General features: G+C 65.4%; 211 protein-coding genes, 1 tRNA gene, 3 rRNA genes, 6 pseudogenes and 1 riboswitch (2 of these 222 running past the window's edge). Of the genes and pseudogenes, 94 read left to right on the plus strand and 127 right to left on the minus strand.

Features of this window, described 5'->3' with window-relative positions; genetic code table 11:
• Together dnaK and exaC are read right to left on the minus strand one after the other, a co-directional pair.
• Positions 1 to 724, minus strand: partial view of a molecular chaperone DnaK gene (gene dnaK, locus H0193_RS07030; RefSeq protein WP_181889173.1) — the 5' end (the start) only. Its footprint begins 1118 nt before the window's first position; 724 of the gene's 1842 nt are visible here — the first part of the coding sequence; it begins with the start codon at positions 722 to 724; the stop codon falls past the left edge of the window.
• A gap of 245 nt (positions 725 to 969) precedes the next feature.
• Positions 970 to 2490 (minus strand): acetaldehyde dehydrogenase ExaC, encoded by a 1521-nt coding sequence (exaC, locus tag H0193_RS07035; RefSeq protein WP_181889174.1) that lies wholly within the window; start codon positions 2488 to 2490, stop codon positions 970 to 972.
• A 205-nt stretch (positions 2491 to 2695) separates the two neighbouring features.
• On the opposite strand from exaC, the gene H0193_RS07040 reads away from it, so the two are divergent.
• Together H0193_RS07040 and H0193_RS07045 are read left to right on the plus strand one after the other, a co-directional pair.
• Positions 2696 to 4036, plus strand: a complete 1341-nt coding sequence (locus H0193_RS07040) for an AI-2E family transporter (protein ID WP_181889649.1) — start codon at positions 2696 to 2698, stop codon at positions 4034 to 4036.
• Between the two features lie 45 nt (positions 4037 to 4081).
• The gene (locus tag H0193_RS07045; protein WP_181889175.1) at positions 4082 to 4606 is read left to right on the plus strand and encodes a type 1 glutamine amidotransferase domain-containing protein; all 525 of its coding nucleotides are present in this window, start codon (positions 4082 to 4084) and stop codon (positions 4604 to 4606) included.
• Positions 4607 to 4938: 332 nt separating this feature from the next.
• On the opposite strand, the gene H0193_RS07050 is transcribed toward H0193_RS07045, so the two are convergent.
• From H0193_RS07050 to H0193_RS07085, 8 genes are read right to left on the minus strand one after another with little or no spacing between them, the layout of a single operon-like run.
• Entirely contained in the window at positions 4939 to 5505 is a 567-nt protein-coding gene (locus H0193_RS07050) for a nucleosidase (RefSeq protein ID WP_181889176.1), read from the minus strand.
• A gap of 6 nt (positions 5506 to 5511) precedes the next feature.
• Positions 5512 to 6435, minus strand: coding sequence for a TSUP family transporter (locus H0193_RS07055; RefSeq protein ID WP_181889650.1), 924 nt, complete (start codon positions 6433 to 6435; stop codon positions 5512 to 5514).
• Positions 6436 to 6445: 10 nt separating this feature from the next.
• Complete coding sequence (locus H0193_RS07060; RefSeq protein ID WP_181889177.1) at positions 6446 to 7084, minus strand: sirohydrochlorin chelatase; 639 nt, start codon at positions 7082 to 7084, stop codon at positions 6446 to 6448.
• Between the two features lie 11 nt (positions 7085 to 7095).
• Positions 7096 to 8391 carry a sulfate adenylyltransferase subunit 1 gene (locus tag H0193_RS07065; protein ID WP_181889178.1) on the minus strand — a complete coding sequence of 432 codons (1296 nt, stop codon included), beginning with the start codon at positions 8389 to 8391 and terminating at the stop codon, positions 7096 to 7098.
• Positions 8391 to 9305 carry a sulfate adenylyltransferase subunit CysD gene (gene cysD, locus H0193_RS07070; RefSeq protein WP_181889179.1) on the minus strand — a complete coding sequence of 305 codons (915 nt, stop codon included), beginning with the start codon at positions 9303 to 9305 and terminating at the stop codon, positions 8391 to 8393. The genes H0193_RS07065 and cysD overlap by 1 nt, the downstream gene beginning before the upstream one ends.
• A gap of 17 nt (positions 9306 to 9322) precedes the next feature.
• Positions 9323 to 10102, minus strand: coding sequence for a phosphoadenylyl-sulfate reductase (locus H0193_RS07075; RefSeq protein ID WP_181889180.1), 780 nt, complete (start codon positions 10100 to 10102; stop codon positions 9323 to 9325).
• Positions 10099 to 10359 (minus strand): hypothetical protein, encoded by a 261-nt coding sequence (locus tag H0193_RS07080; RefSeq protein WP_035000191.1) that lies wholly within the window; start codon positions 10357 to 10359, stop codon positions 10099 to 10101. The genes H0193_RS07075 and H0193_RS07080 overlap by 4 nt, the downstream gene beginning before the upstream one ends.
• A complete protein-coding gene (locus H0193_RS07085; protein ID WP_181889181.1) occupies positions 10356 to 12014 on the minus strand; it encodes a nitrite/sulfite reductase in 1659 nt (552 codons plus the stop codon). The genes H0193_RS07080 and H0193_RS07085 overlap by 4 nt, the downstream gene beginning before the upstream one ends.
• A 238-nt stretch (positions 12015 to 12252) precedes the next feature.
• Between H0193_RS07085 and H0193_RS07090 the strand changes: the two genes are divergently transcribed.
• The 13 genes from H0193_RS07090 to H0193_RS07150 all read left to right on the plus strand — a co-directional run bounded on the left by H0193_RS07090 (position 12253) and on the right by H0193_RS07150 (position 25680).
• A complete protein-coding gene (locus H0193_RS07090; protein WP_181889182.1) occupies positions 12253 to 13620 on the plus strand; it encodes an FAD-dependent oxidoreductase in 1368 nt (455 codons plus the stop codon).
• Positions 13621 to 13639: 19 nt separating this feature from the next.
• On the plus strand, positions 13640 to 14806 hold the full coding sequence (locus tag H0193_RS07095) for an alpha/beta hydrolase (RefSeq protein ID WP_038613168.1): 1167 nt from the start codon (positions 13640 to 13642) through the stop codon (positions 14804 to 14806).
• A complete protein-coding gene (locus H0193_RS12350; protein WP_051952337.1) occupies positions 14803 to 15939 on the plus strand; it encodes a histidine kinase in 1137 nt (378 codons plus the stop codon). Before H0193_RS07095 ends, H0193_RS12350 begins: the two co-directional genes overlap by 4 nt.
• Positions 15936 to 16598, plus strand: a complete 663-nt coding sequence (locus H0193_RS07105; protein ID WP_181889183.1) for a response regulator transcription factor — start codon at positions 15936 to 15938, stop codon at positions 16596 to 16598. The genes H0193_RS12350 and H0193_RS07105 overlap by 4 nt, the downstream gene beginning before the upstream one ends.
• 82 nt (positions 16599 to 16680) lie before the next feature.
• Entirely contained in the window at positions 16681 to 17532 is an 852-nt protein-coding gene (locus tag H0193_RS07110) for an ATP-binding cassette domain-containing protein (protein ID WP_181889184.1), read from the plus strand.
• A gap of 18 nt (positions 17533 to 17550) precedes the next feature.
• Positions 17551 to 18246: a hypothetical protein gene (locus H0193_RS07115; RefSeq protein WP_181889185.1), complete on the plus strand. Its 696-nt coding sequence runs from the start codon at positions 17551 to 17553 to the stop codon at positions 18244 to 18246.
• Positions 18243 to 19481, plus strand: coding sequence for a DUF418 domain-containing protein (locus H0193_RS07120; RefSeq protein WP_181889186.1), 1239 nt, complete (start codon positions 18243 to 18245; stop codon positions 19479 to 19481). Before H0193_RS07115 ends, H0193_RS07120 begins: the two co-directional genes overlap by 4 nt.
• A gap of 111 nt (positions 19482 to 19592) precedes the next feature.
• Positions 19593 to 21299 carry an ABC transporter ATP-binding protein gene (locus tag H0193_RS07125; RefSeq protein WP_181889187.1) on the plus strand — a complete coding sequence of 569 codons (1707 nt, stop codon included), beginning with the start codon at positions 19593 to 19595 and terminating at the stop codon, positions 21297 to 21299.
• Positions 21296 to 23251 (plus strand): ABC transporter ATP-binding protein, encoded by a 1956-nt coding sequence (locus H0193_RS07130; protein WP_181889188.1) that lies wholly within the window; start codon positions 21296 to 21298, stop codon positions 23249 to 23251. Before H0193_RS07125 ends, H0193_RS07130 begins: the two co-directional genes overlap by 4 nt.
• Before the next feature lie 20 nt (positions 23252 to 23271).
• The gene (locus H0193_RS07135) at positions 23272 to 23481 is read left to right on the plus strand and encodes a hypothetical protein (RefSeq protein ID WP_181889189.1); all 210 of its coding nucleotides are present in this window, start codon (positions 23272 to 23274) and stop codon (positions 23479 to 23481) included.
• A 55-nt stretch (positions 23482 to 23536) separates the two neighbouring features.
• Positions 23537 to 24151 (plus strand): DUF1707 SHOCT-like domain-containing protein, encoded by a 615-nt coding sequence (locus H0193_RS07140; protein WP_202032101.1) that lies wholly within the window; start codon positions 23537 to 23539, stop codon positions 24149 to 24151.
• 21 nt (positions 24152 to 24172) lie between these two features.
• Positions 24173 to 25414 carry a pyridoxal phosphate-dependent aminotransferase gene (locus H0193_RS07145; protein ID WP_181889191.1) on the plus strand — a complete coding sequence of 414 codons (1242 nt, stop codon included), beginning with the start codon at positions 24173 to 24175 and terminating at the stop codon, positions 25412 to 25414.
• A 38-nt stretch (positions 25415 to 25452) separates the two neighbouring features.
• Complete coding sequence (locus H0193_RS07150; RefSeq protein ID WP_181889192.1) at positions 25453 to 25680, plus strand: hypothetical protein; 228 nt, start codon at positions 25453 to 25455, stop codon at positions 25678 to 25680.
• A 165-nt stretch (positions 25681 to 25845) separates the two neighbouring features.
• Here H0193_RS07150 and H0193_RS07155 read toward each other — a convergent pair whose 3' ends face one another.
• From H0193_RS07155 to dcd, 4 genes are all read right to left on the minus strand, one after another.
• On the minus strand, positions 25846 to 27375 hold the full coding sequence (locus H0193_RS07155; RefSeq protein ID WP_181889193.1) for an ABC-F family ATP-binding cassette domain-containing protein: 1530 nt from the start codon (positions 27373 to 27375) through the stop codon (positions 25846 to 25848).
• 292 nt (positions 27376 to 27667) lie between these two features.
• Positions 27668 to 29206, minus strand: a complete 1539-nt coding sequence (locus H0193_RS07160; RefSeq protein WP_236883427.1) for an FMN-binding glutamate synthase family protein — start codon at positions 29204 to 29206, stop codon at positions 27668 to 27670.
• Between the two features lie 80 nt (positions 29207 to 29286).
• Positions 29287 to 30615 (minus strand): UDP-glucose dehydrogenase family protein, encoded by a 1329-nt coding sequence (locus H0193_RS07165; protein WP_236883428.1) that lies wholly within the window; start codon positions 30613 to 30615, stop codon positions 29287 to 29289.
• A 51-nt stretch (positions 30616 to 30666) separates the two neighbouring features.
• Positions 30667 to 31230: a dCTP deaminase gene (dcd, locus tag H0193_RS07170; RefSeq protein WP_181889196.1), complete on the minus strand. Its 564-nt coding sequence runs from the start codon at positions 31228 to 31230 to the stop codon at positions 30667 to 30669.
• Between the two features lie 61 nt (positions 31231 to 31291).
• Here dcd and H0193_RS07175 point away from each other — a divergent pair.
• Positions 31292 to 31362, plus strand: a tRNA-Gly gene (locus H0193_RS07175).
• 24 nt (positions 31363 to 31386) lie between these two features.
• Here the strand turns inward: H0193_RS07175 and H0193_RS07180 are convergent.
• Positions 31387 to 31992, minus strand: a complete 606-nt coding sequence (locus H0193_RS07180; RefSeq protein ID WP_181889197.1) for a hypothetical protein — start codon at positions 31990 to 31992, stop codon at positions 31387 to 31389.
• Positions 31992 to 32588, minus strand: a complete 597-nt coding sequence (locus tag H0193_RS07185) for a hypothetical protein (RefSeq protein ID WP_181889198.1) — start codon at positions 32586 to 32588, stop codon at positions 31992 to 31994. Before H0193_RS07185 ends, H0193_RS07180 begins: the two co-directional genes overlap by 1 nt.
• A gap of 16 nt (positions 32589 to 32604) precedes the next feature.
• Positions 32605 to 32739: riboswitch (SAM riboswitch) on the minus strand.
• 79 nt (positions 32740 to 32818) lie between these two features.
• Here H0193_RS07185 and H0193_RS07190 point away from each other — a divergent pair.
• Positions 32819 to 33640 carry an alpha/beta fold hydrolase gene (locus tag H0193_RS07190; protein ID WP_236883429.1) on the plus strand — a complete coding sequence of 274 codons (822 nt, stop codon included), beginning with the start codon at positions 32819 to 32821 and terminating at the stop codon, positions 33638 to 33640.
• 151 nt (positions 33641 to 33791) lie between these two features.
• A complete protein-coding gene (locus H0193_RS07195; RefSeq protein WP_236883430.1) occupies positions 33792 to 35315 on the plus strand; it encodes an HNH endonuclease signature motif containing protein in 1524 nt (507 codons plus the stop codon).
• Between the two features lie 64 nt (positions 35316 to 35379).
• Here the strand turns inward: H0193_RS07195 and H0193_RS07200 are convergent, their stop codons facing one another.
• Both H0193_RS07200 and H0193_RS07205 read right to left on the minus strand, forming a co-directional pair.
• Entirely contained in the window at positions 35380 to 37035 is a 1656-nt protein-coding gene (locus tag H0193_RS07200) for a VanW family protein (RefSeq protein WP_181889653.1), read from the minus strand.
• A gap of 118 nt (positions 37036 to 37153) precedes the next feature.
• Entirely contained in the window at positions 37154 to 38365 is a 1212-nt protein-coding gene (locus tag H0193_RS07205) for a glycoside hydrolase family 3 N-terminal domain-containing protein (protein WP_181889199.1), read from the minus strand.
• 80 nt (positions 38366 to 38445) lie between these two features.
• Here H0193_RS07205 and H0193_RS07210 point away from each other — a divergent pair, with 80 nt between their 5' ends.
• Positions 38446 to 38655, plus strand: a complete 210-nt coding sequence (locus H0193_RS07210) for a DUF2613 family protein (protein WP_181889200.1) — start codon at positions 38446 to 38448, stop codon at positions 38653 to 38655.
• 15 nt (positions 38656 to 38670) lie between these two features.
• Complete coding sequence (locus H0193_RS07215; protein ID WP_181889655.1) at positions 38671 to 41568, plus strand: alpha-(1->3)-arabinofuranosyltransferase domain-containing protein; 2898 nt, start codon at positions 38671 to 38673, stop codon at positions 41566 to 41568.
• Here the strand turns inward: H0193_RS07215 and H0193_RS07220 are convergent.
• A complete protein-coding gene (locus H0193_RS07220) occupies positions 41475 to 42527 on the minus strand; it encodes an acyltransferase family protein (protein ID WP_338026618.1) in 1053 nt (350 codons plus the stop codon). The genes H0193_RS07215 and H0193_RS07220 overlap by 94 nt on opposite strands.
• Before the next feature lie 37 nt (positions 42528 to 42564).
• On the opposite strand from H0193_RS07220, the gene H0193_RS07225 reads away from it, so the two are divergent.
• The 4 genes from H0193_RS07225 to H0193_RS07240 all read left to right on the plus strand — a co-directional run bounded on the left by H0193_RS07225 (position 42565) and on the right by H0193_RS07240 (position 45813).
• Positions 42565 to 43218 carry a porin PorA family protein gene (locus H0193_RS07225; protein ID WP_181889201.1) on the plus strand — a complete coding sequence of 218 codons (654 nt, stop codon included), beginning with the start codon at positions 42565 to 42567 and terminating at the stop codon, positions 43216 to 43218.
• The gene (locus tag H0193_RS07230; protein WP_181889202.1) at positions 43202 to 44587 is read left to right on the plus strand and encodes an MmpA family trehalose lipid delivery protein; all 1386 of its coding nucleotides are present in this window, start codon (positions 43202 to 43204) and stop codon (positions 44585 to 44587) included. Before H0193_RS07225 ends, H0193_RS07230 begins: the two co-directional genes overlap by 17 nt.
• 200 nt (positions 44588 to 44787) lie before the next feature.
• Positions 44788 to 45024 (plus strand): three-helix bundle dimerization domain-containing protein, encoded by a 237-nt coding sequence (locus H0193_RS07235; protein ID WP_181889203.1) that lies wholly within the window; start codon positions 44788 to 44790, stop codon positions 45022 to 45024.
• A 336-nt stretch (positions 45025 to 45360) separates the two neighbouring features.
• Positions 45361 to 45813, plus strand: a complete 453-nt coding sequence (locus tag H0193_RS07240) for a DIP1984 family protein (protein WP_181889204.1) — start codon at positions 45361 to 45363, stop codon at positions 45811 to 45813.
• Here the strand turns inward: H0193_RS07240 and H0193_RS07245 are convergent.
• Genes H0193_RS07245 through H0193_RS07255 form a run of 3 tightly spaced genes read right to left on the minus strand, consistent with a single transcriptional unit; the run spans position 45788 to position 47536 of the window.
• The gene (locus H0193_RS07245) at positions 45788 to 46864 is read right to left on the minus strand and encodes a glycosyltransferase family 4 protein (protein WP_181889205.1); all 1077 of its coding nucleotides are present in this window, start codon (positions 46862 to 46864) and stop codon (positions 45788 to 45790) included. The genes H0193_RS07240 and H0193_RS07245 overlap by 26 nt on opposite strands.
• The gene (locus H0193_RS07250) at positions 46861 to 47244 is read right to left on the minus strand and encodes a type II toxin-antitoxin system VapC family toxin (protein ID WP_181889206.1); all 384 of its coding nucleotides are present in this window, start codon (positions 47242 to 47244) and stop codon (positions 46861 to 46863) included. Before H0193_RS07250 ends, H0193_RS07245 begins: the two co-directional genes overlap by 4 nt.
• 1 nt (position 47245) lies before the next feature.
• Positions 47246 to 47536: a type II toxin-antitoxin system Phd/YefM family antitoxin gene (locus H0193_RS07255; protein ID WP_181889207.1), complete on the minus strand. Its 291-nt coding sequence runs from the start codon at positions 47534 to 47536 to the stop codon at positions 47246 to 47248.
• A gap of 35 nt (positions 47537 to 47571) precedes the next feature.
• Between H0193_RS07255 and H0193_RS07260 the strand changes: the two genes are divergently transcribed.
• Positions 47572 to 48315, plus strand: a complete 744-nt coding sequence (locus H0193_RS07260) for a class I SAM-dependent methyltransferase (protein ID WP_181889208.1) — start codon at positions 47572 to 47574, stop codon at positions 48313 to 48315.
• Between the two features lie 182 nt (positions 48316 to 48497).
• Here the strand turns inward: H0193_RS07260 and H0193_RS07265 are convergent, their stop codons facing one another.
• Entirely contained in the window at positions 48498 to 50324 is a 1827-nt protein-coding gene (locus H0193_RS07265; protein WP_181889209.1) for a phosphoenolpyruvate carboxykinase (GTP), read from the minus strand.
• 271 nt (positions 50325 to 50595) lie between these two features.
• On the opposite strand from H0193_RS07265, the gene trmB reads away from it, so the two are divergent.
• From trmB to H0193_RS07300, 7 genes are read left to right on the plus strand one after another with little or no spacing between them, the layout of a single operon-like run.
• A complete protein-coding gene (gene trmB, locus H0193_RS07270; RefSeq protein WP_181889210.1) occupies positions 50596 to 51366 on the plus strand; it encodes a tRNA (guanosine(46)-N7)-methyltransferase TrmB in 771 nt (256 codons plus the stop codon).
• A 2-nt stretch (positions 51367 to 51368) separates the two neighbouring features.
• Positions 51369 to 52043 carry an NYN domain-containing protein gene (locus H0193_RS07275; protein WP_181889211.1) on the plus strand — a complete coding sequence of 225 codons (675 nt, stop codon included), beginning with the start codon at positions 51369 to 51371 and terminating at the stop codon, positions 52041 to 52043.
• A gap of 10 nt (positions 52044 to 52053) precedes the next feature.
• Complete coding sequence (locus H0193_RS07280; protein ID WP_181889212.1) at positions 52054 to 54378, plus strand: MMPL family transporter; 2325 nt, start codon at positions 52054 to 52056, stop codon at positions 54376 to 54378.
• Positions 54368 to 55363 carry a lysylphosphatidylglycerol synthase transmembrane domain-containing protein gene (locus tag H0193_RS07285; RefSeq protein ID WP_181889213.1) on the plus strand — a complete coding sequence of 332 codons (996 nt, stop codon included), beginning with the start codon at positions 54368 to 54370 and terminating at the stop codon, positions 55361 to 55363. Before H0193_RS07280 ends, H0193_RS07285 begins: the two co-directional genes overlap by 11 nt.
• A gap of 58 nt (positions 55364 to 55421) precedes the next feature.
• A complete protein-coding gene (locus H0193_RS07290; protein ID WP_181889214.1) occupies positions 55422 to 56873 on the plus strand; it encodes an FAD-binding oxidoreductase in 1452 nt (483 codons plus the stop codon).
• A 16-nt stretch (positions 56874 to 56889) separates the two neighbouring features.
• A complete protein-coding gene (locus H0193_RS07295) occupies positions 56890 to 58176 on the plus strand; it encodes an SAM-dependent methyltransferase (RefSeq protein WP_181889656.1) in 1287 nt (428 codons plus the stop codon).
• 10 nt (positions 58177 to 58186) lie between these two features.
• Complete coding sequence (locus tag H0193_RS07300) at positions 58187 to 58537, plus strand: DUF3054 domain-containing protein (RefSeq protein ID WP_202032102.1); 351 nt, start codon at positions 58187 to 58189, stop codon at positions 58535 to 58537.
• A gap of 169 nt (positions 58538 to 58706) precedes the next feature.
• Here the strand turns inward: H0193_RS07300 and H0193_RS07305 are convergent, their stop codons facing one another.
• The 13 genes from H0193_RS07305 to H0193_RS07365 all read right to left on the minus strand — a co-directional run bounded on the left by H0193_RS07305 (position 58707) and on the right by H0193_RS07365 (position 79466).
• Complete coding sequence (locus H0193_RS07305; protein WP_181889215.1) at positions 58707 to 60248, minus strand: acyl-CoA carboxylase subunit beta; 1542 nt, start codon at positions 60246 to 60248, stop codon at positions 58707 to 58709.
• Positions 60245 to 64954: a polyketide synthase Pks13 gene (gene pks13 / locus H0193_RS07310; RefSeq protein ID WP_181889216.1), complete on the minus strand. Its 4710-nt coding sequence runs from the start codon at positions 64952 to 64954 to the stop codon at positions 60245 to 60247. Before pks13 ends, H0193_RS07305 begins: the two co-directional genes overlap by 4 nt.
• A gap of 35 nt (positions 64955 to 64989) precedes the next feature.
• On the minus strand, positions 64990 to 66807 hold the full coding sequence (locus tag H0193_RS07315; protein ID WP_181889217.1) for a FadD32-like long-chain-fatty-acid--AMP ligase: 1818 nt from the start codon (positions 66805 to 66807) through the stop codon (positions 64990 to 64992).
• Positions 66808 to 66843: 36 nt separating this feature from the next.
• A complete protein-coding gene (locus H0193_RS07320) occupies positions 66844 to 67800 on the minus strand; it encodes a cutinase family protein (protein WP_181889218.1) in 957 nt (318 codons plus the stop codon).
• A 24-nt stretch (positions 67801 to 67824) separates the two neighbouring features.
• Positions 67825 to 68316 (minus strand): DUF732 domain-containing protein, encoded by a 492-nt coding sequence (locus H0193_RS07325; protein WP_181889219.1) that lies wholly within the window; start codon positions 68314 to 68316, stop codon positions 67825 to 67827.
• The gene (locus tag H0193_RS07330; RefSeq protein ID WP_181889220.1) at positions 68316 to 70277 is read right to left on the minus strand and encodes an alpha/beta hydrolase-fold protein; all 1962 of its coding nucleotides are present in this window, start codon (positions 70275 to 70277) and stop codon (positions 68316 to 68318) included. Before H0193_RS07330 ends, H0193_RS07325 begins: the two co-directional genes overlap by 1 nt.
• Before the next feature lie 303 nt (positions 70278 to 70580).
• Positions 70581 to 72215 (minus strand): IS3 family transposase, encoded by a 1635-nt coding sequence (locus H0193_RS07335; RefSeq protein ID WP_181889221.1) that lies wholly within the window; start codon positions 72213 to 72215, stop codon positions 70581 to 70583.
• 239 nt (positions 72216 to 72454) lie between these two features.
• Positions 72455 to 73468 carry an alpha/beta hydrolase gene (locus H0193_RS07340; protein ID WP_181889222.1) on the minus strand — a complete coding sequence of 338 codons (1014 nt, stop codon included), beginning with the start codon at positions 73466 to 73468 and terminating at the stop codon, positions 72455 to 72457.
• A gap of 66 nt (positions 73469 to 73534) precedes the next feature.
• Positions 73535 to 75346 (minus strand): arabinofuranosyltransferase AftB family protein, encoded by a 1812-nt coding sequence (locus H0193_RS07345; protein WP_181889223.1) that lies wholly within the window; start codon positions 75344 to 75346, stop codon positions 73535 to 73537.
• A 25-nt stretch (positions 75347 to 75371) separates the two neighbouring features.
• Complete coding sequence (locus H0193_RS07350; RefSeq protein WP_181889224.1) at positions 75372 to 76367, minus strand: decaprenyl-phosphate phosphoribosyltransferase; 996 nt, start codon at positions 76365 to 76367, stop codon at positions 75372 to 75374.
• Positions 76367 to 76867: a phosphatase PAP2 family protein gene (locus tag H0193_RS07355; RefSeq protein WP_181889225.1), complete on the minus strand. Its 501-nt coding sequence runs from the start codon at positions 76865 to 76867 to the stop codon at positions 76367 to 76369. Before H0193_RS07355 ends, H0193_RS07350 begins: the two co-directional genes overlap by 1 nt.
• Positions 76857 to 78806: a glycosyltransferase gene (locus H0193_RS07360; RefSeq protein WP_338026619.1), complete on the minus strand. Its 1950-nt coding sequence runs from the start codon at positions 78804 to 78806 to the stop codon at positions 76857 to 76859. The genes H0193_RS07355 and H0193_RS07360 overlap by 11 nt, the downstream gene beginning before the upstream one ends.
• An 87-nt stretch (positions 78807 to 78893) precedes the next feature.
• Positions 78894 to 79466, minus strand: a complete 573-nt coding sequence (locus tag H0193_RS07365; protein WP_181889226.1) for a TetR/AcrR family transcriptional regulator — start codon at positions 79464 to 79466, stop codon at positions 78894 to 78896.
• Positions 79467 to 79539: 73 nt separating this feature from the next.
• Between H0193_RS07365 and H0193_RS07370 the strand changes: the two genes are divergently transcribed.
• The 4 genes from H0193_RS07370 to H0193_RS07385 all read left to right on the plus strand — a co-directional run bounded on the left by H0193_RS07370 (position 79540) and on the right by H0193_RS07385 (position 83319).
• Complete coding sequence (locus H0193_RS07370) at positions 79540 to 80229, plus strand: GAP family protein (protein ID WP_181889227.1); 690 nt, start codon at positions 79540 to 79542, stop codon at positions 80227 to 80229.
• Positions 80230 to 80354: 125 nt separating this feature from the next.
• Positions 80355 to 81893 carry a SulP family inorganic anion transporter gene (locus H0193_RS07375; RefSeq protein WP_181889228.1) on the plus strand — a complete coding sequence of 513 codons (1539 nt, stop codon included), beginning with the start codon at positions 80355 to 80357 and terminating at the stop codon, positions 81891 to 81893.
• A gap of 27 nt (positions 81894 to 81920) precedes the next feature.
• Positions 81921 to 82259: a hypothetical protein gene (locus tag H0193_RS07380; RefSeq protein WP_181889229.1), complete on the plus strand. Its 339-nt coding sequence runs from the start codon at positions 81921 to 81923 to the stop codon at positions 82257 to 82259.
• A 112-nt stretch (positions 82260 to 82371) separates the two neighbouring features.
• Complete coding sequence (locus H0193_RS07385) at positions 82372 to 83319, plus strand: ABC transporter substrate-binding protein (protein ID WP_236883431.1); 948 nt, start codon at positions 82372 to 82374, stop codon at positions 83317 to 83319.
• Positions 83320 to 83325: 6 nt separating this feature from the next.
• Here H0193_RS07385 and H0193_RS07390 read toward each other — a convergent pair whose 3' ends face one another.
• From H0193_RS07390 to H0193_RS07415, 6 genes are all read right to left on the minus strand, one after another.
• Positions 83326 to 84093 carry an ABC transporter ATP-binding protein gene (locus H0193_RS07390; protein WP_181889230.1) on the minus strand — a complete coding sequence of 256 codons (768 nt, stop codon included), beginning with the start codon at positions 84091 to 84093 and terminating at the stop codon, positions 83326 to 83328.
• A complete protein-coding gene (locus tag H0193_RS07395; RefSeq protein ID WP_181889231.1) occupies positions 84093 to 85091 on the minus strand; it encodes an iron chelate uptake ABC transporter family permease subunit in 999 nt (332 codons plus the stop codon). The genes H0193_RS07390 and H0193_RS07395 overlap by 1 nt, the downstream gene beginning before the upstream one ends.
• Positions 85088 to 86107, minus strand: coding sequence for a FecCD family ABC transporter permease (locus tag H0193_RS07400; RefSeq protein WP_181889232.1), 1020 nt, complete (start codon positions 86105 to 86107; stop codon positions 85088 to 85090). The genes H0193_RS07395 and H0193_RS07400 overlap by 4 nt, the downstream gene beginning before the upstream one ends.
• 6 nt (positions 86108 to 86113) lie before the next feature.
• Positions 86114 to 87016 (minus strand): siderophore-interacting protein, encoded by a 903-nt coding sequence (locus H0193_RS12525; RefSeq protein ID WP_181889233.1) that lies wholly within the window; start codon positions 87014 to 87016, stop codon positions 86114 to 86116.
• Between the two features lie 112 nt (positions 87017 to 87128).
• Positions 87129 to 88349: an ATP-binding protein gene (locus tag H0193_RS07410; protein WP_181889234.1), complete on the minus strand. Its 1221-nt coding sequence runs from the start codon at positions 88347 to 88349 to the stop codon at positions 87129 to 87131.
• A gap of 153 nt (positions 88350 to 88502) precedes the next feature.
• The gene (locus tag H0193_RS07415) at positions 88503 to 90092 is read right to left on the minus strand and encodes a cation:proton antiporter (protein ID WP_181889235.1); all 1590 of its coding nucleotides are present in this window, start codon (positions 90090 to 90092) and stop codon (positions 88503 to 88505) included.
• A 173-nt stretch (positions 90093 to 90265) separates the two neighbouring features.
• On the opposite strand from H0193_RS07415, the gene istA reads away from it, so the two are divergent.
• A complete protein-coding gene (istA, locus tag H0193_RS07420; RefSeq protein ID WP_181889236.1) occupies positions 90266 to 91909 on the plus strand; it encodes an IS21 family transposase in 1644 nt (547 codons plus the stop codon).
• Positions 91906 to 92673 carry an ATP-binding protein gene (locus H0193_RS07425; protein ID WP_181889237.1) on the plus strand — a complete coding sequence of 256 codons (768 nt, stop codon included), beginning with the start codon at positions 91906 to 91908 and terminating at the stop codon, positions 92671 to 92673. Before istA ends, H0193_RS07425 begins: the two co-directional genes overlap by 4 nt.
• A 303-nt stretch (positions 92674 to 92976) precedes the next feature.
• Here the strand turns inward: H0193_RS07425 and H0193_RS07430 are convergent, their stop codons facing one another.
• The 3 genes from H0193_RS07430 to glf form a co-directional block, all read right to left on the minus strand.
• Positions 92977 to 94689, minus strand: a complete 1713-nt coding sequence (locus H0193_RS07430; RefSeq protein WP_181889238.1) for an RNA-binding domain-containing protein — start codon at positions 94687 to 94689, stop codon at positions 92977 to 92979.
• A gap of 277 nt (positions 94690 to 94966) precedes the next feature.
• Complete coding sequence (locus H0193_RS07435; RefSeq protein WP_181889239.1) at positions 94967 to 95218, minus strand: hypothetical protein; 252 nt, start codon at positions 95216 to 95218, stop codon at positions 94967 to 94969.
• Between the two features lie 9 nt (positions 95219 to 95227).
• Complete coding sequence (gene glf, locus H0193_RS07440) at positions 95228 to 96418, minus strand: UDP-galactopyranose mutase (protein ID WP_181889240.1); 1191 nt, start codon at positions 96416 to 96418, stop codon at positions 95228 to 95230.
• A gap of 159 nt (positions 96419 to 96577) precedes the next feature.
• On the opposite strand from glf, the gene H0193_RS07445 reads away from it, so the two are divergent.
• On the plus strand, positions 96578 to 98506 hold the full coding sequence (locus tag H0193_RS07445; RefSeq protein WP_338026620.1) for an N-acetylmuramoyl-L-alanine amidase: 1929 nt from the start codon (positions 96578 to 96580) through the stop codon (positions 98504 to 98506).
• Between the two features lie 18 nt (positions 98507 to 98524).
• Here the strand turns inward: H0193_RS07445 and glpK are convergent, their stop codons facing one another.
• Positions 98525 to 99985: a glycerol kinase GlpK gene (gene glpK, locus H0193_RS07450; RefSeq protein WP_181889241.1), complete on the minus strand. Its 1461-nt coding sequence runs from the start codon at positions 99983 to 99985 to the stop codon at positions 98525 to 98527.
• A 227-nt stretch (positions 99986 to 100212) separates the two neighbouring features.
• The gene (locus H0193_RS07455) at positions 100213 to 101682 is read right to left on the minus strand and encodes an integrase core domain-containing protein (RefSeq protein ID WP_181888439.1); all 1470 of its coding nucleotides are present in this window, start codon (positions 101680 to 101682) and stop codon (positions 100213 to 100215) included.
• 331 nt (positions 101683 to 102013) lie between these two features.
• Here H0193_RS07455 and H0193_RS07460 point away from each other — a divergent pair, with 331 nt between their 5' ends.
• Complete coding sequence (locus tag H0193_RS07460; protein ID WP_181889242.1) at positions 102014 to 102895, plus strand: hypothetical protein; 882 nt, start codon at positions 102014 to 102016, stop codon at positions 102893 to 102895.
• On the opposite strand, the gene H0193_RS07465 is transcribed toward H0193_RS07460, so the two are convergent.
• Genes H0193_RS07465 through serS form a run of 3 tightly spaced genes read right to left on the minus strand, consistent with a single transcriptional unit; the run spans position 102892 to position 105824 of the window.
• A complete protein-coding gene (locus H0193_RS07465; protein WP_181889243.1) occupies positions 102892 to 103731 on the minus strand; it encodes an HAD family hydrolase in 840 nt (279 codons plus the stop codon). The two genes, H0193_RS07460 and H0193_RS07465, sit on opposite strands and share 4 nt — an antisense overlap.
• A 6-nt stretch (positions 103732 to 103737) precedes the next feature.
• A complete protein-coding gene (locus H0193_RS07470; protein ID WP_181889244.1) occupies positions 103738 to 104571 on the minus strand; it encodes a lysophospholipid acyltransferase family protein in 834 nt (277 codons plus the stop codon).
• The gene (gene serS / locus H0193_RS07475; RefSeq protein ID WP_181889245.1) at positions 104571 to 105824 is read right to left on the minus strand and encodes a serine--tRNA ligase; all 1254 of its coding nucleotides are present in this window, start codon (positions 105822 to 105824) and stop codon (positions 104571 to 104573) included. Before serS ends, H0193_RS07470 begins: the two co-directional genes overlap by 1 nt.
• A gap of 104 nt (positions 105825 to 105928) precedes the next feature.
• On the opposite strand from serS, the gene H0193_RS07480 reads away from it, so the two are divergent.
• The 3 genes from H0193_RS07480 to H0193_RS07490 are packed head-to-tail and all read left to right on the plus strand — an operon-like array spanning position 105929 to position 108111.
• The gene (locus H0193_RS07480) at positions 105929 to 106657 is read left to right on the plus strand and encodes a GntR family transcriptional regulator (RefSeq protein ID WP_181889246.1); all 729 of its coding nucleotides are present in this window, start codon (positions 105929 to 105931) and stop codon (positions 106655 to 106657) included.
• A gap of 9 nt (positions 106658 to 106666) precedes the next feature.
• Positions 106667 to 107761 (plus strand): septum formation family protein, encoded by a 1095-nt coding sequence (locus H0193_RS07485; RefSeq protein WP_181889247.1) that lies wholly within the window; start codon positions 106667 to 106669, stop codon positions 107759 to 107761.
• 2 nt (positions 107762 to 107763) lie between these two features.
• Entirely contained in the window at positions 107764 to 108111 is a 348-nt protein-coding gene (locus H0193_RS07490; protein ID WP_181889248.1) for a metallopeptidase family protein, read from the plus strand.
• Here the strand turns inward: H0193_RS07490 and H0193_RS07495 are convergent.
• The 4 genes from H0193_RS07495 to H0193_RS07510 are packed head-to-tail and all read right to left on the minus strand — an operon-like array spanning position 108108 to position 111165.
• On the minus strand, positions 108108 to 108524 hold the full coding sequence (locus tag H0193_RS07495) for a hypothetical protein (protein WP_181889249.1): 417 nt from the start codon (positions 108522 to 108524) through the stop codon (positions 108108 to 108110). The genes H0193_RS07490 and H0193_RS07495 overlap by 4 nt on opposite strands.
• Positions 108525 to 108526: 2 nt before the next feature.
• Complete coding sequence (pheA, locus tag H0193_RS07500) at positions 108527 to 109354, minus strand: prephenate dehydratase (RefSeq protein ID WP_181889250.1); 828 nt, start codon at positions 109352 to 109354, stop codon at positions 108527 to 108529.
• On the minus strand, positions 109351 to 110241 hold the full coding sequence (locus H0193_RS07505) for a hypothetical protein (protein WP_181889251.1): 891 nt from the start codon (positions 110239 to 110241) through the stop codon (positions 109351 to 109353). Before H0193_RS07505 ends, pheA begins: the two co-directional genes overlap by 4 nt.
• A 21-nt stretch (positions 110242 to 110262) precedes the next feature.
• Positions 110263 to 111165, minus strand: a complete 903-nt coding sequence (locus H0193_RS07510; RefSeq protein ID WP_181889252.1) for a DUF2891 family protein — start codon at positions 111163 to 111165, stop codon at positions 110263 to 110265.
• Positions 111166 to 111182: 17 nt separating this feature from the next.
• On the opposite strand from H0193_RS07510, the gene H0193_RS07515 reads away from it, so the two are divergent.
• Entirely contained in the window at positions 111183 to 111881 is a 699-nt protein-coding gene (locus tag H0193_RS07515) for a CPBP family intramembrane glutamic endopeptidase (RefSeq protein WP_181889253.1), read from the plus strand.
• Between the two features lie 31 nt (positions 111882 to 111912).
• A complete protein-coding gene (locus H0193_RS07520; protein WP_181889254.1) occupies positions 111913 to 113187 on the plus strand; it encodes an LCP family protein in 1275 nt (424 codons plus the stop codon).
• 314 nt (positions 113188 to 113501) lie between these two features.
• Here H0193_RS07520 and H0193_RS07525 read toward each other — a convergent pair whose 3' ends face one another.
• From H0193_RS07525 to H0193_RS07535, 3 genes are all read right to left on the minus strand, one after another.
• Entirely contained in the window at positions 113502 to 113843 is a 342-nt protein-coding gene (locus H0193_RS07525) for a metal-sensitive transcriptional regulator (RefSeq protein ID WP_269511641.1), read from the minus strand.
• Positions 113844 to 114133: 290 nt separating this feature from the next.
• Complete coding sequence (locus tag H0193_RS07530; protein ID WP_181889255.1) at positions 114134 to 116470, minus strand: heavy metal translocating P-type ATPase; 2337 nt, start codon at positions 116468 to 116470, stop codon at positions 114134 to 114136.
• Positions 116471 to 116640: 170 nt separating this feature from the next.
• On the minus strand, positions 116641 to 116850 hold the full coding sequence (locus H0193_RS07535; protein WP_034997583.1) for a heavy-metal-associated domain-containing protein: 210 nt from the start codon (positions 116848 to 116850) through the stop codon (positions 116641 to 116643).
• Between the two features lie 185 nt (positions 116851 to 117035).
• On the opposite strand from H0193_RS07535, the gene H0193_RS07540 reads away from it, so the two are divergent.
• A complete protein-coding gene (locus tag H0193_RS07540; protein ID WP_070471922.1) occupies positions 117036 to 117287 on the plus strand; it encodes a type II toxin-antitoxin system prevent-host-death family antitoxin in 252 nt (83 codons plus the stop codon).
• A 241-nt stretch (positions 117288 to 117528) separates the two neighbouring features.
• Positions 117529 to 118128: pseudogene (locus H0193_RS07545) on the plus strand (M23 family metallopeptidase); the annotation flags it as partial.
• 230 nt (positions 118129 to 118358) lie between these two features.
• On the opposite strand, the gene lnt reads toward H0193_RS07545, so the two are convergent.
• From lnt to H0193_RS07565, 5 genes and pseudogenes are all read right to left on the minus strand, one after another.
• Complete coding sequence (gene lnt, locus H0193_RS12360; RefSeq protein ID WP_338025183.1) at positions 118359 to 119135, minus strand: apolipoprotein N-acyltransferase; 777 nt, start codon at positions 119133 to 119135, stop codon at positions 118359 to 118361.
• 284 nt (positions 119136 to 119419) lie between these two features.
• Positions 119420 to 119725: pseudogene (locus H0193_RS12365) on the minus strand (apolipoprotein N-acyltransferase); the annotation flags it as partial.
• Positions 119726 to 119735: 10 nt separating this feature from the next.
• Positions 119736 to 119972 (minus strand): annotated as a pseudogene (locus H0193_RS07555) (TlpA family protein disulfide reductase); the annotation flags it as partial.
• A gap of 79 nt (positions 119973 to 120051) precedes the next feature.
• Entirely contained in the window at positions 120052 to 121536 is a 1485-nt protein-coding gene (locus H0193_RS07560; protein WP_181889256.1) for a multicopper oxidase family protein, read from the minus strand.
• Between the two features lie 71 nt (positions 121537 to 121607).
• Positions 121608 to 122183, minus strand: a complete 576-nt coding sequence (locus H0193_RS07565) for a CueP family metal-binding protein (protein WP_085957612.1) — start codon at positions 122181 to 122183, stop codon at positions 121608 to 121610.
• 403 nt (positions 122184 to 122586) lie between these two features.
• Here H0193_RS07565 and H0193_RS07570 point away from each other — a divergent pair, with 403 nt between their 5' ends.
• From H0193_RS07570 to H0193_RS07580, 3 genes are all read left to right on the plus strand, one after another.
• On the plus strand, positions 122587 to 123309 hold the full coding sequence (locus H0193_RS07570; RefSeq protein WP_181889257.1) for a response regulator transcription factor: 723 nt from the start codon (positions 122587 to 122589) through the stop codon (positions 123307 to 123309).
• The gene (locus H0193_RS07575) at positions 123306 to 124433 is read left to right on the plus strand and encodes a sensor histidine kinase (RefSeq protein WP_181889258.1); all 1128 of its coding nucleotides are present in this window, start codon (positions 123306 to 123308) and stop codon (positions 124431 to 124433) included. Before H0193_RS07570 ends, H0193_RS07575 begins: the two co-directional genes overlap by 4 nt.
• Positions 124434 to 124545: 112 nt before the next feature.
• Positions 124546 to 124872, plus strand: coding sequence for a heavy-metal-associated domain-containing protein (locus H0193_RS07580; protein ID WP_181889259.1), 327 nt, complete (start codon positions 124546 to 124548; stop codon positions 124870 to 124872).
• Between the two features lie 189 nt (positions 124873 to 125061).
• On the opposite strand, the gene H0193_RS07585 is transcribed toward H0193_RS07580, so the two are convergent.
• Positions 125062 to 126615: an amino acid carrier protein gene (locus H0193_RS07585; protein WP_181889260.1), complete on the minus strand. Its 1554-nt coding sequence runs from the start codon at positions 126613 to 126615 to the stop codon at positions 125062 to 125064.
• A gap of 190 nt (positions 126616 to 126805) precedes the next feature.
• Here H0193_RS07585 and H0193_RS07590 point away from each other — a divergent pair, with 190 nt between their 5' ends.
• Entirely contained in the window at positions 126806 to 128314 is a 1509-nt protein-coding gene (locus H0193_RS07590; protein ID WP_181889261.1) for a YjiH family protein, read from the plus strand.
• An 11-nt stretch (positions 128315 to 128325) separates the two neighbouring features.
• Here the strand turns inward: H0193_RS07590 and hutG are convergent, their stop codons facing one another.
• Positions 128326 to 129276: a formimidoylglutamase gene (gene hutG / locus H0193_RS07595; protein ID WP_181889262.1), complete on the minus strand. Its 951-nt coding sequence runs from the start codon at positions 129274 to 129276 to the stop codon at positions 128326 to 128328.
• Positions 129277 to 129313: 37 nt separating this feature from the next.
• Between hutG and H0193_RS07600 the strand changes: the two genes are divergently transcribed.
• The 5 genes from H0193_RS07600 to H0193_RS07620 all read left to right on the plus strand — a co-directional run bounded on the left by H0193_RS07600 (position 129314) and on the right by H0193_RS07620 (position 135707).
• Positions 129314 to 130048 (plus strand): IclR family transcriptional regulator, encoded by a 735-nt coding sequence (locus H0193_RS07600; RefSeq protein ID WP_181889263.1) that lies wholly within the window; start codon positions 129314 to 129316, stop codon positions 130046 to 130048.
• A gap of 33 nt (positions 130049 to 130081) precedes the next feature.
• Complete coding sequence (gene hutH, locus H0193_RS07605) at positions 130082 to 131623, plus strand: histidine ammonia-lyase (protein WP_181889264.1); 1542 nt, start codon at positions 130082 to 130084, stop codon at positions 131621 to 131623.
• Positions 131624 to 131967: 344 nt separating this feature from the next.
• Positions 131968 to 133134, plus strand: a complete 1167-nt coding sequence (locus H0193_RS07610) for an acyl-CoA dehydrogenase family protein (RefSeq protein WP_181889265.1) — start codon at positions 131968 to 131970, stop codon at positions 133132 to 133134.
• Positions 133135 to 133154: 20 nt separating this feature from the next.
• Positions 133155 to 134285 (plus strand): CaiB/BaiF CoA transferase family protein, encoded by a 1131-nt coding sequence (locus tag H0193_RS07615; protein ID WP_181889266.1) that lies wholly within the window; start codon positions 133155 to 133157, stop codon positions 134283 to 134285.
• Positions 134286 to 134306: 21 nt separating this feature from the next.
• The gene (locus tag H0193_RS07620) at positions 134307 to 135707 is read left to right on the plus strand and encodes a YjiH family protein (RefSeq protein WP_236883432.1); all 1401 of its coding nucleotides are present in this window, start codon (positions 134307 to 134309) and stop codon (positions 135705 to 135707) included.
• Positions 135708 to 135768: 61 nt separating this feature from the next.
• Here H0193_RS07620 and H0193_RS07625 read toward each other — a convergent pair whose 3' ends face one another.
• The gene (locus tag H0193_RS07625) at positions 135769 to 136881 is read right to left on the minus strand and encodes an IS30 family transposase (protein ID WP_236883553.1); all 1113 of its coding nucleotides are present in this window, start codon (positions 136879 to 136881) and stop codon (positions 135769 to 135771) included.
• A gap of 105 nt (positions 136882 to 136986) precedes the next feature.
• Positions 136987 to 137460 (minus strand): annotated as a pseudogene (locus H0193_RS12530) (transposase); the annotation flags it as partial.
• Between the two features lie 187 nt (positions 137461 to 137647).
• Between H0193_RS12530 and hutU the strand changes: the two are divergent.
• The 3 genes from hutU to H0193_RS07640 all read left to right on the plus strand — a co-directional run bounded on the left by hutU (position 137648) and on the right by H0193_RS07640 (position 141396).
• On the plus strand, positions 137648 to 139339 hold the full coding sequence (hutU, locus tag H0193_RS07630; protein WP_181889268.1) for a urocanate hydratase: 1692 nt from the start codon (positions 137648 to 137650) through the stop codon (positions 139337 to 139339).
• A 92-nt stretch (positions 139340 to 139431) separates the two neighbouring features.
• Positions 139432 to 140625: an imidazolonepropionase gene (gene hutI, locus H0193_RS07635; RefSeq protein WP_181889269.1), complete on the plus strand. Its 1194-nt coding sequence runs from the start codon at positions 139432 to 139434 to the stop codon at positions 140623 to 140625.
• Positions 140626 to 141396 (plus strand): amidohydrolase family protein, encoded by a 771-nt coding sequence (locus H0193_RS07640; RefSeq protein ID WP_181889270.1) that lies wholly within the window; start codon positions 140626 to 140628, stop codon positions 141394 to 141396.
• A gap of 93 nt (positions 141397 to 141489) precedes the next feature.
• Here H0193_RS07640 and H0193_RS07645 read toward each other — a convergent pair whose 3' ends face one another.
• From H0193_RS07645 to H0193_RS07675, 7 genes are all read right to left on the minus strand, one after another.
• Positions 141490 to 142620, minus strand: a complete 1131-nt coding sequence (locus H0193_RS07645) for an ABC transporter ATP-binding protein (RefSeq protein WP_181889271.1) — start codon at positions 142618 to 142620, stop codon at positions 141490 to 141492.
• Positions 142621 to 142654: 34 nt separating this feature from the next.
• Positions 142655 to 143977 carry an ABC transporter substrate-binding protein gene (locus H0193_RS07650; protein WP_181889272.1) on the minus strand — a complete coding sequence of 441 codons (1323 nt, stop codon included), beginning with the start codon at positions 143975 to 143977 and terminating at the stop codon, positions 142655 to 142657.
• Positions 143978 to 144020: 43 nt separating this feature from the next.
• On the minus strand, positions 144021 to 144830 hold the full coding sequence (locus H0193_RS07655; protein WP_236883554.1) for a carbohydrate ABC transporter permease: 810 nt from the start codon (positions 144828 to 144830) through the stop codon (positions 144021 to 144023).
• A gap of 186 nt (positions 144831 to 145016) precedes the next feature.
• Positions 145017 to 145970: a carbohydrate ABC transporter permease gene (locus H0193_RS07660; protein ID WP_181889274.1), complete on the minus strand. Its 954-nt coding sequence runs from the start codon at positions 145968 to 145970 to the stop codon at positions 145017 to 145019.
• Between the two features lie 201 nt (positions 145971 to 146171).
• Complete coding sequence (locus H0193_RS07665; RefSeq protein ID WP_181889275.1) at positions 146172 to 147095, minus strand: DUF5926 family protein; 924 nt, start codon at positions 147093 to 147095, stop codon at positions 146172 to 146174.
• A 37-nt stretch (positions 147096 to 147132) separates the two neighbouring features.
• Positions 147133 to 147822, minus strand: a complete 690-nt coding sequence (locus H0193_RS07670; protein ID WP_181889276.1) for a glycerophosphodiester phosphodiesterase — start codon at positions 147820 to 147822, stop codon at positions 147133 to 147135.
• A gap of 9 nt (positions 147823 to 147831) precedes the next feature.
• Positions 147832 to 148587, minus strand: a complete 756-nt coding sequence (locus tag H0193_RS07675; protein WP_338025182.1) for a glycerophosphodiester phosphodiesterase — start codon at positions 148585 to 148587, stop codon at positions 147832 to 147834.
• Positions 148588 to 148810: 223 nt separating this feature from the next.
• On the opposite strand from H0193_RS07675, the pseudogene H0193_RS07680 reads away from it, so the two are divergent.
• Both H0193_RS07680 and H0193_RS12465 read left to right on the plus strand, forming a co-directional pair.
• Positions 148811 to 150172, plus strand: a pseudogene (locus tag H0193_RS07680) (alpha/beta-hydrolase family protein); the annotation flags it as partial.
• 133 nt (positions 150173 to 150305) lie between these two features.
• Entirely contained in the window at positions 150306 to 150566 is a 261-nt protein-coding gene (locus H0193_RS12465) for an alpha/beta-hydrolase family protein (RefSeq protein WP_272899118.1), read from the plus strand.
• Here H0193_RS12465 and msrA read toward each other — a convergent pair whose 3' ends face one another.
• The gene (gene msrA / locus H0193_RS07685; RefSeq protein WP_181889278.1) at positions 150567 to 151220 is read right to left on the minus strand and encodes a peptide-methionine (S)-S-oxide reductase MsrA; all 654 of its coding nucleotides are present in this window, start codon (positions 151218 to 151220) and stop codon (positions 150567 to 150569) included.
• A 90-nt stretch (positions 151221 to 151310) separates the two neighbouring features.
• On the opposite strand from msrA, the gene H0193_RS07690 reads away from it, so the two are divergent.
• On the plus strand, positions 151311 to 151913 hold the full coding sequence (locus H0193_RS07690) for a superoxide dismutase (protein ID WP_181889279.1): 603 nt from the start codon (positions 151311 to 151313) through the stop codon (positions 151911 to 151913).
• A 180-nt stretch (positions 151914 to 152093) separates the two neighbouring features.
• The gene (locus H0193_RS07695; RefSeq protein WP_236883433.1) at positions 152094 to 153266 is read left to right on the plus strand and encodes an MFS transporter; all 1173 of its coding nucleotides are present in this window, start codon (positions 152094 to 152096) and stop codon (positions 153264 to 153266) included.
• A 5-nt stretch (positions 153267 to 153271) separates the two neighbouring features.
• Here H0193_RS07695 and H0193_RS07700 read toward each other — a convergent pair whose 3' ends face one another.
• Complete coding sequence (locus H0193_RS07700) at positions 153272 to 154747, minus strand: TM0106 family RecB-like putative nuclease (protein ID WP_338026621.1); 1476 nt, start codon at positions 154745 to 154747, stop codon at positions 153272 to 153274.
• Between the two features lie 88 nt (positions 154748 to 154835).
• Between H0193_RS07700 and H0193_RS07705 the strand changes: the two genes are divergently transcribed.
• The gene (locus H0193_RS07705; protein WP_181889281.1) at positions 154836 to 155471 is read left to right on the plus strand and encodes a DUF6474 family protein; all 636 of its coding nucleotides are present in this window, start codon (positions 154836 to 154838) and stop codon (positions 155469 to 155471) included.
• Positions 155472 to 155475: 4 nt separating this feature from the next.
• On the opposite strand, the gene H0193_RS07710 is transcribed toward H0193_RS07705, so the two are convergent.
• Positions 155476 to 156114, minus strand: a complete 639-nt coding sequence (locus tag H0193_RS07710; RefSeq protein ID WP_181889282.1) for a LuxR C-terminal-related transcriptional regulator — start codon at positions 156112 to 156114, stop codon at positions 155476 to 155478.
• The gene (locus H0193_RS07715; protein ID WP_181889283.1) at positions 156092 to 157369 is read right to left on the minus strand and encodes a sensor histidine kinase; all 1278 of its coding nucleotides are present in this window, start codon (positions 157367 to 157369) and stop codon (positions 156092 to 156094) included. The genes H0193_RS07710 and H0193_RS07715 overlap by 23 nt, the downstream gene beginning before the upstream one ends.
• On the opposite strand from H0193_RS07715, the gene H0193_RS07720 reads away from it, so the two are divergent.
• Positions 157368 to 157913, plus strand: coding sequence for a DUF2020 domain-containing protein (locus H0193_RS07720; protein WP_181889284.1), 546 nt, complete (start codon positions 157368 to 157370; stop codon positions 157911 to 157913). The genes H0193_RS07715 and H0193_RS07720 overlap by 2 nt on opposite strands.
• Complete coding sequence (locus H0193_RS07725; RefSeq protein WP_239356147.1) at positions 157910 to 158863, plus strand: TIGR00730 family Rossman fold protein; 954 nt, start codon at positions 157910 to 157912, stop codon at positions 158861 to 158863. Before H0193_RS07720 ends, H0193_RS07725 begins: the two co-directional genes overlap by 4 nt.
• Before the next feature lie 4 nt (positions 158864 to 158867).
• Here the strand turns inward: H0193_RS07725 and H0193_RS07730 are convergent, their stop codons facing one another.
• The 6 genes from H0193_RS07730 to H0193_RS07755 form a co-directional block, all read right to left on the minus strand.
• Positions 158868 to 159020, minus strand: a complete 153-nt coding sequence (locus H0193_RS07730; protein ID WP_035000279.1) for a hypothetical protein — start codon at positions 159018 to 159020, stop codon at positions 158868 to 158870.
• Positions 159021 to 159022: 2 nt separating this feature from the next.
• Positions 159023 to 159829, minus strand: coding sequence for a class E sortase (locus H0193_RS07735; RefSeq protein ID WP_181889285.1), 807 nt, complete (start codon positions 159827 to 159829; stop codon positions 159023 to 159025).
• 24 nt (positions 159830 to 159853) lie between these two features.
• Positions 159854 to 160480: a TetR/AcrR family transcriptional regulator gene (locus H0193_RS07740; protein WP_070475886.1), complete on the minus strand. Its 627-nt coding sequence runs from the start codon at positions 160478 to 160480 to the stop codon at positions 159854 to 159856.
• A gap of 112 nt (positions 160481 to 160592) precedes the next feature.
• Positions 160593 to 160862, minus strand: coding sequence for a GlsB/YeaQ/YmgE family stress response membrane protein (locus H0193_RS07745; RefSeq protein WP_181889286.1), 270 nt, complete (start codon positions 160860 to 160862; stop codon positions 160593 to 160595).
• A gap of 104 nt (positions 160863 to 160966) precedes the next feature.
• Positions 160967 to 161863, minus strand: coding sequence for a universal stress protein (locus H0193_RS07750; RefSeq protein ID WP_181889287.1), 897 nt, complete (start codon positions 161861 to 161863; stop codon positions 160967 to 160969).
• Positions 161864 to 161921: 58 nt separating this feature from the next.
• Positions 161922 to 162068, minus strand: coding sequence for a hypothetical protein (locus H0193_RS07755; RefSeq protein ID WP_181889288.1), 147 nt, complete (start codon positions 162066 to 162068; stop codon positions 161922 to 161924).
• Between the two features lie 22 nt (positions 162069 to 162090).
• Here H0193_RS07755 and H0193_RS07760 point away from each other — a divergent pair, with 22 nt between their 5' ends.
• Positions 162091 to 163071 carry a pseudouridine synthase gene (locus H0193_RS07760; protein ID WP_236883434.1) on the plus strand — a complete coding sequence of 327 codons (981 nt, stop codon included), beginning with the start codon at positions 162091 to 162093 and terminating at the stop codon, positions 163069 to 163071.
• 946 nt (positions 163072 to 164017) lie between these two features.
• Here the strand turns inward: H0193_RS07760 and rrf are convergent.
• The 6 genes from rrf to H0193_RS07790 form a co-directional block, all read right to left on the minus strand.
• A 5S ribosomal RNA gene (rrf, locus tag H0193_RS07765) occupies positions 164018 to 164135 on the minus strand.
• 170 nt (positions 164136 to 164305) lie between these two features.
• Positions 164306 to 167389 (minus strand): 23S ribosomal RNA (locus H0193_RS07770).
• Between the two features lie 403 nt (positions 167390 to 167792).
• Positions 167793 to 169308: ribosomal RNA gene (locus H0193_RS07775) — 16S ribosomal RNA — on the minus strand.
• The 16S, 23S and 5S rRNA genes sit together here, the layout of an rRNA operon.
• 559 nt (positions 169309 to 169867) lie before the next feature.
• On the minus strand, positions 169868 to 170866 hold the full coding sequence (locus H0193_RS07780) for a hypothetical protein (RefSeq protein ID WP_181889290.1): 999 nt from the start codon (positions 170864 to 170866) through the stop codon (positions 169868 to 169870).
• Positions 170866 to 171624: an ATP-binding cassette domain-containing protein gene (locus tag H0193_RS07785; RefSeq protein ID WP_181889291.1), complete on the minus strand. Its 759-nt coding sequence runs from the start codon at positions 171622 to 171624 to the stop codon at positions 170866 to 170868. The genes H0193_RS07780 and H0193_RS07785 overlap by 1 nt, the downstream gene beginning before the upstream one ends.
• Positions 171621 to 171995: a GntR family transcriptional regulator gene (locus H0193_RS07790; RefSeq protein ID WP_181889292.1), complete on the minus strand. Its 375-nt coding sequence runs from the start codon at positions 171993 to 171995 to the stop codon at positions 171621 to 171623. The genes H0193_RS07785 and H0193_RS07790 overlap by 4 nt, the downstream gene beginning before the upstream one ends.
• Positions 171996 to 172178: 183 nt before the next feature.
• Between H0193_RS07790 and H0193_RS07795 the strand changes: the two genes are divergently transcribed.
• Together H0193_RS07795 and H0193_RS12375 are read left to right on the plus strand one after the other, a co-directional pair.
• Positions 172179 to 173345 (plus strand): NYN domain-containing protein, encoded by a 1167-nt coding sequence (locus H0193_RS07795; protein WP_236883435.1) that lies wholly within the window; start codon positions 172179 to 172181, stop codon positions 173343 to 173345.
• Positions 173233 to 173583: pseudogene (locus tag H0193_RS12375) on the plus strand (NYN domain-containing protein); the annotation flags it as partial. The gene H0193_RS07795 and the pseudogene H0193_RS12375, both read left to right, overlap by 113 nt.
• 316 nt (positions 173584 to 173899) lie before the next feature.
• Here H0193_RS12375 and H0193_RS07800 read toward each other — a convergent pair.
• Together H0193_RS07800 and H0193_RS07805 are read right to left on the minus strand one after the other, a co-directional pair.
• On the minus strand, positions 173900 to 174865 hold the full coding sequence (locus H0193_RS07800) for a PspA/IM30 family protein (protein WP_181889293.1): 966 nt from the start codon (positions 174863 to 174865) through the stop codon (positions 173900 to 173902).
• A gap of 88 nt (positions 174866 to 174953) precedes the next feature.
• Entirely contained in the window at positions 174954 to 175325 is a 372-nt protein-coding gene (locus H0193_RS07805; protein ID WP_181889294.1) for a thioredoxin family protein, read from the minus strand.
• 121 nt (positions 175326 to 175446) lie between these two features.
• On the opposite strand from H0193_RS07805, the gene H0193_RS07810 reads away from it, so the two are divergent.
• Genes H0193_RS07810 through H0193_RS07825 form a run of 4 tightly spaced genes read left to right on the plus strand, consistent with a single transcriptional unit; the run spans position 175447 to position 179517 of the window.
• Positions 175447 to 175647, plus strand: a complete 201-nt coding sequence (locus H0193_RS07810; RefSeq protein WP_070472153.1) for a heavy-metal-associated domain-containing protein — start codon at positions 175447 to 175449, stop codon at positions 175645 to 175647.
• Between the two features lie 12 nt (positions 175648 to 175659).
• On the plus strand, positions 175660 to 175860 hold the full coding sequence (locus H0193_RS07815) for a heavy-metal-associated domain-containing protein (protein WP_181889295.1): 201 nt from the start codon (positions 175660 to 175662) through the stop codon (positions 175858 to 175860).
• Positions 175861 to 175894: 34 nt separating this feature from the next.
• A complete protein-coding gene (locus H0193_RS07820; RefSeq protein WP_181889296.1) occupies positions 175895 to 178162 on the plus strand; it encodes a heavy metal translocating P-type ATPase in 2268 nt (755 codons plus the stop codon).
• Positions 178163 to 178203: 41 nt separating this feature from the next.
• Positions 178204 to 179517, plus strand: coding sequence for an MFS transporter (locus tag H0193_RS07825; protein ID WP_181889297.1), 1314 nt, complete (start codon positions 178204 to 178206; stop codon positions 179515 to 179517).
• Positions 179518 to 179535: 18 nt separating this feature from the next.
• Here H0193_RS07825 and H0193_RS07830 read toward each other — a convergent pair whose 3' ends face one another.
• Both H0193_RS07830 and dnaB read right to left on the minus strand, forming a co-directional pair.
• Complete coding sequence (locus H0193_RS07830) at positions 179536 to 179724, minus strand: hypothetical protein (protein WP_070844554.1); 189 nt, start codon at positions 179722 to 179724, stop codon at positions 179536 to 179538.
• Positions 179725 to 179830: 106 nt separating this feature from the next.
• A complete protein-coding gene (dnaB, locus tag H0193_RS07835; protein ID WP_181889298.1) occupies positions 179831 to 181348 on the minus strand; it encodes a replicative DNA helicase in 1518 nt (505 codons plus the stop codon).
• 437 nt (positions 181349 to 181785) lie between these two features.
• Here dnaB and H0193_RS07840 point away from each other — a divergent pair, with 437 nt between their 5' ends.
• Entirely contained in the window at positions 181786 to 182130 is a 345-nt protein-coding gene (locus H0193_RS07840) for a hypothetical protein (RefSeq protein WP_181889299.1), read from the plus strand.
• Here H0193_RS07840 and H0193_RS07845 read toward each other — a convergent pair.
• Positions 182119 to 184179 carry a RecQ family ATP-dependent DNA helicase gene (locus H0193_RS07845; protein ID WP_181889300.1) on the minus strand — a complete coding sequence of 687 codons (2061 nt, stop codon included), beginning with the start codon at positions 184177 to 184179 and terminating at the stop codon, positions 182119 to 182121. The two genes, H0193_RS07840 and H0193_RS07845, sit on opposite strands and share 12 nt — an antisense overlap.
• 60 nt (positions 184180 to 184239) lie before the next feature.
• On the opposite strand from H0193_RS07845, the gene H0193_RS12470 reads away from it, so the two are divergent.
• Complete coding sequence (locus H0193_RS12470; RefSeq protein WP_269508601.1) at positions 184240 to 184374, plus strand: hypothetical protein; 135 nt, start codon at positions 184240 to 184242, stop codon at positions 184372 to 184374.
• Here the strand turns inward: H0193_RS12470 and H0193_RS07850 are convergent, their stop codons facing one another.
• From H0193_RS07850 to H0193_RS07905, 12 genes are all read right to left on the minus strand, one after another.
• The gene (locus H0193_RS07850; protein ID WP_181889301.1) at positions 184375 to 185049 is read right to left on the minus strand and encodes an AAA family ATPase; all 675 of its coding nucleotides are present in this window, start codon (positions 185047 to 185049) and stop codon (positions 184375 to 184377) included.
• Positions 185050 to 185212: 163 nt separating this feature from the next.
• Entirely contained in the window at positions 185213 to 185899 is a 687-nt protein-coding gene (locus H0193_RS07855) for an AAA family ATPase (protein ID WP_181889302.1), read from the minus strand.
• Positions 185900 to 185901: 2 nt separating this feature from the next.
• Positions 185902 to 186300, minus strand: coding sequence for a type II toxin-antitoxin system VapC family toxin (locus H0193_RS07860; protein ID WP_181889303.1), 399 nt, complete (start codon positions 186298 to 186300; stop codon positions 185902 to 185904).
• Between the two features lie 8 nt (positions 186301 to 186308).
• Entirely contained in the window at positions 186309 to 186596 is a 288-nt protein-coding gene (locus H0193_RS07865) for an antitoxin (protein ID WP_181889304.1), read from the minus strand.
• Between the two features lie 54 nt (positions 186597 to 186650).
• The gene (locus H0193_RS07870; RefSeq protein ID WP_181889305.1) at positions 186651 to 187412 is read right to left on the minus strand and encodes a chymotrypsin family serine protease; all 762 of its coding nucleotides are present in this window, start codon (positions 187410 to 187412) and stop codon (positions 186651 to 186653) included.
• Positions 187413 to 187539: 127 nt separating this feature from the next.
• Positions 187540 to 187992, minus strand: a complete 453-nt coding sequence (gene rplI / locus H0193_RS07875) for a 50S ribosomal protein L9 (RefSeq protein WP_181889306.1) — start codon at positions 187990 to 187992, stop codon at positions 187540 to 187542.
• A 48-nt stretch (positions 187993 to 188040) separates the two neighbouring features.
• Positions 188041 to 188685, minus strand: a complete 645-nt coding sequence (locus tag H0193_RS07880) for a single-stranded DNA-binding protein (protein WP_181889307.1) — start codon at positions 188683 to 188685, stop codon at positions 188041 to 188043.
• Positions 188686 to 188736: 51 nt separating this feature from the next.
• Positions 188737 to 189033 (minus strand): 30S ribosomal protein S6, encoded by a 297-nt coding sequence (gene rpsF / locus H0193_RS07885; RefSeq protein ID WP_181889308.1) that lies wholly within the window; start codon positions 189031 to 189033, stop codon positions 188737 to 188739.
• Between the two features lie 274 nt (positions 189034 to 189307).
• On the minus strand, positions 189308 to 189496 hold the full coding sequence (locus tag H0193_RS07890) for a hypothetical protein (protein ID WP_181889309.1): 189 nt from the start codon (positions 189494 to 189496) through the stop codon (positions 189308 to 189310).
• A gap of 3 nt (positions 189497 to 189499) precedes the next feature.
• On the minus strand, positions 189500 to 191041 hold the full coding sequence (locus tag H0193_RS07895; RefSeq protein ID WP_181889310.1) for a glycosyltransferase family 87 protein: 1542 nt from the start codon (positions 191039 to 191041) through the stop codon (positions 189500 to 189502).
• On the minus strand, positions 191042 to 193303 hold the full coding sequence (locus H0193_RS07900; protein ID WP_420838847.1) for a transglycosylase domain-containing protein: 2262 nt from the start codon (positions 193301 to 193303) through the stop codon (positions 191042 to 191044). It abuts the gene before it with no gap.
• A gap of 102 nt (positions 193304 to 193405) precedes the next feature.
• On the minus strand, positions 193406 to 193768 hold the full coding sequence (locus H0193_RS07905; protein WP_181889311.1) for a DUF5318 family protein: 363 nt from the start codon (positions 193766 to 193768) through the stop codon (positions 193406 to 193408).
• Positions 193769 to 193835: 67 nt separating this feature from the next.
• Between H0193_RS07905 and H0193_RS07910 the strand changes: the two genes are divergently transcribed.
• From H0193_RS07910 to H0193_RS07920, 3 genes are all read left to right on the plus strand, one after another.
• Positions 193836 to 194300 (plus strand): MarR family winged helix-turn-helix transcriptional regulator, encoded by a 465-nt coding sequence (locus H0193_RS07910; protein WP_338026622.1) that lies wholly within the window; start codon positions 193836 to 193838, stop codon positions 194298 to 194300.
• 166 nt (positions 194301 to 194466) lie between these two features.
• Positions 194467 to 195345 carry a universal stress protein gene (locus H0193_RS07915; protein WP_181889312.1) on the plus strand — a complete coding sequence of 293 codons (879 nt, stop codon included), beginning with the start codon at positions 194467 to 194469 and terminating at the stop codon, positions 195343 to 195345.
• A 10-nt stretch (positions 195346 to 195355) separates the two neighbouring features.
• A complete protein-coding gene (locus H0193_RS07920; protein WP_181889313.1) occupies positions 195356 to 195814 on the plus strand; it encodes a hypothetical protein in 459 nt (152 codons plus the stop codon).
• Here the strand turns inward: H0193_RS07920 and trhO are convergent.
• The 4 genes from trhO to H0193_RS07940 are packed head-to-tail and all read right to left on the minus strand — an operon-like array spanning position 195804 to position 199316.
• On the minus strand, positions 195804 to 196694 hold the full coding sequence (gene trhO, locus H0193_RS07925) for an oxygen-dependent tRNA uridine(34) hydroxylase TrhO (protein WP_181889314.1): 891 nt from the start codon (positions 196692 to 196694) through the stop codon (positions 195804 to 195806). The two genes, H0193_RS07920 and trhO, sit on opposite strands and share 11 nt — an antisense overlap.
• Before the next feature lie 38 nt (positions 196695 to 196732).
• Positions 196733 to 197431 carry a PIG-L deacetylase family protein gene (locus H0193_RS07930; protein ID WP_338026623.1) on the minus strand — a complete coding sequence of 233 codons (699 nt, stop codon included), beginning with the start codon at positions 197429 to 197431 and terminating at the stop codon, positions 196733 to 196735.
• 1 nt (position 197432) lies between these two features.
• Positions 197433 to 197768 (minus strand): helix-turn-helix domain-containing protein, encoded by a 336-nt coding sequence (locus H0193_RS07935; RefSeq protein ID WP_181889315.1) that lies wholly within the window; start codon positions 197766 to 197768, stop codon positions 197433 to 197435.
• 54 nt (positions 197769 to 197822) lie between these two features.
• Positions 197823 to 199316: a DUF1846 domain-containing protein gene (locus H0193_RS07940; protein ID WP_181889316.1), complete on the minus strand. Its 1494-nt coding sequence runs from the start codon at positions 199314 to 199316 to the stop codon at positions 197823 to 197825.
• A 25-nt stretch (positions 199317 to 199341) separates the two neighbouring features.
• Here H0193_RS07940 and H0193_RS07945 point away from each other — a divergent pair, with 25 nt between their 5' ends.
• The 3 genes from H0193_RS07945 to H0193_RS07955 are packed head-to-tail and all read left to right on the plus strand — an operon-like array spanning position 199342 to position 202690.
• Positions 199342 to 200148, plus strand: coding sequence for an Fpg/Nei family DNA glycosylase (locus tag H0193_RS07945; protein WP_181889317.1), 807 nt, complete (start codon positions 199342 to 199344; stop codon positions 200146 to 200148).
• 21 nt (positions 200149 to 200169) lie between these two features.
• Positions 200170 to 201741 (plus strand): bifunctional ADP-dependent NAD(P)H-hydrate dehydratase/NAD(P)H-hydrate epimerase, encoded by a 1572-nt coding sequence (locus H0193_RS07950; RefSeq protein ID WP_181889318.1) that lies wholly within the window; start codon positions 200170 to 200172, stop codon positions 201739 to 201741.
• A complete protein-coding gene (locus H0193_RS07955) occupies positions 201734 to 202690 on the plus strand; it encodes an NAD(P)-binding domain-containing protein (RefSeq protein ID WP_181889319.1) in 957 nt (318 codons plus the stop codon). Before H0193_RS07950 ends, H0193_RS07955 begins: the two co-directional genes overlap by 8 nt.
• Positions 202691 to 203220: 530 nt before the next feature.
• On the opposite strand, the gene H0193_RS07960 is transcribed toward H0193_RS07955, so the two are convergent.
• The 11 genes from H0193_RS07960 to H0193_RS08010 form a co-directional block, all read right to left on the minus strand.
• Positions 203221 to 203526 carry a metal-sensitive transcriptional regulator gene (locus H0193_RS07960; protein WP_070478524.1) on the minus strand — a complete coding sequence of 102 codons (306 nt, stop codon included), beginning with the start codon at positions 203524 to 203526 and terminating at the stop codon, positions 203221 to 203223.
• Positions 203527 to 203536: 10 nt separating this feature from the next.
• Positions 203537 to 205624, minus strand: a complete 2088-nt coding sequence (locus H0193_RS07965) for a heavy metal translocating P-type ATPase (protein WP_202032245.1) — start codon at positions 205622 to 205624, stop codon at positions 203537 to 203539.
• A 213-nt stretch (positions 205625 to 205837) separates the two neighbouring features.
• Positions 205838 to 206446, minus strand: a complete 609-nt coding sequence (locus H0193_RS07970) for a YdhK family protein (protein ID WP_070478521.1) — start codon at positions 206444 to 206446, stop codon at positions 205838 to 205840.
• 97 nt (positions 206447 to 206543) lie between these two features.
• The gene (fdxA, locus tag H0193_RS07975) at positions 206544 to 206873 is read right to left on the minus strand and encodes a ferredoxin (RefSeq protein ID WP_070478519.1); all 330 of its coding nucleotides are present in this window, start codon (positions 206871 to 206873) and stop codon (positions 206544 to 206546) included.
• 89 nt (positions 206874 to 206962) lie between these two features.
• Positions 206963 to 208147 (minus strand): MFS transporter, encoded by a 1185-nt coding sequence (locus H0193_RS07980; protein WP_144690930.1) that lies wholly within the window; start codon positions 208145 to 208147, stop codon positions 206963 to 206965.
• A gap of 3 nt (positions 208148 to 208150) precedes the next feature.
• Positions 208151 to 209296, minus strand: coding sequence for an FAD-dependent oxidoreductase (locus H0193_RS07985; protein WP_070478515.1), 1146 nt, complete (start codon positions 209294 to 209296; stop codon positions 208151 to 208153).
• Between the two features lie 47 nt (positions 209297 to 209343).
• Complete coding sequence (locus tag H0193_RS07990; RefSeq protein ID WP_070478537.1) at positions 209344 to 209679, minus strand: metal-sensitive transcriptional regulator; 336 nt, start codon at positions 209677 to 209679, stop codon at positions 209344 to 209346.
• A gap of 85 nt (positions 209680 to 209764) precedes the next feature.
• A complete protein-coding gene (locus H0193_RS07995; protein WP_070478513.1) occupies positions 209765 to 210016 on the minus strand; it encodes a YHS domain-containing protein in 252 nt (83 codons plus the stop codon).
• Between the two features lie 83 nt (positions 210017 to 210099).
• Positions 210100 to 212370, minus strand: a complete 2271-nt coding sequence (locus H0193_RS08000) for a heavy metal translocating P-type ATPase (protein ID WP_070478511.1) — start codon at positions 212368 to 212370, stop codon at positions 210100 to 210102.
• Between the two features lie 47 nt (positions 212371 to 212417).
• Complete coding sequence (locus H0193_RS08005) at positions 212418 to 213359, minus strand: hypothetical protein (RefSeq protein WP_070478510.1); 942 nt, start codon at positions 213357 to 213359, stop codon at positions 212418 to 212420.
• Positions 213359 to 213568: a heavy-metal-associated domain-containing protein gene (locus H0193_RS08010; RefSeq protein WP_070478508.1), complete on the minus strand. Its 210-nt coding sequence runs from the start codon at positions 213566 to 213568 to the stop codon at positions 213359 to 213361. The genes H0193_RS08005 and H0193_RS08010 overlap by 1 nt, the downstream gene beginning before the upstream one ends.
• A 434-nt stretch (positions 213569 to 214002) precedes the next feature.
• On the opposite strand from H0193_RS08010, the gene H0193_RS08015 reads away from it, so the two are divergent.
• From H0193_RS08015 to H0193_RS08030, 4 genes are all read left to right on the plus strand, one after another.
• A complete protein-coding gene (locus H0193_RS08015; protein WP_070478506.1) occupies positions 214003 to 214212 on the plus strand; it encodes a hypothetical protein in 210 nt (69 codons plus the stop codon).
• 682 nt (positions 214213 to 214894) lie between these two features.
• Positions 214895 to 215707, plus strand: coding sequence for a replication initiation protein (locus H0193_RS08020; protein WP_181889320.1), 813 nt, complete (start codon positions 214895 to 214897; stop codon positions 215705 to 215707).
• A 208-nt stretch (positions 215708 to 215915) separates the two neighbouring features.
• Complete coding sequence (locus H0193_RS08025; protein ID WP_181889321.1) at positions 215916 to 216860, plus strand: hypothetical protein; 945 nt, start codon at positions 215916 to 215918, stop codon at positions 216858 to 216860.
• Positions 216861 to 216938: 78 nt separating this feature from the next.
• Positions 216939 to 218051 carry an MFS transporter gene (locus tag H0193_RS08030; RefSeq protein ID WP_181889668.1) on the plus strand — a complete coding sequence of 371 codons (1113 nt, stop codon included), beginning with the start codon at positions 216939 to 216941 and terminating at the stop codon, positions 218049 to 218051.
• Here H0193_RS08030 and H0193_RS08035 read toward each other — a convergent pair.
• The 3 genes from H0193_RS08035 to H0193_RS08045 form a co-directional block, all read right to left on the minus strand.
• Positions 217961 to 218353, minus strand: coding sequence for a hypothetical protein (locus tag H0193_RS08035; RefSeq protein WP_181889322.1), 393 nt, complete (start codon positions 218351 to 218353; stop codon positions 217961 to 217963). The two genes, H0193_RS08030 and H0193_RS08035, sit on opposite strands and share 91 nt — an antisense overlap.
• A gap of 123 nt (positions 218354 to 218476) precedes the next feature.
• Positions 218477 to 219118 carry an ABC transporter ATP-binding protein gene (locus H0193_RS08040; protein ID WP_181889323.1) on the minus strand — a complete coding sequence of 214 codons (642 nt, stop codon included), beginning with the start codon at positions 219116 to 219118 and terminating at the stop codon, positions 218477 to 218479.
• Positions 219118 to 220095 (minus strand): ABC transporter permease, encoded by a 978-nt coding sequence (locus H0193_RS08045; protein WP_181889324.1) that lies wholly within the window; start codon positions 220093 to 220095, stop codon positions 219118 to 219120. The genes H0193_RS08040 and H0193_RS08045 overlap by 1 nt, the downstream gene beginning before the upstream one ends.
• Positions 220096 to 220186: 91 nt before the next feature.
• Between H0193_RS08045 and H0193_RS08050 the strand changes: the two genes are divergently transcribed.
• The 5 genes from H0193_RS08050 to H0193_RS08070 all read left to right on the plus strand — a co-directional run bounded on the left by H0193_RS08050 (position 220187) and on the right by H0193_RS08070 (position 225290).
• The gene (locus H0193_RS08050) at positions 220187 to 221323 is read left to right on the plus strand and encodes a sensor histidine kinase (protein WP_181889325.1); all 1137 of its coding nucleotides are present in this window, start codon (positions 220187 to 220189) and stop codon (positions 221321 to 221323) included.
• On the plus strand, positions 221320 to 221922 hold the full coding sequence (locus H0193_RS08055) for a response regulator (protein ID WP_181889326.1): 603 nt from the start codon (positions 221320 to 221322) through the stop codon (positions 221920 to 221922). Before H0193_RS08050 ends, H0193_RS08055 begins: the two co-directional genes overlap by 4 nt.
• A 10-nt stretch (positions 221923 to 221932) precedes the next feature.
• The gene (locus H0193_RS08060; RefSeq protein ID WP_181889327.1) at positions 221933 to 222475 is read left to right on the plus strand and encodes a pirin-like C-terminal cupin domain-containing protein; all 543 of its coding nucleotides are present in this window, start codon (positions 221933 to 221935) and stop codon (positions 222473 to 222475) included.
• Between the two features lie 86 nt (positions 222476 to 222561).
• Positions 222562 to 223986: a C4-dicarboxylate transporter DcuC gene (gene dcuC / locus H0193_RS08065; RefSeq protein ID WP_181889328.1), complete on the plus strand. Its 1425-nt coding sequence runs from the start codon at positions 222562 to 222564 to the stop codon at positions 223984 to 223986.
• A 17-nt stretch (positions 223987 to 224003) separates the two neighbouring features.
• On the plus strand, positions 224004 to 225290 hold the full coding sequence (locus tag H0193_RS08070; RefSeq protein WP_181889329.1) for an IS1096 element passenger TnpR family protein: 1287 nt from the start codon (positions 224004 to 224006) through the stop codon (positions 225288 to 225290).
• 16 nt (positions 225291 to 225306) lie between these two features.
• On the opposite strand, the gene H0193_RS08075 is transcribed toward H0193_RS08070, so the two are convergent.
• From H0193_RS08075 to H0193_RS12475, 3 genes are read right to left on the minus strand one after another with little or no spacing between them, the layout of a single operon-like run.
• The gene (locus H0193_RS08075) at positions 225307 to 225621 is read right to left on the minus strand and encodes a DUF202 domain-containing protein (RefSeq protein WP_181889330.1); all 315 of its coding nucleotides are present in this window, start codon (positions 225619 to 225621) and stop codon (positions 225307 to 225309) included.
• Complete coding sequence (locus H0193_RS08080) at positions 225618 to 225983, minus strand: YidH family protein (RefSeq protein WP_181889331.1); 366 nt, start codon at positions 225981 to 225983, stop codon at positions 225618 to 225620. The genes H0193_RS08075 and H0193_RS08080 overlap by 4 nt, the downstream gene beginning before the upstream one ends.
• On the minus strand, positions 225980 to 226483 hold the full coding sequence (locus H0193_RS12475; RefSeq protein WP_181889332.1) for a VanZ family protein: 504 nt from the start codon (positions 226481 to 226483) through the stop codon (positions 225980 to 225982). The genes H0193_RS08080 and H0193_RS12475 overlap by 4 nt, the downstream gene beginning before the upstream one ends.
• A gap of 129 nt (positions 226484 to 226612) precedes the next feature.
• Between H0193_RS12475 and H0193_RS08090 the strand changes: the two genes are divergently transcribed.
• From H0193_RS08090 to H0193_RS12225, 4 genes are all read left to right on the plus strand, one after another.
• Positions 226613 to 227038, plus strand: coding sequence for an excisionase family DNA-binding protein (locus H0193_RS08090; protein ID WP_070472254.1), 426 nt, complete (start codon positions 226613 to 226615; stop codon positions 227036 to 227038).
• A gap of 236 nt (positions 227039 to 227274) precedes the next feature.
• Positions 227275 to 227748, plus strand: coding sequence for a TIR domain-containing protein (locus H0193_RS08095; protein WP_181889333.1), 474 nt, complete (start codon positions 227275 to 227277; stop codon positions 227746 to 227748).
• On the plus strand, positions 227745 to 228188 hold the full coding sequence (locus H0193_RS12220; protein ID WP_141741251.1) for an HIT family protein: 444 nt from the start codon (positions 227745 to 227747) through the stop codon (positions 228186 to 228188). Before H0193_RS08095 ends, H0193_RS12220 begins: the two co-directional genes overlap by 4 nt.
• Positions 228185 to 228397, plus strand: partial view of a hypothetical protein gene (locus H0193_RS12225; RefSeq protein WP_202032106.1) — the 5' end (the start) only. It continues 264 nt past the right edge of the window; the window shows 213 of its 477 coding nt (coding positions 1–213); its start codon is at positions 228185 to 228187; its stop codon lies off the right edge, out of view. Before H0193_RS12220 ends, H0193_RS12225 begins: the two co-directional genes overlap by 4 nt.

A 228397-nucleotide genomic window follows, 5' to 3' on the forward strand; every position in this document is an offset into this window, starting at 1 on the left:
TGGCCTTCTCCGCAGCCTCGCGCAGACGCTGCATAGCCATCTTGTCCTTGGACAGGTCGACGCCGTTCTGGGACTTGAACTTGTCCACGAGCCACTCGACGATGCGGTTGTCCCAGTCATCGCCGCCGAGCTCGTTGTCGCCGGCGGTAGCCAGCACCTCGACGACACCGTCGCCGATCTCCAGCAGGGACACGTCGAAGGTGCCGCCGCCAAGGTCGAAGACCAGGATGGTCTCTTCCTTCTCGTTCTTGTCCAGGCCGTACGCCAGGGCAGCCGCGGTCGGCTCGTTGACAATGCGCAGCACATCCAGGCCCGCGATCTGGCCGGCCTCCTTGGTGGCCTGACGCTGAGCGTCCTCGAAGTACGCCGGGACGGTAATAACAGCCTCGGTGACTTCCTCACCGAGGTACGCCTCAGCGTCGCGCTTCAGCTTCTGCAGGGTGCGGGCGGAGATCTCCTGCGGGGTGTACTTCTTGTCGTCGATCTCCACGGTCCAGTCCTCGCCCATGTGGCGCTTGACGGAGCGGATGGTGCGGTCGACGTTGGTCACAGCCTGGTTCTTCGCGGACTGGCCAACCAGGACCTCGCCGTTCTTCGCGAAAGCGACGACGGACGGGGTGGTGCGGGAGCCCTCCGCGTTAGCGATGACGACCGGCTCGCCACCCTCGAGGACGGAGACGACCGAGTTCGTGGTGCCAAGGTCAATACCAACTGCACGTGCCATAAGAGTTATTCCTCCTGTTGAGAAGTGGTTTATCAGTAAGTTGATGTGCTCCGACTCAACTTGACGGCCACCACTATAACACCGGCGGCGACGTTCTTGAGTCTGTCGCACTCATAGGTAACAACGGCACGTGCGGCAAAGTTGTTCCCACTTGACGCAACTTTCTTTGTTCCCGCAGCTCAACGCCAAGAAAAAGCCTCCGGTTGCGAGGGCAACCGGAGGCGTAAACGTCGAGAAGCAACTGCTTAGAACAGGCCAGTCTCCTGCTCGGAGTAGGACACCAGGAGGTTCTTGGTCTGCTGGTAGTGGTCCAGCATCATCAGGTGCGTCTCGCGGCCGATGCCGGACTGCTTGTAGCCGCCGAACGCCGCGTGCGCCGGGTAGGTGTGGTACTGGTTCACCCACACGCGACCAGCCTGAATGGCGCGGCCGGCCTTGTATGCCGTGGTGCCGGAGCGCGCCCACACACCCGCGCCCAGACCGTAGATGGTGTCGTTGGCGATGGAGATGGCCTCGTCGAAGTCCTTGAAAGTGGTCACGGACATCACCGGGCCGAAGATCTCCTCCTGGAAGATGCGCATGTCGTTGGTGCCCTTGAACACGGTCGGCTCGATGTAGAGGCCGTTTTCCAGGCCGTCGATCTTGTTCACACCGCCGCCGGTGAGCACCTCCGCGCCCTCCTGGGGCCCAAGCTCCAGGTAGGACTGGATCTTGTTCATCTGCTCGGTGGAGGCCTGCGCACCCATCATGGTCTCGGTGTCCAGCGGGTTGCCGGTCTTGATTTGCTTGACGCGCTGCACGCCGAGCTCCAGGAACTCGTCCGCGATGGACTCGTGCACCAGCGCGCGCGACGGGCAGGTGCACACCTCGCCCTGGTTCAGCGCGAACATGGCGAAGCCCTCGATGGCCTTCTTCTTGAAGTCGTCGTCCTTTTCAAAGATGTCCTCGAAGAACAGCGCCGGGGACTTGCCGCCGAGCTCGAGGGTGACCGGGATGATCTTGTCCGCCGCGGCCTTGTTGATGACCTTGCCCACCTCGGTCGAGCCGGTGAAGGCGATCTTGGCAATACGGTCGGAGCCGGACAGCGCAGCACCCGCCTCGTCGCCCATGCCGTTGACGATGTTCAGCACGCCCGCCGGGATAAGGTCGCCGACCAGATCCATCAGGTACAGGATCGACGCCGGGGTCTGCTCCGCCGGCTTGAGCACGATCGCGTTGCCCGCAGCCAGCGCCGGGGCGAGCTTCCACGCGGCCATGAGCAACGGGAAGTTCCACGGAATGATCTGGCCGACCACACCGAGCGGCTCGTTGAAGTGGTAGGCGACGGTGTCCTCGTCGATCTGGCTCAGGCGACCCTCCTGCGCGCGCAGCGCACCCGCGTAGTAACGGAAGTGGTCGATGGCCAGCGGGATGTCGGCGGCGAGCGTCTCGCGCACCGCCTTGCCGTTCTCCCAGGTTTCCGCCACGGCGAGCTCCTCGAGGTGCTCCTCCATGCGGTCCGCGATCTTCAGCAGCACCATCGCGCGCTCCGCCGGGGAGGTCTTGCCCCAAGCGGGCGCGGCCTTGTGCGCGGCGTCGAGCGCGAGGTTGATGTCGGCTTCCTTACCGCGCGCGACCTGGCAGAACACCTCGCCGGTGACGGGGGTGATGTTGTCGAAGTACTCGCCGTCCACCGGGGCGACCCAGTCGCCGCCGATGTAGTTGTCGTAGCGCTCGCGGTACTTGACGTTCGAGCCTTCAGTTCCAGGGTTCGGGTAAACGGTCATGTCCAGGCCTTTCTTACATCGAGTATTGTTTGTGGTTCACGCTACACTTTTATTGCCGTGTGGTCTAGGACATTTTGCCTATCGACGTCCCTCCGGCTCCCCACACATATGCATTAACCAGCATCTCTGGCACAATGAGCGCGTGACTAAACACGAAAACAACGACTACGTCGGCGCACTCGACACCGCCGTCGACGATGTCCGGATGCTGCCCACTCCGGCAGACGCGGCCCAGGAGCTCTCCAAGGAGCCCGTAGACCGCGGCGACATCATCGCCTCCGACGGCCGCACCGCCGCCGCATGGGCGCTGCGCTTCATCATCATCGTCGCCGCCACCGCGATCCTGCTCTACCTGCTCAAATGGGTCTGGATGGGCCTGCTTCCCATCCTGCTCGCCCTGATCCTGGCCACCGTGCTGTGGCCGCCGGTGCGCTGGATGCGAAACCACAAGATCCCCGCCGCCCTCGCCGTGTTCATCACGCTGATCGGCACCTTCGGCATCCTCGGCGGCATCATCGCCGCAATGGCGCCAACCGTGAAGTCGCAAGGCACCGAACTCGGCCACCAGGCGGAACAGGGCATCAACCAGATCATCGCCTGGCTGAAGGAACAGAACTTCACCTTCCTCGAGCCGGAACGCATCCAGCAGGCCGTGGACCAGGCCACCGCGTTTGTGAAGGGCCAGGCGTCGAACATCGCCTCCGGGGTGTTCTCCGGCATCGGCGCGATTACGTCGGTAGGCACGACGCTCGCGTTGACACTCGTGCTGCTGTTCTTCTTCCTCAAAGACGGCGACCGCTTCCTGCCGTGGGTCCGCAAGTACACCGGCGTGCGCGCCGGCTGGCACCTCACCGAGGTGTGCATGCGCTCCTGGAACACCCTGTCCGGCTTCATCCGCACCCAGGCCATCGTGTCCTTGGTGGACGCCATCTTCATCGGCCTGGGCCTGATCTTCCTGGGCGTGCCGCTGTGGCCGGTGCTGGCTGTGGTGACCTTCTTCGCCGGCTTCATCCCCATCGTCGGTGCGATCTCCGCAGGCGCACTGGCTGTGATCATCGCGCTGGTGTCCAACGGGTTCATGAACGCCGTGTTCGTGCTGATCCTCATCATCGCCGTGCAGCAGCTGGAGGGCAACGTTCTCTCCCCGATCCTGCAGTCCCAGGCCATGGGCCTGCACGCCGCCGTGGTCCTGCTCGCCGTGGCCGTGGGCGGCACCCTGTTCGGCATCGTCGGCGCGTTCCTCGCCGTGCCGGTCGCCGCCGTCGCCGCGGTGTGGCTGCGCTACTGGGCGGAGATGGTCTCGCTGCGCTCCGGTGAAATCACCGCAGACGAGATAGCCATGGCCACGCAACAGACCCAAACCATGGACTCGAAGTCTTCCTTCCTCGCCGTGCGCGACCACATGATGAGCATGGCGAAGCGCGAGAAGTCCAACACCAAGGTCCCCGTCAAGGAAGGCCTCGGCTCCACCCGCGTGCCGCTTGGCGACGCCGAGGGAGAGCCCGACGTCCCGGGCCGCACCCACGCCATCAACGACGAAGAATAGGTACGGTGGGCGCCACACTTACTCATCGACGAAAGGACGTAAACCATGGCCGACCTCAACGGCAAGAACATCGCGATCATCGCCACCAACGGCTTTGAGGATTCGGAGCTGACCTCCCCGAAGGAGGCCGTAGAGTCCGCCGGTGCGACCACCAAGGTCGTCTCCACCGAGACCGGTGAGATCGAGGGCAAGAAGGGCGCGAAGGTAGCTGTCGACGCCAAGACTGCCGACGCCTCCGTCGACGAGTTCGACGCGCTTATCCTGCCCGGCGGCACCATTAACGCCGACACCATCCGCACCGACGCCGACGCCGTCGCCCTGGTCAAGGCGTTCAAGGATGCCGGCAAGCCGATCGGTGTGATCTGCCACGGCGGCTGGATCCTTGCCGATGCCGACCTGCTCAAGGGCGTCAAGCTCACCTCCGTAGCCAACGTCAAGACCGACCTGGCCAACGCCGGCGCCAACTGGGTCGACGAGGAAGTTGTGGTCGACTCCGGCTTCATCTCCTCTCGCACCCCGGACGACCTGCCGGCGTTCAACGCCACGATCGTGGAGGAGTTCGCGAAGTAGGGCCCTGTTCCCTCCGCCCGCTGGGTTTGCCCCGGCGGGCGTTTTCTTTGCCTGATGTGGGAGTTGGCTTCAGCGCGGACCGATTCTCCGGTTCAGTGCTGTCGAAAGTTCGAATCGTCTAGCAACCTCAGCGAAACGCTAGACGATTAGGCCAATACCGGCAATCGTTTTCAACATCACCTGGGGAAACACCACCCGGCTTGGCTGATCGTCTAGCAGCGTTGGGTGGGCTACTAGACGATCCGCATTCTCAACGGAGTCGAGTCTGGAAAGGCCCATTGGAAGCCGGCGCCAGCGATCGAAGAATAGGCGAGTCCGTCGAAGTGATTGGATTACCGCAGGTGGTCGCGCAGCGCCTGCTCCAGCTCGACGCGGGCGCGCTCCAGGGCTGCCTCCCAGACCTCGGAGGCGGACTCGTCGGCCGAGTCGGAGACCTGCTTGAGCAGGGTCAGCGGCACACCGAACGTGGAGCACACCGCTGCCAGGGCGTAGCCCTCCATGTCCACGAGCTGGCACTCGCGGGCGAGCTCGTCGCGCAGGTCGGAGCGGTTCACAAACGCGTCGCCGGTGGCGAGCTTGGCCTTGGGCAGCTCGGTGAGCGGGTCGAAGGAGAACCAGCGCGGGTAGACAAAGTCGGTGATCTCGGAGGTGCCGCCGACTTTGAAGTCGTGCTTGACGGCGTCGGAAACCTCGTAGACGCCGGGCTCCAAGTCCACCAGGGCGCCGGCGGTGCCGACGTTGATCACGCGCGACGGCAGAGGGCCTTCGGATAGGCGGCGGGTCAGCGCGATTGCGGCGGGCAGGGTGCCGATGCCGGTGATGAGCACCTCGTGGTCGCCTCCGGACATGATGTCCGCGGCTTCTTCCTTCATGGCTGCGACGATAAGCAAGTCAGACATGGTTGCTTATCGTAGGCGCGCTGGCTCCGGGTCGACCACTGTCGCGCCCTCGCGCTCCCCGGCGGCCCTCGAGTTCTCCCGGGCCTTGAGCACGCCTCGCACGGATAGCGCCGCGCCCACGATCAGGACGGCAACGCGCACGGCCCACAGTCCGGAGTCCACGCCGAGGAACTTCAGCACCACCGGCAGGTTCAAGAACACAATCAGGGTGCCCACCACCCCGCCGAGGGCGATGGGGTTCATGCGGGTGACCACCCACGCGCCGATCGGCGCGGCGATGACTCCGCCTGCCAACAGCGCGAGCACCCCGGCGAGGTTGGCCATCAGGTCGTTCCACATGCCTACCGCGAAGCCGAGGGTGGCGGCCATGGTGACCAGGAACTCGGCCGTGTTGACGGTGCCGACGATGCGGCGCGGCTCCGAGCGCCCGGCGGACAGCAACGTTGAGGTGGTTACGGGCCCCCAGCCACCGCCCCCGGTGGCGTCCACGAAGCCGCCGAACAGGCCCAGCCCGGCCAGGAATCCGCGCGAGTGCGGCTTTTCAGCCAGCTTGCGCTGCGTCAGCCCGCGCGCGAAGCGCAGCATCAGGTTCAGCCCGATCAGCGCGAGGATCAGCGACATCACCGGCCGCGCCGCTTCGGTGGACAGGCGCACCAGCACCGTCGCGCCGAGGAAAGCGCCGATTGCGCCGGGGATGCCGATGGCGAACGCCGTGCGCCAGTCCACGTTGCCGAAGCGGGTGTGCGCGACGCCGGAGGCCAGCGTGGTGCCCAGCTCGGCGGTGTGCACGACGGCGGACGCGGCGGCGGGCGTGAGCCCGGCCAGCGCGATGAGCATGGTCGACGAGGTGGCGCCGAAGCCCATGCCGAGGCCGCCGTCGACAAGTTGGGCGGCCAGGCCGGCCACGGCGATGAGCAGCAGCGTCTCAATCTTGTACATTTCAGGCGTCCTTTTCGGCGGCGCGGTATCGGTTGGCAACGACGTCCGCGAGGTCTGTGGTTAACGGCCCAGAAGCTGACAGGTGCAGCGGGATCCGGTCCAGGAGTGTTCCGTGGGTGACAAACAGCGGCAGCACGTGCGTGTGCCTATCGACGAACCTCCGGTCGCCCCCAGTCGCCTGCACCACCGACACCTCGATCCCGGCCAAACGTGCCAGGTCAGATGCCAGACGTGTGTAGTTCGCCGCCTGTTCGGTATCTGATGTGCCGACGGGGAAGAGGGTGGCGTGGGGCGCCGAAGGGGCGTCGATAAGCAAACGCTTGTGCAGGACCTCGGCGATGTCGGGGCCGGTGCCCAGCGGCTCGGCGAGGGTGAGGTCGCAGTGGGCCCGCGCCTCGGCGAGGTGGGCCGGCACGTCCACCTTCGCGTGGAACGCGCGGGTGAACAGCAGCGGCACGACGATGGCGCGCGGGCTGTCCAGCGCGGCGGCTGCTTCGGCGAGGGTGGGGCGGTCGAACTCGAGGTGCGCGTCCGCCCACTCCACCCCGAGCGTTTCGGCCGCCGCTTCGGTGAGCGCGCGGATGCCCTCCTTGGCGCGCGGGTGGCGCGAGCCGTGGGAGAGGGTGATCAGCGCGGTCATGGCGGGTGCTCCTAGCGCAGGCGCTTTCCGACGAGACCCGCGGCCAGCGTGTTGCCGGAAGACTGGTCCACGAGCAGGAAGTTGCCCACCGCGCCGCGGGCGGCGTAGGGCTCGACCGGCAGCTCGTCGGCGGTCTGGATGGTCACGTGCGCGATCTCGTTGAGTGCGACAGCCTCGGGCGAGGTGTTGTCGCCGGCGGCGCCGTCAATGTCGAGGACGCGGTCCACGCTGGCCACCCGGGCGCGCACGAACGCGGTGCCGATGCGCAGCTTCACGGCCTGCCCGGCGCGCAGCTCCTTCTCGGTCAGCCCCACCACGGTGGCAGCGAACTCGCGCACGTCCTCCGGCCGAGATTGCGAGGCCAGAAGGTCGCCGCGGGTCAGGTCGATCTCGTCGGCGAGGCGCAGGGCGACGGAGTCGCCGGCGTGGGCGGTGTCCACTGGGCCGTCGGTGGAGTCGATGCCGGCCACGGTGGTTTTCCGGCCGTAGGGGGCAAGGATCTCGTCACCGACGGAGACGGAACCGGCGTTGACGCGGCCGGCGTAGGCGCGGTAGTCGGTGGCGTGCTCGCGAAGCACGTACTGGATGTTGAAGCGGAAGTCCAGGTCATCGGCGCGGCCGTGGTTGACCGGGATGGTCTCCAGCAGCTCCAGCACGGTCGGGCCGGTATACCAGGGGGTCTCCGCGGACAGTTCAGCCACGTTGTCGCCCTTGAGCGCGGAGATCGGCACCACGTGCGGGTCCTCGATGCCCAGCTCGGCGGCCTTGGCGTCGAATGCCACCTTAATCTCGTTGAAGGTCTCCTCGGAGTAGCCGACCAGGTCGATCTTGTTCACCGCCAGGATCACGGTGCGCACGCCCAAAAGCTTGGCCACGGTGAGGTGGCGGATGGTCTGCTCCACCACGCCGTTGCGGGCGTCCACCAGCAGCACGACCACCTGGGAGGTGGACATGCCGGTCACGGTGTTGCGCGTGTACTGCACGTGGCCCGGTGTGTCGGCGAGGATGAAGGTGCGCTTGTCGGTAGCGAAGTAGCGGTAGGCCACGTCGATGGTGATGCCCTGTTCGCGTTCGGCGCGAAGCCCGTCGACAAGCAAGGAAAGGTCGAGGCCCTCGAAGCCGCGGTCCGCGGAGGTGCGCTTCACGGAGGCGAGCTGGTCGGCGAGGACGGACTTCGTGTCGTGCAGGAGGCGGCCGACGAAGGTGGACTTGCCGTCGTCGACGGAGCCGGCGGTGCACAGGCGCAGCGTTTCGCGGTCCGCCAAAGCGGCTGCGGCGGAGGCGGCTGGAGCGGTAGTCGTAGTCATCAGAAGTAGCCTTCCTTCTTGCGGTCTTCCATGGCGGATTCGCTCAGACGGTCGTCGGCGCGCGTCGCGCCGCGCTCGGTCAGGGTGGAGTTGGCAATCTCGACGAGCACCTCGTCGATCGTGGACGCGTCCGAATCAACCGCGCCCGTGCAGGACATGTCGCCCACAGTGCGGTAGCGCACGCGGCGGGTCTGAAGCTCCTCGCCCTCGCGCGGGCCGCCCCACTCGCCCGGGGTCAGCCACATGCCGTCGCGGCCGAACACCTCGCGGTCGTGCGCGAAGTAAATCGACGGCAGGGCAATCCCGCGCGCGCCGATGTACTCCCACACGTCCGCCTCAGTCCAGTTGGAGATGGGGAACACGCGCACGTTCTCGCCCGGCAGCGTCGCGCCGTTGTACAGGTCCCACAGCTCGGGTCGCTGGCGGCGCGGGTCCCAGCCGCCGAAGGAGTCGCGCACGGAGAACACGCGCTCCTTGGCGCGGGCGCGCTCCTCGTCGCGGCGCGCGCCGCCCAACACGGCGTTGTAGCCGACCTCCGCGATGGTCTCCACCAGCGGCACGGTCTGCAGCGGGTTGCGGGTGCCGTCGGGACGTTCCTGCAGGTCGCCGCGGTCAATCCAGTCCTGCACCTCGGCCACGCGCAGGCGCAGCCCGTGCTTCTCCACGAGCTCGTCGCGGAACTGGATCACCTCCGGGAAGTTATGCCCCGTGTCCACGTGCAGCAGCTCAATCGGCATCGCCGCCGGCGCGAACGCCCGGCGCGCCAGCTCGAGCACCACGCACGAGTCCTTGCCGCCGGAAAACAGCAGGCCGATCTTGTCGAACTGCCCAGCCACCTCGCGGATGATGTGGATGGACTCGTTTTCCAAGTCCTTCAGGTGCGGCGACAGCTCAGTTGTCGTTGCTTGCGTCATCTTCTCTAACACTCCTTTTATTCGTGCAGGCCGCACTCAGTCTTGGATGCGAACGCCCAGCGCCCGGCGCGCGGGTCCTCCCCCTCGGCCACCGGCATGGTGCAGGTGGCGCAGCCGATGGAGGGGTAGCCCTGGCGGGTCAGCGGGTGGATGATCAGGTCGTTGTCCTCCTCGAAGGCCTCAGTGTCCTCCAGCGACCAGGTCACCAGCGGGGAGATCTTCAGCCGGCCGGTTCCATCCAGGCTCAGCGCGGGTGCCTCAGCGCGGGTGGGGCCGTCGGCGCGGCGCAGGCCGGTGATCCATCCGGCGTACGGGCTCATGTGCACCGCCAGCGGCTCCACCTTGCGCATCCGGCAGCACGCGCCGGGATTGCGCAGGTACAGGTTCGGGCCGTACACCTCGTCCTGCTCCGGGCGGGTGAGCTGGGCTTTCGCGCGCACCAGCGTGTGCGTCGGGTAGCGCGCCTCCACGGCGTCGGCCACCTCCAACGTCTCCGGGAAGTGGTACTCGGTGTCCAGGAACAGGAAGTCGGCGTCGGGCAGGTGGCGCTCGGCCAGCTCCGCCAGCACGGTGTTTTCCATGGACAGGGTCACCACCAGCTTGCCGGGGGCATGCTCGTGGGCCCAGCTCAAGATGTCGGCGGCGGATGCGTCGTAAAGCTTGGGTGCCCACTCCTCGACTAACTGGGCGTTTTGCTTCGCGACGTCCTCCGGCAACGCCGCCGTCTCCCTCGGCCCTGCCGGGCTGATCTCGGGGTCGCGGAAGTTTCCTCCCGGCTGGTTGAGCAGGTTGGTCATCGCTTCTCTTCCTTCACTACTGCGGTATGCCCGTGCCGCGCCAGGGAGGCCTGCAGCGCCTCCTCCGTCGACGGCGCGGGCGCGTGCGGGGTGTCCGGATCGTCCTGGCCGTGGTACTTCACCTCGAAAACACGCAGGCACTCCCCGCACTTCCAGGCAAAGTCCGTCTCCTCGTTGGGCCAGAGGTCCTCCCCGCCACAATAGGGACAAAACGAGGGGAAATTGCGGTTCGGATTCGGGGCCCGGCGAAAGCTCATCGCAGGTCGTCCTCGTCCGCGCGGGCGACCCATTGACGGAATGTCTCGCCGTCCTCGCGCTTATCCACGTAATGCTGCACCACGCGCGTGACGTAATCCGTCAGCTCGGTGGACAGCACCTTGTGGCCGCGCACCTTGCGGCCGAAGTTCGCGCCCTCGCCGATGGTGCCGCCGAGGTGCACCTGGAAGCCCTCGACCTTCTCGCCGGCATCGTTCGCCACCATCTGGCCCTTCAAGCCGATGTCGGAAACCTGGTGGCGCGCGCACGCGTTCGGGCAGCCGTTGAGCGAAATGGTGATCGGGGAATCCAGGTCGCCGAAGCGCTCCTCCAGCTCATCCGCCAGCTCGATCGCGCGGGACTTGGTGGTCACGTGCGCGAGCTTGCAGTACTCCAGGCCGGTGCAGCTGAGCAGGCCGCGGCGGAACTCGGAGGGCTTGGAGTACAGGCCCATCTCCTCCAAATCAGCCTGCAGCTTCTCGACGTCCTCCGGTGCGACCCCGAGCAGCAGCACCTCCTTGAACGGAGTGAAGCGCAGATCGGTCACGCCGTAGCGTTCTGCGAGGTCGGCCAGCGCGATGAGCTGCTCGCCGGACATGTGCCCCAGCGTCGGCTTGACACCGATGTAGACGTTGCCGTCCTTCTGCTCGTGCACGCCGATGTGGTCGCGGTCGACCAGGTTGTTGGGGGCCTTTGGTCCGTCCGCAAGCGCATAGCCCAAGTAGTCCTCTTCGAGGATCTGGCGGAACTTCTCCACACCCCACTCCTTGACCAGGAACTTCAGGCGCGCGCGGTTGCGCAGGCGGCGGTAGCCGTAGTCGCGGAAGATGCGCACCACGTTCGCCCACACCTCCGGCACCTGCTCGAGGGTGACGAATGCGCCGAGGGACTGCGCGAGCATCGGGTTGGTGGACAGGCCGCCGCCGACGTAGCACTCGAAGCCGGGGCCGAGCTCGGGGTGCTCGACGCCGATGAAGGCGAGGTCGTTGATCTCGTGGACGACGTCCTGGCGGGCGTTGCCGGAGATGGCGGTCTTGAACTTGCGCGGCAGGTTCTGGAACTCGTCGTTGGTGACGATCTTCTGGATCTCGCGGATCGCCGGGGTGGCGTCGATGATCTCGTCCTTCGCGATGCCGGCGACCGGGGAGCCCAGGATCACGCGCGGCACGTCGCCGCAGGCGTCCCAAGTGTTCAGTCCGTTGTCTTCGAGCTTGTCCCAGATCGCGGGGACGTCCTCGATGCGCACCCAGTGGAACTGGATGTTCTGGCGGTCCGTCAGATCCACGGTGGAGCGCGCGTAGTCGCGGGAGAGCTCGCCGACGGCGCGGGCCTGCGCGGTGGAGCAGATGCCGCCGTCGAAGCGGATGCGCATCATGAAGTACTTGTCTTCGAGCACGCTGTTGTCCTCGCCGGTGAACTCCCCGCCCAGGTTCTGCTTGCGCTGGGTGTATAGGCCGAGCCACTTAAAGCGCGGGTAGAGGTCCTCGCGGTCTATGGAGTCGAAGCCGCCCTTGGAGTAGACGTCGATCACGCGCTGCTTGACGTCCAGGACCGGGGATTCCTGTTTGATCTCCTCGTCGTGGTTCAGCGGCGTGGAGCCGTCGATAAGCCACTGCCCCTCCGGTTTTTTGGACCTGGGCTTCGTGGGTGCGCTCATCTGCTCTCCCTAACTAGACAACTCTGTACACATCCGGGCGGCCCGGAGCTATTGCTGGCCAATAGTGCCGGACTACTTGGTCTAAAACAACCGGACTGGCGAAAGTGCCGGTTAAGGCGGTGAATGTAAAGCTACTGCGGTTATGTTGGATGAAATTATTTGCAGGTTTAAGACCACTCGGTCTATACGCTATAGTGTCCAACATCAACACACCCTTTTGCGAAAGGACAACAAACTTATGAGCCTGCGCGTCGCCGTAGTTGGAGCCGGACCAGCCGGCATTTACGCCTCCGACCTGCTAATCCGCAACGAAGAGCACGACGTCCACGTCGACCTCTTCGAGCAGATGCCCGCCCCCTTCGGCCTGATCCGTTACGGCGTGGCACCCGACCACCCGCGAATTAAGGGCATTGTGAAGTCCCTGCACAACGTGCTGGACAAGGACAAGCTGCGCCTGATCGCCAACGTCACCGTCGGCCGCGACATCACTGTCGACGACCTGCGCGACTACTACGACGCCGTCGTTATCTCCACCGGCGCCGTGCGCGACCGCGAGCTGCTCATCCCGGGCGGCGACAAGTCCATCGGCGCCGGCGAGTTCGTCGGCTTCTACGACGGCAACCCGCGCTTCGAGCGCAACTGGAACCTCGAGGCCAAGGAAGTCGCCGTCGTCGGCGTGGGCAACGTAGCACTCGATATCTCCCGCATCCTGGCCAAGACCGGCGACGAGCTCACGGTCACCGAAATCCCGGACAACGTCTACGAGTCCCTGAAGAACAACAAGGCCGAGACTGTGCACATGTTCGGCCGCCGCGGCCCCGCCCAGGCGAAGTTCACGCCGAAGGAGCTGCGCGAGCTCGACGAGTCCGACACCATTCAGGTGCTCGTGGACCCGGAGGACATCGACTACGACGAGCTGTCCGAGCAGGTCCGCCGCTCCGACAAGTCCGTCGACCTGAACTGCCAGGTGCTGGAGCAGTACGCCATGCGCGAGCCGGACGACGCGCCGCACAAGATCCACATCCACTTCTTCGAGGAGCCGGTGGAGGTGCTCACCGACGACTCCGGCGCCGTGACCGGTATCCGCACCGAGCGCCAGGAACTCGACGGCAACGGCGGCATCCGCGGCACCGGCAAGTTCACCGACTGGCCGGTCCAGCAGGTCTACCACGCGGTGGGCTACCGCTCCGAGCCGGTCGAGGGCGTGCCGTTCGACCTGGAGCGCCACGTCATCCCCAACGACGGCGGCCACGTCCTGGTCACCGCCGAGGAAGGCGCCGCACCGGAGGACAAGCTCTACGTCACCGGCTGGATCAAGCGTGGACCCGTCGGCCTGATCGGCAACACCAAGTCCGACGCCAAGGAAACCACCGACATGCTCATCGCCGACGCGGACGCCGGCAAGCTCGCCGCGCCGACGCACACCGGCGCCGACGACATCTTCGACCTGCTGCGCGAGCGCGGCGTGGACTACGCCACCTGGGAAGGCTGGTACAAGCTCGACGAGGCCGAGCGCGCACTCGGCGCCGCCGACGCCACCTTCCCGCGCGAGCGCAAGAAGATCGTGGAGTGGGAGGACATGCTCGGCCACTCCCGCGCGCAGTAGTAGCAAGTGCAACAACAGCATGCAGTGGCCCGCACGCATCCTCGCCGCCCCGCTCGCGATGATCGCGGCGCTGGCTGCCTGGCTGGCGCTCGCGCCGTTCACCCCGCACGTCGCGTACTGGGGCGCGGCATCGCTGGTCAGCCCGCAGTACGCGGGCCCGCTCCTGCTCATTTCGCTGGGCGTGGCGGCGGCGTCTGCCGCACTCGCCCGCGCCTCGCGGGCGAACCTTCTGCCGGCGGCCCTCGGGGTGGTGGCCACCGCGGCCGCCGCGGCGCTTTTCGGCGGCCAGCTGCACGCCGCCCGCGCGCTTGGCACCGATGCCGACGCGTGGGCCGCGCTGAGCTGGGCGGGGTTGGACAAGACCGCCCAGGGGCCCGACGCGACCGTCCCGTTCGACCTCTTCGGGACCGACGAGCTGGACATGGACGTCTACCTCCCGCGGGAGGGCGGCCCGCGCCCCGTCCTCCTCTACACGCACGGCGGCGGCTGGGACCAGCTCAATAAGCGTTCCCAGGCCTACAACATGCGGCAGATGGCTGACCGCGGCTACGTTGTGGTGTCGATGGATTACACGTTGTCTAGCCGTGAGCAGCCCACCTGGGACGTCGCCGCCGGCGAGGTTGGCTGCGCATTTACGTGGGTGGGCGCGCACGCCGCCGACTACGGTGGGGACCCGGCGAGGTTCTTCACCTACGGCGAGTCCGCCGGAGGGCAGTTGCTTCTCGACGCCTCCTACGATGCCGCCGCCGGCACGCTTACCTCCGACTGCGGCGGCCGCGCCGCCGTCCCCCGCGCCGTCTATGCCGACTCCCCCGCTCTCGACGCCCGGGCCGTGTGGGGCGGCGACGACCCGTACGCCGGCCGCGGCGCGCGCGAGACGGTGGAAAAGTACCTGGGCGGCACCCCGGGCGAATACCCGGCGCGCGCCGACGCGGTGACCTCGGCGAACCACGTCACGGACCGCTCGCAGCCGACGATGATCGTGCGCAGCGCGGACGACCGCCTCGTCCCGCCCGGCAGCTACGAGGGTTTCCACGCCGCCGCGGCGGCGAGCGGCGTCGAGCTCACCGAGCAGGTACGCCCGCACGCCGACCACGCCTCCGCGCTGAGCGCCCACGGAGTGTGGAACCAGCACCTGCTCGACTCCATGACGACGTTCTTCGCGGAGCACGGGGCGGACGCGTGAGCGGCCAGCTGACCGGGCGCGCCCGCACCGGCGCGGCGGTGGCCTCGATCCTGCTCGGCGCGCTCTTCATCGTCGACTGGGTGACAGTGCAGTCGCCGGTCGGCGCGGCGGCAAAGCTGGCCGGGGCCGCCATCCTGGCGGGCGCGACCGCCTCCTGCGCCGCGCTGTGGGTCCCCGGCATCGCCGCGTGCGCCACCCTTGCCCTGGCGCTGCAGAGCCTCAGCGTCTTCCTCTACTGGGCCCCGCCGCTGGCGTTCGCCTCCTACCTGCTGGGCCTGTCCGCCCCGCGCAGGCAGCGGCCCTGGCTCGTGGCGTGGGTGCTGGGGGTCTCCACCGCCGGCCTCTACGCCCACCACCTGTTCTTCGACGCCGAGTGGCCCAGCGGCATGACCACCACCGAGGCGGTGGAGGCCGGGGTCGGCGCGACCGTGCTGTGCTGGCTGGCGCTGGGCTTCTTCTACCTGCTGGGCACCCAGGCGCGCCAGCGCCGCGAGCGCATCTCGGAGCTAGAGCAGCAGGTGGAGTTCGCGCACGTGCGCGAGCGCACGCAGATCGCCCGGGAGATGCACGACATCGTCGCGCACACGCTCGCGGGCATCACCGCGCTTGCCGACGGCGCCCGCTACGCCGCCAAGTCCAACCCGGAGGTAGCGGAGGAGGCGCTGGAGACCATCAGCCGGGAGTCGCGCACGGCGCTCGGCCAGATACGCGGGCTGCTCAGCGTGCTGCGCAGCGACGAGACCGAGCGCCCCGCCGGCACCGCGCCGAGCCGGCACGACTTCGAGGCGCTTTTCGACGACGCCCGCCGCCGCGGGACCGACCTGACCGTCGAGGGCCTCGACGACCTGCCCGCCGACCTGCCCGCGCTCACGCAGTTCACGCTCTATCGCGTTTGCCAGGAGGCAGTGACCAACATGCTGCGGCACGCGTCCTCCCCCGCCGGCGTGATCCGGTTTGTGGTGGGTGCCCACTCGATTGTGGTGGAGGCGGAAAACGCGGCATCAAAAAGCAAAAGCTCGACGGGGGGCTTCGGGCTGGTGGGCATCGAGGAGCGGGTGGCCGCGGTCAGCGGGCGGGTACGCTTCGAGCGCGACGGTGGCAAGTTTGTGCTGACGGCGGAGGTACCTCGATGATCACGGTTGCGCTTGTGGACGACCAACCGCTCGTGCGCGCTGGGTTTTCCATGCTGGTTGGCTCGCAGGGCGACATGGAGGTGGCGTGGCAGGCCGGCGACGGCGATGAGGTGCCGGGCCGAGAGGCCGCGGACGTGGTGCTCATGGACATCCGTATGCCCAGCGTCGGTGGCATCGAAGCCACCCGTGCGCTGCTTGCGGAGCACCCCGACACCCGGGTCATCATGCTCACCACTTTCGACGACCAGGAGCTGGTGCTCGACGCGCTCGATGCCGGCGCCTCCGGCTTCCTGCTCAAGGACGCCGACCCCGACGAGCTGCTCAGCGCGATCCGCGCCGTCGACGGCGGCGACGCGGTGCTCGCGCCGAAGGTGACCCGCCACGTCATCGGCGCGGCGCAGGCCCCGGAGCATCAGGAGGCGGCACGCAACGAGGCAATGCTCGAGCGCCTTACCCCGCGCGAGGTGGAGGTCCTGCGCTTGGTGGCGCTGGGCTACTCAAACGAGGAGATTGCCGAGGCCGAGACGCTCTCCCCCGCGACGGTGAAGACACACGTGCACCGCATTCTGTTCAAGACCGAGTCCCGCGACCGCGTCCACGCCGTCCTCTTCGCGTTCCGCGCGGGCTTGGTGGGCACCGGCGAGTTGCTGGGCCACTAGCCGCCTACACCCCAGGGTGTACGCGCCGATTTACACCCGCGGGCGGACGATTTCGCCTGCGCCACGCGCGATTGTGGGAACCATGATCGAAGTTCACAACCTGACCAAACGGTATTCAAGCTCCACCGCCGTCAACGCGCTGTCGTTCACCGCGCCGGACGGCGACGTCACAGGCTTCTTGGGCCCGAACGGCTCCGGCAAGTCCACGACCATGCGCATGATCGTCGGGCTAGAAACCCCAGACGAGGGCGAGGCGCTTATCGACGGCTCCACTTTCCGATCCCTCGACCAGCCCGCACGCGCCGTCGGGGCACTGCTCAACCCGGAATGGATCGCCCCGCACATGACTGGGCGCGGCCACCTGAAGATGGTCGCCGATTACGCCGGCGTGCCGGAATCCCGCGCCGACGAGGCGCTTGAGGCGTTCGGGCTCGCGGAAGCAGCAAAACGGCAAGTGAAAAACTACTCCCTCGGCATGCGCCAGCGCCTCGGCGTGGCCAGCGCGCTGATCGCGGACCCATCCAACGTCATCCTGGACGAGCCGGTCAACGGTCTCGACCCGCAGGGCGTCGCCTGGATGCGGGGGCGCATCCGCGAGATGGCCGCCGAGGGCCGTGCGGTAGTCGTCTCTTCGCACCTGATGAGCGAGATGCAGCTCACCGCGGACCGCCTTGTGGTGATCAACCGCGGCCGCCTCGCCGGCGAGGGCCCGCTCGAAGACTTCCTGGGCTCCAACCGGGTTGAGGCGACGTGCAGCGACCCGGCGCGGCTGGCTGAGGCCGTCGGCGGCCAGGTCATCGGCGACTCCGTTGTCGTCGACGACGCCACCGCCCGAGACGTCGGCGAGGCCGCCCAGCGCGCCGGCGTGACGGTGTACTCCCTCCAGGAATCCCGCCGCAGCCTCGAAGAAGTGTTCCTGGAGTCGACGAAATAGGACGTAGGAGGATTTTCCATGCACACACTGAAAGCAACGCTGCGGGAGATCTTTTCCCGCCCCGCGACGCGCATCCTGCTCGCGTTTGTCGCGGCCGCCCTCATTCTCGGGCCCATGGCCGTCGCGATGCTCGTCGGCCCCAACGGTACAAGCACCGCAGACCCTGCAATGCTGCTCATCCCGGCCGCTTTGATGCTCCCTGTGGCGTTCGCCGCGGGCGCTTTCCCCGCTGGCAGCGCGCACTCGCGCGGCACGATCGGCTACGCCTACCTCGCGTCGAACCACCGCGGTTGGGAGCTCGCATGTCGCGTCGGAATCGCAGCTCTCGCCTGCATACTGACGGCGTTTGCCGCGTCGGCGATCGGGCTCGGCGGCGCGCACGTGTTTGTCGACAGCGTCGCTTTGGGAGGCGCCGACAGCGCAGATATGGTGCGCAGCCAGGCCGAGCTGTGGATCGTGTACCCACTACTCGCGGCCCTGACAGCCGTACTGCTCGGTTCGGGCACCGCGTCCTTCTTCGTCTGGGTCGTAGAGTCGCTCATTGTGGAGACTGCCCTCGGCGCGATCAACCAGCCGTGGGCCGCGGCCCTGGAAAAGCTCCTGCCGGGCGGCGCGGCCGGGAACGGCACGGCCGGCGTGGTCACTCTTGCGGTCTGGGTCGCGGTCCTTGCCGCCGCCGCGTACGCTGCCGTGCAGCGGAGGGCCGTGAAATGACCCTAAAAGAGAGCACAAGACATGCCGGTGAGCGCACCGCCGCCCGTCGGCGGTTCGTGGCCCCCGACCTCGCCCGCGGTTTCGCTTTAGTCGGCATCGCGATGGCCAACATAGTCACCGACTGGGACCCGGCGGAGGGTGTCGACCACGCGGCGGGCCTCGGCGGCTACAACGGCGACGGCACCGCGTGGGAGAAGCTGCTCGTCTTCCTAGAGACGCTCTTCGTGCATGTGCGCGGCCTACCCATGTTTGCCACCCTCCTCGGTGTTGGCATGGGCATGATCTTTGTCAGCCTCGAACGGCGCGGCTACCCGCTGCGCGCCCGGCGCGGGGTGCTCGCGCGCCGCTACGGGTTCCTGTTTCTGTTCGGTCTGGTGCATAAGACGCTGTTTTTCACCAACGACATCATGACGGCCTACGGCATCGCGGCACTCATCCTGTGCTTGTTCATCGGGTGGAGCGACAAGGCCCTCTACGCCCTCGCAGGTGCTGCGTTCGCCCTGAACGCGGTGCTTCGGGCACCTGGCGTATTCGCCGCGTTTTCGTCGACAGCGGAACCAATAGACGGCAGCCCCGCGCGCATCGTCGACCTCAGCGACCGCATAGCCGCGGGCCTGACCAACTTCTGGGTGTACCCGGCAATGGGCGTGATCGAGATGCTCGCCTTCTTCCCGCTTGTCGTGGTCGGGTTCGTCTGGGGCCGCCGCGGTATCTTCGGCGACGTCGACGGCAACTCCCGGATGCTCCGCGGGTGGGCGATTCTTGCAGCCGTAGTTATCGCGGCCGTCGGCATCCCATGGGGCTGTGCGGAAATCGGCGCGCTCGAACCCAGGTGGGCTACAGGGCTCAATGCCACCAACGAGCTCGTCGGCATGCTCACCGGCCCCGGCATTCTCGCCGCAATCTCCCTCGCGTGCCGGCCGTTGCAATCGCGTATCAACGCCTCCGGCTCCCTCCCGCACCTAGCCCAACCGCTAGTGGCGCTGGGGAAACGTTCCATGAGCGGCTACCTTGCGCAAACGATCCTCTTCATCCTGACAACCCAGCCCGCGTTCTGGTGGGTGACTCGCGATGCGACGATCGCCGGCAAGCTCGGTTGGGCGCTGGTTGTCTGGCTGGTTACGGTGGCTGGTGCGTGGGCGCTCGAGTGGGCCGGCAAGCCGGGGCCGTTCGAATGGCTGCACCGTCGTCTGTCGTACGGCAAAGACGGCCTGCCCGAGCACTACCCTGGCTAGGCTGTCCGGAGCAGACGCAGCCGGAGATCGCACTGCGCCTGCGCTCCCTTCGGCCCGTCGTTTCTCCCCCACCGGTCTACGATTGCCCCGGACAAAAAGAGAGGGGCACTCATGGATCTCATCCGCCTCACCGCGCGCTTTGGCAGGCGGTACAGCGGCAAGATCGCACTGGTCATCGTGCTGCAGCTGGTCACCACGCTGGCCACGCTGTACTTGCCGGACCTGAACGCGGACATCATCAACAACGGCGTCGCCCAAGCGGACCTGCCGTACATCTGGCACACCGGCCGCACGATGTTGGTGGTGGCACTGGTGCAGATCGCGGCAGCGATCGCGGCGGTGTGGTTCGCCTCCCAGGTGGCCATGAACACCGGCCGGGACATCAGGGCCGCCGTGTACGACCGGGTATCCGATTTCGACAGCGAGGAGATGGCGCATTTCGGCGCCGCCACACTGGTCACGCGCGGCACGAACGATGTCCAGCAGGTGCAGATGACGTTCCTGCTGTTCATGAACTTCATGGTCGCGGCACCCATCATGGCTATCGGCGGCATCATCATGGCGCTGCGCCAGGACGCGGGCATGTCGTGGCTGGTGGTCACCGCGGTGCTCATTCTCGCGGTCGTGGTGGGGATCACCGCCGCGGTTCTGATGCCGCTGTTCAAGCGCATGCAGAAGAAGCTGGACGCGATCAACGGCCTGTTGCGCGAGCAGATCGCGGGTATCCGCGTGGTGCGCGCGTTCGGCCGTGAGGACCACGAGGCCGAGCGTTTCACGGAGGCGAACCACGACATCACCAGGCTGAGCCTGAACATCGGCCGGGTGTTCGTGACCATGTTCCCGGTGATCATGCTGATTTTGAACCTGGCCACGGCCGCAGTGCTGTGGTTCGGCGGCCACCGCGTGGACGAGGGCCTGGTGGAGGTCGGCTCGCTCACCGCGTTTATGCAATACCTGATGCAGATTCTCATGGCGGTGATGATGGGTGTGTTCATGCTGATGATGCTGCCGCGCGCCATCGTCTGCGCCGACCGCATCGAAGAGGTGCTCGGGCATGAGGTGAAGGCGCCGGTGACCGGAGGGGCGTCGATAGGCAAGGGCTCCGTGCGCTTCGAGGATGTCTCCTACACCTACCCGGGCGCGGAGAAGCCGGTGCTGGAGCACATCTCGTTTGAGGCGGCGCCGGGGACCACGACGGCGATCATCGGCTCGACGGGCAGCGGCAAGACCACGCTCGCTGGGCTTTTGCCCAGGCTGTACTCGCCGACTTCGGGGCGCGTGCTTATCGACGGCCATCCGGTCACCCACATCCCGCGCCAAGACCTGGTGGGGGCCGTCGCGATGGTGCCGCAGAAACCGTGGCTGTTTTCCGGCACGGTGGCGTCGAACCTGCGAATCGGCAACCCGGATGCCACGGATGATGAGCTGTGGGCGGCGCTGCGCGTCGCGCAAGCCGGGTTCGTGGAGGATCTGGACATGCCGATTGCCCAGGGCGGCACCAACGTCTCCGGCGGGCAGCGCCAGCGGCTGTGCATCGCGCGGATGTTCGTGGCGGATCCGAAGGTGTACGTCTTCGACGACTCGTTCAGCGCGCTGGACGCGACCACCGAAGCGAACCTGAATGCGGCGATGCGCGAGATCGTGCAGGACCGCACGGTGATTGTGGTGGCGCAGAAAGTGTCCTCGATCAAGCACGCGGACCAAATTTTGGTGATGGAGGCCGGGCGCATCGTCGCGCGTGGCACGCACGACGAGCTGCTGCAAACCAGCGAGACGTACCGGGAGATCGCGGCGAGCCAGGCGGAGGTGGACGCATGAGCAACCAACACGGAACTGAGCTGACAGACGACCAGCTCGCCGAATACGAAGAGAAGATGGCCGGCGACGACTTCTCCAGCAAGGCGCCGCGCAAGGCCAAGCAGTTCTGGCCGTCCGCAAAGCGCCTGCTGGGGCTTTTGGCGCCGTACAAGCTTGCGCTGGTGGCCGTGTTCGCCATGAACGCGGTGTCCGTGTTCCTGTCGGTGTACGCCCCGCGCGTGATGGGCCGGGCCATGGACGTGATCTTCTCCGGCGTGATGTCCAAGCACATGCCGCCGGGCACCACCAAGGAGCAGGCGATCGAGGGGCTGCGCGCCGCGGGCCAGGACCGGTTCGCGGACATGGCCTCGGCGATGGAGCTCACCCCCGGCTCCGGCATCGACTTCGACCGCCTTGGCCAGCTCATCGCGCTGGTGCTGGCGCTGTACGTGGCGGCGTCGTTGCTGATGTGGGCCCAAGGCGCGATTTTGAACCGGCTGACCATGCGCGCGGTGTTCAACCTGCGCGAGCGAGTGGAGGCCAAGCTCAACAACCTGCCGCTGCGCTACTTTGACACCCGCCAGCGCGGCGACGTGATGTCGCGCACCACCAACGACGTGGACAACGTGCAGCAGGCCCTGCAGCAGTCCCTGTCCTCGCTGTTCAACGCGATCCTGACTGTGGTGGGCATCCTCGTGATGATGTTCGCCATCTCCTGGCAGCTGGCACTAGTGGCGCTGCTGGCCATCCCGCTGACCGGCCTGGTCATGGGCCTGGTGGGCACGCGCAGCCAGAAGCAGTTCACCACCCAGTGGAAGGCCACCGGCGATGTGAATGGGCACGTGGAGGAATCCTTCTCCGGCCACGATGTGGCGGTCATCTTCGGGCGCACCGACGAGCTGCGCCGCACCTTCGACGAGCGCAACGAGGAGCTTGCCGGCGCGGCGCAGAAGGCGCAGTTTTTGGCCAACTCGATGCACCCGACCATGCAGTTCATCTCGTATTTGTCGTACGTGGCCATCGCGGTGCTCGGCGGCGTGAAGGTCGCCTCCGGCAAGCTCACGCTCGGCGACGCCACCGCATTCATCCAGTACTCCCGCCAGTTCAACCAGCCGCTGGGCGAGATCGCCGGCATGATGCAGATGCTGCAGTCCGGCGTCGCGTCCGCGGAGCGCGTCTTCGAGCTTCTCGACGCTGAAGAGGAACCCGAAGACAGCTCCCAAGCCCGCATCAACGGCCGCGCCGAGGGCCTGGTGGAGTTCCGCGATGTCTCCTTCTCCTACACCGACGAGCCTTTGATCCAGGACCTGAACCTGCGGGTGAAGCCCGGCCAGACCGCCGCGATTATCGGCCCCACCGGCGCCGGCAAGACCACGCTGGTGAACCTGATCATGCGCTTCTACGACGTCGATTCGGGCGCGATCACCCTTGACGGGGTGGACATCCGGGACTATTCCCGCGAGGACCTGCGCAACCAGATCGGCATGGTGCTCCAGGACGCTGTGCTGTTCAAGGGCACGATCATGGACAACATCCGCTACGGCCGGCTCGATGCCACCGACGAGGAGGTCATTGAGGCGGCGAAGGCCACCTACGTGGACCGCTTCGTGCGCTCGCTTCCGGACGGCTACGACACGGAAGTCGACCAGGACGGCGGGTCCGTCTCCGCGGGCGAGCGCCAGCTGATCACCATCGCGCGCGCGTTCCTGTCGCAGCCCGCGCTGCTGATCCTGGACGAGGCGACCTCGTCTGTGGACACCCGCACCGAGGTCATGGTGCAGCAGGCCATGAACGCGCTGCGGTCCAACCGCACCTCCTTTGTCATCGCGCACCGTCTGTCCACCATCCGGGACGCGGACGTGATCGTGGTGATGGAAGACGGCAGGATTGTGGAGCAAGGTTCGCATGCGGAGCTCGTCGAAAAGCAAGGTGCGTACTGGCGCCTGCACCAATCCCAGTTCAGCGGGGACTAAACGCGGGTAGCATCGGACGCATGACTGCAGAAAACGAAGGTCTGTACACCAGCATCGACACTCCGGCAGACGGCGCAGCTAACAAGGCTGCTTCAGCCGGTGCGGACAACCCGAACCAGGACATGGACACCAAGCCCCTCGGCGAGGGCGTGCACACCGTGGAAGAAGCCGAAACCCACGAGGACGACTCCCGCTGGAACGACGGCAAGCAGCCGCGCCCGCAGGACTAACCCCAATCCCCTCCCCGCGCCCCGGACGTGCATGACAGCCGTCCGGGGCGTTAGTATGTCCGGCGTGAGCACCCCATACGGCAACTTCAGAATCGGCGACCAGGAGCGCATGGACGCCATGGACACCCTCGGCCGCGCACTCGGCGAGGGCCGGCTCAACATGGGCGAGTTCGACGACCGCTGCCGGCAAGTCGCCGAGGCACAGGTCCACTCCGACCTCGATCCGATTTTGGGGGATCTGCCGCCGCAGCCGGCCGGAGGTGCCGTCGAGAGGCAAGAAGTGCACTCGGGCGATGTGTTTTACAGCGGCCGCGAGATCATGCAGGCGCGCCGCTCCGGCAAGCGCATGCGCGCAGGTGTCTTCTGGCTGGGCACGGTCGGCGCGCTCGGGCTGACCGCTTTGCACCCGGTTTTCCTGCTGATCATCCCCACCCTGTTCATCCTGCTGTACGTGATGAAGGTCGGCCCCGACTCCTGGTACACCCCCAGCCTGCGGCAGCTGGAGCAGCAGCGCCGCCAGGAGATCAAGCGCCGCCAGCTGGAGATCGAATCCGCCAAGGCGCACCAGCAGGCCATGATGCGGGTGCAGCGCAAGGATCAGTTCAACCAGCTGACCTCGGATGCGCTCGATGTCGCACAAAACACGATAAACCGCTTCCGCAAGAACTAAAGAGGCCTACAGTGGAGTGGCATGAGTGAGCCACTGCAGAAGCACCGTCATTTCGACCAAGCGGACAAGCTGAAAAACGTCTTCTACGACATCCGCGGGCCGGTGACCGCCACCGCGGAGAAGATGGAGCGCGACGGCCACACCATTTTGAAGCTCAACACCGGCAACCCGGCCGTCTTCGGCTTTGAGGCGCCGGACGTGATCATGCGCGACATGATCGCCAACCTGCCCACCTCCCAGGGCTACACCACCTCCAAGGGCATCACCTCGGCGCGCCGCGCGGTGGTCACTCGCTACGAGATGATCGACGGCTTCCCACCCTTCGACATCGACGACGTCTACCTGGGCAACGGCGTGTCCGAGCTGATCAGCATGACCACTCAGGCGCTGCTCAACGACGGCGACGAGATCCTCATCCCCGCCCCCGACTACCCGCTGTGGACCGCCGCGTCCACCCTCGCCGGCGGCAAGGTCGTGCACTACATGTGCGACGAGGAGGACGACTGGAATCCCTCGCTCGAGGACATCCGCTCCAAGGTCACCGACCGCACCAAGGCGATCGTGGTGATCAACCCCAACAACCCCACCGGCGCCGTGTACTCGCGCGAGGTGCTCGAAGGCATCGCCAACATCGCCCGCGAGCACGAGCTCATGGTGCTCGCCGACGAGATCTACGACCGCATACTTTACGACGGAGCTTCGCACACCTCCATGGCAGAAATCGCCCCGGATCTCGTGTGCATCACCTTCAACGGCCTGTCCAAGGCGTACCGGGTGTGCGGATACCGCGCCGGCTGGATGGTCATCACGGGCCCGAAGCGCCGCGCCACCGGCTTCATCGAAGGCCTGGATCTGCTGTCGGGCACCCGCCTGTGCGCGAACGTGCCGGGCCAGCACGCCATCCAGGTGGCACTGGGCGGACGGCAGTCCATCTACGAGCTCACTGCCGAGGGTGGGCGCCTGCACAAGCAGCGCAACGTCGCAGTGCGGAAGCTCCGCGAGATCCCCGGTGTGTCCGTGGTGGAGCCGAAGGGTGCGCTGTACTGCTTCCCCAAGATCGACGCGGAGATGTACAACATCCACGACGACGAGAAGTTCATGCTGGACCTGCTCAAATCCGAAAAGATCCTGATGGTCCAGGGCACCGGCTTCAACTACCCCACCCCGGACCACTTCCGCGTGGTCACCCTGCCGTGGGCGTCGCAGTTGGAAAACGCCATCGAGCGCCTGGGCAACTTCCTGGCGGACTACCACCAGCACTAGGGATTCCGACGGTGGCTTAGACGAGGTATCCTGCGCATATGACTTCCGTGCCCGTCCCGAGGGAGGCGTTCCGCGATAACGCGCGAACCCTCCGTCAGGCGATGCGCGAAGCAGCGCAAACATCATCGGCGAATGTTGTTCTTTCCCATCGCCAAGCAGAAATGATTCTGCGTGTGCTGGAGAGTGCGGATTCAGAATTCGAGCGTCGCCAGCATGTAGCTCGAAAACTTGCGGATTTCTCCAATGAAATCGGGTTCACCGAGTAGCGCGATCCCGCGACGAAGCGTGCCGGTCGCCTTCGTCGATGCCAACACTCTCTCTGCGTAGAACTCTCCGCTTCTAAGGACGGAGAGACGGTCCTCAGCCAACTAGAAAAAGCGACGAGCCCTGGCACGGCAGCCAAGGTTCGAAGGTTCGTACGCCCATAACAGTCAACTGCACTGCAAGGTCTCAATGGTGACTTCGCGGGTGAGACCTATTCGCGCACAGAAATCCTCGTCATGGCTGACCAGGACGATCGCACCGGCGTAGCTGTCCAGTGCGGAGACGAGCCAGTCCACTGTGGAAATGTCGATATTGTTGGTGGGCTCGTCGAGAAGCAATAGCTTCGGGGCTGGGTGAGAAAGCAGGATACGGGCGAGCTCAACGCGGAATCGCTCCCCGCCGGACAGCGTGCCAACGGGGGCGTGCACGGTGTCGTTCTGAAACAGCAGCTGCGCAAGTTGGTCGCGGATATACTGCGGCTCTGCCTCGAGGTTGGTTTGCGTCACCAGCTCCAGCACCGTCAGCTCTGGGTTGAGCGTAATGCGCTGGCGAAGGTAACCCACGTCGTCGATGACGTAGCCTGCCTGCCCACTCGCGATGGAGTTGAGCAGCGTAGTCTTGCCACTTCCGTTAGGACCGGTAATGCGCACCCGCTCGGGACCTACGACTGTCAGTCCGGGAATGTCCAAGACCCGGGTACCATTGGGCAGCTCGGTGCCGGGCAAATCGATAAAGACAGCTTGATCATCGCGGACTTTTTCCTGGGCTTTGTTGTAGGCGGCGAGCGCGCCCTCCACCGCTCCTGCGTGGTCCGACCCCCGTCTCGCCGCAGTCTTTTCAGACCTGTCCTTGTCCAATCCCATCGCCATGCCGGGCTTGCGCTTCGAGGCGGCGAACTTCTTTCCACGGCGCGCATCCCGATCGATGCGTGTCTGCATCGCTTCCCGCTCCTTGACCTGCTTGCGGTGGTTCGCTTTTGCGTCCCTCACCCCGCGTATCGCTGATTCCTGCTCCTGCGCGAGCGTCTCCTTGTATGCGGAAAAGTTGCCGGAGAACATTCGCAGCCGGCCGTCGTGCAGCTCAGCAATTTCGGTGGCGCTCTGCAGCAAGTCGCGGTCATGACTTGCGACGAGCACAGGTACCGACGCCGCCTCCAGCACCCGTATGAGCTGCTCTTTCGCGTGGTGGTCGAGGTTGTTTGTTGGCTCATCCAAGACAACGAAGTCGGGGGCGCCGGAAAACAACGCGGCCAACGCTACCCGGACTGTTTCACCGCCGGAAAGCGTATTCAGGGTTCTATCCAAAGGCAGGTCGAGTCCATGCGCGGACAGTGTGGCGGTGATCTCTGCGGCGATATCCCACCGGTCACCGATGGTTTCGAACAGCTGGGGATCGAACTCCCCGGCCTCCACCGATGCAATTGCGTTGAGGATTTCAGTGGCTCCAAAAACATCAGCCACGGTGTCATCCGCCCGCAGCGTGAGGTCCTGCGGCAAGTACGCGATATTCGTGGGGCGTTCCACCGATCCACTCGTCGGTTCGAGCTGACCGAGGATGATCTTGATCAGGGAGGATTTACCGGATCCGTTGTCGCCGATTAACCCGGTAAGCCGACTATCAAATACGGCGTTCAGGCCTTCAAAGCACGTGGTTCCATTGGGCCACTCGAGAGAAATGTTGTTCAGGGAAATAGGCATGCTCATCTGTCTTTCTGGTTCGTGTTATGCGGAAACACGGAACGTGAGCACTGCCTACTCCTTCCCTCGGGGACGCGGTCTGTTCAGAAACTACGGTGAACCAGTGTGCGTGTCAAGCACTTTGCGTCCAATAAGTGACCAGACATGACGCTGATCTGCTAGTTCGTCGGTGGTTGTCTCCTGAGCGAACTAGCAGATCCGCGTTTTGGGGCTGGGTGGGGCCGGTTGAGCTTGGTTGGAGCTGGGGCCTGGGAGCTGGCCAGCCAGCCCACCCCAGGCCCACCACCGGCAGCTACGCCACGGGGCGGAAGGTGTCCGGGGAGGCAGCTTTCCAGTCGGGGGCCCAGACCGACGGGGCGTCGTCAAGCAATTGCCCCGGGCGCAGCCACTCGTAGATGGAGGCGTAGGAGCGCGACTCCGTCGGCGAGACGCTGCGGCGCAGCATGTCGGGGCGAAGCTCCGACGGATCCGAGACGCCCATGGAGGCCATGAGGCGCACGGCGGTGCTGACGGTGGTCTTGTGGAAGTTGTAGACCGCCTTGGACTTGTCCTCCACCACGATGGCGCGGTTGCGACGCGGGTCCTGGGTCGCAACGCCCGTGGGGCATTCGCCGGTGTGGCAGCGCTGCGCCTGGATGCAGCCGGTGGCCATCATCATGGCGCGGGCGGAGTTGGTGTAGTCCGCGCCCTGGATCATGCGCATGACGATGTCGGAGCCGCCGGCGACTTTGCCGGAGGCGCCGATCTTGATCTGGTCGCGAAGCCCAGTGCCCACCAGCGCGTTGTGCATGAGCATCAGGCCGTGGGTCAGCGGCATGCCCATGTGGTCCTCGAAGTCGATGGGCGCGGCACCCGTGCCGCCTTCGGAGCCGTCCACCACGATGAAGTCGGGCGCGGTGCCGACCGCGCGGATGGCCTTGCAGATGGCGAGCACTTCCCGACGGCTGCTGACGCACATCTTGAACCCCGCCGGCTTGCCGCCGGAAAGCTCGCGCATCTGCGCGATGAACTCGATGAGCTCGACCGGGGTGCTGAACACGCGGTGGCCGGCCGGGCTGATGCAGTCCACGCCCATGGGCACGCCGCGGATCTCCGAGACTTCCTTGGTGATCTTGTCCGCCGGCAGCACGCCGCCGATGCCCGGCTTGGCACCCTGGCTGAGCTTCAGCTCCACCATCTTGACCTGGTCGTCCTGCGCCTTGTCGCGGAACTTCGCCGGGTCGAAGTCGCCGTCCTCGGTGCGGGCGCCGAAGTAGCCGGTGCCCATCTGCCAGACCAGATCGCCGCCGTTTTCCTGGTGGTACGGGGAGATGCCGCCCTCACCGGTGTTGTGGGCGAACCCACCCATGGCCGCACCCTTGTTCAGGGAGCGCACGGCGTTCTTGGACAGGGAGCCGAAGCTCATCGAGGACACGTTCAGCATGGAGATGGAGTACGGCTTGGTGCAGTCCTTGCCGCCCACGAGCGCGCGCGGCGGCTCGGCCGGCTCCTCCACCGGGGCGATGGAGTGCACGAGGTGCTCGTGGTTCGAGTCGTAGACGTCCTGGACGGTGCCGAACGACGTCTCGCTCTGCTTGCCCTTCGCGCGCTCGTAGATGGCGTTGCGCTGGTCGCGGTTGAAAGGGCGGCCGTCCCAGTCGCGTTCAATGAAGTACTGGCGCAGCTCCGGACCGATGTCCGTGAGCAGGTAGCGCATGTGCCCTAAAACGGGGTAGTTGCGCAGGACCGGGTACTTGGTTTGTGTGAGGTCGTGGATGGCGACGCCACCCAGCGCCGCGGCGGCAGCGCCCAGGGCGCCCTTGGCAAACTTTCCTGACTTCTCCTTGGACATGCGGACTATCATGCCCCACTCAGCCAGAATTACTAAGACGGGCACACCCTGCAGGTATGCCCGAATTAGGTACTACGAAACTACAGGCTCCGGCCGAGGGCGCGGAGCTGCCAGCCCGCCTGCTGCCACTGCTGGATGTTGAGGACGTTTCGGCCGTCGATGAGCAATTGCTTGTCGACGAGCCCCGCCGCCCACCGCGGATCCATCTCCTTGAACTCCTGCCACTCCGTGGCGAGGATGACCAGCTCCGCGCCACGCAGTGCGTCCTCGAGGCTGGTGGCGTAGTCGAGGGTGGGAAATACCTTGCGGGCGTTGTCCATGCCCTGCGGGTCGTAGACGCGCACAGACGCGCCGGCGAGCGAAAGCTGGCCGGCTACTGCGAGTGCGGGCGAGTCGCGCACGTCGTCCGAGTTCGGCTTGAACGCCGCGCCGAGGACGGTGATGTTGCGGCCGATGACGCTGCCGAGCTCCTCGCGCGCCAGGTCGATCACGCGCTGGCGGCGGCGCATGTTGATCGCGTCAACCTCGCGCAGGAAGGTCAGGGCCTGGTCGGCGCCGACCTCGCCGGCACGTGCCATGAACGCGCGGATGTCCTTGGGCAGGCACCCGCCGCCGAAACCGAGACCTGCGCCGAGGAACTTCCGGCCGATGCGGTCGTCGTAGCCGATGGCGTCCGCCAGCTGGGTCACGTCCGCGCCGACGTTTTCGCAGACCTCGGACACGGCGTTGATGAACGAGATCTTCGTGGCGAGGAATGCGTTGGCGGAGACTTTCACCAGCTCCGCGGTCTGCAGATCCGTCACGATGAACGGGGTGTTGTTTTCCAGCGGGGTGGCGTAGACCTCGCGGGCGATCTCCTCTGCTCGGGAGTTCTCGGCGCGGTGGCCTAGCACGATGCGGTCCGGCTCGATAGTGTCTTTGACCGCGTAGCCTTCGCGGAGGAACTCCGGGTTCCACGCGATCTCCACTTGGCCTTTGTTGCCGTTGGCGGCGGCGAGTGCGTCGGCGCGTTCCTGCAGGGCGGCGGCGGTGCCGACCGGGACGGTGGACTTGCCCAGGATCAGGTGCTCGCCTTCGAGCTGGGGTACCAGATCGTCGATGACGGCCTCAACGTAGCGGGTATCGGCCGCGTAGGAGCCGCGCTGCTGCGGGGTGCCCACACCGATGAAGTGGACGTTCGCAAACGCGGCGGCCTCGGCGTAGTCCGTCGTAAAGCCAAGGCGACCTGCTTCGATGTTGCGCTCGAGCACCTCGGGCAAGCCCGGCTCGTAAAAGGGCACCTTGGAGTTCTTCAGCGCCTCGATTTTGGTTTCATCAACGTCTACGCCCAGCACCTCGTGGCCGAGTTCAGCCATGCACGCCGCGTGCGTCGCCCCGAGGTAACCAGTGCCAATCACAGTCATCCGCATAAGAGGCCATTATGCCGTGGAGCGGCGAGGTCGGCAGGGCGAAGAACGGATTTACTGGAAGTTCAGGTACGCCTTCGACGGGGTGGGGCCGCGCTGGCCCTGGTACTTCGAGCCGAGCTTGCCGGAGCCGTACGGGGTGTCCGCGGGCGAGGTCATGTTGAACAGCGCGAGCTGGCCGACCTTCATGCCCGGCCACAGGACGATGGGCAGGTTGGCCACGTTGGACAGCTCCAAGGTGATGTGGCCGGAAAAGCCCGGGTCAATGAAGCCTGCGGTGGAGTGCGTGAGCAGCCCCAGGCGGCCCAGGGAGGACTTGCCCTCCAAGCGGCCCGCCAGGTCCGCGGGCAGTGTGAAGCACTCGAGGGTGGAGGCGAGCACGAACTCGCCGGGGTGCAGGACAAACGCGTCGCCGTCCGGCACCTCGACGAGCGTGGTCAGATCCGGCATCTCCTGCTTCGGGTCAATGTGCGTGTACTTCGAGTTGTTGAAAACGCGGAAGAACTTGTCAATGCGCACATCGATCGAACTCGGCTGAATGAGCTCGGCATCGAACGGCTCGATACCGAGGTGGCCGGAGTCAATGGCATCGCGGATGTCGTGATCTGAAAGCAACACGAATCAGAGTGTACTTCCCTGTTTTGGGCCGCGAATCCGTGGTGCTAAAGTTGGCAGAGCTGCCGGCGTAGTTTAGTGGTAGAACATCAGCTTCCCAAGCTGAGAGTGCGAGTTCGATTCTCGTCGCCGGCTCTCTTTTCTTTTTCGGGGTGCGGGCTACAAGAAGTAGCGGATCTTCCACGGCACCTCGGGGCCGTACACCTGCCTCGAACACGGGCGCATGTCCGCACGTGCGAGGGAGATGAACGGGTCCTTGATGCCGCTTTCCTCCGGAAAATTGCACTGCATTACGTTGTAGCCCACGCAGTACTTCACGGCGAACTGCATTGCCCACGGGTCGTGGTGGAAGACCTCGTCAACGCCCATTGGTGTGGCAATGACCGTGCGCAAACCGGTCTGCTCCACGACCTCCACGGGCTGCCAGTCCTCGTCGGTGTGCATGGTGGCATCCCATATCTCGCCGCCGAGCACATGGTGGCCGTTGCCCTCCACCTCGCACTCGTCCGCGTCGACATAACGGCGCGCCACCCACACCGGCGGCGCGGAAATCAGCTCGCCGGAGGAGTTGCGAAACGCGTTGCGCCCCGGCGAATACTCGAAAAGGAACCCGAGGCGGCGGATGCACTGCAGCGCCTCCTTCGAATTCGGGAACCGAAACGTGAGCAAGAGCTGTCCCACGTTCACGGTGAAGTAGCGGCCGTTTTGGAAATTACGGGTCGCGGTGAGGAAGGCGGTGGGGTCCGGGAGGTCGTCGAAAAGCATTATGCGTGGCTGCAGGGCCCGATCGGCTTCGAGGACACCACACTCACCGGGTAGCTGCGGCCGTTAAATTCGCCGCGCAACACGGGCCACTCGCGGTTGTAGGAAACGGCGTTGGCCAGGCGCTCCGAATCGTGGTGGTAGCAGGTGTACACGCCGTCTTCGGTGGAAAAGATCAGCTTGTTGCCGTCGTGCTCGATGATGGTGATGGGCAGCCAGTCTTCTTTGGGCCCGTTGGCGGCGCGCAGCACCGGGATCCAGTGCCCCTTGTGGCCGTTAGCAACCAGGTCGCACTGGTCGTGGCCGCACGGGATGCGCTCAGCGGGCCGCTCTGGCAGCGGGATGACGGTGCCGTTCTGGTCACGGATTGCCCCTTCGATGGCGGAGTACTCGAACTTTGGCCCGGTGCGGCCGACAAAGTCGAAGGCCTCCATTGCCGACGGGAATTCCGCGGTGACAGTGTCATCGGTGCCGTCGATGGTGAAGGTGACGGTGCTGATGTTGACGTTGCCCAGGGTTGCGGGCGCCCAGTCGTCGGCGAAGATGGGCATGTTGGACTGGTTGGACATTTCGGGCATGTCGTTCATGTCGGAGGACATGGTTGATCTCCTTTGAGAATCGCACTTCCGGCGCGGCGGTTGCACGTGCCGGCGGATCTTCTCCCGGGGGCACCGTGCGCGATGTGCGCGGTTGCCAGCCGACGAGCCGGGAGGCTTTCCCCTTATGCAGGGTGCGTCGGACTTCTTGATCCAGGAACAGACAATAACAGACCGCTTGGTCTACCGCAAGTGGGGACCGGAGGACGTCGATAAGCAATATGCTCAAAAGGATGAAACTCAGCAGCGCGATAATGACACTGGCAGCCGGGTACGGGGCGGTGCGCGGGCTGCAAAACCGCCCGCCGATGCCGTTCAACGACCGGAATTTTCAGCCCGAACACCCCACGCCGGTGATATACGTGCACGGGATCAACTCGCGCACCGCGGCGTTTGAGTCGAACGCGCAAAGGCTGAAAGAGCAGGGGTTTTGGGTGTGGGGCTACGACTACGGCGACATGATCGCGCCCGGCTTTTTCGGCGCCGGCGACTTGAATTCGATCGTGGGGGATGTGGAAGAGCACGTGGACCGCGTGCTGCGGAAAACCGGCGCGGAGCAGGTGGATATTGTGGCACACTCGCAGGGCGCGCTGATGACCAAGCTGTTCATCTCGCGCGGGGGCGCGGCGAAGGTGCGGCGCGTGGTGGCGATGGGCGGCAACTTCCACGGCACCGACTTCCGCGGGATGGCAGGACAGATGGGCGCGTTCACCTCGAAGCACCCGCACTTCACCGCCCTGGTCGCGCCGGGGGCGGCGCAGCAGCTCGCGGGTTCCGCCTGGCTGCGCGAGTTTGCGAGCGGCCCGGACACCGCGCCGGGGATCGTGTACACCTCCATCTACTCGTCGGCGGACACGGTGGTTACGCCGACATCCACGTCGATGCTCGAGGCCGGCCCGGATGCGGACGTGGCGAACATCGACTCCGGGCAGTGGTACGACGGCTACGCGCCCCACCATTCGTTGATGCCTCGCGATCCTCTCTATGCGGAGCTCACCTCGTGGGGGCTACTGCGCGAGGTGGGCGACCATGTGCCGCCTGCACATTTTGAGTGAGCACCTATTGCTTATCGACGAGCTAAAGTTGCTGGCCAGGCAGTTTTGTTCGAACGGGTGTTCGCGTTCTGGGTGGTCGTGTCGGAGGCGTGTCGTAGCGTGTGCATTGTTCATTCGTTGACGGTGTGACTTTGAAGGGAGGGATCCGGCCATGACCACGGTGATTGACCACCACGTGGACCAGCTCGTCGATAGCCTGAAGGCGCTCGAGGCGCTCATGATGCAGCCCGAATCCCTCCACCTACTGTCCACGCACCAGGCGATGGAGCGGCTGCACGCGGCGCTGCCGCTGCTATCCAACGCGAACATCGCGTTTGCGCACCTGTGCGAGCGCGACGGGGCGGGCAAGCTGGTCGGCGCGAACCACCCTGTGGAGTATCTGACCAAGCAGCTCGGGCTCCCCCGGGCCGACGCCTTTAGCCTGCTTAACCAAGCGAAGACGATGTTCGGCGAGGTAGAGGTGCCGACGCCGCCTTCGGACCCGCTCATGGACGAGGAAGACCGCAAAAAGCAGGCAGAGGAAGAGGAGCGCCGCAAGGAAGAAGCGCGCAAGGCCAAAGAGCGTGCCCGGAAGGCTGCCGCGAAGGCCAACGCGGAGAAGAAGCGCATCATCGAACGGGCGCTGATGCAGCTCAACGAGCACTCGGACCCGGGCCGCGACGAAATCTACGCGCAGGCGCTCGAGGCCGCGGAGACCATGTCCGCGGAAGAGCTACGGAAGCACGTGAACACACTGGTCAAGCGCGCCAACCGCAAGGGCCGAGACTACGAGGGCAGCAAGGACCCACTCGCCGCGTTTAAGAAACGCACCATGATCTTCGGTGAAGAGGACAGCGACGGCGGCTCCTGGGGGCAGATCTACTTCGACAAAGCCAGCCGCGCCGCATTTGAGGCCGCGCTGGCCGCCGGCGAGGCACCCGGGGCAAACCTGCCGCCCGGCGCCGAGGACAAGCGCACTCGCGGGCAACGGCGGGTCGACCAACTCATGGACATTGTTGGCGACCACGCGAACTCCTCCGCCGTGGCGCGCAAAGGCATCGGCACCGTGGTAATGACGCTGACGCTGGAAGACCTCATGGGGGCGGACGCCTACACCGAGTTCGCCACGAACACCTCCGTGTCCCTGACTGCCTTGGATATAGTCCGGCTCGGGTTGGCGGGCGATTCGTTTGCCCTCCAGCTGGACTCGTGCACCGGGGTGCCGCTGTCCCTCGGGCGTGCGCGGTTGGCAAGCGTGGAGCAGAAACTGGTGCTTTTGGCCATGCAGCAGGTGTGCGCCTGGACCGGATGCACCAAGCCAGGCGTGCAACTGGAAGCCCACCACATCCAGTCGTACCTGCACGGCGGGTTCACAGACCTGGAAAACCTGGTCCTCCTGTGTCGCGAGCACCACATGTGCAACAACGACAACAGGGACGGCGCCGGCGGCAAGGGCCATTTCGAGAAAGACCCCTCCACCTGGGACGTCACCCACCACCCCGCCGACGGCGGGCCACCGACGCCAACCACGACACGTCAGTACCAAGAATCGCCAGGTCAGAGGACTATCCGGCGGGTGCGGAAGAAATACCCCGCTTTCGACGACCCACCGAACCAGACAACCACCGACCCGCCGTTATTCGATCTCGGCGATGGTTCCAGGGCCGGCCCCGACCGGGGCGGCAACACAGCGTGAACATTGGACGCGCGGCATTCGGTGCCGCGCGGGTGTGGGGTGCGTGGCGGCTAGTTGCTAACCGCTAACCGCAGCGCACGATCGGCTGCGGGTCGTACACCGTGGTCTGGGTTTCCCGGCTGAGCTCGTTTCCGGCGAGGTCGTAGATGATGCGGGTGTCGGAGGTGGTGAAACCAGGCGCGCCCGAAGACGGCGCACAGTTCGAGCCGGAGACGTTCACCGGCTGGGGCTGCGTCTGCGCCCACCGGCCACCGTTGACGGACTCGACGGTCACGGTCTTGACACCCATCAGGCTCACCGTGACCTCACCGCCGCCGACGCTGGTGGCGATGCGCACCGGGTACGGGCTGTCGTTGCGGAACTGCAAGTCGATCGCGCCCTCGTACACGGTGGCCTCGCGGCCGGCCGGGTAACGGGAGATGTAATAGGAGTGCGGCATGTGCGCCACATCCGTCATGCCGGCAAAGTAGGAGGCGTTATACAAGGTGGTGGCGAACTGGGAGATGCCGCCACCGACCGCGGTGTCCGCGCGCCCGTTGAGGATGATGCCGGACTCCACATACCCCTGCGCGGGGCCGCGCGGTCCGGTGTAGCCGTTCAGAGAGAACGTCTCGCCCGGGTTCACTACCGCCCCGTTGACGGTCTGGGCCACCAGCGCAATGTTGGTGCCGGACGCGCCCGAGTAGCCGCTGGTGGTGAACGAACCGACAACGTCGTTGAAGGTGGCGTTCTGCGCCTGCTCAGTGGTGAACTGCGCGGGCACGTCCTTGTACACCGCGTCCCATTCGCGGGAAGCCCCGCCGGTCAGGCGCTTTTCAAAGTCGGCCAGGGTGGCGTCCCAGTCCACCACGGAGCCGTCCACGGACGGTTCGACGCCGCCTCCGGCCAACACGCGCGCGTTCTTGCCCTCCGCCTCGGTCTCCGCGAGCTGGTCGCCCAGGATTGTGCGCGCCGCATCCAGGTTCACCTCGGGCGCGATGCGACCTTCCACCGCGGGGAACTGCACGATTTCGCCGATGCGGTCCTGCGGCACCGCGGCGGCGACGCCGTCCTTGCCGGTGACGGTGATCGGTCCGTCGAGGGCCGCGCGCACGGGGCCGCCGAGCGCGGCCTTCATGGCATCGTCGTTGATGGCGGGCTGCACCTCTTTCGGCTCCACCTCAACTCCGTCCGGGTTGAGCCAGCCGGTGGTCACCTCGTCGCGAAGCGTCGCGCGGTCCACGTCCTGGCCGAGCTTCGGGTCGGTGGTTTCGGCCTTGCCACCCTGCACGCGGATAGTGCCGTCGACGGGGTCCACGTGCAGCTCTTCGGTCATGCGGTCGAGCTGGCCGCCCAGGGCTTTGTCGTCGACAGTCGGTACGACATCCACCTCGCGGGTGGTGAACAGACCGCGGAAGCGCTCGACGGGGTTAGCGGTCTCGATGCCGGCGGCGTCCACCGTGGCGTCGAAATCGATGCCCAGGCCAGACTTCGCGGGAACGAACTCGGTGGCCTTCTCCCCCGCCTTGACCGGCACGGCCTTGTCGGCGACGCCGCCGAGTTCAGCCTGGAGCTTCTCGCGCGCCTCATCAGGCACCATGGCACCAATGTCCACGCCGCCGACCTGGGTGCCGCGGGGGACGTTGCCGCGGTGGGTAGCCAGATCCGCCAGATAAATCGCGAGCGCCACGGCGAGGATGCCTAGGAGCACACTGAGCGTGATTTTGGCGCCGCGGCCCATCACGCCCGGCCCGCCCTTGGCGGTGCCTGCGCGGCCCTTCCTGTGCGAGGTTGCCTTCACCGTAGTCACGGGCCCCACAGTAATGCAGATCTTTGATCTCTCATAGCCGGAGAGACGCCTACAACCCCACGTCGATGAGCTGCTGCTGCGCCCTTGTGGCGGCCTCGTCCACGCGGGCTTCAGGGATGTAGCCGTTGTGCACGCACCACACGATGTGGTCGATGATGCCGGGCAGGTCCGCGCCGGAGGACCACAGCGCCTGGTCCGCGCCGGAGCCGATCGCCCTGGCCACGGCGTCGCGAGTGGGGGCATAGTCCAGAATGCCGCGCATGCCGGACAGGTCGTCGGTGACCACCACGCCTTCGAAGGGCACCCCGCCCGGGTAGTCGCCGGTGCGCAGCAGCCGGTAGGTGTCCGGGTTCATGGAGCTGGGCACGCCGTCCGGGCCAAGGCCGGGGACGATCATGTGGCCCATCATCACGCTCGCGCGCGGGTACTGTTCCAGCAGCGGGCCGTAGGGGCGCAGGTCCAGCTCGCGCATCTGGTCCAGCGGCGGGGTAACGGCCAAGTGGTGGTGCGTGTCCCCGGAGGCGCGCCCGTGGCCGGGGAAGTGTTTGAACGTCGGGGTCACCCCGGCGTCGATAAGCCCCTGCGAGAACAGCCCGGCGACGCGCACAACCTCGTCGGGGTTGCCGTGGAATGCGCGGTCGCCCACGATGTCCAGGCCGTTGACGTCCAGGTCCAGCAGCGGTGCGTAGTCCACGTTGATGCCGTGGGCGCGCAGGGATCGACCGATGTCGTAGCCGGTGCCGCGGATCACCTCGGGTGGCTGCCCGGCGAGCGCGCGCGGCGGCATAAATTCGCCGAGGACCTGCGTGTGCCGCTGCACGCGGCCGCCCTCGAAGTCGATGGCGACGCTGAACGGCCGGTGGTACTGGGCGCGCAGGGCGTTGATGTCGCGGCCCACCTCGGTCAGCAGCGCCGGGTCAGCCCAGCTGGGGATGATCAGCCCGCCGACACCCTGGTCCAGCGCGAACCGCGCCTGGTCGTAGTTGGCCACGCCGACCACCATGAGCGAAGCAACCTTTTGCCGCAGGTCGTCCGGCACGCGCTGCTGCGCGGGCGACAAGGGTGCGGGCGCGGCCGGGGGCGAAGTAGGCGGCACCATCTCGGGGGCTTCTTGCTTGTCGACGTCCTCCCGGCCCGCAACCGCAGTCTCCAAAACCGCCGACTCAGCAGCGTTGTCCTCAGACTGTTCGGCACACCCGGCGAAGCTAAACGTCGATAGGCAAACAAGTGCGAGCAGCGCCGCACCTGTCCGAGCCCGCATAAACCATTCCCCTTGTCGCCTGTTTCAAACCCTGTTTCAAACCACAGCCACTGTACCCGCTGCTGGTAGGCTTCTCCGACATGTCCCACCGAGTATTTGCCCTGCCGGCGTCGCTTGCCCGGCGCGCCACCGCGCCCGTTTTGGCCAGCACTGTCGTTGGCGTGGTGCTCGGTGTTGTGGGGGTGCTCGGCATCGCGTCCGTGTCCGGGCAGTCCGCGGTGCCGCAGGGTTCGGCGGTGCCGGCGGATGAGGCGGTTCTCGGCGGGCCGGAGTACGGCTCGAGGAAGTAGGCGCTGGTGCGGGGGATGCGCGCGCACCTCGCGGGCTGGCTGGTCCTGCTCGTTGTTGTGCTTGCACAGCCGCCGGGCCAGGTTGCGGCGGACACGAAATTCGACCTGGTTGCCGCCCCGGCGCGGTTTCTGCGCCGCGCGACGCACGCCTACACGGACGAGTTTCCGCTGGGCCAGGTGCAAAACCAGGCGTACGGGTATTTGTTTCCGCAGGGGCCGTTCTTCCTGGCGGGGGATCTGCTGCATGTGCCGGATTGGCTGATCCAGCGCGCGTGGTGGTGGCTTCTGCTGGGCTTGGCGTACTCCGGCGCGCTCGTGTTGGCGCGGCGAGTCGGTATCCGCGGCACGTTTCCGCAGGTCCTCGCGGCGGCGGTGTACGCGCTAAGCCCGCGCATCCTGACCACCCTCACCGCGATTTCCTCGGAGGCGTGGCCGGTGGCGCTCGTGCCGTGGACGCTGATCCCGCTGACGCGCCGCAACCCACAGGTGGCGCCGGCGGTGGTGGCGGTGGCGTGCATGGGCGCGGTCAACGCCACCGCCACCATCGCCGCGTGCCTGCCAGCCTTCGTGCTGCTCATTGCCCGGCGTGCTTATAAAGCCGCCGGCAAGTTCGCCGTCGGGGCGGCGGCGGTGTCGGCGTGGTGGATCGGGCCGCTGTTGGTGCTGGGGCGCTATTCCCCACCGTTCACGGACTTCATCGAATCCGCCGGCGTGACCACCGCGTGGCTCAACCCTGTGGAGATCCTGCGCGGCACCACCAGCTGGACCCCGTTCGTGGACACGGAGCGCGCCGCTGGCCACCTGCTGGTGGCGGAGCCGACGTTCGTCATCGCCACCTGCCTCGTCGCCGCGTTCGGGCTCGCGGGCTTGGCGCGCCGCGACATGCCGTGGCGCGGGCCGTTGCTTGCGGTGTTCGCGGTGGGGTTCTGGGTGCTCGGCTCGGCGCACATGAGCACGTCGCTTTACGACGGTGCTCTCGCCCCCTTCCGCAACCTGCACAAATTCGACCCCCTGGTCCATCTGCCGCTCGCGCTCGGCGCCGGGCACCTGGCCGCGAACGTGAACCGCCCCAAGGCTGTCGGCATCACCCTTGCCGCCGTAGTGGCGGTGGCGCCAGCGTGGTCGCTGCGCCTGCTGCCGGAGGGCACATGGAACGAGGTTTCCCAGGACTGGGTCGCCGCGGGCCAGTGGTTGGACGAGCACGCCGCCGGCACCCGCGCGCTAGTGGTTCCTCCGGCGTCTTTTGCGCGGCAGACGTGGGGGTGGACGCGTGACGAGCCGATCCAGGCGCTGACCCAGGCGCGTTTCGCGTTCCGCGACGCGGTGCCCCTGGTGGATCCGGAGGCGATTCGGGGGTTAGAGGGGCAGGCGGAGCTCGTCGATAGGCAAGCGCTGCGTTCCATCGGTGTGGGCGCGGTGGTGGTGCGCCGCGACCTGGAGCGCCAACCGCCGACACCGAACCTGGGCGAGCCGGATGCGAGCTTCGGCGAGGTGGACATTCACCTGCTGGATCCGCACGCGGACGTGATGGAGTCGGACCGCGAGCCGGTTGCGGTGGACGGCGGCGGCGAGGTGCTGCCGCTGCTGTGGCGCGAGCTCGGCTACTTCCCGGCACGCCTGACCGGCGGGGATGCCGATATTGTTACAGACACCCCGGCGCTTGCGGTGCGCAACTACGGCACCATCGACGGCCAGTCCGGCTATCTCGCCGCCGAGTGGGAGGACGGCACGGTGCGCAACCGGGTGAAGGACTACCCCTCCGCAGGCTCCCGCACGGCGGTGGCGGCCGACGGCTTCGCCCGCGCGTCGTCCTCGGCCGCGGATGCAGGCGCGTTCGGCGGTCCCGACGCGTCGAAGTCGCTCACCTCCGCCTTCGACGGCGTAAACGAGACCGCCTGGTGGCCCGCGCCCGGCGACCGCGACGCCTGGATCGAGTTCCAAACCCAGCAGGAGCACGTCACCATCGCCGCCACCGCGGACACCACCGTCCAGCTGTGCGACGGGCACAGCAACTGCCGCAGCGTCACCCTGGTCAAGGACCAGCCGCGCAGGCTCACCCGCGGCGACGCCACCATCCTGCAGCTGACCGAACCCGTGGGCATCCGCGAGCTCGACGTGGGCATCCACCGCATCGTCGAGGTGGAAGGCACCGCGGACCGCTACTTCTTCCAGCGCCACTTCCCCGAGCACACCGTGATCCAGCGCCGCTTCACCACCGCTGAGGACGCCACGTGGCAGCTCAGCGCGCCCGCCACCATCGACGGCGAGCGCCGCGTGGGCAGCGTCTCCCTCGAAGCCGGCACCCACGAGCTGTTCACCCGCGCGGACACGGTCATGCTCTCGCGCGCGCCGCTGCCCAACCTCACCGGCGACCGGCTGATCCTGACCACCCGCGCGTTCAACGACGGGCTCCGCGCCACCCTCGGCGGCACCGAGTTGGAGCCCCTGCGTATCGACGCCGGCGCCCAGGCCTTCCGCGTCCCTCCGGGAGCCGACGGCGAGTTCGCGATGCGCTTCGCGGGCGAGGGCGCTTACCGCTATTCCCTGATTTTCGGCGGGGCGTTCAGCCTGCTCGTGCTCGCACTGTGTTTGTGGGTGCCGTGGCGGCGCGAGGACGGCACCCCGTACGTGCCGAAAGCAGGCGCGAACTGGGCGCCGACCGTGGCCGTGATCGCCGCGTTCCCGTTCCAGGGCCTGGCGGCGGTGGCCCTCGCGTGGGTGGTGCGCCGCTTCACCGTGTTACCGATGCACCGCGTCGCGGCCGGAACCATCGCCATCTGCGGGCTGGTGCTGGCGCGCGCGGCGTGGCCGGCGGCGAACTACGCCGGTTCCTCCACTTTCTTGGTCGTGGCCGGCCTGTTCGCCGTGGCCTGCCTGACCAACCGCGCCCCCGGCACCTCCACCAGCTCGTAGGAGATGTACGCCACGGCCGTGCTCGCCAGCGCGGTGGCCGCGTACACCAGCGCGAACCCGCCCGAAAACATCGGCACCCCCAGCACGGGGAAGACGAAGTACAGCACCGCCATATGCCACAAGAACACCGAGTAGGACCAGTGGCCCAGGGTGCGCATGACATTCGACGACAGCACCGTGCCGCGCTGCCGCTGCCCCAGCGCGAACGGCGCGACCACCAGCGCCGCGAACACCGCGCCGAGCAGCACCCGCACGTTGAACTCGGCCGGCGAGGGGTGTGCCAGCCCTCGCGGGCCCAGCACCCCGCCGACCCACGCCACCGGCAGCGCCAGCGCCGCAACCGGCCAGCGCGGGCCGGTGTAGCGCACGCCGGCGCGCTCCAGCTCCGCCAGCACAAGCCCCACCGCGAACCAGGGGACGTACGACGGCGGCCAGATCTGCATGTTCACCACCGCCGGATCCGTCACACCCGACACCGCCCACGGCCACGCCAGGCCCAGCACCACGGCCCCCGCCAGCGCCGCGTGCCGCCCCCACGACCCGAGGCGCAAATACAGCGGCAGGACCAGGTAGAAGGCGGCTTCGACGCATAACGACCACATCTGCGTGAGCCCGTCGATAAGCGAATGCGGCACGTAAATCTGCGCAAGCAGCACATTCGCCGCGACCTGGCCCCACGTCACCCCCGCGAGCGGCGGTAGCGCGAGCAGCACCACCACCACGCACACAAGATACGCGGGTGCAAGGCGCGCCACCCGCCGCCCGTAGTAGCCCTCACGGAGACCGCCGCGCGCCAGGAGGAACGCCGAAAGCGCAAAGAAGACGGCCACGAAGTAGTCGAAGCGCTCCAGCATCGCGGAGCCGGTGGCGGTCTGGAAGGCGACGTGCGTGGCCACGATGCCGTAGGCGGCCACGGCGCGCAGGCCGTCGAGCTCGGGCAAAATGGCGGGTCTGTTCACGATGGCGCAAGTCTAGCCACCCGGTAGGGTGACACGGGTGAACCTGCGACGCCGACTTGCCGCCTGCCTAGGCATCATCGTCGTGTGCGGCGCGCTCAACCTCGCCTCCCCCATCGTGATTGCGCAGCAGCGCACCCTGGATCCGGGCGAGTACACCATGCTTTTCGACGGCACTTCGCCCCGCACCCGCACCATCGAGCTCACCAAGGCCCCGAAGAGCCTGGACGCGGTAGTCACGCTGGACGGCGAAGAGGTGGACGCGTTTCCCATCGACCCCTCCACCGCCTTCCCCGCGAAGGAGCGCGCCGGGCTGGGGCCGCTATTGCCCTACCGCCCGGAGCGGCGCACCTACCCGATGTTCGACTCCACCTCCGGCGACGATGTCGGGCTGGACTACCTGGGCCCCGGTTCGGTGCGGGGGCTGGACACGTACAAGTACTCGGCGGCGCTTTCGGACGGCTGCGTGCGCACCGTGGACGCAGAGCGGCGCACCGGCCGCATTGTTGACGAGGTGTGGGACTGCGGCGCCGACCAGTGGGTGCTGGCCGAGGAGACCAAGGCGGCGCAGGTGTCGGCGGCGGGGCGCGACGTGGCGTGGCTGCGGGGGCTGCAGGTGATGTCGGTGGTCACCCGCGTCGTCGCCGCGGCGGCGTTTGTGGCGGGCCTGGTGATGTATGCGCGCCGCCGTTAGCCGCTGGTGGGCGCCCGCGTACGGCGCGCTACTGGTGTTGTCGCTGACCTGGCCGTTTCTTATGCCCGGCGAGGCGTTCGCGCTGCGCGACATGATGGTGTTCGATGCTATGGCGCTCACCCGGGCGTCGCTCGGCTGGGGCGATCTGGCCGCGCGCAATGTGCCACAGGACGCGCTGTTGGGGATCCTGCCGTGGCCGGTGGCGTTCGTGCGGGTGTTCATGGTCGCCGCCGCGGGGTGCGCGGCGTGGGCGGGGTACCGGTTCGGCCGCTCCCCGTTCGGGCGGGCGGCGGCGATGGCGGTGGCGGTGTGGAACCCGTTCGTGGTGGAGCGGCTGCTGCAGGGCCAGTGGTCGCTGGCCGCGGCGGCGTGGCTGCTGCCGCTGGTGGCGTTGGGACTTGTTCCGGCATCAGGCCTGGCGCACTGGTTGGCGTCGCTGACCCCCACCGGCGCGCTAGCGGCGGCGTGTTTTTCGCGCGGGTGGCGCGGAGTTGCGGTCAGCGTGTGCACCTGCCTGCCGTGGGTGGTGGCGGGCGTGTTTGCCGGCACACCCGGCACGTCCTCGGCCGCGTCCGCCGCGGCGTTCGCCCCGCGCGCGGAGGCCTACGCCGGCACCCTCGGCTCCTTGCTGGGCCTGGGCGGGATCTGGAACGGGCAGGCGGTGCCGGCCTCCCGCGAGCTCGGGTTCGCGCTGTTCGGGGTGGCGCTTTGTGCCCTGCTCGCTTTGGCGTGGCACGAGGTGCCCCGCCGTTTTCTACTGTTGGCGGCGCTGGGCTTCGCGGTGGCGTTGGCCTCCTGGGCCGGCCTGACCACGCCGGTCATCCAGCACCTCCCGGGCGGCGGCCTGCTCCGCGACGGCCAAAAGTGGCTCATCCTCGCCATCCCCGCCTTCGTCGCCGCCGCCGGCGCGCTCGAGCCCCGGCGCGCGCTCGCCGCCGCCGCGTTCGCTCTGCTGCAGGTCCCGGACGCGCCGGTCGCCCTCGCGGCGCTGACCCCCACCTCCGTCGAGGTCCCCGCTGTCGACCACCGCGGCCGCGACGTCCTCTTCGAATCCCGCCCCGCGCTTGTGCCTATCGACGGCCATCCGGTCGTCGACCCCGCCCCCAAAGCCATGAACGTCGTCGAATCTGGCGCGCTGACGGTGGACGGGGTGGCGGTGGACCCGCCGTCGCTGCGGTGGACGGCGGCGCAGGCTGCCTTGAACGACCAGGAACGCCTGCGCGAGCTGGGCGTCGGTGTGGTGGTGCGCGGCGACGGTTCCGTGGCCGAGACTGGTGAGCCCGCGCGCCCGCTACCGCCTGCCGGGATCGCGTTGTTCGCTCTGTGGTGCATGGTACCATTGCTACAGTGTGTCCGAAATCACACGTGAGCGCACCGAACCCCCTCACCAGCACATTTCTAAAAATTAGTTGGCCCGACCAATTAATGACGACTTCCAATCATTGACCCTCTTGCATCGTTCACTTTTCGTCGCTTAAAGTGAACGCCAAGTTAACAACAGGTTACGTACATGCGTAACCCTGAGCCTAGAAAAGGAGCAGATACCGCTTCTGCAAGGAGGAACACAACATGGCTAACACAATTGACTTCAGCATCATCCGCGAGCGCGCACTGCGCAACATCCGCGAGGACCTGCTCGCCGAGTACGCCGGCAAGTTCGACGCACTCGAGATCAACGACGCGTTCGATGCTGTCCTGCGCACCCACCGCAACTCCGCTGTGATCGAGGACTTCATCCCGGTCCTCGTCGAGGCCGAGATGCGCGACCGTCTCCGCGACGGCGAGCTGTTCCCCTCCGCGGCGTAAACCCGCACAACCCCAACGCCCAGCCCTTCCCAGCGGCTGGGCGTTTTGCTATGTTAGATCGAAACTGTCGGTAGCGGAAAGCTCGCCGGCACCCAGCGAACGTCAACCCCACGCGTCCGGGGAAAAGGGCGCACTCATGGCGCCTTGTGGCCGTATCAGGGCTGAAGCGGTTCGATTCCGCTCACACGCACAACGCATGCGGCCTGCACGACGCACACGGGCACGACCCCCACCACAGGGTTGCACCGAGCACGCATTACTACCGCGACGTTGGGGGTGCCCCGGGCGGATCCGCGAGGGTTGGGAACGGGGACAGAAACGTACAAGGAGGCACTCATGCTGCTCGCAGAGGCACTGGCGCGACGCGCCGAGGCGCAAGACCGCCTGAACAAACTGCAGGACCGCCTGGTCCAGGGCGCGATGATCCAGGAGGGCGACACGCCCGTCGAGGACCCGGCAGCCATGCTCGAGGAGGCCGCCGCGCTGCTGCAGGAAATTGAGACGCTGGTGCGCCGCATCAACCACACCAACGCGCAGACCGCCTTCGAGGGCGCCACGCTCACCGACGCCATCGCGCGCCGCGACGCGCTGCTGCGCTCCCGCCGCCTCTACGCCGCCGTCGCCGACGCTGGCACCATGACCGGCTCCCGCTATTCCCGCTCCGAGGTCCGCTTCGTCCCCGCCGTGGACGTGAAAGCCCTGCGCGACATGGCCGACAGCGCCGCGAAGGCCTACCGCGAGCTGGATACGAAGATCCAGCAGCTCAACTGGACGACTGAGCTAATTTAGGGGCTCCAATAATCGTCGCGAACCTCCGGCCGGTCTCCTCCCAGGAGAACCGCGCCGCCCACTTTCGCGCCGCAGGAGCCATTGCCTCTCGACGCCCCAAGGTCTCCCCCACAACCTGCCCAAACTCCTCCCCGGGTTGCACTAGCCGACCAGTCTCGCCGTCGCGGATCGAGTCGGCCACCCCACCTGCGGACGCGTACGCCACGGTGGGCACCCCGTGCTGCGCCGCCTCGATCACCGCGATCCCCCAGCCCTCCTTGCGCGACGGCAGCAGGTGCACCGCGGCCCGCTCAAGCAGCGCGTGCTTGTAAGCCTCGGAGACGTGCCCGTGGAAGACCACCTTGTCGCCGTGCGGGGCGGCGTACTCGCGCAGCTGGTCCTCCCACCAGCCGGAACCGACCACATCCAGGACGGCGCCATCCATCCCCGCCACCGCGTCGATCGCCTCCTCGATGCGCTTGTGCGGCACCAGGCGGGAGAGGGTGACCAGGTGCAACCTTTGGTCGTCGTGAAGCACAGGCGTGTGCGCCGGCACCGGGTCGACGCCGTTTTCCACGATCTCAATGTCCTCCTCACGCACCCCAAGCGCCACCAGGTCGCGCTTCGAGGCTTGCGACACTGTCACGTACTGCGCGCCCCGGTACACCCTCGGCGCCACTTTCGACTCCAAGAACCACCCCAGGCGGCGGATCAGCGGGCCCGCCACCGGCCACTGCTCCTTGTGGCAGTGATGCGTCAGCAGCACCACCGGCCGTCGCGTGAACAGCCTGGCGAAGAACGGAATGCCGTTTTGCGTGTCCACCACCACGTCCGGCCGGTTGCGCCAGATCGACAGCGGCGCCGCCAGATACACGCCGAACTTCCCGCCGGCGCGCTCGTAGCGCACCCCGCCTCGCCGCGAGCGCCGCGGCGCGTCCGTGTGTGTTGAGGTGCGGTAAATCACCTCGTGGCCCTGCGACGCCAGGTACTCCCCGACGCGCTCGAGATAGCGCTCGGACCCGCCGCCTTGCGGGTGGGTGGAGTCGCGCCAGCACAGAAGCAGTATTTTCATGGCGCGATAACCTCGAGTCCCACTTCACGCGAAGCGTCAGCGAGGCGACTGTCATAGGTGAGCATCGCATCGGCCTCCAAGTCCAGCGCGGCCTGCAGATGGATCGCATCCAGCGTTCGAAGGTACGGCATGGGCAGCATACTCGCGCTGCGCAGCGTCGCCCGGTTCAGTTCCGCAAGCGAGATGCCGCTCAGGATCAGCGTGACCTCTCCCTGGGGCCTGCCCAAGCGCACAGCCAGCCGCCGCAGCTCAATCTCGAGCAAGTCCGACGAAACTACCTCGCCCTCCCCTGCCTCGAGCCACAGCCGCATCGCGTGCGTGTGCGGCTCCGCTTTCAGCAGGCAGGCGATGGCCGACGTATCCGCATACACCCGCCGCATCCTAGAAGCGGTCCTCGCGCATATCATCGAGCATCTCAGCCAACGGCTCGCCATCCGCCGGCTCCACCGGAAGGTCCAGCCATCCGCCGACACGGGTGGCGGGGCGTGTGATGGCCAGCCGCGGCTTCGGCTCGTCGAGAGGCACCAGCCGCCCCACCGGCTCGCCGTTGTTGGTGACAACGAAGCTGTGCCCCGCCCGCACCGCGCGCAGGATCCGCGCAGAGTCGTTGCGTAGTTCGCGCTGCGATATCCTGCGCTCGACTAGCGATTCGTCGTATCCCGGCGTGGCCATGCACCGCACTGTAGCACGGTTGCTACGGTATGCCTATGCACCGTACCCGCCGGATGGCCACCCTTTCCCGCTCGCTCCGGCTGTTGCGCGCGTTTTCCTACGAACAATTCCGCCCGTGCATCTTCTACTCCATGCTCGCCCGCGATACGCGTTCGCTTCTCGACGGCCTCTCGCACGACCTCCTTGACACCCCCGTCACCGGCCAGTCAGTGCTAGATGTCGGCGGCGGGCCCGGCTACTTCGCCGACGCGTTCTCGGACTGCTTCTACGTGGGCCTAGAGCCGGACGCCTCCGAAATGTCCGCCGCGGGGATCTCCGGCTTCGGCTCCGTGCGCGGCGACGGGGCCGCACTGCCCTTCGCCGACGATTCCTTCGACGTGGTGTACTCCTCCAACGTCGCCGAGCACATCCCGAACTGGCAGGCCATGGGCGATGAGATGCTGCGCGTGGCCAAGCCAGGTGGGCTCGTGGTGCTCAGCTACACGGTGTGGCTCGGGCCGTTCGGCGGGCACGAGACGGGTCTGTGGCAGCACTACGTCGGCGGGCAGTACGCGCGCCGTCGATACGCAAAAGTGCACGGCCGCGACCCGAAGAACATCTTCGGCGAGAGCTTGTTCGCCGTCTCCGCGGGCGAGGGCCTCGCCTGGGCGGAGGGCACCGGCCAGCTCGCGGCCGCATTCCCCCGCTACCACCCGTGGTGGGCGTGGTGGGTCACCCGCGTGCCGCTGCTGCGCGAGTTCGCGGTGTCGAACCTCGTGCTCGTGCTGCGCAAGGGTTAGTACTGGGGCTTAATATGCTTGGATCCGAGCACTGCTAAGGCTTCTTACAAGTTCCCCCGCCATACCGATGAGAATAGCGAAAGGCCTGCCAAACGGCAGGCCTTAAGCTTTATTAACAACAGATCCTGTCTGAAGTTCTCCAGCAGCAACGATACAACATCACTGCCGTGCTACTCAAGCGTCTACTTCGTCGCAGCGTGGATGCGCTCGTCCAGCTTCTTCAGCTGGTCGAAGATCTCCTGCGGCACGCGGGATCCGAGGCCTTCGAGGTAGCGGCGGGAGTCCGCGACGTCTTCCTTCCACAGCTCCGGGTCGGCGGTGAGAGCCTCGCGCACGTCCTCGATCGGGGTGTCCAGGCCGGTCAGGTCCAGGTCTTCGGCGCGGGCGGTGTAGCCGACCACGGTCTCGTCGGCATCGACCTTGCCCTCGATGCGGTCGATGACCCACTTGAGCACACGCGAGTTGTCGCCGAAGCCCGGCCACAGGAAGCGGTCGTCGTCGCCGCGGCGGAACCAGTTGACCAGGAAGATCTCCGGCATGCGGTCGCCGCCCTTTTCGCCCATGTCCAGCCAGTGCTGGAAGTAGTCGCCCACGTTGTAGCCCATGAACGGCAGCATGGCCATCGGGTCGTGGCGCAGGGAGCCGACCTTCGCCTCCGCGGAGGCGGCGGTCTGGCCGGAGGAGAGCATCGCGCCGATCATGGTGCCGTGCTCCCAGTTGTGGGCCTGGGTGACCAGCGGCACGGTGTCCGGGCGGCGGCCGCCGAAGAGGATGGCGTCGATCTTCACACCCTGCCAGTCGTTGAACTCCGGTGCGGCGGCCGGGCACTGCTCGATGGCCACGCAGTAGCGAGAGTTCGGGTGGGCGGCCTTGGAGGAGGATTCCGGCGTCCAGTCCTCGCCGCGCCAGTCGATGAGGTGGGCGGGCTTGTCGCCGTCCATGCCTTCCCACCAGATGTCGCCGTCGTCGGTAAGTGCGACGTTGGTGAACAGGATGTTGCCCGGCTCCATGCTGCGCATGGCGATCGGGTTAGAGGCGTAGTTGGTGCCCGGGGCGACGCCGAAGAAGCCGTTTTCCGGGTTCACGGCGTACAGGCCGTCCTCACGCAGGTGCATCCAGGCAATGTCGTCGCCGACGACCTCCGCCGTCCAGCCGTCGAGCGTCGGGGTGATCATGGCCAGGTTGGTCTTGCCGCAAGCCGACGGGAAGGCGGCGGCGATGTGGTAGGCCTTGCCCTCCGGGGAGGTGAGCTTGAGGATGAGCATGTGCTCGGCCATCCAGCCCTCTTCCTTCGCCATTACGGACGCGATGCGCAGGGCGTAGCACTTCTTGGCCAGGATGGCGTTGCCGCCGTAGCCGGAGCCGTAGGACCAGATCTCCTTGGTCTCCGGGAACTGGGAGATGTACTTGGTGTCGTTGCACGGCCACGCCGCGTCTTCCTGGCCCGGCTCGAGCGGGGCGCCGACGGAGTGGAGGCAGTGCACGAAATTCTCGCCCTGGATCTTCTCCAGCGCCTGGGTGCCCATGCGGGTCATGATGCGCATGGAGAGCACGACGTAGGCCGAGTCGGTCAGCTGGACGCCAAGCTTCGGGTCCGGGTCGGAGATGGGGCCCATACAGAACGGCACGACGTACATGGTGCGGCCGCGCATGGAGCCGGTAAAGTGCTCCAGCATCTCCTCCTTGAGCGCGGCCGGCTTCATCCAGTTGTTGGTCGGACCTGCGTCTTCCTCGTTCTCGGTGGAGATGAAGGTGCGGGATTCGACGCGTGCCACGTCGGACGGGTTGGAGCGGGCGAGGAAGGAGTTGGGGCGCTTTTCCTCGTTGAGCTTGATCAGGGTGCCTGCCTCGACAAGTTCGGCGGTGAGGCGGTCCCATTCTTCCTGGGAGCCGTCGGCGAAGACGACCTTGTCGGGCTGGAAGAGCTCGACCGCCTCGTTGATCCAAGCGATTAGCTTTTCGTTGTCGGTGGGGTTGGTCCCCTCCAGGCGCTTGATTTCGGCGGTCATACGTACTCCTTGTTCAACTGGTTATGGCCAGTGCGCGTGCGAAATTCATCGTTGTTGCGTCACAAGAGTATCGAAACGGGCGTTCATCTGGCCAAAAGTTCCGACCAATCCGCGCCCACTGGATATAACCAGACCGCCCGAGCACGACCTTTGCCGCAAGCGGGGGTGACGCCCTACCCCCGTCGCCCGTTCTTGAGCCTTCGCTTTACGACGCCTTCGGGGGTGCCCCGTGGAGCTTGCGTTTGCCCTGTTCATGTGGACAATAAATCTGATGAATAATACTGAAAATTTGCGTCCGGGAACGGGCGAATTGCCGGCGGGCCGCCCGCTGCAAACCGAGTTCGACACCGGCCTGGACTACCCGCGCCTGGGTTCCGTGACCTTCCGCCGCGGCACGTTGACGGAAAACCAGGAGGCCCTGTTCGACGAGCACTGGCCACGCCTGGGCCGCGTACTGGCGGAGGGCTCGGACGATCCCATCGACGTCGACGAGTGGTTCGGCCGCTCCGGCCACCCCACCATCGTCGAGATCGGCTCGGGCACCGGCACCTCCACCGCCGCGATGGCGCCGCTGGAGGCGGACACGAACATCATCGCCGTGGAGCTGTACAAGCCTGGACTGGCCAAGCTGTTGGGCTCGGTGGTGCGCGGCGACATCGACAACATCCGCATGGTGCGCGGCGACGGCGTGGAGGTCCTGGCCCGCATGTTCGGCGAGGAGTCCCTCGACGGCGTGCGCATCTTCTTCCCGGACCCGTGGCCGAAGGCGCGCCACCACAAGCGCCGCATCATCCAGTCCGGCACCCTGAACCTGATTGCCACTCGGTTGAAGCCGGGCGGTGTGCTGCACGTTGCCACGGACCACGCGGATTACGCCGAGTGGATCGACGAACTCGTGAACGTTGAACCCACCCTCGAGTACAAGGGTTGGCCGTGGGAGGATGCGCCGCTGCTCACGGACCGGCAGGTGATCACTAAGTTCGAAGGCAAAGGCCTGGACAAGGATCACGTGATCCGCGAGTACCTGTGGGAGAAGAAGTGAGCATGGATCTGCAAGCGCTGTCGCACCCGTATACCCCGGGCGCGCCCGCCGGCCCGGAAAGCTACCTGCTGGTGTGGGATGCGCCGAACTTGGACATGGGCCTCGGCGCGATCCTGGGTGGACGCCCGACTGCGGCGCACCGCCCCCGCTTCGACGCGATCGGGCGCTGGCTTATCAGCGAAGCCGAGGCCCGCGCCGACGCGCTTGGCCGCGACATCGAACCGGAGGCGACGGTGTTCACCAACGTCTCGGCGGGCGGCGCGGATTCCATCCGCCCGTGGGTGGAAGCGCTGCGCAACGTCGGTTTCGCGGTGTTTGCCAAGCCGAAGAGTGACGAGGATTCGGACGTGGACCAGGACATGCTGGCCCACATCGACCGCCGCCGCGACGAGGGCGTGCTCCAGGGCGTCGTGGTCGCCTCCGCTGACGGGCAGAACTTCCAGGAGCCGCTGCTCGAGCTGGTGGACGCCGGCATCCCGGTGACCGTCCTCGGTTTCCACGAGCACGCCTCCTGGGCGGTGAACTCCCCCGACGTGGAGTTTGTGGACTTAGAGGACATCCCGGGTGTGTTCCAGAACCCGCTGCCGCGCGTGAACCTGGACCGGCTGCCGGACGGCGGCGCGTGGCTGCAGCCGTTCCGCCCGCTGCGCTCCCTGCTGCACAACACCCGCGACTAGGAGGCCGGACATGTTTTACAAGTGGGGCCGTTTCGCGTTCCGCCACCGCCGGATCATCCCGCTGGTGGTCATCGTGCTCATCCTGGCCATGCAGGTGCTGTTCGGCTCGAAGCTGGGCGAGCGCCTCTCCCAGGAAGGCTGGGAGGACCCGGGCGCGGACTCGACCACCGCCGCCGCGATCGAGCAGGAGACGTTCGGCCGCGACAACTCGGGCGATGTGATCCTGCTGGTGAGCACACCCGACGACGCGGCAACCCCGGTCAGCATCGACGATCCGATGCTCGTGGACACGATGAACACCCAGATCAGCAGCCTGCGCAATCAGTTCCCCAACGAGATCGACCACATCACCAGCTACTTCGAGCGCCCCAACCCGCAGCTCGTCAACGACGACCACACCAAGGCGTTCGCGGTGATCGGCCTGAAGGGCGACGGCGAGCAGACGCTGAAGGACTTCCGCACCATCAAGCCCGCACTCGAGGCCATGGAGTCGCCGTACGGGACCGTGCAGGTCGCCGGCGCCACGGCGGTGGCGGACGCGCTGGATACCGGCATGGCGAACGACATCGCCCGCGCCGAGAAGGTCGGCCTGGTCTTCGTTGCCGTCATTTTGTTGTTTGTGTTCGGTGGCGTGGTGGCTGCCGCGATGCCGCTGATCGTGGGCATTTTGTCCATCATCGGTTCGCTGTCGCTGCTGTCGGTGTTGGCGCAGTACCAGCAGGTGAACATCTTCTCGCAGTCCATCATCACGTTGCTTGGCCTGGGCCTGGCCATCGATTACGGCCTGTTCATGGTCTCGCGCTTCCGCGAGGAGCTGGACCGCGGCGCGGACGTCGAGGAGGCGGTGGCGGTGACCACCAACACCGCCGGCAAGACCGTGTTCTTCTCCGCGCTCATGGTGGGCGTGGCCCTGTCCGGGCTGCTGATGTTCCCGCAGGCCTTCCTCAAATCCGTGGCCTACGGCGCAATGAGCGCGGTGCTGCTCGCCGCCGTGATCTCCGTGGCGGTGCTGCCGGCGCTGTTCGGCATGCTCGGCCCCAAGATCGACATGTGGTCAGTGCGTAAAGCTTCTCGACGTGCACGCCGCCTCCAAGACACCGTCTGGTACAAGATCCCGGCGTGGGCGATGCGGCACGCCAAGGCTGTCGTGGTCGGCTGCGCGGCACTGTTGCTCCTGCTCACCGTGCCGATCGTGGGCATCACGTTCGGCGGCATCAACGAGACCTACCTGCCGCCGAACCAGGCCACCCGCCAGGCCCAGGACGAGTTCAACGAGGAGTTCCCCGCCTTCCGCACCGACCCGGTCAAGCTCGTGGTCACCGGCGCGGACAACCAGCAGCTCGTGGACATCGTGATGCAGACCCGCCAGGTCGAGGGCCTGGCCGCGCCGCTCAAACCCGCGCACGCCACGCAGGACGGCACCACGGTGCTTTCCGCCCCGTTGGCGGATAGGGCCGGGGGCGCGGACGTCGTGAAGCAATTGCGAAACATCGACACCCCCGAGGGCGTCGAGACCTACGTCGCCGGCACCCCGGCGATGGAAACCGAGTCCATCGAGGCGCTGCTGAAACGCCTGCCGTGGATGGCGCTGTACATGGTCATCGCCACGTTCCTGCTGATGGCGCTAGTGTTCGGCTCCGTGATCCTGCCGGCGAAGGCCGTGATCATGAACGTGCTCGGCATCGGCGCCACGCTCGGCTTCCTCACCGCCGTCTTCGTCGACGGCCTCGGCGCCGGCGCGCTGAACTTCACCCCGGGCCCTCTGATGAGCCCGATCCTGGTGCTGATCATCTCCATCCTCTACGGCCTGTCCACGGACTACGAGGTCTTCCTGGTCTCGCGCATGGTGGAGGCGCGCCAGGACGGCGAAAGCACCGACGAGGCGATCAAGCGCGGCACCGCGCACACCGGCGGCATCATCACCGCCGCGGCGCTCATCATGATCGTGGTCGCCGCCGCCTTCGCGCTCAGCGAGATTGTGATGATGAAGTACATCGCCTACGGCATGATCTTCTCCCTTGCCCTCGACGCCACCCTGATCCGCCTGCTGTTCGTGCCTGCGGTGATGCACCTGCTGCGCGAGGACAGCTGGTGGGCGCCGCGCTGGGTCAAGCGTTTGGCCGGCGCGTTCGGGGAGGGCTCAAGCCTATCGACGCCACCGCGCACCGAAACCCCCATTTCGGACATGGTGCCCGACACCCAACCCGGCCGCGCGGGAGTGTCGGTGTCCGAGGACGCCTCGCTGGTTCCGTTTACCCAGCTCATGCGCGACCTGGAAGAGCGCCGCGCACGCCAGGCGCTGGAGCAGCTGAAGAAGAAGGAACTTGAGCGCTAACACGTGGCGCCAGTGGCTGCGCTGGCTCGCGCCCGTAGCCATCATGGTGGTCGTGCTGGTGGTGCTGCGCGACCAGCTGCCGTTTTTCGGGGAGGCGTGGAAGGCCGTTGGCGCGGCGTCGACAGGCCCGCTGCTTGGCGCTGTGGCTACGGCGGTGCTGTCGCTGGCGGCGATGTCCGGGGTGATGCAGATCCTGCTCAACGTGGAGGGGCGGATTACGGGGGTGGCGCGCACGAACGCGATCGTGTTCGCCTCCAACGCCTGGTCCACCACGGTGCCGGGCGGGCCCGCGCTGTCGGCGTGGCTGACGTTTAGGGTGCACCGGTCCTGGGGTGCGTCCGTGGGGTTGTGCGGCTGGTTCTTCGTGGTCTCAGGCGCGCTGTCGACGGTGTGGATGGTGCTCATCGGCGTGGTCGCCGTGGCGCTTTTGGGCGCGGAGCTGTCCGTGTGGTCCCTGGTGGCGTCGCTGGCAGTGGCGCTGGCGACGATCGGCGCGGTGTTCTGGGCGACCCTCCACCCTGCGGTGCTGAAGCGCTGGGTGCGGTTTCTGCCGGAGAAGGTGCGCGGGCGGGTCGTGGACGTGATCGACCAGGTCTCTGCGATCCGCATTTCCGCGCCGGCGTTTTTCGCGGCGGCGGGGCTCTCTCTTGCGAACCGGCTATTGGACCTGGCCACGATGGTCTTCGCCGTGTGGGCCGTGTCCGGCCAGGGCGCGCCACTTGCCGGGGTGTGCCTGGCGTTCATCATGACCAAGCTGGCTGGCTCCGCCCAGGTCACACCCGGTGGGCTCGGCACCGTGGAGCCCGTTGCGGTGGGCATGCTGGTCGCGGCCGGTCTCCCGCTCACCCACGCGACGGCGGCGACGGTGGTGTACCGGGCGGTGTCGTTCGTGCTCATCGCCGCGATCGGGTGGGTGGTCTACGCCGCGGTGTACGCCGGACGCGGCTTCATGGCCGGGCGTCCGGCCGCTGGCAAAGCCGTTTGAGCTGGCGTGACGTTTTATCTTGCGCGCGGCGCGCAACTTGGGTCTATGGTTGCACTACATGAGCGTTTCCCGCATGTTTTCCGGTCGCAGCGTCGATTTTGAACGCGTCGTGCCCATCGGCTGGCACGCGCACGAGGAGGGGGTTGCCGCGCTCCTGGATAGCTTCCGGCGGGTGCCAGACGGCCAGCGGGTGCGCTTGGCCAAGAAGACGTCGAACCTTTTCCGTTCCCGCGACGCGGGGAGCGCCGGGCTCAACGTGGAGGGCCTGCGCGGCGTCATCGCCGTCGACCCAGTGACGAAAACAGCCGACGTGCAGGGTATGTGCACCTATGAGGACCTCGTCGACGCCACCCTGCCGTACGGCCTCGCGCCATTGGTGGTGCCGCAGCTAAAAACTATTACTCTCGGCGGCGCAGTTTCCGGCATGGGCGTCGAGTCCACCTCCTTCCGCAACGGTCTGCCGCACGAGTCCGTGCTCGAGATGGACGTGCTCGTGGGCACCGGTGACATCGTCACCTGTTCACGCGACGAAAACGTCGCGCTCTTCCGCGCGTTCCCGAACTCCTACGGCTCACTCGGCTACGCGGTGCGCCTCACCATCGAGCTCGAGGAGGTCGAGCCGTTTGTTGAGCTCCAGCACATTCGCTACAACGACCTCACGGCCTTCCAGGACGCCCTCGCCGACGCCGCCGCCACCGGCCAATGGGCCGGGCGCGCCCTGCACGGCCTCGACGCCGTCGCGTTCTCCCCCACCGAGCAGTACCTAGTCTGCGCCTTCCAGGTCGACCAGGCACCGGGGACCTCCGACTACACGCGCGATGCCGTGTACTATCGCTCGCTTCAGCACCCGTCCGGAGTGCACCACGACTTCCTCACCGTCCGCGACTACATTTGGCGCTGGGACACCGACTGGTTCTGGTGCTCCCGCGCCTTCGGCACCCAGAACCCCAAGGTGCGCAAGTTCTGGCCGCGCGAGCTGCGTCGCAGCGCGTTCTACTGGAAGCTCGTGGGCCTAGACAAGAAGTACGACCTGGAGTACCGGTTCCTAAAGAAGCCGAAGGGCCTGCCGCGCACCGAGCGCGTCGTGCAAGACATCGAGGTGCGCGACACGCAGATCGCCGAGTTCCTCGACTGGTTCTTCAAAGCCAGCGATATCCAGCCGGTTTGGCTGTGTCCGATCCGGCTGCGGGACGGCGTCGATACGCTCGCTGGCGTCGGCCTCGACGAAGAGGCGCCGTGGCCGCTCTACCCCCTCGAGCCGGCGACGACGTGGGTGAACGTCGGCTTCTGGTCCGGCGTCCCGGAGGTGGAGCCGGGGGCCTTCAACAAGGTCATCGAGCGGAAGGTCTCAGACCTCGGCGGGCACAAGTCCCTGTACTCCGAGGCGTTCTACGACCGCGCCGAGTTCGAGCGCCTCTACGGCGGGGACCTGCCGGAGCGGATGAAAGCCCAGTACGACCCGGACCGGCGCTTCCCGGGCCTCTACGAAAAGACAGTGGAAAACGCGTAGGAGAATGACAATGCAGATGACCGTGGCGGATATCGTCGACACCCTCTTCCCTTCTGGCACCCCGTTCAAGTGGGAAGCTTTCGACGGCTCATCAACGGGACCGGCGGACGCCAAGCACACAGTGAAGGTGAACAGCCCCGGGGGTCTGTCCTACATAGTCACCCACCCCGGCGACGTCGGCCTCGCCCGCGCCTGGGTCACCGATGGCCTGACGGTTGAAGGCGCGCACCTCGCGCACCCTTACGACGTCTTCGATGACATGCGCACCCTCTACAACAACTACAAGCGCCCGAACCCGCGCGAGCTCGTCCGCATCGCACGCTCCCTGCGCTCCATGGGCGCACTGCAGATCCAGCCAATCCCGGAGGCGGAGCAAGCGTCCTGGCTCGAGCGCACCATCCGCCAGGGCCTCGCCCCGCACTCGAAGGAACGCGACGCCCAGGTTATTTCGTCCCACTACGACGTGGGCAACGACTTCTACGAGCTGTTCCTCGGCGACTCCATGGCCTACACCTGCGCCTACTACCCCACCCCGGACGCCACGCTCGACGAGGCGCAGGAAAACAAGTTCCGCCTCGTCTTTGAGAAGATGAACCTTAAGCCCGGTGACAAGCACCTCGACGTCGGCTGCGGCTGGGGCTCCATGGTGCGTTACGCAGCCCGCCAAGGCGTGAAGTCCCTCGGCGTCACCCTCTCGAAGGAGCAGGCCGAGTGGGCGCAGGCGAAGATCAAGGAGGAGGGCCTCGAGGACCTCGCGGAGGTGCGCTTCCTGGACTACCGCGACGTCACCGAGACCGGCTTCGACGCCATCTCCTCGATCGGTCTGCTGGAACACATCGGGGTGAAGAATTTCGCCTCGTACTTTGAATTTCTCGCCGACAAGCTGCGCCCGGGTGGCGTGATGGTCAACCACTGCATCACCTACCCGGACAACCACAAAACGTCGCAGGGCGACTTCATCAACCGCTACATCTTCCCGGACGGCGAGCTCACCGGCTCCGGCACGATCATTTACGAGATGCAGGACCACGGCTTCGAAGTCTTCCACGAGGAGAACATCCGCTTCGACTACATGCGCACGTTGCACGACTGGTGTGAGAACCTCAAGGCCAATTGGGACGAGGCAGTCGCGCTCGTCGGCGAGAACACCGCCAAGCTGTGGGGCATGTACATGGCGGGCTCCGAATGGGGTTTCGAGCACGACGTCGTGGAGCTGCACCAGGTCGTGGGCATCAAGCTTGCTAGCGACGGCTCCCGCGCCGGCACACCTGAGCGCCGGTGGTGGAACGACTCGGTGTTCTAGAGTGGCTGGCATGAGCAACACCATCTCCAAGCCCTACGCCATCGCCGCCGACTACGTCGCCATCGCTGCCTTCGCCCTCTTGGCACGCGCGGCGCACCAGTCCGACGACATGCCCTTCAACTTCTCCGGCTGGCTGTCCACCCTGTGGCCGTTCGCCCTCGGCGTGACGCTCGGCTGGCTGATCACGCGCAAAAACAAGGGCGGGCTCATCTGGATCATCACCGTGGTCACCGGGCTCGTGATCTGGGGCATCCGCAACGGCGACGTCCCCCACTGGTCTTTCATCGTCGTGGCCACGGTGATGTCCGCGCTGCTCATGCTCGGCTGGCGCGGCGTGGCCAAACTCGTGCGCAAAAACTAAAACGCACCCGCTGGAAAGGCGGGTGCGCGGGGCTTCGGCGCGGATTAGAAGCCGATGCCGAAGTTCCAGGCCGGGTTTCCGGTCTGGATGCCATTGATAAACCAGACCAGCATGCTGATCAGGTCGCCGACGATGTCAAGAGTGGAAGAAAGCATGGGGAGAAACCTTACTAGAGGGGACTAATGGTGTGCTTCTTAGGCAGGTCGAATTCCTGCTTGGAGGCTAGCTGCCGCAGGGCTCGTCGTAAAGCGATACGCGTTTGGCTCGGTTCAATCATCTGGTCGATGTAGCCGCGCTCCGCTGCGACGTACGGCGAGGTCATCTCAGCGTCGTAGAAGTCCATGAACATCTTCTTCATGGCCTCGCGCTGCGCCGGGTCCTCGATGGCGGCGAGCTGCTTGCCCTGCAGCATCACCACGGCCGCCGCCGAACCCATCACCGCGATCTGGGCGGTGGGCCACGCCAGGTTGATGTCGCCGTTGAGGTTCTTCGAACCCATCACCGCGTACGCGCCGCCGTAGGCCTTGCGCACCACCAGCGTGACTTTCGGCACCGTGGCCTCCACGCCCGCGAACGCGAACTTCGCGCCGCGGTGGATCAGGCCCTCGCGCTCCTGCTCCACGCCCGGCAGGTAGCCGGGTGTGTCCACGACGTAGACGATGGGGATGTTGTAGGCGTCGCAGGTGCGGATGAAGCGCGCACCCTTGTCGGCGGCATCCGCGTCGATGCAGCCCGCGGCGTACATGGGGTTGTTGGCGACAAAGCCGACGGCGCGGCCGTCGATACGCCCGAATGCGCAAATGAGGTTCTCGGCGTACCCGGACTGGACCTCGACGAGGTCCTCGTCGTCGCCGAGCTGGACCAATAGGTCCATCATGTCGTAGCCGGCGTTGGTGTCGTCAGGCATGAAGGTGTCCAGCGCGGAGTCGTCGAGCTCCTCATCGGGCTGCGCGGCGACGACGGGCGCGGCGTCGAACGTGGACGTCGGCAGGTGCGCGAGCAGGTCCTTGACGTAGTCGAAGGCGTCCTCCTCCGTCGCCACAACCGCCTGGATGTTGCCGGCTTGCTCCTGCACGCGCGCCCCACCCAGCTCGGCGGAGGTGATGTCCTCGCCGGTGACCTCGCGGATCACGTTCGGGCCGGTAACGTACATCTCGGACTCGCCGTCCACCGCCACCACGAAGTCCGTGGTCACGGGCGCGTAGACGGCGCCGCCGGCAGACTTGCCCAGCATGATGGAGATCTGTGGCACGCGCCCGCTCAGAGGCAGCTGGCGCTTCGCGATCTCGGAGTACATGGCCAGGGATGTCACCGCGTCCTGGATGCGGGCGCCGCCGGAGTCCTGGATGCCGATCACCGGGCAGGAGATCTTGATGGCGAACTCCATGACCTCGGTGACCTTGCGCCCGAACGTCACGCCGACGGATCCGCCGTAGACGGTCTTGTCGTGGGCGTAGACGGCGACGGGGCGGCCGTCGATGCGCCCGTAGCCGGTGACCACGCCGTCGGAGTAGACGGCGTCCGGGTCGCCCGGGGTGCGGGCCAGGGCGCCGATTTCGACGAAGGAGCCCTCGTCCAACAGCGCGTCGATGCGCTGGCGCGGGGTGGTGCGCCCGGCGTCGTCGCGGCGCTTCCGGGAGCGCTCGGAGCCCGGGTCCTGCGCCTTGTCCAGGCGTTCGCGCAGGCCGGCGAGTTTGTCTGCGGTACTCATCGCTTCCCCTCAATCCATGCGTTCATGTGCTGGCCGACGATCCCCACCGCCGGCTCGTCCACCACCGCGAGGTGGTCGCCGGGCAGGTGGACGATGGTCAGGTCGTCCACGATAGCGCCCCAGCCGCCGTCCTCGTCGATGTGCGCGTAGTTCGGCTCGAGCTGGATCGCGCCGTCGTGCATGCGCTCGGCGCGGAACAGCAGCACCGGCACCTGCACATCCGCCCAGCGGGTGAAGTCGAGGTGGTTGAGAATCTGGTTGTCCACGAAGCTCGCTCGCTGGTGCTCCAGCACACCGGCGGCCAGGCCGTGCTCGGAGGCGTCGGTGGTGGCCAAGAACTCGGTGAGCATCTGCAGCAGCGCGTCTTCGCCGGCGGTCTCCAGCAGCTCGTAGGGCACTTCGAACTCGAGGCCGTACGTTTCCTTGGCAAACGCGGCGTAGCGGCCCCAGCGCGCCTTCGTCTCCTCGAGCGTGTCCGGGATCGGCTCGGACGGCTGGGTGGTGTCCAAAAGCGCGATGTAGTCGATCTTGTCGTTGCCCAGCTGGTGCGCGACCTCGTAGGCCAGCGCGCCGCCGAACGACCAGCCGGCGAGCACGACCTTGCGCCCGTCGGCGATGCGCTCGATGTCCTTGACGTACTCCGCCGCGCGCTCCTCCAGGGAGCCCTCGAGGCGCTCCACGCCGTAGACGGGCACATTGTCGTCCAGGCGGCGTGCCAGCGGCGCGTACACCGACGACGACCCGCCGGCCGGGTGGAACACGAACACCGGGGAAACCTCGGCGTCGCCGTCGCGGAAGACGCGGATGTTGCCGTCCACAGGTGTTTCCAGCCCCTCGCGCACGAGGTTCGCCAGCGGCTCGAGCGTCTCAGCGCCCAGTACGTCGTCCGCGGTGACCTCGATGCCGGAGCGTTCGGTGAGGTGCGCGGCGATCTCGGCCGCCTGCTCCTTGCTAATCGACGGCAACTCCGACGTCACACCGGCCGCCGCCGCACCCGCGTACTTGGCCCAAGCGCCGAAGACCATGCGCTCGGAGGCGTCACGCGGGGCCACGCCCACACCCTGGGTCTTCTCGGCCGCCGCGGCCGGGTCGCGCGCCTCGTCGTTGTAGGCCAACGGCTGCGGAGCGTCCGTCTTGCCGGCGACGGCGTCTTCGACGATGCGGATCACGTCGGCGACGGAGGCGTCGCGAAGCGTCTGCACCTGCAGCGGCGGAATCTGGAAGTCGTTCTCCACGCGGTTTTTGATGCGCATGCCCATCAGGGAGTCGAGGCCGAGGTCGATCAGCGGCAGCTCGTCGGGCAGGTCCGCGGCGTCGTAGCCCATGGACTCGGAGACGATGTCGCGCAGGCGGTCCGCCACCGACTCGCCGGAGTTGGGGTCCCAACGCACGGCATCTGTCTCGGTGTCTTCCTCGGGGGCGTTGTCCACCGAAGGTTCGTCGTCAAGCGGTTGCTCCATCACGCCCTGCACCGGGGCGCGGTCGATGGTGGACGCGAAGCCCTCCGCGAGCAGTGTCGCGCCGTCGAAGACCTTGATGGACACCCCGCCGAGCGAGGAGGCGACGACGGTGGTCACTTCGCCGTCCGCGGGCAGGTAGCCGTGCTCCTCGGTGGCCACCACGCGCGCGTCGGGCGAGACCTCGGCGGCGGCGGACTCGATGAGCTGGTGCGGGCTGAAGATCTGGTCGGCGGCGGTGGAAAACGCCACCTCGCCGCCCGGCAGGCGCACGCGCGAGCCCAAAAGCGACGCGCGCGACGACGACGGCCGTGCCGGCGTCCAGTGGTCCACCTGTTTAAACACGGTCTTCGGCGCCTGGACCACGTCGCCCGCACCGTAGAACGCGCCGAAGTCCACGCCCATGCCGCCCACGTACAGCTTCGCGGCGAGGTCCAGCAGCGATTCGAGCTCGTCCACCTTGCGCTTGGTGGTGTAGAGCAGCTGCGCGTCGGGCTTGCCGGCGGCAAACGCGGTGTTCATCATGCCCATCAGCGCCACCGGGTTCGGCGTGATCTCCACGAGCGTGGTGTGGCCGGCGTTAAACGCGGCTTCGGTGGCGTCCTGGAAGTACACCGGCTGGCGGGTCATCCGCAGGAAGTACTGGTCGTCGTGGACGATCTGGCCGGGCTGGTACACCTCGCCGCGGTCCACGGAGGAAAACAGCGGTACGGTAAGCGGCCGCGCGTCAAGACCTGCGATTTCGCCAGCGAGGTCGCCCATGATCGGGTCGAGGGCGCTGGTGTGGCCGGCGCCGCGCACGTTGAGTTTGCGCGCGAACTTCTCCTCGGCCTCCAGCGCGGCCACCACGTAGTCGACGGCCTTGCCCGGCCCGCCGACGGTAGTCATGCCGGGCCCCGCGTACACGGCGGGTTCCACACCACGAGCCTGCTCATGCTTCTCCACGAACTCCGCCAACTCCTCGCGGGAGAGCTCCACCACCGCCATCGCACCTTCCTGCTCGGTGCCGGCGATCATGGCTTCGCCCTCGCCCATGAGTCGGGCGCGCGCGGTGGCGACCAGGATGCACTCCTCGGCGGACAGACCGCCGGCGCCGTAGGCCGCGGCGATCTCGCCCATGGACATGCCCATCGTGGCGGCTGGGGTGATGCCGGCGGCGGCGAGCAGGTCGGTCTGGGCGATCTGGATGGCGGTGATGGTGACCTGGCCGTTTTCGGTGTCGTAGGTCAGCTCGTCGTTCTCGATGATCTCGAGCATGGACCAACCGGCCTGGAACTGCACCATCTCGTCCAGCTCGCGCATGCGGCGCGCGAACAGCGGGGAGCGGGCAATGAGCTCCTTGGCCATCTTGCGGTGCTGGGAGCCGAAGCCGGAGTAGACGAAGACCGGGCCCATCGGGGTGGGCGCGTCGGCGACGGCGATGCCGGGGCCGATCTTGCCGTCGGCGACCTGGCGCAGGCGGCGCACGGCCTCCTCGACGCTAGACGCCTGCACGACGGCGGCGGAGCGGCCGTGGTTGCGCTTGGCCAGCGAGCGCGCGACCGGGATCAGGTCGGCGTCGGCGCGGCCCTCGAGGAAGTCCGCGAGCACACCGGCGGCTTCCTTGCGCCGCGACGGCAACAGCCCAGACACCGGCAGCGCCGCCACGGAAACGCCCTCGAAGGCGGGCTCATCCTCGACCACGTCGAAGTCGTAGTCGGCCGGGTCGAAGTCGGCCACGACCACGTGCGCGTTGGTGCCGCCGAAGCCGAAGCCGGAGATACCGGCGACGCGGCGGCCGGAGTAGCGCGGCCACTCGCGCGGGTCCTGGACGACCTCGATGCGCTCGGCGTCGAAGTCCACGTAGTGGTTCGGTGCGGCGAAGTTGATGGACTCCGGGATCGTGTCGTGCTTGAGCGCCTCGAGCACCTTGATCAGCGCCACCACGCCGGCGGCGGATTCGGAGTGGCCGATGTTGGACTTCGCCGAGCCCAGCAGCAGCGGCTGGTAAGCCTCGCGCCCGCGGCCGAGCACCTCGCCCAGCGCGGTGGCCTCGATCGGATCGCCGAGGATGGTGCCGGTGCCGTGAGCTTCGACCAGGTCCACCTGGTGCGGGTCCACGCCGGCGTCGGCGTAGGCGCGGCGCAAAACGTCCACCTGCGCCTCCGGGTTCGGGGCGGTTAGCCCGTTGGAGTGGCCGTCGGAGTTGGTCGCCGACCCCTTGATCACGGCCAAGATGTTGTCACCATCGCGCACGGCGTCCTCGACGCGCTTGAGCACCACAAAACCTGCGGCATCGGCGCGGACGATGCCGTCAGCGTCGTCGGAAAAGGCATGGATGCGCCCGGTCGGCGAGATCACGCCGAGCTCCGAAAACGCCAGCGACGCGAACGGGTTGGCCAGGATGTTCACGCCGCCGGCCAGGGCGACGTCGGCCTCGCCGTCACGAAGCGCACGCACCGCGTGGTGCACCGACACCAGCGACGACGAGCACGCGGTGTCCACGTTCATCGACGGGCCGCGGAAGTCGAACGCGTACGAGATGCGGTTCGGGATCACGGCGGAGGACGCGCCGGTCAGCGCGTACGGGTGCGCCTCGTTCGGGTCGGCGGCGATGAGCATGCCGTAGTCGTTGTTGGACGAGCCCACGAACACGCCCACAGGCTCCCCGCGCAGCTCGCTGGGCGCCAAGCCGGCGTCCTCGAGCGCCTCCCACGCCACCTCGAGCATGATGCGCTGCTGCGGGTCCATGTTCTGCGCCTCGAGCGGGGAGATGCCGAAGAACTCGTGGTCGAAGGACGCGATGCCGTCCATGTAGCCGCCGTCGGTGTTCTCCTCCGCCATCTTGGTGCGCACCACCGGATCGCCCAGGTACTCGTCCCAGCGGAGCGGGGGAAGCGGGCCGGTGGCGGAGCGGCCGTCGATAAGCATCTGCCAGAACTCGTCGTTGTTTTTCGCGCCCGGGAAGCGCCCCGCGGAGCCCACGATCGCGATGTCGTGGGAGCTCGTTGCTTCTCGACGTTCAACCTCCGGCGCTGCCTGCCTCTGCGCAAGGAGCGCCTGTGCCAGCGCCGTGATGGTCGGGTACTGGTAGGCGACGGTGGGATCAACACGGCGGCCGAGCTTCTTTTCCAGCTCGCCGGAGAGGATCACCGCATCGCGGGATGCGAGGCCGTAGGTTTCGAGCGGCGTGGTCGGGTCCACCGAGTCGACGCCGGTGGCGCCCTCGACCCAACTGGTGAGCCACTGGATCAGTTGATGCTCGTTCATAACAGTTCAGAGTATCGGCCCATCCGGGCTTTTCGTTACTCCGCTGCAGCGTGTTCGCGTTCGGTGAACTGCTTCGCATTGACGCGGCGGGCGATCTTGCCTGCGGTGGAGCGGGCCACACCGCCCGGCGCGCGGAACTCCACGACCTCCGGCGAGATGCCGTGGTTGGTGGTGATGGCGGAACGGATGGCGTCCTCGGCGGCGGCGTCGCCTTCCTCGGTTGCGCCGTCGGCGCGCTCGGCGAGGATGATCAGGCGCTCCACGTCGTCGCCCGGCACGGCGAACGCGGCGACGGAGTCCTTGCGCACGTGGTCGGAGGCCTCCATCGCGGTGGCCTCGATGTCCTGCGGGTAGTGGTTGCGGCCCGCCACGACGACGAGGTCTTTCACGCGCCCGGTGAGGTAGAGGTGGTTGTCCAGCACGGTGCCCAAGTCGCCGGTGGCGCACCAGTTGTCCTTCGGCAGGCCGTCCTGGATGGTGGCTCCGATGGTGTTGCGGAAGGTCGCCTCGGTTTCCTCCGGGCGGTCCAGGTAGCCGGCGGCGACGTTGTTGCCGTTGACCCAAATCTCGCCGATCTCGCCTTCGGGCAGCTCGTTTTTGGTCTCGGTGTCCACGATGGCGAAGTGCATCCACTTCGCCGGCTGGCCGATGGACGCCATGGGCACGCCGCCTTCGGCGGGCACGGCCTTGCCGTCGGCGAGTGCTTCGCGGTCGAATTCAATGAACTTCGGGCGCTCCTCGGTGCGGTCCGTGGACACCAGCAGTGTGGCCTCCGCCAGGCCGTAGGAGGGGCGCAGCACCGTGCGGTCCAGGCCGGACTCGCCGAACGCGCCGACGAAGGCCTCCACGCCCGGCTTGGTCACGGACTCGGAGCCGATGAGGATGCAGTGCACGCCGGAGAAGTCGTACTGGTCCGGGGTCTCCGGCGCCGCGTAGCGGGCGGCCAGATCCAGCGCGAAGTTGGGGATGCAGGAGTAAATGTGCACGTCGGCCGGGTCGTCGTCGCGCCGCGAAAGCATGTCCACCCAGCGCTTCGGGTTCTGCAGGAAGTCGCGCGGGCTCATGATCTCCAGCACCTGGCCCAGCACGACGCCGACCACGGCGACGATGACGCCCATGTCGTGGTGCTGCGGCAGCCAGGTTGGGATGCGCATGGGCGCTTCGAAGCGCAGCGCCTCGTTGATCTGGAGTACGTCGGTGACCAGCGCTTCGTTGGTGATCATCACGCCGGCCGGGTTGCGGGTGGAGCCGGAGGTGTACTGCAAGAAGCAGATGGCGCCGGCGGTGTCCTCGCCCTCTGCCGGGGTGATGGGCTGCCAGGACTCTGCGAGCGTGTCCGGCAGGGAGTCCGCGGCGATAATGCGGGGGCGCTCGGCAGCCGGGCGGTCGGCGAAGTAGGCGCGCACGGCAGGGGCGCCGGCGGAGTTGGTCACCACGAGCCGCGCGTTGGCGTCGTCGAGCACGGCGCGCAGGTGGGCCTCATGGCCGGGCTCGTTCGGGTCGTACAGCGGCACCGGAGCCAGGCCTGCGTACAGCGCGCCCATGAAGGCGAAGAGGTACTCGGCGGAGTTCGGGGCCATAATCGCCACGCGTTCCCCCGGCTCGCCTACCTGGGCGAGGCGCGCGGCGACGGCCTTGATGCGTGTGTTGACCTGCGTGCGGGTGAACTCGCGCGCCTCGCCTTCCGGGTTGGAGGTGAAGTCCCAGTCACGGATGTTCACCGCGTCGCCGCCGCCGGTGGCCAGGTGGGCCTGGTAGATCGTCTCGCTCAGGCGCGGGAGGGTGAAGTGCTCCGGGAGCGCGATTTGGCCGTCATCGTCGAAAAATTGCGCGATGAGCTGCTGAAGATCCATACCCGTAACTCCTTTTCAGGACAAAATGATTTTGGACTACAAACTGTCTACCACGTTCTGGACCCAACCTACAGTCCATTCCGGCGTGGTGGTCCCGGGGATGACGGCCGGATTGGTCGCGTACATGGCGTGATTGCCGTTCGCCGCAATGAGCGCGTGAGCCCGGTCGATGGCGTTACCCACACCCTTCGGCGCGTCGCAGACCGTGTCGTCCGGCGCGCAGATCTCAAACGCGCGGTCCTCAACCAGGCCGAAGCCGCCAGGACGCGGGCCGGTCATGGTCGCGCCCGGGGTGACCCGGTCCACAAGCCCCTGCAGCGGCTGCATGACAATTTCCGCGCCCACGCCGCCGACCTCGGCGCCCGGGTTGACGCCCACGCCGTTTTCACGCCGGCCGTCCGCGATCATCACCGCGCCCAGCAGCCGCTCCGGGTCGATCGGCCCTTCGCTGTTGCCGATCTTGGACGCCACGTCGCCCACAATCACCGCACCCTGGGAGAACCCGGCGACGATGAACTTTGTCGACGGGCACGTCTCCGCCACAAACCTCAGCTCGCCCGACAGTTTGGCGGTGCCCTCGGCGCGCGAGTCGTCGTAGGTCATCTCGGCGCGCCCGTGCGCCGTCTGGATGTTCCTGAACTGCGCGGTGTACGGCACCGTGAACACGCGCACGTGGTTGATGTCGTACATCTGCTGTAGCGGCTGGGTGATCGAGAGCATGAAGCTCGCCGGGTTGGCCGAGGGCGCGAACGGGTCATCGTCTGCCGCGGACTCCCAGGTGCCGGGCACGGAGACGAACTCGACCGCAGGGCACCAGTCCGGCTCCACCGCCTGCGACTCCGAGGGTTCCTCAGGCGCCTCGGAGGTCGCCAACGGCCCGTCCGCGGACGGCAGCCCGGTCTCGCCGGAACGCCACTGGTAGATCCCCAGACCGATCAAGGACAGCACCACAATCACTGCGGCGACGACAAATACGTTGCGCGATGCGCGCATGAGCCCAGGCTCCCTTCTGTACTGCTAGGAGCAGAGGTTGGCGCGTGCGGTGTCGCTGATCAGCGCCGCCACGCCCGCCGCATCCATGTCGGTGCGGCGCTGCTCCACAAGCTGGCCTGCCACCGCGTCGCGGGTGATCAGGTCGTCCGCGCATACGGTAGCCCCGGTGGCTGTGAGCTGGTCTTCAATCCCGTCGACGTTGACTCCGCTTTCCCTTAGGGTGGCCAGGTAGGCCTCCTCCTGCGGGGAGAATGCGCTGGCCTGCTCGGGCACGTCGGTCACCTCGCGGGCCGGTTGGTCGTCGGCGCGTTTGCCTTGCGACGGCACAACTGCCGACGACGACGGCGCCACCGACGATGACGCAGTTTCCGTCTCGGATTCAGTTTCCGCCTCAGTGGTCTCGCTGGCCACCGTCGGGGTCTCCGTCACGTCGTCGGAGTCCACAGTGGCGCCTCCGCAGGCGGCCAGGGCGACGGCGGCAGCGGCCGTCGCAAAGCAGAATGCAACCTTGCGCACTACTTCTTCCTCACGTTGACGTTGCCGTTGACCTGCTCAATCGTGCCGTGCTGGAAGTCGATGGTCAGGCCGCCGGCCTGGATCTTCTCCATGTCCTTCACCGGCCAGCCCAGCTCGCCCTGCTCGTAGCCGCGCCTGCCCCACTCGTCGAAGATGTCGCCGGTGAGGATGGTGTGCGCGCCCGTGGCCGCGGACCAGTAGATGTTGCCGTGCTCGAACGGCTGAAAGAAGCCGCCCTTGACCGCGATTTCGTTGCCGGTCGGGTACCCCAGCTCAGAGGTTGCGGTGCCGATCTCGCCGTACTTCTCCGCGATCGCACCGTGGACGATGAAGTGCTTGCCGTCCGGGTTGCGGGTGAGGAAGCCGCCCTGGAACTTCTGCACGTAGCCCTGGCCCACCTGGTTCGCCTCGGCCACCGGGTACTTCAGGTCGCCGCCCTCGTAGCCGTTCTCACCCCACGCGGCGAACATGTCGCCCGGGATGGCGTACGCGCCGGTCTGCGGGGTCCAGTAGACGGAGCCGTGCTGGAAGTGCACGAAGCGGCCCACGCCGTCAGGCGCCGGCGTCTCACCCGTGACCGGGAAGCCCAGCCAGCCCGCCGGGCCGCCGAGCGCGTTGTACTTGGCAAGGATCGCGCCGAACAGCGCGTGCGCGCCGGTGTCCGGGGACCAGAAGGCGGTGCCGCCGCGGAAGTCCTGGGCCTTGCCCTTGGTGTCCTTGCCCGCGTCGTACTCGTCGTTGACGCAGGAGCCGATCGTGCCGGACTTGGTGGCCTCCGCGATCGCGCCGACCGGGGTGCACTTGGAGCCGCGGTCCGCCTCCGGCACCTCCAGCGCGTTGGCCATGTACGGCCAGGCCTGCGCCATCTCGAACTGCCAGTACTCCCAAGAGTGCACGCCTGACGGGCGGAAGCGCACGATCGGCTTCACCGGGGTGCGGGAGGCGTAGTCCACGAACGTCTGGGTGGACAGGCGCGACAGCACCTCCAGGCCGATGCCGGCCGGGTTCGCCTGGCCCTTGGCCACAGACTCCGGGTTGCCAAAGTCGTCGCGGCCCGAGCCTGCGGAGACGTAGACCGTCATGTCCTTCAGGTTCTCGATGCCCAGCTTCGGGTCGTGGTCGATCCAGTCCTGCGAGCCCAGCGGGCCCCACATCGCCTCGGCGTTGTAGCCGCCGGCGTCCAACTGCGCCGCCTTGATCGCGGTGGGCATGCCGGTGGTGGTGGTGTCGAGGTAGCCGGAGAAGGAGCCGACGAACTTGAACAGGTTCGGATTACGCTCAGCCAGGTTGACCGCGGCGGTGCCGCCCATGGACAGGCCCACCACGGCGCGGGAGCCGTTGGAGCGGAACTCGTTGTTCAGCACCGGGATGAGCTCCTTGGTCAGGAACGTCTCCCACTTGTAGTGCTTACCGTTGTTCTCGCGCTGCCAGTCGGAGTAGAAGGAGGACTCGCCGCCGACCGGCAGGATCACGTTGACGTTCTTGTCGGCGTAGAACTGCTCGATGTTCGTCTCGATAGTCCAGCCGTTTTCGTCGTCACGCGCGCGCAGGCCGTCGAGTGCCCACACCTCGGGGAACTTCGCGGTCGGGTTGGAGTGCCAGTCGCGCGCCAGCAGGATCTGCACCTGGATCGGGTGGTCCGGCATGGACGGGGAGTTGATGAACACCGCCACTCGACGATTGGTGATCCACTCGATGCGGTCCACCTTCACGCCGTCCGGCAGGCCCGGGATCTGCGGGCTGGTCTCCACCTCGATCGGGGTGCGCTTCGGCGGGTCGTGCGGGCGCAGTCCGTCGGAGATGCCGCGGTTGGAGGACAGCTGCGAGGACAGGTCGCTCGGCAGGCTCGGCTGGGCGCCGGCGGCGGGCGCGGTGGCAACTGCGGGTGCCAGCGAAAGCGCAAGAGCGGCGGGCAGCAGCGCGGCGGCGATCCGCGTGGGGGTGGTTCGGTTGTCTCGCATGAGTCTCCTACCTCGTCTGGCTACTGGTGTCACAAGAGTATCGACCAAAAGCTTAAGTTTCACTTGAAGGTTTAGTCGTGTGCGACACGCGATGCGTTACGACGAGCCCCGCCCCTCGCCGCCGCGCCTGCCCCCAGCCCGGGCCCGGGGCCCGATCCAGCCCCCGATCCGCGCAGATCTTCACCATCTGCAGTTCACCATTTGCCCCGAAAAGGCTAAAACCGGCTACCTACATCCGGCTATGTGCTGGAAAGGGGATGCGGACAAATTCTTGGAGTGCATTTGGGGGACTTTGTCTCGTTGTTATGCACTCAGTGCTTGTCGGTGTTCGGCGATGGTGGTGTAGCCGTCGCCGAGTGTCGACTTCAATCGTCTGTGAATGTAGAAGTCGATGTAGGTGTCAATATAGTCGCGCATTTGCTCCACCGTCATCGTTGACACCACAGGCCTGCCTTTGAGCAGTTCTTGTTTCATCGTGCCGAAGAACCCTTCGGTGCGCGCGTTGTCGCCGCTGGTGGCTTTGCGTGACAGTGACGGGATGTATCGCCACCGGGTGTCGCACCACGCATCGGCCTGGCAGTCGGGGCAATCCAGGATGTTGTGGGTGTGGTCGGTGATCAGGCTGACCCAGCGTTCACTGCGGTAGAGCCCGCCACGGTCGGAATGGATAATCGGTTGCGCACCGTCGGGTTTTACCTCGTCGATTCGCGCGATCATCTCGGCGACCAAGTCGTGATTCGGCGACGTCGACATGGTGACCGCAATCGGCATCCCGTCGTAGAAATCGATCGCTGCCGACAGGAACAACTTCCCGTCTGGGCAGTGGATTTCGGTGACGTCGGTGCCGATTTTCTCCCACGGGGCATCCGCGTGGAAATCGTGGGTCAGCCCCTGAGTGTCGGCGTGGTCGATGAAATACTGCGACGGTGCAACAACCGGCCGGGCCGCATCCGAATCCGCATCCCCGTCGCTGCTGTCGGGTGGGGTGATCAGCAGCAGGTTTGCCGGTTTGTGGTCGGTTTCACCGGTGTAGGAGGAGTACTTGCCCGACGCCTTCGCCGGCGGGCGGCACCCAAGCTCTTTCATGAGGGTGCGCACGATCTTTTCCGACACTGTATGCCCCATGATCTTTAACCAGGCGTGGATGCGCCGGTAGCCGTAGCTTTGCCCGGATTCGGCGGCTGCCTGCAAGATCAGCGGTTTGAGTGCAGCGTGGCGCTGTTCGCGCTGTTGCACTACCTGCGTGTGTTTGTGTCGGTGGTAGTAAAACGTCGACTGCGCAATCCCAACGACCGCGCATGCTCGAGCGATGGAAAACTCGTGGGCGTCCGTGAGGGCAACCACCACTGCGGCTTTCGCCGCGGTGGACAGCTCACCGTCACGGACGTCGTCTTTTCCCCGCGACTCACCGTCGCGGACGTTGTCTTTTCCCCGTGGCTCACCATCGCTCATGAGCACGTGGATAATGGCGTCTTTGACCGTTTCCCGGTCGCGCATCTCAACAACGAGTTTTTTCAGCTCGTCCATGTCACTGGGCAATTCAGCGGTATCGTCTATCTGCCCACGCCCTGGCAGCCACTCGTTGACTGGCCGGGGTGGTTTCTTCGCATTGGCTGCCTCATCGACTCGCTGCTGCTGATGGTTGCGTTGGACTTTGCGGTGTTTGCTCACGCGTTCCATTGTCGCCGCATAGGCCTCGTCGAAAGTAATCGACGCTGCCGCATCGCGTTCGTCATCGTCGGGCCAAAACCGCTTCGTCCAGGTCAGTGCCGCGGTGTCGTGGACATCGAACTCCACGGCAATGTCACGCACTGTCGCCTGCGAGGTCAATCTGCGTGCGACAACTTTTGCGATGGTCTCAGCGTCGTAGGCGCGTCGCGTACCGTCCAAGCTCTGGCCACGACGCTTGGCCGCAACCCAGTTGCCGACCGTGGCCACCGACGGTCGGCGACCACACGCGTGTTCAGCCCAGTCGCAGACCTCACGGGCAGACGACCCAGCCAAAAACCTCTCAACCGCACCAACGCGGATATCAGATGGAAAACCTGCGGGCATCGGAATACCTTCCAGCCCCCAACACTCCAACTTTTTGTCCGCGCTCCCAAAAACAGCTGGTAACCGTTTGTAGGTAGCCGGTTTCGGCAGGATATGCCCGGCGGTCCGGGCGAGATAGCGCCCTACCAGGCGTTCATCACGTTCAGGATGCGCGGCTTGGTAGCCGCGAGCTGGCCGCCGAACTGGTCCCAGTTGTGCAGGCCGGTCGGGGTGAACACGGCGGTGTGCTGCACACCGGTCACAGTGGCCTTCGCGGACCACGCGCGGGTGGTAGCGTTCGCGACGTTTTCCAGCGCGATGCCGGCGGCGCGGTGCTGTGGCAGGTACTTCTGGTCTGCCGGGCCCGGCACGCCGGAGCCGGCGGAGACGTACACGTCGCGGCCGCGGAGGTTGCCCATGTTCAAGAACGGGTCGTTTTCAAAGCGGCGCGGGTTCAGCGAGGACCCCCACATGGCGTTGACGTTGTACATGCCGCCGTCGAGAAGCGCGGCTCGCAGTGCGGTCTGGCCGCCCGGCACCGTGGTGGTGAGGTAGCCCGAGAAGGACAGCACCTGGCGGAACTGGTTCGGGTGCAGCGCGGCGAGGTTGATCGCGGCGGTGCCGCCCATGGAAAGGCCGAGAATGGAGTTGTTCGTCGGCGAAACGCCGAAGTGCTGCTGCAGGTAGGGCGGCAGCTCCTTGGTCAGGAAGGTGTCCCACTTGTAGGTCACCGGATGGTTGAAGTCGTAGGTCGCCGGGGCGTTCCAGTCGGTGTAGAAGGAGGACTGGCCGCCGACGGGCATCACCAAGGTGATGTTGTTGTCCTTGAACATCTGGGCGGCGTTGACGTCGTTGACCCAGGCGTTGGTGATCTCGGTGGCGCGCAGGCCGTCGAGCATGTACAGGCCAGCGTTGCCGGCGCGCTGCGCGGGCTGGATCTGGACGGGGATGTGGCGGTTCATCGCGGGGGACCACACCGTGCAGCGCTGCACCCAGAATCCGACGCGGTCCCACTCGCAGTGGCCGGTGGAGTCGGGTCGCAGCCAGTCACGGTGCGCCGCCGACGCCTGCGGAGCGCCGATCACCGCTGCCAGGCCCGTGACCAGGGCCATGAGCAGCGCAGTGAGCTTGCGGCGCACAGAATTTTTGGAGTTCATAGATCCCCTCAAAACGTGTTTTCAGGCAAAAGACACGTTCACGTTACCAATTCGAAACGTCACCCGCTATTCCCCCTCGTGTGCCTGCACCGGCCAGGCGATCTGCGGGCCCTCCATCCCGGGGTTGGCGCCGTGGCGGATCGCGCGGCGGGTCTCGGCGTCGATGTAGAGGCCGGGGTCGCTGGAGAGCTGCAGCGTGCGGCCGTCGCCAAGCGAATAGCGCACGTTCTTCCAGAAGCGCTCCCAGCTCATCGGTTCGCGCGAGGTAGCCAACAGTTCGGAGATTTCGGGGCTGCGCAGTGCGGCGCGCGCCTGCTTCGCGCGCATGGAGCTGATGAACGGCGGCAGCCCGTCCAAGTAGGTGTCGGTGTCGGCGGCCTGCCAGGCAGGGTCGAGGAACTTGTCGTGGCCGACGCGGCCTTTCGGGTCGCGCGGCATGCGCGCGGCGATGGGGGTTGCCAGGCCTACGGTGTCCAGAATGCGCACGTCCAAAGGCGCGTTCATGCTAGTCATGCCCAGGTTGATCAGGTATGCGGTCAGCGGCAGATTGCTCAGATCCGAGGCATCCTCTTCGCGGTCGCGGTAGTACCAGCTGTAGATTTCCGGGTCGGCGGAGACGTAGGCGAGGTTGAGCTGCGCGGCGTTTGCGTCGATGCCCTTGTCCAGCGCATCTTCCCAGTTCTGCATGAGCTTGGAGCCGAGGAAGTCTTCGGCGTAGCGCGGCGGGTCGGTCAGTTCGCGGCCGACGGCGAGCGTCCAGAATTCGCGCTCGTCCACGATGCCGAGTTCCTTTTCGCCGGTCTGGTACGCCTCCCAGTCGATGGGGTGGGCGCGCACGATGGTCACACCCGCCCACACGGCCACGGCGGTCGCCAAAGCAATGCTGACGCGCGTAATCGGCACGGCCATCGCGGGCAGCAGCAGCGCGAACAGCGGCAACAGCCACATGCGCCCGTGCATGAAGTCGCCGCCGACGCGCAGGACGTAGAGGATGTGCGCGAGCGCGCAGCCGGTGACAAGCAAAACAATTGCTAATCGACGTCCTCCGGTCCCCCGCATCATCCACCCCACCAACGCGGCGGCGGCCAGCACGGGCAGCCAGAGCCAGTAGTAGCCCACAAAGTCGGCGAAGTACTCGAACCCGCGCGCCCACTCGGCGCCGGAGGCGGATTTTGCCACGGCGGTGTGCGGGGTGAGCAGGCCGTAGTAGCCCATGCGGAAGATTTGGTAAGCGGCTGGCACGGGCAGCGCCGCGGCGAGGATGCCTGGGGTCTTGCGGGGGTTGCACGCGATGAGCAGGATGCCGGTCACGCCGCCGTAGAGCGCGAGCTCGGGGCGCACGAGCCAGGACATGCCGCACCAGAAGGCGAGGAAGTAGCCGACCTCGGGCGCGCGACGGCGCAGCGGCTCGGCCCACGCGACCAGCGCGGCCCACCACCCGGCGATCCACAAAAGCGACAGGCCCCACTCCAGCCCAGAGGTGGCGAAGTCGCGCGCCGGCGGCAGCGCCAGGTAGATCACGATGCCCAGGGGCACAACGGGGCCCACCTTGCCCCAGAACCGGCCCGCGGCGAAGGTGGCCAGCGCGGCCGCCGTCACGGTGCAGATCAGCGCGAGCCACATGGCCACGTCCTCGAGCCGGGCTCCGGTGAGCCAGCCAAACGCGGTAATCAGGTACTGCCACAGCGTGGAGGTGTTGGCTTCGACGCGCTCGCCGGCGTTGAACACGGGCCCGTTGCCGGCGAGCAGGTTGCGCACGGTGCGCAGGACGATCAGGCCGTCGTCGGACATCCAGCGGCGGGTCCACCCGCCCCAGAACGCGAAGATGCCCGCGACTACGGCTGCGGCGAGCGCGGAGAGGCGGGCGTTCTTTGTCATTGCGACGATGTTAGTGGGTCAATGCCTACCAGCCTAAGTTCGGCACAACGTAGACGGCCATCGCGATGCAGAACAGCCACGCCGCGGCGAGCAGCTGCAGCACGCGGTCCTCCAGGGCGATCTCGTCGGGCGCGCCGCCCTGCCCGCCGTCGACCACGGAGGCGTAGCGCAGGATCGCGATGACAAACGGCACCATGGACACCTGGTACCAGATGGCGGCGGTGCCCTCGACGGAGTTGGACAGCTGGAAGCCCCACAGCGCGTACGACATGACCACGGCGGTGGCGGACAGCGTCCACACGAACCGCAGGTAAGTCTCGGTGTAGCCCTGTAGCGAGCGGCGGATCTCCGCGCCGGTTTCTTTCACCAGCAGCAGCTCGGCGTAGCGCTTGCCGGACGCCATGAACAGGGAACCGAACGCCGCCACCAGCAGGAACCACTGGGACAGGTCGATGCCCGCGGCCACGCCGCCGGCCATGGTGCGCAGCATGAAGCCGGAGGACACCAGGGCGATGTCGATCACCGGGATGTGCTTCCAGCCGAAGCAGTAGCCCAGCTGCAGCGCGATGTAGATGCCGATGACCCAGGCCAAAGACGTGCCGTCGGTAGCCAGAAGCGACAGTCCGAGCGCCAGCGCGATGAGCACCGCCGCCATGCCGTACGCCAGGTTGATCGGCAGCATGCCGGAGGCGATCGGGCGGAAGCGCTTGGTGGGGTGGCGGCGGTCGGATTCGACGTCGCGCGCGTCGTTGATCAGGTAGATCGAGGACGCGCCGAAGCAGAACACCACAAACGCCAGGAGGATGTCCACGGCGGTGCGGGAGTTGAAGGCGTCCGTGCCGGCGGCGAGGGGCGCGGCCAGCACGAGGACGTTTTTCACCCACTGCTTGGGCCGCAGGCCCTTGATCATCGCGTCCGGGAGGTTCTTCGGCGGCGTCTTCTTCATCACCTGGTCAACGCCGGAGGTGTGCGGCTCCGACTTGATCAGGGGCTCGTCCACGGGTTCACGGGTGTTTGCCACTAGATCCTCTTCTCAGCCTCGATTGCCACCTTCGCCGTCGCCGCGCCAAGGGCGGCACCGGCGAGGGTGTCGGTTGGGTAATGCACGCCGAGCACGTTACGCGACAGCATCATCACCGGCACGAGCAGCCACGGCCACTTCCTTCCGGTGATGTCCGCCAGGTGCGCGGCGGCGGCGCCGGTGTTCGCAGCGTGCGAGGAGGGGAACGACAGCTGCGAGGGCGTTTTCACGCCGATTTTCACGCGCGGGTCGTTCGGCCGCGGACGTCGCACGATGCGCTTGAGCACCACAGTCGCGGCGTGCGCGGCGAAGGTGCCAGCGCCGAGCGCGAGCCATTTGGAGCGATTTTGCTTATCGACGGCTCCGCCAACCCCCGCCACCGCCAGCCAACCGAGGTCGTGCTCGCCGAAGTAGCTCAAGCCCCGGGCGGCCCTCGCGGTTTCTGGGGTGTACAGCGCGTCCTGGATGGCGACGAGCAGGTCTACCTCTTTACTGCGCATCGAAGATCTTCCCCCAGTTCTCGTGACTGGTCAGCTCGCCGCGCGCGTCGCGGTACTGCTTCTTCAGCTCCGGCCAACGCTCCTTGATCTGGGCGCGCAGTTCCTTCTGCTCGCGCATCAGATCGTCGGCAAGCTTCTTGTCGCGCTTGCGGAAGGCCACGCCGGTGCCGCCGGCGGTGGACACGGTCGCCGAATCCACGCGGGCGAGCGTGTACCAGCGGGCCTCGTCGGCGGTGAGGTTGAGCTGCGGCGCGTCCCAGTGCGCGCGGTCCTCGTCCTTGCGCAGGTGCATCAGCGCCTTGACGGCCCACGGGATCTTCTTCACCTTGCCCAGGCGACCGCCGATCTTGTTGGTGGGCACGCCCGGCGCGCCGGTGGGCGCGGGCAGGTCGGTCGCGGACGGCAGCACCTGCGCGTCCGAGTACTCCTTGCGGATGCTCTGAATCCGCGGCAGCGAGGATTCGAGGATGTCGAAGAGCTGGTCCGGGCCGGCGAGGAAGTCGCGCATGGCCTCGTTCTGGATGGCGATGGTGGAGTACTCCATGCAGAAGTAGTGCTTCGCGGTTGATTTCTGCATGTTCTTCAGCATGGCCTCCGGGTTGTCCGGTCCGTAGATACTGGCCACGATGAGGCGGTTGCGCATGTGGAAATACGCCTGCCAGTCAATCGCGTCGTCCTTGTCCGCCCACGCCATGTGCCAGATGGCCACGCCGGGCCAGGTGACCGTCGGGAAGCCCGCTTCCTTGGCGCGCAGCGCGTACTCGTTGTCGTCCCACTTGATAAACAGCGGCAGCGGCAGCCCCATCTTCTCCGCCACAACGCGCGGGAAGAGGTTCATCCACCAGCCGTTGTAGTCCACGTCGATGCGGCGGTGCAGCGGGCGCGAGGTGGTCTTCTTCGGATCCAGGTCCTCTTCGTCCGTGCCCACGTACCCCAGCGGGTACTTGGCAAAGTCGTGGTCGTAGACGGCGTGCTTGGCGGCGGAGAACATGAAGATCTCCGGATCAACCGTCTCACCCGTGGTGCGCAGCTGCGAGCGGTCCTGCAGGTTGAGCATCTGCCCTCCCACCAGGATCGGCTGCGCTGCGTAGCGCGCGGCCTGCACAGCGCGGACGATGGAGTCCGGCTCGATGGCGATGTCGTCGTCCATGTACAGGATGAACGGCGCGTCGGTGCGGTTCAGCGCCTCGTACATGATGCGGGAGTAGCCGCCGGAGCCGCCCAGGTTGCCCTGCTGGAAAATCTCCAGCTTGCCGTTGAGGTTCTTCTCGGCATCGGCGAAATCCGGCTCGTCCGCCGGGTGCTGGTTGCCCTGGTCCGGCATGAGCACGTTGCTGATGCAGGCTTCCACGTACGGGTCCTCCGCCAGCGCGTGCAGCGCGTTGACGGCGTCGCGGGGACGGTTGAACGTGGGAATGCCCACGGCCACCTGTTTGGGCTGGGGCGGGACCACGGTGCCGTCGTCAAGCACCTGCTCTTTGGGCTCCTGCGGGGAGCACCACGCGGCGTCCGCGATGCGCGTGTCGTCCTCGGCGGTGATGTCGAACCACAGCCAGCCACCGTCCTCGAAGTTACTCAGTTTCAGCGGGATCTCGATGCGCCCGGTTGCCTCGACGTTGGTGATGCTCACGCGCGTGCCGTCGTGCTTGGACCGGTAGACGGAGATGGTCGCACGCCCCTCGACGTCCATGGCCAGGACCACCGTGTCCAGCTGCGACCAGCGGCGCCAATAGCTCGCCGGGAAGGCGTTGAAGTACGTCTCGAAGCTGACCTCGTTGCCCGCGGGGACCTCGAAGCTCGTGCGGTCGGACCAGCGCAGACGCTGCTTGTTGTGCTCCTGCTCGATCAGGTACAGCATGCGCACGTCGTGCGGCTCGCCCTTCTTCGGCATGAGGACGCGCTGCAGCGTGTCCACGGCGAGGGTCTTGCTCGTCTCCACAGCTCTCACTTTCTGTTGTGGGCAGTTGGAGCCAAGCGTAATCGCTCCAATGGTGATTCCTCGCTGTGGCTCGCGGTTCGGTGCGAGCTAGCTGGAGAAGAGGAGGCGCAGGCCTTCGCGGAGGTCGGCCACGATGCGGTCGGACTCCGATTCGGGAACCCGCAGGTTGTCCAGAGTGAGACCGTTGATCAGTGCGGTAACGAGGCGCGCCTTGGGCTTTGCATCCTCCTCACCGCCGAGCGCAGCGACAACGCTGCCCTGAAAGTCTTCAAGCACCTCGGTGTAGAGCTTCGCAATCCAGTCCCTAGTTGCAGAGGCGGAGCCGTACGTGACCCAGATCGCGGCATCTTCGGAACGCACCCCTCCGATCGGGAGAAGCTCGGCAAGCCTCGCCACCCAGGTTTCGAGCTCGCCTTCCCTTTCAGGCACCGCCGCCACCCGCTCGCTCTGGCGCTGGATGGAGCGGATGAACGCGTGAGCCAGCAGGGTGTCCCTGTTCGGAGCGTGGTACTGCACAGAGCCGGCGGCGAACCCGGATTCCTTCGCCACCTCCCGCACGCTCACGGCATCGAGCCCCCGCGACGCGATGATGCGGATAGTGGCGTCGGCAATTGTCGCGGCCGATTCTGAAAACTGATGGTCCAGGGAAAAATCGTTCATGGTTGCGTCCCAGTCTAGATTCTCGTACGTTCGTAAGTCGTAGTACGTTCGTACGAGAGATTCGGAGATCCCCATGAGCTCGGTCATCCCCGTTGTTGGCTTGGCGCTGCTTGACAGCCTGAGCCTGGGCACCCTTGTCATCCCCCTTGCGCTTATCGTCCACTGGCGCGCCGTCCGCGTTCCGGCGCTGACCACCTACCTGGTTACCGTCGCAGCGGTCTACTTCCTCCTCGGGCTAGGGATCCTCCTCGGATTCGCTGGCCTGGGCTCGGCCGCCGAACGGATCACGCAGACCGACGTCTTCCCATGGATCACGTTGATACTGGGCGCGACCCTTGCGATCTTCGGCATCTTCGCGCCCAACCCCAAGAAGCCCGAACCCGGGCAGTTGCCGAAACGCGCGGCCAGCGCAAGAAGCAGTGTGCCGAGCATGGTCGCCTTAGGCCTCGGCGCATCGCTTACCGAGGCGGCGACGATGCTGCCGTACATCGCAGCGATGGGCATCATCGGCAGCTGGGATATCCCATCCGTGTCCAAGGCCGGGGCCGTGGGTGTCTACTGCCTCGTGATGATCTTGCCGACAGTCATCCTCGCCACCGTGGCACTGCTCTTTGGCCAGAAGTTCTTCCCGCGGCTCGAACGCCTTATCCCCCGCCTCGAGTACGAGGCAAAGGTGACGCTTCTCTGGATCGCCGCCATCGTCGGCATCTACATGGTGGCGTACAGCTTTGCGACGATCCGCGGCGACCTCCCCGCCTCGTGATGAGGACCGGTTTCGCGCGGCGGCTGCATTGGCGCTTGATGCGCAGGACCGATACGGTAGCTACGTTTTCACGCCCTCGCCTGCCGGAGGGCGCAGTTTCCCGCGCATGTAGAACGGTAGATTCCATGGCTTTCGCTCACACCGAGATATCTCACGAACCGCCCGCTCCGACGGGGGTTGTGGAGTCCTTCCGCTACGCATTTTCGTCGCCCTCTCGCCTGCGCAAGGAGGTGCTGGCGGGCCTCACCGTCGGGCTGGCGCTCATCCCCGAGGCCATCGCGTTTTCCATCCTCGCCGGCGTTGATCCGGCGCTTGGACTGTTCGCCTCGGTGATCATGGCCATCACCATCGCGTTCACCGGCGGCCGCCCCGCGATGATTTCGGCCGCCACGGGTGCGGTCGCCCTGGTCATCGCCCCAGTGGCCCGCGAGTACGGGGTGGACTACTTCATCGCGACCGTCTTGCTGGCGGGCGTGCTGCAGATCGTGCTCGCGGCGCTCGGGGTGGCGAAACTGCAGCGGTTCATCCCGCGGTCGGTGATGATCGGCTTCGTCAACGCGCTGGGTATTTTGATCTTCACCGCGCAGCTGGAGCATCTTATCGACGTCCCAAAGGTCGTCTACGTCCTCGTCGCCGTCGGCATCGCGATCATGATCGGGTGGCCGAAGCTTACGGGCGCTATCCCCGCCCCGTTGATCACCATCGTCGTCATCAGTGCTGTCGTGGGGTTTGCCGGATTCCGCGTACCCACCGTGTCGGATATGGGGCAGCTGCCGGATTCCCTGCCGCGCCTGTTCGTCCCGGACGTGCCACTGACGCTGGAGACGCTGCGGATCATCGCTCCGTACGCGCTCGGCATGGCCATTGTCGGCCTGTTGGAGTCGTTGATGACCGCCAAGCTTGTCGACGACATCACCGACACCCACTCCGACAAAACCCGCGAATCCTGGGGCCAAGGCGTGGCGAACATCGCCTCCGGCCTGTTCGGCGGCATGGGCGGCTGCGCCATGATCGGGCAGACCATGATCAACGTCCGCGAATCTGGGGCGCGCACCCGCCTGTCGACGCTGCTGGCCGGCGTATTCCTCCTCGCATTCATCCTGCTACTCGGCGACGTGGTGGGCCAGATCCCGATGGCGGCACTCGTGGCCATCATGATCATGGTGTCCGTGGGCACCATCGACTGGCACTCGGTACACCCGCGCACTCTGAAATTCATGCCGCTGTCGGAGACCGTGGTGATGTTGGTGACCGTCGTAGCAACGCTTGCCACCAGCAACCTCGCAGTCGGCGTGGTGCTCGGCGTGATCACCGCGATGATCACCTTCGCCCGCCGCGTCGCACACCTCGCCTCCGTCGAGCAGGTTTCCGCCGAGGACACCACCAACGACGGGCAGGTGGACACCCGCACCTACCGCATCCACGGCCAGCTGTTCTGGGCCTCCAGCAACGACCTGGTCTACGCGTTCGACTACACCGACCCGGCAGAAAACATCGTGCTCGATTTGAGCGCGGCCGAGGTGTGGGACGCCTCCACCGTGGCCACGTTGGACTCCGTCACCCGCAAGTTCGAGGAACGAGGCAAGACCGTCACCATCGTCGGCCTCGACGGGCCAAGCAAGGACCGCCTGGACCGCCTGTCCGGAAAACTCAACAGCCAATAGCGGCGCTTCTCCCGTAGGCTGCGAATCATGCAGTTCAAGGGATACAACGACGACGGTCTCCCCCACGACCCCGCAGGTGGACCACGCAACAGCTCCGGTTCGCCAGCGCGCAACTACGCCATCGGCGCAGCCTGCATCGTGGTGGCCGTGCTCTCGTTCGCGTTCCTCACCGGCTCCACCGCCGTGTTCATCGGCATCGCGGGCGCGGTGACCGGTGCGGTGTTTCTGGTGATGGGGATCCAGGGCAGCGGCGACCAGCAGCCGGACACCTTTGAGCAGGGAAACTTCGGCACCCAGGACCCGGGCGCGGACTACGACTGGGACGGCAACTTCCGCCGCGAGTTCGGCGACGGTCAGCACCGCTAAAGCCCGGGCCACCTAGGTGTTGCCCGGTGGCGGCGGCGTACCCTAAGCTAGTCACGTTAGCTTAGGCACACCTAACCCAGGGTGCTTTCGTTCCCGACCGAAAGGGCGAACCTTGAAACGCACTTCCCCACTGTCGCTTCAGCGGCTGACCGCTACCTTCGCTGCGGCTGCGCTGCTGCTCACCGGCTGTTCCAGCGAGTCCGCAGACTCCGGCCAGCACACCGACGCGGCGGGGTCGAACGACCGCATTGTCACGCTGGGGCTTGGCGACGTGGACACCGTCCTCGCGTTAGGGGAGCAACCAGTCGGCTACGCCACCTGGGAGGCAGAGGGCTCGGGCGATCCGTCCGGCCTCGGACCGTGGGCGAAAGACAAGCTCACCGGCGAGCCGAACCCGATCCGCAACACCACCACCGAGTTCAGCACCGACACCGCTGAGCAGGTCGCAGCGCTCGATCCGACCAAGATCATCGCGGTCAACAGCGGTTTCGACAGCGACAAGCAGGCCCTGTTGCAGCAGATTGCGCCGGCGACCTTCCATTCCGACCAACACGAGGACTGGCAGGTGCCGTGGGACGAGCAGATTAAGGAGATCGCGGCGGCGTTGGGGCAGGAAGCTGAGGGCGACAAGCTCATCGCAGAATCCGAGCAGGCTTTCGCCGACTTCCGGCAGGCGCATCCGGAGCTGCAGGGCAAGACCGCGGTCATCGGGATGCCTTACGACGGCAAGCTCGGCGTGTACACGGCAGGCGACGGCCGCGGCTCCTTCATTGAAAAGCTCGGGTTTACCATTCCGGACAAGTTCAACGGTGACGGATCCAGCTTCTTCATCGATTGGTCCCCCGAGAACTACTCCGACCTCAACGACGTGGACTACGTGTTCATCCTGGACTACTACGGCGCGATCGACGCGCTGAAAAACGATGCCGCGTTTGCGAACCTCGACGTCAACACGCGCGGCGGCGTGCACTGGCTCGACACCGACACCGCCAACGCGATGAGCATGCCCAACCCGCTGACCATCCCGTACGTGATCACACAGATTGACCAGGAGCTCTAGAGCGCGCTAGCGGGGCACGATCAGCGGCCCTCCTGCCACCGGGTCCTCGGCGACCACGGCGGGCAGCGAGAATACGTCGGCAAGCAACTGCTCCGACACAACCTCGGCGGGCGTGCCCGCCGCTTGCACCTCGCCGCGTTTCATCACAACCAACTGGTCGGAAAAACGCGCCGCGAGGTTCAAATCGTGCAGCACCATGACCACGGTGCGCCCCATGTCATCGGCAAGACGGCGAATAAGTGCAAGTAACTCGACGGAGTGGGAAAGGTCCAGATACGTGGTCGGCTCGTCCAAAAGCACGAGCGGGGTGTCTTGGGCGAGCACCATCGCGATCCACGCGCGCTGCCGCTGCCCGCCCGAGAGCCGCTCGAGCGGGCGCTCCGCGAACTCGGCCACCTGGGTCAGCTCCATCACCTCGTCCACCATCGCGCTGTCTTTCTCCGAGGTCTGGCGCAGCCACGTCTGGTGCGGGTGACGCCCGCGTCCGACCAGGTCACGCACCGTCAGCCCGTCCGGCGCTACGGGGGTTTGCGGCAGCACCGCGAGCGTTCGGGCGATCTCGCGGCGTTTCATCTCCGCGGTGTTTCGGCCGTCCAGGACCACCTCGCCGCGCTCACGCGGGATCAGGCCAGCAACCGCGCGCAACAACGTTGATTTGCCGCAGCCGTTCGGCCCGACGATGGTGGTGACGCCGCCGCGCGGGACGTCGAGGGCGAGCCCGTCGATAATCGTTGCCGCACCGTAGCTGACGGTGAGATCACGCACGTGAAGCATTACAAGGTCACCTTTCTGGTCGCGCGCATCAGCGCGTAGAGCAAGGCTGCCCCGCCGAACGCTGACGTGGCCACGCCTACCGGTAAGTCTCCCGGCACAACGGTGCGCACCGCGAGGTCCGCACCGGCGACGATCAGCGCGCCGGCAATCATGGCGGTGCCAAGTGGGGGCGTGGGGGCATGTGCTAATCGACGGCCCACGTGCGGCGCCACAAACGCCACAAAAGCAATCGGACCTGAAGCCGCCACCGCCGTCGATGTCAACGCCACGGCAAGCACCATGAGCACAAGCTGGGTGCGGCGCGGATCGACGCCCAGCCCCGCAGCCGTGTCGTCCCCGAGAGAGAGGGCCTCGAGCTGGAATGACGCCCAGCGCAGCAACGGCACAACCAGCGCAAGCGCCACCAACACAGCGGCGGCGTCACCCCAACCCGAGGATCCGACAGAGCCGGTCACCCACGCCTGGGCTTTGCCCACATCGCGGTAGTCGGCGCGGACGAGGAGGAACGAGTTGTACGCCACCGCTAGGGCGTTGAGGATGATGCCGGCGAAGATGAGCTGAAACGAACCCAGGCCGCCGGCGCGGCTGAGCCACCACATCGCCACGGAGACCGCTATCCCGCCAACAAACGCGCTCAGCGGCACCCCGAGCGCGCTGAGCAGCACCCCGGTACCGCCACCCGCGAGCAGCGCTGTAAGTGCGAACGCCGACGCACCTGAAACAACGCCCAGGATGTCTGGGCTGGCCAGCGGGTTACGAGTGATCGTCTGAAAGATCGCGCCCGCGAATCCGAGCGCGGCCCCCACCGCCAGCGCCGTGGCAACACGCGGCAGGCGCCACTCGACGACCACGGTGTGGGCCATTCCGGTGGACTGTCCGGTAAGGGCGGCGAGGACGTCGTGAAGCCCAAGCCCGAATTCACCCACCATGATGCCTCCGAGCGCGACGGCGAGCCCACACGCCGCGAGCACGACATTGACTGCGAACGTGCGGGTCACAGCTTCGCCCCCTTCCGCAGCAGGTACAGAGCGAACGGGGCGCCGACGAAAGCAAGGGTGATGCCAACTTGCAGCTCACCGGGGCGGGCGATGACTCGGCCGGCGACATCCGCGAAGAGCAGCAGCGTCGCACCGGCAAGCGCCGAGCACGGCAGCACCAGCCGGTAATCCGGCCCGGTCAGGGAGCGGACGATATGCGGTACGACCAAGCCGACAAACCCGATCGGGCCCGCCCCCGCCACAGCTGCACCGGCAAGCAGGGCGACCAGCAGGATCCCCACCGCGCGTGCAGCCGCGACGTTGACGCCGAGAGAGTGCGCGACGTCATCGCCCAGGTTCACCATGTTCACCCGGTTCGCCGTGGCGAACGCAGCCACCAGGCCGACCAGTATGACCGGGGCGACGGCGGCGACGATGTGCATGTCCCGGCCCGCGACGGAGCCCGCCGTCCAAAACCGCATGTCATTGAGACTTTGCGTGCTGGTGAGCACGATGCCGCTGGTCAGCGCGGAACACACCGCCCCGAGCGCGGACCCGCCGAGTACCACCGTGATCGGAGTGGAACCGCGGCTTCGCGCGCTCAATACGAAGACGAGCGCTACCGCCATTGTCGCGCCGAGGAAACCGACCCCCACCGCGACGAGCACCGGCAGCGAGCCGAAGACGGCGGTTGCTGCAGCCACCGCAAGCGCCGCCCCCGGGGCGATGCCCAGCAGGTTTGTGTCAGCCAGCGGGTTGCGCGTGTGCCCCTGGAGCAGAGCTCCCGCTGTGCCTAGCGCCGAGCCAGCGAGCAGGCCGAGCAGCGTGCGCGGTACCCGCAGTTGGGCAACCACTTGCGCTTCCTCACTGACCTGCCCAGATTCGGCGTGGAACGCGAGGGCAAGCCCGTCACGCACAGCGCTGACGCTTTCGGCCACGCTCATCTGCCGCGCGCCGACGGCGAGCGAGAGCAACACCGCGACGACAGCCGAAATCCCGAGCACAATGGCGAGTCCCGCGTGTCTAGTCGCACTCATGGTCTGTCACCGCCAATACCCCATGAACGAGACATGCTGGCGCGGCAACCCCGCCTCCTTAACCAACAGACGGCGCATCGCTTTCACCGAAGTGTTCTTGCCGGCGATCCAGTAGTAGGTGTGGCCGGACACGCCCGCCCCACCGTTGATGGGTTCCCCGCTTCCTGAATACGTCGGGGTTTCCCAGACATTGTCTCGCTGGTCCTCACCGTCGTTATCGGGCTCATCGGTGGTGGGAGCTACTGGGCCCCGCAGCGGCTCAATGTCCTGTTTGAGCTGCGTGTAGAGCATGTCCCCATGCCCGGCTTCGGGCTCGGTGCGGAAGTGCCAGCGGACGTCAACGTGGGCAGGCGCATCGATTTGGAGGCTGTTGCCCGCCGGCACCTCAATGTCGGCGGAACCGGCGAGGTTTTCGGGCCAGTCCTCCAGCACTCGGGAGATCGCCGGGAGAGCAGTTTCATCGCCGTACAGTCGAGCTGCCGCGGCAGCGCCGGGAGCGAATTCGATGCCGACACCGGACGCGTCATCGCGGGTCGGCCCGATGATCCACAGCGCCTGCCCGGGCAGTGCGCTTTCCGCCCACGCGGAGGCCGGCCCAGCGTTGTGGCCGTGCAGCACGAAATCCACATCGAGCTCGTCCGGGTCACCGTCGTTGCGCCGGAGGTCGCGAATGGAGTAGGTGCGGAGATGCCCGCGCGTGTGTTCCGGCATAGTGCGCCAGAGGTCCCACCATCCCTCGGCCGGCAAATCAACAAGCCCTGCCGCCGACGGGATGATGAGCTTGATCCGCAGATCCATGATGGGCACAGCGGGGCCCATTTCGTCGACACCGGTGAACGTCACACGTTGAAAATTCGGTGCGATGCGCTCGCTGCGCACGACTGTTGCAAGGAAGGGCCGGAAACTCACCGCACGGACTATATAGGATTGCCTAACTTAACAAAAGTGGGGGGCTTGTCGATTAGCAAAGGTTCTTACTGCTGCCACACAAATGGGCCACTCCTCCGAAACTAGCATTTAGCTACGGACCCAGAGCCCCAATAGGAATTACTGCCACACCGTCGTTGCGGCGTAGCGCGGGGCCTCCCGAGGTGATCACCACCAAGGCTGGGTCGTCACTAAGGTGCCCTGCGAACCGCTTGAGTGTGTCGGCCGCATGCTCAATCACCTCTGGGGTGTAGCCCAGTTTCACTTCGACTAGCACGTCCCGGCCGCCGACGTTCGCGACCGCGTCAACCTCCAGCTTCGTGTTAAGCCGGGCGTGGTACACCGTTCTGCCCGTGAGCGCACGTAGTTCGTGCACAACGAGTGACTCAAAAAGTTGGCCGAAATAAGCCGGGTCCCGAAGTAGATGCTCCGGCCCTCGATCCAGCGCTGCCATAGCAAAAGAGGGGTCAGCGAGATGGCGCTTCGGCGCTTTCCTCAGCGTCGCTTTAGAGCGCAGGTGCGTGAACCACGCAGGCTGGTCCACAGAGACGAAGATGCTCGCGAGAGCATCGAGATAGTCCCGGGTTGTTTCCCGCGAGGTATCGGCATCGGTCGCGATGGTTTGCAGCTCGAGCTCGGTACCCACGCCACGAGCTAACGAACGGATCATCCGCCTCACCCGCTCTGAATCACGATTCACTCTGCCAGGGGCGTGGACATCCACGGCCGCAACGGTTTGTACGTAGTCTCGGACGTTTTCAAGCGCATCTTCAAACGGGAGACCAACGTTGTAAGGAAGGCCACCCCGGCACACTCGTTCCGCCAGCTGCGGCAGTGTCAAGGCCGGTGTCGAAAACGGCAACGGGTCCCCTGCAACTGCCGCGGCAAGCGAAACCGACCCATCCGATTCTCCGGTTTCAAAAAGGGTCATCGTCGACATCGTCATTCGTGCGAACCGGCCGGCACCCGAGTGGCTCGTCGCGTCCGCCCCTGGGGCCGTAGAACCGGTGAAGATGAACTGCCCCTTCGCCTGACGCTCGTCAATGGCGTGCCGCGCGAAATCCCACAGTCTCGGCTGCAACTGCCATTCGTCGATGAGGCGCGGCGTGGCACCTTCGAGCAGCAGCCGCGGGTCATTATCCATAGCGAGAGTGACGCCAGGGTCCGTTTCTACGTTAAGAAAACTCGCAGCTTGCTGTTTTGCCGTCTCAGTTTTCCCGCAGCCTTTCGGCCCCTGAATAAGGACACCGCCCTGCCTGCGGAGCGATCGCTCTAATTCAGCATCCGCCAGTCGTGGAATATACCCATTTTCCATACCGCTGCATATTACCAGCTAAACGATCTAGGTTGTCGTTTTGAAAACGATTTGGTTGGCATTTTGAAAACGGTTTGCTTGGCGTTTTGAAAGCGATCTGCTTGGCATTTTGAAAACGGGGTGGGTCAGGGCTCGTCGATAGGCAAAAGCCCCTTACTTCGGCTCCCACAAGCTGCTCGGGCCGGTGAGAGCCTTGCGGTCGCGCGCGAGGATGAGGCGGTCCAGGTCGGCGAGCACCGCGTCGACATCGGACGGGTTGTAGCGGCGCTCGCGGCGCGCCTGCTGCAGTTCGCGGCTGGCGGCGCGCAGGGCAACCTCCTGCATCTGCACCGCCCCAGCGCGGGCCCGCAGAAACGCCTCCTTGCGTTCCTCAGAGCCCTCCGGATCCTGCAAGCGCTTCTCCGCAATCGAGTCCAGCCACTCCTGCACCATCTTGTACGCCTCGGGCTGGTACTCCTCGCCGTGCTCGCGCACCGCCTTACGCGCAGCCGCGTACGCCCGCTGGTTCAGCTCCTCGAGCGCCTTGTCGGCGCCAGGCCCGTTTTGCAGGTCAAGCTTGTCCACGAGCCACGGCAGCAACAACCCCGGCACCACCATCGTGCAAGTGAGCACGGTCAGCGCGATGACCGACAGTTCGTGGTGGTAGCTCGTCGCTGATGCCGGGATTGCCAGCACGAGCGCCAACGTGACCAGCCCGCGCATGCCTGCCCACGCCATGAGCAGAACCTCCTGCAGCCGCAGCGGAGAGACGTTCGTTCGGTGCTTTTTCTCGTTGAGCTTGTACAGCACCCACATCCACACGAAGCGCACAGCAAACGCGACGACGGACAGGACAACGCCCACCTGCACCGCCTGCCAGATGTGCGTGCCGGCGGTGTCCAGCGCGTCACGCACGCTCATGCCGATCAGGCCGAACGCCACGCCGGTAAACAGCAGCTCCACCGTCTCCCAGAAGAAGTGTCCGGTCAGGCGGTCCTCGGCGGTCATGGTGGAGCGCGAGGACATCTCCACCGCGGCGATGACAATCGCGATGACGCCGGAGGCTTCGATGGCCTCGCAGCCTGCGTAGATGGCGAACGGGAGTACCCAGGTAAACGCTGTGCGGATCACGGAATCGGGCACGGAGTTGGCGAAGACAGCGGCCAACCTGCCCACAACCAGGCCGATCAGCACCGCGGCGATGGCGGCGTAGAGGAACTGCAACACGCCCTTGCCAAAGTCGACCTCGCCGTTCGCGACCGCGGCCGCCATCGCGACGTTGAAGGTCACGATGGAGGCGGCGTCATTGAACAGCCCCTCCGTCTGCAGCGTGCCGGTGATGCGTTTCGGGATACCGGCCGGGCCAGCCACAGCGTCCACCGCCACCGGGTCCGGCGGAGCAATCGCGGCGGCGAGCACCATCGCGGTGGCCAGGCTAAGCCCGGGCAGCATCCACATCGCCGTGGCGGTCAGCGCGGCGATGGTGAGAAACACCAGGATGATCGACATGGTCAGCACCACGTTGAGCTGCGAGCCGATCTGCCCCCAGCTCGTGCGCCGGGCCAGCGACCACAGCAGCGGCGGCAGGAAGATCGGCAAGATCAAGTGCGGATCGATGGAGACGGTGTCGATGCCGGGGATGAAGATCACCGGTGCGACCACCACGGTCAGAAGCGCCGGCCACGGCAGGCCGGTGCGTTCACCGATCGCGGCGACGAGGACGGTGGCCAGCAGCAGGCCGATAAGTGCTATGAAAGTTCCCACGATGGGTCAGTGTACGGGGCACCACGGGTGTTGCGACCGGCTAGTTGGTAGCGGTGTGGTGACTTTCGGGTAGCGGTTCAGTGGGTTTCCGGTAGCGGGGTTGGCGGTGGCGGGTGATGCTTTCGGGTGGTTGCGCCACAGGGGTGTAGCCGGTTACCGGAAGGAGTCCGCTGATGACGGATTACCGGGCGGTGATGAAGCTGCTTGTGCAGCAGCGTTCGTACCGCCAGATTGAACAACAGCTCGGGTGCTCGCACCGCACGATTTCCCGGTCGAATCAGGTGCTTCGATCCCTTGGGATTCGCACCGTCGACCAGGTTTTGGCGTTGACGGATGATGAGCTCGACGAGTTATTCGTCGATGGGCGAAGCACCGGCCAGGGCGAATTCGTCCCTATCGATTTTGATGCGGTGGTCAAAGCCCGCACGGGGCGTGACAAGCAGACACTGCAAGTGCTGTGGGCGCGCTACACCACCACACCTGCTTTACCCGGCCAGCTCCATTACAGCTACGACCGGTTCCGCCAGTTGGTGGCGTCTCATGTCGATGCGGCCGGTTTGACCGCACGCATCACCCACACACCGGGGCACACCATGCAGGTGGATTGGGCAGGCACCAAGATGCGCCTGTTCGACCCTTATGGCGCACCGGGGGTAAAGGTCAGCGTGTTTGTCGCCTCAATGCCGTATTCAGGGATGATTTTTGCCCTCGCATGTCCGGATGAGCGCCAGCATTCCTGGCTTGATGCCCACCACCACGCGTTCGCCTACTTCGGGGGCGTGCCTGAGGTTGTGGTGCCGGATAATGCCTCGACTGCGTCGAACGCGATCAGCGCGGCGGATCGAAACCGCAAGGTCAACGACACCTACGAGCAGTTTTTGGAGCATTACAACACCGCAGCACTGCCCACGAGGGCGAAACGGCCGAAAGACAAAGCCAATGTCGAAGCCGCAGTCAAGATCGTCACCCACAAGGTCATCCACGCACTCGATGGCCACCAGTGCGTCGACCTTGACGAACTCAACTCGCGAATTCAGCAGCTGGTTGACCAGATCAACCAGGCGGTACCGTTTCGTCACCAGCAGTCAAGCCGCAAAGACATTTTCGATGCGCATGAAAGGCACCTGTTGACAGCACTTCCCGATACCCCGTGGCAGCGCACCGAGTGGAAACGCGCCAAGATCGCCCCAGATTTCCACATCACCGTAGCCAGCGTGCGGTACTCCGTGCCGCACCAGCTCGTTGGCCGCACTGTCGATGTGCGCATCACCGGGCAAGTGCTCACGGTCTTCGATGGTGGCCGTGCCGTTACAACCCACACGCTTGCCCACACCCGCGGGGCGTATGTCACCGATGCCGACCACATACCGGCGAACATGGATCACACCCAAGGACTGTGGACGAGCGATTACTTCCTGCGCGAAGCCCAAAAGATCGGCCCGGCGACACGCGCAGTCATCGAGGAAATGATCACGGCGAAAGCAATCCCGGCCCAGGCGTACCAATCGTGCAGAAACGTGCTGTCAATGGGCAAACACGCCAACAAGCTCGTGCTGGAAGAAGCATGTAAGCGCTTGGTCTCCTCCGACGGGACCCGCCGGGCGGTGTCCTACACCGCGGTCAAAAACATGATGGCCGCCGTACGCAAAGAAGCCGCAACCCGACCACACGGCTTCGACCAACCGGCACCGGCCACACCTGGGCATCGGGCCCACGCACCCGCCGCTGCCACACGCGACACCAGCGGCGCCTACCTCGGTGGCGCAGCACAGTTCAGCCTGGACAACCTCATCAAGAAAGGAACCACAACGCCATGACCCCACCGACCCCGCCGCAAGAGCGCTTCCTCGACGAATCCGTCCTCGCGGACTTCACAGCGATGCGCATGACAGCCTTCGGCAAAAGCGTCATCGACATCGCCAACGACCCAGCCTTCGACACGTGGACCTTCTCCCAAAAGGTGCTCTACGCACTCGACAAAGAAGTCGCGGCCAGACGCGAACGCCGCATCAACAAACTGCTCAAGGCATCACGATCGCCAAACCCCGATGCCTGCCTCGAAGACGTCGTCTACGCACCTGACCGCAACATCAACCCAGAACAAGTCAGCCGACTCGCTCACGGACAATGGTGCCACCTGGGCCAAAACATTGTCATCTTGGGCAAATCCTCAGTCGGCAAGACCTACCTCGCCCAAGCTCTGATCACCGCAGCATGCCGCAACGACTACTCCGCCAGGTTCTACCGCACCGACATGCTTGCCGCGCACTTCGCAGTGATGCCGCTCGACGACCCAGCCCGGCTCAAACTCACCCGCGAGTTGATCAACGTCGACGTGCTAGTCCTCGACGACTTCCTCACCACCCCAGTCGACGCCGCCACCGCGCACCTGCTCTTCAACATTCTCTCCGAACGAGAAGGCAACCGATCAACAATCGTGACCTCACAGTTCACCCCGCAAGACTGGTACAGATCCATCCCGGACGCCGTCATCGCCGAGTCCATCCTCAACCGACTCATCGCCGGCGCCGAAATCATCACCCTCGAAGGACCAAACATGAGACTGGAAGCTAACCAGTAACACACAAAGCGCCTGAGCAGGGACCCGCTACCGGATCCCCACTCAAGCGCTACCACAAACTCACCACACCGCTTCCATTTCGATCTTCTAAACAACGGGCGGCAGCAGGTGTCGCCGAAGCTGATCCTCCATCTCAACGTTCGTCGACATCAACCGGTACCTCGTTTCGACCTTCGTCGCCCCGGCCCTGAGCGCCTAACCAACCCTTTTCGGAGTTGTTTGAAACAACTCCGAAACAACTCGCCGTAAAACTGACCCGAAATCAACCCATCTGAGCAGGTCAGGATAGTTGTTTGGAGTTGTTTAGAGGGAAACCCACCGAACACTCGGACCTCGAGTCGGGCTACCGTCGGCAATCTTCGCTTTACCCAAATCTCGAAGGTGGCGAAGGATTCGGCTCACTGATTCACGCTCTACGCCGAGTTCATTCGCAACCTCACGAGCGTTCAGGGACTGCCCCTCGCGCAACTGAGCAATGATCCAGTCCTCGGTAGTCACGGATGCAATCCCAGTAGATTCGTTCCCCTCAAAGGCCGTCCGAGCTCGAGCGGACAGTATCCACTCAGGAGCATCCCGCAAAGGTTCTAGGAAGCCCTGACTTGCGTACCACCCCAAGGTTTCTTGGGCCTGCGCTTCCGGGACTTGCATGAGTCGAGCTGCCGTGGACGTCATCAAAATCTGGTTGTTCGCTAGATGACGCGCAACCAAAAGCCCATCCACACTCTTGAAGATCGCTTCACCAAACTCAGTACGCAACAGGTACAGCGTCTTAATAAACGCCGAATCGACATTTCCGGCGGGCAACGTGACCTCAACAAACGGCCCATCGGCATTCAGACTGGGGGCTTGCCTACCACTAGCAAGCATGGAGACCCACATGCGATCGAAGCCTCGCGAAGATTCTTCAGCAAGTCCTAACTGTCGCAGTGCACCCATCAGAATCGGGTTGCGCGGAATCGATTGGGTGGTCAGAATCCTCTCCTCGGGCACGCCTACGGGGAGGCCACCAGGAGACCATACGGTCAGACTGGTCGGAGACTGATCAACGACGATTGCAGTGGTCGCTCCCCAGTCGCGGTGCGCGAATGCGTTAGAAACAATTTCATCTACAGCAGCCGCAGGAAACGCCGGAATGGGAAACTCTTGCCCGTTCGGGAGCTGCACTCGCGCAATCTCCTGCGACGTGTGAGCCTTAATCAACGCACGTAGCTGTTCTGACGCAGTAATCAACGGTGCGGAAATCTCGGTTACTTTCGGATCGCCACTGGGCACGTCGCGAAGCAAATGTCTCACGACCGTCCGGTTGTGCAGCGGCTGCATGAAGAGAATTTCTGCCGCAAATGTCAGCGCGCCATCGGCCGTAAGCAATCCCAACTCACTGCAGAGTTGAAGACTCGTCTGGGGTACAGGCGAGTCATCACCCAAGGCATGCTTCCGGTTGGCAAGGAGTGCTTTAGCCTGCTCGATTGCCTTAGGGTCGAGATCTTCAGGGCTTCGTCGAGACACAGTAGCGCTCAGGTCAGGGTTCGAACGGGACAGGTGAATACTGCGACGCTCATCCTCCCCTAAAGGAACACAGTTTTTCCCGACGCGTTTACTGGCCTGGCCTTTGGAACGCTGATACAACGCCATCCCCCGCGGGATGCGCAACGCAATCAAACGCTTGCCACAGCGCTCGATTTCAGAAGCTTCGACCTGAATATGAGGCTGCGTCTTGCTGTAAATCTTTTCCACCAACCAATCGCATGAGCGATCAGTACCAGTGAACGCAACAGGGCCTGCCTTCTTGTCATTGACGCCAAGGACAATGTAGGCAACTCCGCCGTCGGCGTTGGAGAAACAAATAACTTCGTCGATGAGAAACTCCACAAGACCCGCATCGGGGTTCTTGTTCATCGGGTGGACGGCAGGATCCTCCTTGAAATCCAGTACCTGGGATTCCCAGATATCAGCGCTATCTCCGGCCTCAATTGCCGACAGTGCTTCCTCCACACCCTCAAAACCCGAATCGAGCATGGGCTCAGAATAACAAAAGTTGTTTAAAAGTTGTTTGAAACAACTCCGAAACAACTTACCGCAAAAATCGCCTAAAATCAGTCCATCGACGCAGTTCAGGATAGTTGTTTGGAGTTGTTTCGAGTTGACTATAACTCGACCGGAGCTACCATTCTCGTTATAATCCCGTTCATCAGCTGGCCAGGAGGCGTGGTTATTTTCCACAACCTGGTCGGCGTTTTAATTGGTCGGCCGGGCAGCGGTGCCGGGCGGCCACGGCACCGCGCCGCCGTGGCCGCTACACCGCGTCGAAGAACTCCACCGTGGTGCCGTCGAGCACCTTCGAGGGCACCCCGATCTTGCCGGCGTCCCGAGCGGCGGCGTAACCGGACAGCCGGTCACGGTAGTGCAGGAAACGCTTCAGACTGCCGAGCTCGGTGACGTCGACAAGCTCCGCGTCGCCGAAGCTGTTCGGGTTGTCGTTATACTCGGCGATGACGCCCACGCAGTCCGGGCAGTCGGGGTGAACGAAAATCTCTTGCATTGCCATGCCGCCCCCCTAGTGCCCGCGCGGCTGGCTCAGCGGCTCGCCGTTTTCGAAGAACGGGCGCAGCTGGTTGTCAAACAGGGTCAGCGCTGCGGCGATAGCCATGTGCATGTCCAGGTACTGGTAGGTACCCAAGCGGCCGCCGAACAGGACGTTGTTTTGCTCGGCTTCGGTGGCGGCGAGGCGTCGATAGGCTTCGAGCTTCTGGCGGTCCTCGGGGGTGTTGATCGGGTAGTACACCTCGTCATCGTCAGAGGCGAAGCGGGAGTACTCCTTCACAATCACCGTCTTGTCGGTGGGGTACTCGGAGCGCTCCGGATGGAAGTGGCGGAACTCGTGGATGCGGGTGTACGGCACGTCGGCGTCGTTGTAGTTCATCACCGGGGTGCCCTGGAAGTCGCCGACCTCGAGGACTTCCTGCTCGAAGTCGAGGGTACGCCAGCCCAGGCGGCCCTCGGCGTAGTCGAAGTACTGGTCCAGCGGCCCGGTGTAGACCACGGGCGCGTCCGGGGATTCCGCACGGATCTCGTCAGCGACGGCGAACCAGTCGGTGTCCGTGCGGACGTCGATAAGCTCATGCTCCGCCATCTTCTCCAGCCAGACGGCGTAGCCGTCGACGGGCAGACCCTCGTAGGTGTCGTTGAAGTAGCGGTTGTTGAAGGTGTAGCGCACCGGCAGGCGCGAGATGATCTCCGGCGGCAGGTCGGTGGGGTCGGTCTGCCACTGCTTGGCGGTGTAGTGCTTCACAAACGCGTCGTAGAGCGGCTTGCCAATCAGCGCGATGCCGCGCTCCTCCAAGTTCGTCGCGGCCGTGGGGTCGAGGCCTTCGCGCTGCTCCTCGATGAGCTTCTTCGCCTCTTCCGGCGAGTAGTAGCGGCCGAAGAACTGGTTGATCAGGCCGAGCCCCATGGGGAACTGGTAGGCGGTGCCGTCGTGCATCGCGAAGACGCGGTGCTGGTAGTCCGTGAAGTCCGTGAAGCGGTTGACGTACTCCCACACCCGCTCGTTGGAGGTGTGGAACAGGTGCGCACCGTATTTGTGCACCTCAATGCCGGTTTCCGGCTCGTTTTCGCTGTACGCGTTGCCGCCGATGTGGCTGCGCTTTTCCACCACCAGCACGCGTTTGCCCAGCTCGCTCGCCGCCTGCTCGGCCACGGTGAGGCCGAAGAAACCCGATCCAACAACAATGAGGTCGTATGCCATGAGGCCTATTCTCGCACAGTTGCCTATCGACGGAGCTCCGCCACGACACGCCACAGAAGTCTCAAGTCTTTCTTGAGACTTGAACTTGCACTACACTTCGTTTCTGTCACATTTGCCACTGCTCTCGCAGCGAACCTCAAAAACCCCAGGAGTATTACTGTGCAGCAACGTCGCAGCATTCAGGGCGGCGCGGCCCGACCCGCCCGGGCCGCGATCATGCCCGTGATCGTGTCCGTCCTCCTCGTCACAGCACTTGTTGCCGCCAACGCGTTCAGCGGCAACCGCATCCTGCAGGTGCAGTCCCTCGGCGCAGGCGCCCCGGAGGTCTACACCACCACCTCGTCGTTCGCGGCCGGCGACAACATCACCGTCGACGACGCCGCCATCCGCACCCAGGGCGGCGAAGAAGATCACGTGCGCCGCGTGGTCAAGGAATTCTCCAACGACCGCGAGTTCTCCATCGTGGGCCTAACCTGGACCGGCGAACGCGACATCGCCGCGTACGTGCGCTCCCAGAAGGCCGATGGCGCCTGGTCCGAGTGGTTCGAGATGGACCCGGCAGACCCGCAGGCGGGCTCCGACAAGTTCGGCACCGAGCCGATCTACGTCGGCCGCACTAAGCGCATCCAGGTCTCCACCGGCAACGTGGACCTGCTCGAAGGCGGCCGCGCCGCCTCCGACGCCCCCACCACCGCCAACGACATTGAAGCCGTGTTCCTGGACGGCGGCACCGGCACCGCGCAAGGCGGCATCCAGCCGGTCGCCGATTCCTACACCCGCGGCATGCCCGAGGTGGTCACCCGCGCGCAGTGGGGCGCCGGCCGCAGCAGCACCCCGTACTACTCCGAGCCCACCACCGCCGCCACCGTGCACCACACGGCCGGTTCCAACAACTACTCCGAGGCCGAGGCACCGGGAATCGTGCGCGGCATCTGGAACTACCACACCAACAACCTGGGCTGGGGCGACATCGGCTACCACGCGCTCGTCGATAAGTACGGCAACATCTACGAAGGCCGCGCCGGCGGCATGGACCGCGGCCCGCAGGGCGCCCACGTCGGCTCCTTCAACCAAAACACCTGGGGCGTGTCCATGCTTGGCGACTACCAGACCGCCGAGCCCACCCCGGCCGCCCTTCGCGCCATGGGCGAGATCATCGGCTGGAAGGCCGCCGTCGCGGGCTTCGACCCCACCGGCTCCAGCTACCACTTCGCCGAGGGCAACTTCCGCGACTCCAAGTACGCAGCCGGCCAGGGCGCGATGTTTAACAACATCAACGCCCACCGCGACTTCCACTACAACACCTGCCCGGGCGACAACCTGTACTCCAAGCTGCCCGTGATCCGCGCGACCGCGGCCACGAAGTACCGCTCCCTGGGCGGCGGCCGCTCCGGCATCGGCTCCGTCTTGGACCGCTTGGGCAGCAACGACAACACGTCCACCACCACGACCCCTGCTGCAACGGCGACCGACGCCGCCACCGCGACGGCTACCGCCCCGGCGCCAACACCGAAGCACGAGGGCAGCCCAAGCAACGGCACCCCCGACGGCACCCTGGCCGCACTTTCCTCCGGCGACCCGAACACCATCGCCACCGTGGCAGGCACCGCCATCGGTTTGGTGCTGCTGTTCCTGGCCGCTCAGGACCAGCTGCCCACCGTCTCCAACGACGGCGACACCCAGGTCTTCGAGGGCTTGACGCTGGCGCAGGCAGCCAACCTGGCAAAGCAGATCAGCCCGGCCGTCGCGCCCACCCTCAACGCGTTCGGCTCCAGTGAGGCAGCCCAGGTCTGGACCACGCTCGAGCCCACCCTGGGCAAGCTCGTCGCCGGCGTCGGCGGCCCGACCGGCCCGGCCGTGGCGCTGTACTCCAACGGCATCGGCGCCCGCAACAACGAAGGCGAGATCATCGCACTGGTGGGCAAGATCGCGGAGGCCTGGCTGCAGCAGGGCTTGGACGCCGGCCCGCTGGGCATGCCGGTGACGCAGCAGTTCACCCCCACCGCCGACACCGTGCGCGTGGACTTCGAAGGCGGCTTCATCACCTACAACCCGTCCACCAACGCGGTGGACATCAACACGAACTAGGCCCTCGCAAGCTCGGGCCTAGGCAAGATCCAAACAGCGCGACACCGCGTCCTCCCACGCGGCGACAAGCCGGTCCCTTTCGGGGCCGGCCATTTCGCTTTCCCAGGTGGTTGCGGGGCCGAGCGTGAGCGGTTCGTCGATAAGCGAAATGCCCATGCCCGCCGCCGACGCCGCACCCATCACCGTGGTCTCCGTGTTCGCGGGGCGCTCGACGGTCAGGCCGAGGATGTCGGCCTGCATCTGCATGAGCAGGTCGTTCGTGGTCATCCCGCCGTCGACCTTCAGCGCTTTCGGCTCCCCGCCCATCGCGCCCACCACCTCGCGCGCCTGCAAACACGTCGCCTCGAGGGCGGCCCGGGCAATATGCCGCCTATCGACGAACCGGGTCAACCCCACGATCACCCCACGCGCATCAGGGCGCCACCTGGGCGCGAACAGGCCCGAAAACGCCGGGACGATCACCACTCCCCCGCTGTCCTCGACCTGGCTGGCCAGCGTTTCCGACTCCGCGGCGGTGCTCAGGATTCCCAGCTGGTCGCGCAGCCACTGGATCAGCGAACCGCCCACCGCCACCGAGCCCTCCTGTGCGTACACCGGCGGCTGGCCTTGGATCTGGTACGCCACGGTGGTGAGCAGGCCGTTCTCGCTGAACTTCGGCGTCGCACCAGAGTTGAGCAGCATGAATAGCCCCGTGCCGTAGGTCATCTTCGCGTCGTTTTCGCGGATGCCGCCCTGGCCGAACAGGGCGGCCTGCTGGTCGCCGAGCACGCCGGTAATCGGCACTCCTGCCAACGGACCGCGGGGGCGGATCTTGCCGAAGTTGCCCACCGACGGGCGGATCTCGGGGAGGATTTGCGGCGGGATGCGGAGCTCGTCGCAAAGCTGCATGTCCCACTGCAGCGTCTGCAAATCCATGAGCAGTGTGCGCGACGCGTTGGTCACGTCCGTCAAGTGCAGCGCGCGGTCCAAGTCCTTCGCGCCGCCGGTGAGGTTCCAGATCAGCCACGTGTCGATCGTGCCCGCGAGCAGCTCGCCGTTTTCCGCGCGCTGCCTTGCGTTTGGCACGTTGTCCAGGATCCACGCCCACTTCGGCGCCGCCGGGTACGAGTTGTGCAAAAGCCCCGTCTTGCGCAGATACTTCGCGGCGTCGCCGTCGTGGTTCGTGCGGGTGTCCTGCCAGACAATGGCGTTATAAATCGGCTTGCCGGTGGCCTTTTCCCAGATCACCGCCGTTTCTCGCTGGTTGGTCAGCCCGAGCGCGTCAATGTCCTGCTCGCTGATGTCCTCGTCCGCAAGCGCCTCGCTCAACGCCCGGCGCGTGTTGCGCCAGATCTCCATCGGATCGTGCTCCACCCAGCCCTTTTGCGGCATGTACTGGGTGTGCTCGAACTGCGACTGGGCAACAACCTTGCCGTCTGTGCGTGTGATGCACACGCGCGTCGACGTCGTGCCCTGGTCAATCGCCGCAATCAAAGCCATGCGCGCGATTTTACGGGTGGGGGTGGGGTGCGCTGGCTGTGGTGGGTGCTTGAGGGCAGGTTTCGCACCAAAACGTCTGCTCGGATCGTCTAGCAGCACGGATCGTCTAGCAATGTTATGTCTATGGACATTTTGGACGCGGAGTCTGGTCACTTATTGGACGTGGAGTCTGGTGACTTATTGGACACGGAGTCCAATGACTTTTTGGACTCCGCCTAGTGGTGGTCTTATTGGTCGGGTTTGTGTTTTTTCGGCCGAGGTTTGGATAGGTCTGGGCGCAGTTTCGGCGGTTGCCTGTGCTTCATGCCTTCAACGAGGTTGATGTTGATCTGCCCGCCGGCCGGGCGGTGCGTCAGCCTGATCGGTAGCGGCACGCTGAACAGGAACTCACCGTCGTGGGCGGTATAGAATTCGGCGACGTTATCGGGGGTGACGACGCTGAACAGCTTGCGGCTTTTAAACCGCAGGCCGATGTAGAGGCTGTAGCCGCACACCGGGACTGTCCCGTGCCGGTTGACTTCGAGTTCTACTGGCACGTCGAAGCGGTAGTTTTCCGCGGCGTCGCGGGGATCTATGGTGGGGGCATCCGTGTGTGATGTACCTGGTGTGGTGATTGCACGAACGGTTTCGACCTTGGGCGAAGTGGCAGCTTCCCCAGGGTCGTTTTTCTTCGCTGGTGGTTGCGCCAGCGGGTTGTGTGCCAGGTTGTAGTCGACCACGCGCTGCCAGATCACATCAGGATCCAGCGGATCGGTTGGGGATTCCGCCTGCGGGAAGCTCTCCCAGGCTTGTTGCGGGGTGATGTGCATTTTGCCGACGCGCAGGCTTTGGTGATGCCGCTGGGTGTTGTAGACCTCGCGGTAGATATCAATGGCGGCTTCAAGCTCGGCGAACGTTGTGGGTGTGCGCGCATCAAGAAATTGCACCAGGGTGCGGTGCGCGCGTTCATCCTTGCCTTGGGTCGTTGGCGCAAAGCCTGCAATAGCCATTACGCCTTGTTCTGCCAGCCACACTTCTGTGGCTGATAAACGACCGCGGTGATAGGTGGCAAACGCTTCGCTGTTGTCCGACAGGATCTCTTGGGGTTTGCGGTAGCGGGCAAACGCCTCGTTGAGTGTGGTGCGTGCGTCGGAGCCGTTTTCGGGCAGCTTAAACGCTTTAGTGCCGACATCGAATCTGCTGGCGTCGTCGATGACCTGGTAGATGGTGACCTGGGTGTGAGCAACGTCGAACAGGCGGTAGACCACCGCGTCGATCTGCCACAACTCGCACACATAATCACGGGCAAAACGCTTATACGAGCTGCGGGGGCGTTTGCGAGCATTGGCGTCGACCAGCCCGGCTTTATTCAGCCACGCTGCAATCGTTGGTCGTGACGGCGTGCGATCCGGTCCGACGGTGTCGAGCAAGTGGTAGTGAATCGAGATCGGCCCGTAGTCCAACCCCTGCTGCTTGAGTGCAACGCGGGCATCGAAGACGGCCTGGCGGTCGGCATCGGTGTACTTCCGAGCTGGGTTTTTCGGGGCGGTGCTGTCCGGCAAAATACCCGCCCGGCCGTGCTTGGCGACACGATCTTTCAGGTTGTGGAACGTCTGGCGTGAGATCCCTTCTTCCTTGCAGAACTGCGTGATGGTTTTGTCGTCGCGGACAGGATCGAAATCCGCGATCTTCCTACGTAAATGCGATGAAATAGCCATCCGGCTATTCCACCGCAGTGTCCAACAAGTCATCAGACATGATGTCCAATAAGTCACCAGACTCCGCGTCCAAAAACTCACCAGACTCTGCGTCCAAAAAGTGTCAAGACATGACACGGATCGTCTAGCAACAGCCGCAGCTTGCTAGACGATCAGCGTACTACTGGCACTGATGTTCATTACGAACTGGGGAAACGCGTGCGTCAAAAGCGGATCGTCTAGCAGCAGTTCCCACCGTGCTAGACGATCCGTACATCACCACCCCAGACACCCCACTCGACCCACGGCGCTCGCGTGGACGAGCAGCACAGACCGTGCAATACTCCCTGCCATGGGGGGAATTCAAGAGAAACGTCAGGCTGAGCTGGATCTGATCAAGAAGGTCGCAGCACAGTGCAAAACCGCAGCAATCACGGGCCCGGCCGCTGCACGGTGGCTCGACCTTTCCACATACAAATGGGTGACCACGGTAGATCTTGCGATGCCTGGGTCGTCCCGGGCCTGGGGCAAGAAGTACCCGGACAGGATCTACCGCAGCGGCCTCCTCCGCGACGCGGAGTTCGTCGAGCACAACGGCATCCGCACCGCGACAGCGATCCGTGCCATGTTTGACTCGTTCCGCTACTACGGCGCGCTCGAGGCGCTGGTGCAGATCGAGTCCGCGCGGTTCAAGCACGAGCATCTCACCACGGACTACCTGCTGGAAAAGACCGAGATTCTCACTCGCGCCCGCGGCATGAAGGCCTTCCGCGAGCTCATCTGCCACTCCGCCGACACGTCCGCGAGTGCGTTGGAGACCATCGTGCGCGATGCGATTCTGCGCGCGATCGCCGACGGCCGCCTCACGGGCGTGGAGACCATCGAGTTCCAGGTGGGGTTCCGCATCACCGAAGCGGATGGATGGCCCACCGTTGCCTGGGCGGACGTGCTCATCAACGGCTTCCTCGTGCTCGAGGCGGACGGGCTGGAGAAGAACAGCGGGGTGTTCGGGGATGCAGCAGAAGCTTTACGACGTGAACGCCACCGCGAAACCCAACTCCAGAATCAAGGCGCCGTGGTGCGCAGGGTGGGGTGGGATAACGCGCGCACCGACGGGTTCATCGCGCAGATCCAGACCGCCATTGACCAGCGCCCGGGGGTGCACCAGCTGCCCAACCGGATTGCCACGCCGTACCGCACCTGGCTCGCGGGCCTGGAGCAGCAGGCGAGCTAGAACCAGCGCTCGAGCACTTGCGCGACACCGTATTCGTCGTTGGTGGCGGTGACGTGGTCGGCTGCGTCGTGAAGCATGGGCGCCGCGTTAGCCATGGCAACGCCGCGGCCGGCCCAGCGCAGAAGCTCCAGGTCGTTGGGCATGTCGCCGAATGCGATGGCGTCGGCGGCGGTGACGCCGTAGCGCTCGGCCAGGTAGCGCGCGCCGGCGGCCTTGTCCACGCCGGGGCAGGACACCTCGATCAGGCCTTCGTCCATGGAGTAGGTCACGTGCGCGAGCTCCGGGTCTACCTCTGGCGCGATGAGTTCGAACATCTGCGCTGAGGTCATGGACGAGCAGCGCACCAGCAGCTTCGCGGCGGGCTGGCTGATCAGGGTTTGGGTGTCGGTGACGCCGAATTGGCTGTCCCAGGCGTCCCGGTTGTACTCGGGGGTGATGATGAAGCACTCTTCTTCGGGGTCGAGCGCGGACGAGCCGACGCGCTCCACGCCGTAGCCGTGCGGCACATCGGCGAGGACGCGCTCCGCCGCCTCGACGACCTCGGCCATCGCGGACGGGGAGAGCTCAAAGGCGTGCAGCACCCGGTCTGTGGCTGGGTCGTAGACCACGGCCCCGTTGGCGCACACGCACACCGGTGCGAGCGGAAGTTGCTCCAGCACGGGGATGAGCCAGCGGTGCGGACGCCCCGTGGCCAGGCCGAAGTGGGCGCCGGTTTCGACGGCGCGCACGATCACTGCGCGCAGCCTGTCGGTGACGCGGCCGGCGGAGGTGATGAAGGTGCCGTCGATGTCGGAGATGATCAGGCGCGGGGCGTCACCGGTGGCGTCGACAGGCATGAAGCATCAAACCTTCTTGCGCTGCTTCTTCGCCTCACGCTCGGCACGTTCCCGAGCGTAGAGCTCCTCGGCCTCCTCCGGCGTGGGCGCGGTGCCGCCGAGGGCGACCGGCATCCATGCCTCGCCCGCGCCGTCGGTGTAGAGGGAGGCGTATTCGGACCGTGAGGCGTCGAGAAGCAATTGCATCTGTCGCTTCAGCTCGGCGGTGTCCGCCTCGGCATCGCCGGTGAGGTGGACGGGCTCGCCGTAACGCACGATGACGGGCACGTTGCGGAAGTGTTTCGGCAGATCCTTGGTCCAGATGCGCTGCGAGCCCCACATCACGCACGGCACGAGCGGCACCCCGGCCTGGTGGGCGATGCGGGCAGCGCCGGTTTTGAAGTTTGCCAGCTCAAACGACCGCGAGATGGTGGCCTCGGGGAAGATGCCCACGAGGTTGCCTTCGCGCAGCATCTCCACAGCCGGCGCGATGGAGGCGCCGCCGCGGGCGCGGTCCACCGGCACGTGCTTCATCAACTTGAGCAGCCAACCCAAAACGGGCACCTCGAAGACGGATTTTTTGGCCATGAACCGCACCAGCCGCTCGCCGTGCAGATACGGGCCAGTGCCGAGCAGGATGAAGTCGGCGTAGCCGGTGTGGTTGCCGGCGAGCATCGCGCCGCTTTCCGCAGGGATGTTTTCGGCGCCGATGACCGTGACGTCGATGTTCGTCGCGCGCATGACGCGGCGGGCGAACCGGACGAGGCCCTGGTAGAACTTCTCCACGGCCTCGTCGCGGTTGGCGGAGATGCCTTCGTAGAGCCGCGGGACGGTGAAGCCGCGGTATCGGCGCGTATCCATTACGGCGTGAGCACTTCCTTGCCCACCCACGGGCGCAGCGCCTCGGGCACGCGCACGGAGCCGTCGGCCTGCTGGTTGTTTTCCAGGATGGCCACCAGCCAGCGGGTGGTGGCCAGGGTGCCGTTGAGGGTGGCGGCGGTCTGGGTTTTGCCGTCGGCGTCGCGGTAGCGGGTGTGCAGGCGGCGGGCCTGGAAGGTGGTGCAGTTGGAGGTGGAGGTCAGCTCGCGGTACGTGCCTTGCGACGGCACCCACGCCTCCGTGTCGAACTTGCGGGCAGCGGAAGAGCCGAGGTCGCCGGCCGCGACGTCGATGATGCGGTAGGGCACCTCCACGGCGCCGAGCATCTCGCGCTCCAGACCGAGCAGCTTCTGGTGCATCTCCTCGGCGTCCTCGGGCTTGCAGTAGGCGAACATCTCCAGTTTGTCGAACTGGTGGACGCGCAGGATGCCCTTGGTGTCCTTGCCGTAGGAGCCGGCCTCGCGGCGGAAGCAGGAGGACCAGCCGGCGTAGAGCAGCGGGCCGTCGGACAGGTCGATGATCTCGTCCTGGTGCAGGCCGGCTAGCGCCACCTCGGAGGTGCCCACCAGGTACATGTCGTCACGCTCGAGGTAGTAGATCTCCTCGTCGTGCTCGTCCAGGAAGCCGGTGCCCTGCATGACCTCCGGGCGCACCAGCACCGGCGGGATCATCACCTTGAAGCCGGCTTCGCGCGCCTTCTGGGCGGCGAGCATGAGCATGCCCAGCTGCAGCCAGGCGCCGTCGCCCGCCAGGTAGTAGAAGCGCGCGCCGCCGACCTTGGTGCCACGCTTCATGTCGATGATGCCGAGCGCCTCGCCGAGATCCAGGTGGTCTTTGACCTCGAAGTCGAACTCGGGCACTTCGCCGACGTGCTCGATTACGACGAAGTCCTCCTCGCCGCCGGCCGGCGCACCCTCGATGATGTTGGCGATGGAGTATTGCAGCTTCTCCAGCTTCTCCTGCGCGGCGGCCTCCTCCGCCTCGGCCTCCTTCACGCGGGCCTTGAGCTCGTTGGAGCCTTCCAGCAGCGCCGGGCGGTCCTCGGGGGCGGCCTGGCCGATCTTCTTGCCAAACGCCTTCTGCTCGGAGCGCAGCTCGTCCGCCTTTTGGATGGCGGAGCGGCGGGCCTCGTCGGCGGCCAGCAGCTCGTCCACAAGCGCAGGGTCTTCGCCGCGGGCCCTTTGGGACTCGCGGACGGCCTCGGGGTTTTCGCGCACACGCTTCAGATCAATCACGCTTGTTCACCTTACATTGTCTGCCGACCCTGCAACCGACCCTGAAACCGACACTGCAACGGCACAACGGCGTCCGGTCATAACCAGTGCGCTATGGTGGGCGTATGACACTCCCGATCGCAGACGGCCCTGTGCCCAAGCACGAGCAGCTCCGCTCGCTTTTGGAGTCCCGCATTGCCGAGGAGTTCTCCCCCGGCGACCCGCTCCCGGGCGAGCGCGCGCTGGAGGAGGAGTACGGCGTCTCCCGCATCACGGTGCGCCGCGCGATCGGGGATTTGGTGGCGGCGGGCCGGCTGCGCCGCGTGCGCGGCAAGGGCACGTTCGTTGCTCCGGCGCCGTTGGTGTCGCGCCTGCACCTGGCAAGTTTCTCGGATGAGATGCGGGCGCAGCGCGTGGAGGCGTCGTCACGCATCTTGCTGTGCGAGCGCACCACCCCGCCGGAGGAGGTCGCGCAGTTTTTCGGCACCGCCCCCACCGCAACGCACATACGGTTGCGCAGGCTGAGGCTTGGCGACGGCGAACCGTACGCCGTGGACGACGCCTGGTACAACGCCACCCTGGTGCCGGACCTTCTGGAAAACGACGTCTACCACTCCGTCTACACCCTGCTGGACAAGCATTACGGCCTGGGCGTCACGGAGGCGGAGCAGACCGTCACCGCGGTCACCGCCGGTCCGGACAATGCCCCGCTGCTAGACGTCGAACCGGACACAGCCCTGCTGCACATCGTGCGTTTCGCCCGGTCAGGAACGCACAACGTGGAGTTTTGCTCCTCGGTGTACCGCACGGATCGCTACCGGCTGACTACTCGGGTAGCGCGAGAAGTGGAATAATGGGCCGCCATGGCTTCGAAACAGAGCGCGCTGCGTTCCTTCCTCATCGCCGCACTGGCGGGTGCCGTCGGCGCGGGCACGTACACGCTCGCCGCCGACCCCTCGGAGACTGACACTGGGGACCAGGCCTCCTCCACCACCGCCAGCTCCACCGTCTCGCCCGACCAGGCGGCGACGTTCACCACCGCCGACGCCGGGGCCTGCCTGACCTGGCAGGTGGCCGAAGACGGCACGATCACCGGCTTCGAGCAGGCGGACTGCGAGGGCGAGCACCGCTTCGAGGTGTCCCTGCGCCAGAACCTGGCCACCTACCCCACCTCCGAGTTCGGCCCGGAGGCGCCGATGCCGAACCCGACGCGCCAGGCCCAGCTGCGCGAGGAGCTGTGCGGCGCCGGCACGCTGCGTTATCTGGAAGGCAAGTACGACCCGAACGGCCGCTACTCCATCGCACCGATCCTGCCGCCGGCGGACGCGTGGGCCCGCGGGGACCGCACGATGCTGTGCGGGCTGCAGGAGACCGACCGCGCCGGCGCGCCGATCCTGACGTCTGGGCGTGTGGTGGACCAGGACCAGGCCCGCGTGTTCGAGCCCGGCCAGTGCGTGTCCATCGACGCGTCCAACACGCTCACCGCGGTCAAGTGCGCGGACCCGCACCAGCTGGAGATCACCAGCACGGTCTCGCTCGATGAGGTTTTCCCGGACCACACCCCGGCCGTTGAGGAGCAGGACAAGCACCTCCAGGACGTGTGCACCCAGGCCGCGCAGGAGTACCTCGGCAGCGAGGAGAACCTCTACCAGATCGCGCTGCGCCCGTTCTGGACCACGCAGTCCCCCGCCGCCTGGGAGGGCGGCTCTCACAGCGTCAACTGCGCGTTGATGTTCTCACGCCCGGAGGGTGGCTTTGCCAACCTCACCGGGTCTGCGACGCAGGGCCGTGGGCAGTTGCTTATCGACGACGCTCCGCCCCCCGAACGCCCCCAGCGCCGCCCCTTGAGGGACCAGCAGACCCCGGCTGCCCCAGCGCCCACCGCCGGCGCGGCGCAGGACCCCGCCCCCGCCAACGCTGGCGCTGCGCAGGACCCGGCACAGGCTCCGGTGCAGTAGCCATGCTCCCGGTCAGCGACGAGGCGTTCGAGGAGATGATCAACGACGCGTTGGACACCATCCCCGACAACTTCGCCCAGCACATGACAAACATGGTGATCCTGGCGCGGGACTACAACCCGGACAATCCGGCCCTGCTCGGCCTGTTCGAGGGCGTGCCGCTGACGAAGCAGCACTCGAACCACTCCGGGTTCTTGCCGGACGCGGTGTTCGTGTACAAAAACGCCCTCGAGGCGATCTGCGTGGATGAGGAGCAGCTGCGCCACGAGGTGAAGGTGACCGTGCTGCACGAGGTGGGCCACTACTTCGGGTTAGAAGAGCACGAGCTCCACGCCCTCGGCTGGGGCTAACTCTCCGAAGCGAGCCCGCCCATCTCCTTGGCCACCCGCTGCACCTCCAGCGCGCGCTCTTCATCTCCCATGGCGCCGAGGCCGTCGAGGCCCCGGTACTGGATCTCGTCCGCGTCCGGGTCGTAGTGCACTGCAAGGCCCCAGCACGGGTCCTCGTCCGGGCGGCGCTGAAGCAGCACCTCGTACATGAGGCGGTGCAGCTGCTCCTCAAAGTCGAGCTCCACCAGCCCCACCTGGCCGTCGCTTTCCCCGAGGACGAAGAAGAACACTTGCCCTCTCGGGTTGCACCCCATGAACAAGCTCAGCGGGAACTTCTCCGACACATAGTGCATCTGGCTGCGCACTTCGTACTCGAAGCGCTCAACCGCGTTACCCGCCCATGGGTACCTGTCCGTCGGCATAGTAAATGCCATAGCTATCGTCCCTCCCGCGGCCAGGTGCCTAGCGGCCGCATCTCGGTAGTGCGTTCGGCGCCGGCCTCAAGCGCCGCCGCCACCGCCGCGTCGCTTGCATGGCCCGCCAGGTCCACGAAGAAGTCGTAGGTGTTCGGCTCTTCGCGCGTGGGCCGCGACTCGATGCGCGTCATGTCCACCCCGCGCGCCGCGAATTCCTGCAGCACGCGCACCAGCGCGCCGGGCTCGTTCTTCGTGCGGAAGACAATCGCGGTGCGGTCGTTGCCGGTGGGTTGCGGCGAAGCAGCCTGCTTTGCGACGAGCACGAACCTGGTCCGCGCCGTCTCCGCGTCAGCGACACCGCGGGCGTGCACCTCCAACCCGTGCAGCTCCGCCGCCCGCTCCGGAGCAACGGCGACGTCGGCGGCGCCGTCAGCCACCATCTTCGCCGCGGCGGCGTTGGACGGCGCCGGGATGAACTCCGCTTTCGGTGCGTGCGCTCCGATCCAGCGCTTAACTTGTTGGTGGGCGACGGGGTGGGTGGCCAGCCGGAGGGCGTCGTCAAGCTTGTGCCCCTGCCTGGTCATTACCGCGAACGCGATCGCGAGCTCGGTCTCGCCCACGATGCGCGCGCTTTCGGTGGCGGCGAGCGCGTCCATGGTGGTGGTCACCGCGCCGTCGATGGAGTTCTCGATTGCGCACACCGCGTACTCCGCCTCGCCCGCGTCCAGGGCGGCGAGAGCCGCGGCCGGCGACTCGACGGGCACGTACTGCGCGCCCTCGATGCCGAAGCGGCGCGCGGCTTCTTCCGTGAACGTGCCCGCAGGGCCCAAATAGGCGACGCGGGTCATGGCTGCCTCTGCATCAGCGGGTGGGTGTCGTTGGCCACGTCTCTCCAGTTCTCTGCGGTCGTGCGGATGCGCTCGGCCCAATCGTCCCAGGACACGCTGCTCGTGAACTCGCCGTTCTGCCTGTTCACGGTGATCTGCACCTGCGCGTGGTGGAACGGTTTTCCGTCCGCCACCGCGTCGATGTAGGCGGTGGCGAAGGGCTCAAGCTCGGCGCGGGAGAACACACCGTAGATGTAGGAGAGGTTCTCCATGTAAAAAATCGCGTCCACCTGCTCGAGCTTCGTGCCGTCTGGACCGGAGGAAAGCGCGAAGAAGGCGTTCAGCGCGGCCCAATCTGCGCCGAAGTACTTCGCCTGCTCGTTGACTTCGTAGCCGAGCCGGGTGAACAGCTCCTCGGTGAGGTGGGCGCCCGAGGGGCGGTACGCGGGCTTCATGGCTGAGCGCTCCATGAGGTGGGCGTGCACCATTGTGTTGATGTGCGCCCCGTGAAGTCCCTGGGCGAAGCGCTGCAGCGCAGCTGCGTCCGGCACGCCCTGGGCTGGGTCGTACGGGTGGCTGCCGTGGTAGACAAACGAGTTGGACTTGGGCGCGAAGCTGGCGGCGTAGATCTGCGTCGGCCCGCCCTGGCCGGTCTCCGCGACCTCCTGCCAGAACACCTCGTAGAACAGCTCGCGGTGCTCGTTCTCGTAGTCGATCGTCGCGGTCTGCGGCGGTTGGCCCGCAAGCTGGACCATCGCGGCGACGTAGGTTTTGCCCTCGTGGGCGATCACGACGGAGTAGAACGCCTCCACCGGGACGTGGTTGGAAATCTGCTCGACAATGGTGCGCACCAGCTGCTGGTACGGCTCTTTCGGGCTGCCCGCCCGGGGGTTCTCACCGGCTCCCATAGCCACGTTTGTACACGAATGTCACGCTCCCGGCGCGTCTTCGGCGAGCAGCGCGTAGGTGATCAGCCAGTGCGTGGCCATGAAATTCTGGCCGGTCAGGTGGGGCGAAGCTGCGTCGATAAGCTGCTGTGTACCTTCCGGTTTCCCAATTTCGCGCAGCAGCCACGCGCGGGTGAGCATGAGCCCGATGAGGTGGGCCTGCTGGCCGTCCTCCGGGTCCGCGACCGGAATCGGCGCGGTGTAGAACGCGAACGCCTCTGGCGTGAGGAAGCCGTCTAGCCAGGCGGCGAACTCGCCGGCAGGCAGCACGCGGCGCATCAGGGCGGCCTCCGCCAGGCCGTTGGAGACAAAGTCGTGGCCCGAAACTTCCCAGGTGTGCGGGTAGGCGCGGTCGGCGCCGAACCAGGCACGGGCGGTGCGCTCCACCGGCTCGCGCAAGGCCGGTGCGGCGTCGTGGATGAGCAGCAGCGCCAGCGCCGAGTTCGAGTGCACGCCGTGGCGCACCGGCCACTGCTGTGTGCTCAGCCAGGCGGCGATGCTGCGCTCCAGCTGGGCCTCAAGCGGCGCGAGCGCGTCCTCCCACCTCGTGCCGCGGCACACCTTGACCAGCTGCATCGCCCACGCCCAGCCGTAGGGCCGCTCATAGACGGGGTGGGCGCGCAGATACTCGGCCTCGGCGGCGATGTTGTCTGCGGTCAGGCGGGCGTCGAGGAGGTCGGCGAGCCTTTGGTCGTCGATACGCACATGCAGCTTCACCGCGGTACAGAGCATGTGCACGCACGAGTGCCAGTCGTACGAGCCCCAGAACGCCGGATGCAGCACCCGCGGGTCGGGGTGGCCGGGGCCGGCCTGCTCATGGTGCATGGCGGCGGGGTACTCCTGGCCGACAACCTGCTCGATAGTGCGCGCCCACGAATCCTGCATGGCGTTAAAGTTAGCGCATGACTCGGCGCCTGAAGCTCGAAATCGTGCTCGTCCTCGCGGTCACCTTCGGCACCGCGGGGCTGCGCGCGGCGCTGCGGCTTGTGGACTCGCTGTTGCAAGCCCCACTGAACCAGCAGAGCACCACCATCCACGACGCGGCCTCGACAGTCCCCTGGCTGGACCTGGCACTGCAGGCGACTTCCGCGCTGACGCTGTTCGCGTGGGGCGGGCTGGCGTGGTTCCTCTTGGACGAGCGTTGGCGCTGGCCCCGCTGGGCCGACGCCGCGCGCGGGGTGGGGTTCGCCGCGCTGATCGGGCTGCCCGGCCTGGCGTTGTACGTCGCCGCGGTACACCTGGGGCTATCCAAGGTGGTGGTGCCGACCACCGCCGCGGTGCAGATCCCAACGTCGCTGCTGTGGTCCTTCGCCAACGGCTTCGGCGAGGAGATCGTGGTGGTGATGTACCTGGTCACGCGCTTGAAGCAGCTGGGGTGGAAACCGTGGCAGTTCATCGCGGCCTCGGCGGTGCTGCGCGGGTCCTACCACCTGTACCAGGGGGTCTCCGCAGGCTTCGGCAACATTGTCATGGGCGTGATCTTCGCCTGGTATTTCCATAAAACTGGCCGGGTGTGGCCGCTGATCCTGGCGCACTTTTTCATCGATGCCGTGGCGTTTATCGCCTATCCGCTGCTGGACCTGTCGTGGCTCGGAATCTAAACACTTCCGTCACACTGGTTACACTAAGCGCATGTCTACTACGCCCCATTCCAACGACCCCCGCGATAACGCGGGCGAGTTCGTGCTGGGCAAAGACGGCAAGCCCCTCGTGGACCGCTACGGCCGCCCCATTCGCCGTCGCACAACTGCTTCTCGACGCGATCCCGCTCCCCGCCACCCCGACGAATTCACGCGCGTAGAACCCCGTGCGCGCGGGGGTTCCCCGCGGGTCGAGCCGGGCCACACCGTTTACGAACCCCCGGCCGCGTACGAGCCACGGCGCGCGCCGGAGCACCCGCGCAGCCGGCCGGTGCAGCAGCGTCCCGTGCAGCAACGCCCTGCGCGGCCTGCCCCGGAGGACGTCCCGCTGCAGGTCTCGAGGGGGAGACGGCGGGGGCCGAAGGTGCGTCGCAAAGTAAAGCTCCCCGGCTGCGGCGCAGTGCTCGCCCTGATCATCGCCTTGCTGATCGGCTCGGTGCTGGTCGCGGACGCGCGCCTAAACCGCACTGCCGCCATGCCCGACCAGCAAATCTCGAACACCTCGGGGACAAACTGGCTGCTCGTGGGCTCCGACTCGCGCACGGGCCTGAGCGAAAAGGACGTCGAACGCCTCGGCACCGGCGGCGACCTGGGCACCGTGCGCACCGACACGATCATGCTCATGCACCTGCCGCTGCGCGGAAAGCCGACGCTGGTGTCCATCCCGCGCGACTCGTACGTGACCGTGCCCGGGTACGGCTACGACAAGGTCAACGCCGCGTTCTCCATCGGTGGGCCGCAGCTGCTGGTGGAGACCGTGGAGCAGAACACCGGGCTGCATGTGGACCGCTACGCGGAGATCGGCATGGGCGGCCTCGCCGGGGTGGTCGACGCAGCCGGTGGTGTGGAGATCTGCGTCGCCGAGCCTATCGACGACCCGCTGGCCAACATCAACCTCCAACCCGGCTGCCAGGAGATGGACGGCCCCACAGCACTGGGCTACGTGCGTACCCGCGCCACCGCCCAGGGCGACCTGGACCGAGTGGCGCGCCAGCGCGAGTTCATGACCAGGCTGGTCACGCGCGTGCTGTCCCCGTCCGTGTATTTGAACCCGTTCCGCATGGCGCGTCTGCTGTGGGTCACGCCCACCCTGCTGACGGTCAACTCCGACGACCACGCGTGGAACCTCGCCCGCATCGTCATCGCGCTGCGCGGCGGCCTAGAGACGGAAACCGTGCCCATCGGCGGCTTCGCCGACACCGAAGTGGGCAACGTGGTGCTCTGGGACGACACCGCGGCCGAAGCGCTGTTCGCTTCCCTGCGGTAGGGCGCCGAGCGGGGCGGTTGGCGCAACAAGCGTCCACAGGCGGAAAACCGGCTACCTAGATCCGGCTACCAACCGATTTGGGAGCGCGGACAAAAAGTTGGAGTGTTGGGGGCAGCACCGGTTGATGTTGCAGGTGGGGATGTGGTCAAGGTTGTTCAGTGGCGCGATCTTTTCGACCAGCAGCAACAGTGGCCATCAACCCGATCATGTCGCCGCCAGCAGCAGGACTCCGAAGCCTCCAGCCGGCAACAGGGGCGGTCAGAGTGGCCTGGCCGCCGTTCTCGACGGGGGTGTGGTGGCCGGGTCCCGGCCTGTCACCGGGCGAAACGGGCGATAGCGTCGGTGACTTCCTGGAACTTGGCGTCGGCCTCCTCTCCTCCTAACTTGGCGGCGTCACGGACGCAGTGTTTCATGTGGTCATCGAGTAGTCCCAGGGCAACGCTGCGTAGGGCAGCATTGACCGCGGAGATCTGGGTAAGGATGTCGATGCAGTACTGTTCCTCGTCGACCATGCTGTGCAGGCCCCGGGCCTGTCCCTCGATGCGCTTGAGGCGGGCGAGATAGCGATCCTTGTCGTTGATGTAGCCATGGGTGGTGTGACAGGTGTCGGCCCCACCCGAGGAAGAAGCGGCCTGATCAGGGGTGCGAGTATCCACAATGGTCTCCTTGCTGAAAAAAGGGGGCAGGTATGTCCTGAGTCAGTTGCGGGTCGATCAGGATGGAAAGCCCGAGGGCATGGAATGAGGCATGAGGACCTCATGGTCCCCACGCCCTGTGGCGTTATTCGGATAAGTAGTCGGCAGATTGTCGGCCCGGAGGGGCCTGCCGGGTGGGGCCGGGGAGAGGTCAGGAGCAGGTACTTGGGGACGGAGGTCTGAGTGTGATTGGAGGGACTCAGCCACAGGAGGGGGACACGGGGTTCCTTATCGCTAGAAAAGGATGTGGATTAGGCGGTGACCGGCTGCCGCACGGAGGGGCGAGCGGGCTGCGGTGAGGAACTTGTGTTGTCGTGGGAGGACTTGAATCTACGCAGCGTGAGGGAGTTGGAGACCACGAACACCGAGGAGAAGCCCATCGCAATGCCCGCCAACCCCGGGTTGAGGAAACCGATCGCGGCGACCGGGATCAGCACGACGTTATAGGCGAACGCCCAGAACAGGTTGCCCTTGATGGTGCCCAGCGTGCGACGTGACAGACGGATGGCATCGCCCGCGGAGCGCAGGTCGTTGTTCATTAAGGTGATATCGGAGGCCTCGATGGCCACATCCGTGCCCGCCCCCATGGCCAGACCCAGATCGGCCTGGGCCAGGGCGGCCGCGTCATTGACGCCGTCGCCGACCATGGCGACCTTCTTGCCCTCATGTTGTAGCTTCTCGATGACCGCGACCTTGTCCTGCGGCATGACCTCGGCACTCACGTTGGCCGCATCGATGCCCACCTCTTGGGCGACGGCGGCCGCGGCCTTCGCGTTATCGCCGGTGAGCAGGTACGGCCTCAACCCCAGCCTGCGGAACTGGGCGACCGCTTCCGCTGAGGAGTCTTTGATGACATCGCGCACCACGACCACACCGGCGGGCTGGTCATCGACGTAGACGGCCACCGGGGTCGCGCCCTGCGACTGTGCGTGGTCGAAGGCGGTGGTGAGGTCACGGGGCAGCTGGCCGGCGGGACGGCCCACGGTGACGACGTGACCCTTGACGGTGGCCGTGACGCCCCGGCCGGCGGTGCTGTCGAAGTCGGTGGCCTCCTGGATGTTCCCGGAGCGCTCGGCCTCGGTGACAATCGCCTTGGCGATGGGGTGCTCGGAACCTGCTTCGACGGCCGCCGACAAGGCGAGGACCTCGTTGTTGGTGTAGCCGTCGGCGGCGTGGACGCCGGTGACCGACATGACCCCGGAGGTGACGGTGCCGGTCTTGTCCATGACGATGGTGTCGACCTGGCGGGGGGATTCAAGGACCTCCGGGCCCCTGATCAACAAGCCCAGCTGCGCGCCCCGGGAGGTGCCCACCAGCAGGGCGGTCGGGGTGGCCAGTCCCAGGGCGCATGGGCAAGCGATGATCAGCACCGCGACTGCGGCGGAAAAGGCCCAGTTCGCCCCGCTGCCGGCGGCGAGGTGGACGATCAGGGTGATGATGGAGACGACAATGACCGTCGGGACGAAGACCGAGGAAATCTTATCCACCAGGCGCTGGACCGGGGCTTTTTTCGCCTGGGCGTCAGTGACCAGCTTGGCCATCTGGGACAGCGTGGTCTCCGAACCTGTGCGGGTGACTTCGACCAGCAGTCGACCGGAGGTGTTGATCGTCGCGCCCGTGACCGGGGTGCCGGGGGCGGCCTCGACGGGAACGGACTCGCCGGTCAGCATCGACTCGTCGATGGCCGAGGTGCCCTCGATGACACGACCGTCGGTGGCGATCTTCTCACCCGGGCGGACGACGAAGACGTCACCGACTGTCAGCTGGGAGACCGGGACGCGGACTTCCTCACCGTCGCGGATCACCGCGGCGTCTTTCGCACCCATGTCCAGCAGGGACTTCAGCGCCGCGGAGGACTGGCCCTTGGCGCGGACCTCAAACCACCGGCCGAGCAACAGGAAGGTGATGACTACGGCGATGGTCTCGAGGTAGATGTGGTCCATGCCGTCATCGCGGGGCAGCAGGCTCATCTCCATCACCATGCCGGGGTGCCCGGCGTTGCCGAAAAACAAGGCCCACAGCGACCACAGATACGCAGCGGTAGTGCCCAGAGACACGAGTGTGTCCATCGTGGTCGAGCCGTGACGCAGGTTGGTTAAGGTCGCCCGGTGGAACGGGGCGCCACCGTAGAAGTAGATCAGGGTGGACATGACGAGCAGGGCCCACTGCCAATTCATGAACTGCAGGGACGGGATCATCGAGATCGCGACCACCGGAACGGAGAGGATCGTCGACCCGATCAGACGCGTCTTCAGGTCTGTGGCCTCGGCCTCGCGGGCCTGTTCGTGGCGGTCACCGACCACCTCGGTGTCCTCCTCCGGACCGCTGTCCACGGCGGAGGCGTGTTGATCCCCCATGGTGAACGCGTCGTACCCGGCACCCCGCACGGTTTCGATCAGCCGATCGGCGTCGACTTTGGTGGGGTCGTAACTGACGGAGGCGGATTCGGTGGCGAAGTTAACGGTGGCCTCCACGCCATCGAGCTTGTTGAGCTTGCGTTCCACCCGCCCTGAGCACGACGTACAGGTCATGCCGGTGACGCCCAGATCGACCTGGAGTAGGTCAACCGACGGTTGAGTTTGAATCATCAGTGATCAGTCCTTCAGTAAACAGTCGTGAGGTGCATCTCCGAGGTCCCAAAAGGCCCGCCCACAGATGCACCGTCGGGGATATCGAACCGGCATGGCTGGGCCTGATGGGCATATCCAGCAGGGTTGGCCCGGCCGTGTCTACGCGAGGCGGGGACCGGGCCCAGGGATTAGGGCTTGACGGTGTAGCCGGCTGTCGTGACGGCGGCGACAACATCGTCGTCGGTGAAGTTTTCACCCGTGACGGTCACCTGCCCGGTATCCACGGTGGCCTCCACCATGGTCACACCGGCGACCTCGCCGATCTCCTCCTCCACGGAGGACTTGCAGTGTCCGCAGGTCATGCCTTCGATGATGTACTTCTTTGTTACGGCGCTCATCAGATGATCCTTTCCTTGATGTCCTGAAGGGCAGGAGTGGAGATGCCCAACAACCTTCAACCTATACCCATGGGGGGTATCAGTCAAGGAGGTGTCTGCCCCTAAGCGTCCCGTTCGGCGGGCAGGACTTCCGGAACGGCCGCGATCGTTGCTGCACTTCTTGTACAAAATGTACGTTAAAGGGTATGGGCATCACGGTCACCCTCAGTCAGTTCCGCAGCGAACAAAGCCACTATCTTGATGCCGCCCAAGGTGAACCGGTCACCATCTCCAGTCGCGGGCCCCGCCGCCGGGCGGTGGTGGTCTCCCCGGACTTCTACGACCGGGCGGTTCAGGCGCTGGAGGATGGCGAGGATATCCGTGCCGCAGCGGCTACCCGTCAGGAGGCGGGCGGTGTCTCCCACAAGGAGTTCACGTCCGACCCCAAACTGGACTGACCTGCCTGTCCATACCTGTGCCGCGGTATCTGATCATCGATAAGCTTTCAACTGCGACAGCCCTTCGCACGCTGGCCCGGCAATGGCAGCAGTGATTGCCACCGCCATCGACGCCCTGGCCCACGTTCCGCCGTCTCGGCGGAGTGGAAAAGTTGCGGGGCGACGACGGGGAGTGCTGTAGCTGGGTAGTCCACGGCCGTCAATGACGGTGAGCTGATCAGCGTCTCGGTTCCAAGCCCCGGCCGAGGTCGAGGCTCCGGTCTCCCCGGAGGCTGCCACCGTCGAGGTGGATTTGGCCACCAACGACACGGCCCTGTCCTCGAGTGGGACGCAGGCCGCACCGCAGATTCTCGCGATCTCCGAATTCAAGCCGGTCGCCAACATCGACGAGCAGCTGGACAAGGCCATCCAGTACAACGCCGAGCGGGCCGAGAAGGAGCGCGCTGCCCGCGCGCCCTCGGTGGTCAAGCCCGCTGAAGGCACCTTCACCTCCGGTTCCGGCGTGCACTGCGGAACCCTCCACGCGGGTATCGACATCGCCAACGTCGTAGGTACCCCGATCCTCGCGGCGATGGGCGGCACTGTCATTGACTCCGGCCCGGCCTCCGGTTTCGGGCAGTGGATCCGCATCCAGCACGATAATGGCTCGATTGCCGTCTCCGGTCATATGGAGACTTTCGACGTGACCGTTGGAAAACGCGTCACCGCTGGTCAGAGGATCGCTGGCATGGGCAACCGGGGGTTTTCCACCGGCTCTCACCTGCACCTCGAGCGTTACCCGACTGGCAGCGGGGCGGTCGACCCGTTGCCCTGGTTCGCCGAGCACGGCGTCACCTTCTAACCTTCCCGCACTCACCAGGACCGGCCCCGACACCGGAACCGGCGACAGTGACTGGGCGTGAGGCACCCGCCTCAGACCGCAGAGACGCTTCTCACTCATCGCCGACACAGCCCGGACTTGATAGCTTCTCCAGGCAGGCCAGACCGGGGCACAGGGGAGGCAGTCCGTGCTCGTCATATATGGGGGCGGCGAGCGTCCCGCCAACGAGGAGCAGGTGCCGTAATCCACGTTTAGTGGGATATTCCCGTAACCTGCCTTCTCCTGCGCCAGCTGACGAGGCCGGTAACCGCAGGCCATGCAAGAGCCAGCATCGCGAGAACCAACAGGGGTGTATCCCCCATGCGCGCATACGGCATCAAACCAGTATGAAGGGGAACGGTTGCCGTCAGCAGTTCGTTCGTGCCCAGGCCACTGAGTTGTGAGACTATGCCGTCGGGCTGGATAACTGCGGAGTATCCGGTGGGGGCAGCCTGGAGAACGGTGCGGCCAAACTCGCGGGCACGCATCCGGGATGCGGCCACTTCAATTGCAGGTACTTCCTCGGTCACAAAAGACGCGGCGTTGGTCGGTGCGAGGAGTAGCTGCCCACCATTGCGAACGGCATCAGCGACCCGGTCGGCGAAGAAGACCTCATAAGAAATGACGATCCCCAATCGTGGTGTCCCGCTGGGATCGAGCACCGCCGGTCCCTCTCCGGCAATGGCGTCGCGGGGGATGAACCGTGCGTCCTCGCTGAGTCGTTCAATCAGATTGCGCATAGGGATGTACTCGCCGAACGGCACACGATGATGCTTCTCATAGCGTCCTAACCGGGTCCCGTCCGGCCCCCACACTATGGATGCGTTCCTGAAATGTTGATCCTCAGATTCGGTAATTCCGACGACGATGTTCGTGTCGAGTTGCCTGGCCAGTTCAGCGAAAGCTGCATCAACGCGCGTCCCGTCGATTGAGCCGTCGATATTGACGACGTTTTCGGGCAGCAGAACCAGATCAGGGTCCCCGGTGATATCGTCGGCAGCCTGTAGGTGCCGGCGGGTCGTATCAAACGGATCGGTATTGACCGCGCGAAGCCCACGGGGCCTCCACCCTGCACGAGCACGACGTCAAGGCTGCCTTCTGCCGTATCATCTACGATCGTTGACGCGAACGCCGGTACCGCGAGTACCACGACCACTGCGACCACGGATGCTGCACGGGCTCGTCTCGGCCCGAAGATGACAGCGGTAACAACGGCCCCCGCAACTGCGGCCAACGCGGTCACCAGGAGAGTCCCTCCCAGGGGCGCTGCCGCCATGAAAGGACCATCGGTCTGGCTGTATCCGAAAGCGGACAACGGGAAACCGCCGAACGGGAACCGGTGCTGCACAGCCTCCAATAACACCAGGGCCGCAGGGGTGAGCAGCCACCAGCCCGACCAGCGGCTGCGAAAAGCCGCCTCGTTAGACGATACCGCGGCAACCAGCATTAACAGTAGCGCCTGAACGGCAACAACAGCAGCATACCCGGCAGTGTTGAAGTCGGTGAGCCAGCGCAGAGCAAGAGCGTAGTGCGCCACAGATACGCAGCCGCTGGGAAATATGTACGAGTACATCTCCATGATCTGCGTGGACAAGCTGCAGGTTATCGACTTCCGCCCGACACGGTGCACACCACTGGCCCCAAGCGTTGAGGACGACGACCTCGCCTTCAAAAACAGACAGGCTGATCTCCTCACCCTCCTCCATCAGCGACGGGCCGGAGAAGTCCGGCAGCGGGGCACGTTCCTCCTCTGCGTAGATAATCTCGGTTTTCCGGGGCGGTGGGGAAGAAGACGGTGTTCTGGTTGTCCCGGAAGACCACAACACCGAGGGAGGTCATCGTGCTGCCCGGTGGGTGGTCTGCAGCGACTCTGCCCACCTCGGCACTCCACCCCTGCTGTGGGGGTTATTCGTAGCGAAGCGAGCTGAGCATCCCGGTTTCCATGTGATAGGCGTTATGGCAGTGAAATGCCCACTCACCGGGGTTGTCAGCGATCAGGTCGGCGATCATGGTTTCACCGTGGCGGAGAAGGACAGTGTCCTTGCGTAGCCCGTCGCTGCCGGGTAGCGCCCACGTGTGGCCGTGGATGTGCATGGGATGGGGCATCATGGTCCTGTTGCGCATGACCATCCGCAGGCGCTGGCCCTCCTGCACGGTCGCGGAGGAGGATTGGCCGTCGGTGAGAATGCTCCATTCATACGGCATCATCTGCCCGCCCAGGTCGATGCTAACTTCTCGGTCTGGTGTGCCCTCGGGCAGGAGTGCACGGTCTGCTGGCTTTAGGGAGGACAGAAGCAGTCCGGTGGACGACAACTCGGGGAAGTCGACATCGGGGCGGGGGGCCTGGCCGCCGGCGGTGCGGATGACGGCGAAGGCGCGGTCGTCCTTACCCACCGCCAAAGCCGTGAGCGGGAAGATGCCGTCGCCGAGGATGACCTCGACGTCGACACGCTCGCCCATCGACAGGTAGATCGATTCGGTCTCCCAGGGCTGGACAGGGAAGCCGTCGGTGTGGGTGACGGTCATGCGGTGACCACCGAGAGCCACCTTGAAGATGGTGTCACCGCCGGAGTTGATAAACCGCAGGCGGGCCTTGTCGCCCGGGCGAGCCTCGAAGGTCCGGTGAGCACGGGGGATACGCCCGTTGATGAGGTAGTGCGGATACATCACATCGCCGGCATCCCCGCCCAGTACCCGGTCCGGGGTGCCGTGCATCATCTGGCCGTGACCTCCCATTCCCATCCTCCCGTCATGGTCGCCCGAACCCATTCCGGTGAGCTTGTCGAGCTCATCGTCGGGAGTGCTGCCGTCGATGCCATCGACCCAGTCGTCGAGCACGATGGTCCACTCGACGTCCTGATCCTCAGCGTCGTCCGGGTCGCGGACGATCAGAGGGGCGTGCAGACCCCGGTCGAGTTGCAGGCCGGTGTGGGAATGGTAGAAGTAGGTGCCACCGTGGGGGACTTCAAAAACATAGGAAAAAGACTCGCCAGGTTCAATGGGGTCCTGGGTCATGCCGGGCACACCGTCGGCTGCGTTGTGGAGTGCGATGCCATGCCAGTGGATGGAGGTGCTCTCAGGCAGTTCATTGGTGATATCGACCTGCAGGACGTCGCCGGCGGTGGCCTCAATGGCCGCATCCCCGGTGTCAGAGACGTATCCCCACGTCTTGGCTTCGATGCCGCCGATATCCAGGGAGAGGGGCCGGGCGGTCAGTGTCCGGCGCACCGTCGGCTCACCGAGCGCAGTGGGGGTGGGAGTGGGGCGAAGGGAGGGACCTGGTGCCGAGGCAGCGGGTCCAGGGTCGCTGGTGCAGGCGGCCACGGCCCCGGTGCCGGCGAGGACGAGCCCGCCGAGCAGAAACTGTCGTCGGGAAAACGCGTTCGTCATGATTTAACCTTCCTTGGTGCAAGATTTCAGTGATACGGGAGACAGTCGCAGGTGAGGATCCTGCTGAGCTATCACGTCAGGCGCAGGTCTGTGACACAGGTGGCACCGTCGTCGGTGGTGGAAAACTCCGTGGAGCCGGTATGCCCCTGGTAGCTGACCTCAATCAGGCCGGTGACATCATCGGGAAGCCAGAAGCCAATAAACCCGTTGTCGAAGGTGGTTGTCGCCTCGTCCACCAGTACCTCACCGGTCGCCTCATCGGTGATCGTGACCTGGATATCCTCATTGTCGAGTTCCCCCTGGCAGGTCGTGAGGCTGTGGTAGAAGCAGTCGTGGGTGGAGGTGAGATAGGGTGCGATCGAGACATACGTCTGATTGTCGGGAAGATCGAGCGCGACTTCCTGGTCATCGCTCGAGAGCAGTAGTTCATCGGCACGCACTGAGGCGATCAGATCCGTGGGACGCTCAGTGACCTTCTGCCGGTCGAGGTGATCAATGATCTCCACCGCGTCCATGTCGGCCAGGCCATGGGTAGTCAGGAATGTGTCCTGGGACTCCGTCCCGTCGGCGGTGGGTTCCGGGTCGGCGGCCGAACACCCCGTGAGGGCGAGGGCAAGGGCCGCGGCTGCGATCGCTGCTCGTTTCACGTCAATCTCCTTGGATCGTGGTAGGACCGTGAGAAGACACCGCCTCAAGGTCGATGCCATACCTTTATCTAGCACGGGTGCCTGACGGACTAGGATTCAAAAACCCTGCTCACAGCCTTATAACAGGGCGAAAAGGGGGTGAATTCGGTGGGCTGGGTCACCACCGGAACACCACCTCTCAGCCGTGGGCGATGTCGTTCTACCCGCCCCGGGTATGCGGTGCAGGCAGTGAAATCCCTGGTGGCGCCTGCTGAACCGACGAGGAGAGGCGATGCCGCCGGCCCGGGGTAGGGCACAGGGGTGACGGCGGTCGAAGGGTGATGTTTGAAGATTTGATGAAGATTTCCCCGCCGGGCACTGAGCGAGGGTGGTATTCCCCCTTGCCGGAGCGATACTGGGGTCTATGGCTGACCACACACCGACCACCGCCACGCCCCCGGGGCGGGTGCTGGTCGTCGATGATGAACAACCCCTGGCTCAGATGGTGGCCTCCTACCTCATCCGGGCCGGCTTCGATACCCGCCAGGCGTACACCGGCACCCAGGCCGTGGACGAGGCCCGTCGCTTTTCCCCCGATGTTGTGGTACTGGATCTGGGGCTGCCCGAACTCGACGGCCTGGAGGTATGCCGACGGATCCGCACCTTCTCGGACTGCTACATCCTCATGCTCACCGCGCGTGGCAGCGAGGACGACAAGATCAGCGGTTTGACCCTGGGGGCGGATGACTACATCACCAAACCTTTTAGCATCCGGGAACTGGTGACCCGGGTGCATGCGGTGCTGCGCCGCCCGCGCACCAGCACCACCCCACCGCAGGTGACCACCCCCTTGATCGTTGGTGACCTCATCCTTGACCCCGTCGCCCATCAGGTGCGGGTGGGGGAGACGACCGTGGAGCTCACCCGCACGGAGTTCGAGCTGCTGGTTGCCCTGGCCCTGCGCCCCGGCCAGGTGCTGACCCGCCACGACCTGGTCGCCGAGGTCTGGGACACCACCTGGGTCGGTGATGAACGCATCGTCGATGTCCACATCGGCAACTTGCGTCGCAAGCTCGGCACCGACACCCGGGGCCGGGGGTTTATTGACACCGTGCGTGGCGTGGGCTACCGGGTGGGGCAGCCATGAATCACGGACCCGGCCTGACCTTCCGCTTCCTGGCCGCCCAGGTGTTGGTCGTGGTGATTAGCCTGCTGGTGGCCGCGGCCGTGGCCACGGTGGTGGGCCCGACCCTGTTTCATGATCATATGTCGATGGCCGGCCGGGAGGACCCCTCGCTGGAGCTGTTCCATGCCGAGCAGGCCTACCGGGACGCCAACCTGATCACCCTGGCCGTCGCCCTGCCCACCGCCTTGATCAGCGCCCTGCTGGCTAGCCTGTGGTTATCGCGTCGCCTGCGCACCCCCCTGCAGGATCTCACCCGCGCCGCTACCAGCCTGGCGGCCGGCAACTATCGTATCCGCGTGCCCGCCGGAGAAGCAGGCCCCGAGGTCACCACCCTGGCGCATGCCTTCAACTCCATGGCCGACCGGCTGGAACACACCGAACAGGTCCGCCGCCAGATGCTCTCTGATCTGGCCCACGAAATGGGCACGCCCTTATCGGTGCTCACGGTCTACCTCGATGGTCTCCAGGACGGGGTCGTGGACTGGGATAATGCCACCCACGCGATCATGGCTGACCAACTCACCCGCCTGACCCGGTTGATGGAAGACATTGACGATGTCTCCCGGGCCCAGGAACACCGGATCGATTTGGACCTAGCGGAGGAGAGGCTCGGGGATCTGCTCCATACCGCCGCTGCTGCCGCGGGGGAAGCTTATGCCGACAAAGGCGTCGATTTACAGGTCGAGACCATTACGGACACCGCCCGGGTGCTCGTGGACCGGCAACGCTTCGGCCAGGTGATGAGCAATCTCCTGTCGAACGCGCTACGGCACACCCCGGCCGGCGGGCAGGTCCGGATCAGCGTCCACCGACAGGGGGCGTCCACCGCGCTCATCCACGTCGCCGATGACGGCGAGGGCATCCCACCTAGCCAGCTCGGACACATCTTCGAACGCTTCTACCGGGGGGATGCCGCCCGCAGCCGGGATAACGGCGGGGCCGGTATCGGTCTGACTATCTCCAGGGCATTGATCGAGGCCCACGGCGGCACTCTCACCGCCACCTCCCCCGGACCCGGTCGCGGAGCGGTGTTTGCCCTCCGCCTCCCGCTGTCCCCTCCCGACAGCGAGGAGGCTGCTCGGTGACCACACCCTGCCCCGCGTCAGGGCCGTGCCCTCCGCCCCTTGAAAATGTACCCCGGGGGGGGTATATGCTAGCGAGCGTTACCGCATCCCACCGACCCATAGGAGCTTTCCCATGACCAACCCCCCGCCCCGCCTCTTGCCAATGGCCTCCCATGGCTGCAGCTGTTGCGGACCTGCCTCACATGTCGACACCGCCTCCATCCCTGCCGCCAGCGACTCGTCAGCAGGAGGATCCTCCCCTAGCTACCAGGTCACCGGCCTGACCTGCGGGCACTGCGCGAAAAGCGTGACCCAGGCCCTTCAGGCCCTCCCCCAGGTCGACGACGTCCAGATTGATCTCGTTGCTGGTGGTGTTTCCACCGTCACGGTCACCGGTGTCGTACCTCCGGAGATGGTTCGCCGGGCCATCGAAGAGGCCGGCTACACCGTCTTATCCTGATCAGTTTTACCCATCATCCCGACCCCGACCGGGTTGAGCGGAAGGAACGTCATGAGCACTCCCCACCATTCCGGTGATCACCATGGTGATCACCCCGCTCCGGAAACAGACCACACCCACCACCCGGATCATGCCAGCCACGACAGCCGGTTTGATTACGGCGGCAGTAGGTAGCCGGTTTGATTACGGCTAGATGTTGCGGGTCGTGGTGACAACCTTGCCCTCAACACCCGGCCAGGTGCCGGCCTCGATCATGCGGTTCTTGCGCTCCACCCAGAAGTCGGCGTTCTTGATGCCCAGCGCCTCGGGGTCGAAGTGCGGGTCAATGCCAGCTTTCTTCTGGCGGCGGTAGTCCCACAGGCACTTCAGCGCTGGGACCTGCAGGAAGATGATCGCCACGATGTTGAGCCACGCGGTCGCGCCGACGCCGATGTCGCCGAGCGCCCAGGCGGTGCCCGGGGTGGTGGTCGCACCGATGAAGACAGCCACGAGGATCAGGGCGCGCAGGATCCAGATGATGGCCTTACGTGCGCCTTCGTTCTTCACCCAGCGGTTCAGGTAGGTGAAGTTGGTCTCTGCCATGTAGTAGTACGCCAGCACGGTGGTGAAGGCGAAGAACATGATTGCCAGGGCGATAAACGACGGGCCGAGGCCGGCGGCAAAGGAGTTCAGGCCTTCTTGGACGTAGCCGGGGCCGACAGGGATGCCGTCGGTAAGCGAGCCCTCGTAGATCACCGCGCCGTCTTCGGACTGGCCCTCGAAGACTTGGTACATGTCGGTGGAGATGATGATGAAGGCGGTGGCGGAGCAGACGAACAGGGTGTCGATGTAGACGGCGAACGCCTGGACGAAGCCCTGCTTCGCCGGGTGAGAGACTTCGGCGGCGGCCGCGGACTGCGGGCCGGTGCCCTGGCCGGCCTCGTTGGAGTAAATGCCGCGCTTGACACCCCACATGATGGCGGCGCCGAGCATGCCGGAGAATGCGGCTTCCTTGTCGAAGGCGGCGCGGACGATGGTGCCGAAGACCTCGGGAATCTGGGAAGCGTTCGCGAACAGCACCACGATGGCAATGATGATGTAGATGCCGGCCATGAACGGCACCACCATGGAGGCGAAGTTCGCGATGCGCTTGATACCGCCGATGATGATGAACGCGAGCAGCACGGTCATGATCGTGGCGGAAACCCAGATATTGATGCCCCATGCATTATCGACGGCCGCAGCCACGCCGTTGGCCTGAATCCCTGGCAGGAAGTAGGACGTTGCCAGCAGCATGCACACCGCAAAGATAATGGCGTAGACCAGCATGAACGGGGCTGCGGCAGTGTGCTTGTACGCCTTCTCAATGTAGTAGGCGGGACCACCGCGGTACTCGCCGGTGTCGCGGTCGGTCTCCTTGTAAATCTGGGCGAGGCAGCACTCGATGAACGAGGTGGCGGAGCCGAGCAGGGCCACCAGCCACATCCAGAACACCGCGCCCGGGCCGCCGAACGCGATGGCGGTGGCCACGCCGGCGATGTTGCCCACACCGACGCGGCCGGCGAGCGAGATCATCAGGGATTGGAACGAGGAAATACCCTGCTCAGAGCTTTCTCCGGACTTGAGCTGGCGGATCATGTCCGGCAGGCAGCGGATCTGTAGGAACAGGGTGGCGAGCGTGAAGTACGCACCCGCGCCGAGACACAGATAGACGAGTGCGTTGGACCAAATCACACCGTTGAGGGAGTCGATAAAACCTTCCACGGGACCCTCCTAAAGGGGTATGCGCTGGGAGTTTTCAGGGAAACCTTGCAGGTAACTAGAGAACATAGGACATCTAGTTGTGCTTTGCGTCACTTTTCGTGTAAAAATTATGCGCCGACACCGAAAAATTCCGTTCTGCGCAATATCCGCAGGGTTTTGCGGTGCTAAACGCACGAGATGGAAGGACACCATGAACGAGACTGCGAAGCCGGTGAACTCTCGGCGCAGGTTTTCCCCCGCCTGGCCGGTGAAGAACTTGCCGGCGGGTGCGGAGGCGCTGATCCCGGAGCTGGACAATCCCCGCTTCGAGGGCATTGAGGACCCCACCGACAACACCGAACACATCACCCGCGCCGAAAACCAGGGCCAACCCGCACCACAGAGCACCGCGGACGAGGCTGACCCGAAACCGAAGGCGGTGTGGCGCTTCTTCGTCTACAGCGCCATCGGCATCTTCGCGTTCTTCGTGCCGTTTACCATCGGCGATTCCAAGTCCACGATCCTGCTCGACCACATCGTCAGCTGGATCACCACCACGCTCGGCGAGGGCACCCGCTACCTGGCGCTGTTCGCCATTATCGCGGGCACGATCTACCAGTTCGTCTCCGGGCGCTGGAAAGAGGATTACCCGCGCATGGTGTTCGCGGGGCTGTCAGTGCTGGCAATCGTGCTGTGCGCGATGCTCACGTTCGGCTTCGGCCCGGCGTGGCTGTTCAACCCTGACATCGGCCCGTTCATCCTGGACAAGCTGGTCATCTCTGTGGGCCTGCTCATCCCGGTGGGCGCGATCTTCCTCGGCCTGCTCGTCGGCTTCGGCCTGATGGAATTTATCGGCGTGATGGTGCAGCCGATCATGCGCCCGGTGTTCCGCACCCCGGGCAAGTCCGCGGTGGACGCGGTGGCGTCGTTTTTGGGCTCATACTCCCTGGGCCTGCTCATCACGGACCGCATGTACAAAAACGGCAGCTACAACGGCCGCGAGGCGTCGATTGTCGCGTCGGGATTTTCCACCGTGTCCGCGACGTTCATGGTCATCGTGGCGAAGACGCTGGACATGATGGAGCACTGGACGGCGTACTTCTTCATCACGTTCATCATCACCTTCATCGTCACCGCGATCGTGGTGCGCATCCTACCGATTACCCGCATCCCGGAGGACTACTACCCGGGCGCGCAGCCGCACCCGGAAAAGGAGATTCAGGGCAACCGTTTCAAGGCCGCGTGGCGCGAGGCGAAGCTGGAGCTCAACCGCGCCGAATCTCTGGGCAAGGTGCTGTGGGCGAACTTCCGCGACGGTTTGATCATGGCCGTGCAGGTCACCCCGGGCATCATGGCCGTGGGCACGATCGGCCTGGTGTTGGCCACCTACACCCCGGTGTTCAAGATCCTGGGCGTCGCGTTCTACCCGCTGGTGTGGGCGCTGCGCCTGCCGGATCCGTGGGCGACGTCGGGCGCGCTCGCGTCGGGTCTGGCGGAGATGTTCCTGCCGGCGACGCTCAGCGCAGGCTCGGATGACATGGTGCTGAAGTTCACCATGGCGGTGGTGTGCGTGAGCCAGATCTTCTTCTTCTCGGCGATGGTGCCGGCGGTGCTGGCCACCGACATCCCGCTGAGCATCTGGAAGATGGTGCAGATCTGGTTCATCCGCGTGGTGCTCACCGTGCTGATCACTGTGCCGGTGGCGCACCTGCTCTTCTAAGAAGCAGCTGCCTATCGACGCAGCTTCGCCCCCACAACCGCATCGTCAATCAGCCGCGCGGCAGCTTTGGCGGTGCGGTTGTCCACGTCGAAGTCGGGGTTAAGCTCTACGACGTCCAGAAGCGCGACGCGCCCCGTCGCAGCCACCGCGGCGACCATCGCGCGCAGCTTGGCGTACTCCACGCCGAACCCGGCGGGCGCGGACACGCCCGGCGCGACCGCCGCCGGCAGCACGTCCAGGTCGATGGAGAGATGAATCGGCTTGTCGCCGGCCACCGCCTCTACGGCGCGCTCGGCGGCTTCGCGCACGGTCATCTCCGCCAGCTCGGTGTCCAGCACGGTGGTCACGCCGAGCTCGTCGGCGGTGTCGAAGAGCACCTTGGTGTTGTTGGGCTTGGAGATGCCGAAGACGCTGTAGTCGAAGTCCTCGCCCACCAGGCCGGCGATCTGCTTGAACGGGGTGCCGGAGGTGGGGCGGGTTTCGGTGCGCAGATCGAAGTGGGCGTCGAAGTTGATCACCTGCATCGGCCCGATCGCCCCGTAGGCGCCGCGGTGGGTGGCAAAGGAGGTCTCGTGCCCGCCGCCGAGGACCACGGTCATCCCGTCTGCGCCCTGCGCCGCCACGAGGTCGCGCACCCGGTCGGACAGCTCGCGTTGGGAGCCTTCGAGGTCGGTGTCTTGGGTGGTCACGGTGCCGGCGTCGAGAAGCGATGTGCTCTCGTGAACCGCGAGCGAGCCGAGGGCCGCGCGCAACGCCTCCGGGCCTTTCGCCGCGCCCTGGCGGCCGCCGTTGCGTTCGACGCCTTCGTCGGAGGCGTAGCCGATCAGGTGCACGGCACCCTCGGTGGGCTGGGCAGTTGTGTCGATGACGCTGTGCCAACGGGCGTGCTCAGGGCCGGGGCCGTCGTTGCGGCCGGTCCAGTTGGAAGCGGGGGTGAAAAGCGGTGCAGTTACAGTGTTCATGCCCTCCGAGGGTAGCGCCGAGGGCATACTATGTGCGATGACTAAGCCGCAGGTTCCCGCCGCGCACAACGTGTTGCGCATCCTGGCGCTGTTGTCCACCACGGACGCGCCGATTTCCGCCACCCGCATCCAGCGCGAGCTGGACCTGCCGCGTTCCACCACCTACCACCTGCTGCGGGAGCTGGAGGATTCCGGGTTTGTGGTGCACCTGCGCAAGCCCGGCACGTACGGGCTGGGGCTGGCGTCGTACCGCATGGCGCAGGCTTACACCACGCAGCAGCCGCTGGTGCGACTGGCCACGAAGCCGCTGGCGCGGATCGCGCAGCTCGCGGGCGGTTCGGCGCACTTGACGCGCCTCGCCGGCCCGGAGATTGTGTACCTGCACGAGGTGCGCGCCCCCGGTGCGGTGTCGCTGGTCACGGAGGTGGGCGTGCGTTTGCCGTCGCTGAAGACCGCCTCGGGGCGCATCATGCTTGCGCAGCTGCCGGAGGCGGAGCTGCGCGCCGCGTACAACTCCTCGGGCGAGCGGCGCCGCTACAGCGAGGTCAAAGAGGAGCTTGCTGCCTATCGACGCCAAGGGTTCGCCACCGAGCGCGAAGCCATCTCCCGCGGCCAGGAGTCCGTGGCGGTGGCGGTGCTGGACCACCTTTCGCGCCCAGCGGCCGCGCTGGCGGTGACCTTCGCCGTGGACAGCGCGGACACGCAGCAGCTGGTCAGCGCGCTGCAGACCGCCGCCGAAGGGTTGCGCGCACAGTTCTTCGGAAACGTGTGACCGGACGCACTTTTGTGGGCTACTATCACGCCCATGACACACGCAGTTTCAGTTGGTATTGGGGCCCTGTCCGTCGAGGACGTTGTGGCCGTCGCCCGCCACGGAGCCGAGGTCGCCATCGACCAGGCCGCCCTGGGTGAGATCGCCGCGACCCGCGAGCGCGTCGAGGAGCTCGCCGCGGACCCGACACCGGTCTACGGCGTCTCCACCGGCTTCGGCGCCCTGGCTACCAAGCACATTCCGGAGGACATGCGGGCCCAGCTGCAGGTCTCCCTGGTCCGCTCCCATGCCGCGGGCACAGGCCCGGAGGTGGAAGAAGAGGTCATCCGCGCGCTGATGCTTTTGCGCCTGTCCACGCTGTGCACCGGCCGCACCGGCGTGCGCCCCGTGGTCGCGGAAACGTACGCCGCCGCACTCAACGCCGGGATCACCCCGGTGGTTCGCGAGTACGGCTCGCTCGGCTGCTCCGGCGACCTGGCGCCGCTGGCACACTGCGCGCTGGCGCTGCTCGGCGAGGGCGAGGTCCGCGTCCGCGGCGGCGAGATCGTCCCTGCGACTGAGGCGCTCTCCGCTGCCGGCATCGAGCCGCTGGTCCTGCGCGAAAAGGAGGGCCTGGCGCTGATCAACGGCACCGACGGCATGCTCGGCATGCTCTGCCTGGCCATCGCGGACCTGCGCGAGGCCGCCAAGGTTTCCGACATCGCCACCGCCATGAGCGTCGAGGGCCTGACCGGCACCCTGTCCGTCTTCGACGAGGACCTGCAGGAGCTGCGCCCCCACCCGGGCCAGGCCGATTCCGCGTACAACATCCGCACCGTCGCTGCCGACTCGCCGATCCTCGCCGCCGCCCTGGACAGCTTCAAGGCCAACGACGTGCAGGACGCCTACTCCATCCGCTGCACCCCGCAGGTCGCCGGCGGCTTCCGCGACACGCTCACCCACGTCACCACCGTGGCCAACCGGGAGCTCGCCGCCGCCAACGACAACCCCGTGGTGGCCAAGGACGGCCGCGTGGCCTCCAACGGCAACTTCCACGGCGCACCGGCGGCTTACGTGCTGGACTTTTTGGCGATTGTCGTGGCCGACCTGGCGTCGATTAGCGAAAGGCGCACCGACCGCTTCCTCGACCCCGCCCGCAACCGCGGCCTCAACGCCTTCCTCGCCGGCGACCCGGGCGTGGACTCCGGCCACATGATTGCGCAGTACGCGCAGGCCGGCATCGTCGGCGAGCTCAAGCGCAACGCTGTGCCGGCCTCCGCCGACTCGATCCCGTCCTCGGCGATGCAAGAAGACCACGTTTCTTTGGGCTGGTCCGCCGGCCGCAAGCTGCGCCGGAGCATCGACGGCCTGCAGCGCGTGCTCGCCGTGGAGATCCTCACCGCCGCCCGCGCTCTGGACATGCGCGACGGCGAGCCCTCCGCAGGCACCGGTGCGGCCGTGTCTGCGCTGCGCAAGCTTGTCGACGGCCCCGGCACCGACCGCTACCTCTCCCCCGAAATCGAGCACTCCGTGCAGCTGGTCAAGGGCGGCGACTACGTCGAGGCCGTCGAAGCCGCGGTGGGCCAGCTGCGGTAGGCGGTCTGGGCTCGCCCCTGGGGCCTGCCCGACACGCCCCCACGGCATGCCCCCGGAGCAATGTATTCACTCACCCGTGAACACATCCGGCGATCGGCTTTCCTGACCTGGGCAAAGTGAACAAATTACCCGCCCACCAGGAGGTTTGTTCACTCGGACTGTCCTGTCGGGTGAACAAACCCCCACAGCGCCGACACTTCGCGGCGCGCGCCACCCCACCGAACCCCACCCCGCAGTCTCGGATCCAAGACAACTCGCGCGGCAAGCCAGATGTGACCTCCCGAAACCTCCATACACTGTCGCGCACACCATAGTTTCGCGTCGATTGTGATTGGAGTCTCATCATGGCTGGACGGTACCCGAACGGCGATTTCTACGATTTTGAGTCCGAGCTGCCCGCGGAGGAAAAGGACATCCTCTACAACGTCCGCGATTGGGCTAACGAGAAGGTGTTGCCCATCGCCGTGGACTATTGGAACCGCTCGGAGTTCCCGCACGAGCTGCTGCCGTCGATAGGCGAGCTGAACATCATCAGCCTCGTGCGCGGCCAGGGTCGCTCCCGTCTGCTGGCCGGCCTGGTCGCGGCAGAGATCCACCGCGCGGACGGCTCCGTGGGCACGTTCTTCTCCGGCCAGGACGGCCTGTTCACCGGCAGCATCGAGCTGCTTGGCTCCGAGGAGCAGAAGGAGCGCTGGCTGCCGGATTTGTACGCGGTGCGCAAGACTGGCGTGCTGGCAATCACCGAGCCGGAGGCCGGTTCCGACGTCGCGCAGGGCATGCGAACCACCGCTACCAAGGTCGACGGCGGCTGGATCCTCAACGGCGCAAAGCGCTGGATCGGCAACGCCACCTTCTCCGACTACGTTGCCGTCTACGCCCGCGACCCGGAGGACGATCAGGTCAAGGGCTTCATCGTGGACACCACGGCGGAGGGCTACACCGCCACGCTGATGGAAAACCGCATCGCCATCCGCGCGGTGCAAAACGCCGACATCACCCTGGACAACGTTTTCGTCCCAGACAGCGACAAGCTCGAGGGCGCGAACTCGTTCAAGGACATCAACAAGGTGTTCAAGAGCGCCCGATCCACGGTGGGCTGGCAGGCCGTCGGCACGCAGATGGGTGCCCTCGACGTCGCGCTCGGCTACGCGGACGAGCGCATCCAGTTTGGCAAGAAGATCTCCTCGTTCCAGCTCAACCAGAACAAGCTGGCCACGATGCAGGGCAACCTGGTCGCCTCCGAGTCCATGATGGCGCAGCTCGCCCGCATGGAAGACCGCGGCTCCGCCCGCAACGAGCAGTCCGCGTTGGCCAAGGCGTTCACCTCGAAGCTCATGCGTGAGACGGTCGCGCTCGGCCGCGAGATCCTAGGCGGCAACGGCCTGATCTCGGACTACCGCATGGCCAAAATCTTCAACGACGCGGAGGCGATCTACTCCTACGAGGGCACCTACGACATCAACCAGCTCATCGTCGGCCGCTCCATCACGGGCGAGTCGGCGTTCGTGTAGTTCGGGCAGGAGGAAACACCATGCATGCACCACTTTCCGGTATCCGCGTCCTCGATCTATCCCGGGTGCTCGCGGGCCCGTTCTGCTCCATGATCCTGGCGGATCTCGGCGCCGAGGTGATCAAGGTGGAATCGCCCTGGGGTGATGATTCGCGCCAGTTCGGCCCGTTCGTGGACGGCACGTCCGCCTACTACCGCCTGTTCAACCGCTCAAAGATGGGCATCACGCTGGACTTCAAAAACGACGACGACAAAGAGGTGCTGCGCGACTTGGTCCGCCGCGCCGACGTGGTCGTGGAGAATTTCCGCCCGGGCGTGTTGGAGAAGCTCGGTTTGGGCCCCGAGGAGCTGTTGGAGGTCAACCCTCGGCTCGTCGTCACGAGCATCTCCGGCTTCGGCCAGACCGGGTCTTTGGCCAAGGAACCCGCGTACGACCTGGTCGCCCAGGCGATGAGCGGCCTCATGTCCATTACTGGCTGGCAGAACGGCAAGCCGACGCGCGTCGGCATCTCCCTGGGCGATCTCATCCCGGGCCTCTACGCCGCCATCGGCACCGTCTCCGCGCTCTACCAACGCGAATCCACCGGCCGCGGCCAGCATCTGGATCTTGCTATGTACGACTCACTCATCTCCGTCATGGAGTCCGTGGGCATGCGCGCGCTTTACGACGACGTCCCGCCCACCCGCATCGGCAACGACCACGGCCTGTCCGCGCCGTTTTCCACGTATGCGACCAAGGACGGCGACGTGGTCATCGCTATCACCACGAACCGGCTGTTCGAGCGCCTGGCAAACGCGCTGGACATCCCGGAGATGGCCACTGACCACCGCTTTGCCGAACCAGTGGCCCGCTCCGAGAACCGCGTCGCGCTGCGCGAGCTGATCGAGGAGGCGCTGAGCACCAAAACCCGCGCCGAGACAATCGCACTGTTTGAAGAGCACGGCGTGCCCACCGCCCGCGTCTACGACCTGGACGAGGCGCTGCGCAGCCCGTTCGCGGAGGAACGCGGCGTGATTGCTGAAGAAACGGATGGGTTCCGCACCCTCGCTTCCCCGCTCAAGCTGGCCGGCATGGAAGGGCCAACGCCGGCGCCGGAGCTGGGGCAACACAACGACCGCATCGAGTCTTGGCTGAGCGAAGACCCGCGCTAAGTTCCGCGAAGGAGCAGCACCATGGAGGACCCCCTCAACACCCGCCGCCGTGGCGGAAGCACCCGTTGGATCAAGGGCGAAGGCATCGCCCCCGTGCCCTCAATGCCCGAGCCGCACGAGGTTGACAGTATCGACCCAAAGCAGAAGTGGCGTTTCTTCGTCTACAGCGCCATCGGCTCGTTCGCATTCTTCGTCCCCTTCACAGTGGGCGAGAAGAACACGATTTTGCTGGACCACATCGTCGGCTGGCTGCAAGAAGGGCTCAGCGCCGCGCTGCCGTACATCACGCTGGTGATGATCACCGCCGGCGCCGTCTACCAGTTTGCCACCGGCAAGTGGCGCGAGGACCGGGCGCGCGCGGTGTTCGCGTTCCTCTCCGCGCTGGCCGTGCTGCTATGCGCGATGCTGGTCTTCGGCTTCGGCCCGGCCTTTCTTTTCGACGAACGCCTCGGCCCCTTCATCCTGAACAAACTCGTCATCCCCGTCGGCCTGCTCATCCCGGTGGGCGCAATCTTCCTCGGCCTTTTGGTCGGCTTCGGCCTGATGGAGTTCATCGGCGTGCTGGTGCAGCGCTTCATGCGGCCCGTCTACCACACGCCGGGCAAATCCGCTGTGGACGCGGTGGCGTCGTTTCTGGGCTCGTACTCGCTGGGCCTTTTGATCACTAACCGCGTGTACCGCACCGGCGGCTACACCGCCCGCGAAGCGTCCATCATCGCGGCCGGGTTCTCCACCGCCTCGGCAACGTTCATGGTTGTCGTCGCCCGCACCCTGGACCTGATGGACATCTGGGGCGTGTACTTCGCCGTGACGTTGATTGTCTGCTTTCTGGTCACCATCGTCGTGGTGCGTATCCCACCGCTTTCCACCATCCCGGACGAGTACTACCCGGGCGCCACCCCGCAACCGGAAGAGCAGGTGGGAGGCAACGTGTTCGCCGCCGCGTGGAAGGAAGCGATGGCGTTTTTGGCGCAGGCTGACTCGCTGTCGAAGACGCTGTGGCGCAACTTCAAAGACGGCGTGATCATGACCATCCAGGTCATCCCCGGCATCATGGCTGTGGGCATCATCGGCCTGGCGCTGGCCTTTTACACCCCAGCGTTCAAAATCCTCGGCGCGGTGTTCTACCCGCTCGTGCTGCTGTTCCAGCTTCCCGACCCGTGGCTGGCCTCTGAGGCCTTCGCCATCGGCCTGTCCGAACTGTTCCTGCCGGCAACTCTGGTATCCGGCCACGAGTCGGAGGTGCTGCGCTTCACCGTCGGAGTGGTCTCCATCAGCCAGGTGTTCTTCTTCTCCTCGATGATCCCGGCGGTGCTCGCCACGGACATCCCGCTGAAGATCAGCCACATGGTGATCATCTGGTTCCAGCGCGTGGTGCTGTCGATCATCCTGACGGTGCCGATCGCCTACCTGATCTTCTAGCGCCTGGTACATCAAACCCTGAGCAAGCGACCCAGATTTTGCCCCAAATCCGGGGGCGGGATCAAGCGGTTAATGCGCCACGTTTGAATATTTGCTCGAGTATTTCACGTGGTGTTGCTCCGCCGAGGACTTGTCGTGGTGTGTCGTTGAGTTCGTTTTGTACCCAGGCGACGTGCTCGGGGGTTACTTCGGCGAAGTCGGTGCCTTTCTTGTAGAACCGGCGGCGGATCTCACCGTTGGTGTTTTCGTTGGTGGGCCGCTGCCACGGCGAGTGCGGGTCGCAAAAGTACACCTCGCAGCCGTCTTTGATGCGCACACGTGCAGTTTCAGCCATTTCCACGCCTTGGTCCCAGGTGATGGTCTTGAGCTGTTCGGCGTTGAGGTCTTTGACCATCTGCTGGATCGTTGCAATCACCGTCATCGATGTGTGTTCGGTGGGCAGATGTCCAAGCAGGGTGTAGCGGCTGGTGCGCTCAACTAGGGTGATCAGCGCGCTTTTGCCGCCTTTGCCGATGACAAGATCGCCTTCCCAGTGCCCGGGGATTGCCCGGTCGTCGGCTTCTGGGCTGCGCTTGGTGATTTCAGCACCTTTGATCCACGGCTTGCCGGTGAGCAGACCTGCATTGCGGGGCCGGGTTTTTCGGCGTTTCCCGCCGCGGATGAGCACATCTTGGGTCTTCATCACCGCTTCAAGCTCGGCGCGCAGGCTGCCTTTGCCCTGGATGTATAAGGCGCTGTAGATCGCTTCGTGGGAAATACGCATGCTTTCATCATCGGCGAAAGCATGCTGAAGCCACACACTGATGCGCCCGGGTGACCACCGGCGGGCAAGACATTCCACCACCACAGCGCGAAGCACCGGGTTGTCATCAAGCTTGCGCACCTTCGGCCGGCACGCACGCGCCTGAGCACCCGTGTGGGCACGCCGGGCGTTGTAGAACACCTTGACCTCACCGCTGTCATCGTCGATGATTTCCCATCCGTTGCGGGCAATCTCCCGGCTGATCACGCTGTGGTGGCGCCCCAGAAGTGTGGCGATCTGTCTGGCTGACAATCCCTGGCTGCACCCATGTTGGATCGTCAGGCGGTCTTCAAACGACAGTTGGACCCCGCGGCCGACGTTCACACGGTCCTCGGCATGGTCGGCAGGCGCGCTACCTGCCTGTGTTTTCATTGGTGCTGGCACGGAATCAACTTTGCTGTGCGCAGGTGGTTTTACCGTGCAAGCCTCCGGCGTGTTGGCCGGCTGCACCCCATCACGGTTTCCGCCCGCTTTCTCCTGGCGTGCTTGCTGCACCCAGCGATACACCGAATTAGTCGACATGCCATATGCATCAGCAACGCGTTTCACCGGCTCACCATCCAACACCCGTGCGACCGCGTCTTCCTTTTGCTGCGGGGTGATGCGCGGCTTTTTCTGCAGTTCGGTCAGCACACCGACTTTCGCCAACCTCGGGTACAACACCCCTGGTGACGTGCCCAACGTCGCAGCCACATCCGGTACCGACATCCCTGACATCACCAACGCCACCGCATCGCCGATAAGTTGGTCGCGTGCACGCGCCAACGCCTTCTTCGGCGAAAGCGCGCCAGCTTGCTTGACCCATTCATAAACCGTGGCCTCTGCCACTCCGGCATCACGAGCAATCTCGCCGACATCATCGCCTGCAACAAGCCGCGCCACAGAAGCAGCCTTCACATCCTTCGGAGTCCAACGACCAGCCACAACAACCTCCAAGTCGAGGTGGCGCATTCACCCACTGACAACTCCGGGCATGCTCTGGGTCGCTTGCTCTGGGTTTGTGCTCGAGCACGAACGCCCCTCCCCCAAAAAGTCTCATATCCGAGACAAATCGCCCAAAACCGACCAACCCAATCCGTGTGACGGGCGTTACTGTCTATCCGATACCTCGATTGGGCAACAACAGAAAGGAATTCCCATGGCGAAGAACTGGTCCGAAGGCGCACGCGAGGTCCGCTCCCCGCGCGGCACTGAGATCTCGGCGAAGTCCTGGCAGACCGAGGCGCCGCTGCGCATGCTGCAGAACAACCTCGACCCGGAGGTTGCGGAGCGCCCGGACGACTTGGTCGTCTACGGCGGCACCGGTCGCGCTGCTCGCAGCTGGGAGGCCTTCGACGCGATCGTCGATACGCTCAAGGACCTCGAGTCCGACGAGACCCTGCTGGTGCAGTCCGGCAAGCCGGTCGGTGTGTGGAAGACCAACGAGTGGGCGCCGCGCGTGCTCATCGCCAACTCGAACCTGGTGGGCGACTGGGCGAACTGGGAGCATTTCCGCGAGCTCGAGGACGAGGGTCTGATGATGTACGGCCAGATGACGGCCGGTTCCTGGATCTACATCGCCACCCAGGGCATCCTGCAGGGCACCTACGAGACCTTCGCGGCTGTTGCGAAGAAGCGTTTCGACGGCACGCTGGCCGGCACCCTCACCCTGACCGGCGGCTGCGGCGGCATGGGCGGCGCGCAGCCGCTGTCCGTCACGCTCAACGGCGGCGCCTGCCTGATCGTGGATGTTGACGAGGGCCGCCTGAAGCGCCGCCAGGGCAAGCGCTACCTCGACGAGGTCACCACCGACCTCGAAGAGGCAATTAAGCTGGTCACCGAGGCGAAGGACGAGAAGCGCGCCCTGTCCGTGGGCCTGGTGGGCAACGCCGCTGAGGTGTTCCCGGAGATGCTGCGCCGCCACCGCGCCGGCGAGTTCACCGTGGACATCGTTACCGACCAGACCTCCGCGCACGACCCGCTGTCCTACCTGCCCACCGAGATCCCGTTCGAGAGCTGGCACAACGAGGCCGACGCGGATCCGACCACCTTCACCAAGAAGGCCCGTGAGGCCATGGCCGCGCAGGTCCAGGCGATGGTGGAGTTCCAGGACGAGGGCGCCGAGGTGTTCGACTACGGCAACTCCATCCGCGACGAGGCCCGCAAGGCCGGCTACACCCGCGCCTTCGAGTTCCCGGGCTTCGTCCCGGCCTACATCCGCCCGCTGTTCTGCGAGGGCCTCGGCCCCTTCCGCTGGGTTGCCCTGTCCGGCGACCCGGAGGACATCAAGGTCACCGACCAGGCCATCAAGGAGGCCTTCCCGGACAACGAGCACCTGCACCGCTGGCTGGACGCGGCCGAGGAGTACGTCGAGTTCGAGGGCCTGCCGGCGCGCATCTGCTGGCTTGGCTACGGCGAGCGCGCCAAGGCCGGCGTGATCTTCAACAACCTGGTCAAGGAAGGCAAGGTCAAGGCCCCGATCGTCATCGGCCGCGACCACCTGGACTCCGGCTCCGTGGCGTCGCCGTACCGCGAGACCGAGTCCATGCTCGACGGCACCGACGCTGTCGCGGACTGGCCGCTGCTCAACGCCATGACCGCTGTTTCCGGCGGCGCGACCTGGGTGTCCATCCACCACGGCGGCGGCGTGGGCATGGGCCGTTCCATCCACACCGGCCAGGTCACCGTGGCTGACGGCACTGAGCTCGCGGAGGCGAAGCTCAAGGCTGTGCTCACCAACGACCCGGGCATGGGTGTTATCCGCCACGTGGACGCCGGCTACACCCGCGCCAACGAGGTGGCCAAGGAGCGCGGCGTGCGCATCCCGATGGAGTTCAAGGCGCGCGACTAATCCACACCCCAAGCGCTGACGTTTCCCCCTCGTGGGCGCGTCAGCGCTTTTCATTACCCTGGGCCCTGCAAAATCCCCGAAGAAAGGCACTTATGAGCACCTTCATCACCGGTATTTCCGAGCTGCGCACCGTCTCCGAGCTCGGCACGATCAAAGACGCCGCAATGCTTATCGACGACGGCGTGGTCACCTGGGTCGGCCCCGCCAACGAGGCGCCGGCTGAGGCGGCGAAGGCGGAGGAAACTGTAGACGTCGAGAAGCGAGCTGTGCTCCCCGGCTGGGTGGACTCCCACTCGCACATGGTCTTCGACGGCAACCGCGCCGAGGAGTTCGAGGCGCGCATGGCCGGCAAAGGTTACGCCGCCGGCGGCATCGCCGTGACCATGGAAGCCACCCGCTCCGCCGGCGAGGAGCGCCTGGACAAGCTGGTGGCGGAGCGCATCGCCGCGGCGCAGGCGCTCGGCACCACCACGTTTGAGACCAAGACCGGCTACGGCCTGAACGTCGAATCCGAGGCAGAGGCGGCGCGCGTGGCAGCCCGCCACGTCGACGAGGTCACCTTCCTCGGCGCCCACCTCGTGCCGCCGGGGGCGGATGCCGAGGAGTACCTCGACGAGGTCGTCGGCCCGATGCTCGACGCGGTGAAGGACCACGTGCAGTGGATCGACGTGTTCTGCGAGCGTGGCGCGTTCAACGAGGAGCAGTCCCGCCGCGTCCTCGAGGCCGGCAAGGCGGCTGGACTGGGCGTTCGCGTGCACGGCAACCAGCTTGGGCAGGGCCCGGGTGTGAAGCTCGCCGTGGAGATGGGCGCGGCCAGCGTCGACCACGTGAACTACCTGTCCGATGAGGACTTCAAGCTGCTGGCGGAATCGGAAACCGTCGCAACGCTGCTGCCCGCCTGCGACCTGTCCACCCGCGAGGAGCTCGCCCCGGGCCGCAAGCTCATCGACGCCGGCGCCACCGTCGCCATCGCCTCCAACCTGAACCCGGGCACCTCGTTTACGTCCTCGATGAACTTCTGCGTCACCACCGCGGTGCTGCAGCAGCGCCTCACCCTCGACGAGGCCATCGAAGCCGCCACCACCGGCGGCGCCAAAGCCTTGCGACGCCACAACGTCGGCGACGGCAAGGACCCCCAGGGCCGTCCGGCGAAGGGCACGCTGGTGCCGGGCGCGGCCGCCGACCTGCACATCCTCGACGCCGAAAACGCCATCAACCTGGCGTACCGCCCCGGCATGCCGATCACCTGGCAGACCTGGGTCGCCGGCAAGAAGGTCTACGGCTAAATGCCTCGCCCGCTTTTCGACGCGCACTTCCACGTCATCGACCCCACCCACTCGCTGGTGGAAAACAACGGGTTCATGCCGGATGCGTTCACGGCCCAGGACTACGTCGCCCGCGTCGACGGGCTGGGAGTGGGCGGAGGTGCGGTCGTCTCCGGTTCGTTCCAAGGGTTCGACCAGGGCTACCTCACCGAGGCGCTCGCGGTACTGGGCCCCAACTTCGTCGGTGTCACGCAGCTTCCGGCGGACGTTTCGTCGAAAAGCATTTCGGAGCTTGACCGCGCCGGTGTGCGCGCAGTGCGCTTCAACCTCAAACGCGGCGGCTCCGCGGGTGTGGACGACCTTGAGCTGCTGGCTAACCGCGTTTTCGACGTCGCCGGTTGGCACACCGAACTCTACGTCGATGCCCGGGAGCTTCCGGATCTCGAGCGGGTGCTGACCCGCCTCCCGCGGGTGAGCATCGACCACCTGGGCATGCACGAAGACGGGTTGAAGGCGCTGCTGCGCCTGGTGGAACACGGCGCGATGGTCAAGGCAACCGGGTTCGGCCGCGTTGAGCTCGATCCCGCCAGCGCCATGCGGGCGATCCTCCGAACCAACCCTGGTGCGCTTATGGTGGGCACGGATCTCCCGTCCACCCGGGCGCGCCGCCCCTTCGCGGTGGCCGACCTCGCCTTGGCCGAAGAAGTGGCTCTGGAATTGGGCGGCGAGCAACTTGCCGACGACGTGTTCTGGAACAACGCCGCTGGGTTGTACCGCTTGGCAGCGCAGTAACAGCGGAGCGTTCAGAGCGTCCGGAGCGTGAAGCGCGCCGCCAGCGCCCCGGCACCCCGCCTCAGCGCAGGCGCGGGTCCAGCGGTTCAGCTTCTACAGGTAGTCGTAGTTGATCTCGGTCTCCGGGTCGAAGAAGACGACGCCGCCTTCCATCGGGCGCAGGTAGATGGTGTCACCGTGATCGACATCGATGCCGCGGGGCACCTTCACCGTGATTCGGTCGCCGCGGACCGCGATCACTTCGTCGGCCTGCTCCTGACGGTGCCCGTAGACGTATAGGTCAGAGCCGAGATGCTCAACGATGTCTACCTGAACCGGCAGACCGTAGTGTTGGCCGGGCTGGTTCACACCCACGATCTCCCAGTTCTCCGGGCGCACACCGACGATCACGCGCTCGGACTCCACCTTGGCTGCTAGCTCGCGGGGGATGAAGTAGTCCATGGCGTGGCCCTTGCCGCCAACGACGTGGCCATCGATGAAAGGCACGTTCTCAATCAGCGTCATCGCGGGCGAGCCGATGAACGACGCCACAAACGTGTTGCCCGGATTGCTGTACAGGTTCGCCGGAGTGTCCACCTGTTGGAGAATGCCTTTCTTCAGCACACAGACGCGGTCGCCCATGGTCATCGCCTCAGTCTGGTCGTGGGTGACGTAGACCGTGGTTGTACCCAGCTTGCGCTGTAGCTGCAGAATCTGCGCACGGGTGGACACGCGCAGCTTGGCGTCCAGGTTGGACAGCGGCTCGTCCATAAGGAAAACTTTTGGCTCCCGCACGATGGCGCGGCCCATTGCGACGCGCTGACGCTGGCCACCGGACATAGCAGCCGGTTTCTTGTCCATGAGGTCTTCCAGCTCGAGCATCTTCGCCGCGAAGTCCACCCGCTCCTTGATGGTCGCCTTATCCACCTTCGCGTTTTCCAACGCGAAGGCCATATTCTGGCGGGCCGTCATGTTTGGGTAGAGCGCGTAGGACTGGAACACCATGGCAACGTCTCGGTCGCGCGGGCGCGTCTCGGTCACGTCTACGCCGTCGATGAAGATCTGGCCTTCATCCACCGGTTCCAGCCCAGCGAGCATGCGCAGCGTGGTCGACTTGCCGCAGCCGGACGGACCGACGAGAACAAGGAACTCGCCGTCGGCAATGTCGAGGCTGATGCGGCTAACCGCAGGTGGACGTGACGGGTCGTAGATGCGGGACGCTTGACGGAATTCAACTGGTGCCATGTGCGACTCCTTTTCGTGCTCGAGCCAGTCCGGGCTACTTATCCAGCTTCGGGGCGATGTCGCGGTCGATGACCTGCTGGGTTTCGGTGTCCAGGTCAGCGAAGACCTTTTCCACGTCCTGGCCACCAACGGTGATCTTGTCCAGTGCTCCGCCGATACGCTTGCCGCCACCCGGAACGAACACACGCGCGTAGTCCTGCGGCTTCGTGTTTTCGTTCAGCTGCTTGATTGCGGTCTCGGCGTTCGGATTCTCGTCCAGGAACTTGCGCTCCTCCGGGTTCTCCAGCGCGTCCTTACGCACCGGCATGTACCCGGTCTTCTGCGAGAACTTGATCGTGTTCTCGGTGTTGGTGATGAAGTCGATGAACTTCACCGCGTTCTTCTTGCGGGCATCCGAGATCCCGTTCGGCACGGCCAAGCCAGCGCCGCCGGTGGCCGCGGACGGGCCGGGGCCCGGCAGGTAGGTGGTGATGAACGGGATGGTCGCGGAGTCTTTCAGGCCGCCGAGGGAGCCAGTGGACTCCAGCAGCGCCGATGCATTGCCGTTGCCGAAAGCAACAGTTGGGTCGGTGCTGATCTCAATGTGGCCCTTCTGCACCTGGTCCTGGAGGAACTTCGCGGCCTCGATGGTCTTCGGGTCGGAGAACGTCGGCTCCCACTCATTGGAGTATGCGCCACCGAACGCCCACACCATGCCCTGGAAGTACCAGTCAAGGTAGCTGGAGCCATCCGGAATGGTCAGCGCCGGGTGGCCGGTCTTTTCCTTGAGTTTGCCCGCCCACTCATCGAACTCCTGCCAGGTCTCCGGGCCACGATCCGTCGGCAGACCCGCAGCAGCCAGGTCGTCGGTGTTCCAGTACATGAGGTTGGTGGAGCGGGAGTAGGGCACGCCGTAGTGCTTCCCGTCGTAGAGGTAGTCGTCGCGCAGGGTATCCACGTAGGAATCGGAGTCGATGTTTTCGGACTCCCACAGCTCGTCCAGTGGGGTCGTGGCGTCGTTCAGCGCAAAATTGAACCAGGTCACGTCCGAAGCGACGATGACGTCCGGCAGGTCATTGCCAGCAAGCGCGGCGTTGAACTTCTGCGCCAACTCCTCGTAGTTGGCACCACCGTCGACCAGCTCGACGGAAAGGTCCGGGTTTTCCTTCTCAAACGCGTCGATGAGCTCCTGCTCCAAATCACGGGACTTACCCGGGTGGTTGGACCAGAAGACAATCTTGTTCTCGTCGCCTGCAGCGTTTCCGCCTCCGTTGCCGCCATCGCTGGTAGACCCGCCTGCGCAAGCAGTGAGGGAAACAGCGGTCAGAGCAGCAAGAGCTGCGGCGCCGAGACGCTTCGTCAGGGAACTGGTGGACATGGGGTTCTCCATTCTTGAATTGGTACGGGGAGTTTGAAGCGGGTCAGCCCTTGACGGCGCCCGCGGTGAGGCCCTTGATCATCTGCTTCTGCAGGAGGATGAACACGATGATCATGGGAAGCGTGGTCAGCACCGTGCCAGCCATCACCGGCGCCCAGTTGGTCAAGCCTTCCGCGTCCTGCAGCCGGGTCAGGCCGACTGGCAGCGTGGCTGCGGCCGGAGTGTCAGTGATGAGGAACGGCCAGAGGTACTCGTTCCACTCGTTGACGACAGTAATGAGCAGGAACGCCGACAGAGTCGGCCAAGACATCGGCAGGACCACCTTGAACAGCCGGGTGAAAAAGTCGGCGCCGTCCATTTCTGCTGCTTCCATAATCTCGGCTGGCAGGGACTGGAAGTGGTTGCGCATGAGGAAACAGCCGAACGCCACACCAGCCAGAGGGACGATGACACCGGTCCAGGTGTCGCGCCACCCCAGCGAGGCAGCCAGGGCGTAGTTGGAAATGATGGTGATCTGGTTGGGCACCATCAGCGCAGCGATCACCAGAAGGAAGAGCAGATTTCGCCCCGGGAATCGCAGAAACGCGAAAGCGTAAGCCGACAGCACCCCGAGGACGACCTTGATCACGGTAAGGATGAGGGTGATGCCGATGGAGTTGCGCAGATACTGCGGGAACCCAGACGTCTCCCACACACGCGCGTAGTTTTCCGGCACCAGAGGGTTGGGCCAGAACGTGATCGGATCCGAGTAGACATCCTGGTAGGTCTTAAACGAGGTGATCACGATGAAGTACAGCGGCACCAAGATCATGAGCACCGTGAGCACCAAAGCGGCATACCCCAAAAACTTCATGCCTTTTGAGCTAGCTTCGGCTGGCGCGCCTTTACGCTTGCGCTGCGCATCGGTGATCACAGGTTCGCTAGACCCCTGGCTGCCGGGCACCGGCGGCAAGGAATCCTCATCGCGCACTATCGCCGCCGGGCGCTGCTGCGCCGGCTTCGCGGACTTGCTGGATTCAGCTGAGAACTGCGTCGACATCTACTTGTCCAACCTCTCCTGCAGCTTGATTTGGAGCACGGTGATAATCAGGACGACGAGGAACATGATCGTGGCTACCGCAGCGCCGTAACCTGCGCGGCCGTTCACGAAGGTTTCCGTATAGACCTGGAACACCATCGTCGTTGTGCCATAGGTGAATGGACCGCCCCTAGTCATCGCGTTGATGACATCGAAGACCTGGAACGAACTAAGCAGCACTGTGATAAGGAGGAAGAACGTGGTGCCTCGCAGCTGCGGCAGCACAACCCGAAAGAAGTGCCGCGACGCGGACGTGCCGTCAATCTCCGCCGCCTCATCAAGGTCGTGCCGGCGCCCCTGCAGCGCAGCCAAGTAGATGACAAAGACGTAGCCGACGTTCTTCCAGATGTAGGTCACCGTGATCATGAACAGCGCCCAACCGGAGTTCTGGTAGAAATTCGGCACCGGAATGTGCAGAAGGTTGAGGAAGTACTGGATCAATCCGTAGCGGGGATCGAACACAAACTGGAAAGCCACACCGATGGCTGCGCCTGCGATGACATACGGGGCGAACACCATGGAACGCACCGCCGCACGTCCGAACAGCTTCTGGTCCAGCAGCACCGCGAGCGCAAGCCCGATCACCATCGATCCCGCCACAGCGAAGAACGTAAAAATCAGTGTGTTCCAGACGATGGTCTTGGTCTCCGGGGCTTGGAACCAGTCGATGTAGTTCTGCAGCCCGACCCACGTCATCGACGGGGAGGAGATGTTCCAGTTGTAGAAAGAGATGCGGATGTTGTCCACCAAAGGGCGGTAGGTGAACAGAATCAACAACAGGAGGTTTGGGCCGACCAACAGCGTGGCCAGGCCTACCTGGCGCCAGTCAATCTTCCGGCGGCCTTTCCGACGGGATGCCGCGTACTCCGCGGAGACCTCTGGCTCCACGGAGATTGCCGGAATTGTCGTACTCATGGGGAGCACCGTAAGCCCCGTCCATGAACGCACAGTTAACTGAGAGTTGTATTAAAGAGAACGTTGCGCCAACGGATCGTGCGCGTCACAAACACCAATATCGTGCGACAACAGCACAATCCTGGCCGCCCCGTTTGGCGCTACATTCTCAGCCTGCGCAAAGAAAGCAGTCACCCGGGGCGTTCAAGAATCACGCACGCGCTAGATGGTCACCTGACGGGACCTGATGTTGTCCAGCTGCTTGCGCTCGTCGGCGGTCAACGCGGCGTCGTTGCTGTACTCGGCCTCGATCTGCCTGTTCAGCGCGGCCAGCGCCTCCTCGTAGGAGCCTGCGTCCACGGACGGGTCGAGGTCGAACACCGGCACGACCAGGCCGTGGGTGCGGAAGGCGCCGGCGAACTTGGTGCCTTCGCCCAGGTTCAGCTCGCCGCGCGCGGCGATGCGGGCCAGCGCGGAGAGCATCTGCGCCTCGTTGTCCTCGGTGCGCACCCAACGGATGTGCGCCTTGCCGCCGCCAGGGTTGACCCACCAGATCGCGCCCGGCAGGTCCACGCCGACCTTCTCGGACGGCAGGACAGCGTCGTTGGCCTGCTGTAGCGCCTGCTGGATCTGCGGCGGAACGGCGGCACCTTCGGGGAACCACCAGGCAAAATCGTCGTAGGTGGTGATGTCGGGCACCACGGAGGTGTCGATAAGCGAAGCGAGCTCCGGCTGCGAACCATCGGCGACGGTGGACTGCAGCGTCTCACCCGGCGCCGCATCGACGACCCAGTTCAGGGCGTACGCGAGGTCGCGGCCCGGGTTCTGGGAGTGGGAGGTGACCTGCAGGGCAACGAAGCGCTCGCCGCCCTCGGACTCCTCGCGCACCAGCGCGGCGCCGGCTCCCGGCAGCACGGTGACGATGTTCACCGGGGTGCCCTTGATGTCAAACTTAGCCACGGCGGACGGCACGAACTCCTGCAGCGCGACCAGGTCGGCCTCTGCGGCCAGGCCGCCGAACGGGCGGGGGTCCTTCTGCAGCTTCTCGCGCTCGGCTGCGCGGGCGGCCAGCTTGGCCTCGCGGCGGGACATGCCCTCGGGCAGGTCCTCGCGGTTCTTCTTCTTTTTCGGCTTGCGTTGCACCATGCGCGCAATCGTACCGGCCACGCTACGGCCGCGAACGCTACGCCAAGGTCTCTAACGCGATATGCGGCAGGTCGGTGCCGATCAGCGACGCGCCGTGTTGCTGCAGCCAGATCATGTCCTTAGGCAGATTCACGGTCCACACGTAGGTGCGGAATTCTCCGCCGAGCAGCTCGGGGTGGGCCTTCGCCATGCGTACGCTCGGCCCGGCGCCGCAAGCACCCACTGGTTCGAATGCCTCCTCAACAAGCAGAAACGTCTCAAGTTCCGGCAAGAGACGCTGGAAACGTTCGACCGCCTCCGGGTTGAAAGAGATCAGGTGGACGCGCGGATCACGTTCCATGCCTCGGGAGCGCAGCACGTCGGCCACGGCCTCTTCCAGCACCCCGCCGAACGGCGACGGGTGCTTCGTCTCAATGAGAATGTGCTTGCCGGGATACTGATTCAGCAAAGTCAACAGCTCGTCCAACAGCATGATCTGCTGCGGATCGTCCTCGGTGCCGATGTTGAGTTGGCGGAGCTCGTCGAGAGGCATCTGCGCCACCTCGCCAGAGCCGTCAGAGGTGCGGTCTACGGTCAAGTCGTGGATGACCACCACCTGTCCGTCTGCCGTCAGGTTTACGTCGCACTCGATGCCGGCGATGTCCAGCTTGAGCGCCTCCTCGAAGGAGCGAAGGGTGTTTTCCGGGTACAGGCCGTTGAAGCCGCGGTGCGCGATGATTCCAGTCATATTTCCTCCCTACCCCGCCACCGCCGCGGCCGGCACCTGCCCGTACGCGGCCAAAGCGACGTCCGGCAGGTCGGTGGCGATGACGTCGACGCCGTTGTCGGCGCACCAGCGCATTTGGCGCGGGGTATTCACGGTCCAGGTGTAGGTGCGCAACCCCCGGTAGCCCAGCAGCTCTTGGCGCAGTTGCAGGTGCTGCAGCGCAGGCCCGACGCCGTAGGGGCGGGAGAGCATGCGGCTCTTGCGGTTCCACCGCATCTCTTTCAGGCGGAACAGGTAGAAGGTTTCCAGCTCGGGCGCCATTTCGGTGAAGTAGCGCACGGCGCGGTGGGAAAAGGAGATCACGTGCACGTTTTCGGATTCGTGCAGCCCGGCGTAGCGCAACGTTCGCAAGGTCTGCTCGTCCACCTCGGGCCCGTAGATGGTGGGGTGCTTCGTTTCGATGTAGATGTGCTTGTCCGGGTAGTCCTGCATGAGTTCGAGCAGTTCTTCCAGGCACATGATCTGCTGCGGCTCGTCTTTGGTGCCGCAGTTGAGCTCCCGCAACGCCGAGAAGTCCAGGCAGTCCACGCGGCCGCGGCCGTCGGTGGTGCGGTTGACCGACGCGTCGTGGAAGACCACCACGCGCCCGTCGCGGCTGAGGCGCACGTCGCATTCGATGCCGTGGATGGGCAGCTTCAAAGCTTCTTCGAACGCCCGGCGCGTCAGCTCGGGGTGGTGTCCGGAGAATCCGCGGTGCGCAACAATCTTGGGCATCTTCTCGCTCACGGCTGCGAGGCTACCCGCGCGCAGCAGCCCCCGCGACCGGAACATTTTTGGAACAATCGCTTCCGTGCCTTCCAATTTCCTCGTCAAAGCCCGCACCGCTTTAGATCAGCTGCCGGACGCGCTGCAACGCGCGCGTTCGCGCTATTCCGTCAAGCGCGACGGTGTGCTGGCGTTGCCGATGGGCGTGTTGGAGGTGCTGGCTGACATCTCCCCGGGCGTGCGCATGGGTGGTCTGCGGCGCTTGCCTCCGAGTTTCCGCGCGGGGCTTGCGGGGGCTGAGGTGGCGACGTGGGGTGCGGTGTCGCCGTCGCTGCTGCCTCACAGCTGGTGGGCGACTGCCGCGAACGTCGGTGTGTTGCAGGGCCTGGGCCATGGCTTTGCGACGGTAGCTTCGCAGGCCCTCCGCCCCGTCCGCTCCGACGAACCGCAGAGCTTGCTTCCCGGCCCGGTGCGCCTGGCCATGACGGGTGTGACCGCCGGCGTGTTTGTCACGTCGCTGCACCGCCGCGCTCACCAGGAAAAGCTGGTGGAAAGCGACGAGAAGTTCAAGGTCAGCCCGCAGATCCTCGGCATCACGGTGGGCACGCTGGGCTACGGCGTGGTGCTGCTTGTCGGCGATGCGATCCAGACGTTCATCGACGCGATCAACGAGCTGCTGGGCAAGAAGCTGCCGCCGGTGGCGTCGTGGCCGCTGGCGATCGCGGGCGGCGGCGCGCTGCTGATTCTGGTTGGCGACCAGATGGTGGTGCGCCGCTTCGCGGTGCGCGTGAGCCGCCAGGCGCAGGAGCTGGACCGCGAGTTCATGCGCGGGGCGGACCAGCCGAAGCGGCCTGAGCGTTCCGGTTCGCCGGAGTCGCTGGTGGACTGGAACACGATGGGCCGCCAGGGCCGCGCGGTGGTGGCCGGCGGCCCCCGCAAGGAGGACATCGAGCGCCTCGTGGACGGCGGGGCGATGGAGCCGATCCGCATCTTCGTCGGCCTGGACACAGAGCGCGACCAGGCCCCGGACTTCGAGGAAATGGCCGCCGTCGCGGTCGAGGAGATGCACCGCACCGGCGCGTTCGAGCGCAGCCACATCGCGGTGATGTCGGCGGCGGGCACGGGCTGGATCAACGACTTTCACACCTCGGGTTTCGAGTTTGTCACCCGCGGCGACTCGGCCGTGGTGGCCATGCAGTACTCCTACCTGCCCTCGGCGTATTCCTATTTGGCGGACCGCAAGAACCCGGTGAACTCCTCGCGCGTGCTCATCGAGGCAATCCGCAGCGAGCTGGAACAACTCGACCCCGAAACACGCCCGAAGCTCTACGTCGGCGGAGAATCGCTGGGCGCGTACGGCGTGTCGGACGCGTTCGAGACCGTCGAGGAGTTCCTTGAGCAAACCTCAGGCGGCGTGTTCACGGGCACGCCCGGCTTCGCCAGCAACCACAGCTACCTCACCCGTCACCGCGAGAAGGGCTCCCCGCAGCGCCTCCCGCTTATCGACGGCGGCCGCCACGTCCGCTTCACCGCCCACCCCGCGCACCTGCGCCACGACTTCCGCGGCCATTCCTACGCCAACACCTGGGTCGAGCCCCGGTTCGTCTTCGCCCAGCATGCCTCTGACCCGGTGGTGTGGTGGGAGCCGTCCCTGGCGTGGAAGGCCCCGGACTGGCTGCGCGAACCCGGATCGCGTGGCGAGCCCGCCGCCCGCCCAGCACTTGGACGCGCTGGACACGATGCGCTGGATGCCGCTGGTGACGTACTGGCAGATCGGCATCGACCAGCTGCCGTCGAAGGACTACCCCTCACCCCACGGGCACAACTACCACGACGAAACCGTCGCCTACTGGAACGCGGTCATCCACGGCGCGGGCGACGACGCGGATGAGGCGGCGCTTTCCCGCCCCGAGCTGGTGCGTGTGGCGCGCTGGATCCACAACGACGCCACGAAGACCCGCATGCCTAAAGGCGGGTTCCCCTCAAAGCACGGCTACTAGCTAGATCCCGCAGGCCACGCCGGTGGAGTGGTGCGGGCAGTATCCGTTGGGCACCTTGTGCAGGTACTGCTGGTGCTCCTCCTCAGCGAGGTAGTACTTCACGCCGTCGGCCTCCACGGATTTCACCTCGGTGGTGATGTCGCCGTACCCGGCGCTTTGCAGGTCCTGCTCGTACTGGCGGATCCACCCGCGGACCTGTTCGGCCTCCTCCTCGGTGTCGGTGTAGAAGGCGGAGCGGTACTGGGTGCCCACGTCGTTGCCCTGGCGGTAGCCCTGGGTCGGGTCGTGCGCCTCCAGCGCGGTCTTCACAATGTCTTTCAGCGTGATCACCTCCGGGTCGTAGACCACCTCCACCGTCTCAACGTGGTTGGTCTGCCCGGAGCACACCTCGCGGTACGTCGGGTTCGGCGTGACGCCGCCGGCGTAGCCCACCGAGGTGGAGTTCACGCCGTCGAGCTGCCAAAACATCTTCTCCGCGCCCCAGAAGCAGCCGATGCCCACGAGCACGCGTTTCTGGCCCTCGCGCCACGGCCCCGTGGTGGGCGTGCCCAGCACGGCGTGCTCGCGCGGGTTGGCCAGGACCGGCTCGGGGCGGCCGGGGAGGGCGGAGCTGACATCGACAAGCTTTGGCGAAGGTGCGAAAAGAAATCCCATGCCCTACACAACGACTTCGGCCACAACACTGTTCCCAAATTTTCTCTACCATGGGGTCCGCAACTGATTCGCAGACGAAAGGAATCAATCATGGCTGTTTACGAGCTTCCCGATCTCCCCTACGCATACGACGCGCTGGAGCCGCACATCTCCGAAGAGATTATGACGCTGCACCACGACAAGCACCACGCGACCTACGTCGCTGGCGCGAACGCCGCGCTCGAGGCCCTCGAGGCCGAGCGCAACGGTGAGGCGAACCCGGACCGCCTGCGCGCCCTGTCCAAGAACCTGGCGTTCAACCTTGGCGGCCACACCAACCACTCCATCTTCTGGAAGAACATGGCACCGAACGCCGGCGGCAACCCGACCGGTGAGATCGCTGAGGCCATCGACCGCGACTTCGGCTCCTTCGATGCCTTCAAGAAGCAGTTCGCTGGCGTGGCCACCGGCCTGCAGGGCTCCGGCTGGGCAGTGCTCGGCTACGACCACATCGCTGGCCGCCTGATCATCCAGCAGCTGACCGACCAGCAGGGCAACATCTCCGTGGACTTCACGCCGGTGCTCATGCTGGATATGTGGGAGCACGCGTTCTACCTGCAGTACAAGAACGTCAAGGCTGATTACGTCGAGGCTTGGTGGAACGTTGTCAACTGGGACGACGTCAACGAGCGCTACGCAAAGGCATCTGCCTAACGACGGCTCCGCCTCCCCTCACACCAGCGCCCGCCACCTCCGTTTTGGAGGCGGCGGGCGTTGGCTTTCCCTGTGATACGTCGAGTCCCTGCGAACTCAGAACTGATCCTAGGTTAGGCTTACCTTATCCCGCAAGAGGTTTTGCGAAATTCCTGCTGCGAATTTCCTAGCATGGTGGGCATGCAGAAAGGCAGCCTGGAATACCGTCGCGCAACGTGGGCCATGCTGGCGTTCGGACTAGCCATCTTCAACGCCTTGTACGCAACACAAGCACTGCTGCCCACCCTCACTACCGAACTGGCAGTGAGCCCGTCCACCGCTGCCCTGACCGTCTCCGCTGCCACCGGCGCCCTGGCGCTGTGCGTGGTGCCCGCCTCAATCCTGTCGGAGAAGTACGGGCGCGGACGAGTGCTGGTGGTCTCGGCGCTCGGCGCGACCGCGCTCGGCCTCGCGCTGCCGCTGGCGCAGACCGCGGGGCAGCTCATCGCCCTTCGCGCAGTGCAGGGCGCGCTCATCGCCGGCACCCCTGCGGTAGCCATGACCTGGCTGTCTGAAGAACTGGACCCGAACGATCTGCCCGGCGCGATGGGCCTGTACATCGCCGGTAACTCCATCGGTGGCTTGAGCGGGCGCCTTATCCCGGCCGGGCTTCTGGAGGTCACCTCCTGGCGCTGGGCCATGTTCGGCAGCGCCATGGTTGCCTTCACGCTGGCGGCGCTGGCGGCGTGGGCGTTGCCAGAGCAGCGCAATTTTGTGCCGAAGGCGTCGATACGCCCCAGCGTGGAGGTGCGCGCGATGCTGGGCCACCTGAAAAACCCGCGGCTGGTGGGGCTGTACGCCACCGCATTTATCGCCATGGGTGTGTTCGTCTCCATGTACAACTTCTTCGGCTTCCGCGCGGTGCTGGACTACGGGCTGCCCGCGGCGCTGTCGGGCCTGGTGTACGTGGTGTACCTGTCCGGCACGTGGTCGAGCGCGCGGGCCGGCGCATTCTCCAAGCGCTACGGCCGCGGCCTGGTGGTGCTCGCCTCCGCGCTGCTGATGCTGGCGGGCGCGCTCGCCGTGGCCGCACCCAGCCTGTGGGTCGCGCTCGCCGGACTGCTCGTGTTCACGGCGAGCTTCTTCGCGCTCCACTCGACGGCCTCCGGCTGGGTCGGACTCATCGCCGAGCACGACCGCGCGGAAGCGTCCAGCATGTACGTGTTCTGCTACTACATGGGCTCGTCGATCCTGGGGGCGGCGACCGGCTGGGCCTACGAGGGGCTGCCGTGGGCCGGGTTCGTCGCGGTGCTCGCCGCGATGCTCACTGCACTAGCGCTGGTGGCCGTGGCGCTTTGGAAGGCGGAGCGGTAGGGCCGCTACACCGCGCCGAACTCCGGCACGCCCGGCGCGCCGGCGGCGAGGAAGTCGCGCACGGCGCGGGTGGCTCGGCAGTCGTCCTCGTTGTAGCGCAGCAGCATGTCGCGGGCGGCCTGGTCCCCGAACCGGGCGGCGCGGCGCAGCGCGACGGAGCGCTCGCCGTCGACGTCGTCGTCCTCCCACTCAAAGCCCACGACCGGGCCCAGCGCCTTCAGCCCCAGCCCGTCGGTGCCCACTAGCGATCGGCGCACGTGCGCGAACACGTCCACCCACTCGTCGGAGGCGATGAACGCGGCCACCTCGGCCTCGTCCACCGAGCCGAACCGCCTCGCGGAGGAGCGCAGCCAGTGGTTCTCCCCGCCCGCGGCGTAGCAGTAGGCGCGGAAGGTCTTGCCCTCGGCGTGGGCGGCCGCCCGGCGCGCCATCAGCCAGGACCAGAACGCGGCGAAGTTCTCCTCCTCGGCGTCGCCGCCGACATCGTCCCAGGTGACAAACGCGCGGTAGTCGGCGCCGTCGAACGTGCCCCACAGGTAGGCCCCCTGGTCCAGGTAGGCCTCCATATCCACGTCGACCTCCACGTCGGCGCGGGGCGCGGGCGCGAAACCGGGGCGCCGCAGCACGGGGATGCCTGCGCGCCAGGCGCGGGCCAGGGCGGCGGGTTCGGGCGGAGCTTCGTCGATAAGCTGCTGCACCGTATCGATCCCGCGCTCGCGCCACACGTCGCCGCGGCCGCCCGGAAGCAGCAGCGAGATGTCGTCGAGCTCGACCAGGCGCGGCTCGCACAGCGGCCAGAAACGGCAGGTGGCGCACTGTTTCAGGCGCTTTGGCTCGGTCGGCAGCGGCGCCAGCAGCGCGGCCACGAGCGGCTCGATGTAGCGCGACGGGTCGCACAGGTACGCACGCGTTCGGTCCTGGCCGATGACCGCCCCGCGGCCGTCCGCGCGCCCGCCGAGCAGCAGGTGCGCCAGCGTGACGCGGTAGCCGTCCACGGTGTGGTGGCGCGCCTTCGCCCCCACCACAAGTGGCTTGCCCAGCCCGAGCCGGCCGGTGGGGATCATCTCCAGCTCGGCGCTCGGGTGCGAGCGGGCGACGCGGTGGTTGGAAATCACCACGGGCAGGTACCCGGCGTCGGTGCGCACGAGGATGTCCACATCGGCTTCCGCGTCCACGCCCTCCACCGCGCCGGTCAGGGTGGCGTTGGTGATCAGGTGCGCGCGGCGTCGTAAAGCATCCTGCGTTGCTGCCACACGGTCTGAGCCAGGGTCGATGTCCACCCGCACAAACGCCTTGCCAGCGCCGTCGCCCAGAGCGCGCTTGACGGGCAGCAGGTCGAACACGGCGGCGCGGGCGGCGTCGATCTGCGGCTGGCGCAGCAACGCCTCCGGCAATTCGGGTACGTCCGGGTGCGCGCGGCGCTGCCGCTGGCGGAAGCGGCAGCCCACAAGGTCCGAGGCGCGCACAGGTTCGTTACTCACAATGCCCCAAACGATACCTGGGCAGGGGTAGTGCCCCGGAAGGTAGAGTGAATGGGCGTTAGAGCGAACGATTAGAGGAGATACAACCATGGGTGTTTTCGAGGCCATCCGCAAGTCCCGCGCGAAGACGAAGGCCGAGGTCAAGGCGGCGCAGACGCACGCGCGCCAGCTGGCCAAGCAGGAGGCGAAGGCCGACGAGCGCGTGGCCAAGCTCCTGGACAAGGCGGAAAAGCGCCTGCTCAAGGAGGAGAAGAAGGGCCTGAAGCGTAAGCAGAAGCATGAGAAGGACCTGGCCAAGGCGCACCTGAAGCGCATCCAGGAGTCCGGCGTGACGCAGAAGAAGGCGAAGCAGTGGGTCTCCGCCGCGCGCATCCTGGTGCCGGTGCTGCTGCCGCTGGTGTACAAGGCGCTGACCTCGTTCCAGCAGGGCCAGGTGAACAACCGCGCCGCCGGTCTGGGTCTGACGTCGCAGGATCTCGCGCGCCACTCCGGCCGCGGCGCCGAGCTCAAGGCGCGTATCGACGCCGTCCGGCAGAACATCGACCAGACCGACAACCTCGGCGAGGGCTTCAAGGGCGACGCGCGCGTGCGTCTCGACGAGCTGGAGCAGGCCGTGCGCAACGCCGAGCACGCCAACCCGGAGCAGCGCCGCCTGGCGCACAACTCCATCGACGAGGACCTGAACAAGCTGGCGGCAGAGGTGCACGCCAAGCTGTCGAAGTAGCGCGCTACAGCACGCCTTGCTCGCGCGCGGACGCCACGGCGGAGGTGCGCGAGCGCACGCCCAGCTTGTCGTAGATGTGCACGAGGTGGGATTTCACGGTCGCCTCGGAGAGCATGAGCTGGCGGCCGATTTCGCGGTTGGAGGAACCGGCCGCGACTAGCTGGAGCACTTCCAGCTCGCGCGGGGTGAGCGAGGAGCGCGGGGTGCGTTCCCTGGATTCGAGCCGGTTGCGCACGACGGGGGACATGGTGGCGTCGCCGCGGGCAGTGGAGCGCACGGCTGCCACGAGTTCCTCCGGCGGCGCGTCTTTGAGCAGGTAGCCCACGGCGCCGGCTTCGATGGCGCCGAGGATGTCCGCGTCCGTGTCGTAGTTGGTCACCACCAGCACCTTGGGCGGGTTGGTCATGTTGGCCCGGATCGCGGCGGTGGCCTGGGCGCCTGTGGTCACGCGCTGGCCTTCCGCGCCGGCGCCGAAGCGCAGGTCCATGAGGATGACGTCGATGCCGCCGGCCTGCGCGGTGGCAATCGCGCCTTCGGCGGTGGCTACCTCGGCCACCACTTTGATGTCCTCGGCGGCTTCCAAAACGGAGCGCAGGCCGAGGCGGACAATCTCGTGGTCGTCAGCCAGCAGTACCCGGATCAACGTCGGTCTCCTCGTCAGAGTCAAGGTCAGTCTTTTGGTTGATACTAACCGGCACTGCCACGGTCAGCGCCGTCGGCCCGCCGGGCGCGGACTCAATCTCCAACTTTCCGCCCAGCTCCGCGGCCCGCGAGCGCATCGCGTCCAGCCCCAGGTGGCCCAGCCCGCTGGGTTTGAGCCCCTGCGCGTCCACGTCGAAGCCGCGGCCGTTGTCCACCACGTCCAGGCGCACTTCCTCCGGCGCGTAGGTCAGGGTGATGCGGGCGGCACTCGCCTCGGCGTGGTTGACCACGTTGGACACCGCGCCCTGGGCGATGCGCAGCAGCCCGGCCTCCACCCGCATGGGCAGCGGGACGGCCTCGCCGTCGACTTCCACCCCGATGTCCAGGCCGCCGGCCTCGCCGAAGTCCCCGGCCACCCGCGCCAGCGCGTCGCGCAGCGAGGACTCGGTCAGCGGCGCCGGCGCGAGCGCGGCGATCATCGCGCGGGTTTCCGCCAGGTTATTCGACGCCGCCCGGCGCGCCGTCTCCATCTTCCTCAGCGGCACTTGCGCAACCCCCTCCGGCAGCCCGCTTGCCCGCACGTCCTGCTCCGCCGAGTGCAGCAGCATCTGGATCGAGGAGAGGTTCTGCGCCACCGTGTCGTGCAGCTCGTGCGCGAGGCGTTCGCGCTCCTGGGCCACGCCGGCGGCGCGTTCGGTGTCGGCGAGGCGGTCGCGTGTGGCCAGCAGTTCGTCGATAAGCTGCTGCCTCTCACGGCTGACCCGGGTGATGGTGTCGAAGGCGTACGCGATCGCCACCACAACCACCGCGGACAGCGCCGGGCCCATAATCCCGCCCAGGGTCAGCCCCGCCGGGATCTGCATAGCGATAGAGATGCCCAGGCACGCCACCACCCACGCGTAGCCGACCCAGTTGTCGAAGGCGCGCAGCGCCACGAAGAACAGCACGAACACCCAGTACACGGCCACGGGCGAGACGGTCATGTCCGCCACCCACACCGCCGTCGCCCCCAGCATCCAGGCCACACGCCCCCACGCGCCCCAGCGGTACATCTCCACCATGCCGTAGAACAGCAGAAACGCGAACGCGGCGGTCAGCACAATGTGCAGCAGCGCCTCGTTGAGCGGCATGCGCGCGAGCGCACCGAAGGAGACGAGCATGAGGCACACCGCCAGCACCGTGATGCCCAAATCGAGCGCCCGGTAGTCCGCGGTCTTTCCGGGATGCTGCTCCAACAGCACTAATCTGGAGCTCATGCGTCTGAGAGTACCCACCGCCCTGTTCGTGCTCGCCCTCGCCGGGTGTTCGCAGGAGCCTTCGCCTATCGACGACCCTCCGGCCGCCCCCACACCCGAACCAGCCCTGCCAGTAGAAGCACTCCCCGACACCCCGCGCGACAGCTGGACCGAGTGCCCCTACCTGGACACCGAGTGGGTCGCGCAAACCAACGGCCAGCGCGTCACCGGCGTGGGCACGGACACCCGCTTCGACCCGCCGGCGTGCCAGTTCTGGTCCTACCCCGAGGAGCCGCAGCTGACCGTGCTGGTGCGCCACATGGACTCCGTGGAAGACGCCCGCGCCGTGGTGGACTTCGTCGCCCCGGTGGACCTGACCCAGCCGGCGGCGCTGCCCGGCGGGTGGGACGGCGGCCGCCACGGCGGCGGCGATGTGCCCGGCCGCATCGGCGCAGCGTACGCCGTGGCCAAAGGCGCTACCGCGGTGGCGGTGTTCACTAACCAGCACGAGTCTGTCAAGGCCGAAACGGTGGCGAAGGAAGTAATCGCTAACCTGGCCCTGTGAATACTCCCGTGATGATCTCCGTAGCCGCCATCGTGTTCACCGACGAGCAGGGCCGCGTGCTGTGCGTGCGCAAACACACCAGCCCGCGCTTCCAGCTGCCGGGCGGCAAGCCGGAGCCCGGCGAGACGCTGGTGGACACCGCGCTGCGCGAGACCCGGGAGGAGGTTGGCCTGGACGTCGACGCGGAAGATCTGAGCTACCTGGGCCAGTTCAGCGCGCCGGCCTCCAACGAGCCGGGCTGCACCGTCACCTCGACAGTGTTTTTGCACCCCGGCGCCGGCCTGTCCCCCGCGCCGGCAGCGGAGATCGCCGAGGCCCGCTGGATCGACCCCACGGCCCCCGACGCCGAGCTCGCGCCGCTGCTGCGCGGCGAGATCTTCCCGGCGCTGAAGTCCCGCGAGATCGAAGCCATCGCGGTCTACGCCGGGGCGCGCGAGGGCACCAACCCCAACAACGCCGCGTTGGCCAGGTCATTCGGCGAGGCGTTGGCGGAGGCCGACATCACCTTGGTCTACGGCGGGTCCAAATTGGGGCTGATGGGCGAGGTGGCCGAGGGGGCGTCGACAAGCATTGGCATCCTCACTGAACACCTGGTCAACTACGAGCTACAGTACGAAGGCCTCGAGCGCCTCGAGGTGGTGACTACCATGTCCGAGCGCAAGGCCCGCATGAGCGAGCTTGCCGACGCCATCGTGGCCCTACCCGGCGGCGCCGGCACCCTGGACGAGCTGTTCGAGGAATGGACCAGCCAACAACTCGGCCTGCACAACAAACCGATCGGGCTGTTGGGCAGCGAGTTCTGGGCGCCGCTGGTGGCGATGATCGACCACATGGTGGAGCAGGGCTTCATGCGGCGCACAGACCGCGCGCACATGGTCGTCGCCGACGACCCGCAGGAACTCCTGGCCAAACTGCGCGCCTGGGCGCCGCCGGTGCCGCGCTGGCTCTAAGGGGTTACACCGCGACGTCGTTGTAGGGCATCATCGACGACACCCACGGGTAAACAACCTCCATGAGCAGGAAAAACACGCCCACCAGAATGATCAGGGTGAGCAGCCACTTCACCGGAGCGGGGCCGGGAAGCTTGCGCCACAGTGCCGCATACATCGCTATCGCACCTCTTTCTTGGCTTTCATGGCGGGCGGCAGCGCGCCCGACGGGTCCTTCGGCTGCACCTCCGTGCGCACCGCGTGGATGATCATGCGCTCCGCGTTGGAGAACTGCGGATGGCACGTGGTCAGCGTGATCAGGCCCTCCATGCCCGGCTCCACCTTCGTCGAGCGGTTGCCCGGGATGGGGTTGACCACCTCAATGTCACCCGGCAGCGTGATCTCGCGGCCTTTGACCTGCGCGTAGTCGCCTGCCGCGATGCGTTCGTTGAGCTCGCCGGGCAGGCAATCGATGCCTTCCCTGCGGCGCTCCCCCGGGTCTAGCGACATCGGCAGCACGCGGTAGGTCACCCACTCGGTCTGCGTTTCCACCACGATGGCGTCGCAAGCCTTCAGCGCACCTAAGTCGTTGAACGGGGCGCCCTTGCCCACGCGGTGCCCGGCCACGGCGAAGTTGCCGTCCTCGCCCGGCATCTGAGTGCCCGGGTAGCGGCCCGGGCCGGTGAGCAGCTGGTGCTCCTGGACGCCCTCGACGATGGCGAACTGGTAGTCCTGGCCGAACGCCGGGATGTACATGCGCGCGAACGCGTCGCCCAGCTCCGTGGCCTTGGCCTGGCGGGGGTTGACCCACTGCTCTTCCAGACGGGTCTGCACCTCGTCCTGCATTTTGGCCGAGGCGATGTTTGTCCAATAAGACTCGTAAAACGCGAACAACAGCAGTAACACGCCGAACGTGAGCAGCAACTCGCCAATCACCTGCGAAGCGGTAACGCGGCGCGGCTGCGTGTGCATGTGGGCCGTGGTCATGCGGCTCAGCGTAGCGCCGGCGCGCTAGATGGAGTAATCCGGCGGCGGCGCGCCCAGCGTGTTCTCCGCCAGGGCGCGGGCGGTGCGCAGCGGCTCGACGCTGTGCAGGATCCTCGCGCCGGACAGCCCGCCGTCGAGGAAGATCAGCAGCTCATCCGCCAGCGCGGAGGACTCGTAGCCGTTCTTCTCCGTCAACAGCGCGGTGATCGTTTCGTGCATCCAAGAGCGGTGCGCCATGCACGCCGCGATGATGCGCTCTTCCGACTCCACCTCGGGGCGCGGGTATTCGCCCGCGGCGTTGAGGAAGGGCGAACCGCGGAAGTCCTTGTCCGGCTCTTCGTCGATAGCCATGTCGAAGAATGCGAGGATCTTCGCGTCCGCGTCCGGCGCCTTCGCGGCCCGCTCGCCCCACCGGGCGCGGAACTGCTCGTCCAGCTGCTCCAGGTAGGCGATGACAAGGTTGTCCTTCGAGCCCAGCAGCGAATACAGCGAGGCCTTCGCCACGTCCGCCTCGCGCAGAATCCGGTCGATGCCGATGACGCGGATGCCTTCTTCGGTGAACAGTTTTGTTGCAGCGTCCAGCAGCCTTTGGCGCGGGCTCGGCCGGTCGCGGCGGCGTTGCGCTGGCTTCTTCTTGCTGGTGGTGGCCAAGGAATACTCCTTCTTGGGTTGGTCGCCTATCAATATAGACAAACCGGTACGTATATTCCACCGGGCACGAAAAAATCCCCCGGGTTCCACCCGAGGGATTTCGCGCTTGTGCCTATCGACGCTTGCTGGTCACCAAATTGATGATCCACAGCAAAATCACCGCGCCGAGCAAGCAGGTGAGGAAGCTGAAGAACAGCCCGCCGCCGGCGACGTCCACGCCGAACACGGACAGCAGCCAGCCGCCGAGCAGACCGCCGATAACGCCGACCACGATATTCAAGCCGATGCCCATCTGTGCGTCACGGTTCTGAATCTTGGAACCGATCCAGCCAGCAAGGCCGCCGATAACAATCCAACCGATAAGACCCATTGCAGGTGCCATAGTGTTTCAAACCCTTCTAATTGCTTTAATCATTACGGGAGCCATTATGCGCCTCTTATGATTTGGGCGAGCAACGCATCGCATGCAATTGCGTAACAATTCGCTTACGAATCTTGTGTACGCACGACCATCATCGGGCACGGCGCTTCCTGCAGCAGCGCGCGCGACGTGGAGCCCAGCAGCATGCCCTTGAAGCCGCCCCGGCCGTGGGAGCCGGTGACCAGCAGCTGCGCGCCTTCGGCGGCGCTGGCCAGCGCACGGACCGGGCGGTCGCGCGTGATGGTCTTCTTCACCACCACGTCCGGGTACTGCTCCGCGAGCTCGTTCAGGTAGCTGCCAAGCAGCTCTTCTTTCTCCGCCTGCACAGCCTTCCAGTGGTCCTCGGAGACCGCATATCCTGCGCCCGGGCCCTGGATTTGAGTGTCAACCCAGGTGTGCACCGCGTGCAGCTCAGCACCGCGCGCGGCCGCCTCCTCGAAGGCAACTTCGGTGGCGCGGCGGGACACCTCAGAGCCGTCCACGCCGACCACGACAGGGCCATACTTGTTCGCTTCAGTCACCGCGTTGTCTTCGCGAACAACCACCACCGGGCAGGACGCGTGCGAGACGACGGCGCCGGATACGGAGCCGAGCACCATGCCGGAAATGCCGCTCAGGCCGCGCGAGCCCATGACCACCATGGTGCATTCCTTCGACATCTCCAGCAGCATGTCAATCGGAGAGCCCTCCGCGACCGCGTGGCCGATGTGCAGGTCCGGCGCAACATCGAGCGCGATTTCGCGCGCGCGGTCAACGGTCTGCAGGGTCTCACGCTGCAGCTCGTCAAAGACCTCTTGTGGCGGCACCATGCCCTCCGCGTACAGGAACTGCGGCATGGAGTAGGCCGCCGCGAGCCGCAGCGGGATGTTGCGCTTCATCGCCGTATTTGCGGCCCACCGGACCGCATTGTCGGAGGCGGGGCTGTCGTCGACGGCAACAACAACGATATCTTCCTGGGTCATGTGCAAACCTTTCCTAGGATCGGCTGGTTATATCCCCATTCTAGTGCCGTCCGCGGGGTTAGCGCGGCAGTTCCTGCGGCGTCGCCGCCGGCGCGTTCGCGGGGAACAGCACCTGGTAGATCACGCTCAGAACGTCCATGATGGTCTTGCCGATGCCGTCCGAGAAGAACGCCACCAGCGGTTCAACCAATGCTCCAAAATCCATGGCGGCTAATCTACTACACAGCATGGCACGGAAGAAGACTCAGAAGACGGGGCCGCTGCCGCCCCGCGACGGCCTCGGCGCCTCCCGCGCGCGTGTGCCAGAAGGCCCAGGCATCACGGCCGCCGACTTCATCTGGGAACTGGTGTCCACCCAACGCCACCGCCACCCCGAGGACAACGTGGATGGGGTGCTGGCGAGGTTCACCGAAGGTCTCGTCGTAAAGCGAGATGGGTCCCCCATTGCAGCGGATGACCTGCTGGAACCGGGCACCGACGTGTTCTTCTACCGCCGCCCGGCCCCCGAAAAGCCCGTCCCCCACCAGATCACCACAGTGTTCGAGGACGACGACCTTCTCGTCGTGGACAAACCGCCATTCATCGCCACAATGCCCCGCGGCTCCCACATCACCGAAACCGCGACCGTGCGGCTGCGGCGCGCCACCGGGAACGAAGAGCTCACGCCCGCGCACCGCCTCGACCGCGCCACCTCAGGGCTCCTTCTCCTGACCAAACGCCGCGCCATCCGCGGCGCCTACCAGGAGCTCTTCGCGCGCCGCGAGGTACGCAAGGAGTACCAAGCAATCGCATTGCTTCACGACGTCCCTCCGGCCACCCCCTGGCACCACCACCTCACCAAACAGTCCGGCGAACCCGCAGCGAGGCTGGTGCCCGGCGAAGAACCCAACGCCACGACAGTGGTTGACAGCGTTTCCCGCCTCGACCCTGACCTGGAGGCGTCGTTGCAGAAGCGCTACGGGGTTGCAGGCGCCCTAGGGCGGTATGTTTTGCAGCCAGAAACCGGACGCACACATCAGCTACGCGTGCAAATGATGGCGGAGGCCGCCCCAATTCTTGGCGACCGCATCTACCCCACACTGTTGCCCGCCGACGACGAGGACTTCGCCGTACCGATGCTGCTCAGGTGCACCGGCCTAGAGTTCACCGACCCATTGAGCGGGTGCGTTCGGGACTTCAAGCTCAGCGACGACTGGCCTGTGCTGTAGCTGCGACTCCTCCGCGCCGGAAGTTTTGACTTGCGTTGGTGGGTGTCGACCCATTGTTGGTGGGGCCGTGGTTGTCCGCAATGCGGAAGTCCGCACGGCGGATTTCCCAGGGGCGCCGGCAGCCTGGGGGGTGGTCTCCGCTGCTCAGCTAAGGGGCCCCTGCGGCGACGTGCGGCGTACCGGTTGTGCACGAATCGACAGCGCTGCCACGTTTGCCCAGGTGAATTCTGGGGAGGCGGGTTGTTTCGTCGATTCGTACAATTCGTGGGTGCGGGCCAATGATGGGTGTGTGCGGGGTTGTCCGCAATGCGGAGTCCGCAATGGCGCCGGCAGCCTGGGGGTGGTCTCGTAGAAGTTGACGACCGGCCGGTATCCGGCGACCGTTTCCCCAGGTCGCAAATCGGTGTTGTCAGCTTTTGCGAAACCCCATCTACCGGACAGCAAGTTCGTTGGAGTGCACCCATAGTTGGCGGCACCGCCGTTGTCCGCAATGCGGAGTTTGGTGCCAATGATGGGTGCGGGTGTGGTTGTCCGCAATGCGGCGTCCGCAAGGGCGCCGGAAGAGGTGTCTCGCAGAAGTTGACGAGCGGCCGGTTTTCACCCCGTGTTTCTCCAGGTTGCAAAACGCTGTTGTCAGCTTTTACGAAACCCCGCCTACCGGACGGCAGGTCCGTTGGTGTCCACCCATTGTTGGCGGTGTCGCTGGTGTCCGCAATGCGAAGTTTGCTCGGGTACGGAAATTCGTGGGTTCCCGCCAATGATGGGTGCGGGCGGGGTTGTCCGCAATGCGTAAGTCCGCACGACACCGGGTGCTTGTGGGTGCACACCAATTGTTGGTGTCGGTCGTGTTGTCCGCAATGCGCAACCCCGCAAACATGCAACACCAAAAGAAGGCACCCGCCACACAAATGGTTGTGTGGCGGGTGCTTGTTGTGTGAAGTTGTTGGGTCGGCGGTAACCTACTCTCCCACTCCCTCCCGGGGGCAGTACCATCGGCGCGGGCGGGCTTAGCTTCCGGGTTCGGAATGGGACCGGGCGTTTCCCCGCCGCCATCAACCACCGACACACCTGTGGGGGCGTGTACGGCTGATCATGTCAGCAGTATGTAATTGTGTCGGCCAACACTGTGTGTGGTGTTGGTGTGTTGTGTCAGTGACTGCACAGTGGACGCGGAGCATGTTGCTCTTGCTTGTGTTTGTTTCGCGGTGTTCACACCCTTGGTTGGTGTGCGACGATGCGTGTGTTTATTGGTGTATTAGTACCGGTCGCCTCCACACATTACTGTGCTTCCAGGTCCGGCCTATCAACCCAGTCGTCTTCTGGGAACCTCAAATGAAACCTCATCTTAAAACAGGCTTCCCGCTTAGATGCTTTCAGCGGTTATCCCTTCCGTACGTAGCCAACCAGCCGTGCTCCTGGCGGAACAACTGGCACACTAGAGGTACGTCCGTCCCGGTCCTCTCGTACTAGGGACAGCCTTCTTCAAGTTTCAACGCGCGCGGCGGATAGAGACCGAACTGTCTCACGACGTTCTGAACCCAGCTCGCGTGCCGCTTTAATGGGCGAACAGCCCAACCCTTGGGACCTACTCCAGCCCCAGGATGCGACGAGCCGACATCGAGGTGCCAAACCATCCCGTCGATATGGACTCTTGGGGAAGATCAGCCTGTTATCCCCGGGGTACCTTTTATCCGTTGAGCGACACCACATCCACAAGTAGGTGCCGGATCACTAGTCCCGACTTTCGTCCCTGCTCGACTAGTCAGTCTCGCAGTCAAGCTCCCTTGTGCACTTACACTCTGAACACCTGATTGCCAACCAGGCTGAGGGAACCTTTGGGCGCCTCCGTTACATTTTGGGAGGCAACCGCCCCAGTTAAACTACCCACCAGGCACTGTCCCCAACCCAGATCATGGGCCAAGGTTAGATATCCACTACGGTCAGAGTGGTATTTCAACAACGACTCCACACACACTAGCGTGCATGCATCAACGTCTCCCACCTATCCTACACAAACCGCACCGAATGCCAATACCAAGCTATAGTGAAGGTCCCGGGGTCTTTTCGTCCTGCCGCGCGAAACGAGCATCTTTACTCGTACTGCAATTTCACCGGGCCTGTGGTTGAGACAGCAGGGGAGTCGTTACGCCATTCGTGCAGGTCGGAACTTACCCGACAAGGAATTTCGCTACCTTAGGATGGTTATAGTTACCACCGCCGTTTACTGGGGCTTAAATTCTCCGCTTCGGACATGACGTCCTAACAGGTCCTCTTAACCTTCCAGCACCGGGCAGGCGTCAGTCCGTATACATCAACTTAACCGTCTTCGCACGGACCTGTGTTTTTGATAAACAGTCGCTCCCCTCTCTTCTCTGCGACCCACACCAGCTGCCGCACGTGAAGTGCTTGACTAGTGCGGGTCCCCCTTCTCCCGAAGTTACGGGGGCATTTTGCCGAGTTCCTTAACCACAGTTCACCCGCTCGCCTGAGTATTTTCTACCTGACCACCTGTGTCGGTTATGGGTACGGGCCGTATACGCACATCGCTAGAGGCTTTTCTCGGCAGTCCAGGATCACCAACATCACCCAAGCAAGGGCTACGCATCACGCCTCACACAAAAAACACCAGGATTTACCGTGGTGTCGTGCCACACGCTTGCACCGCAATCCAATCAGCGGCTCGGCTACCTCACTGCGTCACCCCATCACTGACCTACAACGGATCAGGCCCCACGCATCACCACCAACCAACCATCCCGAAGGATGGCAACGGTCGGCGGGTCAGGGTGGTTAGTATCACCGCTTCGATACTGGGCGCGCATATACGGGTACGGGAATATCAACCCGTTAACCATCGACTACGCCTGTCGGCCTCGCCTTAGGACCCGACTCACCCTGGGAAGACGAACTTGACCCAGGAACCCTTAGTCATCCGGCGGGCAAGATTCTCACTTGCCATTCGTTACTCATGCCTGCATTCTCACTCGCATGCAGTCCACCGCTCCTTCCGGTACGGCTTCACCCCACACACGACGCTCCCCTACCCAAACAAAAATGTTTGCCGCGGCTTCGGCGGTGTGCTTGAGCCCCACTACATTGTCGGCGCGGAACCACTCGACCAGTGAGCTATTACGCACTCTTTCAAGGATGGCTGCTTCTAAGCCAACCTCCTGGCTGTCTTCGCGATCCCACATCCTTTTCCACTTAGCACACCCTTAGGGGCCTTAACCGGCGATCTGGGCTGTTTCCCTCTCGACTATGAAGCTTATCCCCCACAGTCTCACTGCAATGCACCACTATAAACCGGTATTCGGAGTTTGGCTGACGTCGCTAAGATGATAGTCCCGCTCAACCAACCAGTAGCTCTACCTCCGGCAAGCTCACATCACGCTGCACCTAAATGCATTTCGGGGAGAACCAGCTATCACGGAGTTTGATTGGCCTTTCACCCCTACCCACAGCTCATCCCCTCAGTTTTCAACCTAAGTGGGTTCGCGCCTCCACAACCTCTTACAGCTGCTTCACACTGGCCATGGGTAGATCACCCCGCTTCGGGTCCAGGACATGCCACTTGCCACCCTATTCGGATTCGCTTTCGCTACGACTACCCCACAATCGGGTTAACCTCGCGACATGCCGCTGACTCGCAGGCTCATTCTTCAAAAGGCACGCCATCACACACAAAAAAGTGCTCTGACGGATTGTAAGCGCATGGTTTCAGGAACTCTTTCACTCCCCTCCCGGGGTACTTTTCACCATTCCCTCACGGTACTTAATTCACTATCGGTCACACTGAGTATTTAGGCTTACCGGGTGGTCCCGGCAGATTCACAGCAGATTCCACGAGCCCGCTGCTACTCGGGGAAAACACAAACCACACAACCACACACACCTTCACGTACAGGACTTTTCACCTACTCCGGCGCACCATCCCAGATGCTTCCGCTGATATGTGCGCATTGCGCGTGCAGTTGACAGCCTGCACCATTTGCGCCCCACAACACCGCACACGCAACCCCTGCCAGGTATCACACGCACACGGTTTAGCCTCATCCGCTATCGCTCGCCACTACACACGGAATCACAATTGTTTTCTTCTCCTACGGGTACTGAGATGTTTCACTTCCCCGCGTCAACCCCCACACAGACTATGTATTCACCTGCGGGTAACACCACACAACTGGTGCTGGGTTTCCCCATTCGGACATCCTCGGATCAACGCTTTGTTGGCAACTCCCCGAGGCATAACGCAGCCTCACACGTCCTTCATCGGCTCAGCATGCCAAGGCATCCACCATACGCCCGTAACAAAACACACGGACACACAAACAATCAAGGTACAAACACCAAAACACAAAAAAGAAAGATACTCGCGTCCACTATACAGTTCTCACACAACACAACCCCCACACACAACCAACCACAACACAGTGGCCGATCCACGCAAGGGCCCAACAGGAACAACCTTGTGCTGCCCCAGACACCCAACAGTGCACCAACGCATAATCTTTTGTCACGCAAACCGGATGCATCCACCCACCAGGCACCACGCGGCGCACAACCCCTTCACAGGCCAGCCGCACCACCATCCAGACGATGCCACCATGACCTTGAAGGTGTGTCTCCACCCGGCAAAAATACTTCCGTGGCAGTCGCACACTCGGCGACTCAACCACACACACTTGGCCCACAACTGCGGGCGAATAATAAAAGCTCCTTAGAAAGGAGGTGATCCAGCCGCACCTTCCGGTACGGCTACCTTGTTACGACTTCGTCCCAATCGCCGATCCCACCTTCGACAGCTCCCATGACAGGCCACTGGCTTCGGGTGTTACCAACTTTCATGACGTGACGGGCGGTGTGTACAAGGCCCGGGAACGTATTCACCGCAGCGTTGCTGATCTGCGATTACTAGCGACTCCGACTTCATGGGGTCGAGTTGCAGACCCCAATCCGAACTACGACCGGCTTTACAGCGATTAGCTCACCCTCACAGGCTCGCAGACGCGTTGTACCGACCATTGTAGCATGTGTGAAGCCCTGGACATAAGGGGCATGATGATTTGACGTCATCCCCACCTTCCTCCGAGTTAACCCCGGCAGTCTCTCACGAGTCCCCACCATAACGTGCTGGCAACATAAGACAAGGGTTGCGCTCGTTGCGGGACTTAACCCAACATCTCACGACACGAGCTGACGACAACCATGCACCACCTGTACACCAACCACAAAGGGAAACCGTATCTCTACGGCGATCTGGTGTATGTCAAGCCCAGGTAAGGTTCTTCGCGTTGCATCGAATTAATCCACATGCTCCGCCGCTTGTGCGGGCCCCCGTCAATTCCTTTGAGTTTTAGCCTTGCGGCCGTACTCCCCAGGCGGGGCGCTTAATGCGTTAGCTACGGCACGAACCCCGTGGAAGGGACTCACACCTAGCGCCCACCGTTTACGGCATGGACTACCAGGGTATCTAATCCTGTTCGCTACCCATGCTTTCGCTCCTCAGCGTCAGTTACTGCCCAGAGACCTGCCTTCGCCATCGGTGTTCCTCCTGATATCTGCGCATTCCACCGCTACACCAGGAATTCCAGTCTCCCCTACAGCGCTCAAGTTATGCCCGTATCGCCTGCATTCCCGCAGTTAAGCTGCGGGCTTACACAAACGACGCGACAAACCACCTACGAGCTCTTTACGCCCAGTAATTCCGGACAACGCTCGCACCCTAAGTATTACCGCGGCTGCTGGCACGTAGTTAGCCGGTGCTTCTTCTCCAGGTACCGTCACTTGCGCTTCGTCCCTAGCGAAAGGAGTTTACAACCCGAAGGCCGTCATCCCCCACGCGGCGTCGCTGCATCAGGCTTGCGCCCATTGTGCAATATTCCCCACTGCTGCCTCCCGTAGGAGTCTGGGCCGTATCTCAGTCCCAATGTGGCCGTACACCCTCTCAGGCCGGCTACCCGTCGACGCCTTGGTAGGCCATTACCCCACCAACAAGCTGATAGGCCGCGAGCTCATCCCACACCGAAAAACTTTCCACAATGGCATCCAAACCATCGTCCTATCCGGTATTAGACCCAGTTTCCCAGGCTTATCCCGAAGTGCAGGGCAGATCACCCACGTGTTACTCACCCGTTCGCCACTCGAGTACCCCTGCAAGCAGGAGCCTTTCCGTTCGACTTGCATGTGTTAAGCACGCCGCCAGCGTTCATCCTGAGCCAGGATCAAACTCTCCACAAAAAGTTTCAGAAAGAAACAGGCCGTGAAAAGCCCAAACCCAACCAAAAACAAACCAACCAACACCCAAAACCAGGGCATCAAGTGACTGGCAAAAATCCAAAAATTACAAAGGTTCAACAACCAACCCCCAACCCGACGGGGTCGAAAACACAGGGGTCGGCCAAAAATACGTGAAACATGTTCAACCACACCCCACGCACACTGAACCAAACAGATGACGCGATCCATCATTGGAATTCAACCACGCCACCACCGGCACACACCCACAACAGGGCGCACACCACACAGTGCACAAAACGAGGCAGGCAAACACACCCACGCAACAAAAGTACATTGGCACACTATCGAGTTCTCAAACAACACCAGCACACCCAAACCAACCCACACAACAGTGGACCAGCCTCAAGTGACTTTGGAATCTGCCAGCGATTGTTTTCCTGCCCGCCACACAAACCGGAAAGAATCTCACTTTCCAGCGGGGCGTTGTCGGTCTCGCTGACTCGATATAAGTTACACACACCCCACACACAACACAAACCCGCAGCGCACAGACTGTTTTCTACCTGTTCTTAAGCGCTTGTTTGGGGTTCATATAGCCACCCAAATACGCCACCTGCATCACTACACCAACCAACAACAGCGCTCCGGCGACGACAAGGACGTAAACGGTCTCACTGTCCGTGAAGCTTTCCACTTCAACGGCTCGCGAGATGGGGATAAATAGGAATATCGTTGGATACAGCCCCATTTCGCTGCGCCGGGCTTTCAAGACCGATCCCAGCACCGCGCAGGCGAACGCACCCGCCGCCCCGACCACCACCGCGGCCCAGCTCAAACTCGAGACAACACCAACAACGACCATATAAAGCAGCACTGAGACAACTGTTGCCGCGAGCGATACTCCAAGCCAGCGCCGACGTGGCACCCCGTAGCTGGCGCCCACGTCTGTTCCGGCGATTGCCGAGCCGTGCATGCAATACATGCCGTACCAAACCAGCAGCGGCAAAGCCCCAATCCACACTCTGAGCGGCTCCGAACCAATGAAGCTTGCCAGGTACAGCGTCACGCAATGCGCCGCCGCGATACCGAATGCCCAGAGCAGCTGAGGTGTCCACACCAGCTCCACAAGGAAGCCGCGCGAGCCTAAGCGCGGCCGAACACGCTCACTCGCTTCGGGCACCTCGCCGGTGACGTAGCGCTGCCCCATGAGCAGGCCCATCGCCACAGCCCCCAAGGCGCCCACAACTCCAAACCAATCAGGCCGCAGCAGCAACGCGACGGCCGCGCCAATCACCACCGCCGGCACCACCGACATCGCGGCCAGTCGTAGCCGTCGACCCCGCGGCATGCCGTAGGCCGCGTACGCCGTCTTTTCCATTGAGAGCGCGCCGATGACAAACAAGGTCACAAATGCAGGCGTCATCACCGCAGTAAGCGGGTGGTCCGTAATCGTCGCGCCGAGCGCGAACATCGCCGCCAGCGGCACCATCCACAGCAACCTGTACAGCGAGGGCGCGACGAACTGGTGGCGAAAGAATCCGGGCAAGGTCGTGTTCATCAGTACACCTCCAGGTAGTGCTCGATGAGGTCGTCGAAGCGGGCGGGGCGGGCGTGGCGCGGCGCGGCGTCGATAGGCAAAAGCTCCCCTCCCACAACCGCGAAGGCGTCGGCGACTTCAGGGGCACATTGCTTTGCGACGGCCCCCTCACGCCCCAGAATCACTGCCGTATCCAGCACCTTCGCGGCGTCTTCGATGTGATGGGTGGCCATGACGATGGTGCGGCCGGTGTCCGCCTGGTCCAGCAGGTGGCGGTAGAACACCTCGGTGTTGTGGGTGTCCAGGCCGACGTAGGGCTCGTCCAGGAGCAGAAGATCGGTGCCGGATGCCAAGCCGATGACGATGGCGACCATGGCCCGTTGGCCGCGGGAAAGTTTCTCGTAACGGGTTTCCAGTGCCTGGTCCATGGCGAAGTCGGCGGTCAGCGCGTCGGCAAGCTGCTGGTCCCAGGTGCGGTAGCGCAACCGCGCACCCTTGATCACGTCCGCGCCGGACCACGTGCCCGGGTAGGCGGTATCAACGCCGGTCAGGCACGTGTTGTCCATGACGAAGGCGTTGTCGAAGGGGCGCACGCCGAACACCTCGACGGTGCCGGAGGTGGGTTTGAGTTGACCGGAGAGGATGCGCAGCAGCGTAGATTTTCCCACGCCGTTGCGGCCGAGCAGGCCGTGGATGCCGGGGCCCAGATCCAGGTCGACGCCGGTGAGCACGTCCTTGGAACCGAAGCTGCGGGTCAGGTCGCGGGTGTGGATGGTCATTGGTACATGCCTCTGCTTTCTGCGACGCGGTCGATTAGGTCGTGGAGGTCGGAGCGGGTGTAGCCCAGGTGCAGGGCTTCGTCGATGAGCGGGGCGATGTAGTCGCCGGCGAAATCCTCGCGACGCTTCGCCAGGATCTGGTCGCGGGCCCCGTCGGTGACGAACATGCCCAGGCCGCGACGCTTTTCCAGCACGTGGTCGTCGACAAGCAATGCAAGGCCCTTGCGCGCCGTCGCGGGATTGATTTCGTGAAACTGGGCGAGCTGATTCGTCGACGGTGCTTGCTCGCCGGGCTGCAATGTGCCGTCGACGATGAGGTCGGCGACGAAGCTGGCGATCTGCACGAAGAGGGGCTCTGCTTCTGTGTTCATGCCCTGCCCTCCGGTTGATTGGTTAGTTACTCGAGTAACTAACTGACTATCACGCAGCCCGGGGGAGCGCAACCAGTTCGCAGGAAACCGTGACAAATACGACGTGGAATGACTGAGCTTTTTCAGGCAAGATGGTGCGTGTAACGCAACTTAGCAACGAAAAAGAATCGGAATTTAGGAGCCATGCTTGAACGCACACTTGTGTTCGTCGACACGTCATACCTTCTCGCGAGCTTTTACAACTCGTGGGAAATCGGCGCCCGCGCACAGTTAGAAATTGACCTGCCGGAGGTTGTGGCAACCCTCGGCAAAATGATCACCAACCAACTCAACCAACCCATCCACCGCCAGTTCTGGTACGACGGCATCCCCGACTCAGGCCCGCACCGCTACCAGCGCGCGCTGCGCACCTGCGACGGCGTGCAACTGCGCACCGGCCAACTCATCGAGTGGGGCGAGCGCCGCACCCAAAAAGGCGTGGACACCCGCCTCGTCGCCGACCTTGTGGTCAACGGCGTGAGCGAAAAATTCACCGATTTCGTGCTGGTCTCCGGCGACGCGGACATGATCCCCGGCGTCGAGGAAGTGACCAGCCGCGGCGCGCGCATGCACCTCTACGGCTTCGGCTGGGACTCCATGTCCTCCGCCCTGCGCCACGCCTGCGACAGCACCACCATCCTCGACCCGCGCGAAGACTTCGCCGACGCCATGCGCCTCCAGGTGCTCGAGGGCCCGCTCCCGCCCAGCATCAGGGAGCGCCCGCTTAACGACGCTGCTCCGCTCGAAGAGGCGGACGGCCCCACCGCGGTTCCAGGGCTGGGCCCCGACCCGCTCCGGCCGGACGCCGGCGCTGCGGGGGACAACTCGGATTCGGACGCTACTTCGGATGCCGCCTCTGCGGGTGCTTCGTCCGCCCCGAAGCCGGGACAGGCGCCTGCTGCCGCACCCGCCGCCCCTGCCGCCCCGAAGCCGTCGGACATCGTGGGCACCCCGACCTCGCAACAACGCACCCACCGCCCGGACGAACCAGAGATGGACGAGCCTTCCGAGGCACAGGTGGAGGCCAACAACGAGTCGAACAAGCCCGGCAACCAGAACGTCTCCAGCGAGCCCGACCGCCCGTCGGCGCCCGCCCCGTCGGCCCGGCCCGTCGGCACCCGCCGAAAGCGCGAAGCCGACGCCCGCGTCGCTCGCTTAGACCAACTCGGATGCGTCTGCGAGCGCGCCGAAGCCCGGCCCCAAGCCTGCGCCGAAGCCGTCGATGATGGCTCCGCGCCGCAAGCTGCGCTCCCGCTACGTGCCGCTTCCCGAAGAAGTGTGGACCTCCGCCGGCTTCCAAACCCCCTATGACGTGGGCCAGCAGTACGCCAACTGGTGGTTTGAAAACGCCGCCTCCAGCGAACAGCGCGACAACGCCCACCTCCTCTCCGGCGGCGGGCTGCCCCCGGAGATCGACCGGCCGCTGCTGCAGTTCGCCTGCGAAACCCTGCACGAGTACACCCTGTCCGAGACCCAGCGCGTCAATCTCCGCGACGGGTTCCACTCCGGCATCCGCGGCGTACTCATCAACATCCGCCGGGAGAGCTAGCGCGCGGTCCCGGCGTTTCTACGGCGCCCCCGGGGGCTTCGGCCCTTTGGGGCGCCTTTTCGCCCCTCTTGCAAGATAGTTCACTCGCTTGTGAACTAATCGGACTGCGGGCTTCCAGCGTCCTGGGGATATTGAATTATTCAACCGCCCAAGTGGAACTAATTCACCAAACCGCTCCCGGCGAGTGAACAAACTTGCCAGAGGGCGCCGACACTTCGTGGCGGAATCTGTCAGGCGGCCCCTCGACCCCCAGGTCAGCACAAACGGCCGCCGTAATCTGTCAGGCGGCCGTTTGTGATCTGCTAGTTGGAGGCGGTTAGTCCTCGTCGCGCATGTACTTCTCGGCGTCGGCGAGGATGTCGTCGGTGTTGTTGGCGTTGTCGGTGCTGGAGGTCTCCGGGGCGTCGGCGGCGACGCGGCGGGAGCTGCCGGACGGCTTCTGCTCGGCGGCCGAGTCGGTGGCCGAGTCGGCGCCCTCGCCCTGCGAGCCCTCGCCCTCACCAGAGCCCGCCTCGAGCTGGCGGTCCGCGTCACCGGCGCCCGCGCCGGAGCCGGCCTCGAGCTCGCCGGACATGGACGCGCGGATCTGGTCCAGACGGCTGGCGGCGGCAGCGTCGGTGGAGCCGGACTCGATCTCGGCCATGCGGTCGGTCATGGAGTCCTTCATCAGCTCCTGCTGGCCCAGGGCGTTGGCGTAGCGGCGCTCAATCTTGTCGCGCACACCGTCGAGGGTGGGCACGTTGTCGTCGTTGAACTGGTTCATCGAGTCCATGGTCTTGGCCGTCTGCTCCTGCATGCGGGCCTGGTTGAGCTGGGACTCGAGCTGAGAGACCTGGGAGAGCTGCTCCTTCAGGTGCGCCTCGGACTGCTGCTGCTTCTGCTGCGCTTCCTTGGCGGCGTGGTCGGCGGACGCGTAGGCCTGCTTGGTCTGCTCGAGCTCCTGCTCCACGGACACCAGCTGGGTGGCGATGACCTCGGCGGCGTTGTTGAACTGCTGCGCCTTCTCGGCGTCGCCGGCCGCCTCCGCCTTCTGCGCGGCCTGCAGGGCGGTGCGCGCCTTGTTCTGCAGATCCTCCTGGGACTTGATCAGGCGTTCCATCTTCATCTGCAGCTGGTTCCGGTTGCCGATGATGTTGGCCGCGTGCTCGGAGATCGCCTTGTGCTGCTCCTTCGCAGCAGCGACGGCTTGCTGGATCTGCACCTTCGGGTCTGCGTTCTGGTCGATCTTGGTGTCGAACGACTGCATGAGGTACTTCCAGCCCTTGCTAAACGGGTTCGCCATTGGAGTGTCCTTCCGGTGGTGGGGTTCGTCGTTAGGCAAGTGTACGCATGAAAAAAGCGCCCGTCTCGCGGGCGCTGAATAAAAAGGCCTACTGCTCGGAGGCGTTCTGCTCGGCAATCTGGCGGCGGACGTCATCCATGTCCAGGTCCTTGACCTGCTGGATAAGGTCGTCCAACGCGGCCGGCGGCAAGGCGCCAGCGTTCTGGTAAATCAGGATGCCGTCGCGGAACGCCATCAGCGTCGGGATCGCCCGGATGTCCAACCCCCTGGCCACCTGCTGGTTGGCCTCGGTGTCGAGCTTGGCAAAGGTGACATCGGTGTGCTTTTCAGAGGCCTTCTCGTAGGTCGGCGCGAACTGCTTGCACGGGCCGCACCAGTCCGCCCATGCGTCCACAAACACGATGCCGTCTTGGGTAACGGTGTCCTGGAAAGTGTCATCGGTTACATCGATCGTGCTCAAAGTACGCTCCCTAAAGCTTTTGGTTATTGTTGTAGAGATTGCAACGGGTACAACCCTAACAATGTCCGAGCTATTCCAAGCCGGGCTGGAACGAGTGGAAACCAGGAGGCGTGCAGCAGCCATGACGAAGACGTACCGGATCTCGGGCCCGAAGGACGAAGTCGCGGTCGATTCGCTCAAAGACGAGCTGTCGCTGGTGGACGGCACCCACGAGGTAGATGTGGACCTCGAGGCCGGGCACCTCACCGTTGTCGGCTTCACCTTCGCTGACGAAGATATTGTGCAGGCGGCGAAAAACGCCGGCTACGTAATCGAGATATAAGGAGGACACACCATGGCTGAACGCGAGTTCAACGTTGAGGGCATGACCTGCGGGCACTGCGAAATGAGCGTGCAGGAGGAGATCTCCGAGGTCGCCGGTGTGACCGCTGTGAAGGCGGACCACACCACCGGGACTGTCACCGTCGAGGGTGACGGTTTTTCCACCGACGACATCGCGGCCGCGGTGAAAGAAGCTGGTTACACACTGGCCTAACGCTTAGGCCCGGCCCGGGCCTAAAGTGGGGGTTATGACTGAAACCCCCATAGCATTGCAGCACGTCGAGCTAGGCGTGACGGGGATGACCTGCTCGTCGTGCTCTTCGCGCGTGCAGCGCAAACTGAACAAGCTCGACGGCGTGGACGCCACGGTGAACTACTCCACCGAGACGGCCGCCGTCGATTTCGATCCGGCGAAGGCGTCGTCGCAGTTGCTTATCGACGAAGTACGCTCCGCCGGGTACGACGCGTTTGAAATGACTGATGACGCGGTGGGGGGTGACGCGGCGGCGGCCGGAGGGGCGTCGACAAGCGAGAAGCTCGAAGGCGCGCGCCTGGAGGAAGCCGAGAAGCTGAAACGCACCACGATTTGGGCGGCGCTGGTCTCGCTGCCGGTGATGGTGGTGAGCATGGTGCCGGCGCTGCAGTTCACCAACTGGCAGTGGGCGGCGTTTGCGGCGGCGACGCTGGTGTTTTTCGCCGCGGGCAGCGTGTTTCACCGCGCGACCTGGGTGAACCTGAAGCACGGCGCGGCGACGATGGACACGCTGATCACGCTGGGCACGTCCGCGGCGTACCTGTGGTCCGTGTGGGCGCTGTTTTTCGGCAACGCGGGCGAGCCGGGGATGACCATGGAGATGTCCATCTTCCCGTCGCACGCGGGCATGGACGAGATCTACCTCGAGTCCGTGTGCGTGGTGATTACGTTCCTGCTGCTAGGCAGGTGGTTTGAAACGCGGGCGAAGGGGCAGTCCTCGGAGGCGCTGCGCGAGCTTTTGGACATGGGCGCCAAGGACGCCGCCGTGATCCGGGGCGGCAAGGAAGTGCGCGTGCCGATTGCCCAAGTGGCGGTGGGCGACACGTTCATCGTGCGCCCCGGCGAGAAGATCGCCACCGACGGCCGCGTGGTCTCCGGGCACTCCGCGGTGGACGAATCCATGCTCACCGGCGAGTCCGTGCCCGTGGAGGTCACCGAGGGCTCCGCGGTCACCGGCGCCACGCTGAACACTTCCGGGCGCCTGGTGGTGGAGGCCACCCGGGTCGGCGCCGAAACCACGCTCGCGCAGATGGGCAAGCTCGTGCGCGACGCGCAGGCCGGCAAGGCGCCGGTGGAGCGGCTGGTGGACAAGATCTCGCAGGTCTTCGTGCCCGTGGTGGTGCTGGTTGCGCTTGTGACGCTGGCCGGACACCTCCTGGTGGGCCATAGCGTTGCCCACGCGTTCACCGCGGCGGTGGCGGTGCTGATCATCGCCTGCCCGTGCGCGCTTGGGCTTGCCACCCCGACCGCGATCCTGGTGGGCACCGGCCGCGGCGCCCAGCTGGGGCTGCTGATCAAGGGCCCTGAAGTGCTCGAATCCACCCGCCAGGTGGACACGGTGGTCATGGACAAGACCGGCACGATCACGTCGGGCGAGATGGGGGTTGCGGACGTCGTCGCAGCGGACGGCTTCGATGCCGACGAGGTACTGCGGCTCGCCGCCGGCGTGGAGGCCGGCTCCGAGCACCCGATCGCCCGCGCGATCGTGGAGGCGGCCAGCGAGGTGCCGGCCTCGGAGAACTTCCAAAATGAGGTGGGCAAGGGAGCGTCCGCGCTTATCGACGGCCACCCGGTCCGCGTCGGCCGCCCCTCCGTGCCGCTTGGCGGTCTGGCCAGCGCCTTCGAAGACGCCGAACGTGCAGGGGCGACCCCGGTGGCCGTCGAGGTGGACGGCGCCCTGGCCGGGTTCGTCGCGGTGCGCGACACCGTGAAGGCAGATTCCGCCGACGCCGTGGCGCAGCTGCGGGAGCTGGGGCTGACGCCTCACCTGCTCACCGGCGACAACGCCGGCGCGGCAGAGGCCGTCGCGGCGGAAGTGGGCATCGACCCGGCTAACGTCACCGCGGGCGTCCTGCCGGAGGACAAGGTGGAGGTGGTCAAGCGCCTCCAGGCCGAGGGCAAACACGTGGCCATGGTCGGCGACGGTGTCAACGACGCCGCCGCGCTCGCCCAGGCGGACCTGGGCTTGGCCATGGGCGCGGGCACGGACGTGGCCATCGAGGCCGCGGACATCGCGCTGATGCGCAACTCGCTGACCTCGGCTGCGGACGCGATCAGGCTGTCGCGCAAGACCTTGAAGACGATCAAGGGCAACCTGTTCTGGGCGTTCGCCTACAACGTCATCCTCATCCCGGTGGCGGCGCTGGGCTTTCTCAACCCGATGCTCGCCGGCATCGCGATGGCGTTCAGCTCGGTGTTCGTGGTGTCGAACTCGCTGCGGCTGCGGGCGTTCAACTCCGTGTCGTCGGGAGCAGGTGAATAAAAACTGCCAACGCGCGGGCGAGCGCGCCCTACACTCCCCGCATGAACTCTTCTGCGCAGCTCACTCGCACTGAGCGACTGGACCGCCTGCCGGTCACCCCGAAACACAAGCGCCTGCTGGTCGGCTCCGGGATCGGCTGGGCCCTCGACGCGATGGACATCGGCCTCGTGTCCTTCATCCTCGCCGCGCTGGCCGCGCAGTGGAATTTGGACAACACCACCACGGGGTGGATTGCGTCGGTGGGGTTCGTGGGCATGGCCATCGGCGCGAGCCTGGGCGGGCTGCTCGCCGACAAGATCGGCCGCCGCCAAGTCTTCGCCGCAACGCTCTTGCTCTACGGGCTGGCCACCGGTGCCTCAGCGCTGGCGTGGTCCGTGGCGTCGCTGATGGTGTTCCGCTTCCTGGTGGGCCTTGGGCTTGGCGCGGAACTGCCGGTAGCCTCCACGCTGGTCAGCGAGTTTTCGCCGCGGAAGGTCCGGGGGCGCATGGTCGTGCTCTTAGAGGCGTTTTGGGCGGTGGGGTGGATCATGGCGGCCGTCATCGGCACCTTCGTGGTGGCGCAGAGCGACAACGGCTGGCGCTGGGGCTTCGCGCTCGGCGCGGTGCCAGCGATGTACGCCATCTACGTGCGCATGGGACTGCCGGAATCCGTTCGCTTCCTCGAGTCAGCGGGGCGGCACGACGAAGCCGAACGGATCGTCCGCGAGTTCGAGGCCGAGGCTGACCCCGCGCAGTACGACACCGCCGCGCCAGCCCAGGAACACCCCGTCGATGGCGGTATCTGGGGCCCGGAGCTGCGCGGGCGCACCGCCGCATTTTGGGCTATCTGGTTCTGCGTGTCGCTGTCCTACTACGGCGCGTTCATCTGGATCCCGTCCCTGCTGGTGGAGCAGGGTTTCTCCCTGGTTCGCTCGTTCACCTTCACGCTGATCATCACCCTGGCGCAGCTGCCCGGCTACGCCGCGGCCGCCTGGCTCATCGAGCGGTGGGGCCGCCGCACCACGCTGGCGAGTTTCCTCGCGGGCTCGGCGATTGCTGCGTTCGCGTACGGCATGGCCAGCACGGAGTGGCAGATCATCGCTGCGGGTTGCCTGCTCAGCTTCTTCAACCTTGGGGCGTGGGGTGCGCTGTACGCGATCGGCCCGGAGCTCTACCCCACCGCTATCCGCGCAACCGGCACGGGCGCGGGCGCGGCGTTCGGCCGCATCGGCTCAATTCTCGCGCCGCTGGTGGTTCCGCCGGTGCTCGCCTTCGGCGGCTCGACGGCGGTGTTCGGCGTGTTCGCCGCCGCCTTCGCGCTGGCCTGCGCGGCGGCGTTTACGCTGCCTGAGCAGCGTGGGGTGGCGATTGCGTAGTTCAGGCGGAGCCCGTCGCTAAGCAAAGAAGCGCGTGATGCGCGACAGCAGCGACTTGTCCTCCGTCGCCTTGTCGATCTCCTCGATGTTGCGCGGCAGGTTGAGCAGGAGCGTGTTCTCCCCCGTCTTGGCGACGGTAATGCTCGGGTCGAGCTTGGCCACCGTGCTCGCGCAGGCGGCGGGGCCGTTCATGGAACGCACGGTCATGGCTTTCTCCTTTGCAGCTTTTGCGTTGTGCTGTTGAAGCATAAACGCGTTTCCGCAGCGTGTCACCGTTGGAAAGCCATGCCTAACTGTTCATAGGGCAGGTTAACTAGCCGTGCGCCATGTTGACGAAGCGCGAGTAGTGCAGCTGGTGCGCCACCGGAATGGTGTCGATCGGGCCGCCGCGGTGCTTCGCCACGATGATGTCCGCCTCGCCCGCGCGCTCGTCGTCGCGGTCCTGCGAGTCCGGGCGGTAGAGCAGAAACACCATGTCGGCGTCCTGCTCCAGCGAGCCTGACTCGCGCAGGTCAGCCAGCTGCGGGCGCTTGTCGGTGCGGGCCTCCGGGCCACGGTTGAGCTGAGAGATGGCGATCACCGGCACCTCGAGCTCTTTGGCCAGCAGCTTCAGGTGGCGGGAGAACTCCGAGACCTCCTGCTGGCGCGACTCGACCTTCTTGCCGGAGCTCATCAGCTGCAGGTAGTCCACCACAATCAGGTCCAGGCCGTGCTGCTGCTTCAGGCGGCGCGCCTTGGAGCGGATTTCCATCATGGTGAGGTTCGGCGAGTCGTCGATAAACAGCGGCGCGTCCTGAATCTCGGTGAGGCGGTGGGTGAGCTTCTCCCAATCACGCTCCTCCATCTGGCCCGAGCGCATCGCCGAGAGCTTGATCTCCGTCTCCGCGGACAGCATGCGCATGATGATCTCGGAGGCGCTCATCTCCAGCGAGAAGATCACGGACGTCTTGTTCTGGTGGATCGAGCACGAGCGCATGAAGTCCAGCGCGAGCGTGGATTTACCCACACCGGGACGCGCCGCGATGATGATCATCTGGCCGGCGTGCAGGCCGTTGGTGAGCTTGTCCAGGTCGATGAACCCGGTGGGCACGCCCGCCTCGAGCGCGCCGCCGGAGGCGATCATGGTCAGCTCGTCAATAGTGGGCTTGAGCAGTTCCGACAGCGGGCGGTAGTCCTCGCCCGACTGGTTGCGGGTGATGTTGAAGACCTTCTGCTGGGCATGGTCGACGATCGCGTCGACCTCCATGCCCTCCTCGCCCTCGTAGCCGAGCTGCACCACCTGCGTGCCGGCGTTAACCAGCTGGCGCAGGATCGACTTTTCCTCCACGATCTCCGCGTAGTAGCGGGCGTTCGCCGCCGTGGGAACCTCGGAGATCAGCGTGTGCAGATACGGCGCGCCGCCGACGCGCTCGAGCTCGTTGATGCGGTCCAGCCGCCCAGCGACAATGAGCACGTCGACGTTGCTGCCCTGCGCGAACAGGTCCAGGATGGCCTGGTAGATCAGCTGGTGCGCCGGAAAGTAAAAGTCGTCCGGGCGCAGGCTTTCCGCCACATCCAGGATGACGTCGGGGTTGAGCAGCATCGCGCCGATGACGGAGCGCTCCGCCAGCTCGTCGTGCGGCGGCGTGCGGTATTCCTGCAGCTCGTTGTTGCCGCGGTTGAAGTTGGAGTAGCGGTTGCTTCTCGACGAGCTACCGCCCCTCCCACCTTTCCCCCTCGAGTTACCGCTGTTGCCTTGGAACGCGTCAAAGTCGGAGTCGCTGAAGTCCCCGTAGTCCGCGGCCGGTTCCGGCGGCGGCACGTAGTCGTCGAAGCTGTCGTCTGCACCCATGGGCTCCCCTTTCGCTGTGTGTATGAGACTACCCCGTAATGCAAACCGCAAACCGAGTTATCCACAGGGGGTGTGGACAATTGGGGAATGTGCGGGTGAGTTTTCCACAGGGGTGGTGTTTGCGGTGTGGAATTCGTGTGAATTCGAGACTCCAAGCCACTGGACAACGGTACATTTCCGCAGTTCACCCTGTATATTTTCAAACTCACGCCGAGTGACGTTTTAGGTGGATAACTCGGTTGACCACGGCGTTTGACAACCGCGAAATGTCCACTCGAGTGGACAATCTAACCCCTACCCAGGCTGTATAACCCACCACTTATCCACATTCCGTCACAGGGGCGCACCCGGTGTGTTTTTGTTACCGTCGTCGCATGTCCCCACGAGCAATTCTCTGGAGTTACCTCGTCTTTGCAGTGGCGTTTCCAGCAGTGTGCGTGGCTGGGATGCGAACGGTTGGCGGCAATCTCGACTTCGCGGCCTACCGCCTCGCCTTCGCCGTCCTCGCCGTGCTTGCGGCAGCGGGAGCGGTCGGATGGGCTGCCACCTACACTGCGGCAGCGCGGCGGAGTGGCCCTGCGCACGGTGTGGCCGTCTGGATCGCCACAGCGTGCCTTGCCGTGGGCTTCGGCTCTGTCGCCGACTCGAGCTGGCAGGAATACCAGGCGGGCATGGATCTGCCCACCATCAACCTCTTCCTGTACCTTCTCCCGATCGGCCTGTTCATCCTGCTGGGCACGGCCGTTGCGCAGACCGTGGCGGCGAGGACCTCACGCGCGTGAGGCGAACGCCAGCGGTAGCACCTCCACACCGAAACGCTCGGCGATATCGGCTGCGGCGACGGTGACCGACCAGCCGGAGTCCACCTCGCCGGTAAGCAGCAGCACGGGTCCTTCGGCCATGGCAAGCCCCGAGTAGTCGAAGTACCTATCCAGCGCGTTGACACGGAAGGCGGAGTTGCGCGCCTCCACCTCTGCCCCGCCGGCCTGCACTGCCCCGCCGTAAGCCATTTGCCCCACGCGGGCGAGCGCCTCCGCAGTGGAGGCGACCATCTCCGCCCGTGCCGGGTCCGCCGAGCCGAGTGCCACCACTGTGGCCGGGCGCGTGTCCCAGTCCCAGTCCGCCAGCACGGCGACGAAGCGGGTCAGCCACTGGTCGTCGCGCCAATTCTCGGCGGGGCGGTAAGCGTTGTCGCGCAAGAGTTGGGCCAGGGCGGGGCCGCGGGCGACGTCGTTGAGCCGGCCCAGCGCCTTGCCGCCGAGTACGCCCTTGATTTTGCCGCGGCGCGCGGAGCCTGTCGGCCACATCTTGCGCTGGGAAAGCGGCACACCGGGGGCCTTCAGGCGGGCGTCGATGCGCTCGGCGAGCGCCGGGTCCACGTCGGTGGGCAGGTGGTTGCCGGTGCAGTTGTCGCAGCGCCCGCAGCGCTCCCCCTCCCCGATCGTCGGATCGTCCAGCTCGCTGCGCAAAAACACCATGCGGCAGGCGTCCGTGGACTCGTAGGCCAGCATGAGGTTTTGTTCGCGCTCGCGGGCGTCCGCCAGGCCGTCGTAACGCTTGTGGTCGTAGGCCCAAGACTCACCGGTAGCAACCCAGCCGCCCTTGACGCGTTGCACCGCGCCGTCAACGTCCAGCACTTTCAGCGCCTGGTCAATGCGTGTGCGCGACAAGTCCACGGCGTTTTCGAGTTTCGGGGTGGAGATTGGATCATCGCCGAGCGCGCCCAGCAGCTGCTGCACCACCGGCTCCTCCGGCATGGACACGGACGCGAAGTACTCCCACACGCGTTGATCCTCCGGGCCGGGCAACAGCACCACCTCGGCGTGGTCGGTGGCGCGCCCGGCGCGGCCGATCTGCTGGTAGTAGCTCACCGGGGAGCTCGGCGCGCCCAGGTGCACCACGAAGCCGAGGTCCGGCTTGTCAAAGCCCATGCCGAGCGCCGATGTGGCCACCAGGGCTTTGAGCTCGTTGTGGATCAGCGCCTGCTCGAGGCGCTCGCGTTCCTCCGCCTCCGTACGGCCGGTGTAGGCGGCCACGTTCCACCCAGCGGTCTCCAGCGCCTCCGCCAGGTCGTGCGCGGCAGCCACGGTGAGGCAGTAGATGATGCCGGAGCCTTCCACCTGCGCCAGGTACTGCGCGATCCAGGCGGCGCGCTGGGTGGGGTCACCCAAACGCACCACGTTCAGTGACAGGGATTCGCGGTCCAGCCCGCCGCGGAGCACGCCGGTGCCTTCGCCCAGCTGAGCAACAACGTCGGCCACCACGCGGTCGTTCGCCGTTGCGGTGGTGGCCAGGACGGGGGTGTTGGCCGGGAGGTCGTCGATAAGCAAAGAAATGCGCCGGTAATCCGGCCTAAAATCGTGCCCCCAGTCGGAGATGCAGTGGGCCTCGTCCACAACCAGCATGCCGACGGACCGCGCGAGCTGTGGCAGCACTTCCTCGCGAAAGCCCGGCGCGTTGAGGCGCTCCGGGCTGATCAGGAGCAGGTCCAGCTTGTCGACGTCTGCCTGGATCTCCTCCCACTGCGTCATGTTCGCGGAGTTGATCGTGGCCGCCCGGATGCCGGCGCGTGCGGCCGCTTCGACCTGGTTGCGCATGAGCGCGAGCAGCGGCGAGACGATAATCGACGGACCTTCGCCCGCCTCGCGCAACAGCTTCGCGGCGATAAAGTACACCGCCGATTTTCCCCAGCCCGTGCGCTGCGCCACTAGCATGCGTTTGCGCTGGTTAACGAGGGAATCGACGGCCGTCCACTGGTCGTCGCGCAGGGCGGCGTGGGGCCCCGCGATGCCCTTGAGAAGTTCGTCCGCTTGTTCGCGTGTCGCAGTCATGGCGCACACCATATACCACGGCCCCGACACGGGTGTTCGAACAGTGGTACCGTCCGCAACATGCCCGACAAAGAACCCGAAGAACCGCTGCAGGAGACCGTGGACTTCGAGTACACGCGCCACAGCGCAGAAGTGGAACTTGACCGGATTTATGCGCAACGGAAAGAACTCATGCGACGACTTGCAGAGTCCTAGCTAACCCAGCTCGTCCTCCGCCCAGTCCGCCATGTACTCGGCGATGCCGTGCGGGTCCGCCAGAAAGTCGCGCATCGCCCGGAACGCGAGTGTGTCTTCCACCGCCAGGCCGCGGTCCACGCCGTGCTCGCCGACCTCCACGATCTCCGCGCCAGGGATCCCGAGCACGATCGGCGAGTGCGTCACCGCGATCACCTGCGCGCTTTGCTCGCCGATTGCGTGCAGCTGCGCCACCAGCGCCATCTGCGCGACGGCGGACAGCCCCGATTCGGGCTCGTCCAGCAAGTACAGCGCATCTTTGGCAAACCGCGAGGTCAGCTCCAACACTGACTCCCCGTGCGACCGTTCGTCGAACTCCGTGACGCGCGTGTGCGTCTCGCCGCGCAGGAAATACCCGGCCTTGGCGCGCGCCCCGGTCCGAAGCCGCAGCGCGCCAAACATCGGGTCGTGGGCGTCAGGCTTATCGACGCCCCACGGCCCGCCCTCGACCTGAAACCCCCACGCGCGGGCAATCCCCTCCAACAGCGTGGACTTTCCCACGCCGTTGCCGCCGGTGATCAGCGTGACCGGGTGTGTCAGCGGGAAGCCGAACTCCGCGACGTGCTCGACCGCCGGCGCGTCGAGGGCCCACGGCGGGGCCTTCGACGCGTCGACGGAGACGTGCTGGATGAACATGGGGCTCATCCTACGGCGGGATCGATACGTTGAGGTCGATAGCCCCATGTCGATAGTTGCAGGTCAGCGCCTCTTGGCCTGCCGGGCCTCCAAAATCAGAAAACGCTGTAACCAGCGACTATCGACCTCGAGATATCGACATGGGCGCTCAGGGGCAGGCTCCCTAGCCGTCCACCAGGAATCTCGCCGTGCCGGCCGGGTCGTCGATGAACTCTCGGGTGGCGGTGACGGGCTCGCAGTCCTCGAAAGGCATGTGCTCCAGGGTGGGCACGGCGAGGATGCGGGCGTCGGGGACGGCGAGCAGCACCGGGGAGTGCGTGGCGATGAGCACTTGCGCGCCGCGGCGGGTCAGCACCGCGAGCAGGCCGAGCAGTTCGAGCTGGGAGAAGACCGAGAGGCCGTCTTCGGGCTCGTCCAGGATGATCAAAGAGTCCGGGCCGAAGCGTTCGTGGGCCATGCGCATGATGCCTTGGCCGTGGCTGCGGCGAGTGAGGTCTTGCAACGGGTCTTCGATTCCGAGGCTTTCATGGTATTCGGCGAGGTCGAGGTATGTTTCGCCGCGCAGGAAGTACACGTCGCTCGGGTTCGCGCGGCGGGTCAACGTGAGCGAGGCGTGGAGCCGGGAATGGTCCGCTGCCTGGAACTGGGCGTGGCGGGAACCGCCCGCGGCGTTGGCGCCGGCGGCCATAGCGATCGCCTCCACCAGCGTGGACTTCCCCGACCCGTTGTCGCCGGTGAGGATCGTGGTTTGCGCGAGCTCGAGGGGCTTTTCAGCCAAGCGACGCACCACCGGCAGGTCGCGGGCGTAGCCCTCCACCGGCGCGTCGATGCGGACCTGGGTGACGAACATGGCTACCGCCAATTCTCCAGCTTCAGGTTGGGCACGCGCGCAAACTCGCGCTCGTTTGCAGTCACAAGCACTAGATCATTTCGGATCGCCTGCGCCGCGATCCAGAGGTCGTTCGAGCCGATGACCTGCCCCCGATTCAGGAGATCAGACCGGAGCTTGCCGTATAGGCATGCGGACTCCCGATCGACCTCGAACACAGGGCAACCGTGCAGCAGGAGGTCGTACACCCGCCGCATAGCTTCTGGCCTGCGGGACCTCTCGATTCCGGCCTGAATTTCGCCAAGAACCACAGTTGATAAGCAAAGCTGCGCACTAGCTAGCTCAGAACTTTTGCGAACAACCTCTGGATGGTCACCACGTTCAATATCGATCCACACATTTGTATCAAGGAGGTACCGCACCGAATCTCCTATCGCTCGTCGCCGCGGTCAAGATCGGGGGGAAGGTCCTCCGGCAGATCATCAACTTCTTCGACCAGCCCAGGTTCAATACCGTTTACGCGCTGGAACTCGCGCAACCTCGCCACCACATGCCCGAACGATTCTTCCTCCGGCCGCAGCAGCAAACCTTCCGGCACACGTTCGATCATCACTCTGTCCGAATCAAAGCGCAGTGCCGCCGGAATCCTGACGGCCTGGCTGTTTCCCGACATGAACACTGTCGTGCGGACTGGCCCGTCCTGAATTGGTTCGGCCATAGCAATCACCCCTAGTTCAAGTGTATATCCAAGAGGATATACACACCCTGACAACTACCGCAATCCGGCGGGCAGCGGCAGCAGTCCGTCCACCGCGAGCAGCACGCCGAACGCCGTGCCGGAGACCACGCCGATGATGTTCGCGCTGCCATCCGGGTTGACGGTGTAGACCGGCCCGCCGGAATCGCCGTGCAACGCCAAGATCAGCACTGCCAGCTCGCCGGTGTCCGGGTTCACCTTCAACACCGGGCCGCAGGTGCGCGAGGTGCGCGCGCCGTCCTTGCACACAATCTGGCCCGGCTTCACCGCCGTCACCGGGTGGTAGCCCGCAACACGGCGGGTGGGGTTGATGCGCTGGACTGCGTCCGACAACGGATTGACCGCGCCGATGACCGGGATGTCGACGGCCCCACCGCGGGCGGCCGCGGCGTTGGTAACGCCGCCGGCCAGCGGGAACCAGGCGACGTCTCGGAGCGGGCTGCCCAGCGTATTGTCGCCGCGCATCTCGTAGCCCGAATCCCGCAGGTCGCCCGAGATCTTCGTGCGGCCATCCGCCGCGTACACCGCCACCGGCACCGCGCCACCAATCGGCGCCAGGCAGTGGCCCGCCGTCACGCCGTAAGCCTGCCCGTCGCGGTGCGCCACCGTATTCAGCGAACAGCCGTAACGGGAACCGTCGCTGTACGCGACGCGGATACTGTCGCCGGCGTACATCGCCACGGCCTGCGCCGGCATGGCGAACCCGGCCGCAGCAGCCGCCGCGAGCAGGAGGGACACAGCCAAAGTGCGCACGCGGCGCGCCACGGAAAACGTCATGGGCGGTATTGTATCGGCACACAAAAAGCGCGGGCCCCACTCCTCACAAGTGGGACCCGCGCTTTTAAATGCTGTTGTCGTTGGACTGCAGTTTTCCGTTCTCAGGCGGAGCAGTCGTCGATAAGCGTTATGCGCTTACGACCTCGAAGTTCACCTTGCCCTCCACGTCGTCGTGGAGGTTGACCTTGACCTGGTAGCCACCGGTCTTGGTAACAAGGCCCTTCGGCACGTTGATGCGGCGCTTATCCAAGTTCGGGCCGCCAGCGGCCTTCACAGCGTCGGCGATGTCGCCGGCCTTCACAGAGCCGAACAGCTTGCCGTTGTTAGCGGTGCGCACAGCAACCTTGACGCCCTTGAGCTGGTCGAGCTGGTCACGCAGTTCCTTCGCGTGATCCAGGTCGCGGACCTGGCGCTCAGCCTGGGCGCGCTTAATGTCTTCAATCTGCTTCTCTGCGCCGCGGGTAGCCGGGATAGCCAGGCCGCGCGGGAGCAGGAAGTTGCGTCCGTAACCGTCCTTGACCTCGACGACCTCTCCAGGCTCGCCAAGCTTCTCGACGGCAGCGGTGAGGATCAGCTTCATAATCCTAACCTTCCTTATGGTGAAAAATGCTTGATGTGTGGTTGTCGTTTAGAACGGTGGCTCATCGCCCGCGCCGCCGGAAAAACCGCCGGCATCCGGAGCGGAACCCCACGGATCATGTTGAGGCTGGGACTGGTTCGGGTTGCCCTGGGTCTGGCCCTGGCTTTGGCCGCCGAAGCCGCCGTTCGCCGGGTTGTAGCCGCCCTGGCCCTGATTCTGGCCCTGGCCGCCCTGGCCACCCTGGTCGAAACCGCCCTGGTTTCCACCAAAACCGCCGCGCTGGCCGCCCTGGTTGCCGCCGCCGTAGCCGCCCGCACCGCCCTCACGCGGATTGCGGGTGACAGACGCGCTGGCGTACTTCAGGGACGGGCCAACCTCGTCGACCTCGACCTCGAACACGGTGCGGTTTTCGCCCTCTTTGGTCTGGTAGGAACGCTGACGCAGCTTGCCGGTGACCACGACGCGCATGCCCTTGGTCAGGGACTCCGCGACGTTCTCCGCCATCTGGCGCCAGCAGTTGCAGGTGAGGAACAGGGCTTCGCCGTCTTCCCACTGGTTCGTTTCCCGGTTGAACGTGCGGGGCGTGGACGCGATGCGGAAATTCGCAACGGCAGCGCCGCTCGGGATGAAGCGCAGCTCCGGGTCCGCAACCAAGTTGCCGACAACGGTAATTGGGGTATCGCCTTGAGCCATGTCCTAAACCTTCCTACCTGCTGATCGTGTGGTTTCTGAGCCTACCGGTTCTTACTTGTCGGTACGCAGAACCTTGGTACGCAGAACGTTCTCGTTCAGGTTCAGCACGCGGTCGAGCTCCTTGACCGTGTCTGCCTCGCAGTCGAGGTTGACAACGGCGTAGATGCCCTCTTCCTTCTTGTTGATCGGGTAAGCAAGACGCTTCTTGCCCCACACATCAACGTTTTCCACCTTGCCGTTTTCCTTGCGGACGATCTCCAGGAACTTGTCCAGGGACGGGGCAACGGTGCGCTCATCCTGCTGCGGATCGAGGATGATCATTACTTCGTAGTGACGCACGGACCTCATCACCTCCTATGGTCTTGGTTGTTTCGGCCATCACCCTTGTGGTCATGGCAGGAGGGTCGTTGCGTCAAGCAACCCGAACAGACTACCCCACGGTTTGACCAGCTCAAAACCTTGGGTTTCGGGTGCGCTCGTGTGGACTCCGCATTGCGGACAATCCCGCCACCACCAATTATTGGTGCGGACCCACGTTGTGCACGAATCAACGCGGCAAAATGCTGACCTGGGCGTTTGCAACGCCAGAAGCGGCCCAAATGTCGATTCGTACAAAATCCGCCTAGTGCGGGTTGGGCACCGCGGAGAAGAGGGCGAGGGAGACCGGGATCACGGTCATAAAGAGGAAGGCGATCAAGCCGAAGCTTATCGACGCTTGCTTCCGCCCCTTCACCGCAAAATAGAACGAGGCGCAAAACAGGAAAAACGCCACCACGATGGAGGCAATGCCCAGGATTGTGGTGGCGTTCATCGGCTAGACCTTGGCGACCGTGGAGCCGGCCGGCTCGGCGTCGGCGGGTTCGGAAACGGGGTCGGCCGGAGGGGCGTCGATAGGCAAGGGCTCCTTCCACTGGTACGACAGCGACATGAGGGGGTCGTGGCCGTTGTGGGCGTCACGGACCTTGTCGCGGCGCTTGCCCAGGATCTGCTGCACCACCAGCACCATAATGGCGATGATGAAAGCGTCGCGGGAGATGATCACGATGTTGAGGAACCAGCCCGGCACGCCCATGTTGTCCGCGCCCATCATGTGCCACATCAGCACCGGCCAGACGGCCATGTCCACGACCATCCAGGACAAAAGGAGGCGCCAGTACGGCAGCGCCAGCACCGCGGGGACGACAAACCAGAGGGAGTACTGCGGGCTCCACACCTTGTTGAAGATGAGGAACAGACCGACGATCAGCGCCACCAGCTCCGCGATGCGCGGGGTCTGCGGCGCCTTCAGGCCCAGGATGAGCACGCCCAGGCAGCCCAGCAGGAACAGGATCAGCGTCACGGCGTTGAGGATCACCGGGGCGCCCTCGCCGGAGTCGAAGCCGGTCCAGCCGGTCATGCGGGAGATGACCGCGTAGATGGTGGTCCACTCCCAGCCGCGGTCGGTGTTGAGGCGGTTGAACTCACCCCAGGCATCCGGGTTGCGCAGGTAGACCGGCACGTTGACCACGAGCCAGGACACCACCATGGCGGCGAGCATCTTGCCGAACGGGACGAGGTCGCGCTTGCGCAGCGCCACGGTGAGGTACGCGCCGAGCAGGAAGATCGGCCAGAGTTTAAACGCGGTGCCCAGGCCGATGAGCACGCCGGCGAGCCAGAATTTCCGGTTGCGGGCGGCCAGCATCGCGGCGACGGCGAAGAAGATGGACGGGATGTCCCAGTTGGTGAACGCGTGGACGATCAGCAGCGGGGAGCCGGCGACCAAGAGGGTGTCCCAGACACGGTTGCCCGCGAGCTCGGCGACCATGCGGATGGTGATCACCCAGATGATGGACATGAGCAGCGCGGTGACGTAGAAGTACCAGCCGGAATCCGGCACGAAGTTGTCCACCAGGAAGTAGGTGCTGCGCGACAGCCAAGCAGACAGCTGCTGGAACAGGCCGGCGAGCACCGGGTACTCCATGTAGCGGGTCAGGCCGTCCTCCACCCACGAGTAGTCGTAGACAAAACCGCCCTGGTCCAGGCCGCGGGCGCCGTAGAGCGGAATGATGTCGTTGTAGCAGGCGGCGGTGTACTGGCGGTTGCCGTCCCAGTTGAGCTGGATGATGCCGTTGTCGTCGGCCTTGCCGCCGGCGCAGTGCGCCTTCTGCAGCAGGCCGAAGGACAAGAAGACGTATGCGACGGCGAGGATGGAGCGCAGCGGCGTCCAGAACCGGGCGCGGCCGATCTGGGCGAAGCGGCCCATCGGCCCGCCGAGGAAGTCCACCCAGCCGCGCGCGAGCGGCTCGGTGCGGCCGGGCTGGACACGGTCCGCCGGGTCCGGCCAGGTGACCTGCGTAGTCTGCGTCGGCTCAGTCATTTATTGGAACGCTCCCTGGAATTGATCGAGGACGTCGTTGATCGTGTCGTTGAGGTTCGGCGCTGGCGCCGGTGCCGGCGCGGGGGCTGGCGCGGGTGCCGGGGCTGGCGCCGGTGCGGGTGCGGGCGCCGGTGCCTCCTCCCCGCCCGGCGCCTCGGGCGCTGCTGGGGCCGACGGGTCCGCCGGTGCCGCGGAGCTCGGGGCGGACGGCGCCTGGCCGGTGCCGCCGGTGTAGCTCGGCGTCGGGTTGGAGTAGTAGCCGCCCAGGCCGACACCGCCGGAGTACGGGTTCACGCCCCAGTAGACGGGGTTGGCGTTGGGGAAGCTCATGAACTCCTGGCCCTCCAACTCGGTGTCCAGGAACTGCTTCCAGATTTGGGACGGGGTGTTGGAGCCGTACATGATGCCGCCCCACTCGTTAAAGATTGGCGAGGTGTTGTCGGCGGTGCCCACCCACACGGCCACGGCGAGCTGCGGGGTGGAGCCGACCATCCAGGCGTCCTTGTTGTTGCCGGTGTCGCCCATCTGGGCGGTGCCCGTCTTGGACGCGGACTGGCGGCCGCCGGCGAGGACAGCGTTGGAGTAGCCGGCCACGCCCTGCATGGCCTGGAGGGTGTTGTCCGCCACCTGCTCGGCCACGCGACGCTCGGTGTAGTCGTTGTCCACCTGGTAGAGGACCTCGCCGTTGGCGTCCACGATCTTGTCCACGAAGTGGGTCGGGTGCATCAGGCCGCGGTTGGTCAGGGTGGACATGGCGGTGGCCATGTCCAGCACGCGGGACTGGTACTGGCCCAACACGATGCCCTCGTAGGGCTGGCCGCCGTTTTCGCGCAGGGTCACCGGGATGCCGGGGATGGACTTGGCCACGCCCAGGGCGTGCGCCATGTCGGCGGTGTCCTGCGTGGTGTTGTCCAGCTCGTCCTGGATGCGCATGAAGGCGGTGTTGGAGGACACGGTGGTCGCCTGAGTCATGGACAGCATGCCGCCGCCGCCACCGTCCCAGTTCGTCACAGTGATGTTGCCGGGCAGGTGTACCGGGGAGGAGTCGAACTGGGCGGTCAGCGGGATGCCCTGCTGCAGCGCGGCTGCGAGGGCGAAGATCTTGAACGTCGAGCCCGTTTGCAGGCCGGCGTTGGCGTAGTCCCAGCCGGAGGGGTCGTCGCCGCCGTAGTACGCGCGCACTGCGCCTGTCGACGGATCCACGGCCACCGCACCAGTGCGCGCGTCCTCCTGCAGGTTGGTCAGGCGCTCGCGTGCGATGCGCTCCATGTTGGCCTGGGAGGCGGCGTCGATGGTGGTGGTGATTTGCAGGCCGCGGTTGGTCAAGTCGCTTTCGGTGATGCCCAGTGCCTCGAGCTCCTGGATCACCTGGTTCTTGATCAGGCCGTTCGGGCCGGTGGCTTCGGTGTATGCGGAGTAGGAAGCCGGGTCGCGGGTCTCCGGGTACACCATCCCGGCGCGCTGCTCCGGGGTGACCTTGCCCATCTCGACGAGGCCGTCCATGACGTAGTTCCAGCGCTGCTCCGCCGCCTCGCGGTTCGTCCACGGATCCAGCTCGCTGGGCAGCTGGATGGAGGCGGCCAGCACGCCGCCCTCCTCGAGGGTGAGCTGGGACGCCGGCTTGTCAAAGAAGGCGTGCGCGGCGGCCTCGACGCCGTAGGCGTTGCGGCCGAAGTACACAGTGTTCAAGTAGGCGCGGAGGATGTCCTCCTTGGACCACTGGTTGGTCATCTTCACGGAGTAGACCAGCTCATTGGCCTTGCGCTCGTAGGAGTGCTCGTTGCCCACCAGCGCGTTCTTCACGTACTGCTGGGTGATGGTGGAGCCGCCGCCTGCAGAGGTGTTGCCGGTGATCTGCCCCAGCGCCGCGCGGGCGAAACCGGTCGGCGAGAAGCCCGAGTTGGTCCAGAAGTCGCGGTCCTCCGCGGCCAGCACAGCATTCTGCACCTCCTCGGGCACAGATTCGAGGGGCACCTGCTCACGGTTGCCCTCGGGCGGCACGAGGCGGGCGAGCTCGTTTTCGCCGTCGTTGAAGTAGATCGAGGAGATCTGCGCCGTCTCAATCTCGCCTGGTTCCGGGACCTCGGCCTTGGAGTACTTCCACATAAACCAGCCGACCGGCACGCAGGCGAGCAGGAGGAGGAACAGCAAGAAGGCAAGCACCCACTGCCACGCGCGGGACTTCTTCTTTTTCTTCACGGCCGTGGTGCCGCTGGAGCCCTTCGCCTTCGCCGTATTCTTTTCAGCGCTCTGTTCAGTCACACGTTTTCCCTGCACAATTGCACCCGCCGCGCCCGCGGGGAGGGCAAACGGGCGAGCTACCTACTACATTCCTACCGGACACCCTACCTGCCCAGTTCGGATTCACACTACTGGTACGGCTGTGACTTCTTGTAACAGATGGTTCCACTTGCACGACGGGCAGACCTCCACCACGTGGACGGTCAGCGGCCCCACCTCAGCCGCAAGCCGGTCTATCTCCTCCTCGCTGCGCGCGGTGCCTGTGCGCCTGCCCAACTTTTCGGAGTAGACCCAGCGCACGTCACGCATCACTTCGCCGCACACGGGGCAGGGCCGGGCGGAATCCTCGCCGTGGTGCTGCGCGGCGGCGCGGAGCAGGAAGTCGGCGTCGCACACCTCGTCGATAGGCAAATGCCCCCGCTTGAGCTCGCGCAGCGTCTGGCGGCGCTGCCACTCGTGGGACACCTCGTGCTCGTACGTGAACATCCCGGCCATCATAACCCCAGTCCTTGCTGCTAAATTTTGAAAAGTACTTGGAAGAAAGAGGTGCACAGTGGCGGCGCACGACGAACCCTCCGCGGAAGCCATGCGGATCGCGGCGGACATCCGCCCCGCGATGACCAGCCTGTACGTGGCGTACTTCCGCAACGCGGAGAACTCCGACCTCACCGGCCCGCAGCTGTCCGTGCTGCACAGACTGGGTTTCAGCGGGCCCACGCGCATTAGCAAGCTGGCCGCAGAGGAGGGCGTGCGCCTGCCCACCGCTTCCAACACCGTCAACCAGCTGGAAAAGCGCGAGCTCGTGCGGCGCGTGCGCTCGGTGGACGACCGCCGCGGGGTGTCGGTGGAGCTGACCGATTTCGGCCGCGACGAACTGGAGCGCGTCGGCGCCGAGCGCACCCGCTCCCTCGCGCAGATGCTCAGCGCGCTCGACGCGGAGGCGCTGGAGAAGCTGGACTCGCTGACCGAGGTCCTCAACGACCTAGCCCGCGCATACGCCACGGGGTCCGCGGACTAGCCCCTTTTCCCGTGGCAGGGGCACATGTTTATGATGTGTTCATTACCCGAAAACTCGCATACGCGGACACGTGCCAAGGAGGAAGGCCCTGAGCAGCTCCCCAAGCGCTGACAGCGCCCATCTTGCGGACCTTGCCTTTCCCCTGCGCGTGCTTGTGGGCTGGGACGTGGCAAACACCGAGGCAGTGGAATTCGCCGCCTGGCTCGGCCGCTCGCTGCCGGTGACCGTGCAGGTGATGTCCAGCACCCAGTCCAAATGGACAAAATCCCTGGCCAACGCCACCAAAGGCCGCAAGAAGCGCATGAAGGAGGCGCAGGCCACCTTCGACTCCCGCGTGGAGAAGGCGCTGACGGAGCACATCCCGCGCGAGCAGTGGTCAAAGGACGTTTCCCGCCTCGTGGACAGCAAGGACAGGGTGCGCTCCCTGTACGAGACCGCGAAGGACTTCGGCGCGGACCTGATCCTGATGGGCTCTCGCGCGAAGACACCGAAGGGCCGGTTCCGCCCGTCCAGCGTTGCGGACGAGATGATGCGCTCCTGCCCCGTCCCGCTGGGGCTTGCGCCACGCGGGGTGAAGCTCTCCAAGAAGGGCATCACCCGCGTGACGTACGCGATCGTGGCGGAGGACGACCCAGCTGAGCCGGAGTTTTCCGGCCTGGACTACGCCACCGCTCTGGCCTGCAAGTTGGGGCTGCCGCTGCGCATTATCGCGTTTTCCCCCACCGCCTACGAGAAGCACACGTCCACCTGGAACGAGCAGACGCTGGGCATGCTCGACCACGCCCGCGACTACGCGTGGGCGCTGGCGGCGGAGGTCGCGCCGGACGTGTGCGACACCTTCCACGTCACCAGCTCCGTCTCGGCGGCGAAGAGCTGGAAGCGCTCCATTGATTCGGTGAAGTGGAAAAAGGGCGACATCATGTTCCTGGGGACCCATCCGTCGCCCCAGTTCACCAGCGTGTTTGTGGGCACGCTGGAAGGCGAGTTCATCCGCTACGCCTCGGTGCCTGTGGTGGTGTGCCCGCACTCCCCGAAGGCGCAGTAGGTTGGGCTCCATGGAGCACCCGGAGAACGACCTTCACTCCCCCGCCGACCGTTTCTCGCGTATGCGGCCCGAGCCGCGCTCCTTCGACGAGCTCGCGGACCAGCCGGATCCGCTGGAGGTGGACCGGAAAAACCGCCGCTCCACCCGCCAGGCGATCACGTTCGCGATGAGCACGGTAGCCGTGACCCTACTGCTGGCGTTCATTCTTGCGGTGATCTCGCGCGCGCAGGGCGGTCCGCTTTGCGACGGCAGCTCCGCCTGGCTCTGCACCGAGTCCTGGCGCACGTGGTGGGCCGTGACCACCTCGATCCCGCCGGTGGTGGGGCTACTGACCTGCGCGGTGATCACCGTGCGCAAGCTCAACCGCTACGAACGCTGGATCCCCTGGATCGGCGTGTTCTGGATCCCGCTGGTGCCCTTCACCATGGCGTGGTTGATTATCACGCTGGGGATCTTGGCTACGCAGTAGCGCGCTGGGCGCACTCCCCGCAGTACGGGTTGTTTTCGCGGCAGTCCTCGCAGCTCAAGTACTGGCGGCGGCACTCCGGCTCGTTGGCGCAGTTGTAGAACTGGTTCGTGGCCGCGCCGCAGTGCACGCAGTGGCCGAGCTGCACGTAGTCCGGGTCGCCCGGCGCGCCGAACTCGGTGTGCATGCGGTCGTCGAAGACGTACAGCGAGCCCTCCCACAGCCCCGAGTTGCCGAACTTTTCGCCGTAGCGGACGATGCCGCCGTCGATTTGGTAGACCTCCTTGAACCCGCGGTTGATCATGAGGCTGGAGAGCACCTCGCAGCGGATCCCGCCGGTGCAGTACGAGATGACGGGCTTGTCCTTCATCCAGTCGTACTTGCCGGAGTCCAGCTCTTTGATGAAGTCGTGGGTGGTTTCCACATCCGGCACCACCGCGCCTTTGAACCTGCCGATCTCTGCTTCGCGGGCGTTGCGGCCGTCGAAGAACACGGCCTCGGGGTTGTCGGCCACCAGCTCGTTGACCTGTTCCGGGCTGAGGTGCACTCCCCCGCCGACCACGCCGTTTTCGTCCACCTTCAGCTCGCCCGGCGCGCCGAAGGAGACGATCTCCTCGCGGGCCTTGACGCTGAGCTTGGGAAAGTCTTCCGCCCCGCCCTCGGACCACTTGAACTCGATGCCCTTGAAGTACTCGCGGGTTTTCTTGGCGTAGGTCTTGCAGGCGCGGATGTCGCCGCCGACAGTGCCGTTGATGCCGTCCTTGGACACGATAATGCGCCCAGTCAGCCCCAGGCCTTCACACAGGTCCCGCTGCCACAGGCGCACCGCGTCCGGGTCGGCGATGGGCTGGAACTTGTAGTAGAGCAGGATCTTGCTGGTCATGCCTGGCAGTCTATGTCCACCCAGGCCAGCGGGGAAAGTTAGAGGTCGAAGGCTTTGAACGCGATAGCCAGCGGCACTCCCAGCGCTTCCCCGCCCTGCGTGGCCGCCCCGCCGACGATCTCCGCGCCGCTGGGGTGGTCCGGTAGCGCCTGGAAGTACGCCTCGTGGGCGTCCAGCGACTGTGCGCCTTTCTCCACGTGCCGCTGCTCCACCACCACCGCGACGTCCGGCTCGTGGGCGCCGCTGACCAGCAGTGTTTCCGCCTGGTGGCGCGGGCCCAGCTCCGGGAAGAGGAACTCGTTTCCGGCGTCGCGCGCGGCGTCCACCGCCGCCATGCCCGCCACCCGGTGGTCCGCCTGGTTCAGGCCCCACGGGGCGACAACGCTCCAGTCCTGGGTGAGCACCACGGTGGGTTTGAAGGTGCGGATCTTTCCGGCGATTGCCTTGCGCAGCTCGAGGGTGTGCTCGAGCAGGCCGTCGGTGAAGTCGAGCATCTCCAGTTCCCCTGCGCCGACGATGTCGCAGGCGCGGCGCTGCTCTTTTGCGCGGATCTCGCGCACCTGCACAGGATCCCCGCCCGCGATGCCGTGCTCGCCGTGTGTGAGCAGCAGGTACGCCACCTCAATACCGTCTTCGGCCCATTTGGCCACGGCGGCCGAGGCGCCGTACTCCATGTCGTCGGGGTGGGCGACGACGGCGAGGACGCGTGCGCCGTCGCTAAGCGAAAGCTCCCGCACCTTAACCCCGCTTTTCCTTGAACGCGTGGGCGTCGCGCGTGTACACGCGGCGGTGGGTGCCCACCTTGTGGCCGGGCAGCTTGCCGTCGTCAATGAGCTTGACCACGAACGGGCGCGAGACGCCGAGCAGGTTGGCCACCTGCTGGGTGGTCATCTCCTCGTCCGGTTCGGGCGGGCGCACCAGGCGGCCCTCCGCGAGGTCCTCGAGCAGGTCACGGACCCACACGGCGGTCTGTTTCGGCAGCGTGACGTGGTCTTCTGCGCGCGTGCGCGCCACGGCAAGGTTGTTGTTGAGCTCGGCTAATGCGTCTTCCACCGGCGATTGCTGTTCCCGCATGCGCTCGACAATAAACCATAACCGAAACGAGCGCAATAGTTAGTATTGGAAAACTTAGCGCTTGTGGTACAGCGCCTTGCGCCAGTACTGCGGCTCCGAGGTGGCCAGCACGCCCAGGTTGCGGAAGATGCCCTCGTCCACGGACCCCAGGATGGTGGTGATGTGCGCGTCGCACCCGCGCAAACTGCGCAAATGCTCCAGCGCCAGCGCCGCGTCCGGGTTGCCGGACGCCGACACGGACAGCGCGATGAGCACCTCGTCGGTGTGCAGACGCGGGTTCACCGAGCCCAGGTGGCGGGTCTTCAGCGTCTGGATCGGCTCGATGGAATCGGGGGAGAGCAGGTGCACGTCGTCGTCGATGCCGGCCAGCAGCTTTAAGGCGTTGAGCAGCACCGCGGCGGACGGTCCGAGCAGGTCGGAGGTCTTTCCGGTGACGATGCGCCCGTCCGGCAGCTCCAGCGCCGCGCCCGGCTTGCCGGTGCGCTCCGCCACCTCGAGAGCGGGCGCGACCACCACGCGGTCCTCCACGGAAAGGTCCGCCTTGCGCATGACGTTGAGGTTGCGGTCGGAGATAGTGGAGTCGGCGTCGGCGCGGCGTTCGTCCACAAGCGCCGCGTAGTAGCGGCGGATGATCTCCTGCTCGGCGGCGTGGCGGCACGCGGCGTCGTCGGAGATGCAGTAGCCCGCCATGTTCACGCCCATGTCGGTCGGCGACTGGTACGGGTCCGCGCCGGTGGCCTCCCGCAGCAGCGTTTTCAGCAACGGGAAAACCTCGATATCGCGGTTATAGGAGGAGACCTTCTCCCCGTAGGCGTCCAGGTGGTACTGGTCGATGACGTTGATGTCGTCCAGGTCCGTCGTGGCGGCCTCGTACGCCAGGTTCACCGGGTGCGACAGCGGCAGGTTCCAGATGGGGAACGTCTCAAACTTGGCGTAACCAGCGTCGATGCCGCGTTTGTGCTCGTGGTACACCTGGGAAAGGCAGGTTGCCAGCTTGCCGGAACCGGGCCCCGGCGCGGTCATGACCACCAGGTCGCGGGAGGTTTCCACGTAGTCGTTGCGGCCGAAGCCTTCCTCGCTGACCACCTTCGCGGTGTCGTTCGGGTAGCCCGGGATCATGTAGTGGCGCGCCACCTTCAGCCCCAGCCGGCCCAGGCGCTCCACAAAGGCCTCCACGTTCTGGTTGTGGCCCTCCAGCTGCGTGACCACAACGTTTTCCACCAAAAATCCGCGGTCCCGGAACACGTCCACGAGCCGTAGCACGTCGTCTTCGTAGCTGATGCCCAGGTCAGCGCGCATCTTCTGGCGCACCACGTCGCCGGCGTTGAAGCAGATGACAATCTCCACTTCGTCCTTGATCCGGTCCAGCATGGCGATCTTGTTGTCGGGCGTGAATCCGGGCAGGACGCGGGAGGCGTGGTTGTCGTCGAAAAGCTTGCCGCCCATTTCCAGGTACAGCTTGCCGCCCACCTCCGCGCGCCGTTCCTGGATGTGCTCGGACTGCATTTGGATGTATTTTTCGCGGTCGAACCCGATCTCATACGGCATGGGTGCAATAGTACAGTCAGCGACCGTGCCTGAGGGTCATGTCATTCACCGGCTTGCGCGCCGCTTCAACACGGATTTCCGCCCCGCGCCGGTCTCCGCGAGCTCCCCGCAGGGGCGCTTCGAGCCTTCGCTTATCGACGGCACTCCGCTCACCCACGCTGCAGCCCACGGAAAGCACCTGTTTCTGCAGTTCACGGACGCGATCGTGCACGTGCACCTGGGTCTGATCGGGAAGTTCTCCTTTGAGCCCGCCGACACGCTGCGCGGCCAGATCCGACTGCGGCTCGTGCCGGACGGGGGAGCAGGGGATATAGCCGCCCACCTGCGCGGACCACAGACATGCGCCTACATCACCCCGGCGGAGCAGCAGGCGATTCTGGACGCCGCCGGCGAGGACCCGCTTTCTCCCGCCGCAGACCCGGACGCACTGTTCGAGCGGGTGCGGCGCTCCCGGCGCGCCATTGGCTCGCTGATGATGGACCAGGCGTACTTCGCCGGGGTGGGCAACATCTACCGGGCCGAGCCGCTGTTTCGCCAGGGCATCTCCCCGTTCACCCCTGGCCGGGAGCTGGGCCGTGAGCGTTTCGACGCCATCTGGGCCGACCTGGTCGCGCTCATGGCCGACGGGGTGGCCACCGGGCGCATCGACACAGTGCGCCCCGAGCACTTGCCCGAGGCGATGGAGCGCGCCCCGCGGGAGGACGACCACGGGGGAGAGGTCTACGTCTACCGCCGCACCGGCGAGCCTTGCCACGTGTGCGGGCACCCGGTGGACAAGCAGCAGTTTGAGGGCCGCAACCTGTTCTTTTGTCCGTCCTGCCAGGCACTTTAGGGCGCGGGTAGTGTGGTGCGCATGCACGCCACGACTTTCACCGCAGACCAGGTCCGGGCCGCGGAAGCACCGTTGCTGGATTCCCAGTCGCACCCCGACGAGCTCATGCAGTCGGCGGCGCACGCGGTGTTCGAGGCGGCGAAGGCGATGCTTGCGGACGGCACGGGCGGCCGCACGCTCGTGCTCGCCGGGCCGGGCGGCAACGGCGGCGACGCGCTCTACGCCGGCGCTGAGCTGCTGCTCGCCGGCCACAACGTGGATGCGTTGCTGACTGCCGGACACGCCCAAGAGCGGGCCCTTTCGGCGTTCACCAACGCCGGCGGCACCGTGCTGGAACGGCTGCCGGAAGGTTCCGCGGAATACGCCCTTGCCATCGACGGCATCACCGGCATCGGCGGATCCGGCGGGCTGCGCGGGGAACTCGCAGACGTGGTTGCATGGCTTCAGGGCGTAAAGGTTTTGGCCGTGGACGTGCCCTCTGGCGTTGACGCGGACACCGGCGAGGCTGGCGAGCTGCACGTCGCCGCCGACGCCACCGTCACGTTCGGCGGGTGGCGACGCGCACACGCGCTTGCCCCGGAGTGCGGGGTGCAGCTACTCGCGGACATCGGCCTGCCGGGGCGCCCGCTGCACAGTGCGCTGTTGGAAACCCTGCCGGAATGGGCGCATGAGGGCCCTGAGCTCGTGCTTGCCAACCGGGCCGTGCCAGGCCCCGGCCAGTGGCCTAGCTCCCTGATTCCGCTGCCAGCCGCGCCAGTCCAACCCGTCGAGCCAGGTCCGTACGACGACAAGTACAGCGGGGGAGTAGTGGGCGTCCGCGCAGGTAGTGACGGATATCCGGGTGCCGCGCTACTCGCCGTGTCTGGTGCTGTACACGCCTCGCCGGCAATGGTGCGCTACGCCGGTCCGCAGGCCGCTGAGGTGGTGCGGGCACATCCGGAGGTCGTCGTCACGCAAACGCTCGAGGATGCGGGACGGGTGCAGGCCTGGGTGTTCGGCCCTGGCGCCGGCACCGACAAGGCGGCCGCCGCTGAGCTCTCCTGGATCTTGCGCCAGGAGGTGCCAGTGCTCATCGACGCCGACGGCCTCACCCTCCTCGCCGAACACCCTGACCTGCGCCAACAGGTGGCCAAACGGCAGCAGACTACAGTGCTCACGCCCCACGACGGCGAGTTCGCGCGCCTCCAGAAAGCGGCCGGAGTTGCCGCGGGAATCCGCTTCGAAGAGACACTCGCCCTCGCTGCAACGCTGTGCGCGACCATCGTGCGCAAGGGCCGAATCACCCTGGTCGCGCCGGAGGACGAGCCGCACCTGATCCACGCCGTCGACGCCGGCCATTCTTGGGCTGCGACACCCGGCTCCGGCGACGTGCTCGCTGGCATCATGGGTGCGCACCTGGCGCTGGCTGCGGCACGCACCCCATACGCCGACGCCGCCATAGCCGCCACAACCACCGGGGCGGTGACCGTCCACGCGCTCGCAGCGTCACTCGCCGCCGAGACCCCGTTCGGCCCCGCCACCGCGCCGGCTAGCCGCATCGCCGAATTTGTCCGCCCCGCGACCGCGCTATGCACCCGGGACACCCATGCTTGACGCCGTCGTTGTCGGCGCCGGCCAGTCCGGCCTGGCCGTGTCGTACTACCTGCGTAAATATGGCGCTTCGTTTGTTGTTCTCGACGCCTCCGATGAGCCCGGCGGGGCATGGCCGCACTACTGGGACGCACTGACTCTGTTCTCCCGCGCGGAGTTTTCTAACCTGCCCGGCTGGCCCATGCCCCACTACGACGGCTACCCGCCGCGCGATCACGTCGTTGAGTATTTGTCCGACTACGAGCAGCGCTACGACCTGCCCATCCGACGAGGTGAGCGCGTCAAACACGTGCTTCACGACGGCTCCGCTTTCCACCTCAACGGCCACTCCACCCGCAATGTGGTGATGGCCACCGGCATCTGGTCCGCACCGTTTGTGCCCTTCATCCCCGGGTCGTTCGCGGGGGAGCAGGGGCACTCGGCTCAGTATCGGCGGCCGGAGGATTTCGCCGGGCAGCGCGTCGCTGTCGTCGGGGGCGGAAACTCCGGTGCGCAGATCGTCGCGGACCTCGCACTCGGCGGGGTGGACGTGCAATGGTTCACCCGCCGACCGCCCGCGTTCATGCCGGAGGATGTCGACGGCGAGCAGCTTTTCCGCCGTAACCGCGAGCGCTTCGTCGCCATCTCACGCGGCGAGGACGATCCCGGAGGCGCCGATTTCGGCGGCGACATCGTCCTCGTCCCCGAAGTCCGCCGGGCCCGATCACTCGATCTGCTGGACGCCGAACCCATGGTCGAGTCGTTGGACGAGCTCTCGGATTTCGACGCCCTGATCTGGGCCACCGGCTTCCGCCCCGCACTGTCTCCCGTGCGGGGGTTGGAGCGCGGCCTGGACACGCCCGGCCTGTTCGTCCTGGGCTTCGACTCGCTCAACGGCCCCGGCGCCGGGACCATCGGCGGTGTGAGCCCCTTCGCCCGCAACATCGCCCGGCGCATCGCGAGCAAGGGCTAGCGCGTCCGCCCCATAACCGCGGATCCAGTTATCAGGTCCTCAACAATCGCTGTTTTACGCCGAATAGCTGGGCCCTTGTAGCTGGAAACAGCCCACCGACCCAGACATCCCGGCTCGAATTTGGTGGGTGCGGACCAATAGTTGGTCCCTGCTTGATTGTCCACAATGCGGAGTTGTGGAGTCCGCAAGCTCAGCACCGATGACACCAACATCGAAACCGCCATCCGCGCCTTGCTCCTCAAATCGTTTGTCCGCAACCAATAGTTGGCCCACCTCCAGTTGTCCGCATCCCCTTTTATGCCGAATAGCTGGAACCTTGTAGCTGGGAACAGCCGACTGGACCTCGGCCCCCACAGTAGCCGGGCCCCCCGGCCGCGGCCTGCAAGCGCACGCCGTGGGCGCCGGCTCGCCTGGCCCGTTGAGCGAAAGTGGGCGCATCGCGGGCGGACGGCGTGTCGGTGAGGATCAGGCGTGGAGGGCGTCGTGAGGGCTTCCCGCCGTGTCCTGGAACGCGGCCTCGGGGTCCGGGATTAGGAGCGGACGAGTCGGTTGATGGCGTCGGTGGCTTCCTGTATCTTCTCGACGGCCGCCTCGTCGCTGAGCTTCGCTGCGTCGAGCACACAGTGCTTGAGATGATCGTCGAGTAGACCGGTCGCGACCCCCTGGAGGGCGCGGGTCAGGGCGGATACCTGGGTGAGGATGTCGATGCAGTATTTCTCTTCATCGATCATCTTCGCGATCCCTCGGGCTTGACCCTCAATGCGCTTCATACGGCCGAGGTAGCGCTCCTTGTCGTTGATGTATCCGTGCTGATGAGAATCGGTGTCGACAGACATGGGCATGTCCTTACTTCTGGCGTTCCAGGACGGAACGCGTGCTGGCTTCGGGTGTGAGGTCGATGCGCCGCAGGAGTTGGGCGTTGAGCGCGACGACCACGGTGGAGGCCGACATCAGGATCGCGCCGATCGACATTGGCAGGACGAATCCCACCGGTGCCAGGATGCCGGCCGCAAGCGGCACGGAGATGAGGTTGTATCCGGCGGCCCACCACAGGTTCTGCTTCATCTTACCGTATGCGCGTCGTGAGAGCTGGATGATGGAGAGCACCGACCGGGGGTCGGAGCTGGCCAGGATCACCCCGGCCGAGGCGATGGCGACATCGGTGCCGGCGCCGATCGCGATGCCGACGTCGGCCTGGGCCAGTGCCGGGGCGTCGTTGACGCCGTCGCCGACCATGGCGACCTTCTTGCCCTCGTGCTGCAGTTGGGCGACCTTGGCGGACTTGTCCTCGGGGCGGACGCCGGCGAAGACGCGGTCGATGCCGAGCTCCCGTCCGACCTCGTTCGCCACGGCCTCGGCGTCGCCGGTGATCATGACGACCTCGACGCTCAGGGCGTGGAGGGCGTCGACGGCGTTGCGGGATTCGGGGCGGATCTCGTCGGCGAGCTTGAGGCCGCCGACCACCTGGCCGTCGCGGAGGACGTGCAGGATGATCGCGCCCTCAGAACGCCATTCCTCGGCTGTGCCGACCTCGTGCTGGCCGGTCTCCTCAAGCAGCCGGGGGCCGCCGACGCGGACCTCCTGGCCGGCGACAGTCGCGGTGACTCCGACGGCGGGCGAGGATGAGAAGCCGCTGGCCTGCTGAAGGGCGAGGCCCTTGTCCTTGGCGGCGGCGACGATGGCCTTGGCGAGCGGGTGCTCGCTGTCGGCCTCGGCCGAGGCCGCGAGGGCGAGGACCTGGTCGGCGTCGAGGTCGCCGGTCGGTTCGACGCCGGTGACGGTGGGCTCGCCCTTGGTCAGTGTGCCGGTCTTGTCGAAGAGCACTGCGTCGACCTGCCGCATCGACTCCAGGGCGAGGCGGTCCTTGACCAGCACGCCGCCGCGGGCGGCGCGCTCGGTGGCGATGGAGACCACGAGCGGGATCGCCAGGCCGAGGGCGTGGGGGCAGGCGATGACGAGTACGGTGATGGTACGGACCACGGCCTCGTCGGGCATGCCGATGAGCGTCCAGACGACAGCGGTGACCAGCGCCGCGCCGAGAGCGAACCAGAACAGCCAGGCCGCGGCCTTGTCGGCGATCCGCTGGGCGCGGGAGGAGGAGTTCTGGGCCTCGGTGACGAGCCGGTTGATCCCGGCCAGGGCGGTGTCGTCGCCGGTGGCGGTGATTTTCACCCGCAGGCCGGAGTCGGTGGCGACGGTGCCGGCGGTAGCTGTCTCGCCCTCGCCCCGAGAGACCGGGCGGGACTCGCCGGTGATCATGGACTCGTCCATGTCGGCGCGGCCGTCGACGATGGTGCCGTCGGCCGGAACGCTGCCGCCGGGGCGCACGATCACGACGTCACCCACAACGAGGTCGGCTGGGGCCACCTTAACGACGTTCTCGCCCTCGACGCGCTCGGCCTCGTCGGGCAGCAGTGCAGCCAACGAGTCGAGCGCCGAGGTGGTCTGGGCCAGGGAGCGCATCTCGATCCAGTGGCCCAGCAGCATGATCACGATCAGCAGCGCCAGCTCCCACCAGAACTCCAGCTCGTGATGGACAAGCCCGAGGGTCGCGGCCCAGGAGGCGAAGAAGGCCACCGTGATCGCCAGAGCGATGAGCAGCATCATCCCGGGCTTGCGGGACTTCAACTCGCTGACGGCGCCGGTGAGGAAGGGCCTGCCGCCCCAGACGTACATGACGGTGCCCAGTACCGCGGCGACCCAGCCCGCCCAGCCGGGGACCTCGTAGCCCAGCAGCATGGAGAACATCGGCGAGAGGGTGACCGCGGGGATGGCGATGACGAGGTTGATCCAAAACAGCCGGCGGAACTGGCCAACGTGGTCCCCGTGGCCGCCATGGCCGCTGTGATCTCCGTGGCCGCCATGGCCGCTGTGATCTCCGTGGACACCGTTCTCATCGAGGCCCGTGTGGTCTGAGTGCTGCCCGTGGTTCATGGCGTGGCCCTGGTGTCCAGTGTGCTGGCCCTCGTGCGTGCCGTGCGCCTCCGCCGAGGCGTGTGCGGACACAGACCCGTGGTGATGCTCGCCGTGAGCGGGTGCATCGGTTCCGTGACCGTGGTGCTGGTGTGAGTTCGGGTCCGTCATCGTTCTTCTCCTTCGTCATCGAGCCATGCCGCTCACCCGGTCGCCGGGCAAGCGAACGTCGGCTCAGGGCGCTGGTTGGATCTCGCTCTCGACGACCCACTTGTGGTTCGTCATCTTCATGCCGTCCGTCTCGTAGTCGACCATGTAGACCGTCTCATCGGTGGACGAAGCGATGGTGGCCCTCGCGCCCTCCATGCCCTCCATGTGCTTGGCGAGCAGCGTCACCGCTGTGCCATCGGTCAGGCGCTCGTCGCCGGCATCCTCGATTTCTTCCTGCACGACCCACTTGTGGTCCGTGACGGGGTCGCCGCCACCTGCGTTAGTGTAGTTCACGGAGTACGTGTACGTGTCGAATGCGCCGGAGATCGTCGCTGTCGCACCGTCCATGCCTTCCATGTGGTCGGCCGTGAGCTGTACCTCTGTGCCGACCGGGTATGTGGGGTCACTGGCTTCGGCGATACCCTCGGGTGCCGGTCCGCCGTCCATCGGGTGCTCCATCGAGTGATCCATTTCCTCATCTCCGCTTTCTGCATTGTCGCCGCCGTGGCCCTGCTCCTCAGTAGCCGAAGGGTCGGTCTGCTGGTCTTCGTCTGCTCCGCTGCTGCAACCGGCGAGCACGAGTGTCACTCCGAGCACTCCTGCTGCCAGCCCTGCTCGCAGTCTCCTCTGCATGTCAGCTCCTTTCATCATGACACCTACCCTATACCCCCCAGGGGTACTAGTCAAGGATTGCGCGTTGTACCGGCGTGAATCGATCGAATTGTCCTTCTCAGAGGGACTGCTCATGTTGGATGGGCAATGCGGCGATGAGGGGATGGTCGAAGCCCGCCGGTCCGATCTTCGCGGCTCCACCGGGAGAACCAAATTCGTCGAAGAACTCGACGTTGGCCTTGTAGTAGTCAGACCATTCGTCGGGCAGGTCGTCTTCGTAGTAGATGGCCTCGACGGGACAAACCGGTTCGCAGGCTCCGCAGTCAACGCATTCGTCGGGATGGATGTAGAGCGAGCGTTCGCCCTCGTAGATGCAGTCGACAGGACATTCGTCGATGCAGGCGCGGTCCTTGACGTCCGCGCAGGGAAGCGCGATCGCATAGGTCATGGCTGCTCTTCTTGGTCGGGTGCGGTTCGGCGGCGAGAGTCGGTGGGGAGTTCGGAGAAGTCGTCAGTCTCTGCCGGATCTGCGGCCGGCTAAGGAATGCGCAGGCGTAGGACGGTGGCTGCAAGGCTGAGGGCGATGATGATCGCACCGAGGACTGTCATCGTTCCTGACAGGGTGAGTACCGGCACGAGCAACCCGGCGACGATGGTGGGCACGCCGAATGCCAGGTAGGCGACCGTGTAGATCACAGCCATCACGGCGGCGCGTTCCGACGATGCCGTGTGGGGCATGAGTGTGCGCAGCACCCCGAGGAACGCTGTGCCGAACCCGGAACCGACGATCGCGACCGACACGACGTAGGCCGGGTAGGAACCGAGTGCGAGGGCGACGATGCTCGCTGCGGTGCCGAATGCCAGGGCGCTGGTCGCATACAGGCTGATGGTGCGGGCGGAACGCCGCTGCAGGACGGACGAGGCGGTGATTCCGGAGATCGCCAGTGCGAAGATGACGATGCCCGCGTGGGTGTGCGTGGAGCCCCCGAGCTCACTGCCGACGAGGCCGGCTCCGAGCGCGAGGAAGAGTCCGTTGGTCGCCCACCCGGCGATAATCGCGGGCACACCGGCGGTGAACATGCGGCGCAGGTGCAGTGGCACCATAAACCGCGGGCGGAGGTCGCCACGTCGTATCCGGGTCTTGGGGACCAGTTCCGGTGTGCTCCACACCGTCGCTGCCACGGTGAGGAAGGCGAGCACGAGCGGGCCGAAGACCGCAGCTGTCGGTTCGGGGGTGAGATCGAGGAGCAGCGCAGCACCGAGTGCCCCGGTCCCGAGACCGATCATCGGCCCGATCGTGTTCCACAGGGCTGCGATGTTCGGATGCGACGGCGGCTCGAAGTCGATCATCATCGCCGACAGGGCCGGGATGAGCAGACCCGCTGCGAGTCCTTGCAGAGCGCGGGCGACCAGGAGTGTCGCGAGGCTGTCGGCGAACCAGAACATGGCCAGGCTGAGTGCCAGCGCCAGGGAACCGGCGGTTACGACCGGACGTCGGCCGATGTGATCGGAGAGCGGTCCGAGGTAGAGCAGCGCGGCCAGGAGGGTGAAGGTGTAGACCGCGAATACGAGTGTGGTGGCGACGGGGACGAGTCCGAGCTGTTCTGCGATCTGGGGGTAGAACAACGACGGCGCGCTGGCAGCCGCCATCATGAGAATGGTCGCTGCCATCGCGAGCGCGAAACCCCGCCGCGGGATCTGCCTCGTATAGTCGCCCGCCATCGTCTATGCCTGCAGGCCGTGGAGCTGCTGACCCCACTGGTAGACGGTGCCGACCGCGTCGATGCCGGTGACGCCGACGACGGTGCCGTCGGTCTCGTGGCGCACGATGAACTCCTCGCCGGCTTCCACCTGGGCGTCTGCACCAGCGGTGTACCCGACTCCGGAGATCATCTGACCGTAGACCAGCGCCATGTAGGGGCTGCGCGGCAGGTAGGTGCCCGGATCGTCGCTGATGTCGAGGTCGTGCAGTGCGGCCTGTGCGGCGTGCGTGCCCTGCGCGGCGGCGTCTTCCCAATGGTCGATGCGCCAGACGCCCAGTGCTTCGTCGTGATGCGTAGCTACACCTCCGGCGGCGTAGACGTGGTCTGCTGCGGCACGGAGGCGATCATCGACGTCGATGCCGTTCGTCCACGGCGACGGGGCTGCGGGCGTCGTGCCGAGCGCAACGAGGAGTAAGTCGGCCACGATGCGTTGATCGTCGTCGAGGGTGATGGCAACACCGGATTCTGTTTCGTCGACATGCTGGAGAGTGCGACCGAATCGAGTCTGCACCTTGGCGGCATGGTCAGCGGCGAGGCGCTCAGCCACCGGCGCCCCAAACGCTCCGATGCCGGGAACAGAACTGCGAGAGACCAGCATGACCATGTGTCCGTCGGCTTGCAGCGACGAAGCGGTCTCGGCTGCGATGATTCCGCCGCCATAGATCGTCACTCGCGCCGGCCGTGCCAGGCTGGTCAGCAGATCGCGGATACCCATGGCATCTTCCAAGGAGTGCAGAGCAGTGACCCGGCCTTGTCCGACGTCGTCGCCTTCGAGTACACCCGCGGGCAGAGAGCGGGGCACGCTCCCTGTCGCGACAATGAGCGCGTCGTAGGAGACCTGCGCGCCGGAGGTCAGTTGGACCCGCTTCGCCGTAGTATCGACATCGAGCACGGTGTCGGCGATGACCTCAATCTGAGGTAGCGGGAGCTTGATCATCTCCGGCGGGGTCGGGCCGAACGCGATTCCTTTGATGAGCATTCGCGTGTAAGGCGTCTCCCCGGTGCGGGTCACCATCGTCACCCGGACGTCGTCACGTGTGGCGAGAGTGCGGGCGGCTGCGGCTCCGGCTGCTCCTGAACCGAGGATGAGGACGTGTTGTGTGGTCATAGGGAAACTCCTGGGCTGCAGGTCGTGATCGATTTGGTGTGCGGGCGTCAGGAGCGAACGAGACGGGCGATGGCCTCGGATGCCTCGCCGAGCCTCTGCTCGCTGACTGGTCCACCGGCGAGGGCGGCGTCGAGGACGCAATGCTTGAGGTGATCGTCGAGCAGTCCGAGGGCGACGTTTTCGAGTGCCCTGGTGGCTGCGGAGATCTGGGTGAAGATGTCGATGCAGTAGCGGTCCTCATCGATCATCCGATCGATGCCGCGGATTTGGCCTTCGAGGCGCCGCAGGCGATTGCGGTACGTCGCCTTGTCGCTGATGTATCCGTGGACGGACGGATCGCCGTCGCCTCCCGCCGGGCAGGTGTCGATGTGAGGTTCGGTCATTGAGGTCGGGGTGGTCATGTCGGTTCGCTCCGATCAGGTGCCGGGGTGCCGCAGCGGTGCCGCGGCACCCCGGCACGCTGGTGGATTACGCCATGTTGGCGGCGTATTTGGCGGGGTCCGAATCAAATGCGGGGCCGCAGCCGGCGCAGCAGAAGTAGTAGCGCTCGCCCTTGAAGTCGCGGTAGAGGCCGGCGGCCTCGGCGGTCTTCTTGCTGACCGGGGTGCCGACCATGACCGGGCAGGTGGTCATGTCATCGGCGCCCCCGCCGAGCAGGTTCTCGCGTCCACCGTTCTCGGCGGCGGGGTTAGTCTCGTTCGTGCTACAGCAGTTGCTCATTTTCTGGTGTTCCTTCTGTATCGGATTCGTATGGATGGGTGGGTTCTGTATCGGATTGGTATGGATGGGTGGGTTCTCGTTCGTCACTTCGTGGCGACGCTCTTGAACCCGCGCAGGCGGAGGCTGTTGCCGACGACGAAGACGCTGGAGAACGCCATCGCCGCGCCTGCGAGCATGGGGTTGAGCATGCCCAGCGCTGCGACTGGGATCGCGGCGGTGTTATAGGCGAATGCCCAGAACAGGTTGGTCTTGATCGTCGAAAGTGTCTTCCGAGACAGACGGATCGCGTCGACCGCGGCCCGCAGGTCGCCGCGGACCAGGGTGATGTCGGAGGCCTCGATCGCGACGTCCGTGCCGGTGCCCATCGCCAGGCCCAGATCGGCCTGCGCGAGCGCGGGGGCGTCGTTGACGCCGTCGCCGACCATCGCGACGATCTTGCCCTCGCCCTGGAGACGGGTGACGACGTCGACCTTGTCCTTGGGCAGCACCTCGGCGATGACCTCCTCGATGCCGACCTCGGCGGCGATCTGGCGGGCCACGGCCTCATTGTCACCGGTGAGCAGCACCGGGGTCAGGCCGATCTCCTTGAGCCCGCGGATCGCCTCCGCGCTCGTGGGCTTGACGGTGTCGGCGACGACGAGGATGCCGCGCGCAGCACCGTCCCAGCCGATCGCGACGACCGTCTTGCCTTCACCCTCAGCTTGAGCCTTCGCCCGTGCGACCTCCGGAGAGAGCTTCTGTGACCAGTCGGCCAGCAGCGACTCGCGTCCGACGACGACCGGGGTGCCCTCGACGATGCCCTGCACGCCCTTGCCTTCAACATTGGCGAAGTCCTCGGGCGTGGGCAACTGGCCGACTTCCTGGGTGGCGCCCTTGGCGATCGCCTGCGCGATCGGGTGCTCCGAGGAGTCCTCCAACGCACCCGCGAAGCGCAGCAGCTCGGCACGGTCCACACCGGATTCGGTGATCACATCTGTCAGGGTCATCTTGCCGCTGGTGACGGTACCGGTCTTGTCGAGCACGACGGTATCGACCTTGCGGGTGGACTCCAGCACCTCTGGGCCCTTGATGAGGATGCCCATCTGCGCCCCGCGGCCGGTGCCGACCAGCAGCGCGGTCGGAGTCGCGAGTCCCAGCGCGCAGGGGCAGGCGATAACGAGCACGGCGACCGCTGCGGTGAACGCGGCGGCGACGGGGAATCCGGCTCCCAGCCAGGCGCCGAGGGTGATGAACGCGACGACGATGACGATCGGCACGAACACGCCGGAGATCGTGTCAGCCAGACGCTGCACCTCGGCCTTGCCAGTCTGCGCATCCTCGACGAGCTTCGCCATCTGCGCAAGCTGCGTGTCCGAACCGACACGGGTCGCCCGCACGACAAGGCGGCCGCCCGCGTTGACGGTGGCACCGGTGACCGAGTCGCCCTCGCGGACCTCGACCGGTACGGACTCGCCGGTGAGCATGGAGGCGTCCACCGCGGAGGAGCCGGAGACCACGATGCCGTCGGTGGCGATCTTCTCACCCGGACGAACGATGAACTCGTCGCCGACCTGGAGGTCAGAGGTGGGGATCTTCACCTCAACGCCGTCGCGGAGCACGGCGACTTCCTTCGCGCCGAGCTCCAGGAGGGCGCGCAGCGCGGCCCCGGCCTGGCGTTTGGAGCGCTTCTCGAAGTAGCGGCCGGCGAGGATGAACATCGTCACGCCCGCGCCAACTTCGAGATAGATGTTCGCCGCGCCATCCGAGGGAGCGATCGTGAACTCGAACGGGTGCGTCATCCCGGGTGTGCCAGCGGTTCCGAAGAATAGTGCGTAGACGGACCACAGCAGTGCGACCGAGGTGCCCATCGAGATGAGTGTGTCCATCGTCGCGGTACCGTGCTTGAGGTTCGTCCATGCGGCCTTATGGAACGGCCAGGCTGCCCAGATGATCACCGGGGCGGCAAGCGCGAGTGAGGCCCACTGCCAATATACGAACTGCAGTGCGGGGATCATGGCCATGGCGATCACGGGAACCGTGAGCACAATGGCGCCGACTAGCCGATGGCGCAGCGAGGTGAGCTCAGTGTCTTCCTCCTCCCCGGCCTCGGTCTCCGACGTGTTCGCCGTGGTGCCCTTGGGCTTGGGCAGCGCAGCCGTGTAGCCGGTCTTCTCGACCTCGGCGACCAGCAGGCCCGGATCGTAGCCGGCAGGCACGGTGACCTTGGCCTTCTCGGTGGCGTAGTTGACCGTGGCCGCGACGCCCTCGAGCTTGTTCAGCTTCTTCTCGATCCGGTTCGCACAGGAGGCGCAGGTCATCCCGCCGATCTCCAGCTCGATGTCCGGCCCACCGATGGGGGGCGCTAATGTACTCATCCTCTTCCTTCTCTCTTCATCTCTCGTGCGACGCCAGGCCCTGCGGGTCAGTGGCCGCCGGTATGCGAATCGTCTGTCTGCGAGCCGTCACCATGCTCGGCGTCGATCACGAACTCGGCGGTGTGCACCTGCCCATCGACCTGGAAGTCCAGGTAGAGCAGGTAACGGTCGGCGGTCGGGGCCTCCGCTGCGAATCCGATCTCGGGTCCGGCCGTGTCCCTGGCCTGGGGCTCGTCGCCCTCGGCGTGGACGTGCAAGTAGGCGAGGTCGCCTTCGCGCAGCGCCACCAGGTGGCCAAACGCGCCCAGGTAGGGCTCCAGCGTGGTCACCGGCTGACCGTCGCGCTCGACCGAGATGGTGAGCTCGCTTGAGGTGCCGGCGGTAAGGTCGCCATTCAGGGAGACGGTGTATCCGTCGACCTCGTCGGTGGTCTGTGACTCGGTCTCAACAGGGGCGAAGTCGCCCGCCACCTCGACGGCGCGAGTCAGGGTGATCCCTTCGGCTCCCTCGCCCTCGGGTGTGAAGTCGGCGTACACGCGGTAGGTGCCCGCCTCGTCCCAGGTCCACGGCACCGACCAAGTGCCTGTGCTCGTGTCAAGCTCGGGGTGCACGTGCTGGAAACCAGTACCATCGGTGCGAACGGCGATCAGATGCAGGTCCTTCTCGTGCGCGGTAGTGTACTCGGTCACCGCTTCGCCGGACTCGTCGAGGATCTGGAAACTCAGGTCTCCATCCTCGCCTGCAGCCGTGGGAGCCTGGACTGGGGAAAGTACGAAGCCGTCCGCGCTTGCGGAGACCCCGTTCAGAGTGGGCTCCGCAGTTTCTTGCGCAGCGCCGCCGTGTCCTTCACCGTGTGTGTTCACGTCACTTCCTTCTGCCCATGCTGCTACGAAGCTGTCAGGAATGACGGCGCCGGCAAGGCCGAAGGCCCCGCCGAACGCCACCACCAGCCCGGCCCCGTAGAGCGCAAGCCGTCCTCCGGCCTTCATCAGACACGCACCGCCGAGTAGCCGGCCTCCTCGACCGCCGCGAGGACCTTGGCATCGTCAATCTCGCCCTCGGCGGTGACGTTAAGCTTGCCGGTCTGCGCGCTGACCTGGATGTCCTGGACGCCGGGGATCTCACCGACTTCCTCGCGGACCGACATCTCGCAGTGCCCGCAGGTCATGCCCGTCACCTGGTAATTGTTCGAAGCCATTATGTATCCTCCTTGTGTCTCTGTAGTACCCCTACCGGGTACCTGTACAAGTCAACAGTATACCCCTGGCAGGTATTCCGCAAGAAGGGGGTGGTCGTATGAGCCACATCGCACGCGTGCTGCAGACGATGGCTGGAGCGTCCGACATGCGCCTCGTGGCGAAACGATGCTGCGGGGCGACCCGCTGGACGGTGTCGCTGCGCGTCGGAGAGTAGTGGTCCCGGTCTAATGAGAACCGTGGACTTCCTTGCCACGTCGGCGAAGGCAGTGACGACCGGTACGGGCCGGACACCACCAAACACCGATCAGTCGCTGGTGCTCATGGTACGAAGCCGGCCATGTCAACTGGATTCGCAGGCGTTCGAGATTGGTGAGTGGAACAGACGAATCCCAGCTGGAGTGCTCAGTTACGCCGGAGACAGTTAGCAGCCCCTGTGCAGGCATTAGTCAGGAAAAATAACCCCTCACAGGTTGCTGGCACTGACGCTTTTAAAAACAAAGGGTTCGGCGCACTCGTGCAGGCGGCCCGGGAGTCTCAGGAAGTCTTCGAAACCATCACGGCAGATCCAGGCAACCTCAATAAGTTCCTGGAGGTGCTAGCGCACATGATTGTCGCCGCCAAGGACGAGCAGCAGTCAAAGTAATCATCACGATAGGCACCCTGTATTAGTGATTACCGGTAGGGGTGCCCTCATCTAGTAGTTACGTGGCGAGAACGGATGATTACCGTAGGAGTTGCACTCTTAGTACTCTGAAGTGTTCGTATTCGATTGACTCAGAAATCATTAACGAGTTCTAGCCCTGCCTGAGGGGCGAGAGGCAGGGCTAGAACTTATACATAGTGGCCGTTCGGGGGGAAGCAGCCTATAACCATTGTGCGGAGCTTCGACAAAAGTCACAAGGGATTGTTCACTCCAGTGAGCATTGGCAGTGAGGAAGAAAGTACTGGGGTTTATCTATGTGGTTTCTCTTTAAAGGCTCTTTGGTTATCTGTAGTCCTGGAGGCTGTGGTGCTTGGAGTAGTCCTGGTTGCCTCGGTGACAACCAAGCCTTTGATTTGGACGGCAGTACACATGAGTACCGCTAACCCCTATGATCCATAGTCGATGTCTTGTATCTATGCAGGATACTCTGCGGTTTTAGCATTTGTTGCAATATATTTCAAACACTGTTACTGCAGGTAAAACATATCTTTATGTGTGTCTCGCACAAAATGACAGTCATGTGTTTTACAGTTGAGAGATACTAAAGACGAAAGAAGGCCACTCGGCGGCAACCAAGTGACCTTCGCTTATCACCCAGTAGTAGCTGGGGGAAAGCATGTGCATGATTCTATCTAATGATTCCTCTCCGGGCACTTTGACCGGTGCGCGTGTTGGTACGCCATCTAGAGTGCGCCAGGATTGCGCAGGTCTAGATGATACTCCGGCAAGTCAGCTTGACCGGGAAAAACTTCTCCAGCATCTTGGGCGTGATGCGCTACACGGTTCTATCAGCCGTGACTTTCAAAGTGCTTACCGTGTCGTGGTAGATGAAGAAACCGGTAAGAAGCGCAGCGTTCCGAGACTTTATCGCACTGATTCGGAGAAACTCGGTCGATGTGAATACGTCATGCTGACGAATAAGCAATATTCTGCGGTTATGGTTATTGATGTTGACCAGCCCGGAGAATCTGGAGGCCATCCAGTTCATCTCAATGCTTATGTTAAAAGCGTTATCTTCGCCCTTGTCCAGCGAGGCATTGGGCCAGCATGGGCCGGGATTAATCCGCTAAGTGGTAAAGCTCAGTTTATTTGGCTGATTGACCCGGTGTATACCGGCAAAAATAAGCATTCCAGCAATATGGAGCTGCTAAAAGCTACGAGCCAGGAGTTAGGCGCTCTTCTCGCACATGACCCGCACTTTGCGCACCGTTTTAGTCGTAGTCCTTTTTATACTGGTAAGTCAGTAGAGACCAGCTACCGCAAACAGCAGAAACCGCAAAAGAGAACGCCCCCCCCCGACAGCCACCCCAGACGCATAAAAAACGTCGATACCTTTGAATTACAAGCGTGTAACTTACCCACTGACAAGCGCAAATGCCCCTTAAAGGGCGTATCAAACCCCAAAACTTACCTTTTATTTTGCTTAGAAAGTTGAGTTAACGTTCCGGTAACCTGCACTTTCCCCGAATTTAAACGGGTCGAGCCGTTTAAGAGAGCCACGTCACCCCTCTCTCGGATACTGAAATGTTGTTCCTCTGCGCTACGCTATCGGTATGTTAAAAAATCGGAGGATAGCAGCGCTCACATGCGCAGTCGCAACTGCAGCGGCCGCGTTTGTCGTGCCTTCCGCCGGTGCAGCTACCGTGGGCGAACCCAGCGATGGCGTGTGCTCGCTGAAGGTGAATGACGCTGAACGTAAGTACATTGATTCGCTCGACCGCAGTGTCGGCGTCGGCGCATCTGATGAGCGGGCCCGCTGGGCGTCCGCGTTTGAGCAGTTGTACCCGGCTGCTCCGGACACCGTCGCACCGTTTTTGGAGTTGTTCACCGGCTCGTACGTGACCTACTTCAACAGCAACCTTGAGGCCAACATCGAGAACTGGGCTCAGCGAGTCGCTGAGGACACTGGGGCGGACATCGATTCTTCCCGCGCGTACTTCACGCAGGTGTGGAATTCGGCGGCGGTCAGCGACCACCAGGCGTTCGACATGACCAAGTACTGGAACATCATTGATACCGCTGTGAGCAACGGCGAGATCACTGTGCCGGCTCGCGACGGCTTCGCGGAGTTCGCGTTGATCCCGGACCGCGAGGGGCTGGTTGAGCAGCAGTCTCGCGATTACCCGGCCATGCCGAAGGACCAGGTCGAGGCGTGGGTTGATGCGTATGAGCAGCTGCCGGACGTGAAGCAGGCTCGTCGTGTGGCAAGGTTGATGGTGGCGTTCGAGGAGGCTCGTCAGACTTGTGCCAAAGGTGGCGGCAACGCACTGCTGCCTACCGACGGCCCGAACCCGGACGCCCCGACCACCACGCCGACGACAAGCACCAACGCGGTTCCGAGTGGGCAGGAAGGCAAGAGCAGGGACACAGTGACTCACACGGTCACCAACGGCAACGTCACCACTTCGGTGACCACCGACACTTTGACCAGCCTGACCGTATCCCAGACCACCCACAGGACTGAGCAGACCATGGAAGCCGCGTCCGGCGGCTCTTCCGCGAGCACGGGTACGATCATCGGTGTGATCGTGGCGATCCTGGTGGCCCTTGGCGCCGCAGGCGCAGCGTTTGCGCTGTCTGACCAGTAGCCGTATCTTGGCTCGGTGCGAAACACGCAGCAATCTCCGCAGCAAGCAGCGAAGTTCCCCGTCGTCCCGCTGACGGCGATGAGCTTCGCTGCTTTCGTGTACGTCACGTTCGAGATGTTCGCCATCGGCCTGATTTCTCCGATGGCGCGGGACCTGAACGTCTCTGAGGGCCAGATTGGCCTGCTCATGAGCGTCTACGCCGGTCTGGTCGCGGTAGTGACCATTCCGCTGATGCACGTCACGCGGAAGGTGAACAGGCGCTACCTGCTCATCGCCACCCTGGTTTTCCTGCTGGGCGGCATTGTCCTGCAGGCCACGGCCACGAGCTACGCCACGCTGGTGGCGGGGCGTGTGACGGCGGCGTTTACCCACGGGTTGTTCTGGTCGCTGGTCAACCCGGTCGCCGCGCGTATTGCGCCGCCGGGGCAGATGGGCAAGGCGGTGGCTGCGGTGTCGTTCGGGTCCACCCTGTCGATGGTGGTCGGCTCGCCGCTGACCACGGCGATGGGCTCGGCGATCGGCTGGCGCGCTTCCACCTGGGTGCTCGGCGCCGCGGTGGTAGGCGCACTGGTCATGATGGTGATTTCCCTGCCCAGCCTGCCCGCGAAGCCGCCGGCCCAGCAGGCTGACGCGCAGGCGACGAAGTCGGCCATTCCGTCTCTGGTCATCTACCTAGTGCTGGCCGTGATGGCGATCTTTGTCACCTTTACGTACCTGGCCCTGCTCATTGAGGCCACGGCCGGCCACCAGTTCGTGCCCTACGGTGTGGCCATCTACGGCATCGCGGGCCTGGTCGGCGTGACCCTGTCCGGCCGCCTGGTGGATGCGCGCATGATCCGCCTCAACGGCATCGCCACTGCCACGCTGGTGGCCTCCGGCATCGCGGGCCTGCTCGCGCTGCACTACAACACGGGGATCGGCATGTTCGCGGTGATCGTAGTCTTCGGCATCGCCGCGGGCGCGCTGCCCACGGTGGCCACAACGATCTTCCTGTTCGCCGGCCAGCGCAACCAGGATCTGGCCAGCTCGGTTTACGTGGTCACGTTCCAGGTGGGCATCGCCTCCGGCTCGGCGCTGGGCGCCGCCACCGTGGACCTGGGCTACTTGGGCGGCACGCTGCTGTCGACGGCGGTGCTCGGCGCGTTGGCGTTTACCGTCATGGCCACGCGTTCCCGGTCCCTCCTGCGGTAGCGCGCGGGTTCCACGAACCGCCCGGCTGCCTCCAACTCCAGGTAGTCGCGGAAAAACGTCGCGGTCTCGCCGGCGACATACGTGCGTTGGCCCCACTCGGGGACGCGGAAAATGCCGTGTGGCACGCGCACGAGGTCGCGGCCGCGCAGCATGGTCGCGCCGATTTCCTGCAGCGAGGTCACAATGAACGCCTCGCCCACCGCGTACGCGACCATGTTGCGGTCCAAAGCGCGAAGCTTATCGACGGCGCTCCGCCCCGCCAGCCAGTAGCCATCGCCGGCCACGAGGGCGTCGTCACGCAATTGCGGAAGAGTGCGCACCTGGGGCCCGCACGACGAAAGCCCCGCCCTGCGCTCGATCTCCCTGGCCAGCAGTGCGGGGTCGAGCGGGCGGGGCCGGGGGCGCAGTAGAACACCCGCGCCAGTTTAGACGTAGGCGGGGGCGTTGACGCCGAGTTCGAAGACTTCGTCGCTGCTCTCGATCAGCGACCGGTCGTGGGTGACAAAGCCGCAGGCGATGCCACGTTCCGTGGTGAGCTGGCGCAACAGTGCCACGATCTCCTGGGAGCGGTCGGCGTCGAGGGCGGCGGTGGGCTCGTCCGCAAGCAGAAGCGACGGCTCGCCCATGAGCGCACGCGCGATGCCGACGCGCTGGCGCTGGCCGCCGGACATCTCGCCGATGCGGCGGTCGCCCAGACCCTCCAGGCCGACGGTGGCCAGCAGCTCCTCGGCCCGGCCGCGGCGGGGTTTGATGCCCCGGATGTGGTCGGTGACCAGCAGCTGGTCGCGCACGTTCAGCGCGGCGATGAGGTTTGCCTGCTGGAAGATCATGCCGATCTTGTCGCGGCGCACGTCGTTGTCCACGATCTGGCCGTTGAGCTTCGCGGTGCCGGAGTCCGGCTGAATCAGGCCGGCCGCCACGGAGAGCAGGGTGGACTTGCCGGAGCCGGACTCGCCCACGATGAAGGTCATCTCGCCGGGCTTGGCGGTGAACTCCAGGTGGTCCAGCACGGTGCGCATTTCCTGGCCGTCCTTGAATGCGACGGTGACATCGTTGAGTTCGAGCATTATGCGACACCTCCAAGAGCCGCCTGAGGGTTAACTTTCGTGATGGAACGGGTGGCGATCAGGGCGCCGACCATGCCCAGGGCCCAGATGGCCACCGGGGGAGCGACCGCCGTGAGCGCGGTCAGCGAGAACGGCGCGCCGCCCTGCATGAGCAGGCCCAGGCCGAAGGCGGCGACGCCGCCGATGAGCGCGCCGAGCCCCAAAATCACCGCGGCCTGGCCGAGGGCGTCCTTGAGCAGGTACGTGTTGGACGCGCCGATGGCCTTCAGGATGGCCAGGTCGCGGGTGCGCTGCATCGTCCACACGGTGAGGAAGGCGATGATCACCAGCGCGGCGATGGCATAGAGGAAGCCCTGGATGAGCTTCAGCGAGCCCTGCTCCGAGGAGTAGGCCGGCAGGCCGTCGAAGGCCTCCTTCAGGCCCACCCCGCCGTCGACCTCGTGGTCTGCCAGCAGAACTGAGCCGTCGGCGTCGGTGTGCATGGCCGCCTGCCAGAAGCCGGTGGGCACCCACAGGACGGGGGAGTGGGAGAACGCGAGGTCCTCGCCGATCGCGCCGACGGTGATCTCGTTGCCGGCGACGGTCACGGTCTCGCCCTCGCCGACGTCGAGGGAGGGTGCGGCCACGGCTTCGTCGGAAAGCGTCTGGCCCCCTGGAAGTTCGGTGCCCTTAGGCAGCGACAGGATGGCCACGGCCGCGTCCTCGCCGTTGCCCTTGGTCATGAGCATCTGGCTGGCGCCGAGCGGGGTGAGCCCGTCGCGCGCCTCGACGCGGGAGGTGGTGAACGAGATGTCCTCCGGGTCCTGGAAGACCACAGACTTCGGGTCCAGCGCCTCCAGCGCGGACGTGTTCTGCTTGCCCAAGCCGGCGGTCAGGCCAGTGAGCACGACCACCAGCAGCGTAATCAGCGCCACGGTGCCTGCGATCAGCCCGAAGCGCCCCTTGGCTGACGTGATTTCTCTGATTCCTACGAACATGGTGTAAATCCTGCCGTTGACCTGCACCTTGATACATCGCGCTGGCGGTTGAAATCCCGCTCAACCGATCGGTTGATCTACGCTCAGACGCATGTTGTCCACCACCCGCCTGCTCGATTTTCTGCGCGTGAGCCTGCACGTGCTCGTCGCCGTGCTGCTCGCGGTGGGGCTCGTGGGGCAATTGCGTAGCGACGCCCCCGTGACCGCCCTCGCCCTGCCCCTGGCGTTCGCCTGCGTGTACATGGCGGGCACCGTCTGGCACTTCCACGGCAAGGACTACCCGGCGTGGGCGCCCTACGCGTGGCTCGCGGTCGTGGCGGCGCTGTGGGTGGGGCTGGTGCAGATGTCCGAAGAGTTCGTCTGGCTGGAGTTCCCGCTGGTCATGCTGGCCTGCGTGCTGCTGCCCGCGTGGTGGGAGCTCGCGGCCGCGGCGGCGTTTCTGGCCGTGGCGCTTTCCGCCACCGCCCCCGGCGGCGGGCCCGGCGCGGTCATCGGCCCCACCATCGGCACCGTGCTGGCGGTGATCATCGTGCACGCCTACCAGGCGCTGCGCGCGGAGGCGGACCACTACCGGCAGATGGCCGAGGACCTCAAGGCCGCCCAGCGCGAGGCCGCGAAGGCCGAGCACGCGGCGGGCGTGGCGGAGGAGCGGGCGCGTCTGGCGCGCGAGGTGCACGACACCATGGCGCAGGGCTTGAGCTCCATCGTGCTGCTGGGCCGGGCGATGGACAAGCAGCTCGGCGAGGGCGACCCGGCGCGCGAGACGCTGGGCGTGATCCGCTCCACCGCCTCCGACAACCTGGCGGAGGCGCGTCGTTTCGTCGCGGAGAACTCCGCGCAGCCGCAGGCCCCGAAGCGCGAGACGCTGCCGGTGCGCCTTGAGCGCCTGGCGCGTCACGCCCAGGACCGCCAGCGCGCGCTCGGCGAGCAGCTCGGGGTCCGCGTCCAGGCCGTTGACCTGCCGGAACCGTGCGCGTCGGTGGCGGAGCGCGTTGTGCGGGAGGGCCTGAGCAACATCGTGCGCCACGCGGGTGCCTCGTCGGCGGTGGTGACCGTCGATAGGCTTGGTGCGACCGCAACCATCGACGTCTTCGACAACGGCCGCGGCATCACCGGGCCCGAGGGCTACGGCCTGAAAGGCCTGCGCGCCCGCGTCGAGGAGGTCGGCGGCGAGCTTACGGTGGAGGGCAACGTCCTCGCCGCAACCCTGCCTGTGGAGGAGAAATGACGCTGAACGTCATGCTTATCGACGACCATCCGGTCGTCCGCGCCGGCCTGCGCGCCGTCCTCAATTCCTTCGACGGCGTGGAAGTCGTCGCCGAGGCCGCCGACGGCAACGCCGAGGTGCCCGAGGGGGTGGACGTGGTGGTCTCCGACATCCAGATGCCCGGCGCGGACGGCATCACGCTGACGCGCCGCCTGGTCGCCGCCGGCGGGCCGCCGGTGCTGATCCTGACCACCTACGACACCCAGGCCGACGTGGTCGCCGCGGTGGAGGCCGGCGCCATGGGCTACCTGCTCAAGGACGCGCCGGAAGATGAGCTGTACGAGGCGGTGCGGAGCGCGTCGCAAGGCAAAAGGGTGCTCTCCCCGCAGGTGGCGAACGTGCTGGCGGACCGCCTGGTCAACCCGGCCGAGGCGCTGTCCGCGCGCGAGATTGAGCTACTGCGCGCGCTGCAGACCGGCGCCTCCAACAAGGAAATCGCCCAGCAGCTGTTCATCTCGCAGGCGACCGTGAAGACGCACCTGATCCACATCTACGCCAAACTCGGGGTAGACAACCGTACCGCGGCCGTGGAGGAAGCCCGGCAGCGCCGGATCATATAAGCTTGCCGCCATGTCATTCATAGAGCTGAACGCGGGCCCCTGGCGCGGGGTCGCATTCCTCAGGGGCCTCGGCGGCCCCGACGACACCCCCGCAGGCTGCAAATCCTTCGCGTGGCGGCACGACGGCACCGCGCGCCTCGGCGGCGTGCTCGAACGCGCGCAGGTGCAGGTGCTAATCGACGCTGAAGCGGTCCCCGACAAGATCCAGCGCGCCCAGCCGGACGCGTTCGGCCTGCGCAGCGTGACCACCGAGTCCGCTGGCGAGGCCTTCGTCTTCGCCGGGCGCATGTTCGGCCGCACCGGTGCCGTGGAAACCGACGAGCCCTGCGTGGCGGCGCAGCTGACCATCGCGCCGGAGACCGAACTGGCGGTCACGGTCTACGAGGAGTTCGAGTACGCCGTGGTCGCCCCCGACGGGGACATCACCGTGAACAACACCCCGGTGCCGCCGCACTCCGCCGGCATGCTGGACGCCGGCCACCGCACCCTGGGGCTGAAGAACCGCTCCGAGAACATCGCTCACGTGCTCATCCTGGGCGGGCAGCCGGCTTAGCGTTTGCGGCGGGTTTTCGCCGAGAGATTTGCCACACCTTACGCATTCGCCCAGCGGGGTGTGGTTTCGCACTGCATAATCGCAGCGTGCTTTATATTTTCTTTGCCATTCTCGCCGTCATTGCCGTCGGCTACTTCATTGCCAAGAAGGTCCACGCGGCCTCCTCCATTTTCGCTGTCGGCGTGCTGCTGCTGATGATCGCCGCAGCCACCGGGCGCATTGACCACTCCACCGCGGACATCGAGTCCTCCGGCAACGCGTTCTACGACGAGCTGCTGATCATCGAGTCCCTGTTCAAGTCCCGCTTCGCCGGCACCGGCATGGCGATCATGGTGCTGTTCGGCTTCGTCGGCTACATGCGCCACATCGGCGCCGACGCCAAGACGGTGGTGGCGCTGTCCAGCCCGCTGCGCCGCTTCCACGGCTCCTACTGGCTCGTGCCCATCGGGTTTGCCGTCGCTACGCTGTTGTCCTTCGTCGTGCCTTCTGCCAGTGCGTTGTCGCTGCTGCTCGTGGCCACGCTGATGCCGGCGCTGATCGCCGCGGGGCTGACGCCGCTGACCGTCGGCGCGATCGTGGCCACCGCCTCCACCATCGCGCCGTCGCCGCTGGAGGCCGGCCTGATCCAGGGCGCGGAGCTGACCGGCATGACCGTCACCGAGTTCACCTTCGGCAACGTGGCCAAAGCCACCATCCCCGCGCTGGTGGTCATCGCGTTTGTGCACATGTGGTGGCAGCGCCACTGCGACAAGAAAGACCTGGTCAAGTCCGGTGCCGGCGCGTCGGACGCCGAGCTTGAGGCGGCCAAGGACAGCGAGTCCGAGCGCCGCATCCGCGAAGCCGTCGAGCGCGCCGAGGGCCTGCCCGGCTTCTACGCCATCCTGCCGCTTCTGCCGCTGCTGTTGATCATCGTCTCCGCCGCCCTGAACCGCCTGGGCGTGGTTTCCTTCGAGGCCGGCATCCTGCCGGTGACCGTGGTCTCGCTGATGGTGACCATGATCATCGAGGCCATCCGCCTGCGCGACGTCAACTACGCCACCGACTCCCTGCAGGAGTTCTTCAAGGGCCTGGGCGAGGGTGCCGCCGGCGTGGTCTCCCTGATCGTCGCCGCCGCCATCCTGGTGGAGGGCATCACGCAGATGGGCGTGATCGAGGCCCTGACCAACCTGGCCCAGGCCTCCTCCGGCGCCGCCGTGCTGATGGTGCTGGTGTTCGTGCTCGCCACCGCCGCGATGGCGCTGCTCACCGGCTCCGGCGTGGCGCCCTACTTCGCGTTCTCCGAGATGGTGCCGGGCATCGCGGCGGATTCCGCCGTGTCCGCCCCGCAGATGCTCACCTCCATCTGGGCCGCCTCCAACACCATGCGCCAGGCCTCCCCGGTCAACGCCGCGGTGCTCATCGTCGCGGGTGCGCTTCAGGTCAACCCGATTGACGTGGTCCGCCGCACCGCCGTGCCGCTGACCGCGGGCGCGGTGACCGCCGTCGTGTGCGCCTTCCTGTTCGTGGTTTAGGCCGTAAGGTTGCCGGTATGACCGTTTCAGTGCTCATGATCGTGGAGGGCACCTCGCCCGAAATTTCCCGCTGCGTAAACGTCGAAGAGACCATGACGCTGGGCGAACTCTCCCAGATCATCGACGCGTCCCTCGGTTTCACCGGCGCCGCCACCCACCTCTACGTCAGCCAGGAGGGCACGCAGCGCTCCGTCTTTACTGCCGTGCCCGGCCCCGGCGAGCACCAGGAAAACGAGCTCACAGTCGCCGAGATGCGGCCCATGACCTACGTCTACGACCCAGCCGCCAACTGGAACATCCACGTCGAGGTCCTCGGCCCCTCCAACATCGAGGGGCCTACGCCCATGCTTATCGACGCCGCCGGGCCCGACGTCGTCGAAGCCTGCTCGGGACCAGAGCTGATGACCACCTTCCGCAACCAAGCCCGCCTGCTGGCCGCCGGCATCGAGCCGGACTTAGAGACCATCACCCTGATGTTCTCCTACCTGCCCGTCATGCCGCCGGAGCGGATGCTCGACCGCATGACGCAGGCCGACCCGGTGTCCGTGGCCACCCGCATCGGCAACGTCGCCGAGGAGATGTTCTTCGACGAGGTCGCCGCCGCCGACGAGCACGGCGACGGCCCCGGCCTGGCCCAGCACTTCGACGACTTCCTCCAGTCCCGCCCCGACCTGCTCCAGATCATCGACATGGACCCGCACCCGGAGCGCAACCCCACCATGATCAACGCCGTGACCGAGTTCTTCGGCGACATGCTTGGCGGGCCGGGCGGGGTAGAGGTGCCGGGCTCCTTCGACGATTTGCCCCCGCTCACCCTCACCGGTGTAGTCGAGCAGCTCGTGGAGCTGTTCGCCGACGGCGTCACGCTGAAAAGGGGACTCCTGCCGCTTGAGACTGCGCGCGGGATCGTCGCGATCACCGAGCTACGGGACCCCGACGAGGTCTCGGACGTGCTCGTGGAATCCGGGCTGCTGAAAAAGCGCAAGGGCGTCATCACCCTCACCAAGGCGGGCGAACAGTTCCTGGCTGACGATTCCACCCACAGGTTCTACGTCGAGCACTCGCTCCGCCTGTTCGAAGCACTGGTGGGGTGGGAGCTTTGGGAAGCCACCATCGAATGGTTCATCGGCGACGGCGGCGCCACGCCACCCGAGTCAATGGACTTCCTCATCCCCTGGCTCTACGCCTTCAACGTCGTGGAGGAAACCTCCCCCGGACACTCCCACCTTTCCGACCAGGGCCGCGCGATGATGCGCGTCCACCGCAATAACTACCAGCAGACAAAACGCTTCCGTAACGGCTAACCGCGCGGCCCGCCCCTCACCCCACCACCAGGTACAGCCCCAGCCCGCCGGTGCCGAGCATCATCGCGGTCAGCAAAAACACGGCGGCGGCGTTGGGGGCGCTGCGCTCGTCGGCAAGCGCGGAGGCTTCGAAGCGGTACGCGCGCCGGTTCAGCGCCACGATCACCAGCGCGCCCGCCGCCAGCACCACCGACGCCACCACGATCAGCGCCGGGTAAGCACCGGCCCACCGCAGCAGCGTGGCCGCGCAGACGAGCATGGCCAGCGCGGTGCGCGTCCAGCTCATGGCGGTGCGCTCCGGCTGCAGGCCGGGGTCGGCGACGGCGATCATGCGAGCAGGCTCACCGCCACAACCATCGCCGCGACGAACACCACCACGCACAAGACGGGGATGATGGCGGGGGCGGGCAGCGGCTCGTCGTGACGCAAGGCCCGCTCGATGCGCACCCACCGCACCGCCGCACCTGCGGAAATGGCCATGGCGATCAGAATGACCGCAGCGGCCGCGACCTTGCGCACGCCGGGTTCGATGCCGGGCAGCTCAAACGCCTCGAGCGCGATCCCGCCCGCGAGAAACGCCAGCGCGGTGCGGGTCCAGGCGAGGAAGGTGCGCTCGTTGGCCAGGGTGAAGCGCGGGTCGGGCTCCCCGCCGTCGGGGAAGACCCGCCTGGTAAACCATCCGCGCTCACTCATGCGCTCAACCCTAGCGCCGCCCACACAACCAGCACGACCGCACCGGCCGCGGCGATGCACCACAGCACCGTTGCGCGATTGCCTCTCGACGTCCCTCCGGCCGCCCCCGCCCCCAGCCACGCACCCACGACGTTGCAGAGCACGTCGTCAGTGTCGCTGTAGCCCCACGAGAACACGTACTGGGCAACCTCGATGCCGAGGCTGCACACCAGGCCGAACAGTACCGCCCGCCCCACCGACCCCCGGTACGCGACGAAGCCGACCGGCAGAAACAGCGCAATGTTGCCGAACAGGTTCAACCACGGGCCCCACCACACGCGCGCGTACTCGAAGGTCTCCAGCGGGTTCAGGCGGATCTGGCTGACCTGGTGCGACTCCGCCGACCACAACCCTGGGATGGACACGAACGCCTTGCCCACCGTGAACGCGAGCACGACCAGCGCGGTCACCACCGCCGCGACGTGGGTAGCGGCGTCGTTGGTTTTGCTCGTTGATTTCACCCGGCCCACCGTAGGCGCAGATTCTGCTTGCGGCTTGGATGGTGCATATGAAGTGGATAACCGTGGGGTTGCACTTCCCGCCGGCCCGCAGTTACAGTTATTACAGATGAACGATGGAAGGAGGACCCCATGTCCAACGCACTGCTTGGTCAGTTGGAGGGGAATTCGCTCGGCGAGGCGGAACTTGAGCGTCTGCGCGAATTCATACGCAAGGAACAAGATTCCCCGCTGGGTGTCCTTCTTCAGCGGGTCGCGGAGGCAAACGAAGACGGCATCACCGTGAACTTGCTTGCCGACGATGCGGAGCTCTCCCCGAACCAGGCTGCAAAGCTCATGAAAATGAGCCGCCCGCACCTGCTAAAGTTTATGAGGGACGGTGACCTTCCCTTCCACCTCGTGGGCAGCCACCAGCGCCTAAAGATGTCCGATCTCCGCGATTTCATGGCGACTCGTGAGGCTGGGGCGGAGTTCGTCGCCAACGCGTTGCACGACACCCATGATTCTGCGCATTCCAAATACTCGGGCGATGCCCTGTCGGAGCTGGAGGACCTCTAGGTGTACTGACCGAAGACGTTGGTCGAAAACTGGCGGCCTTGGGTGCGTTGGGTCTCAGGTCTAGTCTTCTAGCAGTGCCACCGGAGCGGGAACACCGCTGCGCCTGTCAACCAGTCAAGGCAGTCTTCGCGTTTGCAGCAGTTCGAAGACGGTTCGGGCGAAGTGTCAGACGGAGCTGATAAGCATGGCTCGTCCGGGACGCTCTGGCCGCAGGGAAAGGAAGGCGCTCGGGAATCATGGCTAAGTCCGTCTTCTACTCGTTCCACTATCTCCGCGACGTTCACCGCGTCCAGTTGGTGCGCAACATCAACGCCTTGGAGGGGCAGCCACTGCTGAACGCTCAGGGATGGGAATCAGTTCGCCGTCAGGGCGATCAGGCGATCAAGAACTGGATCCAGAAGGAGATGGCATACAAGAAGGCAGTGATCGTGCTCATCGGTCAAGAGACAGCCAGTCGCCCCTGGGTCAAGTACGAGATCAAGAAGGCATGGGCCGACAGGAAACCCCTTCTTGGCGTCCATATCCACGGACTGTCCTCGATGGGAAGCGTGGATTCCCTGGGGCGGAGTCCCTTCAATCCCGCTGCTGGCATCCCGGTCTTCGATCCGACCGTCCTGAGTTGGACCGGTGGCATCGATTCGAAGGCCACGTACGGCAAGTTGGTCGACAACTTGGAACGGTGGTCTGCGCAGGGGGTTGTGCGGCCATGATCGACGTTCAAGAGTGTCCCTTCTGCGAGATCGTGCAGCGGGAGGATCCGGATGCGCGGGAGGTGTATCGAGACGAACACGTAGTTGCCTTCTTCCCGCTGGAGCCTGCCACACTGGGGCACACCTTGGTGGTTCCCCGGCACCATATCTCGGACATCTGGAGTCTCGACGACGAGCTCGCGCGGCACCTAGGCGTTGCGACCACCCGATTGTCTCAAGTGGTCAAGCACGTGCTGCGTCCTGAGGGCCTCAACGTCATCCAGTCGAATGGGAGAGCTGCCACGCAAACTGTGTTCCACCTCCACGTTCACATCGTCCCTCGATGGAGCAACGACTCCGTTGGTCGCATCTGGCCGCCAATAACGAACTACACCGAGGAGCAGAAGGACGCTGCATGGGAGAAGCTGCGAATCGCTTGTCGACAGGTGCCGCCCTCATGACGGCCGCCGAAGGTGGTTCTGCGAAGGCCGAGGACGTGCGCAAGCACCTCGACTTCATCCAGGCGGTGGTCACCAGGATGTCAGCCGCCTCCGCGAATGCCAAGGCGTGGCTTCTCCCTATTGTGACTGCGACATATGGCTACGCGTTGACTCAACATGCAGGAACTGTCGCGCTCTTGGGGGTATTGGCGGCTGGACTATTCGGCTTC

Source organism: Corynebacterium haematomassiliense, from assembly GCF_013978595.1.
GTDB lineage: Bacteria > Actinomycetota > Actinomycetes > Mycobacteriales > Mycobacteriaceae > Corynebacterium > Corynebacterium lehmanniae.

Coding starts and splice junctions, on each gene's coding strand:
- H0193_RS08090 (WP_070472254.1), top strand. CDS start 226,613: ATGTCCAACGCACTGCTTGGTCAGTTGGAGGGGAATTCGCTCGGCGAG.
- H0193_RS07120 (WP_181889186.1), top strand. CDS start 18,243: ATGACCCTAAAAGAGAGCACAAGACATGCCGGTGAGCGCACCGCCGCC.
- H0193_RS07155 (WP_181889193.1), bottom strand. CDS start 27,375: ATGCCTATTTCCCTGAACAACATTTCTCTCGAGTGGCCCAATGGAACC.
- H0193_RS07265 (WP_181889209.1), bottom strand. CDS start 50,324: ATGACCGCCGAAATCAAGCGCCTGGAGGGGACCAACCCCACCGACAAC.
- H0193_RS07600 (WP_181889263.1), top strand. CDS start 129,314: ATGACTAAGCCGCAGGTTCCCGCCGCGCACAACGTGTTGCGCATCCTG.
- H0193_RS07515 (WP_181889253.1), top strand. CDS start 111,183: ATGACTCGGCGCCTGAAGCTCGAAATCGTGCTCGTCCTCGCGGTCACC.
- H0193_RS07280 (WP_181889212.1), top strand. CDS start 52,054: ATGTTTTACAAGTGGGGCCGTTTCGCGTTCCGCCACCGCCGGATCATC.
- pks13 (WP_181889216.1), bottom strand. CDS start 64,954: ATGAACGAGCATCAACTGATCCAGTGGCTCACCAGTTGGGTCGAGGGC.
- H0193_RS07345 (WP_181889223.1), bottom strand. CDS start 75,346: ATGACAAAGAACGCCCGCCTCTCCGCGCTCGCCGCAGCCGTAGTCGCG.
- trhO (WP_181889314.1), bottom strand. CDS start 196,694: ATGACCAGCAAGATCCTGCTCTACTACAAGTTCCAGCCCATCGCCGAC.
- H0193_RS07870 (WP_181889305.1), bottom strand. CDS start 187,412: ATGACGTTTTCCGTGGCGCGCCGCGTGCGCACTTTGGCTGTGTCCCTC.
- H0193_RS07435 (WP_181889239.1), bottom strand. CDS start 95,218: ATGGCAATGCAAGAGATTTTCGTTCACCCCGACTGCCCGGACTGCGTG.
- H0193_RS07425 (WP_181889237.1), top strand. CDS start 91,906: ATGACCCCACCGACCCCGCCGCAAGAGCGCTTCCTCGACGAATCCGTC.
- H0193_RS08040 (WP_181889323.1), bottom strand. CDS start 219,118: ATGCTCGAACTCAACGATGTCACCGTCGCATTCAAGGACGGCCAGGAA.
- H0193_RS07250 (WP_181889206.1), bottom strand. CDS start 47,244: ATGCGGCGGGTGTATGCGGATACGTCGGCCATCGCCTGCCTGCTGAAA.
- glf (WP_181889240.1), bottom strand. CDS start 96,418: ATGGCATACGACCTCATTGTTGTTGGATCGGGTTTCTTCGGCCTCACC.
- H0193_RS07370 (WP_181889227.1), top strand. CDS start 79,540: ATGAGCTCGGTCATCCCCGTTGTTGGCTTGGCGCTGCTTGACAGCCTG.
- H0193_RS07730 (WP_035000279.1), bottom strand. CDS start 159,020: ATGTATGCGGCACTGTGGCGCAAGCTTCCCGGCCCCGCTCCGGTGAAG.
- H0193_RS08045 (WP_181889324.1), bottom strand. CDS start 220,095: ATGTTCGTAGGAATCAGAGAAATCACGTCAGCCAAGGGGCGCTTCGGG.
- cysD (WP_181889179.1), bottom strand. CDS start 9,305: ATGACGCAAGCAACGACAACTGAGCTGTCGCCGCACCTGAAGGACTTG.
- H0193_RS07670 (WP_181889276.1), bottom strand. CDS start 147,822: ATGACTGGAATCATCGCGCACCGCGGCTTCAACGGCCTGTACCCGGAA.
- H0193_RS07125 (WP_181889187.1), top strand. CDS start 19,593: ATGGATCTCATCCGCCTCACCGCGCGCTTTGGCAGGCGGTACAGCGGC.
- H0193_RS07850 (WP_181889301.1), bottom strand. CDS start 185,049: ATGTTCATCCAGCACGTCTCCGTCGACGCGTCGAAGGCCCCGCCGTGG.
- H0193_RS07165 (WP_236883428.1), bottom strand. CDS start 30,615: ATGCGGATGACTGTGATTGGCACTGGTTACCTCGGGGCGACGCACGCG.
- H0193_RS07495 (WP_181889249.1), bottom strand. CDS start 108,524: ATGGCATTTACTATGCCGACGGACAGGTACCCATGGGCGGGTAACGCG.
- H0193_RS07210 (WP_181889200.1), top strand. CDS start 38,446: ATGTCCCACCGAGTATTTGCCCTGCCGGCGTCGCTTGCCCGGCGCGCC.
- msrA (WP_181889278.1), bottom strand. CDS start 151,220: ATGGGATTTCTTTTCGCACCTTCGCCAAAGCTTGTCGATGTCAGCTCC.
- H0193_RS12470 (WP_269508601.1), top strand. CDS start 184,240: ATGCCCGACAAAGAACCCGAAGAACCGCTGCAGGAGACCGTGGACTTC.
- H0193_RS07230 (WP_181889202.1), top strand. CDS start 43,202: ATGCGCGCCGCCGTTAGCCGCTGGTGGGCGCCCGCGTACGGCGCGCTA.
- H0193_RS08095 (WP_181889333.1), top strand. CDS start 227,275: ATGGCTAAGTCCGTCTTCTACTCGTTCCACTATCTCCGCGACGTTCAC.
- H0193_RS07060 (WP_181889177.1), bottom strand. CDS start 7,084: ATGACCGCGCTGATCACCCTCTCCCACGGCTCGCGCCACCCGCGCGCC.
- H0193_RS07980 (WP_144690930.1), bottom strand. CDS start 208,147: ATGGCGGGCGACTATACGAGGCAGATCCCGCGGCGGGGTTTCGCGCTC.
- H0193_RS07330 (WP_181889220.1), bottom strand. CDS start 70,277: ATGCGAGACAACCGAACCACCCCCACGCGGATCGCCGCCGCGCTGCTG.
- H0193_RS07485 (WP_181889247.1), top strand. CDS start 106,667: ATGGCTTCGAAACAGAGCGCGCTGCGTTCCTTCCTCATCGCCGCACTG.
- H0193_RS07985 (WP_070478515.1), bottom strand. CDS start 209,296: ATGACCACACAACACGTCCTCATCCTCGGTTCAGGAGCAGCCGGAGCC.
- H0193_RS07410 (WP_181889234.1), bottom strand. CDS start 88,349: ATGGAAAATGGGTATATTCCACGACTGGCGGATGCTGAATTAGAGCGA.
- H0193_RS07590 (WP_181889261.1), top strand. CDS start 126,806: ATGAACGAGACTGCGAAGCCGGTGAACTCTCGGCGCAGGTTTTCCCCC.
- H0193_RS07825 (WP_181889297.1), top strand. CDS start 178,204: ATGAACTCTTCTGCGCAGCTCACTCGCACTGAGCGACTGGACCGCCTG.
- H0193_RS07645 (WP_181889271.1), bottom strand. CDS start 142,620: ATGGCACCAGTTGAATTCCGTCAAGCGTCCCGCATCTACGACCCGTCA.
- H0193_RS07140 (WP_202032101.1), top strand. CDS start 23,537: ATGTCCGGCGTGAGCACCCCATACGGCAACTTCAGAATCGGCGACCAG.
- H0193_RS08010 (WP_070478508.1), bottom strand. CDS start 213,568: ATGGCTTCGAACAATTACCAGGTGACGGGCATGACCTGCGGGCACTGC.
- H0193_RS07950 (WP_181889318.1), top strand. CDS start 200,170: ATGCACGCCACGACTTTCACCGCAGACCAGGTCCGGGCCGCGGAAGCA.
- H0193_RS07130 (WP_181889188.1), top strand. CDS start 21,296: ATGAGCAACCAACACGGAACTGAGCTGACAGACGACCAGCTCGCCGAA.
- H0193_RS07810 (WP_070472153.1), top strand. CDS start 175,447: ATGACGAAGACGTACCGGATCTCGGGCCCGAAGGACGAAGTCGCGGTC.
- H0193_RS07390 (WP_181889230.1), bottom strand. CDS start 84,093: ATGCTTCACGTGCGTGATCTCACCGTCAGCTACGGTGCGGCAACGATT.
- H0193_RS07530 (WP_181889255.1), bottom strand. CDS start 116,470: ATGATTCAAACTCAACCGTCGGTTGACCTACTCCAGGTCGATCTGGGC.
- glpK (WP_181889241.1), bottom strand. CDS start 99,985: ATGGCTTTGATTGCGGCGATTGACCAGGGCACGACGTCGACGCGCGTG.
- H0193_RS07905 (WP_181889311.1), bottom strand. CDS start 193,768: ATGTTCACGTACGAGCACGAGGTGTCCCACGAGTGGCAGCGCCGCCAG.
- H0193_RS07745 (WP_181889286.1), bottom strand. CDS start 160,862: ATGGCACCTGCAATGGGTCTTATCGGTTGGATTGTTATCGGCGGCCTT.
- hutU (WP_181889268.1), top strand. CDS start 137,648: ATGGCGAAGAACTGGTCCGAAGGCGCACGCGAGGTCCGCTCCCCGCGC.
- H0193_RS12220 (WP_141741251.1), top strand. CDS start 227,745: ATGATCGACGTTCAAGAGTGTCCCTTCTGCGAGATCGTGCAGCGGGAG.
- H0193_RS07355 (WP_181889225.1), bottom strand. CDS start 76,867: ATGCGCAGTAAAGAGGTAGACCTGCTCGTCGCCATCCAGGACGCGCTG.
- H0193_RS07655 (WP_236883554.1), bottom strand. CDS start 144,830: ATGAAGTTTTTGGGGTATGCCGCTTTGGTGCTCACGGTGCTCATGATC.
- H0193_RS07340 (WP_181889222.1), bottom strand. CDS start 73,468: ATGAACTCCAAAAATTCTGTGCGCCGCAAGCTCACTGCGCTGCTCATG.
- H0193_RS07760 (WP_236883434.1), top strand. CDS start 162,091: ATGGCACGGAAGAAGACTCAGAAGACGGGGCCGCTGCCGCCCCGCGAC.
- H0193_RS07955 (WP_181889319.1), top strand. CDS start 201,734: ATGCTTGACGCCGTCGTTGTCGGCGCCGGCCAGTCCGGCCTGGCCGTG.
- H0193_RS07830 (WP_070844554.1), bottom strand. CDS start 179,724: ATGACCGTGCGTTCCATGAACGGCCCCGCCGCCTGCGCGAGCACGGTG.
- H0193_RS07260 (WP_181889208.1), top strand. CDS start 47,572: ATGCACCGTACCCGCCGGATGGCCACCCTTTCCCGCTCGCTCCGGCTG.
- H0193_RS07110 (WP_181889184.1), top strand. CDS start 16,681: ATGATCGAAGTTCACAACCTGACCAAACGGTATTCAAGCTCCACCGCC.
- H0193_RS07890 (WP_181889309.1), bottom strand. CDS start 189,496: ATGAACGCCACCACAATCCTGGGCATTGCCTCCATCGTGGTGGCGTTT.
- H0193_RS07855 (WP_181889302.1), bottom strand. CDS start 185,899: ATGTTCGTCACCCAGGTCCGCATCGACGCGCCGGTGGAGGGCTACGCC.
- H0193_RS07215 (WP_181889655.1), top strand. CDS start 38,671: ATGCGCGCGCACCTCGCGGGCTGGCTGGTCCTGCTCGTTGTTGTGCTT.
- H0193_RS07785 (WP_181889291.1), bottom strand. CDS start 171,624: ATGACCATCCACACCCGCGACCTGACCCGCAGCTTCGGTTCCAAGGAC.
- H0193_RS07620 (WP_236883432.1), top strand. CDS start 134,307: ATGGAGGACCCCCTCAACACCCGCCGCCGTGGCGGAAGCACCCGTTGG.
- H0193_RS07145 (WP_181889191.1), top strand. CDS start 24,173: ATGAGTGAGCCACTGCAGAAGCACCGTCATTTCGACCAAGCGGACAAG.
- rplI (WP_181889306.1), bottom strand. CDS start 187,992: ATGAAGCTGATCCTCACCGCTGCCGTCGAGAAGCTTGGCGAGCCTGGA.
- H0193_RS07660 (WP_181889274.1), bottom strand. CDS start 145,970: ATGAGTACGACAATTCCGGCAATCTCCGTGGAGCCAGAGGTCTCCGCG.
- H0193_RS08070 (WP_181889329.1), top strand. CDS start 224,004: ATGACCGTTTCAGTGCTCATGATCGTGGAGGGCACCTCGCCCGAAATT.
- H0193_RS07430 (WP_181889238.1), bottom strand. CDS start 94,689: ATGCTCGATTCGGGTTTTGAGGGTGTGGAGGAAGCACTGTCGGCAATT.
- H0193_RS07665 (WP_181889275.1), bottom strand. CDS start 147,095: ATGGTGCAACGCAAGCCGAAAAAGAAGAAGAACCGCGAGGACCTGCCC.
- hutI (WP_181889269.1), top strand. CDS start 139,432: ATGAGCACCTTCATCACCGGTATTTCCGAGCTGCGCACCGTCTCCGAG.
- H0193_RS07690 (WP_181889279.1), top strand. CDS start 151,311: ATGGCTGTTTACGAGCTTCCCGATCTCCCCTACGCATACGACGCGCTG.
- H0193_RS07470 (WP_181889244.1), bottom strand. CDS start 104,571: ATGGATACGCGCCGATACCGCGGCTTCACCGTCCCGCGGCTCTACGAA.
- exaC (WP_181889174.1), bottom strand. CDS start 2,490: ATGACCGTTTACCCGAACCCTGGAACTGAAGGCTCGAACGTCAAGTAC.
- H0193_RS07920 (WP_181889313.1), top strand. CDS start 195,356: ATGGAGCACCCGGAGAACGACCTTCACTCCCCCGCCGACCGTTTCTCG.
- H0193_RS07085 (WP_181889181.1), bottom strand. CDS start 12,014: ATGAGCGCACCCACGAAGCCCAGGTCCAAAAAACCGGAGGGGCAGTGG.
- H0193_RS07075 (WP_181889180.1), bottom strand. CDS start 10,102: ATGACCAACCTGCTCAACCAGCCGGGAGGAAACTTCCGCGACCCCGAG.
- H0193_RS07200 (WP_181889653.1), bottom strand. CDS start 37,035: ATGGGCCGCGGCGCCAAAATCACGCTCAGTGTGCTCCTAGGCATCCTC.
- hutH (WP_181889264.1), top strand. CDS start 130,082: ATGACACACGCAGTTTCAGTTGGTATTGGGGCCCTGTCCGTCGAGGAC.
- rpsF (WP_181889308.1), bottom strand. CDS start 189,033: ATGAGGTCCGTGCGTCACTACGAAGTAATGATCATCCTCGATCCGCAG.
- H0193_RS07050 (WP_181889176.1), bottom strand. CDS start 5,505: ATGTCTGACTTGCTTATCGTCGCAGCCATGAAGGAAGAAGCCGCGGAC.
- H0193_RS07880 (WP_181889307.1), bottom strand. CDS start 188,685: ATGGCTCAAGGCGATACCCCAATTACCGTTGTCGGCAACTTGGTTGCG.
- H0193_RS08030 (WP_181889668.1), top strand. CDS start 216,939: ATGAGCTTCGCTGCTTTCGTGTACGTCACGTTCGAGATGTTCGCCATC.
- H0193_RS07940 (WP_181889316.1), bottom strand. CDS start 199,316: ATGCCGTATGAGATCGGGTTCGACCGCGAAAAATACATCCAAATGCAG.
- H0193_RS07205 (WP_181889199.1), bottom strand. CDS start 38,365: ATGCGGGCTCGGACAGGTGCGGCGCTGCTCGCACTTGTTTGCCTATCG.
- H0193_RS07460 (WP_181889242.1), top strand. CDS start 102,014: ATGGGGGGAATTCAAGAGAAACGTCAGGCTGAGCTGGATCTGATCAAG.
- istA (WP_181889236.1), top strand. CDS start 90,266: ATGACGGATTACCGGGCGGTGATGAAGCTGCTTGTGCAGCAGCGTTCG.
- H0193_RS08055 (WP_181889326.1), top strand. CDS start 221,320: ATGACGCTGAACGTCATGCTTATCGACGACCATCCGGTCGTCCGCGCC.
- H0193_RS07970 (WP_070478521.1), bottom strand. CDS start 206,446: ATGCAGAGGAGACTGCGAGCAGGGCTGGCAGCAGGAGTGCTCGGAGTG.
- H0193_RS07535 (WP_034997583.1), bottom strand. CDS start 116,850: ATGAGCGCCGTAACAAAGAAGTACATCATCGAAGGCATGACCTGCGGA.
- H0193_RS07490 (WP_181889248.1), top strand. CDS start 107,764: ATGCTCCCGGTCAGCGACGAGGCGTTCGAGGAGATGATCAACGACGCG.
- H0193_RS07455 (WP_181888439.1), bottom strand. CDS start 101,682: ATGGCTATTTCATCGCATTTACGTAGGAAGATCGCGGATTTCGATCCT.
- H0193_RS07300 (WP_202032102.1), top strand. CDS start 58,187: ATGAGCAACACCATCTCCAAGCCCTACGCCATCGCCGCCGACTACGTC.
- H0193_RS08000 (WP_070478511.1), bottom strand. CDS start 212,370: ATGAGTACATTAGCGCCCCCCATCGGTGGGCCGGACATCGAGCTGGAG.
- H0193_RS07375 (WP_181889228.1), top strand. CDS start 80,355: ATGGCTTTCGCTCACACCGAGATATCTCACGAACCGCCCGCTCCGACG.
- H0193_RS07705 (WP_181889281.1), top strand. CDS start 154,836: ATGGGTGTTTTCGAGGCCATCCGCAAGTCCCGCGCGAAGACGAAGGCC.
- H0193_RS07625 (WP_236883553.1), bottom strand. CDS start 136,881: ATGAAAACACAGGCAGGTAGCGCGCCTGCCGACCATGCCGAGGACCGT.
- H0193_RS08020 (WP_181889320.1), top strand. CDS start 214,895: ATGATTCTATCTAATGATTCCTCTCCGGGCACTTTGACCGGTGCGCGT.
- H0193_RS07895 (WP_181889310.1), bottom strand. CDS start 191,041: ATGACTGAGCCGACGCAGACTACGCAGGTCACCTGGCCGGACCCGGCG.
- H0193_RS07480 (WP_181889246.1), top strand. CDS start 105,929: ATGACACTCCCGATCGCAGACGGCCCTGTGCCCAAGCACGAGCAGCTC.
- H0193_RS07965 (WP_202032245.1), bottom strand. CDS start 205,624: ATGAACCACGGGCAGCACTCAGACCACACGGGCCTCGATGAGAACGGT.
- H0193_RS07105 (WP_181889183.1), top strand. CDS start 15,936: ATGATCACGGTTGCGCTTGTGGACGACCAACCGCTCGTGCGCGCTGGG.
- H0193_RS07315 (WP_181889217.1), bottom strand. CDS start 66,807: ATGGATCTTCAGCAGCTCATCGCGCAATTTTTCGACGATGACGGCCAA.
- H0193_RS07275 (WP_181889211.1), top strand. CDS start 51,369: ATGGATCTGCAAGCGCTGTCGCACCCGTATACCCCGGGCGCGCCCGCC.
- H0193_RS07995 (WP_070478513.1), bottom strand. CDS start 210,016: ATGAGCAACTGCTGTAGCACGAACGAGACTAACCCCGCCGCCGAGAAC.
- H0193_RS07715 (WP_181889283.1), bottom strand. CDS start 157,369: ATGAGCTCCAGATTAGTGCTGTTGGAGCAGCATCCCGGAAAGACCGCG.
- H0193_RS07185 (WP_181889198.1), bottom strand. CDS start 32,588: ATGTCCTCCGACATGAACGACATGCCCGAAATGTCCAACCAGTCCAAC.
- H0193_RS07115 (WP_181889185.1), top strand. CDS start 17,551: ATGCACACACTGAAAGCAACGCTGCGGGAGATCTTTTCCCGCCCCGCG.
- H0193_RS07180 (WP_181889197.1), bottom strand. CDS start 31,992: ATGCTTTTCGACGACCTCCCGGACCCCACCGCCTTCCTCACCGCGACC.
- H0193_RS07365 (WP_181889226.1), bottom strand. CDS start 79,466: ATGAACGATTTTTCCCTGGACCATCAGTTTTCAGAATCGGCCGCGACA.
- dnaB (WP_181889298.1), bottom strand. CDS start 181,348: ATGGGTGCAGACGACAGCTTCGACGACTACGTGCCGCCGCCGGAACCG.
- H0193_RS07080 (WP_035000191.1), bottom strand. CDS start 10,359: ATGAGCTTTCGCCGGGCCCCGAATCCGAACCGCAATTTCCCCTCGTTT.
- H0193_RS08075 (WP_181889330.1), bottom strand. CDS start 225,621: ATGATCGCCGTCGCCGACCCCGGCCTGCAGCCGGAGCGCACCGCCATG.
- pheA (WP_181889250.1), bottom strand. CDS start 109,354: ATGACCCGCGTCGCCTATTTGGGCCCTGCGGGCACGTTCACGGAAGAA.
- H0193_RS12465 (WP_272899118.1), top strand. CDS start 150,306: ATGCGCTGGATGCCGCTGGTGACGTACTGGCAGATCGGCATCGACCAG.
- H0193_RS07640 (WP_181889270.1), top strand. CDS start 140,626: ATGCCTCGCCCGCTTTTCGACGCGCACTTCCACGTCATCGACCCCACC.
- H0193_RS07290 (WP_181889214.1), top strand. CDS start 55,422: ATGAGCGTTTCCCGCATGTTTTCCGGTCGCAGCGTCGATTTTGAACGC.
- H0193_RS07795 (WP_236883435.1), top strand. CDS start 172,179: ATGCTTGAACGCACACTTGTGTTCGTCGACACGTCATACCTTCTCGCG.
- H0193_RS07235 (WP_181889203.1), top strand. CDS start 44,788: ATGGCTAACACAATTGACTTCAGCATCATCCGCGAGCGCGCACTGCGC.
- H0193_RS07695 (WP_236883433.1), top strand. CDS start 152,094: ATGCAGAAAGGCAGCCTGGAATACCGTCGCGCAACGTGGGCCATGCTG.
- H0193_RS07800 (WP_181889293.1), bottom strand. CDS start 174,865: ATGGCGAACCCGTTTAGCAAGGGCTGGAAGTACCTCATGCAGTCGTTC.
- H0193_RS07160 (WP_236883427.1), bottom strand. CDS start 29,206: ATGTCCAAGGAGAAGTCAGGAAAGTTTGCCAAGGGCGCCCTGGGCGCT.
- H0193_RS07240 (WP_181889204.1), top strand. CDS start 45,361: ATGCTGCTCGCAGAGGCACTGGCGCGACGCGCCGAGGCGCAAGACCGC.
- H0193_RS07540 (WP_070471922.1), top strand. CDS start 117,036: ATGGGCATCACGGTCACCCTCAGTCAGTTCCGCAGCGAACAAAGCCAC.
- H0193_RS07400 (WP_181889232.1), bottom strand. CDS start 86,107: ATGAGTGCGACTAGACACGCGGGACTCGCCATTGTGCTCGGGATTTCG.
- H0193_RS07720 (WP_181889284.1), top strand. CDS start 157,368: ATGCGTCTGAGAGTACCCACCGCCCTGTTCGTGCTCGCCCTCGCCGGG.
- H0193_RS07755 (WP_181889288.1), bottom strand. CDS start 162,068: ATGGATTTTGGAGCATTGGTTGAACCGCTGGTGGCGTTCTTCTCGGAC.
- H0193_RS07820 (WP_181889296.1), top strand. CDS start 175,895: ATGACTGAAACCCCCATAGCATTGCAGCACGTCGAGCTAGGCGTGACG.
- H0193_RS07095 (WP_038613168.1), top strand. CDS start 13,640: ATGCAGTGGCCCGCACGCATCCTCGCCGCCCCGCTCGCGATGATCGCG.
- H0193_RS07245 (WP_181889205.1), bottom strand. CDS start 46,864: ATGAAAATACTGCTTCTGTGCTGGCGCGACTCCACCCACCCGCAAGGC.
- H0193_RS07865 (WP_181889304.1), bottom strand. CDS start 186,596: ATGGCCGAACCAATTCAGGACGGGCCAGTCCGCACGACAGTGTTCATG.
- H0193_RS07150 (WP_181889192.1), top strand. CDS start 25,453: ATGACTTCCGTGCCCGTCCCGAGGGAGGCGTTCCGCGATAACGCGCGA.
- H0193_RS07520 (WP_181889254.1), top strand. CDS start 111,913: ATGTCTACTACGCCCCATTCCAACGACCCCCGCGATAACGCGGGCGAG.
- H0193_RS07465 (WP_181889243.1), bottom strand. CDS start 103,731: ATGCCTGTCGACGCCACCGGTGACGCCCCGCGCCTGATCATCTCCGAC.
- H0193_RS07045 (WP_181889175.1), top strand. CDS start 4,082: ATGGCCGACCTCAACGGCAAGAACATCGCGATCATCGCCACCAACGGC.
- H0193_RS07935 (WP_181889315.1), bottom strand. CDS start 197,768: ATGCGGGAACAGCAATCGCCGGTGGAAGACGCATTAGCCGAGCTCAAC.
- H0193_RS07380 (WP_181889229.1), top strand. CDS start 81,921: ATGCAGTTCAAGGGATACAACGACGACGGTCTCCCCCACGACCCCGCA.
- H0193_RS07570 (WP_181889257.1), top strand. CDS start 122,587: ATGGCTGACCACACACCGACCACCGCCACGCCCCCGGGGCGGGTGCTG.
- H0193_RS07650 (WP_181889272.1), bottom strand. CDS start 143,977: ATGTCCACCAGTTCCCTGACGAAGCGTCTCGGCGCCGCAGCTCTTGCT.
- H0193_RS07305 (WP_181889215.1), bottom strand. CDS start 60,248: ATGAGTACCGCAGACAAACTCGCCGGCCTGCGCGAACGCCTGGACAAG.
- H0193_RS07510 (WP_181889252.1), bottom strand. CDS start 111,165: ATGCAGGATTCGTGGGCGCGCACTATCGAGCAGGTTGTCGGCCAGGAG.
- H0193_RS07750 (WP_181889287.1), bottom strand. CDS start 161,863: ATGACCCAGGAAGATATCGTTGTTGTTGCCGTCGACGACAGCCCCGCC.
- H0193_RS07195 (WP_236883430.1), top strand. CDS start 33,792: ATGACCACGGTGATTGACCACCACGTGGACCAGCTCGTCGATAGCCTG.
- H0193_RS07815 (WP_181889295.1), top strand. CDS start 175,660: ATGGCTGAACGCGAGTTCAACGTTGAGGGCATGACCTGCGGGCACTGC.
- H0193_RS08080 (WP_181889331.1), bottom strand. CDS start 225,983: ATGAGTGAGCGCGGATGGTTTACCAGGCGGGTCTTCCCCGACGGCGGG.
- H0193_RS08005 (WP_070478510.1), bottom strand. CDS start 213,359: ATGAAGGCCGGAGGACGGCTTGCGCTCTACGGGGCCGGGCTGGTGGTG.
- H0193_RS07580 (WP_181889259.1), top strand. CDS start 124,546: ATGACCAACCCCCCGCCCCGCCTCTTGCCAATGGCCTCCCATGGCTGC.
- H0193_RS07295 (WP_181889656.1), top strand. CDS start 56,890: ATGACCGTGGCGGATATCGTCGACACCCTCTTCCCTTCTGGCACCCCG.
- H0193_RS08060 (WP_181889327.1), top strand. CDS start 221,933: ATGTCATTCATAGAGCTGAACGCGGGCCCCTGGCGCGGGGTCGCATTC.
- H0193_RS07190 (WP_236883429.1), top strand. CDS start 32,819: ATGAAACTCAGCAGCGCGATAATGACACTGGCAGCCGGGTACGGGGCG.
- H0193_RS07790 (WP_181889292.1), bottom strand. CDS start 171,995: ATGAACACAGAAGCAGAGCCCCTCTTCGTGCAGATCGCCAGCTTCGTC.
- H0193_RS07575 (WP_181889258.1), top strand. CDS start 123,306: ATGAATCACGGACCCGGCCTGACCTTCCGCTTCCTGGCCGCCCAGGTG.
- H0193_RS07735 (WP_181889285.1), bottom strand. CDS start 159,829: ATGACCACGGCCCACATGCACACGCAGCCGCGCCGCGTTACCGCTTCG.
- H0193_RS07505 (WP_181889251.1), bottom strand. CDS start 110,241: ATGGGAGCCGGTGAGAACCCCCGGGCGGGCAGCCCGAAAGAGCCGTAC.
- fdxA (WP_070478519.1), bottom strand. CDS start 206,873: ATGACCTATGCGATCGCGCTTCCCTGCGCGGACGTCAAGGACCGCGCC.
- H0193_RS07990 (WP_070478537.1), bottom strand. CDS start 209,679: ATGACCGAACCTCACATCGACACCTGCCCGGCGGGAGGCGACGGCGAT.
- H0193_RS07090 (WP_181889182.1), top strand. CDS start 12,253: ATGAGCCTGCGCGTCGCCGTAGTTGGAGCCGGACCAGCCGGCATTTAC.
- H0193_RS07610 (WP_181889265.1), top strand. CDS start 131,968: ATGGCTGGACGGTACCCGAACGGCGATTTCTACGATTTTGAGTCCGAG.
- H0193_RS07615 (WP_181889266.1), top strand. CDS start 133,155: ATGCATGCACCACTTTCCGGTATCCGCGTCCTCGATCTATCCCGGGTG.
- H0193_RS08050 (WP_181889325.1), top strand. CDS start 220,187: ATGTTGTCCACCACCCGCCTGCTCGATTTTCTGCGCGTGAGCCTGCAC.
- H0193_RS07255 (WP_181889207.1), bottom strand. CDS start 47,536: ATGGCCACGCCGGGATACGACGAATCGCTAGTCGAGCGCAGGATATCG.
- trmB (WP_181889210.1), top strand. CDS start 50,596: ATGAATAATACTGAAAATTTGCGTCCGGGAACGGGCGAATTGCCGGCG.
- H0193_RS07135 (WP_181889189.1), top strand. CDS start 23,272: ATGACTGCAGAAAACGAAGGTCTGTACACCAGCATCGACACTCCGGCA.
- H0193_RS07065 (WP_181889178.1), bottom strand. CDS start 8,391: ATGACTACGACTACCGCTCCAGCCGCCTCCGCCGCAGCCGCTTTGGCG.
- hutG (WP_181889262.1), bottom strand. CDS start 129,276: ATGAACACTGTAACTGCACCGCTTTTCACCCCCGCTTCCAACTGGACC.
- H0193_RS07845 (WP_181889300.1), bottom strand. CDS start 184,179: ATGACTGCGACACGCGAACAAGCGGACGAACTTCTCAAGGGCATCGCG.
- H0193_RS07960 (WP_070478524.1), bottom strand. CDS start 203,526: ATGTCTGTCGACACCGATTCTCATCAGCACGGATACATCAACGACAAG.
- H0193_RS07320 (WP_181889218.1), bottom strand. CDS start 67,800: ATGCGCGCATCGCGCAACGTATTTGTCGTCGCCGCAGTGATTGTGGTG.
- H0193_RS07560 (WP_181889256.1), bottom strand. CDS start 121,536: ATGACGAACGCGTTTTCCCGACGACAGTTTCTGCTCGGCGGGCTCGTC.
- H0193_RS07780 (WP_181889290.1), bottom strand. CDS start 170,866: ATGAACACGACCTTGCCCGGATTCTTTCGCCACCAGTTCGTCGCGCCC.
- H0193_RS07040 (WP_181889649.1), top strand. CDS start 2,696: ATGCTGCCCACTCCGGCAGACGCGGCCCAGGAGCTCTCCAAGGAGCCC.